Origin of the sequence: Konateibacter massiliensis (assembly GCF_900184995.1) — a bacterium.
GTDB lineage: Bacteria > Bacillota > Clostridia > Lachnospirales > Lachnospiraceae > Lachnotalea > Lachnotalea massiliensis.
The window spans coordinates 2,227,675-2,458,360 of record NZ_LT860099.1; the positions used below are offsets into that span (position 1 = coordinate 2,227,675).

Consider the following 230,686-nt stretch of genomic DNA (forward strand, 5'->3'; position numbering starts at 1 on the left):
ACTGCGCCTCTGTATTTTCACTTTGCCAAAGCTCTAATGCCAATTCGTGGTCTTTTCCTAATTTCTTTGCCAACTTACGCAGTTCTCCCAATAAGACACCATGCGTATTTTCACTTGCACCATTTTTTATATACATCTGCTTTCGTTTTTCATTCCCTAAATCATAAAGTATCGCAAGTACCTCTTGCTTTTTCATTCTCATCACACTCCTAAACTATAGATACCGTCTTACTTGATTGCAGTATTCTATATATTTTTCCCCGTATATCTTTTTTAATGACTGTTCTTCTAAAAGGACTTGCCGGTTTAAAACCCAGATTCCTGCAAAAACATAAATCAATATAATCCAGTTCGAAATAATCAAAAATATTCCTATTAAAACCAATCCAAATGCCACATAAATCGGATTTCGGCTGATGGAAAATGCACCGGTAGTCACAAGCTCTCCGGGATGATTTTCATCCAAACCGACGCGAAAGCTTTTTCCAAAAGAAATCAGGGCACCTATAAACAACAGAATACCCATCACACAGAACGCCACGCCAATCCAGCTAATCCATTCATGATAAAACAATTCCATTCCGATTGCAGGTAAGCCAAATGCACTTGCCAGCACAAGATAAAATAACAATAAGGCAAAAGGTGGAATAATAAAATCCTTTTTATCCATTTCACCAAATTGAATAGATTTTATCCCTAACTTTCTTAATTGAAAAGCCCTCAATAAAACAAGGATGACAAGTAAAGCCAATGTCACAACTGCAATGTATCTCGTCATATTGTTTCCTCCTTTCTTATTCGCCAAGCTTAGTTTGTAACTCTGCCTCTTAATCAAGTAATTTTACTCTGATTATAGCATAAAATTCCGCCGCTATCCCGAAAATCATTTTCCGATAACGGCGGAAGTAATTAAGCCCCTTCTATCATATCTCGTCTTCGATATCCAATATACCCTAATACCATCAATACGATACTAATTATCGTCATTGCCGCAAAGATTGCCCCATCAAACTCCTCCACCGGCATATGAGGGATCCAACTTTGAACCGCTGTTTTGGAAAACCATTTCGGCAAGTCTAAAATTCCGTGAAAGTAATTCAATACAAAGGAATAGCCAAGATAGGCATAAATAACTTTTCCGAGCTTAGGTGCCAGACCTAGTGCCAAGCCTGCAAGTCCGGTAAAAAACAGGACAGAAGGCAGGAAGTTATAGCCTGCGGCAAAAAAATCTCTCATCGTCATTGATGAAGTATCTCCCATCGCAAAAATTGCGGCACCTCCAAGACCGACACAAGATAAAAATATACCTGCCGCTCCTGCAGCAATTGCCAATATAACACTGGTCCAATAAAACTGTGCCCTTGTCACTTTTGTGGAATAAAGCTGGCTTAAATGCAGTCGTACTTCTTCCGAAAAAAGTTTATTTACAATTGCAATCGGTAAGATAGAAACCAATGCAATCATTACCATAATAATCGTTCCCGTAAATGATTCTTCAATGGAAACCCCTGCCATTGTAAACATCTGCTTCATCATATCATTGCTCTCAAGGAACGTCTGCATATCGCCGTAAATCGAACCATAGGCAGCTCCCATAATGGCAAAGGCAATGAGCCAGCTAATCATGACAGCTTTGTTAATTTTAATCAATAAACCAGGTACAGAAAGTAATGATTTTTTCGCTGATTCCCGTCCCTCTGTTTCGGGTAAGTAACCAGCCCCCATATCACGTCTGCCTTCAAGTGCAAACGCAACCATTACCGCAACACAGCTAAAAACGATTGCAAAAAGCAACGGCAGCCAATTATTTTCTGTAAACGGATAGGTAAGATAGGTCCACCCCATCGGATTAATTATGGATAAATCAGCATTTGATACATCCGTACCTCCACGAACAATATAAAGTAAACTTATAATTCCAAGAGACGAACCCGTAGCCCCCGATGAAGTCGGCATAATCTGAGCCATAATCAATGCGATTACAGCCCCCAAAATACCTGCCATGCCCATCGATGCGCCAAACAAAAAGGAACCTTGGGCTGAAATCGTATCCGCACCAAAACTAACCATAATTACGCCAGTGAAAAGTGCTAATAAAATATGAATCACAATAGTTTCGCTCAATACAGCAAGGGAATTGGCTTGGCGCCCTACTTGGAAGGAACGTACCAGCTCCGTAAGTCCATGCTCTTCTTCTTTCCGCGTATGGCTCACAACATGTAAAGCAGCCACAATCATCGCAAACAAACCGCAAAATAACAACATTTCATGGGAATACATAGCCCCCAGCGTATAATCAGCTGCCGTTTCTACCGGTGTCGTACCAACCATGGAAATCATCGCAGGATTCTTCATCGTTTCATACATTCCCAGTAAGCCTTGCCCTTTGCTGATTTCTTCAAATGCCGGAACAAAACCGCCGGAAAACAAACCCAGACCCAAAACCCAGATTATAATTTTTTTCCAATCACGTTTCAGATATTGTACAAACAGTACATTCCAACGTGCAAATTTTTCTCTCATCCTATTTTCCTCCGTTCCGCCAATCAGACCTCGTAATGTCGCATAAACAAATCTTCAAGCGTTGGCGGCACAGATTCAAACTTCTTCACGCCTAATTTTGCCGCTTCTGACAAAATATCATTGATATAGTGATTATCTGCAGAAAATGTGGCTTGGCTGCCGGTTTGTTTAAAATCATGAACTCCGTTCACCGCTTCCATGGCTGCCACATTTCCTTCTGTTACCAAGGTAACCGTAGAACGGGTTAAGTGGCGCAGTTCATCCAACGTTCCGGTTTCAACAACCTTTCCTTGACGGATAATAACCACCTTATCTGCTAAACGTTCCACTTCACTCAAAATATGGGAAGACAGTAAAATTGCTTTCCCGGCATGCTTGATTTTTTCAACTTCATCCTGAAAAACCGCTTCCATCAAAGGGTCCAGACCGGAAGTCGGTTCGTCAAAAATATACAAATCAGAGTCAACCGACAATGCCGCAATCAAGCCGACTTTTTGGCGATTTCCTTTTGAATAGCCTTTTGATTTTTTCTTAGGGTCCAATTCAAAACGCTTAATCAAATAGTCACGTTTTTCCTTATCCCCTCCTCCATGCAATTTAATAAACAAATCAATAATTTCACCGCCTGTTAAGCTTCCCCAAAGAGCCACGTCTCCGGGTACATAGGAAATTCGTTTATGAATTTCAAGACTGTCCTTCCAAACATCCTTTCCAAAAATTTGCGCCTCGCCGCCGTCGCGGTTGATAATTCCCAGCAGCGTACGGATTGTTGTCGACTTCCCCGCACCATTTGGCCCAATGAAACCCACAACTTCCCCGGCATTTACCGTGAATGTCACATCATGTAATGCTTTAAATTTACCAAATTTTTTTTGCAGCCCTTGCACCTTTACAATTTCTTGCATCATACTAAAACTCCTTCTAAAATTTTAAAATAGTTTTATAACTTGCTTCCAGTCTAAGGCAAAGTTTAAAATGACAGACTATTGATTTGAACTATTTTTATGTATAAAGTTCATATTTTAAATCTTTTCGCTTTGTTTTAAACCAAAACTCATTTACAAGCCCAATTATATAACTTTTTATTGCCCTAGTCAATTAAAATGCATAGTTTTAAACTATTATTCATTGATAATTCAAAACATTTTCTATATAATATAAAATAGATAGATTTAATCAAAATGGATAGAAAGCAGGAATTAAAATGAACGGTTATGAAAAACGAACGCAGGAGAAGAAAAACCAAGTGTTAAAAGCAGCTTTTCATCTGATGAACCAAAATAACGGCATAGAAAATTTAACAATGGATGAGATTGCAAAGCAGGCAAACGTAGGTAAAACATCTATTTTCAAATATTTTGGGAGTAAAGAAAATCTAATTCATGAGGTCTTTAAATATTTTATAAATAACATGGGAGAGACAGCCCGTAAAATTATGGCAGAAAACAAACCGTTTGAAGAGACCCTCGTTGCTATGAGCCAAAATAAAATCCATTACTTGAATAAGGTTAACAAACAATTTTATTTGGCTTTAATGGATTTTTATACGAAAAAGGGAGAGGAAGACTTATCTTTGATCATGAGAGAATACACGAAAGAAATCTATGGTACTATGCTTGATTTATTCCATCGGGGACGAAAAGAGGGCAAGGTTGATTTGAAATACTCGGATGAATTTCTCTTGCTTTATTTCCAAGCTCTTGTTGAGGGTATCTCCAATCCGCATATTTATCAGAAAATTCTTCCTTATACGGCTCAGTGGACGGAGCTGCTTATAAAAGGGATTGCACCGGGAAAATAAAGGGGAATCACACCCCTTTATTTTTTACTTTTCCCTAGTCAAGCATTAAGCTTGCCTTCCAGCCAGTTCAAAACATCGCTTGAGACTTCATCGCGGTTTGTCTCGTTGAGTAATTCATGACGTGCTCCTTCATAAAGCAAAAGCTCTACATCCGTCAATCCCTTCCTCCGATAAATCTGCTCCAGCTGCACCACTCTTTTTCCATATCCACCCACCGGATCTTCTTTTCCCGCAATAATGAAAAGCGGTATGTTCTTCGCAATCTGTTCAAGCTTATCATCCTCATAGAGCTTGGTCAGCCCGCTGCAAAAATGATAATAGAAGTTTGCCGTGCAGACAAAACCACATTTGGAATCTTTTTGATATTTCAAAACCTGCTCGTCATCCCGGCTTAGCCATGAAGCCGGCTCTGCGTTCTCTATTTTCTTGTTATAGCTTCCGAACGAAAGCCGGTCAAGCAGCTTGGCTTCTCGCTCCTCTCCTAAAAAAGTCCCATATATTTTTGCTAAGTATTTTGCCATATGAAACATGATACCGGTCTGCGCCGCAGAGCCGGATAAAATCATTCCGTCAATCTGCGCACTGTAGCGGGTCAAATATTCCTGCCCCACAAAAGAACCAAAGCTGTGCGCGAAGATAAACATAGGAAGTTTGGGATATTTTTCTTTCAGATGCTCCGTCAACATATATTCATCCTCAACGACACGGTAAAACCCGTCCTCACCCAGATAGCCAAACTTTCCGTTTGTTTCGCCGGTTATGCCGTGCCCTCTGTGGTCATCTGCAAATACAAGAAAACCATTTTCATTCAAAAATTTTGCAAATCTCTCATACCTTCCCGCATGCTCGCTCATGCCGTGAAAAATCTGTACAATGGCCCTTGGCTGCTCCACCTCATCCCAACAATAAATATGAATCTTCTGTCCGTCCTTTGCCTCTAACATCATAGTTTGTGCCTGCATCTTATCCTCTCCTTTCACGCATTTACTTCTTCGACTGTTTTCTTCTCATATTTACTGCCGACAATAATCACGGTTGAGGCACACATCAAAACCGCCGCTATCGGAAAATAATACGAAAAGCCTACACTATCCAAAATATATCCCATCACACTTGTTGCAATCCACTGACTCAGAGAGATAAATAGGTTCATAATTCCCATAAATTCACCCAAACGCTCGGGAGGCGCAATATTTGCGATAATTGCATAGATGGTAACCTGTATACAGATAAAACCGATTCCCACAATTCCAAGTGCCAGATACATCATACCGACTGTTTTGACAAAGACAGCGACAAACATTCCCACTGCAAAAATTACGGTTCCCGCCAAAAATACAACTCTTCTGCTTATCCGGTCAGACAGCATACCTGCCGGAACCGCAAACAGGGCACTTACAATCGTCAAGAGAAACAAGCCCGTACTTGCCGTATTCGCCGTAAAATTCAATTGTGTCACACAATATTTGACAAAGTAAGGCGTGATACATCCATAGCTTAAAAAGACAAAGAATACCGCTATAAAAAGCTTCAGAACAGACGGATATTTCACAAAATCCAGACTGATTTTATTCGGCTTGGAATAACACTCCGGGTTTTCTTTTACCGTAAGTCCGCCAATGAGCACCGAGATAATTCCAAGTGCACAAGCGAGCAAAAACGGATAGACAGGATTGATATCCCAAAGTGTCGGCCCGACTAACAGTATCACACCGCTTCCAAGCACACTGACTATCTTCGAAAAGCCGTTTGCAAGACCAAGCTGACCTTCCTCCACCACTTCCGGAATCAGCGTGTAATACGGTCCCTGAAAAAAGTTCAGGAAAAAATAAAATAGGAAGGAAATCAAAAGCATCGCCGCATAGGTCTTTGAAAACGGCAGCACTGCAATAAAAATAGAGGCAAAAAATGCTCCGAGAAATACAAAGGGCTTTCTTTTTCCCATTTTAAAATTACTGCGATCACTTATAATACCTGCAAGATACTGGACAAAAATCCCCGTAAACGCTCCCATTCCGGTAAGCAATCCAAGCTTTGCATTGCTCGTCGTCACCGTTCCGACCAGCATCGGAATGAGAGACATGTTCATCGCCCACAAGAGTCCTACGCTTAAGTTTGGTATTCCGATTAAATATGGCACCAGTTTTTTATTCATGTTCGCCCACCTCCATAAAATACAGCCTTGAGGCAAAATCCTGAAAATATCTTACCTCTCTGTTATAGCCTGTTCCCGCAAATGCCTGCTTGAGTTTAACCCCGCTATACATAAGGGCATCGCCGTACACATAGGTGTCTTCCACCTCACTGTCCATCTTAACAAACTTAGCAATTACATTTTGCGCGATTGAATTTTGCTTGATATGTATCGGTGATACCGTGTTAATCAAATCACCAAACTCCTTAATATTATATTTTTTTATTTTGCTGTAAAAATGGTATTTCTTTTCAGCAGAAAGCCCCTTCGCAGTATAAGTCTCATATCTCCAGTTTGGTGTGACAAGAGTCTGCATCAGCATGCCGACCGCCTTTGTCTGATCTGCACTCACGCACGTCCATTCGTGAATATTGCCGCTTCTGCCCCGGTAAAAGTCTCCAAACTGCAACACTTCTCTCCACTGCTTATACAGTTCAATCTGTGCTGCAATTTCCGCCAGTTCCTCCTTGCCCATGTCGCAGAAGTTACACTCATAGCCAAGCACACCGAAGGACGCCACATGAAATCGCGTTTCCAGCGGAGTTATGCGAAGCGTCTGATGATTCGGGCAGGCAGATACGTGCGCTCCTACCGTGGACATCGGATAACCGTAGCTATATCCAGTCTGCGTCTCTACACGGCAATTTGCATCCGTGTTATCACTCGCCCATATCTGTGGAAAATAGCAGAGCATTCCTAAATCAAAGCGGTTTCCGCCCGCAGCACAGCCCTCAAATAAAATACTTGGAAACCTTTCGTTCAATGCCTGCATTACACGATAAAATCCCAGCATATAGCGGTGTGCCGTCTCCTGCTGCCTTTCTTTCGGAAGGTACTGCGAATAATAATCGGAGAATATCCGGTTCATATCCCATTTTACATAAGAGATATCCGCACTTGAAAATACCTTTGTCATCTGCTCGATGATATAGTCTTGAACCTCTGGATTGGCAAGGTCTAATATACGCTGGTTTCTTCCCTCTGCGTGCGGCTTATCCGGAATTTCCATCACCCACTCCGGATGATTGCGGTAGCATTCACTGTTTAAACTTACCATCTCAGGCTCCACCCATATTCCAAAATCAAGCCCGAGGCGATTGATTTTCTCTGCCAGCCCCGTCAGTCCGTTCGGGAGCTTTTTCTCGTTGACATACCAGTCTCCCAGAGACTGGGTATCATCATTTCTTGTTCCAAACCAGCCGTCATCCATCACAAACAGCTCAATCCCTACCTCTTTTCCTGCCTTGGCGAGATTTAACAGCTTTCTTTCATTGATGTCAAAATAGGATGCCTCCCAACTGTTTAGCAGAACCGGGCGTACCTTATTTTTCCACTCTCCCCGCACGATATGCTCTCTTACAAAGCGCTGCATATGCAGGCTGGCTCCCGAAAAGCCTTCATGTGAATATGTCATGACCGCCTCCGGCGCCTCAAAGTCTTCCCCCGGAGTAAGTAAGAAGGAAAAGGACTGCGGATTGATTCCGGTCACAATTCTTGTTTTTTCAAAACCCGATACCTCGACTGCCTCATAGTGATTGCCGCTGTAAATTAGATTAAAGCCATAGCAGTCACCCGTTTCCTCTGTCGTATTTTCTCTGCTCACCATCACGAATGGATTGGCGCGGCTGGAGGAGGAGCCTGTGTAGGAGGAATTTACTGTTTTTCCTGTGTTCACGACAGTATCGTGCCGCTGCATCTCCCTCGCCCATGCTCCGTTGAAGGTTGTAAAAACATAGCCTGCCCGATCAAAATCGACCTGTGTACTCATAAGCCTCGCAAGCCGTATTTCCTCATTACTTTCGTTGATCAGACGGCTGCTTCTCGTGATTACATCCTCTTTTTCGTAGACATAATAGTGAAGCTCTAATGTCAAATAATACTGCTTATCCTTCAAGATAACAGTTAGGTGTTCTACCTCTTCCTCCGTCCCATAGGAGCCGGGAAGGGTGCGGTATGCCTCTTTTCCCTTGGAAATCACAGCACAGTCAAACACAAAATCACTTGTACTGCCTCCGTCCGCGTGAACTACCTCGATAAACGGCTCGCGGATATCACCTTTGCCATAGGAGGACATTTCAAGACAGCAGTCCTCCAGCGAAAAATTTTTGTGCTCCTCACTGTACGCAATTGTATTTCCGGGGCAGAAGGCATATTTTTCTGTAATAAAATCTGCTGCCTCCAATCTTATTTTTCTTCCGTAATATAAATGCTCAAGCTGCCCGCTCTCCATCACCTGAAACGCATAGGTGGTATTTACCGTTGACAATACATATAGGTTTTCTCTGTTTTCAATCATTTTTCTTCAACTCCATTGCAAGTTCCACGGCTTTGTAGGCACCGTCGTAAATTCCGATTTGTCTGTTGTTCATAATATTTTGACACATATCTTGAAGCATAGAATCACTCTTAAGAAACATTTGAAGCATCTGTAAGGTATGCGGAATATCACGACATTCCAGAGTGCCGTCTCCAATTTCTGCCGAGTGGATTGCTCCCCACATCTCGTGCTTTCCTACCCGCTTGATAAAGAGCTTTGGTATCGGGTAAAAGGAAAGCTCACTAGGCTTTGTCACAAGCACGTCCGCGCTTCGCATAAGAAGGTTCGTGCAATAAACCGCCTCAAAGATATTTTCATGATAAAAGCTATATATTCCTTCCACCTCTCCGGTTAAAGCTTCCTCCGAAAATTTCACTGTATTATCCCAATTATCAAAATGCTCCACCGCTATTTTACTTAACTGCGGAATTTCAGCCTTCAAGGAATCCCAAACATTTTTGTAATCGCCCACATTGATATAGAGTGCTGCTTCCTTGCTCTGAATTGCGGGCAAGAGATATCGTATAATCGCCGAAAATATTTCTTTTTGTGCCCCCGCTCCTCCGATTGTGAGCAAAAAGCGCATCGGCTTTTTATCTTGCTTACGTTTTATTCTCGCCTGACAATCCGCCTCAATGTTGCTTACCAGCTCGTGGTCTACATAGTGTCCGGTGTAGACAAGCTCTTTCTCTGGCATCGGATTGCAGACTTTTTTCTTATCCATTCCGTTCAGCGTTCTGTATCCGACATAAGCATTGTGGCATTGAATTGTATGTACGCTTCCCTCCGACAGATGAAGCGCCATAGGCCAGTTGTCCGGAATTGCATTGACCACATACTTCATTCCTGCATGAAGAGCCGCCTGTGCCGGCCATACATGGGTTGCAATAACCGGTAGTTCCTTTGGGATATTCCGGTATATAGGAGCCATCAGCTCTGCATTCTTTTGATCGACTGCATTGTAGGAGAGGGCGCGAAAGCCTTCATAATTCATCGGCTCCCATACGAGCTTGTTAAAAACGGGGTTTTTTGACAGTCTGGAACCCAGAGAATAGAGCTCATTTTGTGCCTGAATTACCTTGGTGCAGGTTGTCTGCGGATAGGAGTTTAAGTCAAGCCAATAAGGGGTGTAACCTAAAAAGTTTGCCGCCGATGCCATCGCCATTGAAATACGGTAATGTCCAAAACCCATACGAATATTTCCCACAATGATTCCATTTTGCAGATCAAACGGTGTATTTGCACCCTCTCTCAGAAAGATTTGTGAAACTCCCAGCCTATTACCAAGGCAGGAATTCTTTTCAAGGCTCACCGGGTAGCTTTCCGCCGAATCATCACCAAATTTTCTGATATATTTCTTTTTTGACTTTACTGCCCTTTTGTATACCTGATTGCTCATCTTGTTTCCAAATACCACTTTTGATTTATCGCTCATGCTTCTCTGCCTTTCTTCTATTTTCTAAGCACCAATCCGTCCACCAGAATATCGACCACCTCTTTCAGTGCGGCATTGTAGGATATCTGATTATGCACCAAGACATCCCTCTGAAAAAATTGCTCAATGGACGCCTCAAATATTGTCTTGAAAATCGGAATCCGAATCGTTCGGATTACGCCCTCTTCCATTCCCTGGTTTAGCAGGGCAATTGTAGTCTCCCAACCGCTTTCCAGCCGTTCCTCGACCTTTTGATAAATTTTCGGGTATTTATTTTTCAGAATGTAGAGCTGTGTAAAATCAATATCCTTGTAGCTTTCCGGCAGTACTCCCAAAATTGCCCGGATTTTCCCCAATGTGTCAAGTGAATCGTCTTCCAATACCTTTTGTTCGCTTTCCTTTATATTGTCAAAGCCGTAATCCACCATCTCATAAAACAGTGTCTCTTTATCCTCGAACACCTCATAAATTGTCCTTTTACTCATATTGGCGCAGTTCGCGATGTCATCCATCGTAAACTTCATTCCCTTTTTACTGAATACTTCCAGCGTTGCCTCTAAAATTCTTTCTCTTACTTCCATAATCATTCTCCTGTGCTTAATCAGCCTGTGTTTCTTTTCTAAATTTCGTTCAGAAAACTATGGTACTGTTTTTAGTTTTTTAGTTTTATTTATTTTATCATTTGTTATTTCCTTTTACTATTTGCGAAATAGACAAAAATTAAGATTTCTTTTTAGCAAAAAGGCACAGAAGCTTTTGCCTCTGTGCCGTATTATAATTTCAGTATGAGATTTTGTTTTTCACCTTCTTGTTAAGTTTTGTTTGCAAATCCGCCATTTTTAGTCATAGACTAAAACAATATAAAATTTTCATTGTATTCCAGCGAAAAAAATGATACGATATGTCGAGTAATTCATATTATACAAGAAAAGAAAGGACTTTTGTCAACTATGTCAACGCAAACAACACAATCAAACATTGCCAATCCAGCACCTCTTGGTCTTTTAGGATTTGGTATGACCACCTGCTTACTAAACTTACATAATGCAGGAATTATTCCTCTTTCCATCGTTATTGTTGCAATGGGATTTGCATTAGGCGGAGCGGCTCAGATTATTGCCGGTATCATGGAATTTAAGAAAAATAATACCTTTGGAGCAACTGCATTTACAGCCTACGGCTTCTTCTGGTGGTCTTTAATCCTAGTCTGGATAAAACCATTTTCAGGTATAGAGGCTTCCGATCCTGTCAGCATGGGATATTATTTAGGACTTTGGTGTATATTTACAGGCTTTATGTTTGTTGGAACACTGAAGCATAATCGTGCAACTCAGGTAGTATTTGGTTCTCTCACCATTTTATTTTTACTACTCTCCCTTGCAAACTTTACAGAATCTGAAACCATTCATACCATAGCTGGTTATGTTGGAATTTTCTGTGGTGCATCAGCGATTTATAACGCAATGGCACAAATCGTAAATCATGAATTTCAAAAGGATATTTTACCTTTGTAATAGAACATAAAATTTAATGACATGAGACTGGATTTCTCCAGTCTCATAATTTTTCCTTTAGAAAGGTTGAGAAGAATATTACTCCTGCTACACCGTCTACGTTTAGATGATTATCTTCCTGACATAGTTTTAAAGCTGTTACACATTCTGAATTAAACTCTTCACGGAATGTCTGTGGATTATATTGATAGCAGTACAAGATAGCCTGTACAATTTTGGCGCTTACATTATGAGTTTCTTCTTTTACTGCAATATGTTCTCTCACTGCCGCATTCGTTTTGGTTCCATATTCGCCGTCAATCTCTAAATCAGCTCCTAAGGTATTTAAAAACACTTGCAGAGCAATCGTTATTGCCCCTTTGGTCTTATTTCCCATTTTTCCGTCTTCCCTTAACAGCATACAATCGGTTTTCTTACATTTTTGAATATAGCTTTTATATTCCTGATTAAGCCACTTTTGAACAATCAAAATATTTTTTGAAACTTCTTGCTCGGATAGCCCTGCATTGCTTGGCAGCGATGCTTCTGTATTTATGACACCGCTCAAGAATAATTCTCGCTCCGCCTTCCTTCTTTCCAGCAAACCTTTTTTATAGGTCACAGCGGTTCCCCAGTATATTAGAAAATTATCGGCATATTCCTGCGCGGAATTGCTGTTTGCCGCCAACTGCCTTAAACCATTGCTGCAATCTGTTTTTCCGAGTCCTCTATTATAGCAGTAGCTCACAAGCGCTGCAAATTGGTTATCCGTAGGAATAATATTTTTCACCGTATTCTCGGTGTATTCCTCGAACTTTTCCAAATCTTGCCGTAAAACTTTTTCTGCCTGTTCCTGCGTCCAAATCGTATCGGCTGTTATCGATTTGTCATAAGAATGCCCATAACCAATCGTGTAGTATGTCTCGCCTGCAAGCTTATATGCCGCTAGGCGGCACCCCTCAAATCTTTTGATCAATTCAATTCCTGCTTCATTTATTTTCCTAGCCATAAATCTTCCCTCCTCTTTTGCAAAATAGGCTTATTCCTCCGCTGTATCTGTTTTGCCACCTTTGTCCAATAAATTTCGCAAAAGCTCATACAGCCCTGTCGAAGCCAGTCCGCTTACCATGCCCCCTAAAACAATAGTTGCATCTATTTTTCCAATATTTCCTATTAATGCAATAATAACACCAATAATCAGCATCGTCAGCGGAATGTACTGGTTTCCAAACTTTTCAAACAGCTTTGCTGTTTTTATCGCATAGCCCAGACAGAGGCATAAGCCCAGCGTCACCATATCAATGTATTGGGTTAAAAATGTTAAATCTATCATCCTTTTCCTCCTTCTTATTTGTGAGCAGATTCATTGAGATGCTTTTCCAGCCTGTCTCTCGCATCCGTCACAGGTCCGTTGCAGTTTAGCTGCTTCAGCCCCTCCAGACACGCAAGCATGCCATAACAAATGAGTGTCTGCTCCTCCTTTATGTTTGCAATATCCTTATCCTGCTGCTCTTGCTTCAAAAACCATTTATATACTGTAAAAATCAGCCCGAATATTGCTACAATAGCCCCACTCAGTGAGGCTATTGAAATGATTGTGTTTGTGTCGATGTACATTTTGCTCCTTTCTAGCCATTACTGACGGTGTATAAAATAACAACACTGCCGAAAGAGTACTGACCTTTTAAATTATATAAAATCTGTGCCCTGTTGGCAGGATTGTTCACATACTCTTTTATTTTGTGGTTGTCTCTACCAGCAATATACAAGTTATGTATTTAAATAACGCAACTAGAAGCCTGTGGCATTTCAATATTGATATTCTTTTATATGTTTTCAATACGTGCTACAATTTTTTGTAAAACATGGACTGTAAGGGCAATAAATTCATCATAGCGCAAAGAGTAAATGTATTCCGGATTTCCTTCATTGTCAAGTACAGGAATTTCTACAATATTTCCTTCATTATCGACGCCGGAAATGACTTTTACATCTTTGCAGAAACCAGCAAATTCTTTTGCTGTCATACCGAGTGATTGCATTGCTTCTTCAACATCCTGTGCAATAAAACCTATGTGTACTCTACCTGAATCGCCATCTCGAAATGTAAATGAGACAGGTTTCAGCATCATAAATAGTTTCATGTGCTTTTCTGTTAATTCATTAATATTATCCTTATAGTTCCTGTCTGAAGTGCTTATTGTTCCAGTTCCAGCATATACTTGCTTCCATCTATAACTGCCTGAGCCAAGGTTGATTGTATTATCAGCCGCCGATGAGCCGTCACCGCCATTAATGTACATTCTAAAATTCAGACCATCTGCCGAGAGCCCAACATGATAGTTGGACTGCCATATTCCTGCGTGGGTATGGCTAATTGAAGATTTATTATTATTTAGCGTTGTATATGCGTTGTAAAGGGCTAATGAGCTAGCTCCTACTCCTGCAGCCGCCGCTCCACCACTTGCCGTATAACTATCGCTTAGTTTAACATGACCATAATTTGTCGCTGTTCCAATTCCATATGTTGTGGCTGTACTTGCATGATTGGTTGGAGCCTTTCCAGCTAAATTCGTGTTTAACTCATTATAAGCCCCATAAAGCGCATTCTGACTCGCTCCCATCCCATTTACTGCCGCTCCGCTTGCCTCCTTTGTTTTATAAATATCACTTAATTTCACGTGACCTGCCTCGTTTGAAGACGCAGCCAATTGTTTATGAGCCAAAAAATCCGTTATTAACTTCTTTACCTTTCCCCATAAAGTACCATTTGTATCTGTTACTCCAATTTGGGTCAAGACTTCTGACTCTTCTATCTCCGCTATTTCTTTTGCATTGACATGTATATCTGAGTCACTTAAATGCTCCTCCAAAACCTGAGCGTTTTCATTAAAATCCTCAATATTGTAAAAATCATCGTTTGCGGGCTTTTTCAGCCCATGTTCTGTTATTTCCATGCTTTTTCCTCCTATTCGAATGGTTCGTCTCTCAAATACTTTTGCATCAGACCGTGCAGGTATTCATGCGTATACGGCTTCAGCATCCTATGTGTATTGTACATAAGTGAAACATCTAAAAATAAGTTAAGCGGCACTACCCTCTCACACAACTTTTCCACCTCATTTTCTAACTTTTTGGTTGCCAGGGCAACCTTGACAGAAATGGTAAAGGTATCTCCATCCAGCACGATTTCGTAGCCATCCGCACCACAAAGCGCCTTTAGCTGATTATTCAGTGTCCGGTATGTATACGGCAAATCTTCCACCAGCCTGCTGTGAATTCGAAAATTGCGCAGCTGCAGAGTGTCGGTGTCAGGAGGTGTAATCCCCAATATGTTCTCCCACCGCAGTGCTCCTCTCTCTGTCTCATCACTTACAAACGCCTCTTTTAGCAAACCTTTTATTGCATCCCACAGCTTTTCTGCCTGTATCTGCTCAGCATTCATAATCTGTTCTATCTCACCGTATTCCTGCATAAACGGTGGGAGATATTTTATTAGCTTTCTATCCAATTATCTCCCCCCTTACCGGAATAGTATCAACTCCAAGTGTGACACTGCCTGCCGCCCCGTTCAACTTCGTATCCGCGATATCTTGCACACCGTTCACATCCAATATTGCAGCCTCTATTCGCCTAATGCTAACAACAAGGCTTGGACTTCCTTCCCACGCCTGCAAAAGAGTAAAAAAGTAATTGTCTACCGCTGCCTCTATTTGAGACTTGATATCTTCAAAACTGTAACCATCTTCATATATGATTGTGCAGTCTATGTTAATAATCTCACCTGATACCGCCTGTATATGTGCCACATGCCCGACAGGCGCGAGTCCATATCCTTCCATATCCTGCGTCGGGTCAATTTCTCCCTGCACCTTTTCAATTAGTTCTAAGGAAGGTACGGTATAATCCGAGGCAATAATGACACATTTGACGTGCCCACCTACCAGTTCTCCTGCCTCATTTGTAGCCCGGTAACACTTGCAGCCGCCCACTCCGGGAATTGCTTTTATTTTTTCGGTATAATCTGCCCGATTTCCCCCGAATGCAGTTGCATCAAACGAAGCACGCCAGCGTTTGCGGAAGGTTTCTGTCTCCTCCTCATCCTCGCCGGGTATCAATATATCCGAAAGCTCACATGTTGTAAGCCCTGAAATATACTGTATCGGTATCATTGTGCCAAAATGCTTATTTCCCTCGATACCTGGCGTCTCACATTTCAGCATATAAGTGTGCTCGGTATTGTCCATAACCTCTGTAACTACATAATTTAATTTTTCCAGACTAAATCGTGAGCCGATAGGAACAGCACAATTAAAATTTCCCTTTAATACTGCATTGGTGGCTGGGAAAGGCTCCAGGCCTCTTGTGTCCTTCGCTATTTTTATCAGGTACTCGCGGTCGGCAGTGTCCCCAAACATTTGCTGGAACATCCATTCAAGCTGAATATACATCATAGCCATTTCCGCGCTGTTGGGGGCGAGTGCATCATAAATAATTGAGCCTTCTCTTTTGTCATATTTTTTCTCAACATTGCTAAGCTTTTCCTCAAGCAATGCCTCATAGGTTTTTTCTTCAAACATCAGTATTCCACCTCCATTTCCATATCAGTTGTTCCAAACTCTGTCTCAACGTTAAAGTTAACCACAACAGTGTTTTTCTTTGGCGTATCAAATTCAAAATCATATACATCTGTAACTCTGTCATCTTGCAAAATTGCTTCCTTAATCCTTCTCTCCAACTCCGGAATGACATAAGAGGTAGGCTCACCTATCAGTTCCTCCAGCTCAATTCCATAATCTTCGGAATAGATAGTATATTCGTAGCGCTCTGTGTTTAATATCTTATAAATAGCTTGTTTTACGGCTTCCAGTCCATCGCAATTATCATTGATACGGTTCATCTCCTGGTTTAGCCGGTAAGTGTAGGAGGATTCGCTCGTCTCCTCCAAATCCTGTAAAAGATCATCATCTAAATTTGTAACCGGAATCATTCTATCACCGCCTTATCCCATCACTTTGTCCAGCACTAAATACTTTTGGCCACCCTGCTGCTTAATCAAAATAACCTTATCGTTTAGTTTCAGTGCATTTAATATTTTTATTTTCTTCTTGCCTTTCAGCTTGTGAGCGTGTGCAAGCGTACATGTCTCAGGCTCTGTTTCCCAGTCAATCTCTGCTTCGGTTTCATAATTTAAAACGTTCTGGGTCAGCACGAGAAATTCCTTTGTCAGCAGCATTTTTTGTTCCACTTGAATTTTAAGAGGGCTTGCGCTTACCACTGTCCCAAATACAAAGGTGGACGGCTCGCTCTGGTTCACTGCTTCGAGCGCAACCCGTTTTATCTGTTCATTTAAATTTGCCATTACGCTATAAATTCACCTCCTATTAATGTCAAGTCCATCGTGTGCATATTGTTGCTAAATCTGTGAGTAACTTTCTCGCAGAGCATAAAATTGTTTACGGTGATGTCCCCCAGCTTAAGGGAGATGATGGGAGATGCTCCGGCTCGTATTCGAATATCTCCCCATGCGTCTTTTATGCTCAGGTTTCTGCTTTTCTGATTATAGTAAGACAACAGTTTGCTTACCTTCTCATCCCCATTTTCACCCTCCTGAAGGGTATCAAAATACTGTAAAATTCCCCATTGGTTCATGTTGTTGCCATCCTGCGCGATGTAGACGTCCCGCTTTCCCGTATTCTTATTATCATAAATAAGCTTTATTTTGTTGTAAGTCTCTCCGTCTATACTGCTTTGATAGTCAAAGTTTTGACCTGTCTCGCTGTCTATCACAATCGGCACCTTCATATCCGCTATACTCGATAGGGTGATGGCACCGTATTTATCATAGAGACAGTACAGCTCATTGGTATTCATCATCGTTGTGTCCAATGCATTTTGAACCATATCAAACAGGGTTTTATTGTATTCAATCCGCTGCTGGATCACATAGCCTGTATCTGCAATATCTCCAGCATTTAGTCTAAAGTCCTCGCATAGCAGCTGTATAAACTGCCCTGCAGTCAGCCCCGTATACACATAGGTGTCTTTGTTTTTAAAATAGCGGAGTTGGTCATAGCAGGTATAAGTAATTCTCTGCTCTTTATCTCTGCTTTTTGTAAAAATATATCCATAAAAAACACCTTTTTCATCAACTTTCAGGGTAACTGCCTGTCCCTCATACATCGGATAGTTCCTATCTTTTAATACCTTAAATACAAGCTTTGCGGGCGTGCCTTTTCTTTCACTCGTCAACTCAATACCTTCCTCCACACAAGGTTCGTATATCGCATCCTGCGTATAAGTCAATATTTGTACTTTCACGTTGCTCACCCCCTATATCCTCGGTATCGTAAGGACAGAGCCTACCGGTATTTCCTCCGGCGATTTTAACTTTAGTTTATCCCTGTTTGCAAGCCAAATTGGTCTGTAATTCATGGCGTTTCCGTAATAATATTTTGAGAGGCTCCATATCGTATCATCAGGACCTACCTTATGGGTGGTCGGAACTTTAAGCCTAAATGAAGAAATTGAATCTCTTGCACTTTGAGTCTTTATCGATACTGTACCGTCAGAGTTCGTAATAAGGTTTACTTTTTTTCTTCCGTAACTCACATACTGCTTTAGCTTGACCGATACTACCACGTCAAAACCTTCCTTTGCATCCTCCTTGATGGTATAGTCCTCCAAGGTAACCTTCATGCTCGTTGAATAAAGCCTTGTCCCATCCGGGAGAGTTCGATACACAATCCAGTTAAATGGTTTTTTTAACTGCTTAAGCTGCTCCATTTTTTCTAAATAGTACCACGCCCGCCTATAATCACCATTGCCATACGTCGCAAAAGGATATTTGTGATTTGGAAATAATAGATCAAACTCAATGTCAGTCAGCCCCGTAGGCTTGATGACATTAACCTCTCCGTCATTCATTAAATTTACTGTTTTATTTTGTCCATTGATTTTCATTGTGATTTTCTCAGGAAACACAGGTATCCTGAGCTTTCTGAAATACATTCGATACATCGCCTACACTCCTTCCATTGAAGCGGATGCCGTCTGGCTGATTACATCACCGAGATACTCCGCTATTCCGTCTAAATCGGACATGTTGTTGACCGTATTTGCCACACCGCCTAAATCTACATTCAGAGATTTAAACACCGTTCTGTCAATAATTTCTCTTTCCGCTATGTCCCTTAAATATTTTAAATCCTCCTCGGTGATTTCCATCGCGTCTGCTATTCTATCCGTGCTTTCCGCGCCGCTTGCAGTATTGTTATCAATGTTTTGCAGTGCATCCATTGCATTTGAGTTGCCTGTGTAAGTGTCATAACTATTGTTTGAAAATATATCCGTCTCATCAGTATCCTTTGAAAAGAAACCGGAAATCTTATTGTCAATTCCTTCTCCAAACTTATAGCCGGTGTTATACGCGTCTCCATAGTCGATACGCGTATCGATTGTAGGGGCATCCCTGTTAATTGTTATTGCAGTATCGTTCTTGCCCCATCCAAGCACCTTATCCTGTAATGCATTTAGCCCTTCTGTCCAGTTTGTGCCAAATATGGCATCAATGATTTTAGTCACTACTTTTCCCAAGGATAAAAACCATGAAATAATCTGTCCAATCAGGTTCGCAACCGCGCCGCCAAAGCTGTTAAAGCCTCCGTTTGCAGCATTTAAAATCCATTCGATAATACCTATAATTGGTTCGGCACTTGTCCATATATATTGAATTACTGCATTTAATACTCCGATTACTGCATTGAATATGAAAGCTCCCACTGCTGCAAATGCTCCCATAATAATTCCGGCTGCACTTAAAGTTGTACCTGCAAAATGATTGATTACACCGACTACGGCGTATACAACCGCTATCAATGCTATAATCGCGAATATAATTAAAACAATTGGATTCATTGCCATTATAGTACTCAAAACACCTTGCGCTACGCCCCACGCTTTCGTCGCAGCACTCACTGCCATTGTCACAGCTTTTACTCCAGACGTTGCGGCATAATATACTCCCAAAGCCGCCACCACACCATAAACAAGCGGTCCCAGCCAATACCAGTTATCATAAACCAAGGTTGCTACACCGCCAATCAAATCAAATGCCTCAACTGCCACCGCAGCCAAAATGTCAAGACCATTTGTCAGATAGGTCAGCATCGACTGAAACTGTTCGCTATTGGCAATCTCATTTACTTTTTCAAGTATCGGTTGAAATGCACTAAGTGCCTCATCTTTTATCTGAGTAACAACCTGTGCCCACGTCATTGGCATCGCAGAAAACGTTTCATTTACACTCTCCACATTCGCCGTCGATAACAGTGCTTCTTTTACAGCCTCTCCTGTGAGCGCACCTTCGTCTGCCATATTTTGCAGTTGGTCGATTGGGACGTTCATATAGTCTGCCACCGCCTGCATAATGTTTGGAGCCGTTGCAAATATCTCCTCAAACTGTGCTCCACTAACAACACCTGAACTGAGTGCATCTGTCAACTGTGCTGTTGCAGCACCTGCTTCCTGCTGTCCAGCTCCTGCAACTGTGTACATTTTACTGAGCATTTCACTGAATGCCACCATTTCCTGATTACCCGAAAATGCACCCTTTGCTCTTGCTCCTAACTCCGCAACCGTATTCGCTGTTTCAAGGTACGATGTTCTGGACCTCTTTGCTGATTCAAATATCATATTGTTCAGCTCTTCGGTTGTCTGTAACCCATCATTCATAAAATCAAGCCGTGCCGTGTTATTCACCATCGTATCCGATAAATCCATAACTGCTTTCAGATTATCAAGTGTTGCAAATTTCTTCACCAATCCACCTAAAGCCGAATTGCTCTTTTCTGCACTGTCCTTAAGTACCTGTTGGCTGGCTCCCATTTCAAGAAATTCGGCAGAAGCGCCTTGGGCAGCCAGCGCAGCTGCTTTTAAGGAAACCTCCGAGCTTTTAATAATAGAAATATTGGTTCCATCCTGCGTTGCTATTTGCAATTCAGTGTAATTATTTTTGCAAACCTCAATTGCGCCCGCCATAGCTTGAAACGCAGATATTGCTCCGGCACTTACCCCTAATGCTGTACTTTGTCCCGCCATTTTTCACCCTCCTTTCTGTAAGTTTCTTTTAACTTAAATTTGTTTTTTCTTATCTCTTTCCTCCTCGCTTAAGCTTTGCCTGCTCTTTTTTCTCTGACTCAATTTTGATGTCAATGGAGGCGATAAGAAAAGCTTTTTCATATCGGTCCATTTCGGCAAACTGCGAGGGCAGTATTTTTAGTTTGTGAAGGCAATAGTAAGCGTAATTTGCCTCACTATCACCTTCGTTGATTAGTTTTTTGCTTCTTCTACCAGCTCTCGATCGGATTTGCTGTAACCGCTGATTTCAAGAATTCTCTGACAGTACGCCTGATATTCTCCATCACTGTCTAACATTTCCGTAATCAGCTCCTCAGCACTCATTACTCCATAGCTATCCTGAAGCTCCTTATCATTCAGGTTGGGAGAAACAGTACACTTTGCAGCAACCATGCGGTTGAACTTCGCATTGTCTACATCAATCTTTTTTCCCTTCTGATTGATCGACGTACATTCATTTCTGATATAATCAGCTTCTTTTGTCTTTAAGGCACGAATTTCCCACACTAAAACTTCTCCTGAAGCATCTTTAAAGTTTTCACTTGCGGCAATTTTTACATTTTTTCTTTCTACCTTATTTTGTTTTAAAAACGCATTAAAATCACTCATCTTTTTCCTCCTACTTCATTCCGCTTAAAATAGTAAATGCCTTTGCAATGTCAAATCGTTCTGCTGTAAAGTCAATGCTCTGCTCCAGCCACTCACCTTCGGCATCAACACTTGCAATTGTGGTTCCGTCAATATTACAGCCATTGATTGTAACACTTCTGCTTCCTGCGGCGCTGGTTGGATCGTCATTTGTAAGAACCATGTCAAAGTACAAGTCCTCTCCGGTCTCCTGATATTTGTAAATCATCTCTGTAAAAATATCCGTATTATGGTAAATAGTAGCAGAGCCGGTAATCTTACCGCCATTTGCCTTATTACCGTTTGTTGTTCTGCCAAGTATTGCTACCTCGCTTTTGGACTTTTCATATTTTACTTCAATATTTTTTAACTGCATGAGCAGATAGCGGTTGTCACCGATTGTAATATAGCAAGAGCCTAGCTTTGCGCTCACGGCGTCTCTCGCAATCATTGTTGTTTCTGCAAAATGCTGTAAATTCATTTTTAACATAATTTTTCTCCCTTCTTATTCCGCCATTACAACCATGTAAAGCTTTTCCATTGCACAAACAGGCTGTATCTGGTTTGTAACTGTAACAGAACGTTTGTCGTTTCCTTCTTCCACGGTCACATCGGCACTCGCAAAGTTTTCAATTGCATGCAATGTTTCTAATTCTTTGTTGTAAGTTACCATGTCATTCCAGAAGCTTACTCTTCCCGCCTCATTGTTTTGGATTTTTCCTAAGTACTTTGAGTTAAAGAGCACCGCAATGTCATTACCAATCTGGTCAAGTATACGGATAACCTGATTCAGGCTAAAATCTGAATTTTTGTCTGAGGATGTGGATGTAAAGGAATTGATATCCGCTAAAACACGTGCTTCTGAACCCACTTTATGAAAAACAAATTCTCCTGCCAAAATGGCGGATGTAAGCTCTGACTGCTTATAATCCACATCAATACTGTACTCTCCGTCATAGGTGAGGTTTGTATTTGACTTGTTGATCGCGCAGCCTGCCTCTGCTCCTGCAACCCAGTAAACAATCGCATTTTCTGGCTTTCCTTTTTCTTTTACCTTGTTTTTTACATTGATTACACCCTCATAATCAGCAGCGTAATTATAAATCACGGTCTGAAATTTAACTCCTGCTTCATCACGCATTCTCTTCGTATATGCAGCAAATAAAGCTTTAATCTGCTCTTCTTGAGCTACACAGCCCAATGTATGGAAGGAATACCCCTCAAGCTTATCAAGAGCTGTCTGGTATTGTGTACCGGTCAGTGTCTCCAGATTGGTTCCTCCTACTAACGAAACGCCGGATGTAGCAATAAGCATTGCCTCTGGTTTAAATTCCACATAGCCGTTTGCAACAAGCTCTGCTGCACCGGCAACTGTCTGTGTATCCACCTTCTGGCTATCCAGATAAGTTATAACATCAAACATTTCTTCATTGTCCGCATTCTCCTGAATAACAAGCTTAATGGCGTTTCCTCTTATACCACTGTATAATGCCTTGGCATATTCGTTTTCTGCCTTTTCGCCGCTATTTAAGCGGTAAATATGCAATGTCTTTGCATGCTTAAATACCTCTCTGATATTTAACAGTTCCTCAGCATCATAGCTGTAGCCGAATATTTTAAGTGAGTCCTTTTCAAAATCACTGCTTTCAACCGTAAATACCTCACCGTCTGTTCCCCAGTTTAATTCCATCGGAATTGCGCAAATACCACGCTCCGATAAAGCAGCACTTGCTTTTGCAATGCTGACAAAATTAATATAAGCGCCCGGAAGCACTTTGTTTTGTGTTGTAAAATTTCCTCCACCTAACATTATTTCACCTTACCTTTCAAAAATTGTTCTATTCGTTTGTCAACCTCTGTTAATGTACAAGTTTCTGCATCCGAAAGAAGTATGTTTATCAAGTCTTTTCGATGTATGTACTTCTTTGAATTTAAAACCTGTTCTTTTGTAAATGTTTTTGCTGTCTTTTTTGCAGCCAAATTAATCATCCTCCTTCACTCCTACGGCAGACTGCATGTTATCCATATTTATCCGCTCCGTCTGCTTGAATAAGAGCATATTAAAATCTACTTTAAAATGTAAAACCTTGTCTTCCAGCTCCGTGTTCATTCCCGATCCTCTGATGAGATTATCACCTACCGCTATATACTCCAGTGCATCATACAGCTTTTCTGCCGCTTCCATGCATTCTCTTGTATCATTCGCCTCTTTTGGAAAATAGCGTATCTCAAAGGACTGGAGCCGTTCATAGCGGCTGTCCGACTTTTGTTCCTGCGAAGAGGTAAGTGGTACAACCATGAGGCAAGGGAGCGTTTTATCTTCCTCCTCATTTGTGTATACTGTGTACTCTTCTCCAAAAGCACCTAAAAGTGCTTTCGAAATTCCCTCAATCGTCTTATTGAGCACAATCAAAATCCTCCTTTCCAGTGTCTTATTCAGTTTTCAAGGTACAAGCAGGCTTTCGAGCTTCACCGTGTTTCCCTGATGGCTTGTCGTCTACCTTGAACTTATTGTAGCCCATTTTATTTTCTCTTTTTATGTGCTCCCTTACGTATTTGGGACGTATCATCTGCGTACTTATATGGTTTCTGCGATGCTCTTCATCATCCGAAGTGCCAATTCTCTCTTTTCTTTTGGCAATCCGGTTAACAATGCACCGATTTCCTCCGTCGGTTCTGCCATTTTTCCGGCTATCAGATAATCTAGAGTCGTATCAAGTGCTTTTGCCATTTCCACAAAAGTTTCTATGCTTGTACTATGTCTTCCTATCTCAATACCTGAGTAAGTCCGGTGGGATATCCCAATTTCCTGAGCAAAGCTTTCCTGGGTATACCCCTTGCTTTTTCTTAATTCCTTCATTCTCTTTCCGCTCTCTCTTACATCATAATTCATACCTGTATCCTCCTGATTTTTGTTTTAGGAGACAGCAGGTACAAAAAAGTGTGAGCATTGCCCAGAGGGTTTTGTATGATAGAAAATTCAGAATAGTTTTCTTCCATACAAAAAAATCCCCGAACCAATATTTCTGGTTCGAGGATTTCCTCTTTTTCTTTATTCAGTTTTATGCCGCACTGTCTCCATTGTACAGAGTATAGCACTGTAAATGTTTGAAAGCAGTACGCAGGGGGTACGTATTTTGTATCAATTTGGTCGGCAGACAGTCCGAAAAAAGTCCGCCAAAAGTACAAGATAATCATAGAAGACTAAATAGTAACCAAGTCATCCCTATCCCACATATCCGGCCACACACAATAGCTGTCCGTTTTCCGTGCTCTTTGCCTTCTTCATATTGGGGATGATAATCTGCCACAGGCAGTAGCCGAATACCTTGACCGCATCTTTTTTATACTTATAATAGGTACTTCTTGAAATGGCAAGCTCGTACAAAATATCAGTCTCCCTATGCTTGTCCTTCGATAAATAGGTTTTTTGCAATACTTTAAAATAATTCTCCCCCAACAACGGGTATTCCTTTACCTTTAATATAGCCGTCACAATGAGCTTTGCCATCAATCTGGTCTCTTGATTTGCCGCAAGTCTCCCTTCCAGCTTTCCGGCATCCATTCGGTAATCAAATTTGTCAAGAATCTCAACCGCATATGCCAGTTCCTCGTTCATAACCGCCTTGCACTCTTCATCAAGTTCCTTAATGTTACTGTCAATGGTCCACAAAACATGTTGGAAGCTGTTTAAAAGACGCTTCGCTTTCTGAAACTCAATATCCGATATCTCAGCCGGATTTGTCGTATATTTTTCAACTACCGCCATGATCAAATCATCTTCATCAGCAGTATTTATTACATAATCTTTTATTTCCATCTGTTTCCCCTCCTAATCCAGCAGCCTCCCGGTCATAATCACCTTTGACAAATAGTCCTCATCGCCTGTCTGCATCACGACTAACCGACTGTAGGGAGCTTCCTTCTGTGGTGCTACAATGATATCCCCAGCCTTCGGCACAACATTTGCATCACAAATCACATAATTCCCAAATGTGATTCCGTATTCAGGAAGACCCGTTCCATTGACAAGCATGATGGACAGCCTGGTGTCCTCATATCCCGAAAATGATATAGCACCCTCGTTCAAGCTTACTTTATGTCTATTAAAATCATTAAAAATCAGCAATGATTCGTTTCACCTTCCTTCTTTTCTCTCATCTTTTGATTTATTTAATATTATAATACTCATTTCATGATATGTAAAGCTAAATTTTTATCATTTAATGATATGTTTTTCTTGAAATATCTATATAAATAGTGTAAAATAAGATTACAGTATGAAATGCACCCAAGACACTTTTTATACTTTTATTGGAAGAAGCAATTGTTTAGCGAAAGGAGCATTATGAAAAACATAGGCAAAAAACTATCTCAGTTCCGCATGGAAAAAGGACTTTCACAGTATGAACTGGCAGAGCGGTTATCGACTCTCGGTCTTTCGGCCAGCTCACAAAAAATCAGCAAATGGGAAACCGATTATTCTGTGCCGAATGCTTACCAGTTTTTGGGGCTTTGCAGTATATTGGATATCAGAGATGTGCTCGAAGTGTTTGAAATAAATAAAAATCCGCTTTCAAGGCTGAGTCGAGCCGGACAAGAGAAGGTTGACGAATATATTGAGCTTCTTTTATTGAGTGGAAAATATGACAAAAAACCTGCCAAGGTAATACCTTTCACGAGGCAGATTAAGCTGTTTGATATTCCGGTTTCAGCAGGTACCGGACAGTTTTTGGATTCCGGTAACTATGAATTGTTAGATGTGGAAGATACCATACCTGATAATGTCGACTTTGCCCTGCGGATTTCCGGTAACAGTATGGAGCCTGAGTACTCTGACGGTCAGATTGTCTGGGTACACCAGCAAGATGTGTTGAGTGACGGTGAGATTGGTATTTTCAGTTATGACAACAATGCCTACTGTAAGAAGCTCTCGCTTACCACAGCAGGTACCAGACTAATCTCTCTCAATCTGGATTACGCCCCGATTACAATTCCGAAAGAAGCCGTTTTACATGTGTTTGGAAGGGTTGTGGGGAAACTGGAATAGGTGCAAAGTATACTTTTTACCTTTTGACATCATATCCTACTAACACAAGAAAGTGTGAGCGTTGCTCACACTTCGCGCCCGATAGGGTTGCGAGACAACCGTTTTCATTCCGCGAGGTGCGCATAAATAGTTTTTATATCATAGGAAATTTGGAGAACTTTTCTATAATATAAAAAACATTGGCAGAAAAATCTAATCTCTGCCAATGTTTTTTCTTTTATGATAAGTAAAGCTGTTTGCAGCTTTATCTTTTTATTAAAATGTTAAAAACACATCCTCATCATATCTATTCCTTGTTACAACGGATAATTCGTAATCATCAGGTGCTCTGCCTCTTTGTCATTTCTATCCTGAAAGCTGACAAAATATCTCTTGTCAAATTTGTTGACGCATAGCTTACCGCCATTTGCTGCCGCCTGCCCTTCCGGATATAGCGATAGAATATAGTCCGTATTTTTAATAACAAGCATAAACCTCGCTTTGCAGCCCTTAATCAAAAAGTCTGCCAGTCTTGCCTGATCACTTTGGTCAAATTCATTTTTTGCATAGGTACTGAATTCCGTGTCGTAAGGCGGGTCCAAAAAAATAAAATCCTTCTTTGCCGGCGGATACGCTTTAAAAAACGCTTCAAAATCATCATTGACAATCGTCGTATTTCTCAACTGTCCCACCAGCAAATCACTGCCAAAATACTCTATTTTCTTTGCAAGTGACTTTTTATTGTAGGAGATGCCTCCATAAGGGACATTAAATTTCCCATCCCTATTATAGCGAAACATCGAGGAATAGCAATATTCCCGAATAAAAAAGTAGATTGCCGTTGCAAAGGAAGGCTGAATATCCAGCTCCCTGATATTGTTATATAAGTATCGAAACTGCATATAGAAAGCATTTTTAAAAGCACCCTCCAGATTGGAAATTACGTCCTCAGCCGGCAGCTCACCCTTTTCCTTTTCAAGCTTCTCCATTCGAACCATTTTATTCTGAAAGCTTTTTGAAAGTTCCTGAGTAAAATTATCAATGAAAATCTGAAAGCCTTGTCCGAATATACCGTTAAATTCTGTTTCATTGACTTTCACAAACTTTTCTATCTTACCAGATAACTGCTTTTCATTTATTTTCTTTTTTTTGTACTGCTTATAAATTCCGCTCAGTTCTTTTATATGGTGTTCAGCGATGTCGGACATCGCTGCCCAATTTTGATCTATCTCATTGATTTTCCTTAAAAAGTCCCCATTTTGTTCAGCTATCATTTTATAGAGGTTGACCAGCTCCGTTGATTTATCATTGATAAAATAATGCCCGCTGTCCACGGCAAAAAATACAGCTCCGCCCCCGACAAAAGGCTCATAATAATTTTCAGCGTCCTCCGGAATGTTTGGAAGAATATATTTTAGCTCCTTATCCTTGCCTCCCGGATATTTTAGTAAAGGAGACATTTTGTTCTCTTTTATACTGATTGGCATGTAAATCCCCTTTCGCGCAATTCGTCACCTTCCATTATACCAAACTGTCTTGGATAGATAAAGTGGGATTTTTTAATTTGCATTCTCTTTTTTCCAATTATCAATCACCTGTTTCATGCCCTTCTCCCACTCACTATATGTACTGCATTCCAGCGTACTTCCGGAGATAAGCTCAAGAAGCTGCTTAAACGCGTCAATGTCTAAACTATTGTCATAGATAAATTTTAATATATCCATATATTGCTCAATCGTCAGCGGAACGACCGGAACCGGATATCCCATCCAGCTCTCTCTGTTTAGGATAAAAAACTGCCAAAAGGTTCTCACATTAATTCTTGACGACAAAAACAAGCCAATCACTTGCTTGTCCTCATATTCTTTGATAAAACTAAGTACATGATCAATTACGCTTGATGCCTCATGTTCCCATTGACGGACTCCCGTCATCAAAGATACTTCCGGAATAATAATATATCCGTTTTTATACAGTTCCATATCAGGCGTATTCCCAACCCCCGGAGCAAAGCTTCTTGGCGTCAGGTCATCTTCAATCTTAAAGTTTCTCTTTACAACCTGCTCACCGTCAATCGCAATCAAAGACTTCCATGTATTGACCTCCAGCCACAGAGCGCTCATATCGTCGTTATCCAAAATATCATTGAATTTCTCCATAATATTTGCTCTCTCTTGCTCCGTCTTGGAAAGAACCTTTATAAAATGCTCCTCATTGTGACTCACAATCGCATTACTCAGGGTCGCCTCAAACACCTTCAAGTCACTGATGCTTGCACTTTTTTCCGACTTTCTTACAAGCTCTTCGATATCCTGTACTGATAACTCGGCTTCATGCTCATAGCCACCCTCTGCCGACTGTACCTTCTCAAGCAAAAGCTTTGCCTTATCCGAAATAATGCTTCTTCTCTCCTCCGCATTCTCCCAAGGCAAGACGATATTCCCAGTACTGCCGTACCACGTCATATATTCTTCTATATTGTTAAAATTATCAGGATATAAAAAAGTAAACTTTTCCTGAAGCATTTTCACCTTACTTTTCGAATGCTCTGCAACTCGTACCTTGGACGCAATGCTTCTGCCGGACAAGTTAAATAAGCCTGTGTACAAAAGAGTTCTGGAAAGTGCCTCTGCATAATCATAATAGCTTGCCGCCTTATTTGACATACTTCCATAATACTTTATAAATATTGTTTCAAAAAGAGCCCTTACCTCTCCCGTATCATTCTTATTGGGTAGCTTTTCATAATCTTCCTTGAATTTTGCAATGGCATTTAGCGCAGCGTCGATATTGCCATCATCCGTACATCCAAAGAGCAGTGCCAATTCACTTCTGTTTAAGCTGTCAAATTGTTCAAACGCCCTTAAAATTATTTTGAAGGGAAATACACCTTTATCTCCCTTAGCTCCTACTTTTTTGTAGGTGAGATTTGGCACTTTGAGCTTTAGAAGCTGTTTTAGATAGTCCTCGCTGTCAAAGGTTCCTCTGACAATCTTTTCCCCGACTTCTGTGACGCACACTTCTCCCTTTTGGTTTACATAACCAAAACCGAAAAATTCAAAGGTTGTTTTATCATTTCTTCCGTTGCTCTCGGTTTCCTTCGTATCCTTCTGTCCGCGCAAATAATCCTGATAAGATATGCTCGACAACCAGCTGTCATCCTCGCCGTGGGCGGAATAGATGTAAGCTCTTCTAACTGCATGGATAGGCTTTCCAATCTTGCTTGTATATGCTTCCTTTTGTTCCCAGTTTTTTCCTTTTAACGCAGCAAAATATGGGAACCATTGGATTGTTTTTATAATACTTCTAGGCTTTGTTCTCCAAGACCATGTCATGGGGCTTCCTCCTTAGTTTCTCTAACTCATTTATGCAAATCATCATCATTCAAATAGTCAGCAACACCTTGCCAAAGCATATTTTCAGAATGACAATATTCTGTGCTTACAGGCCTACTCATTGCTTTCTCATTCATTTTTTTCAGGTTAAAACCGCTTTTTAACACTGAAAACTTCAGTATGCCCGGCGAAAGTGCCTTACTCGAACAATTATAAATACATTTTAGGCACCAGATACATTGAAATCCAAACTTAGGTACTTTATTTATGATTCTGATATTTTTTTGAGGGCAATTTGAAACACAGACTCCACATTTGTTGCACTTTTGTGAAACTCGGATAAATCTCCCAAAAAATCTGGCTCCAAAATGCTCCGCCTTTCCGATTGCCGCAAAAACTCTGTCTATGAATTTAGGATGCTCTATATTTTTCTTTCCGGATAAAATATCCAAAATAATTTTATTTACTTTATGCGGCAAGGCTAGTAATAAAGCAAGATTCATATTTTCCTCTGCCTGTACCGCAAAGTTGGATGGCATAACAATCATCTTCTCATATATGAGGTTATATCCTTTTCTTTTTAGCACCCGTTTACAGCCGATACGACACGCCGTGTTTGGTGAAATTTCCCCGCCGCCTGAAACAGAAATAACAATTGCTGATTTATTCTCAGCTCTGGGTAAGTTTTTAACCCACGTTTCAGCTATGGAACTCAATCGGAATGCATACACAGGCGAAAAAATTATGATGGTATCTGCTTCCCCAATGTCAAACGGCTCGCAAACTGCCATATTAACTTTAACGCAGTCCACACCTGCTTCCAGCAACCCTTTTTCAAAGCAATCACAGACCATTTTTGTACATCCTGTACCTGAAAAATAGGCTAAAATCATTTTCTTTGATGTGTAATTGATTTTTTCCATGAATGCCTCCCCCAAAACAGCTCTTGTTATGTTCCTACCTGCCTCTTTATTCTAACTATTTTATATATTCTCAAAAAAGAGCTCAAGCTTATCATATGTAGAAACTACATGCGGTCGCTACTCATGGTTTATATGTATAAAAAAAGGCTATTGGCAAGCTTGATAAATATAATTGTTTATTTGTCCATCTTTTTTAATAGTATTAAACTATCTACTTTAACTTTTGATAAACTTTCAAGTCTGAATTATAAACAAATCTTCAAACGATTTCCTGGTTCCAATTAGTTTTTCGCAGTATGTCTTTTGTCAAATCTATTACTTGTTCCGTATTTACATATTTGTCCGTAAAAAATACTGGTTCATCTTCACTTTCGCCGTACTTTAATATGGTTTTCTCCATTCTATTCCAAGTATATTCTTCTACTTCATTCAGTCTAAAACCTATGTCAGTTTTATAATCACTTAGTGGAATATTACTAGGATTAATTTCTGATGTTTCTGCAACTAAATATCTATAATTATTATTTGGAACCATCCTTATCGAAAAAGATATTATTCGATTTGCTCTATTATGTATACTAAGGCATACAGAATAAGGGTTTTTGCTTCTTCCAACCCAGACACTCCATTTAAAACTCTTGGCAATTTTACACACACTTGTTATAAGTTTTTCAAACTCTGCATCTCTATATCTTTTCCATTCTTCATTCTTTCGTGTAAAATTTCTCCAATTATCCTCTGTTAAAATATCTGTATTTTTAATTCCAAATACATTTAATAGATCTTTTAATCCGTAATAATAATCCTTTCTAAAATCGGCATATTTTATCCCCCGCAGCATAAGCGGAATATCACAATCTCTATAAAAAATTGGTAAGATTATATTACTCTTCATTTCCATCTGCTTGTTCCAGGCTGCTTCAATCTCTTTTCTTACCCACTCTGATTCCCATGCTTCTTTAGAAATAACAATTCCTAAAAAATCGCTTTTCTCAATCCCTTCATCGATTTTCCAAAGGATAGATTCTCCAACCTTAATTTCATATTTGTCGTACCATATGCGTATTCCGTACTTTTCCATATCCTTTGCTAATTTTTCAACAAATGGCTTATCAATACTTGTATGGCTCAAAAAAATAGATGACATACTTTATCCCCCTCACCTTCTACTGTGTTGTTTCTGTTTCAATATTATAAGTTTATTTAGTTCAAGCTTCGTCCTTCTTTGTTAAATAGCATCTCATTACATGACCTTTTCAAACATAATCAGACTCTCTCCTCTACTTCTTCCTTCCCACAATCAACTGATAAGATTCTGCAATCATCCGTTTCATATCATCATCCGGAATTGTCCCATCCAAAATAACGGTATTCCAGTGCTCTTTGTTCTGATGGTATCCCGGGATAACTGCATCAAACGCATTGCGCCAGAAATCTCTCCATTCCGGATCAACCTTGATGTTAATGCGCATTTCACCATTATATTCGTAAGTCCAAAGAAATGCTTTTTTATTCTTCTTGTACCTTACCAACACCCAATTTGCATCATGAAATGGTGTGTCTGTATAAACATTCTCAAATGTCATTCCATAGGCCAACGCTTCTTCTCTGGTTGTCATTTTACCCCGCCCTCCGTTCATCTACTGTTTATAACTGTCTGCCGCACTTCGGACAATACTGAAAATCATCCATCGTGGTAAATCCGCAGTAAGAACAATGCTTTACTGCATTTTCCCGTCCTCCAAAATTCAGGCTCTCCATAGACAAATGAGTAACCTCACCTCTGGCAATGGCTTTTCCCAAATCTGCACTTAGTTCACAGGAAGAACCACAGCAGGTCATTTTTGCATAGTATCTCTTATTCCACTTAAACAGCGGTATAAAAAAGAACATAAAATACATGTAAGTCATATATATTTCCACACGGCCATATTTGCCGCAGCACTTGCAGATTTCCATCTGTTCAAATGAAAGCTTTCTTTCTCCATTACTGATGCCCATAACAAAAAACATGCATGTCACTCCTTACTATAGTTTCTTAATCCCGCCGAATATGATGAGGATAAATTTTCTGATTTTATCATAACTTAATTCTCTTCTTTTTTCAACGTGATTACACTTTTGGGTAATGATAATCAATACAAAATGAACCACAAACATCAATAACTATAACATTTGTGGTTCACTCCATAATATTCTATATGTGTTCTTTATTACATTTTTACGAATTGTTACCTTTATATCGTATCAGCAATCAATTAAAAATTATAGTTTATTAGTCACTTTGTATCCATTATTTTTTAAATGACTATCTATCTCCTCCATTGAAGTTTGTTCATCATAATTTATGTCAACATAGTCCTGTCCCTCACTCAATGATACATTTTGCACACCAACTATACCTTCTAACTGATTTCTTACTCTGTCTTGCGTTTCCTCAAACTCTAACCCATCAATTTCAAGTCTAATCTTCATGGTCTGGCACCTCTCTTAGCTACTCATATTTTAAATATATTATCTGTAGCCAAGCTTATTTTATACAAAATGTCTAACCTGAATTTATCGAAACCTTGAATCATTCAAGTATAAATTTAATTTTAATATTTATCTACTACTTTCGTTACCTTTAATTGTTTACCGCAAACCAAGGTATGTTTCATTGCTTCCAGTACCAATGGACCTTTTCCATTTAGTATTTCTATATAAGTAAGGGTATCCTGTATTGTTATGATTCCGATATCCTCTACCCCGATACCCTCCAGATTGGATATAACTCCGACAAAATTGGTTGCTCTAAGCTTCTTTTTCTTTCCTCCATTGAAACGTAATTTCATGATGTCCTTATTTAGCTGATCACCTTTCAATTTTTTAATCTGAGGAGCCTTATTCATTTTCTCATCGAAAAAAGGTTTCTGAATGGATACTTCCTCTCTGGTAGGTTTTTCTATTTCCTGAATTTCAAATCCAATCTGCTCTTCGATATCATGCAAGTATCTGGTTTGTGTCGGAACTACAAAGGTGATGGCTTTCCCTTTTTGCCCTGCACGCCCTGTTCTTCCGGTACGATGGATATAGTTTTTCTCATCCAGAGGAATGTCATAGTTGATGACCAGAGAAATATTATCTATATCGATACCTCTGGCTGCTATGTCAGTGGCTATTAAATAGCGATATTCTCCCCTTTTAAAACGCATCATTGCAGATAACCGATCGTTCTGTTCCATGCCTCCATGAATTTTATTACAAGGATAGCCCATATCATTCAGGCGGTCACATACCATATCCACTTGATCTTTGGTACTGCAAAAGATGATACAGCTATCCGGTTTTTCCATTATACAAACATCGGTAAGTGATTCAAACTTATCTTCTTCATCGGTCATATAGAGAAAATGTTCAATATCAGCCGTCACAATACTATCCTCGCTGACATCTATATGGATAGGGTCTCTCATATAATTTGATGACATTCTTTTTACTTCGTCAGACATGGTGGCAGAAAACAACATCGTCATCCGTTCTTTCGGCAGTTCTTTCACAATTTCTTCTACCTGTGCAACAAATCCCATATCTAACATTCTGTCCGCTTCATCAATTACTAAGTAGTTAATCTTATTTAAGGCTACTGTACCCCTTTTTATATGGTCTAAGATCCGCCCAGGTGTGCCGACAACCACATGTGCTTTTTGCTTTAATTCTGATTTCTCGATGGAGAATTGATGCCTTCCATAGACTGCTACTGCATTTACCCGTTTAAATCTACCTATATTGATGAAGTCCTCTTTTACTTGGACAGCAAGTTCTCTTGTAGGCGTTAAAATGAGGGCTTGAGGTTTATTCTCAAGCCATTCAACTAATTCACATATCGGAATTGTGTATGCGGCAGTTTTGCCGCTGCCCGTCCGTGCTCTGACAATTAAATCATTTTTTTCTAAAGCGGATGGTATCACTTTAGCCTGAACTTCCGTCGGTATGTCGTACTCCAGACCATCAAGTGCCTTTACGATATCCTCACTGATTTTATAATTATGAAAATTTATATTCATATCTAAGCCTCTCATTTCATTCAAAAACTGCATTTTTGCAAAAGGATTACTCCACTTTTGCTAAGTTATATACTAACCCATTTTACATGAGTATACCCTCCAATGCAATAAAAAGGAGTTTCCTATGATATAAAAACCACAAACGTCAACAACTGTAACATTTGTGGTTTATTCCATGATGTTTTATAGGTAGAAAAGAAAAGAGTCGAGCCTTTCTTTTAACGTTACTTCATTGGAGCCTTCGAATTGCAACGTAATTTTTTTAGTCGTTCTTTCTTTATTGGTTAATTCAATGATAGTCTGTGTATTCTCATACATGGAAGCAACTTCAATATATGCTTTGTATTGATTTTCAATCAATGTTTTACCGATACGATACCTTCCGTTTGCTCCTGCGTATTTTGGAAGAGCTGCATTTCCAAGCTTGGACAGCTCATCGTAATCTTTTGCAAATGAAGAATGTTCTCCCATCCTATCTGAGATTTTTTCCATCCACTCTCTGTATTTTATAATTCTTTTTTTCTCTGCCTTGGCAATATAGCGATTATCCCATAGCGCATACATATATTCAGAAAACGGCATGTATAAAACCGAAATCTTTTTATCGATTTTTTCAAATAGCCCCTGATTGAGGTAAGGGTGATAAAGTATACTCGGCTCTCCCACAAGCATGACAGTTTTTTCTCTTACCTTTCTATCCATCGTTTTCATTAGGTTTTGAAGAAATTCTACGGATAGCTTTGGTGCCTCCAAAATATCATTCAGAATTCTAGCCCTGTCTTTTTTATCGGCGAAAAGCACGATATCACCTGCTAATAATGACAAGAAGAATTCATCAGCCAAATCGGATGACTCCGGCAAGGTTTCCAGCGTAGGCGCTACGATATTTATGTGCTTCTCCTCCTTATCCATCAGCATGTCGTGGATGACTCTGGCATACATGCCATCTGCTTCTGAACCCTCGGTTTGCGGAATTAAAAATTGGGCATTTTCCGCTGTTTGCGCCTGTGACAAAACATCTCCGGCTAAAGCGGCAAAGGATAGGTATTCTTTTGTGATGGTTTTACTCTTTCCTAACGCTAATGTAGTTTCGTCAGTCTTTGGTAAAACCTTTGCCTGATATCCCATTTTGCATAGCCTGTCTGCAAGGATTTCACTGTAAGGCTCCAGATATGGAATATATAGCACCTGATCCAAAGAGGCTGTTTTTTGAATGAATACCTTTTGCTTCGGAATATCTGTAAAATAGGAGTTACCGTCTGCCGCTATCGTCTTTCTGCTCTCTAAACTGTTTAAGAATGCCTCCATTCGTGTTATAACCCCTACCTTTGAAAAATGTTCATCCACCTCAATGCTCAGATAAGGCTTATCTCCCATTTCTGTTCGAAACAGATGTGCCAGCATAGTATCCGGTCCGCATCCGTGGTTTGTCAGATAAACTGCGTACAGATTCGGATGATTACGAATGAGTTTTGCCCCTGAAATAATATGTTGTCCAAAAGGCCAATACAAATTTTCATATTCCGTTGAGATATCCATACTATGTGCCGGCAAATGGGAAAGCGTAATTACTTTATACCCTCTTTTTAGCAATTCATTCGGAATATCCATATTCAGAACCGGATCTTCAATTCCGTATGTTCTGGTCACCAATACGAGCACCTTTTCATCAGGCTTTAAGTCTGAAAGAAGCTCCTCTCCAAGCTTTTCCACCTGTGTGCTATGCTTTCGTACTGCCATAGCTCCTTCTACCAGCGCTTTCCCGCATAATAGCTTGTTTTTCCCAAGCGATACTCCTACCTCAATCATGGCAGAAGCCATAGCTTTTTGCCCAAAATCCAATGAAAAAGTCGGATTTAGTAGCTTAATTCCTTTTTCACCAAGTTTCATACTATCAAACACAAGTTTGGGCGCAGTCTGCATATAAACACAGCCATAATTATGATACACATGGGAATTTTCATGTCTCATTGTCAAAATACTCGGAAGGAAAATATAATCCACCTTTTTTTCTGCCAGCTCCGCCATATGACCATATATTAATTTTACCGGATAGCAGGTTTCTGCCTGTGCATATTTTTGTGATAAGGCAATGGTTTCTTCATTCGTCTCAGATGATAAAAGCACATTAAATCCAAGCGCTTCAAAATAGGACCGAATCATAGGGAAAAATTTATGAACAACCAAAACATAAGGCACTCCGATTGTCTCTTTCTTCGGCTGTATTTCCCGATTATAGTCTTGAAAAAATAACCTTTTAGACTGCTCATAAAACCGGATATTACTGTTACTATGGTTTGCTGCAAGGCTGGCTACTTTACTTTCTGCTTTCTCTAATCCAAATCCAAGAAACTGGGTTTGCTTCTCTTTTATTTCCTCTTGCGCCAACAAGGCAACGCCATAAGCCCCACTTATACCAAAATACGGTGAAACTGTAATTCTGTCTCCATAGACTGCCTGAAAAGCCGCTACCACGGCTGCATTATAGCAGACACCGCCTTGCAGAACAATGTTGTCACCAACCGGTTTGTTGCCAACTACTTTAAATAAATAATTGTGTATGACGGAGTGGCACAAGCCTGCTAAAATATCTGCTGTCTCCACTCCTTTTGACAAGCAGCTGGAAATATTACTCTCAATAAAGACCGTACAACGCTCTCCCAAATCCACCGGATGTTTTGCCGTTAATGCCATTTCTCCATATGCATTTAATGGAACGTTTAATCTTCCGGCTTGTTCTTCTATAAAAGACCCTGTTCCTGCCGCACAAATTTTATTCATTTGAAAATCGACTACTTCTTTGTTTTTTACAGAGATGTATTTTGAATCCTGTCCTCCGATTTCAAAAACAGTATCTACATTTTTATTTGCAAAAACTGCTGCTTTTGCCTGAGCTGTTATCTCATCCTTTATAGAGTCGGCACCTACCATCTGACCAATCAGATACCGTCCTGAACCGGTTACGCCAACCGCCGCAATATCAACTAGGTCACCGAACTTCTCTTGAATATTTGCGAGTCCTTGCGTTACAACTGCCTTTGGATCGCCTTTGGTTCGCAAGTATTGAAAATCAATGATTTCCCCCTCTGCGTTTGTCAAAACCAGATTTGTACTGGTAGAGCCGATATCAATTCCAAGACTACATCTTACTTTATCCTTCACTTCCTTACAGACAGGCTCCTGCAAAAATGTCCCCTCCAAAAGCGAGAGCTGTGACAAACGCGATATGCTGTCTTCAAATATATTCTTTTTGCTTTGCTTTTGTAAAATAAGCTCCAATTGACTCGCGGACATAGCATAGCTTTTTTCAAATGCAATTGCTGCAGCTCCGATTGCCTGAATATAAATCGTGTCATCTGACACAATCAACTCTTCTTCTGAAAGTTCAAAAATTTCCTTTACGGCACGAATAACGCCCTTATTTCTTGTAATTCCGCCGCATAAGGCTAGCGGTTTTTCAATCGGTAGATTTTTTACGATTGTACCTTTGAAGTTTTTAATTGTCGCATAGCAAAGCCCCAGCAAAATATCCGGCGTTGTTGCGCCCTCCTGCTGCCTATGTATAATATCCGTTTTTGCAAAAACAGAACATCTTCCGGAAAGACGCGGAATGGATTGTGCCTCCTCTATTATTTTCGAATAATCCTCCATCTGTAAACCAAGCCGATACATCTGGTCTTCAAAAAATGAACCGGTACCTCCTGCACAGGCTTCATTGACAGCAAAGGCTGGAGGTGCTTCACTTGATAATCCGGTTAAATACCTGGCATTTTGTGAGCCAATTTCAATTGCTGATTTTATATTTAAGTCCAAAAACTGACAGCCCTTATCAATCGCGGGAATATCGCTTATCTTCACACAGCTTTCCGGCAAATCTGCCAATTCAAGCCCTGTAAATGCTCCAAACACAATTTCTTCTGCTATTTCTTGTTTTATCTCTTTGAGTATGTCTTCCAACGTAACAATGGGATTACCAAAATGATTAATACATTTTTTGTATTTTATTTCTTTATCTTCTGAGAGAAGCACGACTTTTACCGATGCATTCCCTGAATCAATTCCAATACTTAACATCTATATCTCCTTTCACTGCATTTTTGTAACTGCTTAACACCTTTACAGTTACTATCTTTTTACAACAGTCAACAGCATCTTGAATCTGGTGATGGCTTTTACCCCATGAGGAATACCGGCAGGCATAACAATGCCTTCTCCTGTCTTTGCAATATATTTCTTTCCGTCAATTGTTATTTCAGCCTCTCCCTCGAGAATAACAGCCATTGCATCTCCAGAAGCTGCATGCGTACTAATTTTTTCTTCCGCGTCAAACGCAAAGACCGTAATACCTGTTCCTTTTTCCTGCGCTAGTGTTAAGCTTACAATTTTTCCGGTTTCATATTCCACCAAATTGATTAGTTCAAATGGTGCTGCATGTTCTACATTTTTAATCAACACTTCTGACATAAGCATTCTCCTTTATTCACTTACTGTGATTTGCAATAGTTTGAAGGCACCCTTACCTCCGACTTCATGACTGGTATTTGCAGGAACCATGAGTGTATCACCTGTTTTCAAATAATATTTTTGCTCTCCCTGTGTGATATACGTTTCTCCCTCAATGACCAAATACATCGTATCCCCATAATATTCCTCTTCGCTGATTGTTTCTCCGTCAGCAAATGTGAATAATGAAATTTGAAGCTGGTCACTGTTGGAAATGTTCATACTGACAATTTGATTTTTCTTACTTGTTATTAAAGATGCGAGGTTCTTAACCTCTTCTGTGGGTAAATTTCTAAGATATCCCATCTTTTTCCCCTCCTTTCATAATCAGTGATAAGATTTCTTTTCTGATAGGATGCAAGTCATCATTCATAGGATTCCTTCCTTCTTCCCCCGGCAAAACAAATTCCTTAACAATCGTGCTTGGTCTATCGGACAAGACTATAATTCTCGTTGCCAATGTCAAAGCTTCTTCAATTTCATGAGTAATAAACAAGACACTTTGTTTGTTCGATTTCCATAGCTTTAAAAGCATATGCATCAACTCATTTCTCAGGCAATAGTCCAATCCTTGAAAAGGCTCATCCATCAAAAGCAGTTCTCCTTCGTAATAAAAAGCTCTGGCAATCCCGCAGCGTTTTTGCATGCCACCGGATAATTGTCTTGGATAATAGTTTTCGAAGCCTTTTAATCCGACTTCCTCAATCAATTCCTGTATTCTGCCCTTCTCTTCCGCTTCCTTTACGAGTGAAATATTCTTCCACACACTTCTCCACGGAAGAAGCCTGTTATCCTGAAACACACAGGCAATTTTATTTTTTGCCCCGGATATGGTTCCTGAATCTGCCTGATCTAAGCCTGAAATAATATTGAGCAAGGTCGATTTACCGCATCCCGACGGCCCAATCAACACAACAATTTCTTTTTCTTTCACATTAAAATTAATATCATTTAAAACCGATAGTTCTTCAAATCTCTTTGATATGTGATTAACTGACAGCATTCTTCTTATCCTTTCCTAACATAAATGCAAAAATAAAAATATCGGAAATATAGAATAATAGGACAATAATAATGGACCAGGCAATAATATTTTCCGGCTCAATATTCAGCCTTGCCAGCTTAATCATTCCGCCTATTCCGTCGCTGGTCGTTAATACCTCGCCCATAACCGCTATTTTCCATCCGCTTCCCAGCGCCACCCGAAAAGAGGTTTCAAAATACGGAAAAATCGAAGGCAATATTACATGCCTTAATTTATTTATTTTTGAAAAATGATATAGCTTAGCCATTTGCATAAGCCTTTTATCTATTTGCTCAATACCCTGACAAACATTGATTGCAATAATTGGCAGGCTTGATATGACAACAATAAAAACGACTGGCTTTCCGTTAAATCCAAACCACACCAATGCAAGAACGACCCAGGATACCGGAGGAACCGTCTGTAAAATACCTATGATAGGCATCAAAATTCCTTTTATTCGCGGAACATACCCCATCATAATTCCAAGAATTAATCCCAATATGACACCAATGGTAAGACCGATAACCAGTCTCACCATTGTGATTTTAATTGTGTTGTACAGTGTCCCTGTCACACATATTTCTGTTAATTCCTTTACAACACTTTCTATGGTCGGCACAACTAATGGCGGGAAGAAACATGTGAGTATCTTCCACGCTGAAAATACGATCGCAATTGCGATTGCCTTATCGAAAAGTTTATTGGATTTGAATCTATTTTGCTTCATAATACATCGCTTCGTCCGGTATTTTTCCACCGATCATTTCCGGGTTAAAACCATTTAACAGATTATAAAACATACCCAGTTCTTCGCTAGAATCTACTGCTGATTGATAGGATAATCCCATTGTCGGCATGGCTTTTTCAATCAATGCCGCCTTTACTCCGAGATACTTTTCAGCAAGCGCACCTGCTTCGCCCGGATTTTCATTTACCCATTCTGTCGCCTCTTCATATGCTTTTTGGAACTCGGCTGTCAATTCTGGATTTTGGTCGATAAAAGTCTGTGTCGTTCCAAATCCTGCATTTGGTATTTTTGTATCTGTATTGTTTACACGCTGCCATTCTTCCTCAAAGCTATAAGCAATTCTAACATTCTCATTTTCCATCAATACTTTTGTCACTTGAGGATTAAGCAGAGTCGCATACTCTGCTTCCCCGGATGCAAGCATAGTCGCAACCTCTGAAGTAGAAGCATATATAATCGTTACATCCTCACCTACCGTCAAGCCCGCCTCTGATAAAAAGTACTGGGTCAGCGCATCCGGCGGTGAAGATTGCAGTGGAACATATACTGTTTTCCCTTTTAAATCACTCCAGTCATTAAATTCAGGATCTGATGTCATAAAATATGTGATACCCCACGTATTTACATTCATTAGCCTTACATCGATTCCCTTGTTATATAATTTTGCAACTACTGTCAAAGGAAAAGCAAAAAAATCATGGTCTCCATCCTGTACCATGGCAATTAAGGTTTCCGGTTCATCCCAAATATCAAGCTCAATCGTAACAGAATCCCCTAATGTGTTGGCATCCATCATACGAAGAACAGGCAATGCCGGAGCTGTTGAAGGCACTCCTACCGTCAATGTGATTTGTTCGTCGGTTTGATCTGTTTTCTCAGTTTCTGCCGTCTCAGTTGTTTCCACCGTTTCGGTTGTTTCTACGCTGCTCACTGCCTCCCCTGATACATTTTCGGTCTTACCGGTCCCGCAGCCCACTAAAGCACCGCACATAATTGTTGCCAGAAAAAACAATACTAATTTCTTCATTGCATAATCTCCTCTTTTTATATATAATTTATATTAGTCAAAACTAACTCAAGTTATTTATACCATACCTCATTTGTAAATTCAGTTGCTATAGCAACGAAAGGAGAAATAATGAAAGAATATACAGCACTTTTTAATAAAATGCCCCTTTTTGACAATATTCCGACGGATAAATATGTGAATGTATTTTCCTGCCTTCATGCCAAAATTCAATTGTACACAAAAGGGGAAATCATTTGCAGGATGAATGATCCCATGAAAAGAGCCGGTATTCTGTTATCCGGGAAAATCGATACTTATTTGCTAAGTAAGGCAGGAGCCATACACAGCGTACAGCAGTTTAGTGAGGGACAAATATTCGGTGAAGCACTTACTTGTTTACCGGAAGAAATCAGCCCGGTCCAAATTGTATCCATCGAGGATAGTGAAATACTTTTTCTTGAGTTTTCAAGACTTTATTCCAAGGAGGCAAAAGCCTGCCCCTATGCCTCACAGGTTGCTTTGAATTTGCTTCATGAGATTGCTCAAAAAAATGTTTTTTTAAATAGAAAAGTAGAAATCTTGGCACAAAAAAAGATCAGAGATAAAATCAATATTTATCTCCAATCCGTTTCAAAAAATCAATCTTCTATTGTAATCCCGCTTAATCGTCAGGAAATGTCTGAGTTTTTAGGCGTAGACCGCAGCGCGCTGTCACGAGAGCTTTCGCTGATGAGAGAGGAAGGATTAATTGATTTTAATAAGAATGAATTTGTAATTAAAAGTTGAATGATACAAGCGAAGCGTCTGAGTGGCACCCCCTCTACCGTCTGTTTTTCTCAATCCATTCCACCGCGAAATCCACCAGCTCCCTCTGGCGCATCAGCCGAAGAATGCCATTTCCCATAACAGACTTTTGTACAGAATATTGCAGTTCAAAGTCTGCGCCTATTTCCTCAAAATCTTCTCCGTCCACATACAGCGTCTCATAGGTCTTCCATACTCGCTGTCCCTTCTCCAAAACCGCACTGCTCTCAGAAACAAAATGCTTACTTGGATAGTTCGCCCGGGCATCCGCCAAATGCAGGGATGTATTCTTATCATACCCAACACCAATAAGCAGAACATAGGCGTCAAGTTCATACAATTTCCCGATAGGAGAACCTTCCCCGAAAATATTAGACAAGTCATGGCTCTCTGTCAGATAGGAAGCATTCCGTCCCAGTGCGGCAACAGAGCGGGCAGGATGATCGCTTCGTAGTGCGCCCGGCCATTTACGAAACATCTCGGCTACCGCTCCCATGCTATTGGTAGGTGTGACATCCTTATTGTAGGCAGGCCAGTTATCCCGGATTGCCTGCCACCATTCCTCCGGCTCCTCCCAATGAACTCCGGTGGACGGATCCAGATTCTTCCATGACTGAGTAGGCATTATAATCGTTCCATCTAGTCCCACGCTCTCCACCAATGCCTCAATCACAACCTGTGCACCGCCGCATACAAAGCCCAGACTACCTAAAGAAGTATGAACCATCAGCGTCTGACCGCTTTGAACACCTACTGAATTCAAGGCTTCTAGAATGTCTTGCTTCACTATCAACTTTCGACTTGCCATTGTGTATACCCCCTATTCACAATTATGTTTCACCTGAAATATTCTATAATCATATGGTTTCAATACTAAAGTATCTTCCAGCCTTATATCCTTATCATGAAACAAGTCATAACATAGCAACCCCTTCAATTCCTTCGGAAGTGTAAGCACTTCCTGTTCAGGGTTATTGTGAATCAGTACATATACTCTTTCTTTCGATGCAGATTTTCTGTACAGTATGGTATCGTTATGTGCTGGTAGGTCAAGAAAGAATAACTCAACGCTTCTAAAGCTTTCTGTTTTCTTTCGCAAGTCAATCAGCTTCTGAATAAACTCATATAATTCTTTGTTTTGTCTGTCTTTATCCCAAATCATACACTGGCGGTTGCTGTGTTCTCCACCGCCCATTCCAATCTCACTGCCATAGTATATACAAGGCGTTCCGGGGAATGTAAACAGGAATAAATAAGCCAGCTCTACCTTTTTGGCATTGCCTCCAACTATATTAAGAATTCTCTCCGTATCATGACTGTCCAGCAAATTAAATAAATTTTCTGTCAAATGTTTTGGATACTCGGTCAACAGCTTTCCAATCCTGTGCTGAAATTCTTCTCCATTATATGTTACACCGGTACCTTGCCTGTCACGGAAGAAATTCCATACAGGAACCGAGAATTCATAATTCATAACTGCGTCAAACTGATCGCCCATAAGCCACGGATAGGAATTATCCCAGGTTTCCCCAAGGATATAAATATCCCGATTCATTGATTTTACAGTTTTGCGGAACTCTCTCCAGAAATCATGGGATACCTCGTTGGAGACATCCAGCCGCCAACCGTCAATGTGATAGTTCTCAATCCAGTAGGCTGCCACATCCAATAAATACTTTCGAGCAATCGGATTTCCTGTATTCCATTTCGGCATTACCTGAGTATATGCAAATGTACGAAAATTCAGTTCTTCCTTGGAGCATTCTCCCGGCAAACCATTTTTTATCTCACCGGATACAATGGGCTTATCCGGGTCCAATATGTAAAAACAATCATAGTACTCAGACTGCGCACCATGTTTTAAAACATCCTGCCAAAACGGATGATAGTATCCGCAATGATTAAATACCGCATCCAGCATAACTTTGATGCCACGTTTATGCGCTTCCTCCACCAATTGACCCAATATGCTGTTATCACCCAGATTAGGGTCTATCTTATAATAATCGGTGGTATCATATTTATGAGAACTGGGCGAATCGAAAATCGGATTTAGATAGATACCATTAAAGCCTGCATCTTTGATATAATCAAGTTTCTGAATGATACCTGCCAAATTGCCTCCAAACTTTTTATCATATCCATCCACTTCCTCACTTCCCCACGCAAGAACACTTCTCCCATCATCCGGTGTCCCATTGCAGAATCGTTCCGGAAATATCTGATACCATATGGTATCAGATACCCAGTCCGGAGCCTGGTAAATATCTTCTTCATGAATGTAAGGATAATTGAAATAATTGCTTAGATTATAAAGTTTATCTGCGTCTGTGGTATATGGTATTCTGTCACGGCTTCCGACAATGAACTTCTCCTGCTGATTCTCCGCCACGAAACAATACTTCATACGCTTCCATTTGATATTCGGTATCTGAGCAAACCAACAGTCATAATCTTCTGTAACCTGCTCCTTGGTCATCGAAATCCGAATCACTGAAGTTACATCAAAATCATAAATCGGCGTGCCGTCGTTTCTCGGAATCCAGTTAAATGGATCAACTGCTAATACTTCAATGTTACTTATGTCGTTTCTTGCCGTTTTAAAACGGATATGTAAGGTGTCTGCATCAAAGGCATAAGATTGTGCGCTTTTTGCTTCATGTAGCATTGATGAAAATATCATATAAATTTCCTCTTTCTTTATTCGCTGGCAACCAGTGCCTCGAAATCTTCCTGTGCTTTTTTTGCCCCTTCTTCCGGAGTCATGGTTCCGTCAAATACAGCGCTCAATACTCCCTCTGCAATTGTCCAATAGTATGAGATTCGTTTCGTACTCGGCATCGGAACGGACTTGGTAAATTCTTCTGCAAATACCTTCAGTTCTGCGTCATCTTTTAATCCCTCCACAGCAGATATATCTTTATTCGCTGTAATTTTATATGATTTACTATATAAAAGAGATGCCGCTTCATCGGAACATAAATATATTGCAAATAATTCGGACGCATTCGGATATTCTGAGTATGCGGATACATATGCATTCTGTACTGCACTGAAGGATTTCATGGTCTTGCCATCTAATGTAGGCAGAACGGTCACTCCAAAATTAATCTTTTCCTCTTTCAAAGATTTAACTAACCATGGTCCAATCGGGTAATACGCTGTTTTACCTGACTTAAAATTCTCTTCCAAAAGTGACATGGTTGCTATCTTTAAATCATCCGCCTTGATTGGAATTAACTCTTTCAAAGAAGCGATTCGTTCCAAACCTTGTACAAACTCAGGGGTATTAAATCCCGGATTATCTCCATCTGTGCCATCTGGTCCAAATAATTGAAAACCGTCAAGACTTAGGAATGGAAATGCCGGGTAACCATCCGTTGGAACGGTCAGATACCAAAATTTATTTTCATCCGGCTTATTGTACGCAGCTGCTTCCTCTTTAATCTGTTCAAAGGTTGAAGCGGGTTCTCCTGTTACAAGGTCCTTATTGTATAATAGCGCGTAGGTTTCAATGGAAACCGGAACTCCATAAATCTTACCTTCCGAAGTTACTGTCTTAACCGCTGTTTCATTTATTGTATCCGATACTGTTTTAGCCGCACTTTCACTTAATTCAGCCAGAATGCCGGCATCCTTTGCCGTAGCAAAAGAATCATGTGCTGCCATAAATACATCTGCACCATTACCGGATGGTCCGTCCAGCATCATTTTATTAATACTGTCTAACCCATTCTCCTGAACTGTAACTTTTACTCCATACTTTTCTTCAAAGGAAGCGGCAAGTGCTTCACCATATTCCTGATACCCCGATAACGTCCAGAAAGTCAGCTCAGCTCCCTCTTCCGGTACCACCTCTTCTGCCACTGGTTCCTGACTTTCCTCGGCTTTATCGATAACAGCCGTATCCGTAGTTTCTGTAACAACATCAGTTCCTTCCGTCGGTATTTCTTTTTTACCGCAGCCGCTGGCTACCCCACATACCATTGCAGCAGCAACCACTAAACTTAACATTTTTCTCCACTTCATTTTCATTCCCTCAACCTTTCTTTTCATAATTTTACATTCTCCTTTTAACCTTTATCAGCACCGGCTGATATCCCCTGTACCAGATACTTTTGGAATACAATAAATACAATCGTAATCGGAACTGCTATCAATACAGCTCCCGATGCAAAAATGGTAAAATTGGTGCTTTCTTTTCCATTGATTAGTGCAAACAGTCCCACTGCAAGCGTTCTGGTTTTGTCACCAGACAGCAAAATATTCGGCAGAATATAGTCCATCCAAGGCATCATAAATTGTGAGACGGCGCAATACGTTATGATGGGTGTTGACAATGGCAGTACAATCTTTCGAAATGACTGAAATTTGGTACAGCCGTCTATATACGCAGCCTCATCAATAGACATGGGGACTCCGTCCATATACCCTTTAACCAGCCAAGTGTTGTATGGGATAGCTCCGACCGCATATACAATAATCAGCGAAATCGGTTTCCCAACCAGCCCCAGTGTCAGAAATAACGTGTATATTGCGGTCATTGATAAAAACGTGGGAAACATGGACAATATCATAATTGTCATGAGACTGGCTTTTTTCCCGGCAAACTGCATCCTGGACATAATCCATGCCGTTATCATAATTAAGCAAACGGACAAGACCATACTTGCAAAAGCAATCTTAAGTGTATTAAAAAACCAAATAGCATAGTTCGTTTCCGCAAACAAACGTCTGTAATTATCCAGCGTCAGTTTACTTAGTTTTATTGTACTGGAGGGTCCGCTGCCTTCTTGAAACGAAGACAGAACAATCCATATAACAGGGACAATAACAAGAAGTGACATTATAATTAATTCCATATGTAATAAAATAGCTGTTATTCTTTTCTTCATTTTTCCCTCCTATAATTCTTTAAAGGAAACGGTTCTTCTGAAATTCCAGAGAGATACTGCTCCGACAATAAAGAAAAGCAATACACTCATAACCGCAGCAATATCGTACATTTGCTGGTCTAACGTCAGTTTATAAATCCACGATATAAGAATATCGGTACTGCCTGCAAACTGCATATCTGGGTTGTTTGGTCCGCCCTGAGTCAGGAAGTAGATGGCACCAAACGCATTAAAATTAGCTGCTGTACTCATAATCAGATTGGGTGATGTAGCTTGAAATATCAACGGCAGCGTAATTGTTTTAAAACATTGTGTTTTGCCTGCTCCATCGATGGAAGCCGCCTCATACAGGCTTTGATCCAGATTGGCAAGTACCCCGAGCATCATAATCATAAACATAGGGAAACCCATCCAAAGGTTAACGATTAATACCGTAACCTTGGCTATCGTCGGATCTGTCAGGAAAGGTATATTTTCCGATATAAATCCTATTTTCAGTAAAATCTGGTTAATCGGACCAAACTGACCATTCAAAAGATTACGAAATACTAAAAGAGAAATCATCTGAGGAATGGCGAAGGGCAAAATCAATATGGTACGAAATACTGCTTTAAATCGAACGAGCGGGTGATTCAAAATCATAGCCTGAAACATCCCGAAAAAATATGTACTTAACGTGCCTAGCAATGTCCATATAACGGTCCACACAAATACTTTCATAAATGTATGCGACCATATCGGTATGGTAAATAGTTTTTTAAAATTGGCAAGCCCTACCCAGTCCAGCAATTTGCCGGGCGGCAGATGATCCCGGTTATAATTCAGAAATGCAGTCAGAACTGAAAATACAATCGGCATAATAACAACAAAAACAAATGCAATTCCAATCGGCGCTAATACGATATAGGCAAATCTTTTATTATAAAACTGCTTAAAATATTCTTTTGAACTCATGCAGGTGCCGGTTTGTTCAATCTGTAATCCGGTTTCCGAAGCATCTTTTATGTTCCAGAGATAAACCAGTATAAACAAAATCAAAACAATGACTGCTATCACACCTTTGATTAATAACATCGTGGAATGATCCCCATATTTTCCGCCGAGCTTTTCACCCAGCGTAATGATTCCCCATATGCCCTTCGTAAAGAAGCCCCCGTGGAGTCGGATAGAAAAATCAGGTACCAGCCCTTGGGCATATTCAATCCAATATCCGCTAAATAATTCCAAGCCTACAAGAAGAAGCTGCATGCAAAAAAAGATAAAACCCTTCAGCCTCTGCTTGGCAATCAAAAATTGTCCGCTTCCCCAGAAAAATAAAGACAGACCTATCATTTTTTTTCTTTTCACAAAACCATTCACCCTTTCCCTTTTTACTTATGCGCTTAAATTACTGTAATTATAGTATTTATACATTTACCAGTCAACAAATTTTATGCATTTTATCCACTTTCATCAGTTTATACAAAACTAAATTTGTCTATTTTTTGCTTAATTAACTTAACAAAAGAAGATTAAGTATTGTGAATGGTGCTTCTTCTTCGACTAATTCTAAGTCATTGCGCAGGAAAACCTTAACATAAATACTTAATAAAATTTTCTGCTAAAAGAAAAGAAACCGCGATTTTGGTAATAATCACGGTTTCTCATAAATCTTTATTTTGTTAATCAGCTAACTCAGCGGCGGTACATAAGTAACCCGTTCCACTTCATTGGCATTGTCAAGACGTAATAAACGATCCATTACTTCCACCGCTTTTTCTGCCTTTCTTTTATTGCTCACAACAATCGTTTTGGTATCCGGCAGCAGCATAATGTCACGCTCTGAATTCACTACAACGGAAATGTTTCGGTTGTCTACATAATTCTCAACCTGCATGCCTAATATCTCTCCGATGACCAATCCATTTTGGTTTTTATGCTTCTGCAAGAACTCAATGAGATTTGCATCATAACCATTCACAAAAATGTCCTCATCCGGCACGGCTCTGGCAATGCTTTCATAAACATTTTTATTGGAATGATCCTCCATTACCACATAAAAATCTTTTCCCAGCTGTTCCTCTGCTCTTTTGAGCACACTGCTATAATCTGTAACTATCTTGCAAAATATAGGGTCTTCGACATACCCTTCAATAAATATAGCGGGTACATAGAATTGTGTTGCGATTCGTTTGAATCGCTCTTCATCCATATCCATAATAAAAACAGCATCCAGAGAACGTTTTTGACCGATTTTTATGTCTTTTTCCATTTCCTTTGTCGGTAACAAGACCACATCATACCCTCTCAGATATAGACACTTTTGTATTTCTCTGGAAAGGTCATAGTATTGGAATATCTTACTCTTTTTATTACGTTCTTCCATATTTATAATAATCCCAACCAGATAACTACGCTGGCTGGCAAGTGATTTGGCATTCATATTCGGAACATACTTCAGCTTATTCGCAGCTTCAAAGATACGCATTCTCGTTTCATGGCTGATCTTCTCTTTTTCCGAATAATTCAGCACATAAGAAACCGTTGCGGTAGAGACTCCTGCTTCTTTTGCAATGTCCTTCATTGTTATTCTGTTAGACGACATAACATCCTCCTTAAACTGCATCTTATGCGCTTAAGTATATCATTACGGTTTTATACTGTCAATTCACCTATTTATTCCCTAGATGCGATACAATCTGCATTCATAAGGTTTTAAAATCTTTTCTTTGCTCTCAATAGCAGAATGATTTCCTATGAGCAATTTTGCCTTCGCAATATCGTAAGGTATCCGTAATGTTGCATTTTTTTCTGAAAAATTGCAAACAATCAAATAGCATTCTTCCTCAAGCTGTCTCGTATATGCGTAGATATTTTTGCTGTTTTCCATGAGCAGCTTATAATCACCATAAATTAACGCGTCAGTCTTTTTTCTAAGTTTAATTATCTTCTTATAAAAGTTCAAGATTGAATCCGGATCTTGCTCCTGCTCTTTCACATTCAGCCATTTATAATTTCTATTCACTTTCATCCATGGGCTAGCTGACGTAAATCCGGCATTTGAGGAAGTATCCCACTGCATTGGTGTACGGGAATTATCTCTTGTCGTCTTTTTTAGTATCTGCAGGGATTCTTCCGGTGTCATTCCGTTTCGTATTCTATCCTCATAGCTAAACAGAGAAGGCTCGTCACGAAAATCCAAGTGAGATTCATAATCAGCATTTAACATTCCGATTTCCTGACCCTGATAAATAAAGGGCACACCCTTTTGCATGAAATACATTAACGCCAAACATTTTGCACTTTCTTTCAAGTACTGATCCGGTGAACCAAATTTGTTGATGCTTCTTACCAAGTCATGGTTTTCCATAACCAGAGCTACATTTCCCTCATTGCCTGTGGCTATTTGCCACTTAGTTAGCGCTTTCTTTATTTTTTTTAGCGACACTTTTTCCTCTTCTGCTTCTGCATTCCATAAATTCAAATGTTCGAACTGAAAAAGTGAATGAAAGATTCCCTTTTCTGAAGACACCCATTCATCAACCTCTTTGATACGCACTCCATTTGCTTCGGCAACCGTAAATATGTCATACTTTGAAAATGTATTCTCTTTTAATTCCTTTAATAAGTCAATAATGCCGGGTTGATTCATATGTTTACAAAAAGATGAAACATATTTTTCACCATATACGTTTGGTATATCCTCAAAGTCCGGTTTGCATATATGACTGATTGCATCCACACGAAATCCGTCTATGCCCCTATCAAGCCACCAGCAAATCATATCAAACAAAGCTTTTTTTACCTGACTGTTTTCCCAGTTGATATCAGGCATTGTTTTGCCAAATACATGCAGAAAATATTGTTTTGTCTTTTCATCGTATTCCCAAGCTGAACCGCCAAAAATACTTTCCCAATTGTTTGGCTCTTCACCATTTTTAGCATCTCTCCAGATATACCAATCTCTTTTCGGATTAGTCTTAGAGCTTCTGGATTCAATAAACCAAGGGTGGTCTGCTGAAGTATGGTTTATAACTAAATCCATAATGACACGGATATTAAGTTCATGGGCTTTATCAAGCAATTCTTCAAAATCTTTCATTGTTCCATATTCCGTTTGAATACCTTGATAATCGCTGATATCATACCCATTGTCATCATTTGGTGATGGATAGATTGGACAGATCCATATTAGATCGATACCCAATTCAGAAAGATATGGTAATCTTTTTATAATTCCCTGTAAATCACCTATCCCATCCCCATTGCTGTCTTGAAAACTTCTCGGATATATCTGATATGCTACCGCACTTTCCCACCAAGGTTTCATCTGTACTGTTTTTTTCATTTTCATAACCTCTTTCCATCCTATGGCAGCCTGTACATATAGGCCTCATAGGGTCTTAACCTGTTTTTTACTATATTCTTATAATTAGAAATTAAAAGTTCCTCTATCGTCTCATACTCTTTTGGCAAATGATACTCTGCCTCATTTGAGTAAAAATTGCATAAGACTACTATTTTAGAGTCCCCTAATGTTCTGGTATATGCAAATATTTGATTATCTTCGGGAAGCAGCAACTCAAAATCCCCATACACAATTACTTCATTTTCTTTTCTCAGCTTAATCAATTTCTTATAATAGTGATAAACGGAATCAGGGTCTTTTATCTGATTTTCTGCGTTAATCAACTTATAATTAGGATTTATCCCTATCCATGGTGTTCCTGTTGTAAAACCACCATTTTTCCCATTATTCCATTGCATTGGCGTTCTCGCATTATCCCTGCCCTTTGCGTAGATGGCTTCCATAATGCCTTTTTGTTTATAACCTTTTTCCAAACGCTCTTTATACATGTTCAAGGTTTCAATGTCTTTATATTGGCTGATATCAGCAAACCTTACATTCGTCATCCCAAGCTCCTCTCCTTGATAAATATAAGGGGTTCCTTTCAGTCCATGAAGTAAGGTTGCAAGCATTTTGGCACTCTCAATTCTATATTCCCCATCATTGCCCCATCTGGATACAATTCGCGGCAAATCATGATTGTTCCAAAACAAGCTATTCCAACCATCATTCTGAAAGCATGTCTGCCATTTGCAAAATACCTTTTTTAAGTTCATTAAGCTTAATGGTCTCAAGTCCCATTTTTCTTTTCCGGGAATCTGATCCAATCCAATATGTTCAAATTGAAATACCATGCTTAATTCATTTCTTTGGGGATTGGAGTACATTTTTGCAATCTCTGGTGTTGCTCCCCAGCATTCCCCAACGGTTAGTAACTCCTTCTCTCCAAAGGTATTCTCATTCATTTCACGGATATACTCATGGAGTCTTGGTCCATTTCCGGTAATGCCTCTATCAGGGACTTTGCCGATTAATTCGATAACATCCAGACGAAAGCCACCAATGCCTTTATCAATCCAAAAATTCATAAAGCTCCAGACTTCTTCCCTTACTTTTGGATTTTCCCAATTTAAGTCGGGTTGCTTTTTACTAAACAAATGCAAATAATATTGTTCTGTCGTTTTGTCCCATTCCCATGCACTTCCGGAAAAGGCGGAGCCTAAATCATTTGGCTCTTTTCCATCCACAGCATCCCGCCAGATATAAAAGTCCCTGTAGGCATTATTCTTGGATTTTCTTGACTCTATAAACCATTTGTGTTCATCGGAGGTATGATTCGCTACTAAATCCATTAGAATTTTTATATTTCTTTTCTTTGCCTCTTTCAAAAGAAACTCCATATCTTTCAATGTTCCAAACTCTTCCATAATATCCTCATAGTCACTGATATCATAACCATTATCGTCATTTGGTGATTTAAAAACCGGACTTAACCATATTACATCGATTCCCAGCTCTGACAAATAGTCTAATTTTTCTATTATTCCTTGTAAATCGCCTATTCCATCTCCATTACTGTCATAAAAACTTCTCGGATATATTTGATATACAACAGAACGATGCCACCATTTTTTTACCATAATGTTTCCCTTCTTCCTAATCTTTGCTAAACCAATCGTTATTTTAAAATAGCAATGGAATACATAGGCATAGATATTACATCGTCTGATAAAGTAACTTTATTTCCATCCACGGTAAGATATCCTTTAAGCGATAGCCCTGTTAATTTAGCGTCCTTTAGAGAAATATCAGCTGCATCAGGGCTAATGTTATAAAGAATCACAATCTCACTGCCTTCATATACTTTTTTTATTGCACTTACATCTTCGGCACACAGCTCTTCTATCACACTGACTTCACCCCTTGCAATCTCAGGATTTTCATTGCGTATTCTAATTGCTTTCTTATAATAATTATATATGGACAGCGGCTCTTCCATCTGTGCATCCACAGGCTGGAATACCTGTTTCACGATGTCAGCATTACTCGGTGCATCGGTAATTCCGTCTGTGTCCGTTAATGACCACTGCATCGGCAAACGTTTATTTTCATCTTTTGTCCCTTTACTATTCATACCGATTTCCTCTCCATAGTAAACAAAGGGACTGCCGTTTAGGGTCAATAACATACCTGCTGACATTTTCATTTGATTTTCATCATTGATACATTGCGCTGATATTCTTGTTGTATCATGGTTGCTGACAAAAGGAGCATCGATATATTCCGGATTACCTTTTTGATAGCTCTCGTTTAATTTCACCAGTGTATCGGCATAACTTTTACCGGAAGCGGTTCCTAGTTTCCTGACTGTATTCGTGATAAGCCCATCATGCTGAGATAGTGGGAAATTAAATAAGCTGGTAATACCGCTTTCATAATACGTTTGAAGTGCTGCCGCTTCATCCCACACCTCTGCAACAATATAAGCATCTTTTTTTACACCCGTTACATAGTCTGTAAACCAATCTAAAACTTCGACGTTTTTCTCTTTTTCACCGGAATAATATTCTTTTGCAGCATCTAACCGAAATCCATCCACTCCGGTATCCAGCCAAAACTTTGTTATATTTTCAATTTCCTGTCTTACCATCTCGTTTCCCAGATTTAAATCGGGCATTTTATCCCAGAAAACGCCTTCATAGTACCACTCAGAATTGCCCGCTTTATAATATACATCGCTGCCTTCATATTCTCTTGTAAAATTGTAATAACCGACATAAGGACATTCCTCTAAATCAGGCTCTTCCCCTTCTTTCAACCCCTCCAAATAAGAGACAGCCTCCACAAACCAAGGATGTTTAGAGGATGTATGATTGAATACAAAATCTATGATCAAATGAATATCACGCTTATGGCATTCTTCAACCAATTTTTTAAAATCATCCAAGTTACCATACTGAGGATCAATATCGTAATAATCTGTCACATCATATTTGTGATAAGTAGTCGATGGCATAATAGGCATCAGCCAAATCCCATTAAACCCTAAGTCAGAATCAGTCGAACTATCTCCGTCATTTATATAATCCAGTTTATCTATCACACCATTGATATCACCAATTCCATCCCCATTGCTATCAAAAAATGAATATACAAATATCTCATAGTAATTGCGGTAATTATCCTCAATGATATTTAGTTCTTGAACAGTATCACTATTCGTCATGCCACACCCACCTATTGCCAAAATAGATAATAAAAGGCAACCCCACATTAATATTTTCTTTTTCATACAAACTCCATTCTATTCCAGTATTTCTTCTTATAAGCATAAAATTTAACCTTTTACAGCACCTGATATACCGTCTGCATAAAATTTCTGGGTAAGTAAAAATATGATAGCAATCGGAAACGATATTAAAACGCAACCGGCAAAAAATTGTGTATAGTAGTATTCAATAAATTCCTTTTCCAACACACTCCATAGCCCTATGGCTACCGTATAATACTGCCTGTCTTGACCAAGTATTACCCTTGCAAAAATATAATCTACCCAAGGTCCCAAAAAGGAAGTCAACAAAGTATTCACAATAATTGGTTTGGATAAAGGGATTGTTATTTTACGAAAAACATCCCACTTAGTTGCGCCGTCAATAAAAGCAGCTTCATCAATATTTTTCGGTATGGTATCAAAAAAACCTTTTGCTACGTAAAAAACTAAGCCGGAACCTCCCGAATAGACCATGACCAGTGCCACCAGCTTAAGTTCTCCTACTTCTAAAAAACCAAATCCTTTTAAAATATAGTAAACAGCAATCATAGACATGAATCCGGGGAACATCCCCAAAATCAAAGCAATATTCATGAATTTCTTACGCATTCTAAATCTTAATCTTGACATAACATAAGCGATACTTAAAACAAAAAACGCAGATAAAAGACATGTAAAAATAGCTACGATAAGAGTATTGATAAACCATCTGTCAAAGTTCAAACTACTGCCTGATTGAAAAAGGTTCTTGTAATTATCCAATGTGTATCCCCTTGGTAGAATGTAGCTTTTATATGTTCCTTTTTCCTTACGAAAAGAAGTTAACAGAACAAAGAACATTGGTAAAATCCAAATAAATCCAAGAATTGCTAAAGACACATGCACGATAGAATTGGATACAAATTTTCTTCTTTTCATAGATTTTGTATTTTTTGCCATTATTGAAAAGCCTCCTCATCTTTATACGAACCTGTGTGACGATAGGTTAACAGAGATAATGTTGCAAGTATAATAAATACAATAATGCCGATAACCGCACCAATATTATAATCTTTGTTTTGAATTGTCAGCTTATATAACCAGGTAACTAACAAGTCAGTCTCACCTGCACTATAAAAATCAAGTGTTTCAGGACCGCCTCCTGTCAGCAGATAAATAACATTAAAGTTATTAACATTGCCGACAAATGTGGTGATTAATGTTGGCGTCGTAATAAACAGCATATAAGGCAACGTTATCTTGAAAAATGTAACAAAAACATTCGCACCATCAACTTTTGCTGCTTCATATAATTCTTTTGGAATGTTTTGTAAAATACCCGTAGTTGTTAACATTGTAAAAGGAACACCAATCCAAATGTTAACAAGAATAATCATTATCTTCGCCAATGTAGGGTCTGTGAAAAATGGTATGGATTCTGTAGGTCCAATCATTCCAATATTTCGAAGCAATGCATTAGCAGGACCATTGGTATTGAAAATGGTTCTCATCGTAAGCAAAGATACAAATTGCGGAATTGCAATGGATGAAACAAATACTAATCTCCAGAAGCTTTTAAAGCGAGTACCTTCTCTATTAATTACAATCGCCAACAACATCCCCAAGATGTAGCAGGTAAATGTTGCAAAAATTGCCCAAACGATTGTCCAACTAAGAATAGGCCAAAATGTATCAGATAAAACTCCATCTTTTTGAAACATTGCAATGAAGTTGTCTAGTCCAACCCAATCAAATAAATTGCCCGGAGGCTGATGATTTTTATCATAACTTGTAAAAGCAATTAAAATCATAAATGCAAGGGGAACAATAGTAAAAACAACTATTCCCGAAACAGGTAAAGCCAGTAATAACTTATGTAGGTTTTTTTCTTTTAAAGAACTTAAGTCATCGATAAATGCCGGTATCTTTTTACCAAGCTCTATTCTCTTTTGTGTGTCATACGCACTTTTTACAGAAGACACTAACAGCAATACAAAACCAAAAGTCAGAAATATTGTAATAACACCATAGAGCAGGCACAGCATGGAATTATCACCTTTCACATACTCATAGACCTGCTTGGTTTCATTAAACACTTCTTCCTGTGTATTTGTTCCTAATGTTATAAAATCCCTAATTGCGCTTATTCCGAAAGTAACCATATAATAGATATATGCAATTTCTAATGCCAGCATCAATAGCCCTCGGAGAATCTGTTTATGAAAAATATTACCAAAGCCAAATATTACTGCCGAAAGCTTCGTTGCCCCATTCCCTTGAATATAGGCAGTTCTAAAAGCAACATCAGAATTTAATGTACTAATTTTTAACTTTTTTTGCTTTTTATAGGCCATAATCTAACTCCTTTTTTCAATATTAAAATACGGGGAGCCACTATTAGCAGATCCCCGTATCTTCTATTCTACTGCTAAAGTAGCAACAAATTTATCCATTTTTTCTTGAGCATTCTCTTTATTTAATTCACCGCTTCTAATTTCAGCTGCAATAGCCACAACATTTTCCCAATATTTTGAACCAAACTCTGCTGAAATTGGCTGCATAACAGACGCTATATTTGCTTCTTCCACAATAACTTTCGCAACTTCGTCTGATTGAACTGCCTCATTTTCACCGGCAGCAAGGTTTGTCGGTGCCTGACCGCTTTCTTTAAAACGCTGAAGCTGCATTTCTTCACTACCCAGATATGCTGCAAAAGCAACTGCAACAGCAGTATTTTCTGCATGAGAGTTTACACCGATTGCTTTTGAACCGTAGAAACCTTTTAATTGATAATCATTTCCATCCGGGTTAAATGTAGGAATCACTGCCAAGCCTAAATCATCACCCAAAGCCTCTTTGTACAGGTTATAGTTCCAAGACCCGTCAAACCAAGCACCAATTCTATGATCTGCTGTTAATTCTGACAAAGAAACATCATCTGCATAGGCAGTCTTTGGATTGTTAACTAAATCTATCAGGTAGTTCGTTACTGCAATACCTGTTTCATTATTCCAGTTAGCACCGGCTGCAAAATCCACCTGGCTCTCACCATAGATTGTCAAACCGGCTCCATAGTACCAAGAGCCCAACTTCCAGCCACCTGCTGAATCAAAGCAGAAATTGTATACATTATCAGGCGTTTCTTTTGCCATGATGCTTTCAATCGATTTAATATCTTCTTCACTTAAAAGTGATTTATCATAATACATAAAGAATGTGTTATGAGTAAAAGGAATTGCATAAATTGCATCGTCCACGGTTACCGTATCAACAACCGCTTCCGCCATCGTTGTTTTAACCATCTCTTCTGTAGAGCCGCCAAGTCTTGCAATCGCTCCGGCATTTACCAATTCATTCAACTGGTCATTTGCAAAGAAGAATACATCACCGGCTGCCGCAACGTCTCTAAGAACTTGGTCTTTCGCTGTATCTTCACCTTGTGCTTCGACTGTAAAAGTAATATCCCATTCCGGGTGTAATTCCTGAAAAGATTTTGTCATAGAGTCCATTGTACCGTTTTGTATTTGATTTTCAGGTGCCCAAACAGTCAGGCTAACTGCTTCGGGTTCTGTGGAAACCTCCGTTTCTCCAGCCTCTGTAGTTTCTGCCGTATTTGCTGTACCAGTAGATGATGTTGCTGTTTCGTTACTACAACCAGCTAAAGAAGCGATTAATGTTGTAGCCATAAATAATGATAAAACTTTCCTTTTCATGATTTTCCTCTCCTTTTAAAATAGTTTTGTGACGATAGTCACAACTGTTTCTATCATAAAATGTGATTTCACATTTTACTTAGCAGTTTACTATAACTTTCAAATACTCTTATTGCAGTCATAACAGTTCTATTTAAAGAAAAATAATCAGTTAATACTTTTACGGAAACCGTTTTCCGTAATACTATAAAAAAGTTATATAGACATTACTTTTTATTTTTGAATAACATCTATATAATCTATTTTACAAATCTCATATGGTATTTCAGTATATCGCCCTTTTTCTCCTCTAATCAGTCTAGCCAATTCATCAAATGCTTGCTTTGATTTCTGATTAAAATCTTGTTTTACCGTATTCATGGCTATCCGGGTATATCCCATTAATCGGATTCCATCAAAACCACATACCGGCCTGAATATATCCATTTCTGTAAGTGCAAATATCGCCCCGATGGCCATAAGATCTGATGCACATACAATTGCGTTTACTTTCTTTGCATTTTTTAACGTAATCTCTCTTGCTTTGTACTCATTAAAATCGCAATATTCAACAACTAATTCAAAACCATCTTCTTTTTGCAGTTTTTTCATGGCATCAAGACGCCTGTCGGTAATGTATCCCCCTGCACCACCTGCTATATACAAAACACGGTTAATATAATCATTCTCATCCAAGGTTTTTTTTGCCACCTTATATTGAGCAGAATAATGATTAATCGAAACGGAGGATGTTTTGCTGTTCGTAATTGGCGAATCCACTAATACACAATAAAATTCTTGTTCTTCTATTATTTTATAGAAGTTCTTATTTTCAATGGATAAATTATATAAAATCAAACAATTAATTCTCTGAGATCTCAAATATGCCTCTACTTGTTCATAGCTCATATCATCAAATTGGGAACTGAAGAAAGTTACGACATCAAGATGATACTCCTTCGCCTTTTCAAAGGCGCCTGTTAGGTATTGCATACTAATTTCATCAATAAACTGGCTGTTATGGCGTATATCAACGATTAGACCCACCCGGTTAAACTCTTTCTTAGATAAAGAAACAGCCACAGAATTTGGTACATATCCCAATTCTTTAACTGCTTTTTCAACTTTTATCCTAGTCTCATTACTTACTAAAGTATAATTATTTAAAACCTTAGACACCGTTGACTTGGCTACACCAGCCCTTTTTGCCACATCATTTATCGATATCACTAAATCACCTCCTACAGAAAACGGTTTCATTAGTCATAATATATAACTTATTTTTATGTTTGTCAATTGATTTTCATATTTTTACCAAATAAACTTGGTTGAATGAAATTTGAACAAGAAGAAAGGCAATGCAGCCTATTGTCTAGAAACATTGCCTCTCCTTCTTGTTTTGTCTCATTTGATTTCATTCCAATGATAAATCAATTACCACGCCAGACACAATCCCTGCGGTTCCTCATCGGAAAATACCAATACCTTTCCATAACCTTGAAAGCCTCCGGCTTCCAACAGCCCAACCTCTGAAATAACCTCCTGATGAAGACAAAGAACCGTGTATTGTTCTCCATTTTTATGCAGCCTGACGGCATGGGCATAGTCATCTCCAAGAACTTCTCCGGTCCTGGTAAGGGATACCGGAATCAATTCTGCTGCTATGTCCTGAGCATTTTCAGCGGGTGATACCGATATAACCGTTATCATACAGGTATTTCCCACAGCCCGATGGTTAACTTCAAGACATTTGCCTTCTTCCAGCTTATTGTAGACGCGGGAAAGAGGAGCATTCACAAGTGAACATTCTGCTTTCGGCGTCAGAGGCAGCAAGGTTGCTCTGGCATGACTCCCCCTATACTGTACAATCCCGTTTTCCAGTGTTACGCACTCTTTATTATTAAAGTGGAAGTATTGTGTGTAATCATGCTGACCTTTCCCATAAGCTTCGTCAAACAGTAAATAGATATCCGGCTTGATAAAAACAATTTTGCGGGAAACATAAAGCCCTTTTCCTAAATATCCAAGATGTCCGCCGCTGATATAGTCCACTCGGCTTGTAAAATTATATTCTCCTTTTACCGGCATAGCAATCGGGGAGTAATCCCAGCTATTTTGATAAACAGTAAATTCTTTATTATCTGCTGTAAAGGTATTGTGCGCAGCCGCTGATTTTAGTTTTTGCCGTATGGGACTCTCTTGATAATTGTATCGCCCGCTGTCAATAAGAATGTCTTCTCCATAACCATATAAGTCCACATGGAGCAAATCTGCATGTCCGTGACCGCTTCCCAGACAGCCACAGTGCATATGAAGATAGGTGTTTTGAAGCTGATCTAAGCCGCCCCGAAGAATATAATTACCGCTATGTGAAAAGGCAGTGCTTTGAGGGTTAGCCGCCTTAGGAGGCGTCTTCTGATACTCTATAAATGCATATTAAGCAGAAACACGATGAAATTGCCTTATTGCAAAGTCAGGTAAACCCTCACTTTTTATATAATACCTTGGACTCTATCCGGTGGATGGCTGTCATTCAAAAAAATCCAGGAATAGAAAAGACGGTAAAGAGCCTTTCCAATCTGCTTAAAAATTTGGCAAAGGGTGTAGGGGAAAAGATTACTCTTGAGGAAGAGATTTCCTTGTTACAGGATTATGTGGATACCCAGTCTGTCCGTTTTATGGAATTGTTAAAGATAGAAAATCATATTGATAAACAGTTCTATTCTTATAAGATAATTAAATTTACATTGCAGCCGCTGGTTGAAAATGCTATTTTTCACGGAATCGAGCCAACCGGAGAGTGTGGAACCATTACATTGACTGCTTATGAAGAGGGAGATTATTTACTCATAACAGTAAAGGACAATGGTGTTGGCATGTCTGAAGAAGAGCTGAAAGTTCTTAGAGAGTCTGCTGTAAATCCCCATCTGCGTGGAATGGCAGGAATCGGCGTTTCCAATGTAGACAGCCGTTTAAAGCTGACTTACGGAGATGAATGCGGACTTTCTTACGAAAGTGTGCAGCGAAGCTTTACCCGTGTGACTGTACGCATAAAAAAGGAGGTATGAAATGTATAGAGTACTGCTAGTGGATGATGAGCCGTTGGTTCTTGCAGGTATTAAGAGTATGATAGAGTGGGAAAAGTTTGACTGCCAGCTTATAGGAAATGCACGAAATGGAAAGCAGGCATTGGAGATTATAGAAAAACTTCATCCTGATATTATCATTGCTGATATAAATATGCCGGTTATGGATGGAGTCGAGCTGTTAAAGACAGCAAACAGACAGTATCCGGAAATTACCTTTGTGATGCTTTCCAACCTACAGGAATTTCAGTTGGCAAGAGACAGCCTGCGTTACCATGCGGTGGACTATCTGATTAAAACTATGTTGGAACCGGAAGTATTGCAGGAAAGTCTTGAAAGGGCAAAGGCTGAAGTAGATATACGCAGACAGATGAATGATTCTTCGGTAAAGGATGGGTATCAGAAAGTAAATGAAGGCCAGACACTATCCGGTGCTGTAAGACACTTTATGTCTATTTCGGATATTCCGAAGGAAGTGGAAGCTGCTTTTTTGGAAAAACGGCATTTTAGATGGATATGCTATGATTTCCATTCAGTTTCTTTATCCCGAAAATCTTATCTCGCGTGAAATGGACCGCAAGGGAATTGACGAGTTATATAATTGGGAATTTGAAGTAGTTGATGAGTTGGCAAAAAATTGTTTTTCCCAAGTAAATGTCGCATCAGCCACGTAGGTGATATATTAAGCTTTGAAAATGCATACTATTTTGCACGGGTATTTAAGCGTTATAAGGGAATTACACCTAGCGAATATCAGGAGAAGAATCTGCATAAACGACAAAAGACGTGAAGCTGTGGCTTTACGTCTTTTGTTGTTTCGACTCGCTGTTTCTACAGTGTTCTCACTTTGTTTCCCAGTATCTCATTTATTTTTTTATTAGGTCTACTACATGGATACAATCCTATTTCGGCCCTCGGTCTTCGCACGATACAATGCTCCATCGACCCTTTCATACCACAATTGAAAGGTCTCCTCATCTTTTTTCTCGGCAACTCCAATACTCAGCGTCTGTTTTCCGGTAACCGGATGTGTATTGTTTTCAAAAGCGACTCTCACTTTCTCCAAGGCAATAATAGCTTCTTCCAAGGATGTCTGTGGCAGGATTATAACAAATTCCTCACCGCCAAACCGGATTACCCAATCAGATGTTCTCAGATTATTCGTTGCAATTTGAGCGGTTACCTTTAACAATTCATCACCAATCGGATGTCCCCATGTATCATTTACAAGCTTAAACCGATCCAGGTCCATAATTGCCATCGCTAATTTTTGACCTGCTTTATCGCATTCGTTCATTTCATCATAAATCTTTTGATTGAGGTAATGTCTATTATACAAGCCTGTCAGTTGATCTCGCAGCGCTTTGTTTATTAATTGTTCATTTTCTATAGTTTTGGATGTGACATCTCTGGCAGAAGCGAAAATATATTGCCCCATGCTAAGTTGAATTCTCCACTCAAAAAACTTATACGATCCATCCTTACATTGAATTTTGCTTGTAAATTCTTGAACATCTTGAAAATCTTTCATTTTATTAATGGCTGCTTCTATCAGCAATATATCACTTTCTTGAATAAATTCAACAAACTGTTTGCCAAGTAATTCCTCTTCCGGATAGCCTAATATCTCTGCAAATCTATGATTTACTTTATGAATACTCATATCCATATCATAAACACATAGAATATCCATGTTAACATTTAAAAAACTGTCAATTACACTTTCCTGCAAATATTCTTTTGTAATATCGCGGAAAGTTGTTACGGCTCCTGTTACTTGTTCACTTTTTGTAAGAAAGGCTGAAGTACCCTGTATATAACGTTCTCTTCCATCTTTGGAAACAAGAATAACATCACGAATATAATCATGCCCCTTTTTTATAATAAATTTATTACCAATGATAGGTTCACATTGTTTTCTAGATTGTATCTCGATGGTATAAAAAACTTCTGCAAAAGACTTACCCGTAGCATCTTGGGAGGTCCAACCGGTATACTTTTCAGCCAGCTTATTCATAAACCTTATATTTCCTACATCATCTGTAACTATAATTCCTTCATGAATAGAAAATAATATCGTTTCAAATAATTCTCTCAAACGATTTTCTTTTTCTAATACCTGATTTTTTAACTCATATGCTTTTTCCAATTCATCTCTTACTAACTGCAATTCTTGTTCGTATTGTTTTCTTTTCGTTATTTTAACAAAAGCACATTCGATACATTTTTTATCGTCCAAATTTGTTACTTTGCCGTTTAACTGAATGGGAATATCTACACCGTCTTTTGTTTTTAGCGTTAAGTAGATTTCCTCCAACTGACCTAACGAAAACATCTGCATCAAAAATAATGAATGAAAGACTATTTTACTAGAGGAGGACAAAAAATGCTCCATATAAAGCCCGCTTATTTGTTCCTGCTCATAGTTCAAAAGCTCTGCAAAGTACTCATTCGATTCGAGAATCATCCCTTGTTCATTTAGCAAAAGATAACCACACGGTATCCGGTACATCTGTCTATTCATTTTATTCACGTCCTTTAATATAATCTAAAATGTATTCTGCTGTTTGTTTCGGCATACTTAAATGTGGATAATGCCCTCTCGAATCAAGTATTTTTAAGTCACTGTTTTGTAGATTATTCTTCATATATTCTGCAACCTCAAGCGGCACAATACTATCCACAGAGCATTGTAAAATCAAGCTAGGCGTTGTGACCAATTGCAGTTCCTTTCGGTAATCCGATAGAAAGGTTGCTCTCGCAAAATATTTCATAATTCCCGGCTCTTCACTTGTAAAGGTATTTTCAAGCTGCTCCACTAAATCTGGCTTATCTGGATTGTCAATCAGTGCTGCCGCATTAGCACTTGCCCATCCTAAAAAGTTCATTTCCATAAAAGTAAGAATTTCATTGATATCTTGGTGATTAAATCCACCATAATAGTCTGGTTCATCATTGATATATCTTGGAGATGGCCCAATTAATACCATCTTTTTAAAATATTTTGAATTATGTATAGACGATAATATTCCAATCATAGAGCTAACCGAATGCCCTATAAATATAGCATCACGAATCTCAAAACAATCCAATATTTCTATTAAATCTTGTGCATATCCATCAAGGTTTCTATAGCGTTCTATATTATATTGTGATTTGTCCGATTTCCCAGATCCGACATAATCAAATAGCACAAGTCGATAATCTTTTTCTAAATACGGAATAATATAACGCCATACATTTTGATCACAGCCAAAGCCATGCCCCAAAACTATTGTTTCCTTTCCTGTTCCTACTACAGTAATATGATTTCTTTCAATTATATTTTTCATTCATTACTCCTTTTGTAAATCAACATTTTTATTATGAAATCGGCAGATATACATCGGATATTCTATCATAAGCATAATGAAATGTAAATCAATTGCTGGCTCTTTAACACAGTATTTCAATATATCTTTTTTATTCTTCTTATTACGGAAAAATAACCTTATTTTGAAAAACAAAAAAATGGGACGAGCGCTTATCTACTAGATAATATGCAACTACTCCCATTTTTTTATTTCTAATTATTTAAAAAATACCAACAATATTTTTTATAACTTAAGTTTAAAATAAGATTTGTTATATGAAAACAGCATCACCATCACACCAACTACTCGTTTTTTTCTAACCCCATGAACTGCCCATAGTAATAATCCAAAATTTTATCTATTACATAAAGTGATTTTCTGTCATAGTTTCTTGAATAGGTAATAATTTTATTGTTTTTCACTGCTTCAATACTATTCCAAACGGCATTATCACTTATTTTCTCAAGTTCCGTCAGCGTTTCCTCACCAACCTGTATATAGTCAGCATCCAGATAGTCACCGACTACTTCCCAAGAAACCTGTTTATACCCTTCTCCGGTATCAATTATTCCACTCTGAACGGCTTCAGGCACCTGAAACCCTAAAAGATCATACAGCACTTGCCCGCCAAAACCAAAATCATCACCATATATATATGGAGCAGTCTCATTATAGAACATGATTGTGATAGATCTTCCGTAAATACCTGCATCTTTAAAATCTTGAACATATTTTTCCACTTTTACATCAAAAGAGTCTAAAGCCTCTTGCGCTTTTTCCTCTATACCGAATACTTCTCCGAAAAACTGGATTCTTTCTTCAAGGGACATATCATATTCCACTACTAATGTAGGGGCTATTTTACTGTAATCTTCATACTGTTCTTTGTCGCGGATAATGATTAAGTCCGGATCAGCAGCCATAACCTCCTCAGGCTCCTCAAACCAAGACATTTCAGTACCGGCCAACGCATCCTCCATAATAGGCAATTCCGCATCGTTGCTGACAACGGGAGTAATACCTAACGCCAAGAGGTCACCCGCCCAAGTATAGCAAGCTACTCTCTGGGGATTCACCGGTATCTCAACATCACCCATTACAGTACTAATTGTCCTTGTTCCGTCCTCCACAGATTCAGCTGCCTCTGTTTCCGTTACCTGACTTGTCACCGATGAAGTGGAGGCTGAATCTGCCCCGCTCGTATTTGCTGAAGTTGTACCACAAGCTGAAAGCATCAGCATAAGGGAAAGTGCTGTCGCCATCACTGCTTTACTTCTCATTTGCTTAAACATAAAATAATCTCCTTTTCCTTTGAGTTCGTTACTACTAACTCGGCTTTTTTCATTATACGAAAAAGGAATACAATTACCAATAGCAAAATCTCTCCTATCTATTGTCATTTTCTTTCTATATTCGCCAGGAGTAATTCCTACATGCCTGACAAACATACGATTAAAGTGATATTCGTTGGAAAATCCAGTGCCGCGAGCAATCTCACGCATAGACAGCTCACTTTGTTCCAACCAAGATTTGCAAGCGTTCAGCCGTATCTCCATCAGATACTCCTGTGGAGATCTCCCCACTTGGCGCGAAAAAATTCTGTGCAGATGACTATAACTTACATTAAAAACATTTGCCATATCCTGAATGTTAATGCTTTGTGCATAGAACTGTTCTATAAAGTGCTGTGCCATTGCCACAATATCCGGCTGAAGAACGGGAATATGCTCCTTTTCTAATTCCTCATATATCTCGTAAACCAACTGATAGAAGGCTGTTTTACCATAAAACAGATTTAAGGGAGTCGGACCTTTCCATTTCTCGTACATTTTCTTGAGAAGCTCGGAAAGAAAAACAGGGTTGTTTGGCACAAAGCCATATTGTTGTCTGAAAGGATTGGTTACATCCAGCAGGCGTGCATACTCCCTTTTACGTGTAGAAGGCTCCCCTGCCTTGTAGAGAATTATATAATATTCTGTCCAGTCACACCGCGGCATAAGGGTTAACTCTGTTCCTTGTCCTCCGTGGAACATCCCAAACTGTGAGACTTGATACGGTACATTATTGAGGCGAAGCTCCGACTTCCCTCCGTTGATATAAAGGAAAGTGCTGGCGGGCAGCCGGTAGCTGAGGATTGGGTCCTCTGGGGATATCAGATTATGGCGTATATCAACAAGAGAAATTGCCGCCCGATTCCAAATCTGAAGCGCGGCAGCAAGGCTTTCTCTAGAAAATTTCTTATCCTTTTCATTTAAATTGTCCATAGAGGCAACTCCTTTCGTAACAAATTTAGCACTGGTTAGATAAGGCTAACCAGTGCTAAGTATAGCACATCGAATAAAAGTTGTCCATGTTGCTAAAAACTGTAGCAGCAATCCTGACCCACACGTAACCAAGGCTGATTATTATTATTCATCTGCCATTGTCACAATGCCATTTAGCACATCCTTACATAAAATCCGTTTTGCTTTACATGGCTCTTCAAACAATGGACTGTGAGCAGATTCCTCGAAGGTATAAAAACCCTTGATCGGGGATTTTAATGTATTAAAATATTCTTTTTGCAAGGAATAGCAGCAGGTGTAGTCATATTTTCCCGCCAGAAAATAAACTGGTGTTTTCAATTCGGGAATTTCTTCCACAGCGGAAAAACCGTACATTTCCTTGCGCAAATCTGTTTGAGATGAAAATGCCTTTCCGCGCCAAATGTTAATTCGCTCCAATTGTGTGTATTCTATACACCTTAATGATGGCAAAAAAATACCCATTATGACTGTATCCATATTGTGCATGGTTCCGATTCCAAGTTCGTGCATAGCATTATCTCGCACAGAAGAATTCAAATAAGCTTCCAGGCTTTCGTCCGAAGCTTGGATTGGATATTTTAACAGCTGATTTATTTTATCCGTATTCCCGGATTTTTCATACTGCTCCAGCATATAGGTATAGGCAATTTTCTCGGATTCAGATTGATTTACAATCTGACTCATGGCAATATAAGCGTTGTATAGCTCTGGTGCTTGAGCAGCCGCCTTTATGCCAAGATATGTACCCCACGAATGCCCCATCAGATAAATTTTATCCTGTCTGAAACGGTCACGAAGATAATTTGTAACCTCGATAACGTCTGAAACAAATTGCTCTGTGTTCATTGTATCAAGTGGGATATCTGGATTATATGAAAGTCCCGTCCCTCGCTGCTCCCAATAGCAAACTACAAATTCATCTTCAAGATCGGCAGCATATTGTTCAGCTAAAAAGTAATCAGACATACCTGGTCCGCCATGAACAAACAATAATACCGGTTTTGTTTCATCTTTTCCTTTAATAAACATTCCCTGATTTGTACCATTTATCTTGATAAATGTTTTTTCAGAAATGCTGCCTTCTAAAAATTCCCCTTTTTCATTCAAAAACGGTTTTACTTTTCCTAAACTAGGCGGTAAAAGAATATTACCTATTACCGCCAAAAGTATGAATATCATTAAAAATATAAGCCACAACTTTCGGGTGAACCTCCTACGAATATTATTTTCAAAATTTTTCATAAATCATCCAATCTTCATTTAGCTTCTTACCTATCAATGCGTCACACTAACAACATATGTGAATACTATTATATAGCAGTTTCCTCAACTTCACAATCGCAACTCAGTAAGTCGTTAATTAATATGATATACTTTACCGATAAAGTCTATTATAATATGATAAAACAGGCAGGTGAACTATATGAACCATACAATCTATTATCGTTCTGAATATCTTGAGATTATACGTCTCAAAAATAAGTTTATTACATACAAGGAGCACAATCATGTGTCTGTGTATATAATAGGCTTAATTGTGGAAGGAAGCGTTACACTCAAATGCGATGAGCAAATAGCCATCTTCTCTCCTAATAGCTTTTTTGTGATTAAGCCATATCAAATACACGCGCTATTGTTGCCTGAAAATTATACTATGCTATCGCTATGTATTCATAAAGACCTTGTCGCGAAATATGAATCGAATACTCTATACAATATGCTTACGGACCTTCTTTCTCAATTACCGCTAACCATTAATCATACGTTATTGGCAAACGCAGTCGAAGCTCTTTATCATTGTGAGCCATTTCAACCGCTTGACAGCAACATTTTATCAAGTGCTTACATCTTGTGTCAAAATCCCGAAAATAACATTTGTGTGCAGAGTATGGCAGACAATATATTTTTCAGCAAATATCACTATATTAAACGCTTTAAGCAAAACATCGGAATGACACCGCATAAGTTCCAAATACAAAACAAAGTCCGCAGGGCGCAGCGGTTAATAGAAGACGGTGAGCCTTTAACAGCCATTGCTACGGACTTAGGTTTTTACGATCAAAGTCATTTTATTAAATGTTTCAAGAATATAATTGGCATTACTCCATCTGAATATAAACAATCCTTCAAAAGATTACATAATCGACACTAACACAAAGCTGGCATAAATTTTGCAAACAAATATAAGCCATTTGCGTCAGCGATTACCTCATGTTCTATGCCTGCGCAAAAAATAGAAATAACACCTTCCTCATATGATAATTTTTTTCCATCATTAACACATACACCGTTGCCGGCTATTATCTCATGCGTTTCTAATTGTGTTTCATGGATATGTTTACCGATTTTTTTGTTAGGTGCTATACGAACAAGATGATAGCTAAACGCTCCGTTGGTATCCTTCGCAGTGATAAGGTGCTTTAATGCTACACCTTCAAACTTTGCGTGCGGTGACCATGCCACAGACTCAAAATTAGTTAGACCAGATGGTAGTGCAAGTTTTCCAGATTCAAATTTTTCAAATAAATTCATAGTTAATACCCCTTTCAAGTTTTGTTTTGATTGTAAAGCATTGCGCTTATCCGTTATAGTAAAAAATTGCTCTGTTTTCATTCCCGCACAAAGCGGCAAGGTGCCATCCCCTTAGAGAACATCCACACCCTATTAGCATACTTTGATAAAATCAGTAATAAAAAGAAAAATCTCTGATTTCTTCGTTAATCAAAGAAACAGAGATTTTGTCATGTGACGAGGCAGAATTGCCTTTAAAGTCTATTTTATTCAATTTTCTCGGGACACTTCTTCCTATTGGATTATAGAGAAGTCTTACGATCTGCATTTTCCGTTTTTTTCTTTTCTCTTTCAATAGCTTGCAATGCTTCTGTTTTACTTCCGGTGGTGGATCGAATTGAAAAAGCTATGTTCACAATATGATCCGATATTCTTTGTAATGAAAACAGAACGGAATAAATGCTTTTGGATACCTCAACAGGGTACATCCCCGAGCTTAGGCGCGCCACATGTTCATTACGCGTTGAGGATATTAGCTTTTTAATTTCCTTGTGAAGGTTTGAAATTTCTCTAAAATTTTCGGTTCTACGATTTGTAAACGCATCAAACCCTAAGTCAAACATTTCGGATATATTCCCATAGATTTGGTTAAGCTCATCTTTGGTCTGATCTAAAAATATTACCTCATTTTCCTTCATGTAGCTAGTTTCCTTTACCAAAAGTACCGCGTAATCGCCCAGTCGTTCAATATCATTTGTTACATGATGCAATCCGCCAATCAGTTTTTCGTCATCAGCAAATTTAGTAACTGATGAAATTTTGATAAAAAAGCTTGTTAGCTTATTTGTTAAGAAGTCAATACGGTATTCAACATCGGCAATTTTTTTGCTTTCACTCATATCTTCCTTGACCAAGGAAGTAAAAGAACGATCAAGGTTCTCCTTTGCAAGAATTGCCATATCGTACAATTCCTTTAATGCCTGTTCAATGGCAACCGCCGGAGTTTGCAAGAAACGCTCATCAATATATGACAATTCTTCCAGATTCTGTTGCTTATCTTTTACCAATCTTGTCACTAAATTGACTAACGGATCGATCAATGGGAGCAACACTAAGGTATAAAGAGTATTATAAATCAGGTTAAATGTTGCAAGGCTAAACTGGGGTTTTCCGGGGAACAGACCTTCAAACATATCAGTAATGGGTATTCTGAAAAGAATCAGAATAATCGAAAATGCTGTCGCGCCAATTACACTGGTAATTACATGGAATAATGCGATACGTTTCCCGTTGGCGTTTGTGGTCAGAGATGCCATAATGCCATCGCTACAGGTTCCTATATTTGCTCCCATCATTAAGAAAAATGACTGATCTATATTATGGATAACTCCCGTCGCCAAGAAAGCAATAAAAACACCCGTTGCTGCCGTAGATGACTGTATGATGCCTGTAAAGAGAATTCCTAATATCACCAGCAAAATGGGATTTTGCATGATTTCATATTTGAATATTTTAGAGAGTTGAATGCTCAGCGTCGAATCTGATCCACCGATTGCACTTTCCATCACTTCCATTCCAATAAACAGCATTCCAAATCCGATTAAAAATGGCGCGATTTTATTAAGGAATTCGTTATTAGTGGAAAAAATAATGATAACGCCGACAAACGCAACCGCTGCAAAAACAGAGCTGATGCTAAAGCCGCCTTTGCTGATACCTGAAAGGGCAAATATAAATGCGGTAAGGGTGGTACCTACTTTTGCACCTAAAATAAAACCTGAACCTTGCTTGACTGTTACAATATTCGCATGAGCAAGTCCGACTGTCATAATCGAAGAGGCTGAGGAAGATTGAACAAGTGCGGTAGCCCCAATTCCGATTCCGTAATTAAAGACTCTGTTTTTGTTGATTTTTTTAAAAAGATTTCGTATCCCTGATCCTGCGCTTCGTTCTAAACCAGAGCTCATCTGCTTCATGCCAAACATAAATACCGCGACTCCGCCTAACATAAGCAGTAAATTCATTAAAATTTCCATTATATTTCTCCTAGTATATTTTATTATTTATTACTTCACTTTGTATCGCAGACAGTATGACTCAGCGGTTCGCTGTCTCCAATCAGCCTTCGCCTTCGGCTCGACTTCTTGGACAGCTATCGCATGGTCAGTTGTAATCTGCTCTCGGCGTCCCTTCGGTCCTTGACAGCAGAACAACTGACTCAACTCCCACAGTTTGTCCGAACATATCCACTGGCTGCACCTTCACCGTCTCATATCCTCTATCACACAAATATCTCAAATCCCTGGCTAGCGTGGCAGAATCGCAGCTCACATACACGACTCTCTTTGGTCCCATCTGCACGATGGTATCGAGCAGTGTCTCATCGCAGCCTTTTCTTGGAGGGTCAACGACTATGACTTCTGCGTATTCTCCGTCTTCTTTGTACTTCCTCGGGAGAACCTCTTCTGCCTTACCCACGTAGAACTCTGCATTGGTAATTCCGTTGATTCTTGCATTGTTTTTTGCATCCTCAATTGCCTGAGGTACAATCTCAACGCCCATCACTTTTTTGGCGCGCTGTGCCAAAAATAGTGAAATCGTGCCGATACCGCAGTACAAATCCCATACTGTCTCATTTCCTGAAAGTCCGGCATAATCCAGAGCCGTTTCGTATAGCTTCTTTGTCTGGATTGGGTTTACCTGATAAAAGGACAGCGGTGATATCTGATATTTGATTGCTCCGATGTAATCGGTAATATAGTCCTGTCCCCACAGAGTTCTTACTTTGTCTCCCAGTATCACATTCGTATTTTTCTTGTTTACATTGATAGAGATACTCGTCATGCCTTCAACTTCGCGCAGGTTTTCCACAAGCTTGTCCTCACACGGGAATTTATCCCCATTCAAAATAAGACAGACCATAATTTCGCCTGTCGTAAATCCTGCACGGATTAGCACATGCCGCACCAGTCCTGTACCGGTTTCCTCATTGTATGCGGATATATGGTTTTCTTCCATAATCCGAATTATCTTTTTTAAAATCGTCTCATTTGCATCTATGCCAAGGTAACACTTTGTATTTGCGATTACCGTATGACTTCTCCCGGCGTAAAATCCTGTGATAATGCTTCCGTCCTTATCCTGACGGATTGGGAACTGCGCTTTGTTTCTATAATAAAAGGGATTTTCCATACCGATAACCGGAAGCACGTTTGGATTTTCAAAGCCGCCAATTCTCTTTAGATTGTTGCTCACCTTATTTTGCTTAAACAAAAGCTGCTGGCTGTAATCGAGCGCCTGTATCTGACAGCCTCCACATTGCCTGTGAAACTCACACTTTGGCTCTATGCGGTGAATGGAAGGCTCTAAAACCTGCAAAAGTCTGGCATAACCATAATTCTTTTTGAGCTTCATCGCCTTTGCTTCGACCACATCACCGATGATTGCGTCCTTGATAAACCAAGTGAAGCCCTCAGATTTTCCGATACCTTCACCCTCGCTCCCCATATCTTCTATTCTAACTGTAAAAACATCATTCTTGTTGATATTCATTGAAACTCTCCCGCTATTTTTCCCCGGCTTTTTGGAACGCAATTCTTTCCTCGCCGTTTTCCAAATAAATGATACCGCACTGCTTGAATCCGTTCTTCTGCAAAAGTCTCTGCATTGGAATGTTGTCCTCATGTGTGTCAATTTTTAAGTTCTTACACTGGTCGTATCCCCATGCAAGGCAAAAGCTTGCCACGCCTCTTGTACCTGTTGCGGCTGTTATTCTGTGAATCACACTGTATGCATCATCGTTGAGCCATTCGCCCTCATCAATTTTTAAGTAGGTCTTGTCCGGCCCTTTGTCATACATAAATGTTCCGACTATTTTATCCCCATCCACGCAGACAAAGCTTACTTCTTTTTCGATATCCTCCTCAATCAAAGAGGCTTCCGGATAATGGTTTCCCCATTGCTTTGGGTTCCCATTTTCCCTCATAAATATTCTAGCCTGTTCATATAATTTTAAAATTGTATCTAAATCATTTCTCGTACTTTTTCTAATTTCCATCTTTTATTTCCTCTACTTCTTCATCACCTGAATGTCCAAAAGATCCAAGAAAAACATAAACAGCGGAATTCCAAACAGCAAGCCCCAAATTCCCATATAATGCTCGCTCACGATCAAAATAAGGAACACAAGAAATACCGGCAACTTCGTTCTAACAGACATAAGCTTCGGATTCAGCACATATGCCTCGAGCGAATGAAGCACTACAATCATAACGACAACTTCGATAATCTTAATGATTCCGCCAATATTAAACGCGATAATGGTCAGCGGAATAAGAGAAATAATCACTCCTGCAACCGGGATCAGGCCCAATATGAAAATCATTGCACCAAGTCCGAGCGTCTGCGGAAATCCCATAATAGAAAGAATCAATATGGACAAGACAGAGTTGATAAGCGCAATCACAATTTGCAGCTCAATTACTTTTCCGAATGTATTTAGAAACTTTTCACCATAATAGGTCAGATTTTCATAGATAAAAGAAACCTTGCTGTTCTCCATATGCTTTACAAATGCAAGTATTTCATCTCTTTCCAACAGAAAAAGAAAGCTGATTAAAAGAGAGATAACAAAGTTGACGCTAAACGTTCCGACCGTCGTTGCAAACTGCAATAGATTTGTCTCTGCCAGCTTAATATACTCATCAATCTGCTCACCGGAAACCATATTGAAAACCATATTTAAGATACCGCTATCAAACTTATCCCGAATCTGGTCAACATTAAAATTTGAAACCAAGGTGATAATATCTATGAGCTGCTGTGTAACCCTTGGAATATAAATAACACCGAACAGGGTAAAAATCGCAACAAGCACCACATACATAATAATCGTAATCAACTTCCTGCTGACCTTGATTCTCTTGTTTAACCTGTCAAAAATAAACTTTTGAAGCTGACCCAGAATAAAGGTTACAATAAAGATAAGCAAAAGCAGATTTAACATGCCGCGAAACACATAAATAATCGCGACAACGAGTAAAATACTAAGAATTCTTTTCACAAGGGAATTATTCATAAAATCGTTCAATTTATTCATTTTAAAATACCTTTCATTCATAAACTAAACAAGCCAAAGTCTCCCCTTCTTCACTTGTCTTATAATATTACACTGAAGTTTTCGTAGCTGTGACAGCAGTCAAAGCGAATATTCGTAATCCGCTACGCCGCTTACTCATAACCTTATTACCACTTCGTGGTATTTCAGTAGGTGCTTGAACACCTGCTGAAACAAGCAAGTTGCACCCCCGCTTGAAAAAGCTGGCACTTCTTTGATAAGGTTACATAGTTACTGTTTTCCTAACATTAGACTCAAACAATCGATTGTATCCAAGCCAGTCCTGATTGTCTCCCGCACCGTTTACAATCTCCGTAAAGGTCTGTATTTTTGCATCTGTATTATCTGCCAAATTCAATGCCAACGCTTCAATTAAAGCCGGCTTTTTGGGAGATCCGTACTCCAACTCTCCGTGATGAGCAATGATACAATGCTTCAACTCGGAAGCAGTTTTTGCCGGAAAGCCGTCAATGGTTCGAATTCTCTCTCCGATCATCTCCACACCAATCACAATATGCCCGAGCAACTGTCCGTCATCCGTGTAATCGTTACTTGGAAATTCCGAGATTTCCTGCATTTTACCAATATCATGAAAAAGAGCCGCTGTGATTAACAAATCGCGGTTTAAAACGGGATAAGTCTTGCTGTAATAGTCACACAGATTTACGACACCGAGCGTATGCTCAAGCAGACCTCCGATAAAACCGTGGTGAACGCTTTTTGCCGCCGAATGTGCCTTGAAGGACTTCGCAAATGACGTATCCTCGAAAAAGCTTCTCGCTAACTGGTTTAAGTAAGTATTTTTAATACTTTTAATATGGTCCATAATTTCACCATACATAACCTCAATGTCTTTTGAGCTTACCGGAAAATAATCCTCCGGTTCATACTCTCCTTCGCTCGCTTTTCTGATACGCTTCACATTCACCTGCAAGGCTCCCATAAAACTCGTCACCTCACCAAAAACCTCTATATAGTCAAGCATATCAAAATCATCGATACCGGAGGAATTCGGGTCCCATATTTTTGCATCCAAAACCCCCGTTTTATCTTGAATAATTAAATTATCGTAAGCCTTTCCGTTCTTCGTCATCGCCGACTGCTTAAACTTGCACAGATAAATATCTGATATTCTGTCACCTTCTCGTAATGTCTCAATATATTTCATAGCTTATCCTTTCACTTTTCTATATTTAATCCGTTGAGCCTAAGGTTACAACAAACTTAATTTCCTTATACTCATCCATTCCCTGCCTCATGGCAACCACAGAAATCACCTGATTTGGCGAATACTTCACCAGCTCATTCTGGAGGTCACGCACTGTCTTTACCTCCACATCTCCAAACTTTGTGATGACATCACCGTTTTGAAGTCCGGAATTCATAGCCGGAGAGTCCATAACCGTTTCCACTACATAGACACCAACCGGAATATTCTCCTTCTCGGCTATCTCATTTGTCACATCACTTCCCTTTATTCCAAGATGTGCCACATCCTCGTGATTGGAAAGCTTCTCGATGCCAGCCTTCAAATCTGAAATTGCCAGCGCCGTCACCAGATTTGTGGTGCCGTCCGGGCAATATTCAGGCGCAATAATGCCGATAACTTGGCCCTCTAAATTAATCAACACACCGCTTCCGCTTTCGCTTCCTGCCGCATCCGTCGTCAAAATCCTGTAATTTGCATCCGTTGTCGTTACTGTTTTAGTCGTCGAGGTCAGCATTCCGTAGGTAACCGAATCACTGTAACCAAGCGGACTTCCAAGAGCTATAACCACTTCGCCCGTATGCGCACCGTAAGAATTTCCAAGCGTTGCCATACTGATTTCATTCATCGTTGTCTCCGCAATATTTTCCAGCGGAACGCTGACTACCGAAAGCTGCGTGTTTGCGTCATGCTTTCCCGCAGAAGCCTCAACGGTGGTTCCGTCATGGAACGTAACCATAAGCTGCTCTGCCCCCTCCACAACACTTAAGTTCGTCAGCATCAGAAGCTCCTGCCCGTTATTTTCCACGATAATACCCGTGCTCTGTCCTTTATTTTCCAGCGTATCGTTAAACCAGTCCACATCACTTGTCACCCCTGTCACCGTGACAACAGACTTACCTGCCTCTCTGGCAACCACATTCAGCTTCTTATATAACATCTCAATATCGTCTAATTCCATTTCAAACTCAGGAGTCACCACCGGTGTTTCCTCTGTCTGGGCAGGTGACTGTGATTGTGTCGTATCCGGAGCCTGCGTATCCGTCTGCGCCATGACACTCTCCGCCTCGTCCGAAGCAGTCTCGTCCTTTGGAATAGAAACCTTATCCGGCTCCTGCTCCTTGGTAAGCTGTTCCTCAAAATATGGTCTTGTCAATACAAAGGTAAAACTAGCCAACGCACCGAATATAATTGCCATAACCACACACAGCACACCAAACAAGGCAAGCCTTTTCTTATTCAAAGGCTTCTCCTTAATCTTTTCTTTTATAAATGAAAATTCTTCCTCATTATTACTTAAGCCTGACATGTTTCTCTCCTTCTTATCCCTATCAAATGGCACTTTGAGCGCTGCAACAGGTCTTAATCTTACAAGAGTCCCTACTATAAATAATCTATCAAAAACTTATGAACAATTTATTACGCAAATGTAAACGATAACGAGCTGTTTTGCCTGTTTTCTGCAAACCTTGGGGTATTTTTTGCAATTTTAGACGTTTCCATTGCAAGAAGTGAAAGTTTTTCTTTTACACTTGTTTTCATTTAGTTCATTATAATGTAAAATAGAGATATAGTAAATAATATTTATGAAATAAATTATAAAGGAAAGCGAAGATTCATGAACGAAAAAGCATTAAAAACTTTAGAATATACTAAAATAATCAACCAGCTTGAGAAACTTGCCTCCTCTTCTCTCGGAAAAGAGCTATGCCGTAATTTAAAGCCCTCCGACGATATTGAGGAAATCCGGCAGACTCAGCTTGAGACAAGCGATGCCATGAAGCGCATCCTAAAAAAAGGAAACCTCTCCTTCTCCGGTGCAAAGGACATACGCGCCTCCTTAAAGAGACTGGGAATCGGCAGTGTGTTAAATGCAGGCGAGCTTCTTAATATATGCACTGTATTAGAAACCGCAAGCAAGGTAAAATCTTATTCCAAAAAAGAGAATGCCGATGTACCGGACGATTCCCTAGACTGGCTTTTTGCTGCGTTGGAGCCAATTCACCCTCTTTACAGCAAAATCCGCCTCTGTATTGTCTCCGAGGAGGAAATCAGCGACGAGGCAAGCGGTACCTTAAAACACATTAGAAGAAGTATCCGCAACGCCAATGACAAAATACACTCTCAGTTAAATTCCATGGTAAACGGCTCCGCAAGATCTTATTTGCAGGATGCTGTCATCACCATGCGAAACGGACGTTACTGTATCCCTGTAAAGTCAGAATACAAGGGGCAGGTGCCGGGAATGGTGCATGATCAGTCCTCCACAGGCTCCACCATATTTATTGAGCCTATGTCCGTTGTAAAATTAAATAACGATATCAAGGAGCTGCTTTTGAAGGAGCAGGAGGAAATCGAGCGTATTCTTGCTGAACTCAGTGATTTAGCGGCTCAGCATACGGAAGTTTTACAGGAGGATTTTGAAATTCTCACAAAACTAGATTTTATTTTTGCAAAGGGGCAGCTCTCCCTTGAGCATAAAGGAAGCGAGCCTGTTTTTAACACAGAGGGCAGAATTGAGTTAAAAAATAGCCGGCATCCGCTGCTTGACAAGGATAAAGTTGTTCCGATCAACATTCGTCTTGGTGATGACTTTGACCTGCTCATCGTTACCGGACCAAATACAGGCGGAAAAACCGTTTCCCTAAAAACAGTCGGGCTGCTAACCCTGATGGGGCAGGCAGGGCTTCATATTCCGGCATTTGACGGATCAACCCTTGCTGTATTTAAGGAGATTTATGCAGATATCGGGGACGAACAGAGCATTGAACAGAGCTTAAGTACGTTTTCCTCTCATATGACAAACATTGTGTCCATTTTGGATAAGGCAGATAAGGATTCACTCGTTCTCTTTGACGAGTTAGGGGCCGGAACCGACCCGACAGAGGGAGCGGCACTTGCCATCTCCATCCTCTCCTTTTTACACAATATGCAGGTTCGTACTATGGCAACTACCCATTACAGCGAATTGAAAGTCTTTGCACTCTCTACTCCCGGGGTTGAAAACGCCTCCTGTGAATTTGATGTAGAGACACTGCGCCCGACCTACCGTCTCCTAATCGGTATTCCGGGTAAGAGTAATGCATTTGCAATTTCCAGCAAGCTTGGGCTTCCCGACTACATCATTGACGATGCCAAGAGCCACATTACAACGCAGGATAAGAATTTTGAGGATGTCATTGCTGATTTGGAGACGAGTCGCGGCATCATTGAGCGGGAACGCGCAGAAATCAAACTCTATAAGACAGAAATCGAATCATTAAAAGCGGCATTGACAAAAAAAGAAGAAAAGCTGGAGGAACGCCGCGATGCCATTCTTCGCGAGGCAAACGAAAAAGCACATGCCGTTTTGCGGGAAGCAAAAGAATATGCTGATCAGACCATTAAGAATTTCAATAAATACGGGAAGGCTGTCCCTTCCATGAAAGACATGGAAAATGATCGAAACAGCTTGCGCGGCAAGATGTCAGAGGTTGAGAAAAACCTTTCCATGAAAAATAGCGCACCTCAGAAAAAGAAGCATAAGGCTGCGGATTTCCACATCGGAGACAGTGTCAAGGTACTCAGCATGAACCTGACCGGAACGGTCAGCACACTGCCTAATCAAAAGGGTGATTTGTTTGTACAGATGGGAATTCTTCGCTCTCAGGTGAATATCCGTGATTTAGAGTTGGTTGACGAGCCGGTTATCACAGGACCTTCTCTGACAAGGACGGGCGGCGGCAAAATTAAAATGTCCAAATCCTACACCATTTCGCCGGAAATCAATCTCATCGGCATGACGACCGATGAGGCAATCGTCCAGCTCGACAAATATTTAGATGATGCCTATTTAGCACATCTGCCGCAGGTTCGCATTGTTCACGGACGTGGTACAGGAGCCCTCCGAACCGCCGTCCACAATTTCTTAAAGCGGCAAAAATATGTCAAATCATACCGCTTAGGTGTTTTCGGCGAGGGTGAGACAGGCGTTACCATCGTAGAATTTCAGTAGTCTATTAAAAATATTGGAGGATATAAAATGGTTGCAAAACAAAAAATACTCGTTGTTGACGACGATGTCAACATTGCAGAGCTGATTTGTCTCTATCTGACAAAGGAATGCTTTGACACAATGATGGTTCATGACGGGGAAGAAGCCATCACTGCCTTTGACACCTTTCAGCCCAATCTGATTCTTCTGGATTTGATGCTTCCGGGAATTGACGGCTATCAGGTATGCCGCGAAATTCGTGCAAAATCCACGGTTCCCATCATTATGCTCTCCGCAAAGGGAGAAATCTTTGACAAGGTACTCGGACTCGAACTGGGAGCTGATGATTACGTGATTAAACCCTTTGATTCCAAGGAGCTTGTCGCAAGGGTAAAGGCTGTGCTGCGCCGCTATCAGGTTGTAAAGCCTGTGCCGGAAAACCACGACATCAAGGCTGTCGAGTATCCCGGACTTATCATCAATCAGACCAATTATTCGGTTGTTTACAACGGTGTTTCCGTTGATATGCCGCCAAAGGAGCTGGAGCTTCTCTATTTTCTTGCCTCCTCTCCAAATCAGGTTTTTACAAGAGAACAGCTTCTTGACCATATATGGGGCTACGAATACATCGGAGATACCAGAACCGTGGACGTTCACATCAAGCGTCTTCGTGAGAAAATTAAGGACCATGAATCATGGAGCCTTTCTACCGTATGGGGTATCGGATACAAATTTGAGGTGAAATAGACAATGAAAAACCGAATCTACATGAAATTTATAGTTGCATATCTGCTGTTTGGTGTTATGAGCTTTATCACCGTTGCCACTCTGACCTCTGATTTAACGCTGAACCACATAAAGGCAAACAGGGCAGAGTCGCTATACAAGGTGGCAAATATCATCGTTTCCAAATATGCCTCCGGCTTTTATAAGGGTGAGCTTTCCATCAATACATTTCATAACCACTTAGAGGCAATGGGACCTTATCTTTCCTCTACGATATGGATTGTGGATTCGGAGGGAAAAATCATTATCAACTCTCAGGAAACTACCGTTTCGGAGAGCCCTATTGTAATTCCGAATTTTGACCCGACAATCTCCGGAAGCAGCTACTATCAGACAGGAAATTTTTATGGCATGTTTGACGAGAGCATGCTGAGCGTAATCAGCCCGATTACCTCGAACTACAAAATTAAGGGCTATCTTGTGATTCTCACGCCGATGAATGAGATTATAGCCTCCCAGAATAAGATCTTAAACATTACCTACTATACTTTAGGCGTTATCTTTTTACTCTCCACAATCATTATGATAGCCTTCACCTTCATGGTGTATTTCCCTATACGGAAAATCACTTATGCCGCCAACGAATACGCCCACGGTAATCTGAAGTATGAGCTTGACATCCATAAGGAGGACGAAATCGGCTACCTTGCCAACACGCTGAACTATATGTCCAGCGAGCTCAGCAAAAGCGAGGAATACCAGAAAAAATTTATCGCAAATATTTCCCATGACTTTCGCTCTCCCCTCACCTCAATCAAGGGCTATATTGAGGCAATTATTGACGGGACCATTCCGCCCGAAATGCAGGAAAAGTACTTAAATATTATTTTATTTGAGACAGAACGTCTGACCAAGCTCACAAGCAGTCTCCTGACACTGAATGATTTCAATACGAAGGGAATGCTTGAAATTTCAAACTTTGATATCAACGGAGTTATCAAGAAAACTGCTTCAACCTTCGAGGGAACATGCACGGAAAAGAAAATTTCCATTGAGCTTATCTTGACCGGCCATCATCTGTTTGTCGCTGCCGATATGAGCAAAATTCAACAGGTTATGTATAACCTGATTGACAATGCGATTAAATTCAGCCACAACAATTCGATTATCTATGTGGAAACCACGGAGAGAAACGGAAAGATTTTCGTCTCTGTGAAGGATACCGGAATTGGTATTCCTAAGGAAAGCTTGAAACGGATTTGGGAACGCTTTTATAAGAGTGATCTTTCAAGGGGAAAAGACAAACGAGGTACCGGACTCGGACTTGCCATTGTAAAAGAAATCGTGCAGGCGCACGGAGAAAATATCAATGTAATCAGTACCGAGGGCGTCGGCTCAGAATTTATTTTTACTTTGCCACTTGCTAAGTCTTCGGGTGGAGATATGTAAATTTTTTTATTTCCCATATATTCTATATTTCCACCACATATAGTACTTTCGTTCCTTGACAAGCACTATATTTTGTATTATAGTTTTAATCGTGACATATATTAAATTTTGATCATGGTGCCCAAAAACACCTTAATTTAAATCCAGAAATTCACAAAATTTTGTGAATTTCTTATTACGTTAATACATAAACAAAGGAGATATGGGGAATGAGGATTATCAAAAGGAACGGTTCAGAGGAGACATTTGACATTAATAAAATCGTATCGGCGGTTGCCAAAGCGAGTGATTCCACCGATCAGATTACATTAAACAAGGAACAGATTCAGGAAATTGCCGATTATGTGGAATACAAGTGTAATAAGTTAAACAGGGCTGTCTCTGTGGAAGAAATTCAGGATATGGTAGAAAACCAGATTATGGCAACAGGAGCCTTTGATTTGGCAAAGAACTATGTCCGATACCGTTATCAGCGTTCCTTAGTTCGAAAGGCAAACACAACCGACAATCGTATTTTGTCTCTCATTGAGTGCAACAACGAGGACGTAAAGCAGGAAAATTCTAACAAGAATCCTACCGTAAACAGCGTGCAGCGCGATTACATGGCTGGTGAAGTAAGCAAGGATATTACAACAAGACTGCTTCTGACACCGGATATTGTGGAAGCCGATAAGCAGGGATTGATTCATTTCCATGATTCCGATTATTTTGCACAGCATATGCACAACTGTGATTTGGTCAATTTGGAAGACATGCTTCAAAACGGAACCGTAATCAGCGAGACATTGATTGAGAAGCCGCATAGCTTTTCCACCGCCTGCAATATCGCGACCCAGATTATCGCACAGGTTGCCAGCAACCAGTACGGCGGTCAGAGCATCAGTCTGGCTCATCTTGCGCCTTTTATTCAGATATCCAGAGATAAAATCCGTGCAGAGGTGTTGGAAGAAATCCAAATGCTTGGCGGCACTGTAAGTGAAGAGACAATTCAAACAATCGTTGAAAAAAGACTTCGCAAGGAAATCATCAAGGGTGTACAGACAATTCAGTATCAGGTTATCACTCTCATGACTACAAACGGTCAGGCACCGTTTTTGACTGTGTTTATGTATCTGAATGAAGCGAAAAACGAGCAGGAGAAGAAAGATCTTGCCATTATCATAGAAGAAACACTGAAACAGAGAATCAAGGGTGTAAAAAATGAAGCCGGTGTATGGGTAACCCCAGCATTCCCAAAACTGATTTATGTTTTGGAGGAGGACAATATAAACGAAAACTCCGAGTACTATTATTTAACCGAGATTGCCGCAAAATGTACTGCTAAGCGTCTTGTTCCTGACTACATCTCCGAAAAGAAAATGAAGGAACTAAAAGAAGGCAACTGCTTCCCGGTAATGGGCTGCCGCAGCGCACTTAGTCCTTGGAAGGATGAGAATGGAAATTACAAATTCTACGGTCGTTTCAATCAAGGTGTCGTAACCGTAAATTTGGTTGATGTTGCTCTCTCTTCCGGTGGAAACATGGAAAAATTCTGGAACATTTTTGACGAGCGTCTTGAACTTTGCTACCGTGCTCTTATGTTGCGCCACAACCGCCTAAAAGGAACCTTATCTGATGCCGCTCCTATTTTATGGCAAAATGGTGCTCTGGCAAGACTAAAAAAAGGCGAGACGATTGATAAACTGCTTTATGGCGGATATTCCTCAATTTCTCTCGGTTATGCCGGATTATACGAGTGTGTAAAATACATGACTGGCAACTCCCATACTAATCCGGAAGCCGAAAAATTTGCACTGGATGTTATGAAGTATATGAATACTGCCTGCGATCGTTGGAAAGAAGAAACTGATATCGCTTTTGGTATTTACGGCTCTCCGATTGAAAGTACTACCTATAAATTTGCAAAATGCCTACAAAAGCGTTTTGGTGTTGTGAAGGGTGTGACAGATAAAAGTTATATCACAAACAGTTATCATGTCAACGTTGCGGAACCTATTGACGCCTTTGCAAAGCTCGAATTTGAATCAAAGTTTCAGGCATTGTCCACAGGCGGTGCGGTAAGCTACGTCGAGGTGCCAAACATGCAGCAAAATATCCCTGCAGTGCTTCAGGTTATCCGCTTTATCTACGACCACATCATGTATGCGGAGTTAAATACGAAGAGTGATTACTGCCACGAATGCGGATTTGACGGAGAAATCGTAACAGTTCAGGATGAGGAGGGCAAGCTTGTTTGGGAATGCCCGAAATGCGGAAATAGAAACCAAGATAAGATGAATGTGACACGAAGAACTTGCGGTTACATCGGAACACAATTCTGGAATCAGGGAAGAACTCAGGAAATAAAAGAAAGGGTACTCCATCTGTAATATGAACTACGGAGAAATAAAAAAATATGATATTGCCAACGGTGAGGGTGTACGGGTATCTTTGTTTGTTTCAGGCTGCACGCATAAGTGCAAGGGCTGTTTTAATGAAGAGACTTGGAATTTCCTCCATGGAAATCCCTTCACCGAGGAAACGGAAAAAGAACTTCTGGAAGCTTTGTCCAAAAGCTATATTAACGGCTTATCTCTCCTTGGCGGAGAACCATTCGAGCCTCAAAACCAGAAAGTGCTGCTTTCCCTTTTGAGGAAGGTACGGCAGACATTTCCAAATAAAAATATCTGGTGCTATACCGGCTATCTCTTTGACAAAGAATTGTTAAGTGAGAGTCGCGCCAGATGTGAATATACCGATGATATGCTCGGATTGATTGATGTTTTGGTGGATGGTGAATTCGTCCAAGCGCAAAAGGATATTACACTTTCCTTTCGGGGCTCCGCCAATCAAAGAATTATTGATGTGAAGGCTTCGCTTGAAGCCGGAACAGTTAAGCTGTTTGAGCTGTCTTCATAGATATGTCGGACTAATCATTTATGGGTATTGGTGCTTTTGAACACCTGTTTAATATAGGAACGGGAAGAAAGTGATAATCGCTTTCTTCCCGTTTGTCCTTTATATTAAGAAAAGATTATAAAGAACTATGATATGTAAAGGGTAAAAGAAATAAAAGAAATATTTTTGTTTTTTCCCCTGCTTATGATTGTAGCACAATAGAAAAGGCAAGGAAAATATCATCATCCATTGAAAGTTTTCCAAAAAAGGATTTCCACCTACATCCATCTGCCCTATTCCTAAGAGCCAAAGCATATAATCTAATACTTCATAGAGAATATGAAATCCTTTAAATCGAATAAGTCCCAAGGACATTCCAATGATTGATGTAGTCATCAGAAAGAAAAGTAAGGAATCAAATAAAAGAAAACTGATTACTAACTTCCAATTATTTCTTTTATATAAATAAAAGATAATTCCTAGCAGAACATAAATAATACCTCCTTCTAAATTAAATAGATTCCCAAGTAACGCAGGAATAATATAAATAATAAGTCCTGAATTTACATCATAGTCAGCATTTCCTAGCAAAATCGGAATTAATATAGTGATTATCTGCCACAAAACATATGCCGTTACATAATAGTAGTGTTTTTCTTTTGTTCTGCAAATTTCAAATAAATACAATAACAAACATATTGAAAACAATGTCCTAAAAAAATTATTTGGAATATCATATGTGCTCTGTATAAATGCCATTACGATACTGGCTATATACATACGTAATAAATATTTCTTTTTGCTATGCGTATACTCAAAACTCCATACACAGCAAAATAAAAATATAGGAGCCGATGATCTGCCTATCCATCTCAAAATAATTGGTGCATTAGGAACAAACTCCCCTATATGGTCTATAACCATCAGTATCAACGCCAGCCATTTTAACTTGTTACTACTCAATTAATATCTTACCATTCCCATCCGCTTATTGTTCCGCTAAAGTCCATATAGCTTCCTTCAAAACTTATATAAATTTTATCCGAGCTATTTAAATCCTCTACAGAGAAACTTGCTTCACTATTCGCTTTAACTGTTTTTGTTGCTAGTGATAATGTTTTTATTACTTTCACTTTAACATCATAATCACTGTAATTTTTTACTGTTACTGTATAATTTTCATTTCCAGTAAACTTATAGCTAGTATATAATGTCTGATAATTGGATGTACCTGAAAAAGTATAATCACCTTTTGTACTTGTATTCCATGTTTGGGTGGGTTTACTTGTACCTTGAATAGATATCTGTCCTTCAGGAATAGTTGGTGATACACCATTATATACTTCAGTTTTTTCAGAAGCAAAAGCAACACTTGGTGATACAACAAACATTAATGCTATCAAGGTTATAATGCTAAGAATTCTTTTCATGATAATATTCCTCCAATCTCGGTATAATCTCTAGTGTCCTTTTTACCTTTTTTAGGTGACAACTCTCTAAAGATTATTATTCAATTATATTCTTAATCTTAAAAATATAATAAAGTATAGTTACATTGCAGAAAAAATATCGATATCTTTCAACACTTATAATGATAACACTACTTTTTAATTTTTCAATAGGATTAGTTTGAATGGACGTTTTGAAGGCGTGAATGGACAAACTGTTCCATTTTAGGTTTAAAGGGGTTTTAGAGGGGTATTCAACAGTGGATGTCAGGGGAGAAACATTTGTGACCTAAAAACTATCTTATTATTTTCCCATACTTACACCATAAATCAACTGATTATTTTCTTCATTACAAACAAGCATCATTTCCAGTCCGCCGTCTAGTAATTTACCTTTTGGATATATATAATACATTTTCTGTTGTCCATCTATTGCCTCGCTAAAATACCTTTCAAAAACCCCATCTTTCTCTACTTTATATTCCTCATCAGACAAGGTATATTCAAGTGATATAATGAGATTATCGTCAAATATATTGCTTTCCTTCCTGCATACTAATGCTGTTTTTTGGGGATCTCGTTTTTTTCTTGCCATAGTATTTTAGTCCTTTTATTTTTTCTTTGTTTAGTTTACCATACCTTGACAGAAAAAAGAGCGTGTAGTTCATTTAGTTCTTGAACTTACACACTCTATTTTACACTCCCTAGACATTATACATATTTTGTCCACTTTTTTAACAAAACAAAAAATTATATTAACTACTAAATATTAACTACTATGAAAAATGACTCTTCCTGGAGTCATTTTTTATTTGACAAATAATTAATCAAATACTAAAATCTCCATTAATTATTGACTAAGATTTTCCCTCTTAGTAGGTTAGTCTATATTCTTAAAATACATCTGTATATTCCAGATAAATATTGAACACTTCACAATGCAATGGATATGATAATTATATCATACAATATTTAATTATAAAAGTTATAAAATCCAGATTTTCTTTCATTCTTAAATGTATCTCTTTAGCGGAAGAGACCTGCTTTACATATATAAAATTGTCTATTTAGAATAATGAACCAAAGAATAGTTTAAATTTATTTTTTCCATATGATGTCATAGATATTTTTTTTCTCATATAATCCAAAAATTCAGGATTAACTACTAACCAGTTCAATATTTATTTCTCTCTTATAAAACAATAACCTTATTCACGAATGAATAAGGTTATATTCCTATTTAGATGATTTTAAAATAATTCGTAACATCTATAAAAACGGTTTTGGTAAGATTATTTTATTCTACCATTGCAAGTTCACTAGAATCTATTGAATATGTATTATATATATCACCCAAAGTTGTTGTGGTGGTATTTGACTTAATATATTTATATGTTCCATCTGTTTTTTGAATATAATAATCTGCAACAGTTTTAATAATAGTATTTGAATTAATAGCACCGGAACTACGATATTGTGTAAAAACTATTTTAGAATTATCAGTTAATCCCGCTGTACTGATAGCTGTACTAACAGTAAAAGAACCAATTCCTGCAGCAATTGCAGCACCACCAGACAAAGCCATTGTACCTAAAGATAATCCTGAAAATAGTAATCCTAAAGTTAAATATGTAACAGAACCCGTACAAACTCCTGTTCCAAGTTGTACCCATGTTGTTGTAGCGGTAGTAGCAACAACAGATTCTTGCAATACTGTTTTTTCAGCGGCACTCACTTTTTCCGTAGAAAACACAGCCACCACTAAAATAGAAGCTACTAATAAACTAGAAACCTTTTTTTCCATTTTTTCATTACTTTAACCTCCTTATTTTTTAATTAATATTAATTATCTACCTTTTATTTTCTGTTTTTTAATTTTTTTTGCTTTTGAATTAGTCCTATTTCAAACACCAATAACAACATATTTATTATTATAAAATTAATCAAATTAATATTCCTAACTATTAATAATAATATTAAAAAAACCATACGGAGAATAGTTATAAAGAATCGTACGATTATACAAAATGTATACCACTTTTCTTTAATGTCTAATTTTCCTTTTTTCATTATTTTCTCCTTTTAACTCTTTTTTATCTATCTTTTTAAAAATCTGGAGGACTGTGTCACCTTATAATTTTATTTGATATTATCAAACACCTAAATAAAATCTTTGACCCTTTCATTTTCATGTATTTAGTCTCCATTCATATTATTTAGTTTTATATTTTTATTTGGCTCTTATACAGAAAACATAGCATAAATAATTTAAAATTTCAATTAAAACAGCATGAATAGTCAATCTGAGAGCATGAATGAACAATTTAGTGTCATAACTCAAAAGTAAAACCATAAACTAAAATCGAGTAGAAGGCTGGTAATTACTTTACCTGCCTTCTACTCGATTTATAAGCTATAAATTGTTCTTTTTAGAAATTATCCCTCCATCTGCCTTCCCAGAAAACCTGCTGCTGAAATAGCGAGCTTCTGCTCTGCTTTTTCTGTCTTACCGCTTTTGTCCTTACAGAGGATAATAACCGCACCTATGGCGTCTCCTTCACATAAAATCGGAGCAATCACCTCGGAGCCAAATTCATCCATCTCTTCATCCACAATGTTGATGTATTGCTTTTCTCCCACCGCAACGGTGAGCGTTTCCCTGTCGTTAATTGCCTCATCCAGCTTTTTGCTTATATTTTTTCCCATGAAATCTTTTTTGCTTCCGCCCGCTACCGCAATAATCTGGTCTCTGTCCGCGATACACACCACATGTCCGCAGGTCTGTGCCAAAACCTCAGAATATTGCTTTGCAAATAAACTCAATTCTCCGATTGGAGAGTATTTTTTCAGTATGATTTCTCCTTCTCTATCTGTAAAAATTTCTAAAGGATCTCCCTCACGAATCCGGAGGGTACGCCTAATTTCTTTTGGTATTACCACACGTCCTAAATCATCTATTCGTCTCACAATTCCCGTTGCCTTCATAATAACTCCTCCATTTAATGTATTAGTAGCTTTGCTTTGATACTATTATTTGTTAAATCAAGGATTTAATACATAAATATAGCAATTATTTTTGTTTTTGAATAACAAGTATAACTGACTGAATTACAGTTAAAATACACCACGCCCATAGCAGCTTCATCGAAAATTCATTATTGACAAAGTCCATCATCGGATTGTATTCATCTAAAATAAGAAATGTGATAAACATAACTGCAAATATAAGCATAAGGTGAGGTAAAAGCTTTCGAAATAGATCTGATATTTTTTTCAACTCTCCTTCACCTCCTTGATAATAATACTGTCGCTGCTTTGGCGCCCGCCGTTTACCGGATTGTTTACCACTTCACCCTCATAGGTCATAACGGAGGATTTTCCGCCATCCAAATTATAAGCTACATTACAGCCCAGCTCCTCGAAAAGCTCTGACATATCGGCTAATGTCATCCCTGCTGAGTCCTCCTCTCGCCCGTCAACCGTTACGAGGCAGTAGTGTCCCGGCTCATAATAGCCGATTGCAGTTCTCGGATTTTTACTTTGCAGCCTTCTGGATACGTCAAATTCTGAGAGGGCACCGCCGTCCTCCGCCAACAAACTTGGTCCAAAGGTCCATGCCTGATAAGCACCGTCTGCAACCGCCTGCTCTACATCAAAATTGCTTCCGGAAAATATCTTCATTGTTCCGTCATAATAAAGTACGCAGATATCCGCATCCGTCACCGTCGAACGATACACAACTCCATTTCGAATAACAATACCTTGCTTAGAATAGCTGTAGTAGTCTCCGTTCGTCGCCAAAATAGCGTTATTTTCCTCTGCCATATTCTCAATTGTATCCTTATAGCCGGTTCCGTATGTATCCTGAGCAAGTGCTGTCTGAAAGGATGTGATATCTGCTACATAAATGTCCGCTATATAATAGTTCACCTCCGAGCCGTTTATCGTGACAGCCCTTTCTTCCAGCGTAATGGATAGATTGGGGCTTGAATAGGAGTTTTCCGTCTGTATGACCGTGTCCGTAAAATGGGACGCAAACTTTTCACCCCAGTCGGTCGATTGGCTTTCATTTGACTCATCAGCAACCGTGGTTGCATCTGCTGTGTATGTCTTATTGCTCTCCTTGTTCGGTATCACATATTCCACTGCATAAAAAATTCCTACACATAAAAGTCCTACAAGAATATCCAGTGTTATGATACCGATCGCTTTTCCGATTTTCTTTTTCCTGCTGCCATTCATTTTGTTCCTCCTGCAACGCTTTCCTGCTTTATTTTTCGTCCGAAAATAACTTTCTGCTGCACAAGAAAACTGGTTAAAAATAGAAGCATCTCCGTAAGCACCTTGGCAATCGCCGGAGAAATAGCAAATACTCTGGTGAGCAGATATAGGATAAATGAATTTGCTCCTAAAATACTGATTGCAAGTATTGCATACTGTATCCCATAATTAGCTTTCTTGTTATTTTTCTTGAACACAAATTTTTTATTTAAATTGTAATTCGTCACGGCACTCACAAGCCTCGTAAGTACATTACATAGGATTACAGTACCTTTATATTTCATATCCCCAAGAGCATAGATAAGCCCGAGAAACAAGACATAATCCAAAAGTGCACAGACCGCCGAGGAGGTCATAAATTTAAAGATAACACCATAAACCCGCACGGAATCTCGCACAGCTCTGAAATGTGACGTCGAATTACTGCTATCTGCATAAATGGTTTCAATGGGAACCTCCGCAATTTTTATCCCTTCCTTTGCAAAAGTCAAAAGCATATTCATCTCATACTCGTAGCGCTCACCCTCAATCTCCAAAAGAAGGGGAATATATGTCGTGGAAACTGCGCGAAGCCCTGTCTGCGTATCCTTTAGGGATACCCTGCTTAACAAATAAAAAACGATCCTTGTGATGCGGTTTCCCATCAGGGATTTTATCGGAATCTTTCCCGTAAATTCTCTGCTGCCAAGAACCAAGGCGTTTTTATCTTGATAAAATTTCTCAATTACTTTTGTCATATCCGCCGCCGTGTGTTGCCCGTCCGCATCGATGAATACCACTCCGTCCTCTGCGGGCATATATCTTGCTATGTATCTTAAACCGGTTTTCATCGCCTCACCCTTTCCTAAGTTTTTAGGATGAGATATAATATCGGCATAATCTTTCAGTTTTTCAAACAATGAGATTTTCTCTGCACTGCTGCCGTCATTTACTATCACAATCGGATATCTTGTGCATAAATTCAGCCGTTCTACTATTTCCACCATACGAGCATCCGGCTCGTATGCGGGAATCACAATCACCATATTATCGCCTCCGTTCTAATGCTACTATAAGATATGGTATTGTTTGCTTTGTGTAGAACGGCTGAATTGTTTGTGAATTCTTATGGCGTTTTTTAAAAAAGGGGCTATATATATATAAGTGTGAGCAAAGCTCACACTTTGCGCCCGAGCGGGTTGCGCAGCAACAACTTCTACTCCGCGAGGTGCGCATAAATAGTTTTTTATACCATAGGAAGTTCGGAGAACTTTCCTATGGTATAAAAAGAGAACGGCTCCCGTCCGCTCTCTTTTGTGTTTGCTATAATTTGATGCCTACAACATCTTATAATGAGGCACAATATCTTCATAGCTTCCGTCGTCCATGCGAAATCCCTTCGGGATAACGCCAAGTCTTGTAAAGCCTAACTTTTCATATAAATGCAATGCCTTCTCATTACTTTTTACCACCGCATTAAACTGCAAAATTAAAAATCCAAGGCGTTTTCCCTGCTCTATGCTGTCGCATACCAGCTTTTCTCCAATCTTTTGCCCTCTCGCCCTGCTGCTCACAGCATAGCTTGCGTTGCTGATATGTCCGCAGCGTCCGATGTTGTTTGGATGCAGAATATATAAGCCGAGAACCTCTTTTGAGACTGTATCTACTGCCACGCCTGTAAAGGACTGTCTTTCAAACAGGGCCAAACCTGATTCCTCATCTAAAAGTTCCGTCTGAGGGTATGCCACTCCCTCCTTTACAACCTCGTTCCAGATTTCAATCATCTGTCCTACATCCTCTTTGCAAAACTCTCTTATCTCAATACTCATACGCTTCTCCTGTCCATCATTACGCTGCAAAAAGTGTGCGCTCTTAATCCGTCTGACTCATCTTATCTAACAGCTCTGATTTCATCTTATACAGCTTATTGGATAAATCCACATACACATTGTGAGGATTTATCAATCGTCTTGTCTCGTCCCAGAGGGTATCAAGCTCCTGCATACAGTATTCACGGATTTCCATAACTTTCGGTGACTCATAGACACATTCTCCGCCTTTAAATACAGGAACAAGCATTTCGCGCAATGTAAACGTACCCGCCTTCAGCTTCGTCTTCTTCCATGTTTCAATCGGATCAAAAATCATCAAATCCTTATCCTCCGGGAAGGTCTCATCAACCAGTGAAATCAAATCTGCCTTGATTTTTCCTGTTTCCTTCTCATAGATACGATAAATTGTCTTATTTCCCGGATTGGTAATCTTCTCTGTATTCTCGGAAAGCTTAATCTTTGGAACAAACTCGCCTTCCTCATTCATAATCGCCGCCAGCTTATAAACGCCGCCAAATGCCGGGCAGTCCTTGGAGGTAATCAAATTCGTGCCGACACCCCATGAGGAAATCGCAGCATGCTGTGTCTTTAAGCTGTCAATTAAGTACTCATCTAAATCGCTGGAGGCAGAAATAATCGCATCATAGTAGCCCGCAGCGTCGAGCATCTTTCTCGCCTTCTTTGAGAGGTACGCCAAATCTCCGCTGTCCATGCGGATGCCGTAGTAAGGCATCGGTATGTTGTTCGCCTTCATTTCATCAAATATTTTAATGGCATTTGGTACACCGGATTTTAGCGTATCATAGGTGTCTACCAAAAGCATGCATTTGTCAGGATAAAGCTCTGAATACTTCTTGAAAGCGGTATATTCATCCGGAAAGCTCATGATCCAGCTATGAGCATGAGTGCCGAGAACAGGCACATCAAATAACTGTCCTGCAAGCACGTTGGACGTTCCGATACAGCCGCCGATTACCGCAGCTCTCGCTCCGTATATACCCGCATCCGGTCCCTGCGCACGGCGAAGTCCGAACTCCATCACACCATCTCCCTTTGCCGCATAGACAACACGGGCTGCCTTGGTGGCAATCAAGCTTTGGTGATTAATAATATTTAAAATGGCAGTCTCCACAAGCTGCGCTTCCATAATAGGAGCCACTACCTTTACAATCGGCTCTCGTGGAAATATCACGCTTCCTTCCGGTATGGCATAGATATCTCCTGAAAAATGGAAATCGTTCAGATATGCAAGAAAATCCTCCTCAAATAGTGAAAGACTTCTCAAATATTCAATATCTTCTTGGTCAAAACGAAGATTTTTGACATAGTCAACCACCTGATCAAGCCCTGCTGCAACAGCATAGCCATTTTCCGATGGGTTCGTTCTGTAAAAAGCATCAAAAATAACCATCTCATTTTTATTGTTTTTAAAATACCCCTGCATCATTGTCAGCTCATATAAGTCTGTCAATAATGTTAACTTCATTGTACTCATCATAATCTCCTTCGTCTTGTCCTCTTTGTATATTCTAATTTAATTTTTCTGTACTTTACATCTGTATTTTTATAAACGTTTCCATTATATCACAAATTTTCAAGAATACACAACAAAATGTACCTTGTCATTCACCGACATCTATACTATTATGTTCTTATCACGAAAAGAACATACAAAAGGATACCATAATCTGGAGGGCAACATGGAAGCAATTATTTTTGATGTAGACGGAACACTTTGGGATTCCACCGAGGCGGTGGCGAAGTCTTGGAACTTGGCGATTGAAGAAAATACAGATCTTGATATGAGAGTGAATGCAGAGCAGTTAAAGGGATTGTTTGGAAAGCCGCTCGACGATATCGCAGATATTTTGTTTCCCATGTTAGTGGAAGCAGACAGAAGAATTTTACAGCGGCATTTATACGAATATGAACATGACATGATTGAAAAAGAAGAATGCTATTTTTATGAAGGCGTGAAAAGCGTGATTCCAGCTCTCTCTGAAAAATATAAATTATTCATTGTAAGCAACTGCCAATCCGGCTATATTGAGGCATTTTTAAAGGTGTCCGGGCTTGGAGCATACATTACAGACTTTACTTGTCCCGGCGAGACAAATCTTTTAAAAGGGGATAATTTGAAGCTGATTATGCAGCGAAATCACTTGAACTCCGCTATTTATGTGGGCGATACCCAAGGTGATGCCGAAGCCTGCAAAATAGCCGGTATTCCGATTATCTATGCAAGCTACGGCTTTGGGTCTGTCCAGTCGCCTGACTATGTGATTGCAGGCTTTTCAGATTTGCTTATACTGGACTTTTAATTGAAAAAATTTTTAAAATTTTATAATCTTATAGTAGGTTCTTGCTGTCATCTTATACACAATAATATAGATGACGGCAAAGGCAGCCGAAGTCGCTGTGATACACCTGAATATCAAACCATAGTCAGCCAGATAAAACGCCGACATCATGGACTTTATAATGTTAGATGCCGCTATCAAATGAATGAGTGCCGTGATAAGCGGAAGATAAAACACAATAATAATCTGACGGTTAATCGCCTTTTTTACCATGAATTCGTCCATTCCCACCTTTTGTAGTATCACAAAGCGTTCCCTGTCATCGTATCCTTCCGTCACCTGCTTAAAATATATAATTAATATTGTGATGGTAAGAAAAATCAGGATAAAAAATATTCCGATAAAAAGTATGCCGCCATATATACTATATGCATCGGTACGGCTGGCATCAATATTACTAACCAACGATTTGAACTCAGCGCTGTCAATAATTGCAGCACCAAATGATATCCTATCATTTTCCTCCCCCTCATAATTGATATGCTGAACACTCTGCATGCCGGTCTCATCATACGGGTTTGTGTAAATATAGTTGCTAAAATCAACAGCCTCCGCCTCTGTTGCAAAAACAAAGTAGATTGTCTGGCTTATTTCCCCATACTTACCATCAAAAAGAATACTGTCTGTCAAAATATCATCTACCTCATACCATCTGTCGCCCGCCTTTATGCCTTGCGAAAACCCAGATATATCCTCATTTGATATCAGTACAACATGATTTTCCTCTATATTTATCTTAGTCTGACCAAGTCTGTTATATTCTTCCTGACTCATGGCAACAAAATTATACAGCAATTTTTCATCAATCTGGTCAAGCGATGCAAGTGCTTCGACGTTCGCCACTGAATCCTGCTGAAAAACGAAATAACCTTCTATTGCCTGAAACTCTATATAATCCGTTACTGTAAGTCCATATTCTTCGGCAAGCTTAAGCACATCTTCCTTCGGGAAAATATCCGCTTGATCCAAAATCGTCAAATCATATGGATTTCTCTCCTTCACAATCGTTTCCTGCCCCATGTACAGCGACACGCAGCCCGCAGCAGTCACAATTACCATCGTACTTAAAATGCAAATATTTGCAAGTCCTACCGCGTTATGTCTCATTCGATAAATCAGGCTTGAGGTGGAAATAAAATTTTCTGCCTTATAGTAAAAGCCCTTATTTTTCTTTAAAACATTTAACAGCACGATGCTTCCCGACATAAATAAAAGATAGGTCGCCACAATAACCGCCAGCACCGCCGGAAAAAACACGCTGATTGCCTGAATATAATTTTGTATTGTATTTGCCTTGTAATACGCCCCGATAAGCAGGATAAGTCCGATGACGGTCAGCACACCTCTGCCCTTCACCTTCTTTTCTCCGTATTTTTCCCGGTGCAGCAAATCAATTGTTTTATTTTTCAAAATAATTACAATATTCATAATAAAACAAAAAATAAATATTACAGCAAAAAGCAGCATTGTAGAAAGATAAGGCAGCGCACTTATGATAAAGGTGGAGTCTGTTGTTGTATGGCATATTTTTAAAAGCGCCAGAAAACAAAGCTTTCCGAGTACCGTTCCAACTAGCATTCCGGCTAAAACCGCTCCGCCGTATATCAGAATATTCTCAATCAGCATTACATAAATGATATGCTTTTTTTCCAGTCCTAAGACATGATATAGACCGAATTCCCTCAGCCTTTTTTTGATTAAAAAGCTATTGATATACACCATAAATATAAAGGTAATTACGATAATGAAGTTATTTGCAATCTCAAAGCACTGCTTTAGGGAGGCTGTTGCTGGTATATCTTTCAGCCCCTCATTACTTAGCATTGCAACGACAAGGTAATACATCACTGTAATAATGACAACCGCAGCGATATAGGGCAGGTTGATTTCCTTATTTTTCTTGATATTTACAACAGCAAGTTTTGCATATATATTTTTACCCAATGTCTACACCTCCGTCCGACAATACGGAGAGATTCGATATAATCCTCTGGAAAAATTCGTTTCTGGATTCCTCTCCGCGATATATCTGACTGAACACTTCCCCGTCTCTTATAAAAAGAATTCGCTTGGCATGACTTGCCGCCTGCGCACTGTGCGTTACCATCAAAATGGTCTGCCCTGCCTCATTGATTTTATCCATCATGTGCAGCAGGTTTCCCGAAGCCTTTGTATCCAGTGCCCCGGTCGGCTCATCTGCCAAAAGAAGTTTCGGGCTTGTAATGATTGCTCTTGCAACCGCACAACGCTGCTTTTGTCCACCCGATACCTCATATGGGAATTTTTCCAGAAGCTCTTCAATATCCAGCTCCTTCGCGATTGGTTTCAAACGACTTTCCATCTCCTTATAACCGGTTCCCGATAAGACAAGGGGCAGAAAAATATTGTCTTTTAGCGAAAAGGTATCCAACAGGTTGAAATCCTGGAACACAAAGCCCAGATTATTTCTTCGAAAGCTCGCAAGCTCTCCCTCCTTTATCTTTCCCATGCTCTTTCCTTCCAGCAAAACCTCCCCGCTCGTTGGCTTATCAAGTGAAGCAAGGATGTTTAAAAGGGTCGTCTTTCCTGAACCAGAGGGACCCATAATTGCCACATACTCTCCCTTTTCCACTGTGAAATTCACATCAAAAAGTGCCTGACACTGCTGGCCGCCAAATCTGGTATTGTAAATTTTCTTTATATTTTTTACTTCCAGTAAGTTCATTTTGTTTTCCTCCATTTATTATACTCGTTTTACTGTCTCTATCATAATAAAAAAAGAAATGCACTGCCATAGTCTTAGCTTACATTTCTTTTTTATTTCTTACATTTTTGTCACTTTATATAATTTCTTATAAAAACATGTACCTTGGTTCCTTTTCCAACCTCTGATTCAAGGGATATCTCATGATTGAGTGCCGCAGCCACCTTCTGTGCCAGATAAAGTCCAATTCCGCTTGCTTTCTTGTCCATTCTTCCGTTGAAGCCGGTATATCCTTTCTCAAAAACCCGCTTTCTGTCCTCTTTCTTTATGCCGATGCCCGAATCCTCAACGGTGAGATACCAGCCCTCCGGTACCTGCCTCGTGTAAATGCGGATTGTTCCTGTATTTGTATATTTTATGGCATTGGACAATAGCTGTTCAAGCAGAAACGCAAACCATTTGCCATCCGTCGTGATTGTCTCCTCACAGCCTTCTATCTCCACACCAAGTCCTTTATGAATAAAAAGAAGTGAATATTTTTTCACGCTCTGACTGACTAAACTTTTTAACGTATATTCCCCAATGACTAAATCCGCTTCAATATTTCCGATTTTAATAAACTGCAATACCAGCTCCACGTACTGCTCAATTTTAAAAAGTTCCTGCGAAAACACCGACTTTTGCGGAATGTCCTCCATATTTTGCAGCACAAGGTGCATCGCAGCAATCGGCGTTTTAATCTGATGAATCCACAGCGTATAATATTCCAAGGTTTCCTTGTTCTGCCTATCCACTTGATTCAGGGTGCTTTGAATCACCTCATACAGACTCTCAATTACCTCATTGTATTTTTCCTCATAAGGATTTTCCGCCTTCGGGATATCTTGCACATAGATGCTTATATTTCTCTGAATTTCCTCCAATTTTCGAAATCGTTGTGTAAATCTTAGAAAATCAATGCTCAGAAAAAACAGCATCACAAGAAGATACAGGCACGCAATGTATAAAATATCATTTATCTTGATATTCAGCAAATATTCAAAGCCAGAAAACAGTGCAAGTGCAACGAACACACTGAGTAACACCCTCGCTTGGTATTTTACATAAGCTCTAATCATGCACCATATACCCCAATCCCTTTTTTGTCTCAATAAAATCAGAAAGCCCCTCGCCCTCCAGCTTTCTCCTCAAACGGTTCATATTCACCGTAAGCGTATTATCATCGATGAAGCTGTCGTTATCCCATAGCTTTTTCATAATCCGCTCCCTCGAAACAACCTCATTCTTGTGCTTCATCAGTATTTCCAGAATACGAAACTCATTTTTCGTCAGGTCAATTTTCTCACCGTTTAGCGAAAGGGAGGCATCATTTAGATTGAGTATCGCTCCCTTATGCTCCAGACAACTTGTCTCTGCTCTGTAATCATATGCTCTTCGCAAAAGTGCCTGCACCTTGGCAACCAATACCTCCATCGCAAAAGGCTTCGTGATATAATCATCACCGCCCATATTGACCGCCATTACAATATCCATCTTATCCGATCGAGAAGACAAGAAAATAATCGGCACCTTGGATAGCTTGCGAATTTCCATGCACCAGTGGTAGCCGTTGTAAAAGGGCAGTGAGATATCCATCAGCACAATCTGCGGATTGACTTCTGTAAATTCTGCAATTACATTGGATAAGTCCTTGACTCCCACCGCAGTAAAGCCCCATTTCCCAAGACTTTCAATTAATGCACCTTCTATAATTTCATCATCCTCCACAATTAATATCTGGTTCATAAGCCCTCCGTTTCTGGTTACTGCACACATTCTTTTCTATTCTTAAAGAATATCATTTAGGGCTTTTGCTGTCAAATGTCTCCCTTTTCTTTACAAATGTGGAAATACATTTTATAATTTAAAAAGAAAACAATAGGAGGTAACAAAATGAGTAAAATTGATGAAGTCAGAGCGGCCATGGTTGCGGCAATGAAAGCAGGAGAAAAAGAAAGAAAAGAATCCATTTCTTTGCTGCTGTCCGCATTAAAGAATAAGGCAATTGACAAGAGAAGCGATTTGACAGAAGAGGAAGAAAACGAGGTTGTTTTAAAGGAAATTAAGCAGACAAAGGAAACCTTGGAGCTTACCCCTGCCGACCGAACAGAAATTATTGAGGAATGCAAAAACCGTATTGCTGTTTTGGAGGAGTTTGCCCCTAAGATGATGAGTGAAGAGGAAATCAAGGCAGTCGTGCAGGAGGTTCTTGCATCTCTTGGCATTGATGCTCCTACCGCCAAGGATAAGGGTAAAATCATGAAGGAATTAATGCCGAAGGTAAAGGGCATTGCAGATGGCAAGCTGGTAAATGAGATTCTTGGTTCCTTTATGCAGTCATAACATTTTTGGTTAATATATGGAATGCTGGAAATACTATGCATAAACGTGCATAGTATTTTTTTATGCCATAGGAACGTTCCCCAAGCTTCCTATGGCATAAAAAGGCTCTTCGTGCCAGAGTGTGAGCAACGCTTACACTTTCTTATTATTCTAGATAGGAGAGATAAAAATGAGACTACCTTCCCATATAGCAATTATCCCTGACGGTAACAGACGTTGGGCAGTCAACCACAATCTTAACAAGGCAGACGGATACGATTACGGGCTTTCTCCTGGTTTGTCTGTTCTTCGCCTGGCAAAAAAGCTTGGTATTTCGGAGATTACCTACTACGGCTTTACCGTGGACAACTGTAAACGTCCTCCTGAACAGCTAAAGGCATTCAGCAAGGCATGTGTTGACGCCATTTCCCTGATTGCTCAGGAGGGCTGTTCCCTTCTCGTCATCGGCAACACCAAGTCAAAATGCTTTCCGAAGGAGCTGCTTCCCTACACCAAGAGAACGGATATCAACGGCGGCGGAATCAAAGTAAATTTCCTTGTCAACTATGGCTGGGAGTGGGATTTGTCCGGTCTTGAACAAAAAGAAAAGGACAAAAAGCCTTTCTCTGCCATTCACTCCCGTGATATTTCACGAATCGATTTGATTATTCGTTGGGGAGGCATGAGAAGATTGTCCGGCCTTTTGCCTGTTCAGTCTGTCTATTCTGATTTTTATATTGTAGATGAGATGTGGCCTGATTTTAAAGAGGAGCAGTTCTCACAGGCGCTGCTTTGGTATGACCGGCAGGATGTTACCTTGGGAGGCTGATTTGCCGTGCCGGCTATTATTAAAAAACCTCCCAAGGCAAATAACTATAGTGTTTCTAACACTCAATAAACACAGCACTCCTAGGAAGCAGACAATTTTCATCAAGAGCATATTGGAAATATCTCTTTCCTTTTATTTCATCTACGGATATCGGTGTTGAGGTATGGTTTGTTATAACAAGACCATTCGCAAAGCTTGCTACCTCAATACCCTTCTCTTGTATGCTGCAATTCGGTGCCACATAAGTGTTTAAAATATCTCTGAGCATATCCTGTTTCATATACGGAAGCGGATAAAGCTCATTATTTTTCTGGCTCAGCGGAACATGCGGTGCAATTTTCGCTGAATAATTGCTTCCATAATAAAATCCCAGCGAATACACCTTTCCTTTTCCATAGCTGTTCAACACTGCCGCACCTTTCCCGGAATGCTCATATACGGCAAGCAAGGTTTCTCCCTCAAATGTCTCAAATAAATCGCCCTGCACAAGTCCTCCGCCACGGTAAATAATCTCATCCTTTTCATGCGCTTCTCCCTTTATGTTAAGGCTTTGGTAAACCACCTCATCATTTGGTCCGTGAAGCAATACGCCTCCCTGCGCCACCCAGTCCTTAAGCGTCGCCTCCGCCTTTTCTCTTCTGTCCTTTTTATAAGACTGATTGGCAGGAATAATAAGCAGAGCATAATCTTTCAGCCTGCCTTCCTCGACAGCGTTGATGTCAATCACATCAACCTCATAGCCAAAGTCCAGACACGCCTGATAGAAACCTAGCAGGTCATAGCGTCTTTCGATATTACCCTCCACAGACATCGGCTCATAGGCTGCCATTGCATTCGGAAACAGCAAGGCAACAGACGACTTTTTCTTTTGACCAAGCAGCGGAATAACCTTTTTTGCCCAGTCATTGGCAGCAGAAAGGGAATTCAGAAAGCTCTTTTCCATTCGATGCAGTACCCCGCCATCATCCAGCCCGCACATTCCATAGGAGGAATATCCGTTGATACCACTGCCCACCATGCTGCCGATAATTTCACACGGCGAGATAAACTCATAAACATGCTGGTATAAAAATCTGCCCCAATAAATACCGCCCAAAAATTCTCTGCCTTCATTCATCGCTCGCATCATGCTGTGCTGTACCGACACCACATAGGCATTCGGATCTCCAAGCGGCGTCACCGGAACGCTGATAAACTGAGCCGCATCCACAAAAGGTGCAATCTCATACAAGTCAATTCCGCGCATCGCTGTGTCCCAAAGTTCGCTAAAGCCTACGCTCGAAATTTTTGAACCATCAATATTAAGAAAATGGCTCCATTGCGTCAGTGTCGGGCAGAGATATAAGTCTTTGTCTACCGACTTCAGTCTCTTTTGCATATCCTGAAAATAGAGAACAAGCTCCTGCTTCCTCCATTTCATATTGTCAATCCACATCTGATACTTTTCATTATCCGCCTTTATATCTGCCGCATCATAACAGCTATCGCCCTCATAAGCGCACGAAAACCAGTAATCCTTTGGTTCAAGCTCATCAAAAGCACTGAATTTTACGCGATATGCTCGGTTAAGGCTTTCAATATCCCCATAATTTTTTTCAAGCCATGACAGATATCGTTTTCTGCCATCTTCGTCAAAGCTTGGAGCCACAATCGGGTCCCACATACTGCAAATAGGCTTTTTCTCTTCTTGGTTTACCATAATTCTTGTATTATTTTCTCCGTAGTATCTGAGTAATCCGCTGACATGCTCCTGCATAGAGGTTTTTGCCTTGTCAGACCAGTAACGATACCATTTTCCGTCGCTGCCGTCTGGATTTACAACCGATTCCCCGTAAATAGGAGGGCTGAAACGGATATTAGGATACAGATTATCTGCATTTAGATAAAGGGACATAAATACATGGCTCAAGCCTTGCCTTTCGATTTCCTCCTGCATATATTCCTGCATTGCCACATATGGGCTTGCTTCCTTCCCCTCATAGCGGTCTCTGAAATCCTCCCAGGCTTTTGAATCAAGCAGTATGCTGTTAAATCCCAACTCTTTTAAAAGGCTTACGCCTTTCTTTACAAATTCCTTATCGTCGTACGCCGGTCTATAAAAGTTTCCAAACCATACATTGATATATGGCTTCCCTGTTCGTTTTTCTATCATTTCTTTTTTCCTTTCAGCATTTATTGCTTCGTCTTATATTCAAAATAATCAAAATCTGCATAGGTCCCAAACCCTGTTAAATCCTGACAGCAAATTCCAACCATCGCTCCGGTAAACCAGCCCTCCGCACACGCTTCATCAGACAGTATGCTCGCATCAAGCACCGGTCCTATTGTTTTATAGTCTTCCTCTCCATTTGTGCTGTAAAAAAATTGCAGCTTATCTCTGTTTACCTGAACCTTTAGATAGATTTTCATCCCCATCGGAATCGGAAGAAATCCAATCGGATATTCATACTTTTTATTTTCTGCCGTCAAAATGGAAATACAAGCTCCAATCTCCTCGTCATGCGTCACATGAAGGTAGAAGTAGTTGTCCGTGTCATACATACAGATAAGCCCTGCCATGTTTTTAAATACCTTCGGTTCATATTCCAGACAGGTACTCGCCTCAAAACGAAGCTCCGTCCATCTTCTTGCAATGAGACTCTGACTGAATTTGGATGACAGCCCGCTTCTTCCGTACATGCGAAGATAGCCTTTTCTTGCCGTCAAAGAGCAGTAATGCTCATCAAGAGGGATCCGAAGCGACTGAAAATCAAGCGGCAGCCTGTCATCATCAAAGTTTACCCGCTCCTTTTGTTTTGGAAACGGATACTCTGCAAGGTTTGGGGCTTCCACTTCCACTTCCGGCACATTCGTGTGATTGGCAAGCACAAGCCAGTCATCCTTTGTCCACTCCATTTTTTGGATTGCCGTCTCACGCCCTAACGTATAGCGTCTGCATCCGGCAAAGCGAACTCCCTCCGGGTTTCTGTTTTCCAAAGCACGCCCGCATAGGTGAACCGCATACCACTCTCCGTTTTGTGTCTCAACCAAATCACAGTGTCCCGACTTTTGAAGAAGATGCTCCGGATTTTCTCTTGATGTCAAAATTGAATTTTTCTCATACCACTCATAAGGTCCCCAAACTGATTTGGAACGCTGGATGGACTGTCCATGTCCTTCTCCTGTTCCAGTGTCCGCAGAAAAAAGATAATAATAATCCCCTCTCTTAAAAATATGAGGTCCCTCCAAAAACACCTTATCACCCTGATAAATCTCCTTGACTTCCCCAATCATTTTCTTTTCCTCATGGGAATATTCCTGTAGTATCAGCCGTCCTGCATACTTTTTCGGAACACGGTGATCCGTCACCATGCTTACCATATATTTTCTTCCATCATCATCGTGAAACAAGGACGGATCAAATCCGAAATTATTCAGCGGTATCGGGTCTGACCACGGTCCCATGATATCAGCCGCGGTAACCAAATAATTATTTGTATCATACATATTGCAGTAAAACGAGTTTACGACCGTATAGACAAGGTAAAAAAGATTATCTGCATAGGTAAGACACGGCGCCCAAACGCCCTGCGAGGCTCCCACTCCTCTTAAATCAAGCTGAGACACACGGTTTAGCGGGTGGGTGAGCAGTTCCCAGTTTATCAAATCTCTGGAATGATGAATCTGCACTCCCGGCCACCACTCAAAAGTGGAGGTAGCGATATAGTAATCCTCACCGACACGAACAATGGAAGGGTCTGGATTAAAGCCTCTTAAAATCGGGTTGACTATTTTCTTTTTCATCTTCCTCACCACCTACCAAATTAAAATTCCGGTTCCTTTCAGTTTATAAATTGCTTCCATAAAATAATAATCCGCATAGGACATTGTGATATGATGCTTCTTTACATGATAAGCTGCGGTACAGTTTAAAACTATTGCATCACTTTTTTTGCTCCAATCAGCACGCTGTTCGGCAATCGCCTTTAAAATTTTAACGGCTGCTTTTTCATACAGTTCCTTTTCAAGCTCCGGCACAGCCTTTGCGATTTCCAGAAGACCTCCCGCGATAATTGCTGCTCCGCAAGAGTCCTCCCATGCCGGTTCCTTCGGCTGCCTAAAATCCACCAAAACAATGCCGCTTTCCGGCAGATTCGCGATACAGTAATGTGCCACTTTCTTTGCCGCGTTGAGGTATTCTTCCTTGCCTGTGTGGGTATAGCTGTTCATAAAGCCGTAAACCGCCCAGCCCTGTCCTCTGCTCCATGAAGAGCCTTGGTCATAGCCCTGACCGCCATAGCTTTTTACAAACTCCCCTGTTTCAGGATTGAATTCTACAATGTGGTTAACGGAACCATCTGGTCTAATAAAATGTTCCAGCACCGTATCCGCATGAAGCCTTGCTATCTGCGCGAAACGCGGGTCCTTGCTCTCCTCTGAAGCCCAATAAAGCAAGGAAATATTAAACATACAGTCGATGATTGCCCAGCCCCTTGTATCGGAGTCATCCACCTCATTCCATGCACGGATAAATTTTCCGACTGGGTTAAATCTCCCAGCAAGTAGGTTTGCGGCGTGCATGGCAGTTTTTCTCGATTCCGGATTTCCTGTCAGCCTATAATTTGTCACCGCCGTCGGCACAAACATAAAGCCTACATCATGGTGAAGCCCATAATAGCTCTCAAAGCATTTTTCCAGCTTTTTCTGTGATATTGCTGCAATTTTCGCATATTTTTCGTCCTTTGTATCCTGATACATCAGCCACATCATGCCGCCCCAGAAACCGTTTGTCCACCAATTCAGCCCGTCATCCATGCTCCAGTTTCTAGAAGCATCCGAGCGGTCATCATAATTTCCTGTCTCATCCGTTGTATATGGAATTTTGTCCGCATTTTTTTCGCTTACCCAGTCCATTTTTTCCCTTATTTTCTCAATAACTGTTTCTGCCCATATTTCGTATTCTTTCATTTTAATCGTCCTCTCTGTGCGTGTCTTGTTCTAATTCCATTGTAGTGAATTGACATTTCAAGAACAATATCCTATAATACTATTAACTGACTTATTCTGCTTTTTTAGGAGGTGAATATCCTTGATTCATGTAAACATTTGCGGGCACAATTCCCACCATCCAACTCCATGTAACATTGAACATGAGCATGGCTTTTCTGACTATCTTCTTCTGCTTGTAAAGACAAAGGCATGGTTTTATATTGATAAAAAACGCACAGTGACCGAGCCGAATATGGCGATTCTCTTTGATAAAAATACTTACATCCGCTATGGCTGTGATATTGCAGGTTACAACGACGATTGGATTCATTTTTATATGAGCGAGGAGGAAAAGGAGCTTTTGTCCAAGCTGTCCCTCCCGATGAATACGCCTCTTTATGGGCTTGATATTCACTCATTATCCCGCTATGTGAGTCTGCTCACCGACTCCTTTCATGCAAAACAACACTACTCTGAGGAAGTTTCTGACTCGCTTATGCACGCTCTGCTTTATAAGCTTGGAGGCGAGCTGACAAAGGCAGAAAATGCAAGCTCCTCGCATAAATACTACACAGCGTTTTCCAAGCTGCGTACAAGTCTGTACAACACTCCTTCCGAGGAATGGTCTGCGGACTATGCCTGCCGCCTTCTGGATTTGAGTATCTCTTATTTTCAGCACCTCTACAAACAGTTTTTCGACTGCTCTTTTCAGCAGGATATTATCCGTGCCCGCATGGAGCACGCCAAGTTTTACTTAAGAAGCAGCAACATGCCTATCAAGAAGCTCGCAGAGTTTTGCGGCTATCATAATGAGCTGCATTTTATGCGCCAATTTAAAAAAACGGAAGGCATGACGCCCTCCGAATTTCGTAGAAATTATTTATTATAGTTATATGATTCAAAGCCAAACCTACCGCTTCTCCTCCTGTGCACTGACTCTCTTTCGATAGCTGCTCGGTGTCTCATGGTAAATTCTCTGAAAGACATCTGAAAATGCTCTCGCATCGCTAAAGCCTACCTCATTTGCAATTTCATAGGTCTTCATGTCGGTAGACAGAAGGAGGGAGGTTGCGTGCTGGATGCGGACACGGTTTACATAATCCTTAAAATTTTCCCCGGCATTCTTCTTAAAGAAGCTGCTGAAATAGTAAGGATTCATGTGTATCTCCTCCGCCAGTACCGTCAGCGTCAAATTCTCCTTGTAATGCTTTTCGATATATTCCTTTGCCTTTTGAATGTCCTTCTTATCATGACTTGCAACCGATTTTTGTATCAGATTTAAGTATTCCTCAAAGACAAGGCGATACCGCTCCACCATTTTCTCATAGTTCCCGGCATCTCGCCCTTCTTCCAGAAGAAGCTTCATCTCAGGCTTTAAACCGGCAAGATGTAAGTTCAGCACCTTCTCCTCCATAAGTCTTATGGCGTTGCAAAAATAGAAAGCAGCATCCTCCTTTCGCCCATCGGATACACGACAGAGCATCCGGACAAATTTTTCAAATAGCTGTTCAAAATTCCCAAAATCCTGCGCCACTACAGTATCAAGTACCCGCTCACGAAGCTCTGTCATTCGCTCTGCATCTCCTAAATTTACAAATACCGCCTCCGAGACTGTAAACACGCCACGCTTCATGTAACTTGCAAAGAAAGAATACCTCTTCATCCCCATACACAGTTCAAACGCAACAGGGATTTCTCCCATGCTCCGGACCTCATTTCCGATAATAAACATGACAAAATGACTGGTCGCAAGCATTGCAGCTCTTTGCATTTCCTCCACGACCCTTTTGCACTCCTCAATATTAAGTCCCTTTAGAACAAGCGCAATGTTCTCCTTCTTGGTAAAGGTGATTCCAATCTGCTCTTTTTCCAGATACTCCTCCAGAAAACTGATAAAGGAAAAACGAATCAGCTTTTTCATCTGCTCGTTTTCATCCGGATTATACAAAACCTCGGCATATACAGGAACATAGCACGTATCCTCTACCTCGATAAGCTTGCTGTAATCCGCCTCCTTCTGTCCCTCTTCGGTCTCCTCCTGCTGCTTTTTCTCTCCGATGCCGACGAGACATTTTTCCACCGCATTCAGCAGTTCATCCTTGATGACCGGCTTTAGCAGATAATCTGCTGCCCCATATTTAACTGCACTTTGCGCATATTCAAAATCCTGAAAGCCGCTGATAAAAATAATCTGTGTCTGGCAGCCTAGCGCACGGCATTCCTTTAATATTTCAATTCCTGTCATTCCCGGCATAGAGATATCAAGCAGGGCAAGGTCTGGTTTTTCGCGGATAATACCTTCAAGCGCCTTTTTGCCGTCCTTGTATTCCCCCACAATTTCAATTCCAAGTGAATTCCAGTCCACAAGCTTTTGGATGCCTCGTATGATAATCGGCTCATCATCCGCTATAATCATTCTCATTTTTGCTCTCCTCCATTTCGGGAATTCTCATTCTAAGCTTTACTATTGTGCCGATCGACGGTGTGCTTGTGATGAAAACTCCATATTCCTCCCCATAAAGAAAACGAATTCTGTCATGTACATTTTTTAGCCCGATGCTCTGCCAGTTATATTCATTTTTGATTCCCGGCTCATTTCCGTCCAATAGCCTGTTGATTTTTTCCAAAGCCTCCCCGTCCATTCCGACGCCGTTATCCATTATGTTAATTTCCAGAATACCCTCATTCACGCTGGCTTCAATCATAATGCTTCCATTTCCGTTTTTCGGCTTAATCCCATGCACATAGGCGTTCTCCACAATCGGCTGTAAAATAAGCTTTGGCACCATAATTTTGGATACACCTGTCACGTCCACCATAAGCTGAACCTTTCCGGAAATTCTGCAATTGAGCAGATAGACATACTTTCGCACAATATCGACTTCCTTCTCCAGATTTATCATATCCTGCATCGGTCCTATGATGTAGTGTATCTGCTCAGCAAGCGCCTCAATCATCATCGGCACCTTGTCCCTCTCCTTATCCTCCAGTGCTGTCATGCGGATAATCTCCAGCGTGTTATAAAGGAAATGCGGGTAAATCTGTGCCTTCAGTGCCGTAAGCTCTGCCTCATTCTGCTTAATCTGCGCCACATAAGACTGATTGATGTATGTCTTAAGCGCAAGACTCATCTGGTTAAAGCGCTGGGATAAAATTCCGATTTCATCTGTGGAGCGAACCGGAAGCTCAATTTCAAAGTTACCGTTTTCCACCTGTGCCATCTGTCCCATCATCTCATAGATAGGCTTCGTCAGCTTCTTTGAAAAGAAAATAGAACCTGCAAGAAGCGCAATCACGCATACCCCGATAAAAATCTGCATCATATGCTGCAAATTTCTGATATTTTCAAATGCAACCGCCGTATTCATCACAACCATAACATACAGACCGTATTCGTTCGGCTCCGTCGTGATGACAAGCTGGTCTTCGGTATTTTTCATTCCCTTTATTCCATCTGCGATATTGATGCCGATATTTTCCTCCATACTGCTGTAGAAGCAGTCTCCATTTTCATTCAACACATAGAAGACTTCATTTCCGCTTATTTTCACTGTGCGAAACAGCTTTTCCACCTTCTCAAGCGTGATGTCCAAGAAAAGAGTGCCAATATACGGTGTATTTCCGACCTCACCTCTCAGGTCAAAATAGTTTCTTGCCACCGTAAATACCGGCTTATTCAGACTATAAAAATAACCTGTTTCATGTGTCGGAATGAGTATCATCTTATTTGTCTCACGATTCAAAGTTTCATAATCCATCACCTTTTTAAACAATACTTCATCCTTAAAATAGGTACTGTATGTGCTGTAATGAAACACCAGCTCTTCCTTATTTAAATCCTCTGCCAGGAAATGAGTTCCGTTGATAAAGCTATCCACGCTGCAAAGATATTTTAGAAAATTCTCCATATCCTCCTGCCGCTGTGCATCCTTTGTCTCTTCTCCATAGCTGGTTCCATATATAATCTGTCTTAAATTATCAAACGCCAGATAATTTTTTATTGTGTTTCCTTCAATCGAATAGTTATAAAAATACGGCATCTTGCTGATTGTATCATAGGTATCCAGCATAGATTCCAAGCTGGCGTTTACATAGCTTGCAGCCTGTTCATATTGGTTCTGCATTGCCGCCTTATATTCCCGTATCATGCTGTTGGCGATAAAGGTCGTCAAAATCAGCATTGGGAGCAAGCCAAGCAAAATGATGATAATGGCAAATTTTTGATAAAGACTAAGTCTCTTTTTTTTGGGCTGCATCGCAATTTCTCCCTTCTCTGAAGAAAAACAGATTCTTTTTATCATCTTATCAAATTTCCTATCTTCCCGCAAGGAGAGGCATCTTATTCACAAGGATGTGCAAAAGCAAACACCCTCCGTCCGAAAAGTGTTTGCTTGTATTCTAGCCTTTTGCCGCTCCTGCCGTAATTCCCTTTACAAAATATTTTTGGAACATACAAAAAATAATAAGTGCCGGTACAATTGAGATGATAGTTCCTGCAAAAACAATATCCCATCTAGCCGAATATTGTCCGACAAATGCTGCAATCTCAACTGTTATTGTCTTTGCCTTGCTGCTTGGAAGTGACAGGTAAGGAAGTAAGTAATCATTCCAGATACCAAGACCGTTTAGAATAATCATAGAGCCGGTACATGGTCCAAGCAGTGGGAAAGTGACCTTCCAGAAAGTCTGAAACGGTGTACATCCGTCAATCATCGCCGCTTCCTCGATTTCCAAGGGTATTCCCTTTAGAAAGCTGCAATAGAGGAGACATCCAAATGCTACGGAGCCTGCAATATAGCTGACAATCGGTCCTGCCATTGTCCCGAAAATATGAAGCATTTTCATTTCCTTGAACAAAGGAAACATATATAAGTGAAACGGAATCATCATTCCTGTCAGAAAGAAAGCATAAATAAACTGTGTCATCCTGCTCTTTCGTCTCTCGATTCCATACGCTGCCATAGGTACGATACACACAATCAAAATCTCTGAAATAACCGTTAAAAGTAGAGAGTGCTTAATTGCCGTTAAAAAGTCTGACTGTGCAAATAAATCTACGAAGTTTTGTAAATACAAGCTGGTAGGGAACGCCGCCGGACTTTTCAAAATATCGCCGTTGCTCTTAAATGCAGACATTAATGCGAACAAAACAGGATAGATAAATAAAAATGCAAGGATAATTGTGACAATAAATAATAGGATTGTTCCTGGTTTTACTCTTTTAACTGCTTTTTCCATTACATCTGCACCTCCTTGCTCCTTAAAAACTTCTGCTGCAATGTATTTAAAATAATAATAATGAACAATAACATAATTCCTACCGCCGTACCAAAGCCCTGTCTTCCTTCATTAAATCCAACTTTATACAGGAGGTAGACAAGTGTTTCTGTTGTAAATCCAGGTCCGCCGTCTGTCATAACGTTAATCTGGTCAAAGACCTTCAAGCCGTTGATTAAGGATAAGGTGAAGTTGATTGTGAAGGCACCTGATATCAATGGGATTGTAATTGCACGAAAACGCTGCCACGGGCTTGCTCCGTCAATCTGTGCCGCCTCAATGAGATCCACTGATACGCTTTGTAAGGAAGCAAGATAAATTACCATATAGTAGCCTGCGCCCTTCCACACCAGCACAACTCCGACCATGATAAGGGTGAGCTTTGTATTTCCAAGCCAATCCTGCTTTAATCCGTCAAGCCCTGCACTCTGTAAAACAGAATTGATTGTACCAAAATTGTAATTATACATAATCTTCCAGATAAAACCAGAAACAATACCACTGATTAATACCGGAATATAAAAAGCACTTCTGAAAATATTTTTTCCCCATCTCACATTATCTACAATCAAGGCGAGGGACAATGCCATCGCATTTTCCACGATAGAGATAAAGACGGTTAAAATAACTGTATTCTTTAAGGCATTACCAAATCTTGCACTTGTAAAAATTTCTTTATAATTTGCCAAACCGATGAATTTCACGTTAGGGCTGATACCGTCCCATGACGTAAAGCTGTAGTAAACGCTCGCCAGCGTCGGGACAATAATAAACATGGTAAAAAAAACAAATGCAGGAGCGATGAAGGCAAAAGCAACTTTATCAAATTTTTTCTGTTTTGTTAGGTTCATAACAAGCTCCTTTTCTGTGCATCAGCACCTTTTGCGCGAGTGCGCATAATCATTTTAGTGCATCAGAGGAAATTCCTTCGAATTTCCTCTGATATATTACAATTATTCGATGCCAACTCCTGTGACAGGGTTAAAGCTTTCCATGCTCGTCTGCCATGTCTTGTTCAGCTCCGTTGTTGCAGAATCAATGTCTCTTGTTCCCTGTAATACTTCAATTAAAGTCTTGTAAGTAAAGTTTCTGAAGTCCGTAGGAAGCTCATTTTCACCGCTTCTTCCGTTCCACATCGGTCCTATTTCATCTGCATCATCCACTGCCTGCATAATCTCTACAAATACAGGTTCTGCTGATATCTGAGGGTCGTTTACTGTAGTTGGAATTGCGCTCATTGTCTCACAATATTCTTTGTAATTTTTTGACTCAAAAAAGAACTTAATAAATTCCTCCGCAGCTGCTTTTTTGTTTGAATCTGCTGCTGCCTCTGTGGACATCGCAAGACCGCTGATACCTGCTCCGCCCACAAGTCTCATCTTTCCGTCCGGACTTGGGATTGGAAACCATCCGATATTCATATCAGGTGCTGCCGCTTTTAACTGCGCTACCATATGAGTTCCGGAGAACATCATTGCTGACATATCATTTGCCATAAAAGTTGCAATCTGTGCATCCGGTGTAGAAGCCCAGCCGTCCTGTGCATACTGCATAATAGTCTTTAATTCTTCAAAGGTTGCCTTGAATGTATCGTCTGAGAAATCTTTTGTTCCTTCATATGCATGTTTAATAAAATCTGCATCCTGACTCAATACCTGATCACTGTATGCCTTATGGAACCAGAAGCCCATATGCCAGATATCCTGTCCGCCCACAACTAAAGGTGACATATCGCCTTTATCCTTAATCTTCTGGCACAGCTCAAGAAACTCATCATATGTAGTCGGCTCTGTGAAACCATTCTTATCAAAGTAATCTTTGTTGTAGAAAATACCGTCTGTATTTTCTCCCGCCATCGGAGCGGTATATACACTTCCGTCAAATTCCGTTGTTGTCTTAAACAGGCTTGTGATGTCCTCTGAAAGCGGAGCAATCTTTCCTGCTCTCACATAAACAGCGGTATCTCTCATTTCCATGATGTCCGGGAACTCGCCCACGCTGTCCTTCGTCTTTAAGAACTCACTGTAAGCTCCTCCGTTACCCGGCTCTATTGTTACTGTAATGTCCGGATAAGTAGCATTAAACCTATCTACAATCGCATTCATAACTGTTTTATAGCCGTCATCTCCGTCTGCAAAGATAAGGGTAAGTTCTGTCGGCTCTGTCACGATGGAGTCTGTCGCAGCAGCATCTGCTGTCTCTGTCTGCTCAGTCTCTGTTGCAGCTGCCTGCCCCGTTGTATCCGTTGCTGTTTCACCGGTTGCTGTTCCTGTTGTACTGCTGCTTCCACAGCCTGCAAGCATCGTTGCCGTCATAGCTGTCACTAAAAGCGTAGAAATAAATTTCTTTTTCATGTTTAAATCCTCCTAAATTATTTTCTTCTTCCTCTTGATGCCCCATTTATTTTTTGTATACGTAAAATATAACAGTCTTTCGTTTTTAAAAAAACGTACTTTTTTAAGTTTCAAGTGCCTTTTTTTAATACAATTAAAAAAGGGAACTTTTGTATTTTCTATATTACAAAAGTTCCCTTTTTCAGCTCTTCTTATAAAAAAGTGTGAGCTTTACTATTATTCCGCCGTCGTAGTATCTGCTTCTGCGTCTGTCGCGGTACTGTCATCTGTTGTTGTGGTATCCTCTGTCGTTGTATCGCCTGTTGTTGTGGTATCCTCTGTCGTTGTATCCGTCGCTATTGACACACTCTCATCAAAGTTGATTTTCTTCCACAATTGGTCATCTACCGTGATGGTTGCTGCCTCAAGCCATGCTGCGTAAGTATCATCATAAAGAGTATCCTGTCTCTCAGAAATGATTTCTGCACGTCTTGCCTCTGTCTGCTCCTCGTCATAAGCACTTGTCAGATTCACAATGTAATAACCGCTGTCTAGTTCAATAACCGCAGAGGTCTCTCCCTCCTGCAAAGCGTCCGCTGCTGCGATAACTGCCTCGTCCATTCCGGCATCATCATCTTTTCCGTAGGAAGCGCTACTTACCTTGCGTTCGGTGTCTGTAACTGCTGTTTCAAAGTCCGTACCGCCTGCCACTGCATCGACAATTGCCTGAGCTTCTGCCTTTTTTTCTGCCTTCTCTTCATCAGTCAGCTCCACTGTGTTGCCTGACTCATCCGTTGAACCGGCTGTGGAAATATATACATAACCAAAGGTTCTCTGCGCAGCATCCTCATCTGCTACCTCTGTGTCTGCTCCTGCGCGGATTGCCGCTGCGATCTTTGTCTGTAAGGTATATTTGGTCAGATACTCCTTGATAATAGCTTCACTTGCACCCATTGCCTCCTGCGCTTCTTTATCGTTATCTTCCATAAACTGCTTTGCAGTATCTTCAATCAGACCAATCTCTGCATCCGTAAGAGTAATCCCATACTCCTCTGCATGCTGATTCACTAAGTACATTTCCTGCAAATCCTCTAAAATACTTTGAAGGGTTGATTCTCCAAAGGTCATATCCTCGCTTAAAGCCTGATTCCACATATTGTCTCCAAACAGGGAACCATAATATGATTCATAAATCACCTGCTGATTCTTAGCATAAAATTTTGCCACACCAAATGGAATATTCTCATCATTTACTACCGAAACCGGTTTATTTAAATCGACAGAGCCACATCCTGTCACCAAGCTTGCGCAGGCTAATACGGCTGCTGCCATGCCCACGATTCGTTTACTTACACTCTTCTTCATATTGTCTCCTTTCATCGGCACCCTCGCCGTGACACTCTTTTAGATTATAGCCTTTTTTTATTCATCAATCAATGTCTTTATATCAGTTAAAATATTTTTCACAATTCCGATTGTATCCGGCTTATCCTTATTCTTAAGCGGTATATAGGTAAAGAACGGGTTAGTCTCCACGGTAAATTTCATCGTATTCCTGTATTTCTCCAAGAGAGCCGGGATTTTTGCCGGATTTACCTTCGCTCTTTCATACATTGTAAATTTGATTGTATCACCTTTTTGCGAAATTTCTGTTACAAACACGGACGCGGCAAACGCTTTTATCTGCGCGACTGCCAAAAGGTTCGTGACAGATCTTGGCGGCTCTCCAAAGCGATCAATGAGCTCCTCGAGCATATCATCACATTCCTCTTCATTTTCAAGACCTGCAATTCGCTTGTAAATTTCAAGCTTCTGGAATTCGCTTCCGATATATTTCTCCGGTATAAAGGCATCAATGTCAATATCGATTGTTGTATCAAATCTGTCTTCCTCGACATCGGCATTTTTGAGCGATTTGACTGCCTCATTTAGCATCTTGCAGTATAAATCGTATCCAACTGCCTCCATATGACCGCTCTGCTGGGCTCCCAAGAGATTTCCGGCACCTCGGATTTCCAAATCACGCATCGCAATCTTAAAGCCGGAGCCAAGCTCCGTAAATTCCCTGATTGCATGAAGACGTTTTTCCGCAATCTCCTTTAGCATCTTGTTTCGCTTATACATCAAAAAGGCATAGGAGGTCCTATTCGAACGACCCACACGTCCTCTCAGCTGATAAAGCTGAGATAAGCCCAGATTGTCTGCATCGTGAATGATAATCGTATTGACATTCGAGATATCAAGCCCTGTCTCAATGATGGTCGTCGACACAAGCACGTCGATTTCTCCGTTGATAAAATTGTACATGATTTTTTCCAGCTCATGCTCATTCATCTGCCCGTGGGCAAATGCCACATTTGCATCGGGCACGAGATTTGCGATGGTGTTTGTGACCTCATCAATGTTGTTGACCCGGTTGTATACATAATACACCTGACCGTCTCTTGCCAGCTCACGGTTGATTGCTTCCCTCACCATCTCATCGTTGTATTCCATGATAAAGGTCTGAATCGGCATACGGTCCATCGGCGGCTCCTCCAGCACGCTCATATCCCTGATTCCGATTAAGCTCATATGCAGGGTACGAGGAATCGGCGTCGCCGTCAAGGTGAGAACATCCACATTTTTCTTGAGCTGCTTGATTTTCTCTTTGTGCGTCACACCAAAACGTTGCTCCTCATCTATAATCAAAAGTCCCAAATCCTTGAACACAACATCCTTTGACAGCACCCGGTGCGTTCCCACCACGATATCCACAAAGCCTTTTTTCAAATCCTCCACGGTTTTCTTCATCTCCGTTTGAGTTTTAAACCTAGACATCAAATCCACTCTGATCGGAAAATCCTTCATTCTCTGCACAAATGTATTGTAATGCTGCTGCGCCAAAATGGTCGTCGGCACGAGATAGACAACCTGCTTTCCATCCTGAACCGCCTTAAACGCTGCTCGAATTGCAATCTCTGTCTTTCCGTAACCCACGTCACCGCAGACAAGGCGATCCATAATCTTCGTGCTCTCCATATCCCGCTTTACTGCCTCAATAGCAAGGAGCTGATCGTCCGTCTCCTCATATGGAAACATTTCCTCAAATTCTCTCTGCCAAACGGTATCTTCACTGTAAATATAGCCCTCTTTTTCCTGACGGAGTGCGTAGAGCTGTACCAAATCCTTGGCAATTTCCTTGACCGCTCCTTTTACTCTCGTCTTTGTCTTATTCCATTCCTGTGAGCCTAGCTTGTTAAGCTTTGGCTTTTTGGCATCGCTTCCTGCATATTTTTGGATTAATTCAAGCTGGGTAGCCAGAATATAGAGATTTCCGCCGGAGGCATATTCGATTTTGATATAATCCTTTGCCACCTTTTCCACTTCAATTTTCTCAATTCCCTTGTAAATACCCAGTCCATGATTTTCATGCACAACGTAGTCTCCGACCTTCAGCTCGCTGAAGCTCTGAATCTTCTGCCCTTCGTATACTTTGCGCTTCTTCTTTTTCTTCTTTTCTGCGCCGAAAATATCCGTCTCTGAAATAATGACCAGCTTGATAAGAGGATACTCATAGCCCTTATGTACGTTTCCGTAGGTCGTCATGATTTCCCCAGCTTGAACCTCTTTATCAAGGTCCTCAGAATAGAAAGCATTCAGCTCATAGTCTCTCAAATCCTGCGCCAGACGCGCTGCCCTTGTCTTGGAGGCAGAGAGCAAAATGACCTTGTAGCCTGATCGCTTCCAGCCCTGCAAATCCTTTACCAAAAGTTCAAAACTGCTGTTATAAGGATTGACTGATTTGGCAGAGATGCCAAACTTCGCTGTCACCTTAAATTCCTGAAGCTTTCCCTCCAGCGTACAGAGTGCCAGTCCGCCAAGCTTTCCGATTTTTCCTATCACCTGTCCGTGCTCCAGCAAAATATCCATCTGACCCGGCAGGATATATCCTTTTTCAATACGGTGAACCATGCTCTCTCGGAATTCGTTTTCGATTGTTTCGCCTTTTTCCAAAATGCGGTTCGGCTCATCCAGAAAAATAACTGTATCCTCGAAATCAAAATAGTCCAGAAACGTAGCCGCATCCTCATAAAAATATTTGATGTAGCTGTCAATACCCTTTGTTCCAAGTCCGCCAAACTCTACAAGCTGCTCCCTCACCTCGTCCACGGAGCTTTTGATACGAAAGGCTTCCTCTGTCTTCATTTCCTTTCGAAGCTTTTCGATATATGGCTTTGCCTCTTTTTCAATTTTTTTCAAACCTGTATGAAGACGCTCATCATCCAGAATAATCTCCGCAGCAGGGTAAACAACAATCTCGTCGAGCTGCTCAATGGAGCGCTGGCTCTCCGCGTCAAAGCTTCGGATGGAATCCACCTCTTCATCCCAAAGCTCAATTCGATATGGATTCTCCTCCGTCAGTGAAAAAATATCGATAATGCCTCCGCGGATAGCAAACTGTCCCGCTGCTTCCACCTGCGCAGTCTTTTCATAGCCAAGCGCAACCAACTCACGTTTTAGTTTCTCAATATCCACGACCGATTCGCTCGTGATATGGATGAGCGACTTTTTGACCGCCTCAAGCGGAACGAGATAGTCCATCAAACCGTCCAGCGTCAAAATCACCGTGATGCCCTTATTTTGAAGAATGGCTTTTATCACATTAATTCTCTGTTTGGCGATTAAGTTTCCGTGAATATCGGCGTTATAGAAAATCAAATCCTTTGCAGGATAAAGCATAACCTCTCTGTCAAAGCATTTATAATCCTCATATATTTCCTTTGCTTTCAGCTCGTTTGCCGCTATAATAATTTTATTTTGAAACCCTTGTGACAAACCAAACATAAAATGAGATTTCTGTGAATCGATACATCCGGACACTTGAATAAGACCACTTTTCTTCTGCAAAGCGGTCTTTATCTCATTAAATTCATTCATTTGTTGTAAAGGACTGATTAATGCGTTCATTTATCCGTTACCTTACCTTTTGATTATATAGATTCATTGCCGCATCGACATCCTGCGTAATCATGAGCTCAACAGCTTTCACTGCATTGTCGATCGCTTCATCGACAACCGGGCGCTCCTCCTTTGAAAAATGCCCCAGCACATAATCAGCTAAGTCCATATGCTTTGGCTTTTCGCCGACTCCAATTTTGATGCGCATAAAATTCTGAGTTCCCACATGGGAAATAATGCTTTTAATACCGTTATGCCCTCCGGCGCTTCCCTTTTTACGGATGCGAAGCTGCCCTACATCCAAATCAATATCGTCAAAGAGGACAATCAGCTCATCCTCGGGATTTATTTTATAATAATCCATGAATTCCCGTATACTCTCTCCGCTTAAGTTCATATAGGTCTGCGGCTTTACCAAAACAACCTTGTAGCCTTCAATATAGCCTGTACCGAAAATTCCTTTGTGCTTTTTGGAATCCACTCCAATTTTATATTTCTCTGCAATCGCATCGATTGCGTCAAAACCCACGTTATGCCTTGTTCCCTTATAATCCCTGGTTGGATTTCCAAGTCCTGCTATGATATACATTTTACCTTACCTATCTTTCACAATTCTCTCAACTTCTTCTAACTGCTCTGGGTCATTTACACCGGTCATCTCCTGCGCATTCTCAAGCACATAGGCATCAACTGGGTAACCCTTTTCCTTTATTATTGTAAGCGTATCCGGCAGATAGTATTCTCCCTGTGCATTGTTTGTCTTCAGCTGGTCAAGTGCTTCGCTAAGCTCCTTCGCATCAAAAACGTACATGCCGGAGTTTACTTCCTTGGACAAAAGTTCATCGACACTTGCGTCCTTGTGCTCCACGCTCTTTAAAAAACTTCCGTCCTTGTCACGAATAATTCTTCCGTAACCTGTCGGGTCATCCACTATTGCAGACAGCACGGTCACTTTATTTTGGTTCGTTCTATGAAACTCCACTAACTTTTTCAAGGTGCCGCCCGTAATCAGCGGGGTATCGCCAAATAAAATCAACGTCTCACCCTCTGTTCCAATAAAGTCCTTTGCACATTTTACCGCATGTCCTGTTCCAAGCTGCTCCTGCTGTAAAGCATATTCAACCTTTGAAGTCACACTGCTCTTTACCACATCGCTCTTATAGCCTACCACGAGACACACTTCGTCTGCTCCGGCACCCTTTGCTGCTTCTATTGCATATTCCACCATCGGCTTCCCGTTCACGGTGTGAACTACCTTTGGCAAATCTGATTTCATTCTTGTTCCTTTTCCTGCTGCCAGAATGACAGCTTTTAGCTTATCCATTTGATACCCTCCTGCAATTTCTTCCATTATTTTATTTTACAGTAATAAGCAGTATTTGTCACGAAAAAAGTGTAGGTGAAACGTCAAATACACCGCATGCTACAAGAAAGTGTGAGCAAAGCTCACACTTCGCGCCCGAGCGGGTTGCGAAGCAACAACTTCCACTCCGCGAGGTGCGCATAAATAGTTTTAATATCATAGGAAATTGCCTTGCAATTTCCTATGATATTAACTGACAAAAATGGAAAGCCCTCCTTTGAGCTTTCCATTTTATTAGATGACATTTCTTGGTCAATATCTTCTGACTATGCTTCCTCGTCCTCCAAAAGCGCAGCCGCATATTTATCCAGAATAATCTGTTGAATTTTCTCTCTTGTATCGGAGTTAATTGGATGGGCAATATCCCGATACTCTCCATCTGATGCTTTTCTGCTTGGCATGGCGATAAATAATCCTTTTTCTCCTTCAATTACCTTGATGTCATGAACTACAAATTCATCATCAATCGTGATTGAAACAACTGCCTTCATCTTTCCTTCTTTTGCTACTTTTCGTACCCGTACATCTGTAATCTTCATGTCTCGTACCCCTTTCTTCTGCCTTAGAGTTCAGCTATAAAACATACCTCTCATTTTTTTCTACCACGATCTTGATTCCATCCTCGCCACAGTGGTATGAGTTCGCTCGAATTGTGTCACGGCTTTCCACGATACAATTCTCTATATGAATATTATCGCCAAGATAAACATCATTCAGTATGATAGAATTTTTTATAACACAATTATTTCCAACAAAAACTTTTTTAAACACAATGGAGTTCTCGACCTGACCGTTGATGATGCAGCCGCTTGAAATCAGGCTGTTCCTCACATCAGCTCCCGGATTGTATTTTGCAGGAGGTAAGTCGTCCACTTTGGAGTAAATATCAGGATACTGCTTGAAAAAATAATCCCGAATCTCCGGCTTCAAAAAATCCATGTTTGTCTTAAAATAAGCTTCCACCGTAGAAATATTGCTCCAATAGTCTTTAATTTTATAGCCATAAATTCGCTTCAAATTCTTGTATCGAATCAAGATATCTTTGACGAAATCATGTCTGTCCTCCTCTGCACACCGCTCAATCAGTTCGATAAGTTGGCGACGTCTGATTACATAAATACCTGTTGAAATGGTGTTAGAGCGGGCAACCATCGGTTTTTCATCAAACTCCTCGATTCTCGCATCCTCATTCATTTTCAGTACACCAAAGCGGCTTACATCCTCATTTACCGGCATATCCTTGCACACAACCGTGATATCTGCCTTCTTGGAGATATGATATTCCAGTACCTTATTGTAATCCAGCTTGTAAATACAATCACCCGATGCGATGACAACATATGGCTCATGGCTGCTTTTCAAAAAACCTAAATTCTGATAAAGCGCATCCGCCGTTCCTCGAAACCACCAGTTGTTGTCGGTTGTTACAGTAGGAGTAAATACGAACAGTCCACCCTGTTTTCTACCGAAATCCCACCACTTCGAGGAGCTTAAATGCTCATTGAGTGACTTGGCATTGTATTGTGTCAAAACAGCTACCTTCTGAATATGCGAATTCGACATATTACTCAGTGAAAAATCAATGCTCCGGTAGCATCCTGCAATTGGCATTGCCGCAATTGCACGCTTGTTAGACAGTTCGCGCATTTTATTATTGTTTCCACCCGCTAAAATAATTCCAATTGCCCTCATTGTCTATCACCTGCCTTAATTAATGTTTCTCCACTTTCCAGTATAGAATCCGGATAGTCTTCTGTTGTTGTAGCTCCCGATATTGCTGTATTTTTACCAATTTTAACATGAGCAGGAATAACAGAATTCTCTGCCACAGTAACCAAACCAAAGGAATAAATGTCAGGCTTTATTTTATTCGGTTCCTCCTCACCAACTCCCAGCTCAACATCAGTACCAATTACAACACTTTCTGCAATAATTGCTTTGTCTATCACACAGTTATCTCCGATTTCCGCATCCTTCATAATGATAGAGTCACGGACAACTGCACCTCTTCCTATCGTAACTCCCGAACCGATTACAGAATTGTATACTTCCCCATAAATCGAGGTTCCCTCACCTATAATACTTTTCTCGATACTGGATTCACCGGAAACATACTGCGGGGTGATACGATCGCTCTTTGTATATATTTTCCAGAACTCTTCATATAAATTAAATTCAGGAATCAAATCAATCAATTCCATATTTGCTTCCCAGTAGGATCCTAATGTTCCGACATCCTTCCAGTAGCCATTGTATTCATATGCAAACAGCCGTTCTCCCTTGCTGTGGCAATATGGAATAATATGCTTTCCAAAGTCGCAGGAGTTCTGCTCGGACATGGTAATCAAGGCTTCCTTTAATACCTTCCATGTAAATATGTAAATACCCATTGATGCCAGATTACTTCTTGGCTTTTCCGGCTTTTCCTCAAACTCTGTGATACGGTTCTCTTCATCCGTAATCATAATTCCGAAACGGCTTGCTTCCTCCAACGGCACAGGCATTACTGCAATCGTAACATCTGCATTATTTTCCTTATGAAAGTCCAGCATTACCTCATAATCCATTTTATAAATATGATCACCTGAAAGAATTAGCACATATTCCGGATTATAAGATTCCATATAATCCATATTCTGATAAATGGCATTCGCCGTACCGGTATACCACTCACTGTTTGCACTCTTCTCATAAGGAGGCAATATGGTAACACCCCCGATATTCCTGTCCAAATCCCACGGAATACCGATACCGATATGTGTGTTAAGCCTCAATGGCTGATACTGTGTCAGCACCCCGACTGTATCAATACCTGAATTAATACAATTGCTTAACGGAAAATCAATAATTCGGTATTTTCCACCAAAACTAACTGCAGGTTTTGCTACTTTAGAAGTTAACACCCCTAGTCTGCTGCCTTGTCCACCCGCAAGGAGCATTGCTATCATCTCTTTCTTAACCATGTAATCACCTCTTGCTGTTTTAGTAAATACTTCCATGATAAACCCACTTACCATATGAAAATTGCACTCATTTTCTTTTTATTAGTAAAATGGTTTGTTCTTATTATACCATAGACGCATTAAATTTTGAATAAATTTTATGAAATTATTATAATTTTATGTAATTTCATTATGATATTTTAAATAATTTAAACTAATTTAGTTTTTGGGGGCTGTAAATAAAATATTTATTATTCCTATCATTAATATATGTACAAGTATCAAAAATATGACAAGAAGAATGATTGACAGGTTTTCCGGTATCGTTTATAATTAATATTGATAATTGTTATTATTTTTACTAAGTAATAAGTATTTACACCGCGTATTCAACCTTTACTTCTTTATTACTTAAATATAGTTATTTTCATGGAAGGAGGACTACTATGCAAACGTTAAAATATAGCCGCCAGCGGGAAGCAATCAAAGAATTTCTGATGAGCAGAACCGATCACCCCACTGCCGACACGGTATATACAAATATTCGCCAGGAATTTCCTAATATAAGTTTGGGAACTGTTTACCGTAATCTTTCACTTCTCTCTGATATAGGAGAAATATTGAAGATTTCCACAGGTGAGGGCGGCGATCGTTTTGATGCCAATACGGCACCTCACTATCATTTTATCTGTACAAAATGCAACAGTGTTATCGATTTGGAAATGGAAGGTATGGAGCATATCAATGAGCTTGCTTCCGCCAACTTCAGCGGTCAGATTACCGGACACACTGCTCATTTCTACGGAACATGTGAGAATTGTATTAACAAACATTAAGTTTTATATTTTTCACATACAACTATTGACATAACATCTTTATTGTGATAAATTAATATCAGTAACTATTACTAATATTAAAATTTTTATATAAGAAAAGGAGATTATTATAATGAAGAAGTATGTCTGTCAAGTTTGTGGTTATGTTCATGAGGGAGATTCAGCACCGGAGTACTGTCCAATCTGTAAAGCACCAGCAGAGAAGTTCACAGAGCAGTCTGGAGAATTAACATGGGCTGCAGAGCATGTTGTAGGTGTTGCTCAGGGCGTTAGTGAAGATATTCTCAGCGACTTAAGAATGAACTTCGAAGGAGAATGTTCAGAGGTTGGTATGTACCTTGCTATGGCAAGAGTTGCACATAGAGAAGGATATCCTGAAATCGGTTTATACTACGAAAAAGCTGCTTACGAAGAAGCAGAGCACGCAGCTAAATTTGCTGAATTACTCGGCGAAGTAATCACAAACAGCACAAAGAAAAATCTTGAGCTCAGAGTAGATGCAGAAAACGGCGCTACCGCAGGCAAATTCGACCTTGCAAAACGTGCAAAAGAGCAGAATCTGGATGCCATCCACGACACAGTACATGAAATGGCAAGGGATGAAGCAAGACACGGCAAGGCATTCAAAGGGTTATTGGAGAGATACTTTGGCTAAGCTACAAGCCATGCAATAAAGTAAAGAAACACATTCCGGGAGCTTGCTCACGCGAATGTGTTTTTTTGCTTTATTATACGGCGCCAGCCGTCCAGCGAGAAGCAGCGAAGCGAATTCGAGCTGGAGCATGGCTGTAAGTTCACATCAACTCTTCGCCCCTGCGAGAACAGCGAAGCGCATTCGAGCCCCATCCACTCTATGCATCCCCGCGAGAACAGCGAAGCGCATTCGAGCCATCAACCCCTCATCCCCCTCGCAAGAACAGCAACGCAAATCTAAGCCCATCACCTTATCAGATTATCATACTCACATCTCCTATATCCCCACCAAATGCACTCATTAGAAATATAGTACCAAAATCACCCCTAATAATTTTTCGTCTTTCATCCCACCTATTCCCTATACATCATTGGTGTATACCGAATCCCATCTCTCATTTGTTCTTTTGCCGTGTCAACAAATCCCAAACATCGATATATCTTAACAGCATAGGGCGAAGAATTTACTGTTATCTCAGCAGAAGTCCTGTTTTCAAGTACCTTTTGAAAAAGCATTTTTCCTATTCCTTGTTTATGGTGCTTTCCTTCCACAAAGAACAAAGCAATATGATTTCCTTCATTTCTCGTTGCAATAACACCCACAAGTATTGCGTTGTGATAAGCACCATACATCACCAATTCATTCATATAATCCTCATTGTATATTGCTGTATCTTTAAATGTTTTCACTCCCTCATTCGAATAGTCAGGGGCTTCAAATTGCATAAATACGGCATCAATGAGTTTTATAGCTTTCTCTCTTTCTGCTTCTTCTATCTTTCTAATTTCCATTTTATCATTCAAATACTCACAAGAATTATTGAAGTATTTCTCCTTTATTTTCTTTTTATAATATTACAAAATGCCTCAATTTCGTTTACTCTATTTGGCACATCCGTTATATATTCAACCGAACACAATCCCAAACTTCCACTCGCAGCAATCTCCAAATGACCGTAAAAATGCTCAATACTTTCTATTATATTATTACATTCCCGCATGCTTGGTCCTGTCCTTAAAGCAATACTATAACCTTTTTTTCCTTGACTAATTGTTGCATGAGGATCGTGCGTATTACACCACGGTGTACATCTATCTATAAATGCTTTAAATTGACCGGGAATATCAGCCCAATAGGATGGTGAAACTGAAATAATTCTATCCGCCCACTCAAATTCAGCCATTATATTTTCTACATCATCATCTTGTATCATGCACGTTCCCGTATTATGACAACTTCTACACCCCTTGCAAAAATCAAATTTATAATCATCTATACAAATAATCTTGACATTATACTGCGTAATCAAACATGAAAAAATAACCGTTGCTATCTCGGCAGTTGCACCAGTTCTAACCGGACTACAATTTATTATCAATGCATTCATTTTGTCCACCCCCGCTAAGTCAAATTTCTATATCTCTCTTTTTCAATAATAACATATATTCCCATTTTGATAAATATTCAAGTCAGTTGTCTTTTAACATGTTCCGTTATATAATTATTTTTATTAAACAAACTATCAAACTATTGAAATTCTGCGGAGGTATATCTTATGAAATTAAATTTTATTACTTTTATGGTTAGAGACATTGAAAAATCAGTTGCTTTTTATCAAGAACTGGCAGGTCTTCATGTAATAAACCGAATGAGTCCTGAGGCCGGGGAAATTGTATTCTTGGCAAATGAAAAGGGCGAAACGATGCTGGAACTAATTGAATTTGAAGGGGTAGAAAAAGTTATGGCAAAGGGAATGGTCATGAGTTTTTCTGCAAAAGATGAACTTGAGGAATTGAGAGAGAAAGCTATTACATTGGGCTATTCTCCATCAGAAATTATTGCACAAGGACCAAAACCAAAACATTTTAAAGTTACAGATCCTGATGGAATTATTGTAGAGTTTAGTGTTTGATTTTATAATTACAGTAGCTCGAGCAGTTGATTACATCTGCAAACTATGCTCGCCGCAATATGCATTATATTTTTATATCATAGAAAATTCGAAAGAATTTCCTATGATATAAAAATTTGTCAGCCTAATTGAAACATACTCTTTTCATAATCCTTTACATAGTATCTGATGTTAGTTCTACCTTTTTGAATTATAGTATGTCCCTCGTCTTCTAGTTTTCTCTTTTGAAGTTCAATACCTTCCGGATATTTAGGATTTAATTCACCATTTGCTTTTAATGTTCTCCAATATGGTGTTTCCTCTTCATTTCTTTGATAACTAGCCCAAGCAACAATAGAAGTAAATATACCGGCAGTTATTGGATCGGTGAAATCAGCATTATTTTTCCTTGCAAAGTATTCTCTGATACTTCCTACTGTAATTACTTTTCCATAAGGTACCTTTTTCATCACTTCATCGTAATACATAGGTGGAGCGAAATACATGTTTTCACCGCCATATTTTTCTATGCTCGCCTTATCCGTTATCTTTTGAATCTTAGGCATATCCTTAGTTTCTTTGAGCATAGCATTAAAATCCTTTTCACTTTCATGAGCCATCGTTTTTCCTCCTTTTCAAGTAAATATATAATAATAAATAATCGAATGCAATGAGACGATTTTAATTTTCTAAAATATAATTTGCAGAAATAATTGTATCATATTCATCTAAAAATATGCTAAACTTAAATAATAGCATAGCAAGTCACTTAGAATCTAGGAGAAAGATACATGGAAAATTATTCACAAAAAGAACTAGATGCCGCATTACAGCTTGTATCTTCTACCATCAATAAGTGTGAAAAGATGCAGTTAAAATTTGCGGAGGGTACCTCACAATACTCTCTCTTAAAGAACCGAATTAAGGCTTTGTATATTTCAAAGGCTTTGATAGAAAAGGATAGTAATATTGGAATGTATACTCAGACAGATTTAGAAAAAGCATTACCACCTGTGCTTTCCATTATAAGCAAAACAGAGAAAGCTCAAATGAAGTATAACAAAGAAACTACTTCTTACAAGCGGTTTGATTCTATCATAAATGCAATGTATATTTCCAAATTTTTTATTGAGAGCGAAATATCGAAACGAACACAGTAACTTCTAAATTTAAGAGCCTGCAAGAAAAGGCAGCATTCAGAAAGGACCCCCATGGTAAAAGTAACCACGTGTACAGAGCAAATAGAACATATATTTAACAACTGGTCTGAAACCCTAATATGGTCATGCCTTCAGGGCGTTATGGGAAGTTTATATGTAAATAACACGGAAAATCCGGTTTCAGCAATGGCGGTATTGGGAGACTTTTGTTTTCTCGCGGGGGTACCGGATGAAAACTTGGGAAAATTTAAGCCTGAAGAGTTTGACCGGAATTTTATGATTATGGTGCCGCAGAACGAAGCATGGGCAAGAATTATCGAGAATGCATACGGGCACAAGGCAAAACAAGTAACCAGATATGCAATAAAAAAGGAACAAGATGTTTTTGATATCGCAAAGCTTCAGGAGATTGTTGAATCTTTGCCACCCGAATATAAAATAAGCAATATTGACAAAGAGCTTTTTGAACAGTGCAGGGTGATAAATTGGTGCAAAGACTGGGTTTTGCAATATTCCGATTATGAGATGTTTAAAAACCTTGGCTTGGGCGTTGTCATCCTAAAGGATGGAGAACCTGTCTCAGGCGTCTCTGCGTATTCTGCATACCGGGAAGGCATTGAAATAGAAATTGATACAAAAGCAGAATACCGAAGGCTTGGTCTTGCAAAAATATGCGGTGCACAACTGATTTTGGAATGTTTAAAACGAGACTTATATCCAAGCTGGGATGCCCAAAACAAGGGGTCTGTGGCTCTTGCTGAAAAGCTGGGGTATCATTATGACCATGATTATCAGGCATATGAGATTTATTTTAAATAGGCCCTATAGCTTATCTATCATCTTTTTGAAAACTTCCTTTCGCTCACTCATGGAAGTAGGACTGGATATCATATACACCCAGTTCTATTCCTCCATCCCATGCCTTCTCCCATCACTTCGTCCTCCCGATTTGCTTATATTCTTCCCATGTGCTTGCCTGAAATCGCTTCACCTATTATAAATTTATTACATGCAATATTTTTTCAAGGCTTCCAGATAAATTTTACCGAGGCGGCTCAACATACACTTCTTGTTCACCACATATCCTATGTGCATCGCACCTTCCTCTTTCAGGGGAACCGCCACGATGTCTTTTCCGTTTAGTTCCTCGTCAATGATACCGCTGCATACCGTATATCCGTTCAGCCCGATTAACAAATTAAAAAGCGACGCGCGGTCACGCACTCTGATATTTTTCCTGCGGTGTATCACACTGAATATCTCTTCTGAATAATAAAAGGAATTGCGCTCACCCTGCTCAAACGACAGATATGGGTATTCCGCTAGTTCCTCCATCGTAACCGCTTTTTTGCCCGCCAGCGGGTGCCTGCTGCTGACAAATACATGAGGCTTTGCCACAAACAATTCGTGAAATTCAAGATTGTTTGCTTTCATAATTTTGCAGAGTACCGTCTCATTAAACTCATTTAAAAACAATACCCCGATTTCGCTTTTCATATTTGCCACATCGTCAATAATCTCGTAAGTCTGCGTCTCCCGGAGGCTGAAATCGTACTCCTCCTGCCCATATTCCTTTATCAAATCCACAAACGCATTGACCGCAAAGGAGTAGTGTTGGGTTGAAATACAAAATTCCTGCTTTCCGCCCTTCCCGCCTTTGTATGTCTCCTCCAATAAGTTTGCCTGCTCTAATACCTGCCTCGCATAGCCGAGAAAAGCTTCCCCTTCCTTCGAGACAACAATCCCCTTGTTCGTTCTCTCAAAGATGCTGATACCCATCTCCTTCTCCAATTCCTTTATGGCATTGGTGAGACTAGGCTGCGATATAAATAAATTGCTGGCGGCTTCCGTGATGGTGCCCGTTTCTGCCACCATAGTGACATATTTTAATTGTTGTAAGGTCATGTTAGCCTCCTGCCTATCCTCTATCAATACCGTAAAGCTTATAAGGGTCCTCTATCAATTTTTCTTGATATACCCCGACAACCTCCGGTATATCCATCAACATACACTTTGCGTTCCCTATTATTCCTTCTCTTATATAACCCTTTTCATACGCAATCGCTTGTATGGTGTACCACGCCTTTACCGGCGCGCAGCCATCTTCTACAAACCACTGGCTGGGATTATAAAGTTCATCTAACTTAGGTGATTTCATGATTGCCGCTATTTCTTTCGGAAGATATTTTTCAGCATGATGCATTGCGGTGAGTGAATATATATCAACACCTATCATCACTGCCTTTCCGTCATTTTCAAGTAGATAGCGAAACATATTTTTTACTTCTTCTGCCTGTTTACCCCAAGCTGACGCGGCAAAAGTTCCCTCCCCCACCAAAGTATCAGGCATTAAGCGGAAGGTATCTGCTATTGCTCCCATTGCACTTACCGGCTCATCCTTAGACAAAACTTTTATCTTTCTAACTAAACCGTTTTTCTTATCCTCTTCATCCAACGGTAAATCACGGCTTAAACGCAATGCAGGCATAAAAATACTGCCTTCTTTTCCGACGACCTCTTTTAAGGCTTCGATTACAGTTTCAGCGCCGCCTTTCACATATCCTAAACTGCTCAAAGAGCTATGTACTGCAATATCCATTTTCTGTTCCACGCCAAGCCGGTGCAGCCCCTTTATAATATCTTCCTTCATTAATTCTTGCATTTATCTGCCCCCTCTTAAGACTTAAGCCACTTAAAATCCAAAACCTTTATGTACATTCTAGTCTGATATATCTAAAAAATCAATTAATTCCTTTAATTAAAAATTATTGTCAAGTTGCTCTTCAAGCTTGCCAAAAAACCTTTTTGTGCTAAAACTAATCATACAGAGAATAATTCCGGTTGGTATTAATATAACATAAATTACATTGCTAAACTTATCAAACAACATTCCATAAATAATTTGTCCCAATGGTTGTGCACATAACGAAAAAGTTGCTGCAAAAGCCATGACTTTTCCTGTCATGTTTTCTGGTGTTAGCTGCTGAATAATAGACAGGGCAAAAACAGAAAAAATACAAGCTGCTATTTGTATTGCAAAAAACGCCAGAATAAGCGTTGCATATCTTATATAAGCACCAGCCGGAATAAAAAATATCAACCCAACCGGCAGCAAAAAGAAGCCTATGCTGAACAAGGTTATGCTAAGTCTGCCAATCCTGAACTTAGCTGCAAGCAGACCGGCTGCAATACTGCCGATAATACTTGCAAAGCTAAGTATACTTACGGCGGCACCATAGTAGTTGGCACTCAGCCCCAAAATCGTACGAACTATGTAAGGAAATCCCACCAAGGCAACCCCTTGAATGAAAAATGCTATGACTGTTACCAAAAGTAATATTTTTAAAATATACGGCTTTTCCCTACTAATAAAATGTGTGCTGTCCGCCAAATCATTTTTAATGATGTTCCAAATGTTTTCCTTCTTTTGTGGCCGTTTATATTCAAGTTTGATAAAACACTCAAAGGCTGCTGTTGCGAAAAAGCAAGCTACACCTGCATACATTACGGGCTTTAATCCAAAAGAGGTATAGAGCACACTTCCAATAAAAGGAGCTATCAGCGCAGAAATAGCACTAATTTGGTTGACAAGGGCATTCCCTCGAATAATATTATCACCGCTTTGCATTTGAGGAACACAGGCTTGAACCGTCGGCATTTCAAATGCGCCTAGAATTGATTGGATGACAAGAGTTGCACCGATTATTACAAGATTATTTCCTCGATCAATCATAACAACAGCAATCAGGACTACTATACCGGCTAAAAAATCCAATGTAACCATGATATTACGCCTGTTTGCGCGGTCAGCAAGTACACCGCCTAATGGGGATAAAAGAATGGTCGGCAGCATAGCAATTGCCAGAAATCCAGCAAATATAGCGGCAGAACCCGTTATCTCCAAGACATACATTGATAATGCAAAATCTAATATACAGTTCCCAAATAAAGAAATTGTTTGCCCTGCTAAAAGCAGTGAAAAGTTTTTTGAAAAAAGTTTGTTATCCATAATACCTCCATTGCAATCTAATTTGTTTTATGTTCATCTAATTCAATGTGTTAAAAAGTGTGAGCTAAGCTCACACTTCGCACCCACGCAAGTAAAAAGCAATTGCTTTCTTTCGCCTAGTGCAGATATTAGATTTATATAAAACATTCTACAATACAATTTCATTTATGTCAAACATATTCGATATATATCAAACTATTTTTTCAAAATCCTTTACTCCAAAAACATAGTCCGTAATTTTAGCAGCAAGTTCTCCACCGTTTCTTTTGAAAGTGTATAATACACTCGCCCATCTTTTTTTTCCACATTGACCAGCCGGCAATTCAGCAGTACATTCATATGATGTGAGATAGTCGCTGCCGATAATTTTAACTCTTCCGCTAATTCTAAATTGTATTTCGGAGACTTCATAAGCGAAAGAAGAATATCAAATTTACTGCTGTCACTTAACGCTTTGAGCATAGGAAGGAGATTTTTTTGTGAAGATTTTTCTTTTTCCTGCATTTTATAAACAGCGTCCGTGAATAATCCAATATAAGAATTGGGGTATTCCCCATTTGCATGGACAAGCTCCACCGCCGGATAAACTAAGGTGGGTGTTACATTAGAGTTCTGATGCAGCGAGCCAAACAAATACTTACCGTGTGGAAAATCCTCCAAAAGTTTATCGAGCGGGCGTTGGATTGCAGCAACCGCCTTTTCATAAGCTGGTGCATTGCTATGAATAATTTTTGAAAGCTTTTCTATTTTTTCTTGCGGAGATTGCAACATTAACATAAGTTTCCAACAGGTATTGGAAGAAAAACCCGTGCGATTTAATAGAGCTATTCTTTCATCAAGAGACGGCAGTTCCGTAATGGTACCTGTTTCCTCTTCCAAAAGCTCCTTTGCAAAGGTTAAGGCAAACTCTTTTTCTTCGATCGCATTAAGGTCTTTTTCAAACCACTCAGGATGATTAGCGCAAATAAATTGAATGGATAAAATAAACTCATAGTCATCATCGGAAAAGAAAAAATCATAATCCTCAATATTTTCTTTCACCATTTCTTTATGAAACGCAGCAAGATATTTTCTAAGAGTTACGGCAACTTTTTTATTAAACTCCTCAACATTTATGCCAAGCTCTTCTATCTCTTTCTCCAAAACCTTATTTGCCATAAAATCCGGATGATTGCAGCTATACAATAACCCAATTATTTCAAAATATTTATTTAAGCTCTTGTTAACCGTTGTCGCCATATCGATATACCGCCTTCCCTGTCTTTTGTGATAAACGCACAATCTTTTACCTTTCTCAAATTAGAACACATTCTAAAATAATAGATGATTATATTATAAAAGATTGTGCTGTCTTTCACAAGAGAAAACTTCCTCAATCTCTTTCTACGCCAACGTCCATTTCTGCCCTTGCGTCTGAAGCTCAACCATATGGCTGAAAACTCCTTTCTGGTTCAGCAGTACGTCCGGTGTTCCCTGTTCAGCGACGCGACCTTCGGCAAGAACTACTATCTTATCGGCTCCTGCGACAGTCCTCATTCTGTGCGCTATGACAAGTACTGTTTTGTTTTTAATAAGCCTTGAGAGTGCCGTCTGTATGAGTGTTTCGTTCTCAACATCAAGAGAGGCGGTTGCTTCATCTAGAAGAATAATCGGTGCATTCTTTAAGAAAGCTCTGGCGATAGAAATTCTCTGACGCTCTCCGCCCGAAAGCGCGCAGCCGTTTTCTCCGATGTAGGTATGATATCCGCTCGGAAGCTTTTCTGCAAATTCATCACAGTTGGCAAGTCTTGCAGCCTCAAGCACTTCCTCGTCCGATGCATCTTTTCTTCCGATTCGTATGTTCTCCATAATCGTATTATTAAATAACGTGACATCCTGAAATACAATGGAGTAAAGAGATAGCAAAGTTTCGGGTTCAATTTTAGAAATATTCATGCCGCCCACTGTGATTGTTCCGTTTCCGCAGTCCCAAAAACGTGCTGCAAGCCTTGATACAGTTGTTTTACCACCGCCGGACGGACCTACAAGCGCTGTTACTTCCCCTTGCTTTGCGGTAAAGGATACATCTTTTAGCACCGTTTCCCCGCTGTTATAGGCGAAGCCAACGTGTTCAAATGTAATATCATAGCCTTTATTTTTTAGTTTTTTCTCACCCACCTGCACATCATGGTCAAAAATCTCATTCATTCTTGCAATGTTGGTGCGTGCTGCAATCACCGCTGCCAGGTTTTGTAACGCTGCCTGCAAAGGGTCATAGAGTCGTGATGCCACGAGCAAAAACAGGAAGAATGTCATCACATCTAACGTACCGTTTATCAGCAAAGCGGAGCCGACAAGCGCAACCGTCGCAATACCAAGCTTCAAAATAAGCTGTGCGGATACAACAATTGCCGCAGTTCCAAATTCGCCGATAACCGCACGTCTCTCCACTGCCTTTATCTTTTTATCGAGATCGTTTAAATAGGATTGCTCTGCATTGTTTGCCTTTAAGTCCTGTACCGTCTCAATACACTCTTGTATGCCGTCGGCACAAGCCATTTTTGCATCCATTGACTTTTGGTTAAGCCCTTCCTGAATCTTGGATGATAAGACGATAATGGCAAAAGCAATAGGCGCTACCCACAAAGCGGCGATTGCCATGCGCCAATCAAAGAAAAACAGGCTGATTGCAATCAAAACGGTTGAGATAGCGGAGCCAAACAATTCCGGAATAAAATGAGAAAATGCTGTTTCCAAAAATGTACAGTCTGCCATAATTGTACTTGTCAAATCGGCAAGATCTTTTTTCCCGAAAAAGGAAAGCGGTATTTTTCTTAATTTCTCAGCAAGTGTAATACGGCGCACTCCCGATTCAACATAGGTTGCAAGATAGGTTGCATTGTATTGAAAATAGGTGACTGCCAAAATCAAAGCTATGCTAAAAATGCTGCCACCGATATAGAATGCCACGCGGTTTGCGCTTACACCGCCATTCATCAGATCACCCACCAGATAATACAATAGTCCCACCGGAAACATAAAGGAAATATTTTGCAGGGTACACGCAAGAATACCCTTTAGCAAATCCTTTGCTCCCTGCTCGGACAGTGCATATTTTCGTTGTAATTTTTTTATCATCATCATGCCTCCTTTGAAACTCTCCACTGAATGGAGGTCTGGTAGTTGTTCCACATTTGGAAAAACAATCCTTTTTTCTCCATTAATTCACTGCTTGTTCCGCTTTCAGAAATCTGCCCGTCCTTTAAAACATAGATGCAGTCCGCATTTACAATCGTCGAAAGCCTATGGGCAATCATGATGACCGTCCTGCCCTTAGAAAGCTCTGAAAATGCCTGCTGTACCTTAGTTTCATTATCCGGATCAGCAAAAGCTGTTGCTTCATCCAAAATAACAATCGGAGAATTTTTCAAAAGAACTCTTGCTATTGCAATTCGCTGCTGTTCACCGCCGGAAAGATAGATACCTTTTTTTCCGATTAATGTGTCCACACCGTTTGGAAACTTCTCAACAATGTCCATACACTGGGCACTTTTTAGCGCCTGTAGCACTTCTTCTCTTGATGCATCGGGTTTTCCCATCCTTACATTTTCAAGAATAGAGGTCTTGATCAGCTTACTGCTTTGAAACACAAAAGAAACCGTTTCCATAAGAAGCTCTTTATCGATTTCCTTTACGTCCACTCCACCTATGAAAACCTTTCCCTTTTGCGGGTCAAAAAATCTTGAAACAACATTGGCAAGAGTCGTTTTGCCACCGCCGGATGGTCCTACAAAAGCAACTGTCTGACCCGGCTGAATGTTCAGCGAGATATTTTCCAAAGCATTTTTATTTCCGTCATAGCTGTAAGTGACATTTTGCAACTCAACGGAGTTATCTGCCGGTGCAAAATGGCTGTCGCTCTGTGACAGCGGCTGTAAATCTAACACACTGTCCATACGGCTCATCGCATCGTCGACAATCATCATATTTTCACTCTGGAACATGATTTTCGTTAATGTAACAGAAATAACCGGCGTAATAATAATATAAAAAATTAAATTCAGCAGAAATTCATTTGTTACTTCATCTGCCGTAAAGACAAGTCCCGCTCCTATTAAAAAGGCGAATACACTGTTAATTGCGGCTGTGTAGAACACCATAGGAAGACGCAGCTGCTTTGTATAGGCGATTACCCATATGCTGTAGCGGTCAATCGCATCTTTAAAACGCTTAAAGGAAAATACCGTCTGCCCAAAAGTTTTTACAACCGGAACTCCTCTTATGTATTCCACCGCTTCATTTGACATATCATCAAGTGCATTTTGATACTCAGTCATCTTTTGTCTCATCTTTGTACCGGTCATACTTATCATAATCAAAAATCCGAGCACAACAGGTACAAGACTCAGCAGTCCAAGACGCCAATCAAATGCAAGCAACAGCACCAAAAGTCCAATCGGTGTGGCGATTGCACCGTATCGATCCGGTAATTGGTGTGCAAGAAATCCTTCCGTCGCAGCGCTTGATTCGCTTATAATTTTGCGAAGTTTTCCGCTTCCGAAGCTCTCCACAAATCCAAGCGGGAGCTTACAGATATGATGTGTCATCTGCATACACAAATTTGACCGCACGCGAAATGCCGCAATATGCGAGCACATCAATCCCCCTACATAAACTAGAATGGAAAGAACGGCGAAAAAAACTGCCATCCAGCCATAATGCGAAAGATTTTCTGCCTTTTCAAAATCGGGCATAACATCAATCACCTCTTTTATTATTTTCCACAAGTACCAAAACGGTACAAGCGCAATTAGAGCCGAGAGTGCAGACAATATCCATGAGCTATAAGTAAAATAGCGATAGCTGCCTGCATAGTCCATAAGTCTTGACAAGCTTGATTTCTTTTTCAAATCAATAACCTCCTTAAAATATTGTTTATAGTTAGTTTTACCTAACCTTTGATTAAAAATTAAAGAGCCCTAAAGCCCTAAAATTTCTGACCATCCTGCCGTATGAAAGCTTTTCAATTTGGAAACATAGGATTGCGCATATTCGCGTGGCATATCATGAACGATCATCTCAAATATTCCGTTGAACATGCCGCTGCAGAGAATATGACAGAACTGTCTGTCTATGTCCGGTATTTCATGCCCAAGAGAACGCAGCACATCGATAAAGTTGTAAGTATATTCTACTTCAATCTCCACCATATTATGGATAAAATCAGCGTACGCCGTTCCTTCTGAGCAACAGACAATCAGTTTGAAAATATCAAAATGCTCATAAATATAGTCAACCATCCATTCGAGGCAATCCCCTGATGCTTTTCCCATATTATCAGGCTGCTCCTCCTCCGGAAGCTTTACAAAATCCTCCTGCGTGCGCATAAACTGCCCCATAATAACCGACGCATGTTTTTCCACCAATGCGGCAAACAGCGCTTCTTTATTGGAAAAATAGCCGTAGAAAGCACCGGTTGTAACACCTGCATTTTTTACAATATTTCGCAACGAAGCTGTCTGGAAGCCCTTTTCCAAAAACTCTGCTTTGGCAGCCTCCAGTATATTTTGCAATGTGCTTGTTTCCTCTATTTTCATTTTTTCCTCCATATAGCACCGTTATATAACACTGTTATATTATAGGGCGCATAACTTTTCTTGTCAAGTAGTTGCAACTAACTTTTTCCAAATTTCATTTTAATCTTTTTCTCTCCTGCCTTCAGCCCGAGAAGAATTTCGCAGCATACCGCATTTGTCTTCCGGCAGGTATTCAAAATTATGCTTATGATACAGTTTGTCGGCGGGTTTATTTGCGATTAAGCATATATAGCTGTCTTCATACGTATTTTTCTCAAAATAATCGTCAATCGCCTTCATAATTTGATCCGCATAACCTTTTCGCTGATATTCCCTGTCTACCATAATGTCACTCACAACATAGGTAATCCCGCCGTCGCCGACCACTCTGCCAAATCCAATCAGTTTTTCCCCATCATACATAGCAACTGTAAATAAGGAATTCTCCAACGCAATCTGGCTTCTTTTCAAATCTTTATCTCCCATACCGGAACGCATTCTAAGACTTACATAGTCTTGTGCGGTTGGTACTTCATAAATAAGTTTCATCTATCTGCCTCCTCAAGGTGCGCATCATAAAATAAAATTTACAATTCCATATATAAAATGGCATACCAAAAATATAATTGCCGAAATCAGTGCTATTCTATTTTTTCTTCCAATCGAAAAAAAGATAAATGCCAAACACGGCACAATGCATAAGTCCAAAACTATAATCGGACTAGTCACACCGTTATAATAAAATATCCATCCTATAAAATAGATTAAAATTGAAATGATAATTTCTATCAGATTTCTCTTTTTCATAGGCTTTTTGCAATCCTTGCTTATAAGAAAGCATAGTGAAGCAACCATTACTACCTGAAACACAGATGCAATGATGTCCACTATTTCGGTTGCCGACTCAGCTCTCAGAATATCATTCGGAGCAGGAACCGCAAACCATATAAAGTTTGGTATCATAATTATTAAAAAAAGTATGAGTCCCCATACATCAAAACTTATTTTATATTTTTCTCTCATCTCCAGCTCCCTCTTCCATCAATTAAAAGTTACCAGATAAACGGAATTAACCGATATTTCACAGTTTGCTTATACTCCATATATCCTTCTAACTCTGCCTCCAATACCTTCTCTTCATTCAAAATACGTTTTACAAGCAACACCGGATAAACCATAAACACAATAAATGAATAAACCGATCCCAAGATAATCGGAATGGATAAGAACAGCAATATTGTGGCCGAATACATAGGATGTCTTACGATTCCATACAATCCAGTATCAATTACTTTCTGATTTTCCTGTACCTCAACAGTCCTGGAAAGATAGGTATTTTCACGTAATACTTCGGCATAAAGAACATACGCAACGAGAAAAATCACTGTCGCTAAAACCACTAACCAAGTTGGAATATGTAACCATTCAAATCTGAAATCAAGAGCAGCTATTATAAATCCAGCAATAAACATGCATCCCGATAATAGAATCACAGACTTTTGCTCCGCTTCTTTTTCCTTTGTATTCATACGTTTAGCCAATAATTCCGGTTTCTTTATCCAAAGTACAACCCCCGCGATAAACATCGGCACAAACAGCACTGCAATAAACAACCATGCATTCCAAAACCGAACTGTTCCGGCTGGAATAAATAGCAGCACACTCACAAGCAACAAACCGGATAGAAACTTTACGATAGCTTGAAATAAAAGATTTTTATTCATTTATAGTCCCTCCACAAATTCAAATTTACTCAGTTATATAGTTCAATACTAAAACGAGCGACGCCGATACAAGTGATACAAATGCACCGATTGCACATCCTTTTAATGCTCCTACAATATGATGCTTTGGGCTTTTATATTCTTCTGTCATATCCTCCGTACCCGGAAGCATTAATTTTTTGCTATGGCAAAAAATAATTAAGTCACATACAATTAAATCATAAAGGTTTACTGATGAAAATAATAGAAAGACATGAAAAAAGGCAGCTACAAACGTTCTCTTTCCCGAAAAATATGCCAGTGCAGCAAAAAGCATAGAGATCAAAAATGCACCAAGAATTTTTCGCTTCCATTGATTGTGCTCCACTGAATTTATGTAGTCCTTATATTGTGGCAGCTCATAAACCCGCATCTTTATTGCAGTAGGATATGATGCAAATTGAGACAGTGGGTTGCGATACTGTGCAGGCAAAATTGCAAGTGAAAATATTATACACAGTATCAAACATTGAATAAATAATAACATTTTAGTCCCCCCTTATTATTATAATTTCGTTTGAAGCTATAAATTAAATATATTCTTATCCATGAAGCTTCCTCCTTCTAAGAAGCACGAAGGTCACAATTGCCACAATACCATATACCAAAACAAATCCCCCCCCACTTATGATATCAGTCGGATACGGCGCTATCATGCGGTTTAAGCAAAATGATGCCAGCATACTGACAGGCATAAATACAACAAGAAGTATATTAACATATTTTACCGTAAACGGAGCTTTTGCGGGTGATAACAATCTACCGATAAAATATCCTGCTGCGCCCACTGTTTGAATTATCATGGCTCCCCAGATATCGCTCGCCATCTGTTCTTCATACCAACTCCCGAAGCCACAAAATAAGCCGATTGCAATAAGAGCTGTTGATGACAGATACAGAATTTTACTTGCCAAATCATTGCTCTGCGACTCATTCTTTACAGCCGGCTCAATACCCTTGAGAATGTAGTCTGTCGTGACGCCGAAATACTCACTCATAATAATTATCTTTTCCAAATCAGGTAAGCTTTGCTCACTTTCCCATTTCGATACAGCTTGGCGTGACACCCCGACTTTATCTGCAAGTTCCTCCTGTGAAATTCCTTTTGACTTTCTTAAGTTTTGAATTCTGTCTGCTATGTTCATAACTGACACCCCTTTCTTTTGATAGGGTTATTATAATAAATTGAGAGGTTGCATCACCACCATGCGCACTTGGAGATATGTCAACCGGCGGTTGCATCTGCCAATTTCTGTATCGCTTCATCCTTTGTTTCTACAAAGAAAATATCTTTGCCGTGATTTGACTCATAGATAAAATCTTTAAGCGGCTTGCTCGTATATTTCGAGTAGTCACCATATATCGCTACTTTTATATGGTAATTGATAAACTTCTGCAAGATTTCTCCCGCCATACCTGTACTTAAAACAAAAAAATCCTCTGCTATATTCTCTTTATTTAAAACGATTCTCTCTGCACCAGTCTCGTAGTTAACCGTCATTACTAAATCTAAAGCTGATTGTGTGTCAACAATAATCTTATCATTATCGGAAACAACTGCAAGATTAACTCCATTTTCCGTTAAATGTTCAATATTCATTTCTTTTATCCTCCTATTTGTTCTTTGATGCATAAAGTGGATTTGCTTCCCGCACCAAGCCTCCATATTCCTGCTTCAGCTCCAAAAAAGCCTTCTTTACATCATCTGGTATCTCAACATGGGCGATATAATTCTTTCCCTTTGGTCCATACCCACCTTCGTCATCGGATAGTCGCGGTATCTCGCCCATCAAAAGCATAATATAGCGCTCCATTTCCCACATTCCCCATGCTTTCTCCTCGAATTCCAGCTCCTCATTTTTTACCGTGACATTCGCCGCATATACCGCATAATTGATAATCACAACATCGTTGGAAACATATTTGCGAAGAGTCGCCTCCATGCGGTGCTGCATCGTTGCATCCTGAGCAAGAATAATGCTCTTATACGCAATATTCTTCTCTTTCATCAACTCCAGCAAATAGGTTATGTTATTGCCGCAATTTGTGGATTCACATTCCAAAAAATCAGGCTCTAAATCATACCGCGCCTTCAAATAGGCGGCAAATATCTCTGCCTCGGGTAAACCCTTTGTCTGAATATCAGGGTATTCCTCCTGCATTCTCACTCTCAGTGTCTCTGTCGTATGACCCGCGCCGCCGACTATGATATATTTATCTGCCACATCATGTTTCATGGCATCCGCCAGCACATCGCCGCCTGCCAGTATGCTTCCCCCAAAAAGTACCATTACATCTGCCTTCTCAAACTTATACCGTTTTTGCAGTTCCTCCTTCGACAGCGTAGCAACATCCCGCTTACCGCAGAACTCTCCCAGTATATTTATGTTCTCTGCAATTTTTTCTTTCATGGACTTTTCCTCCTGCTTGCTCTTTGTTGTTACAATCGCTTCATCATCAGTAACAAATCCGCATACGTTCCGTCACTATATTTCACACTGTTTGGCTGAGTCGCATAGATTTCAAATCCCAAGCTTTTATACAAGTAAATTGCCCTTTCATTTGTCGCAACGACCTCCAGCTCTGCCTGTTCATAATGAAGGCTTTTCCCCGTCTCCAAAAGTGTTTGAAGCAATTTTGATCCAATTCCCAGACCGCAGTATTCCTGATAGAGAGCTATCGCAATTCTGCATCTGTGAGAATAGCGCTTTAAATCTGACACAGCATCTATTGCACCGCTTCCCGCATTTTTTCCGTCAACTTCTGCAAGCAGCATAAGTCCGCGCTCTGCCTCTATCTGCCTTTTAATAAACTCCTCTTCCTGCTCCAGTGTGACTGTAACCTCATCCGCCTCACGCATGAGATATGGCGTTTCCATGGCTGTTTGTTTTAAGTATTTGACTAATTCAGGGGCATCCTCGATACGCGGGCTTCTCAAAATACAACTGCGTCCATCCCTGCAAGTTATTTTTTTCTCCTCAAAAATCATATTTGTATTTCCTCCATCGAAACAACGTCTGCATAGCGATTCTTCCAGATTTTTTCTTCATAATATTCTGCCAAAGCTTCCCCGCTGGCAAAATCATTGTCAAACGTGGTCGTGGTATCCTTTGGAATTGTAATATGATATTCCTTTTCAAACGCTACCTTACAGGATACGTCCATGCAATACTCCGTCTGCATGCCACACATAATCAGCCTCTTTGCATGAAGCGACTGTAAATGTTCCTCAAGTTCCGTCTGACGAAACGCACTGTTGAACCTTTTGTCAATTATTTTATCACCGCTCTGCGGAAAAATATCCTTGCAAATCTGCCAGCCTGCACTGCCTTTTTCCAGCTCATCACCCAAACCGCCGTCATGGCGGATATAGATAATTGGAATATTCTTTTGTCTGCACGCTTCGCTTACCTTTTTAATGTTCCCAATTACCTTTTGACCATTATAAGGGTTCGCTTCTATTAATGCATTTTGCATGTCTATAATAATCATTGCATCGTAGTTCATTGTACGTTCCCCTCCTTAATTGCACTGCCAATCCGTTTATCCAGTCTCCACTGCGGTGCCTCACCGTCATCGCCCCAATATTCGTCAAGTTCTGCAATCTTTCCCTCCGAAATTGTAAAAAAAGAAACCACATGAAAGGACAGTGTCTTATCCGTTGTATAAACGTTTGTCGCCGTGACAATGAGGTTTCCAAAGCTTTCAATCCGCTCAACCTCCCCATCCCACTCGCCGGGATACTCGCAATTTGCTCTGATATATTCTTCCAAATTAAAATGCTCATTTGTACAATGCCAGTTTACATACGCATTTTCCAAAAAAAAGCTTCTTATTTTCTCCGGATTTTGCTCCAATACTGCTTGCCAAAATTCCTGTATGTTCATCGCGTCCTCCTTTGTCTCGTTACATCAAGAAGAGAGATTTAGCATTCTTTCCAAGGGCGTTTCTTACCCATCCAGCCTTTTTCCTTCCAATATACATTGTCAGCTTCATTCCATGCACTCTTTTGCGCCATTCTCATTATGTAAAAAAATCCACGCGTTTTGATTCCCGGTCTCACTTTTCCCTGCTTTGCTTTAATTTTCCTTGCAATTGCAGTTGTCTGCTTTTCAATCTTACCCATGATTTTCTCATTAATTCTATTGTAAGAGGTGGAACGCACTGCAATGCCCAAACGATATATCGTCGGAACTCCCCAGAAGAACAGGCTGTCTGCCATATCCTTATTCGTGCTCTTCATACCGGCTCCAGCTGCCGTTGAAATACAGACTGCCTGCTTGGAAAACATAGCTTCCTCCGGGCGGTGTACCATCCAGCGGTAACCATAGTGGTCCAAAAAGTTTTTCATCGGCCCCGACGCGTGATAAACATACACCGGACTTGTAAAAATCAAAACATCTGCCTCGTCCATCGCCTTTGTAATCGGCGAAAGCTTTTCGTAATGCGGACAGAGTGTCTCCGTCTTCATAAAACAGGTTGTGCACCCCGTACAAAAGCTGCCAAAATCCCTCGGCAGAAAAAATTCTGTGATTTCCCCTTGTAATTTATCTGCGAGCATCCTTCCGATATGATAGGTAGAGCCCTTGTGATTTTGCCCGTTAATTATGGTAATTTTCATTCTTCCCACTCCTTAATCAAACTATTATACACCCAAACGATAATTTTCTATATCCCTGTATAAGTCAAACTTCATGCCTACCTCTTTGATTGTACCGCAGAATTCAAAGCCAAACTTTTCATGTAGTCTTCTGCTCGCTTCATTCCCCGCGGTGATAACAGAAACTACCGTGTGCACGCTTTCATCCTTCTTCGCTTCCTGTAAAATAAATTCCATCAAAGCAGAGGCAATCCCCTGTCCTCTGTAATCCGGTCCAATGTAGATGGATAGCTCGACGGTCGTTTTATACGCCTCTTTATTCCGATAGGAGGACATGCTGGCATATCCGGCAACATGATTATCCACCTCCGCCACAAACAAAGGATGATTCTCTACATTATGTAAGCCAAACCATTCCTTCCACTCCTCCATGGTTCTCGGCTCCAAATCCAAGGTTGATATTCCGTTTTTTACCTCGTAATTATAGATTTCCAAGAGCTCCTCTAAGTCCTTTTTTTCTGCTTTTCTGATTATCATATGGTAATTTCCTTTCTTGTCATATTAGATAAGTAGTGTGTGCAATAATTTTATATCATTTTTTAACCAGTGCTCTTTTGCGTCTTCACCTTCCTCACATGGCGGAAAAAAGAATCCATTAAAAATACCGCCAGCGCAATCGCCCCGGCAATCTGTAATGTTTCCATTAAATAGTACGTCGCCTGCACACTATTGTTTTGTATTAAGTAATATACGCTGTAATAAATCGAGCCTCCCGGCACCAATGGCAGTATCCCCGGAATCAGGAAAACTGTCATGGGAGCTTTTAACCTTCTCGCCGCCATATGGGCAAAAAAAGCTACCGCCAGACTGGACAGAAACGCCGAAATTAGTTTTGAATCATTCAATCGTAACACCGTCAGATAAATAAACCAGCAAATTGACCCTGCTGCTCCCGACCAGAAGCGAAACTTTTTGGGTGCCTCCATAATTCCACAGAAGCCAACCACTGCAAAAAACGCACCTAGCGTTTGAATTATAATTGTCATTTCCGCCTCCTATACCAGTCGTGTAAACAATGCTATGCCCACACCCACTCCAACTGCTACGGCAAATGCCGTGACAACCGCTTCCATCATACGCGCCACACCTGCCGAATAATCTCCATTTAGGATATCCCGAACCGCTGTTGTAAATGCAACGCCCGGAACCAAGGACATAATTGCACTGATGATTAAAAGGTCACTGTTAATTTGCAAAAAGATATAGTTATTTATAATCAATGCCATTATCCCGGCTGCAGATGCCCCTAGGACATTAATACAAAAGTCATTCAGCCGGAAATATTTTGCAAGCTCCACGACAACTCCCAGGATACCGCCCACAAGCCCCGCACAGATGCATTCCAAAAAAGACCCCTGCAGCAAAACGCAGAAAAATAAGGCAACGCTGATATAGCTCACTTCCTTGCCTATTAAACTATATTGGCGCGCCTGCTTTATTTCCTCCAGCTTTTTATATGCCTCTGCAATGGTCAGACTCCCATCACAAAGCCGCCTGGATACCATATTGACCAAATAAATACGATGCAGGTTGGTAGACCGCTCCACTACTCGTTTTACCAATGTATCTGAGCGGGCATCCTCCCCCTTCACCGTGATAAAAATACCGGTACTAAATACAATGGATTCCGCATCTCTCCCGAATCCACTTAATATATAATGGATTGTTTCCTCAATCCTAAATATTTCAGCCCCGCTTACCAGCAAAATTTCCCCTGCCAGCATAGCAACTTCAACCAGCTGCTTCTCATTATTTTCCATTTCCTGATACCACCATCTTTATACTATTATTTTATATGTAATATAGCATAGATTAGCATTTATTGAAACAAAAAAAGAATTTTAAAAAAACAAATTTTTACTGAATTGTATCTAATTTTGTGATAATATAGAAGAAGTTTCTCTGTAAAAAAAACAAATGCTAAAAAATTATCAATTTTGATTTTACGGATATTTTTTTTGGATGATGAAACAATAAGAAAAAGGAATCCTATAAAATAATAGGAATGGTTAATTTATGGAACCGAAATTAGAAAAAAAATACGGTCTTTTTACAGCCATTGCGATGGTTGTAGGTATCGTTATCGGCAGCGGTGTATTTTTTAAGGCAGAAAAAATCCTTACGGCGACCGGCGGCAATTTAAAACTGGGCATTCTGGCATGGGTGATTGGCGGTATCATCATGATTTCCTGTGCGTATACCTTTTCTGTCATGGCCACCAAATACCAATATGTCAACGGTATTGTGGACTATGCGGAGGCAACTATGGGGAAAAAATATGCCTACTATATCGGCTGGTTTATGGCGCTCATTTACTATCCGACGATTACCTCCGTGTTGGCATGGGTTTCCGCCCGATATACGTGTGTAATCTTTGGTTTCTCCATTACAGGCGGAGAATGCATGACGATTGCTTGTCTTTATTTAGTTCTAAGCTTTACCCTGAATTCCTTATCTCCTGTTTTAGCCGGAAAATTTCAGGTAAGCACGACAGTTATTAAACTAATTCCGCTCTTTTTAATGGCAGTTATCGGAACCTTTACCGGAATTCGAAGTGGTATGACCATGTATAATTTCACACACAGTGTCTCTCAAGGCACTCCAAACGGATTGTTTACAGCCGTTGTCGCCGCCGCCTTTGCCTATGAGGGCTGGATTATTGCAACCTGTATTAACGCAGAATTGAAGAATGCCAAAAGAAATCTTCCTTTGGCTTTGATTATAGGTACGTTTATTACTATGTCCGCTTATATCCTGTACTACATCGGTTTAGCCGGAACGATTGAAAATGAAGTCATGATGGCAGGCGGTGAAGCCGGTGCTAAGCTGGCATTCCAGACTATTTTTACCTCGGCGGGCGGCTCTTTGCTGTTTGTCTTTGTCATCATTTCCTGCTTGGGAACATTAAATGGTTTGATGCTTGGCTGCACACGGGGAATTTATTCGCTTGCAGCGAGAGGCCTCGGTCCTAAACCCCAAATATTCAGCCAGGTGGACTCGGCAACTAATATGCCGGTTAACTCTGCCATTTTAGGATTGTTTCTCTGTGCTGTCTGGTTATTTTATTTTTATGGAGCAAATCTGACTTCTAACTGGTTTGGATTTTTCAGCTTTGATTCCTCCGAATTGCCTATCATCACACTTTACGCCCTGTATATCCCTATTTTTATTATGTTCATGGTAAAAGGGAAGGAGCTTAGCTTTTTCAATCGGATACTTATGCCTTGTCTGTCTCTTATAGGCTGTATCTTTATGATAATTGCCGCAGCTTTTGCTCATGGCATTGCCGTGGTTGCTTATTTAATTGTATTTTCAGTTGTTATGCTGTCTGCCGTTTTTTTTCTTCGAAGAGCAAAGCAGCCGTTAGAGCAATAGCAATCTATTTAAAAACAGACATATTCTCTTTCGAAAATATGTCTGTTTTTAAATTCTCTATTTCTTAAGCCTCAGCAAACAATGCCTCAAATTCTTCTCTTCCGATCTTCTCTTTTTCAAGAAGAAGCTGTGCACATTTATGAAGAGTCTCCTCATGCTCGCGAATGATATTTCTTGCCTTGGTATGACACTCTTCCACGATACGTTTTACTTCCTCATCAATAACAGTTGCGATATTTTCACTGTAACCTCTTGTATGCGCTAAGTCTCTGCCGATGAATACCTCATCATCATCTCCGCCGTAATCAATTAAGCCGACTCTTTCTGACATACCATATTTGGTAACCATCGCCTTGGCAATTCTCGTTGCCTGCTTGATGTCCTGAGAAGCTCCCGTTGTAATATCATCAAAGATAAGCTCCTCTGCCACTCTTCCGCCTAAATCAACCACGATGTCCTGAAGCATTCTGCCTTTCGTGTTAAACATCTCGTCTTTTTCAGGAAGCGGCATCGTGTAGCCTGCTGCACCCATTCCGGTCGGTATGATAGATACCGTATACACCGGTCCGACATCTGGAAGCAAGTGGAACAAAATTGCATGACCTGCCTCGTGATATGCTGTAATTTTCTTTTCTTTTTCTGTCATGACACGGCTCTTCTTCTCCGTACCAATTCCTACCTTTACAAAAGAACGATTAATGTCCTCCTGCTTGATGTAAGTTCTCTGCTCTCTCGCTGCAAAAATCGCTGCTTCATTCAAAAGGTTTTCAAGGTCTGCCCCTGTAAAACCTGCTGTAGTCTGTGCAATCACGCTAAGCTCCACATCATCGCCAAGCGGCTTGTTCTTTGCATGAACCTTTAAGATTTCCTCGCGCCCCTTGATATCCGGACGGCCTACGCCGACCTTTCTGTCAAAACGTCCCGGTCTCAAAATAGCAGGGTCCAATATATCCACACGGTTTGTTGCAGACATTACGATAATTCCTTCGTTTACACCAAAACCATCCATCTCTACCAGCAACTGATTTAGAGTCTGCTCTCTCTCATCATGGCCGCCGCCCATACCGGTTCCCCTTCTTCTGGCAACCGCATCAATCTCATCGATAAAAATAATACACGGAGAATTTTTCTTTGCTTCCTCAAACAAGTCTCTTACACGGGAAGCGCCGACACCGACAAACATCTCTACGAAGTCGGAACCGGAAATACTGAAGAAAGGAACTCCTGCCTCACCCGCAACTGCTTTTGCGATTAAGGTCTTTCCTGTTCCCGGAGGTCCTACTAACAAAACGCCCTTCGGAATTCTGGCTCCCACCTGAATGTAGCGTCTCGGATTTTTCAGGAAATCTACGATCTCCTTTAATTCATCCTTCTCCTCATCCAGACCTGCCACGTCCTTAAACGTCACCTTTTTATTTTCATCCGTGCTCATTTTTGCACGGCTCTTTCCAAAGTTCATGACCTTGTTTCCGCCGCCGCCCCCTGCTGCCTGATTATTCATAAGGGAGAAGAGTAAAAATACGATAATAAACGTCACCATGCATGGCAACAAGGTTGTCATAATCCAGCTTTCCTTTTCAACATCATTCACCACCGGATCAATGTTATACTGATCCAAAAGTTTTTCTGTCTCAGCTAGATCTATTACAACCAATGTTTTGGGAATATTGTTATCCTTTAATTCAATTTGAAGCTGTCCGGTAGGCTGCTCCGCATTCGGTGTAATTTCTACACCTACCACCTCTCCTGCTGCCAAATCCGCCTTAAACTTTCCAATTGTATAATCATTATTTCGTCTCACACTATCATTGACTAAAATTGCAACCATCAATGCCACAACTAAAACCAACAAATAGAAACCGATACCTTTATATTTTCGGTTCATATCATAAACCTCCCTTCGAAGTCTGGCTTTCTTATGTTATTCCTCTACCACACCAATATATGGCAGATTTCTATATTTTTGTGCATAATCCAAACCATATCCAACTACAAATTCATCCGGTATTTCAAATCCGACATAATCTACCTTCACATCTGTCACACGTCTTTCCGGTTTATCCAGCAACGTACAGATTTTAAGGCTCTTCGGATTTCTCTTCTTTAAAATTTCAACTAAATAGCTGAGGGTATTTCCGGAATCAATAATATCCTCAACAATAATAACATTTTTGCCTTCCAGCGCTTCATCTAAATCCTTTACTATTTTCACAACTCCGCTTGACTGCTTTTCAGCACCATAGCTTGATACGGACATAAAATCCATAGAAAGAGGCAATGAAATTCTCTTAGCAAGCTCACACATAAAGAACACGCCGCCCTTAAGCACACAGATTACATGCACCTCCTGACCCGCATAGTCCTTGCTGATCTGCTCTCCTACCTCTTTGATTCTCTTATCTACATCTTCCTCTGAAATCAATATCTTGATTTTATCTGCCATTGTCTTATCCTCCATTTACTTGTACTTTTAAAAGCTGCTTTGTATTTTCATCGACCTTATATGCTTCACTGATTCGATATCCTACGATCCAGATTATATGGTGATTGTCACTCAGCACCGGAATACTATCTCGTTTTTCTCTCTCTATTTTTTCATCTATGAAATAAGATTTTAGTTTTTTTGTATCCCCGCCGGAATTTACTGCGAAATAATCACCTGTTTCACGGGTTCTTAATCGCAAACTATCCCCTATTTTATCATAATCGAACCATTTCGTATATATCTTTTCTGGAATAATTTGATTTTTTTCCCTTTTCTCCAAGCTAAATTCGAACTGAAACCCTCCGAACTGACAGACACCCGGTACCTTGACCGAAATCGCATTTTCTATAAGATTTTCCGTTATTTGAGCCGTACCGATGATGATTTCTCCATAGCTTTTTCTCGCCTTCACTCCATAAGGCAGATGAATTTCTCTTCCTGTTTGCTGCGAGAAAAGCCCTAAAATAGACTCCACATGGTTGTTTGTGATATCCTTTAATCCTTTTGCGGCATTTCCGATACATTTTCTTATTATGTTCTTCTTAAGAATATCTGATACATCAAGCAGTCTTGAAATTTCAATGCGAATTTCCCTGCCGGTTGTCCTCACACACTCCTTATATACCTTATCCGTCTCCGCCTCCAAATATTCCCATGCCTCATAAATCATTTTTGAAGCCCCGTCAATATGGCTTACTGCCTGCTTATTAACATTTTCCTGAATATAAGGAAGTACGTTGAGCCTAATCTTATTTCTTGTGTAGTCGTCTTCCAAGTTGGTCTTGTCCATCCGGTATTCTATGTCTCTTTCTTCCAGAAAAGCTTCTATCTCACTTCGCTCTACACATAAAAGAGGTCGTATCACATTGTCCCTCACCGGCATGATGCCGCCGAGTCCCTTTAAACCGCTTCCTCGAAACAAATTCAAAAGCAGCGTTTCGGCATTGTCATTTTTGTTATGCGCCACAGCAATCTTATTGCAACGAAACTGTGTCAGCGCTTCCTCAAAAGCCTTATAGCGCAAGGTTCTTGCCATCTCCTCCGTACCCAGTCCGGCTTTTTTCGCCTCCTCCAAAACATCATAGGAAAATTTGCAAAATTCCAAGCCGTGCACTTTGGCAAGCTCCTCCACAAATCTGGCATCCGCAAGACTTTCCTCGCCTCTTATGCCATGTTCGATATGAACCACAATGAAAGTGACCGGCACTGTTTTCTGAACATGTAAAAGTATATGCAAAAGACAAACAGAATCAGCCCCTCCCGAAACACCTACAATTACCCTGTCCTCCGGCAGAAGCATTTTCTTTTCCTCTATAAACTGTAATACCTTGTTTACCATATATCTCACCATTGCCACTGATTGGTCGAGCAGTCAGTCTTTCCTCGTATTTAAATATGGTAACAAAATATATAGTAAAAATCAAGGCTGAATGGTAATTCCTCTTTCACTCCAATCACAATTTGTCCATGCGCCTCACCCATCATCTTCCCCAGATTCCGGCTACCAATATCGTCATGTCATCCCCGGCGCCTCCGTTGTTGTATTCCAGAACATGCTCCAGTATTTCCGATGCGATCTCCCTTGGATTTGTGCTGTCAATCTCCTCTATGATATCCTTTAGCATTTCCTCTCCCGAAGCCGGAGCAAAAGCGTCAATTACGCCGTCTGTCATCATAACCACAAAATCACCGTCATAGAGCTTTTTGGAGACGGTACTCGTTTCCATCTCATAGACAAGCCCTGCCGGCAGAGTGGATGCCTCTACCACCTCAACCCAGTTTTTTCTTTTAATAAAAGAGATGGCAGCTCCGGCTTTCACAAACTCGCATAAGCCGCTATACAAATTGATTTCACATAAATCAGCCGTCGTAAATAAAGGCTCGTCCATTTTGACAACGAGAAGGGAGTTTATCATTTTAATTGCCGCCTCCTTGTAAAAACCAGCCTCCGTCAGCTCTTCCAGCAGTTCAATTACTTTCTCGCTCTCACTGCACGCATTTAAGCCCGAACCCATTCCGTCCGCGAGGCAGAGGATGCTCCTTCCGTCCTTATTTTCGATAATAGAAAAATTATCCCCCGAAACTCTCTCTCCATCTTTTATTCTCCTTGCCACGCCGTAAAGCATGTTAAAGTTTACGTCCTCGACGAGAGTAACCGGATACCATTCTCCGTTAATCAGGTTCTTGCAGTTCTTGCTGACCGTATAACCTGTATCAGACACGCTGCCGATCAGATTGGCAAGCTCCTTGGTCGGTATACATCTTCCATTTTTTGTTTTAACCGTGATACGAAGCTCTTTTCGCTTATCTGCCCGGTTGATGACAAATATATTTTTTGCCAATATTCGACTGCTCCAGAGTACAAAGCGGATATTTTTTTCCATGGCGTCACTCGGCTTCTCAACCAGGCAGACCTCGTCCTTTATCTGCATGATAATCTGCGACATTGCCTTTAGCTGTTCCGACACCGCCTCCCTTGCGGAAATAATTTTATTATTCCACTTCAGATTTTCCCTCTCTCTGTGAAAGAGTCTTTGTGTCTCCCTGACAATCTCTTCCGTTCTGATACAATCCTTTGCAAACCCGTTTTTCAGTTCTTTAAGCCCTTCTTCTTCGTCCTCATTTATCCTGCTTAAAATCTCATATGCACTCTGGTAAGTAGAAAAATAATTTTGCTCCCAGCAGCACTCACATTTCTCACATTCTTTACAGTATTTTTCTCCCAGACATTCAAATATATGATTCAGCTCATTTTCTGAAAGCTTGTCCTGACTTTTGGGCAAACCGGAAAAACTTGCGGCCAGCTCGTCAAAAGCCTTGGCAAGCAACACCAGCTTTTCTCTATTGATTTCTCCGTTTAAAAATACGGCCTCGTCCGCTACATTTAATTTCATTTTATTCCCTCCCGCCCCAAATAGCAGTGAGAATATTATAAATAGAAACACTTAAAATCTTTGTCAAAACAGAGTCCATTCCATAAAAAGTTTTTGACAAAATATTTATAGCATAGGAAATTCTTTCGAATTTCCTATGCTATAAAAAAAGAATGTGCACTCTGCACATTCTCATTGTCTTTATAAAATAGCGGAAATTGGATTTGAACCAACGACACCACGGGTATGAACCGTGTGCTCTAGCCAACTGAGCTATTCCGCCATAACTGACGAAGTTCATTATACCCAATTCCCTTACTCTTTGTCAAGCTAATTTTTTTCCTTAAATATAATCTCATCATCATAGACCAAACCAAGCTTTTCCTTCGCAACATCTACAATAAATTCCTTTGTCTCGACATACTTCGCATATTCCTCTAATTCACCCTGACGGTCCAGTTCTGCATCCCGTTCCTTCGTAAGCTGGGTTTCCTTCTGGATGTACTGCTCGTTCTTTGCATGGAGCTCCACGCTTTTTACAGAAATTACTACCAACAGCATAAGCACTACCGCACTAATCGACAGTACTCCAAATCTATTTTGTCTTCTGTTCTGCTTTCTTTTTCGTCTTGCTCTTCCCCGAGTCATATTTACACCCGCTTTCCCCTTTTTGCTTAGATAGCCTAATTTTAACAGCTTTGTAATATTTTTTCAATATATTTGAGCACTTTTTTAAAATCCACTTTATGGGAAACAATATAATATCCAGTATGGTCTTAAGCACCAATGATATATATTTCACAATCAGACGGCTTACTGTCACATTATATAATAACATCCCCAGAACAATTGCCAGAATGGCGAAGCCTCTTATAACCCCGTCATTTCGTATGTAAATGATATGGAAGACAAAAAAACCGCTTCCTACCCAATATAGAAAATCCTCAAGTCCGACCGCAAAAACTCCGTGCTTTACAATTCTTCGAAAAATGCGCAGCACATCATACATAGATATGACTGCCACCCCCGTCAATACGCAGCAGCCAAAAAAATATACCTCGTTTATTATATTTTGGCTCATAGGCACCTACTTGAACAGTCTGCTCAAGAAAGATTCACCCTGCTTATTATAGCCTGTTATTTCGGAATAGGTAAGGCTGTCAATTCTTCCTTCAATCTCCACCTCGCCCTTCTCTAAGGTAAGCCGGTTTACATGAAGGTCATTCCCTTTTATCATAAGCATTCCTTGGTCTGTCTCCAATAGAATTTCTGATATATCAAACGACAGCACATCGGCAACTCCGTTGATAATACCTGTCCTTCTATTGTTTAAAGTAAGTTTATGCGCTTTTGGCATCGGCTTTTCTTCCATAAAAATTCCCCCTTAATATAAAATGATAGATAACTGTCCAGTGCCTTCACAGTTACTATAATAAAACCATTCTGACAAGTGCTGTTCTATTAATTATATTAAGGGGAATGTCATATTATACCTAAATGCTAAATACGCAAAGGGTTTAGATGTACTTATACAGTTCCTTTGCTTCATCCTTCTTAACGGTTTCCTGCACATCCGTCACCTGAACCTTTACATTCTTCGTTCCAAACTGTATTTCTATAATGTCGTTTTCCTTAACATTTACAGATGCCTTCGCCGGTTTTCCGTTGACAAGAACTCTTCCCGCATCGCATGCCTCATTTGCAATCGTTCTTCTCTTGATCAGACGTGAAACCTTTAAATATTTATCTAATCTCATATTTCTTCTCCTGTTCTAGAACAAAGTGTGAGCTTGTTCACACTTCACACCCGAGCGGGCCCAGAAGCAACAACTTCCACTCCGCGAGGTGCGCATAAATAGTTTTAATATCATAGAAATTTCGTATGATATAAAAAAAGCTGCTGCAAATCACAATTCAGTGGTCTGCAACAGCTTTTCAATTTTTATTAGCCGTTGATAATATCCTTTAAAGCTTTTCCTGCTTTGAACTTAGGAGCTTTTGAAGCTGCAATCTTCATCACTGCGCCAGTCTGAGGATTTCTTCCTTCTCTAGCTGCTCTCTCAGCTACTTCGAAAGTACCGAAACCAACTAATTGGATTTTTTCGCCCTTTGTTAACTCTTCTGTTACTACGTCAACAAACGCCTTTAAAGCCTTTTCTGAATCCTTCTTTGATAATTCTGTTTTCTCAGCGATTGCTGCAACTAATTCTGCTTTGTTCATGGAAAACTCCTCCTCTAACTCTTTTCGTTAATGTTTGTTATTTTTTTAAACCTTTAGTTTTTGTGAACAAGTCTTTGTAACTTGCCTCTTTTCTATTTATATACGTTTCTGAGTAATTTGTCAAGGAATTTCATTCAGAATTCGTATTTTTGTGGGTTTTTTTTGCAAAACTGCTAATTTTTATCCTCCAACGAAGAAATCAGCATTTCCAGCTTATCAATAAGTGCCTCTTCCCCCTGTATTTTACTGAGTTTTGCAAGGTTTGCACAGTCCAGTAGGATGCCGCCTATCAGGTCATAATTCGACTCACCATCTTGTGCACTTTGCACTTTTAGATTGTCTAATCTTTGTCTAATGTTGTCAATTGTATCTTCCATATTTTGTGACATGTGATAAAATGCATCTGCTTTTTTCAGTACTTTTTGAGCCCTCATCAATGCCGGTAATTCCAAAGGAATCTCCCTTAAAACAGAGGTTACCCATGGTTGTCCCTCTTTTTCTTTCTTCTTAATCTCATCCCATTTCTCCAGTACTTCACCGGAGGTTTCCAAATTTTCGCTGCCAAACACATGAGGGTGGCGCCTGATCATCTTTTTACTGATGCTGTCAATCACATCATCTATCGTGAATCTGCCTTCTTCCTCCGCTATCTGGCTATGCAAAAATACCTGTAAAAGAACATCTCCAAGCTCCTCACACAGATTTGTATCATCGCCTGTCTCCTTGTAAATACGAATAGAGGCAGCAAGTTCTGCTGCCTCCTCCCGCATACACGGTTTCAGACTTTCATGGGTCTGTTCTCTGTCCCACGGACAACCATTTTCTGAGCGAAGCGTCTTAATAATATCTCTCAATTCATCAAAACTGTACTCTGCCATCTCTTACTCCTGTATTTACAGCATTGCATTGATCATGGCAAGCACTTCCTCGCCAAGCTTGGCTGATTTTTCATCCGCGTTCTCCAATGAGCTGCCCTTGATACCATAATAGAATTTAACCTTTGGTTCTGTTCCGGAAGGTCTTACACAAAGCCATGCATCATCATTCAAATCATAATAAAGAACATTAGAGCTTGGAAGACCTGTCTTTGTTGTCTCGCCTGTCTGCAAGTTTACAACTGTATCCTTCTTATAATCTCTTGCGGATAAAACAGTATAATCTCCGATTTTTTCAGGTGTTTTATTTCGAAGACTCTCCATAATACTTTGAATCTTCTCTAAGCCCTCGATTCCCTTCAAGGTGATAGATTTGATATCATCTTTGTAGTAGCCGTATTTTTCGTACATCTGAACCATAGCATCCCAAAGAGTCATATTCTTTGTCTTGTAATAAGCTGCTGCCTCACAAAGCGCCATTGTCGCAACGATAGCATCCTTATCTCTTGCATGAGTTCCGATCAGACAGCCATAGCTCTCCTCAAAACCAAATAGGTACTCACCCTTGCCTGTCTGTTCAAATCCTAATATTTTCTGTCCGATAAACTTAAAGCCTGTCAGAACTTCTATAAGCTCAACCTCATAGTGCTTTGCAATTGCATCTGCCATATTGGAGGTAACGATTGTTTTGATTAAAGCACCGTCCTCTGGAAGTCCTTTTAATTCCTTCCTCTGTCCGATTTCATAGTCTGCCAAAAGACAGCCGGACATGTTGCCTGTCAGTGTGATGTATTCTCCTGTTTTGCTGTCTTTTACATAAACGCCTAAACGATCCGCATCAGGGTCTGTTGCAAGAACCAAGTCTGCGTCCTTCTCCTTTGCCAAATCAAGAGCAAGCTTAAATGCAGCCTTATCCTCCGGATTTGGATAGCTTACCGTCGGAAACTCTCCGTCCGGAAGTTCCTGCTCCGGCACAACATATACATGTTCAAAACCAAGCTCCTTCAAAACTCTTCTAGCCGGTATATTTCCGGTTCCGTGAAGAGGAGTATAAACAATCTTAATATCTTTTTGAACAGCCTTGATGCTGTCAGGGCGAAGCACGTTTTTCTTAAGCTCTTCCATGTATGCATCGTCAATCGCTTGTCCGATTACTTCATATAAGCCCTGCTTCTGCGCCTCTTGCTTGTCCATTGTCTTAACGGTATTATAATCAACTACCTTTTTTACCTCATCCATAATTCCGGTATCATGAGGCGGTGTAATTTGTGCGCCGTCCTCCCAGTATACTTTATATCCGTTATATTCAGGCGGATTATGACTTGCCGTAATATTGATTCCGGCGATACATCCAAGTTTTCTAACCGCATAGGAAAGCTCTGGAGTCGGTCTCAGGCTCTCAAACACGTAAGTTTTAATGCCGTTTGCGCATAGGCAGAGTGCCGCTTCGTCTGCAAATTCCGGTGACATTCTGCGGGAATCATAAGCGATTGCAACGCCTTTGCTTTCTGCCTTTACATTTTTTATATAGTTTGCAAGCCCCTGTGTTGTCTTACGCACAACATATTTGTTCATGCGGTTTGTTCCTGCGCCAATGACACCTCTAAGGCCCGCCGTACCAAATTCAAGGTCAGCATAGAAACGTTCCTTTATCTCATTTTCATCTCCTGCTATTTGTTTCAGTTCACCCTTCGTCTCTTCGTCAAAATATGGGTTATTCAGCCACTCTTCATAGTTTTTCTTATAATCCATTTTCTTTCCTCCTCTAAAGCTATTTATTTATATGAAAGTGTGAGCGAAGCTCACACTTTGCGTCCGAGCGGGTTGCATCGCAACTACTTCTACTTAGCGAGGTACGCATAAGCATTTTTATATCATAGGAAATTCCTATGATATAATGTGTGAGCGAAGCTCACACTTCGCGAAACGAATCTCTTCTTGCACTACTCGGTCAATAAATCGGTCAAAACATCAGTCAGCACACTCTCCACACCTATGTCCGTCGAATTTGTTGTATCCGTACTGTCTGTTGTGCCGCTGTTTAAGCCTCCTGTAGTCCCTGTTCCCGTGGTATCTGTTCCTGTTGTGCCGTTTGTAGTACTGCCATCTCCGGTCTTTGATGTCTTATCCTGACTGTCTGATGTATCGGAAGTGCTCGTCGTATCTGAGCTTGAAGCAGTTCCCGCATTAATCTCAATCTCCGCATAACTGCTTCCCACTACAAGCGTCTGTGTATAGTCGGAATATCCGTCCGCTTTAACTCTGACGCTATGAGCTCCATAATCGACTACAACCAGCTCGCTGTAATCTGTCTTTACCCCATCAATGTAGAGGATTGCACTGCTTGGTGTTATTGTAAATTTTAAACTTCCGGATTTTTTGGCGGCACTTTTTAAGTCTCCCACGTCCACAACCGTCTTTTCGTTGCGTCTTACCGTGACACTCTTTGTCCCTCCTGCTCCGTTCTTTGCAACTGTTACCTTATGACTTCCCTCCGAGGCAACTACGAGCATATCCTCCGTTATCGGCTTTGCACTTTCCTGACTTATCTCAATCCAGCCGTCAATAAAGGTTTCATCATTTTCCAGAGAAATATAACCATGTCCTCTTGTCACAATAATCGAGCAGACTTTTTTATCAATTCCCTTGACCGTGACAATATCAATCGCGTTTAAGTCCAAAAGGCTGCCCTCTTCGCCGTCCGACATTATGGTAAGGCTGTCTCCATAGCGGTACTTCTCGCCTCCCAAAGATATTGTTTTCTCCGTTTGGTCAAATGAAAGGTTTTCAATTTGAGTGTATTCCCATGCCTTGGAAGAAACCTGAAGCTTCCTTGCCATAGAATCTGTCTGGCTGTAGTACAAATTGATCACTTCACCCATTTGCACCTGTTTCATACTTATGGCACTCTCATATTGGTTTGTCACGTCGGTCGCGCCCGAATAATTTAAGGTAAATTTCTCTCCGGAATCTATTTTTTTAACGGTCACCGTCTGTTTTTCTTGATCAACAGCAACCAAAACACCTGTCTCTTCGCTGTCATATTTCTCTGACCAAGCAAGCTCCTCTTGTGTTTCTTCCGTAGCATCTGTTTGATCGCTGCTATTTACATTTATGCCTGTGCTTTGACAGCCGCCTAATACAAGTATGGCTGACAAAAAACACAATACTTTGAATCGGTTGAACAATTTATCACCTCTTTTGTGCCTTTAATCTAACGACATCAGGAGCATATTCGCATGCTCATATGCACGCACTTCGTGCATTATGCGCACTCACTTCGTTCGGCGCTGTATAATGTCTAACGACATTATACATGATATCCCTCAAAAAAGAAACCAAAAACATTTTGTCAATTTAGAAAACACTTCATGCCATTAAGGTCTGAACCATCTCCAAAAATTTCCTTCAAAAAACTCCATTTTGCTTTATTCTGCGCCGCGAGCGTTTCCAGCTTCTCAATATTTTTAACAGGTGTCCATGCCTTATTCGAATTATAATAATGGTTGGCAATCTTCCAAAATTTTTCGGGATAAATAAAGCGAATTAACAGATTTTCTAATTCGTCTGTACTCAGCCTCTTTATTTCGTGGTAAGCCTCAAGCATTTCCCTGCCCAAGCTGATTTCCCAATTATTTTTCTCCAATATTTTTCTCATAAAATTATATAAATCCGAAATCTGAGGTCCAATTCGGCATTTGTCAAAGTTCGTGATAACCGGAAGCTGTTTGCTCACCAGGATATTATGGTGGTTGTAATCACCGTGACATACCGTTTTTTTAGTAAGTGCCTCCTTTAGCAGTTTTTCGTAATTGGACGACTTTAAGCGCTCTACCGCTGCAATTGAGTCCTTTTGGAACATATCAAATACATTGATAAAGCATATTTCATAATCCGTTTTCTTATTTTTATCTCGCACAAAGTTTCTTACCTTTTTCAGCTCCTTATTGTGCTTCTCAAATTCCTGTGTTAAATCCTCGCACCTATGATTCGGGGGAAAATCATAGTCTGGCACTACCATCTTTTCGTGCAGCATTGCCAGCAGCTTAACAGCCAGCAGAATTTCACTCCTGTTTCTGACGTCAATTTCCCGCCCCTCATACCATTCCTTCACAACATACAACGCCTCGTCCTTGTCCTTTGTCACCAGTTCCCCATTTAAATTTTCCACGAAATAATCTATATGAAAAAACTCCGAATCCTTGAGTAAATTCTTGACCCTGTTCTGAAATTCCACTTTTGAACCTTGAAACCCTACTTCCTTCACAAGCTTTAATCCTTTGTCCGTCTCACAGATAATACTTTGACGCCCCTTATATGTGCGGATCACATTGATATCATATTGTTCCCATATTAAAAGTTCTTTTTCACTCACCACAGATTCCCCCTATTCCATATTCTTTTCTATCTTATGTATGGTTTAGAGGAATTATGATAAGTGGAAATCTACTCTTAATGAAAAGTGTGAGCTTGCTCACACTTCGCGCCCGAGCGGGTTGCGAAGTAACTACTTCCCCTCCGCGAGGTGCACAGAACAAAGCGAATAAGTCCGCATTAACTCCCTAATCCCTCACTCATGAGGGACTTGACCGCTTTGTCGCGCCGAATGCAGCCACGTAGTGACATCTCCCATTTGCATTCGTTCGCATAAAAAATAGGTTACAGCTTAACCTAACGTTCAAACTGTAACCTATTCTTTCATTTTAATCGCCTTCGAAATCAAATACGGATAATTGTTATGTTTTGGTTCCTCTATGACATCAAGCAACAGGGTATTCAAAATGACTCCCATCTGCTTTCCCGGCTTGATGCCGTTGTCAATCAGGTCTTGTCCGGTAACTGCCAAAGTTTTTAAGGAAACGCACTCTTTGTCCTGCAAAATTTCATGGTAAAGCTTCTCAACCGTCTCGATATTGAGGAGCTTTTCCGCTCTCTTATATTCGCTCTGCGCCATCGTATCGGCGCGCTTTACCTTTAAAAGCTCAAGAAAACTGTCCTCGCCTACCTTATTCATCGCACGCCGCACAGCTTTCTTTCGGCTGTCAATATCCGTGTCATGATATTTAATCAGAAGGCAAACCTTATTCATCGTGTCATTATCAAACCGAAGCCTCTTTAAAATCTGTCTGGCTATCTCGACGCTAAAATCAGGATGACCGTAAAAGTGGTCGACCCCCTTCTCGTCAGTCGTCCTCGTATCGGGCTTTGCCACATCATGAAAAAGCATAGCAAGTCTGAGTGCCTTGCTGTTCTCAATCTGCTCAACTGCCTTTATCGTATGTTCACCTACATTGTAGAGGTGGTGAGGATTGTTTTGAGGGCATTCCATCATCTTATCGAATTCGGGAAGTATCACCTTCGTGATTCCGGTCTCATATGCCATCAAAAGTCTGTCAGGGTTCTTTGAAACAAGCAGCTTGACAAGCTCTACCTGAATTCGCTCCGCGCTGATATGCTCTAAATTAGCCGCCAGCTTTTGAACTGCCTGCCTTGTCTTTTCCTCAATTTGAAAGCCAAGCTGTGCAGAAAAACGAACTGCCCTTAAAATCCGAAGTGCATCTTCACGAAAACGGTCCTCTGCATTTCCCACACAGCGGATAATGCCGCGTTTCAAATCCTCTATTCCGCCGAACTCATCCACAATGCCGCTCACGTCATTGTATGCCATCGCATTTACGGTAAAATCCCTGCGTTTTAAGTCCTCAACCAGACTTCTTGTGAAGGAAACACTTTTGGGATGCCTTCCGTCCTCATATTCACCGTCGATTCGGTAGGTTGTCACCTCAAACCCTTCACGCTCCAGCATAACCGTGACGGTTCCGTGCGCAATTCCGGTATCAATGGTACGGAAAAATATTTCTTTTACCTCTTCGGGTGTTGCGGACGTCGTAATATCCCAATCATCAGGAATTCTGCCCAGAACACTGTCACGGACACAGCCGCCTACCGCGTAGGCTTCGTATCCGTTTTCCAGTAATTTATTGATAATAATCTTTACTTTTGGGGGAAGTTCTATTCTCACTCTATCACCACTCATTTTTTAGTATGCTTTACCCCAGTATACTAATTTTTTTGCATCTTTTCCACAACAAACGCATTTTTCTGAAATAGTTTCCTGCTCAAACGGCATACAGCGGGAGGTTGCCGATGTGTCTTCCTTGATTTTATTCTCACAAGCCTCGTCACCGCACCACATCGCTTTTACAAAGCCAGGCTTTGTCTCCAGAATTTCCTTAAATTCCTCATAGGCCGCAGCCGAATAGGTATGTGCCTCTCTGTGCGTTCTCGCCCTTTCAAGCAAATCATGCTGCATTGCGCCCAATATCTCTGCCACCTTCTGATTCAACTCTTCAAAGGAAACCACTGTTTTCTCTCTCGTATCACGTCTCACAACAACACACTGGCCTGCCTCGATGTCCTTTGGTCCAACTTCCACACGAACCGGGATTCCTCTCATCTCTGCCTCCGAGAATTTCCAACCCGGACTCTTATCGGTCTCATCCACTTTTACGCGGAAGCCATTGTTTAAAAGCTGTTCCTTTAACTCGGAAGCCTTTTCCAATACGCCCTCTTTTTTCTGCTGAATCGGAATAATCATCACCTGCGTCGGTGCAATCTTAGGCGGAAGAACAAGACCGCTGTTGTCCCCATGTACCATGATAATTGCGCCAATCAGTCTTGTTGTCATACCCCATGAGGTCTGATGTACATACTGAAGTTTATTTTCTTTGTCTGTATACTGAATACCGAATGCCTTTGCAAAACCGTCTCCAAAGTTATGGCTTGTTCCTGACTGCAATGCTTTCCCATCGTGCATCAGTGCTTCAATTGTGTAGGTAGACTCCGCACCGGCAAACTTTTCCTTATCGGTCTTCTTGCCCTTAATTACCGGCATTGCAAGCACGTTTTCACAGAAGTCTGCATAGAGGTTTAACATCTGTATCGTTCTCTCCTCTGATTCCTCCTCCGTTGCATGAGCGGTATGTCCTTCCTGCCACAAAAATTCTCTGGAGCGAAGGAACGGTCTTGTTGTCTTTTCCCAGCGTACAACGGAACACCACTGATTGTAAAGTCTCGGCAAATCTCTGTGAGACTGAATATCCTTTGCGTAGAAATCACAGAACAATGTCTCTGAAGTCGGTCTCACACACATTCTCTCCTGTAAAGGTTCCAAGCCGCCATGTGTCACCCATGCCACCTCCGGTGCAAAGCCTTCCACATGGTCTTTTTCTACCTGAAGCAAGCTTTCCGGTATGAACATCGGCATATATACGTTTTCTACTCCTGTTGCTTTGAAGCGGGCATCCAGCTCCTTTTGAATATTTTCCCATATAGCATACCCAGCCGGTTTGATTACCATACAGCCCTTTACGCTGGAATAATCAATCAGCTCTGCCTTTTTTACCACGTCCGTGTACCACTGTGCAAAATCCTCTTCCATTGAGGTGATTGCTTCTACTAATTTCTTGTCGTTTGACATCTTTTTGCTCCTTTCATAATTGAGTGCGCATAATATTTTTTTTGCGCCAAATGCAGTCACGTAGTGACATCCTCCGCTTGCATTCGTGTGCATAATATTTTTTATATCCTAGGAAATCCGAAGGAATTTCCTGGGATATAAAAAAGCCTTCCAATCCCTAAAAAAGGGACCGAAAGGCTTATATCGGCGGTACCACCCTGATTAGCTGTAAAAACAGCTCTCCTCAAATTCTTTATCGCAGAATATACGCTATACTTTCATATAGAGCTCCAAGGCAGGTTCCACAAGTTCCAAGCAAGAGTCTCACACCAATCAACTCTCTCTCTGATCTTTTTCCTTCTGTACTAATCCTTATCAACGCCGTTTCACATTGTTTATTCTTTATGATGTATTCTATGCTATCCGGCTCATTTTGTCAACCCGCTCTGTCAGCGTTTTTTCTAATCTAATAAATATAGACCATTACAAATTAAAAGCCTTTCTAAATTCACTGGGCGTAATCCCATGTACTGCCTTAAACGCAGAAGTGAATTTTGATTGATTCTGATAGCCGCATTGCTCCGCAATATTATGGATACTCAAATGATCTGCCCCTAATAACTGCATTGCACGTTTCATTTTTTCAATACGGATATAATCATAAAGTGAAACTCCGTACAAATTTCGAAAGCTGTTTCTAAGCTTACTTTCGCTCATTTGCGCAAGTTTACACATTTCGGTTATACCGGGTGCGTTTAGTATATCGTTATCCAAAGCAACCTTTACTTTATAGATCTTCTGTTCATTTTCCCAATTCACGTAATGGACACGACTTCTCCTTCTTATGGGTTCTTCCGGATAGTTTTGCGCGATTGCAGACAGCAACAGAGTTACCATGCTTTCAAGGCCTAATAAAGGAAAATCTGCATTTCGTACCGCCCAGCGGATTTGTTCTAAAATCAGCATGATATACGGTGTATTATAATGCTGGGATTTCCAATTAACAGCATCTTCAACATGAAATATCGGTGCATTTTCACGTCCCTGCAACACCTTTTCAATAAAATCTTCAAAAATAAGTACGCTTGTAAAACATGCATGTACACCTTTTGGGAACACAAAACTAAATGGTTTTTGAGGATTTATAATAACATGAGTCATCGGTGTCAGCTTTTGAGGCAATTTACCCTGCTGAGAAATTGTGATATCGCCGCAATCGATACAGAAAATCCACATGGCTGGCTTGCTTACATTGATTTTGTGCCGTATTTGCTTTGTGGGAGTAAACCAGGCACTTGCTGTAAACACACCTTCGGCAGGATGCATTTCATGAATCCAGCCCTGTTCCCAACTTGGAGGAAAATGGTAAATAAGACCATTACCGATTGGTCGTGTAGCTAACCTATGCTCCTTTGCCAAAGCTCCCCAACCCAAAGTATATATTTCCGTTTCATTCATACGACACCTCCTTACATTTATTAAAAGCAATATAGCACAAGCCTATTACTATTTCAATTTATTTTTACTCCAATCTGTTTTAGTCTTGCTCCAAATCAGTTAACAGCTTATTATAAAACTATCTATTAGCCTTATAATATAGCCCATTCTATAATTATCTTATATTTTTAACTTCCCAATATATTGTCTAACAGCATTTGACATTGCTGATTTTAAATGCTAGACTTTACTGGGTTAGATAAGACTAACTCCAATTTATCATGGTAGGCGCGCCAAGACAAATATCGATTTTATAAAAAAGGAGACTTAAATATGAAAAAAAACCTATACATAAAAGCAATTGCGTCATTATCTGCACTTGCAATCGTTGCAGTAGGACTTACAGGCTGCGCAGGCAACAAAGCTGATACATCCGCCTCTTCTCAATCAACTTCATCAACTGAAGCTGCGGATGCAGAAACGGAGAATAATAGTACAAAAATCGTGAGTACCGTTATGGGTGATGTAGAAGTGCCGGTAAATCCCCAAAGAGTGATTGCCACCTATGGTATGGGTGATGTCATTGCGCTTGGAGTTATTCCGGTAGCTACCTATGACGTTACAGGCACCGCATACGAAAAAGAAGTGGAGCAACTACCGGTATGGGACGGTTTTGAGTCCGAAGAAATTATGTCCTATGATCCTGACCTAATTCTTGTTGTAAATCAGGAACAATATGATGAAGCATCCAAAATTGCACCGACTATTCTCATTCCTTTCACCGAGCTTTCCATGGAGGAGCGAATTACCTTCCTAGGTGAGATTCTTGGCAAGGAAGAGGAAGCAAAAGCAGCTCTTTCTGATTTTGAGGGAAAAATTAACAACGCAAAGGCTGAAATGGAGACTATGGGAATTGCTGACAGCACCTTTAGTATTTTTGAAGCCAGCGAGAACGGTATTTGGGTATATGGTGATAAATGGGGGCGTGGCGGAGACATCCTCTATAGCCACTTAAAATTAAATGCACCGGAAGTTATTCAAAGTGAAATAATCGGAAAAGATCAGTATCGAGATGTTTCTTTGGAAGCAATAAATGATTACGCCGGTGATTTCATTGTATTCAGCGGTAATTTAGGTGATTTGGAAGATAACCCTGTATGGAATTCAATACCGGCTGTAAAAGACGGTAAAATCATTCCCATAGATTTTACACTTTTCTATGATATTGATATTTATTCTTCAAATGTTCAATTAGATTATCTTATGGAAAAATTAAAAGAAATAACACAATAATATAGTGCTGGTTCACTGGTACATTTATCTCCGGCGCCGATTCGTTTCGGCGCTGTTGATATATGTTTATTTACAATCATGGAGCAATCTTTCTTTTTACTTAGATAAGTGTTGCATATGGCCCAAACATTTCATGAACCGGTGCCGCTTGAAACGTCATAACTTCCTTGGTTACGGGATGCGTCAGCACAAGCTTATAGGCGCAAAGGGCAGGGTTCACCCCTCTTTGCCCGGCAAATTCCTTGTTGTACTTGGTATCGCCCCACAGAGGCAGTCCGGCATTTGCCATCTGCACCCGTATCTGATGATGCCTGCCCGTAAACAACTCAATTTCTGCCAGAGAAATTCCATCTCTGCTACCCAGTATCTTATAGAAAAGCTCGCTTCTTTTTGCCTGTGGGTTTCCCTTTTTCACCACAGCAGAAGTATTTGTCTTTCCGTTTTTCAGCAGATAATCCTCCAGCTTTTTCTCCTGCTCCTTGGGTGTTCCGCATAAAAGTGCAAGGTAGTATTTTTTCATTTCACCCTGGCTTATCTGCCTGCTAAGCGCTGCCGCGGCTTCCTTTGTCTTGGCAAATACCAAAATACCCTCGACCGGCTGGTCTAAACGATGCACAACGCCGATGTAGGAATCATTTTCCCGCTCCTGCCTGTACGTTCTTAGCTGGCTTACCATGTCAATTTCACCGATTTTTGCGGTTTCTACCGCTATACCCGACTGTTTTTGAACGATTATAATCGATTTATCCTCATAAGTTGTTTTAATATTCATGTTTATTACCCAAATTCCTTTATTTTTCACCAATGTCTTGAAAAAAATACCTTGGTATGATAACATATTTTTCACACGCTATAGACTTTTTATTTTATTGCACATCAAGATTTAGCTTTCCCTATTATACAAGCGTTTTTAGATAGATTCAATATAGAATCACAGGAGTATACAATGAGATATATCCCCATTCATAATATTCATCCCGGGATGTTACTTGGAAAGACAATTTTTAATAGTAACGGCACCAAACTATTAAATCAAGGCAGCCTTATCACAAGTGAACATTTGGAGCGCATTACGGCCTTAGGATATCCAGGCTTGTACATTGATGACGAGCTGTCAAAGGAATTAACACTCAACACCGAGCTTATCGATACCATCAAAATCGAAGCCGTTCAGTCATTGAAAAATCTGTTTATCTCTCCTTCCGCGGATTCTGCATCTTATCAGGACGAAATAAACTTTTTATCTTCCAGCCTAACTAAAATTATAGATGAAATAACGTTGAATTCCGACGTCATTGCCAATATGGTTGATTTGAAAATTTATGATGATTACACTTATTTTCACAGCATTAACGTCTCCATTCTGGCATTAATCATCGGAAATTCTTTGCGGCTTCAGAAAAAGACTCTGATACAGCTTGGTATGGCCGCCATGCTGCATGATATCGGCAAAAAGTTTACTCCTATTGAGATTTTGTCAAAACCGGGAAAACTGACTGACGAGGAGTTCACCATTATCAAGGAACACCCTTACAATGGCTACCAGTTTATTAAGGACAATTTCCCTACAATTTCTGCTACCGCTTATGTAGGAATACTGCAGCACCACGAGCGCTATGACGGCTCAGGCTATCCTTGCGGTACAAAAGCTCAGGATATTTCCCTGTTCGGTCGTATTTTAGCCGTTTGTGACGTATATGATGCACTTGTCTCTGAGCGTCCTTATCATAAGCCTCATCTTCCTTCCGAGGCACTGGAATTTATTCAGGGCGGCTCCGGCACCATGTTTGATCCTGCCATCGTGCTTGCCTTCAGCTACAAAATAGCCTCCTATCCACTCGGCACGGCTGTTGAGCTCAGCAACGGCGAAATTGGCATTGTTGTCAAAAACTATGAAGAATTTAATACCCGTCCAAAAGTAAAAATCATTAAAAACAATGTAGTTTCTCATTATATCGATTTAAAGTCTGACTATGATGCCCGTAATATTACGATTGTAGGTATTACCACTATTTAAAAACATTACATATGCTTACTCGAAAGAAACATAATCTATTCTTTTGTATTTTTTAACAAAACACTTTAAATGATTTTTATAGATCACTTAAAGTGTTTTTTCATTTATATAACAGTTACTGTGCCTCTCAAAGCTCTTGTTTTTGTCCAATACTTGTTCATTCTTAATTAATTCATTATGAATAATGGCAATATAGCTTTCTAGCAGCAAAATAACCTCTTTTTTTTCTTTATACAAAGGTAAAATTTTTTGCCACAACGAATTATAATATTCAACAAAAGCTTTCACTATAACAGGGTCATTAATAGATAGACAAATTCCAGTTTCCCCCTTTCCCTTTTCAAATATATTCAAATTCACTACCTTTCGCTCCTTAATAAAAAAAGAGCTGTTTTTAATTATATCCTCTATATCATGAAGCATAAGTGCAATATGATAATTATCATGACTTTTAATAACATTAATTGCATATGTAAGATATTCAATTGCATCTAACGACTCTATGGGAATTACTTTTATTCCGGTACAGGTATAAAGATATATAAGTTTATCTTGGCACAATTCTTCCAGCGTTGAAGTAAAATAGATGTCCTTGTATTGATGGTGCTGCAAATTTTTTAAAAAACAATTTGCTTGCTTTTGATAATCATGAATAGAAAGCTCCTTCTCTTGCTCTGTCAAATCAGTCTGAATTATTAGTTTTTTATATAGATTTTTCGGAAGCAAAAGTCTGCTGAAGCTGCTATTATAGCTGAACTGGTTTCCAAATTGCTCATCCATTTCCATTAAGCTTCCAAAATATTCAGCTTTTATGTCTTCAGTATAATATTTCAAAATGTTGTTTGAGTTATCTGTTATTAATAATTTGGCGTAATTAGTTAATGTTTCAACAGCTGATTTATTTTCAAAATAAAAAGCACTGTTAATCCCTGTACAAGCATCCGTAGGAAAACATGACATTGCCCCAATACCAGGTACAATATACAGCTCTTTTCGAATCATAAAGCTTTCTTGATTTGTCATATGGTAAAGTTTAAGCTTTCCGGTTTTAATAAGCGGAAAAATAAAAGCAATAAACTTAATAACATTGTTAATGCTGTTATCTAGCTTTAATAAAATATTTATTTGCCAGCCGTTATTAATGGCTTCCAAATAGGTATTTTTTAGATAATCTAATCTTTGGTCTGAGAAAAAATAGTGATCTAAAATATTATGATATGTTACATAAATTATATTATTCTCTTTTTGACTATGTCGCTTTCCCCTTTCAAGCAAAGACGTATACGCAGAAAAAATACTGGGAATGCTATAAATTAATTTATCATTGTGAGATAAATTAATGGTATCCCATAATGGCTTCCCAGTTTTACTTCCCGCCCTATCACTAATATTATCCATACTTTTTTTTTCTTGTTCTTTACATAAAGCAGAATGCTTTAAGGAAGCAAGCAGCATTTTATATATTTTTTCCTTTGCACCGCTCTCCGGAATTTTTCCGCTTGATGGTAAACTGCTAAATAATTCATCTATCAGCTTAGCCTGCAAGGGATTATTTATATTCACTGCTAAATATCCTGTTATACTGTCAATATATATAGTTGATGGAAGTCTTTTCTCGTTTATCCAAAGACTTACAAGCGAATTGTCTACATTAATAGCTCTTGCTAATTGGCTCATTTTCAAATCTAAGGTTGATAAAAAAAATTTTAGACATTTGCCAAAAGTCATCTCATTATACATTTTTAGTCACTCCTTCACAATGTCATACATAAACCAAACATTCATAATTCAAAATTTATATTTCATTTTGTCAAGTCAATGTCAATGACATTCAAGCTTCACCCATTTCAATTGTTACATAATTCTACTATAATCTAAATTATTATAGCAAAATATGACACGAATGAAAAGAACATGGATAGAATATTCTTCTGCATTATTATACCAAATACAAATTAAAAGTATACATAAATTTATAAATGTATGTATTATTGTTAACATAAATCAGACATATGCATCAAAATTTCAAGCACAATATAAGAAGGAGAAACGGTTATGACGAAAGAAAAAAAAATCAATGGCAAATTGAGGAGCATTAGGTTTAAATTAATTTTATATTTTGCAGCGTTAATTCTATTGTCCTGTGGAGCACTCGGAGTTATAAGTAATAAAGTAGCAAGCAATATTATAATTGAAGAAGCAGAAAATTCATTGCGCATGCTGGCTGATGATGCTTCTAAGTTAGAGAGCAGCCGCTTAGAAACACAAAACAGAGCATTGGAAATGATTTCTTCTTTAAGAGAAATTCAGGGCATGGATTGGAGTGTGCAGCAACCACTGCTTAGATATGTTCTAGAAGAATCAAATTTTACAGAGCTAGGAATTATACAGATGGATGGCACTGTTCTTTATTCAGATTCCAATAGCAGCTCCATCGTTCTGGATAAATCCGACTCTCTTAGAGGCGCATTGAACGGAGAAAGCAATGTGGTTAGTTTTGCTGTCAGTCCATCCACCGGTGAGCTTGTTTTAGTACAAGCAGTTCCAATTAAAAACAACGGCAAGGTCGTTGGTGCTCTATTGGGTCGCAGAGACGGCAGCGCATTAAGTAAAATGGCCGAAGATACAGGCTATGGAGAAAATGGCTATGGATACATCCTTGACAGCAACGGAACGATAATTGGTCATAAAAACATGGATTTGGTAAACAATCAATACAATGCAATTAATGAAGCCCAAAAGGATAAAAGTCTAACCGAAACAGCTGAGACCATTCAAAAAGCAATAACAGAAGAAAATGGTGTCGGAAGCTATCGTTATGACGGCGGCAACTATTATGTCGGCTTCTCCTCCATTCCTGAAACAGATTGGACATTTGTGCTAGTAGCAAACAAAAGTGAAATAATGGAACCGCTGACCACATTACATATCTTTATTCTGGGTATTACCACTGTAATTTTAATACTCAGCATAATTATTATTTATGTAATCGGAGCCTCAATTTCAAAACCAATTATAAAAACAAGTGATTACGCAAAGAAGGTAGCAAATTTAGATTTGTCTGAAAATATTGATTCAAAATACTTAAAAATGAATGACGAAATAGGAGTGTTGTCAAATGCACTATTTGATATCACAAATGGTTTTAGAGAAATTGTGGGTAATATCAGTGATTCATCAAAAGAGGTATCCCTGGCTGCCGGTGTTCTGACATCAACATCACAGCAAACGGCTGTTGCTTCTGAAGAAGTGGCTAAAACCGTGGAAGAAATTGCACAGGGTGCCACCGAACAGGCGAAGCATACGGAAAATGGCTCTATAAAAGCAGGACAACTGGGCGAGACCATCGAAAAGGTACAAGGATTTATCCAAGATGTATATTCTGCTTCTAGTCAAGTAATGGAGGTTGTATCTGCCGGACTTACAGAAGTCGATTCTCTAAGCAAAATAACGGAAGAAAGTACTGCGGCAATTAAAGAAATCTACGAAATCATTACAAAAACCAATGAAAGTTCGAATAAAATCAGCGAAGCAAGCAATGTTATTGAATCTATCGCTTCACAAACAAACCTGTTGTCCTTAAATGCAGCTATCGAAGCGTCAAGAGCCGGAGATGCCGGCAGGGGGTTTGCCGTTGTCGCAGAAGAAATCAGAAAGTTAGCCGAGCAATCTTCTGCCTCTACAAAGTTGATTTATAATATTGTAAACGAACTACAGGGAAATACAGCAAGTGCAGTTACAACAATGCAACGAGCTTCTTCTATATCAGAAGAACAGTCTTGCAGCGTTAACAACAGCAAAAATAAATACATGATTATATCAGATTCAATGAAAAATTCGATTAACGTTGTAAATACACTAAATACTGCCGGCGATAACATGCACAAAATGCGTCAGAGCATAATTGACGTTTTGGAAAATTTATCTGCAATTGCAGAGGAAAATGCAGCGTCAGCGGAACAAGCTTCCGCTTCAACGGAGGAGCAAACAGCATCTGTAGAAGAAATTGCAGCCGCCAGCGATAATTTATCGGAACTTGCAATAAAATTAAATTCCCTTGTGCAAAAATTTAAGTTATAAAAACGTAACCTTTGCACAAAAAAACGAGCGTTGCAGAACAGATGCAGCGCTCGTTTTTTTACACCTTAAATCGGTAACCCACTCCCCATATCGTTTCAATATATTGCGGCTTCGCTGTATTAAATTCTATCTTCTCACGAATTTTTTTGATATGCACCGTTACCGTTGCAATGTCTCCGATTGACTCCATATCCCAGATCTTGTCAAACAGCTCTTCCTTTGTATACACATGATTCGGGTTCTGCGCAAGGAAGGTAAGAAGGTCAAATTCCTTTGTCGTAAATGTTTTCTCCTCTTCATTGACATAAACTCTTCTTGCCGTCTTATCAATTCTGATTCCTCTTATCTCAATGATTTCATTCTCCTGTGCATTGCATCCGATTAATCTCTCATATCTGGACATATGCGCCTTTACTCTTGCTACCAGCTCACTTGGGCTAAACGGCTTTGTCATATAATCATCCGCTCCAAGTCCGAGTCCTCTTATCTTGTCAATGTCATCCTTTTTTGCAGAAACCATAATAATCGGTGTGTTTTTTACCTCTCTCACCTTTTTGCAGATTTCAAAGCCATCCACAATCGGAAGCATTAAATCCAGAATGATAAGGTCAAAATCCTCACCCAAGGCTCTCTTCAGACCAATATCCCCCGAGTTTTCAACCTCAACGCGAAAACCGCTGAGCTCTAAATAGTCCTTCTCTAAATCCGCTATGCTTACTTCATCCTCTACTATAAGAATTTTACTCATAAATCTGAACCTCCTGATATTTTCTTAGCTTAAAGTACATTGCTGTTCCTGTCAACTCTTTGCTTGTTACCCAAATCTCACCACCGTGGTCTTCAATGATTTTTTTCACAATTGACAATCCAATTCCGCTTCCTCCTTTAGCAGAGTTTCTTGAAGCATCCGTGCGGTAAAAACGATCAAAGATAAATGGTAAATCACTTTCCCCTATTCCCTTTCCATTGTCCTCAATCTCGACCTCTATAAATTCACCGTCATCTCTGATTCTGATATTGATAAATCCCTTTGGCTTATCCAGATATTTGATGGAATTGCCGACTATATTGTTAATAACCCTCCGCATCTGTTCTGCATCCGCAATAATCAGTGTATCTGCAGGAGTGTAGTTTGCAAAATTAAGCTCAATATTTTTTGACTCCAGATCAAGTACGATCTCTTCAATACAATCATTAAAATAATGCTCTACATTTATCTTTGTAAACGTATACGGAATGCGGTTTGTATCAATCTTGGAATAAAATGTCAGCTCATTAATCAAGCGGTCCATCTCATTTGCCTTATTATAAATCGTTTTGATATATCTGTCCATCTTTTCAGGTGTATCAGCCACACCGTCGATAATTCCCTCCACATATCCCTTTACCGCTGTGATAGGTGTCTTCAAATCATGGGAAATATTGCTGATTAACTCCCTGCTTTCGCTGTCATACTTTACCTTTTCCTCCGCCTGTTCCTTTAACCTGCTTCGCAATTCATTGTAATCGTTTGCAAAATTTTCAATCTCTTTTACCGATTTCACCTTAATTTCAAAGTCCAGATTCCCTTCCTTGATATACTCTGAGGCATCCTTAATCTGTATAATCGGACGAATAATACTTCTATACAAATTAGCTGCTATACATACGATGGAAATCATCAAAACAGCAAGCAAAATATTAGTGAGAAGTACAAACATCTTTCTCAGGTTGATAATGTTCTCATTCAAACTTGTAATAATATAAATTGTTCCTTCTTCTCCGCTTGGATACTGAAAAGAAAGTCCACGCATAAAGGTGAGCATTCTTGTATTCAAAAATTTGGCTTTCTCCAAGCCATCATCTATCGTGTAATACTTGTCCATATTTTGGCTCTCGTAATCCTCGATAAGAAGAAAGGAGGATTTCTCCGACAGCTTCTTGTTTATCTCTTCCAGATACCCTTTATCTGCAAGTTTCTCCGGTGTAAGCTCCACTACCTGTGCAAGCTCGTCATAGATTTCATCCGTCATTGAGCTGAAATAGCGAACCGGATTAAAAATAATTTCAAGTCCCCTGCTCTCACTCTGGTAAGTTCGCTCGATATTCTGAATTTTCGCATATCCTACCACAATCATAATAGCCAACGTTATTACGACCGGTGCCACGAGCAATATTAAAAACGAGACGCATAACCGTGTTTTCAGTTTCATAATTATGAAATTCCCTCTCATTGATTTTCAGAAATTTTAGAAAACTTTAAATTTTAATATACATTATAGCATATTTATTTAGCGTTCTAAAGTGATATTATATAAATTTTACCAAATGTTTTCATTTATTTCATATTTGTTTTTAAATTCCTTCGGTGAAATTCCGTATTCTTTCTTAAATGCTCTATAAAAACTAGAATAATCACGAAAACCGTATCGTTCATACACGCTGCTTATTGTCTCATTTCCTAATATTGCTTCCCTGCATACCTGCAACCTCTTTTTGGTAATATATTGATGAATGGAAATTCCGATATTACTTTTAAAGGCATGAGAAATATAATACTTGCTCACATAAAATTTCTCCGCCAGCGCATCCAGAGACAAATTTTCTTCCGGATTCTCATTGATATAGTCACACAGCTTTAAATAGAGCGCTTTTTCCGCCCGAAACGTCTTGTCGCTGTTTTGGTCATATATCATACGATTTAGGAAAATAAGCAGGCTGCCCAACCGCAGTGTAATTTCCGCATCTCTCGCAAAGCGGTCGCTTTTTATCTCCTCGATAAGGCCAAATATCATGGACTGAATCGCATTGAAATCAATCGGATCAGTATGAAACACATATTTTTTGCTCACAAGCACATGCTGCATCAAATATCCATAGTCCTTTGATACCTGCATCAGTTCATTCAAATAGTCCCGGCTGACCCAGAGGACAAAGCGTCGATAAGGCTTCTGGGCGTCAATAAACCTTGGATAGTGGCTTGTGTTCGGAGGAATCAGCACAAAATCCGCAGGCTGGATACGGTGCGCCTCGTCTCCGATGCACATATCCATGTCTCCCTCTAAGAAAAAATAAAATTCATAGTAATTATGGGCATGCGGCTTGACCGGAGACATCACCTTATCATTGTAATAATAAATTTCAAAATCCTTAGACAGCATATACTGCCTCGTACTAAACTTGGTTTGCAGCTTTTTTTTGATAGAAATCCCTCCTTTTTTTACTAGTATATCAAAAGACAACAACTTTTGCAATGTACACAACAACTCTATCAATTGGATATTTTTTTTAAACAAGTATAATGAGGATAACAAATAATTTTTTAGAAATTTAAGAAAGAATGGGGTATTTACTATGGAAATGACAATTAGATGGTATGGAAGCAAACACGACAGTGTGACCTTGGAACAGATCAGACAGATTCCGGGTGTAACCGGAGTTATCACAACGCTTTATGATTCAAAACCAGGCGAGGTTTGGAGCAGAGAAGACATCCGCGCAATGAAGGAAGAGGTAGAAAAAGCCGGACTTCATGTAGCAGGTATCGAGAGTGTAAACATACATGAGGCAATCAAGGTTGGTTCCCCTGACCGCGAGCAGTATATTGAAAATTACATCACAACACTTGAAAATCTCGGAAAAGAAGATCTTCATCTCGTATGCTACAACTTCATGCCTGTATTTGACTGGACTCGTACCGAGCTTGCAAGAAAACGTCCTGACGGCTCTACCGTGCTTGCTTACAATCAGGATGCTATCGATAAAATCGATCCTGAAAAAATGTTTGAATCAATCGACTCCGATTCAAACGGCTTTGTCCTTCCGGGCTGGGAACCAGAGCGTATGGGAAGAATCAAGGAACTTTTTGCAATGTATGAAAATATTGACGGCGATAAGCTTTTTGATAACTTGAAATATTTCTTAGAGCGCATTATGCCAACCTGCGACAAATACGATATCAACATGGCAATCCACCCGGATGATCCGGCTTGGAGCGTATTCGGACTTCCGCGTATCATCATCAATCAGGAAAATATTCACCGCATGATGAAGATGGTAGACAACCCACACAACGGTGTTACCTTCTGCTCCGGTTCCTATGGTACAAACCTGCAAAACGATTTGCCTGAGATGATTCGCTCCCTAAAGGGCAGAATTCACTTTGCACATGTACGTAACTTAAAATTTAACTCTCCTACTGATTTTGAGGAGTCCGCACATCTCTCCTCTGATGGAACCTTTGATATGTATGAGATTATGAAAGCACTCTATGACATTGACTTTGACGGTCCAATCCGTCCTGACCACGGAAGAATGATTTGGGGCGAGGTGGCAATGCCAGGCTACGGCTTATACGATCGTGCACTCGGCGCAACCTACTTAAACGGTTTATGGGAAGCAATCTCAAAGAGCAATTAAGGGAGGATTTAATAATGAAATTAACGCAGACAGAATTACAAAATACAGAGCAGTGGAGCAGCTTAGGCTATGCTCTTCCCCAATTTGACAGGGAAACTGTGACCAAAAATACAAAAGAGGCACCGTTTTGGATTCACTTTGGTGCAGGCAATATTTTCCGTGCCTTTCAGGCAAATGCGGTACAAAACCTTTTAAACAGCAAGGTTTTAGACAAAGGACTTATCGTTGCTGAGGGCTATGACTATGAAATTATTGAGAAGATAAACCATCCGTATGATGATTTAAGTCTCTTAGTTACCTTGAAGGCAGACGGAAGCGTGGAAAAAACTGTAGTAGGAAGTGTTGTGGAATCCCTTACTCTGGATTCCTCCAACGAGACAGCTTATAACAGATTAAAGGAAATTTTCCAAAATCCATCCTTGCAGATGGCTTCCTTTACAATAACCGAAAAGGGTTATAGTCTTGTGGATGGCACAGGAAAAGAGCTTCCTTCTGTAGCCTTAGATATGAAGCAGGGACCAAAGAAGCCTGAGAGCTACATCGGTAAAGTGGCTTCTTTGCTGTACAGCAGATACCAAGAGAGTAAAAAACCGATTGCAATGGTCAGTATGGACAACTGCTCCCACAACGGTGACAAGCTTTATGCGGCAATCAGCGCATTTGCAAAGACATGGGAGGAAAATGGACTGATTGAAGCCGGCTTTAGTGATTATGTAAACAATCCTGACTTTGTCTCCTTCCCTTGTACGATGATTGATAAAATCACACCAAGACCGGATGCCTTTGTCGCTGACATTCTAAAAAAAGACGGTTTAGAGAATTTAGAACCGGTTGTAACCTCCAAAAATACCTACGTGGCACCTTTTGTCAATGCAGAGGAATGTGAATACTTAGTTATTGAAGACTTATTTCCAAACGGCAGACCGGCTCTTGAGAAAGGTGGATTTATCTTTACTACAAGAGATATCGTCGATAAAGTAGAGAGAATGAAGGTATGCACCTGCTTAAATCCGCTTCACACAACACTGGCGGTATTTGGCTGCCTTCTCGATTACGATTTGATATCCAAGGAAATGAAACATCCTGTTTTGAAAAAATTGGTTGAGCTTATTGGCTACAAAGAAGGTCTTCCTGTTGTGGTAAACCCTGGAATTTTAGATCCGAAGGAATTTATTGACACAGTTGTAAATGTAAGAATTCCAAATCCGTTTATGCCTGATACCCCGCAGCGTATTGCAACGGACACCTCACAAAAGCTTGCAATCCGCTTTGGCGAGACAATCAAGGCATACGATGCTTCATCCGACTTAAACGTTTCCGATTTAACATACATTCCGCTTGTATTTGCAGGCTGGCTCCGTTACCTGATGGGAATCGATGATAAGGGCAATGCTTTCACCTTAAGCCCTGATCCGCTTTTAGAGCGTGTGTGCCCATATGTTGCAAATATCAAGCTTGGCTACAGCGTGGATGCTTTAGAAACTCTAGCACCGTTGCTTCATGATGAAACAATCTTTGGCGTAGACTTGTATCAGGTTGGACTTGCAGAGCTTGTGTGTAAGTATTTTAACGAGATGATTGCGGGTGTTGGGGCTGTGGAAGCTACACTTTCGAAGTATGTATAAGAATAAGTCAAGACCACCGGCTTAGCCGGTGGCTTGCTCTGACCCTGTAAGGGTCTATTCCCTGCTTGCGCCCGGAGGCGCCTGATGGTTTTGCCAACCGCACTTCCTTCTCAGGCAGCCCTAAAGGGCCTTTTTTATTGCCTCCTTACTCCTGCAAGCTCCTTGAGCCTTTCATTATAGCTTTATTCCCTAGCTTCCCTTTCAGGGACTACTTCTTGCTTTTTTGTACTGGCTCACCCGTGAACGGGTCTATATATTCATTCAATGTCATTTGATCCGATTCATGATCTTCTTTCAATTGATTTGCAATATATTCTTGTATCTTCTTTGTATTTTTTCCTACCGTATCTACATAATATCCTCTACACCAAAAATGGCGATTTCCATACTTATATTTTAGATTAGCATGTCTTTCAAATATCATCAGTGAACTTTTTCCTTTTAGATATCCCATTATTTCAGACACACTATATTTGGGTGGTATTCTAACTAACATGTGAATATGATCCACACAACATTCTGCTTCCATTATCTCTATTCCTTTACGCTTACATAATGTACTTAATATTTGAGCAATATCTGCTTTAATTTTTCCATATACTATCTGTCTTCTGTATTTTGGTGCAAATACCAAATGATACTTGCATTCCCATTTAGTATGGGCTAAACTATTCATATCCATTTTGGATACCTCCTATGTCTTTTTTGTGGTTGGCTAAACCCGCAATTATTATAACATAGGAGGTTTTTTGCTTGAAGCTAAAGCAAAACCGTGGGACCACCGGCATAGCCGGAGGTTTATTTTTTCTGTTTATACAAATAATAAAAGCTTATTGAAGTTTACTTCAATAAGCTTTTATTTAAAATTGATGCTTAACGTATCTCTTCCACATAATTCACGCCCTCAACATGGCGCATTTCCTCCAGAATTTCCTGATGGCTTATGCGTTTTCCCAAATCAAACTCAATGAGCACAACAAAATCCTCATCCAATATAGCCTTCTGTTTTTTCTTTTCAATGGAGCAAAGCACATAACTATGCTCCTTTAAATAGTTCATCACACTGTCAAAGCCTATCACCTTATTAATCTCTATGTCCATGGTGATAATCGGATTAAAGTCCTCCTGCCGTCTGCTTAAGAAGAGCAGAAGCCGGATTGATATCATAATGAGGATGAAGGCAACCACACCACCATAGATAAAACCTGCGCCGATGGCGATTCCCATCGTGGCGGTTGTCCAGAGGCTTGCAGCGGTTGTTAATCCTTTTACATGATTTTTCCCTGTAACAATGATAGTTCCGACTCCCAGAAAACCGATGCCGCTTATCACCTGTGCTCCCATCCGGGACGGGTCTCCTGTTATCCCTGATGTAATCAGAAGATACTGGTTGGTAATCATCGCAAGGCAGGCTCCAAGACTTACCAGGGCAAAGGTTCTAAGCCCTGCTGCACTTCGCTTCGTCGCCCTCTCCATTCCGATGACACCGCCCAAAATCACGGACAGCACAAGCCTTATGGTAACTGATACCATATTAAATTCTTCTAAGTAATGAAATATTCCGATTAATCCGTTCCACATATAGCCCCTCTTACTTTCAACGAACCTCTTTCAATTTAATGAGCTCTATCTCATTTTGCAGCATTTCCTTGAACACATCCACCAAATTCTGATTTTCCGAATAGAGGCAGGTAGATTCTCCCGCGCTGCCAAGCTCTCCTGTCAGCACCTTGTGTGAGTCGCAAATCAGGCGTATCTGACAGTCAATCTTCTCTTTCAGATAAACAGTCACACCTTCCAATTCAAGCGGTTTATCCACAATCAGTACGACCTTGATGCCCTTATCCGCAAGAAGTTTTAGTTCCTCCACATATTTGCTCAATATATCACTGCTGATTGCCACATAAATTCGGTATTCTGTGTCCGCAATCATGTTGCGCAGCTTATCCAAAATATTTTTGTTTCCCCGAATGGTGATATATCCCTGCGTTTCCTCTCTTCTCTTTGGAAGGCTTTTAATAATCTCCTGCCTCGTCTCCTGAAGATTATGAATAAAATTGCTGCTGAATTCCTCAAAGCTGACCGGTGTATACTTTGTGACACTCTCCTCAATCACATATGCCACACCCTTTTCCACCAGTCCGGCGAGCGCCGTGTATACGTTGGAGCGAGATATCCCCGTCAGCTTCGCAACCTCATAGCCGGTCAGCTCACCGTCAGAATGCAGTGTCATGTAGATTACTGCCTCTTGTCTTGTAAGCCCGTATTGCATCAATTGTTCGATTAATTCCATCGCCCCTTCACCGTCTCTTCTTATTTATTTTCAAACTCGCTAAAATCCAAAGTTGCAAAGTAATCCTCCGGTGTCTCAGCACGGCGAATCAGTTTTGTTGTTCCATCCTCTTTTAACAATATCTCCGCAGAACGAAGCTTTCCATTGTAATTATAGCCCATTGAAAAACCATGCGCCCCTGTATCGTGAATAACCAAATAATCCCCGATATCAATCTTTGGCAATTCACGGTCAATTGCAAACTTATCATTATTTTCACATAAACCGCCTGTCACATCATAAACATGATCATATGGCTCATTTTCCTTGCCAAGCACTGTGATATGGTGATAAGAGCCATACATAGCAGGTCTCATCAGGTTTGCAGCACAAGCGTCCAATCCGATGTACTCCTTGTGAATGTGCTTCTCGTGAATTGCCTGTGTAACAAGGCAGCCATACGGTCCCATCACAAAACGTCCAAGCTCCGTATAAATTGAAACATCTCCCATTCCGGCAGGTACAAGTATCTCCTCAAAGGCTTTTCTCACGCCCTCACCGATTGCCAAAATATCGTTTCCTCTCTGGTCTGGCTTATAAGGGATTCCGACACCGCCAGACAGATTGATAAATGCAATGTGAACGCCAGTCTCTTCCTTTAATTGCACTGCAAGCTGGAATAAAATCTTCGCAAGCTTCGGGTAGTAGTCATCCGTCACCGTGTTGCTCGCAAGAAAGGAATGAATACCGAAATGCTCTACCCCTTTTTCCTTCAGCTTCAAAAATGCCTCTGTCATCTGCGGTCTTGTCAAGCCGTATTTTGCGTCCTTCGGCGTATCCATAATCTGGTTATGAAGAGTAAAGTCGCCTCCCGGATTATAACGACAACTCATTGTCTTTGCAAACGGAGCAATTTTTTCATAAAAATCAATGTGTGTGATATCATCAAAGTTAATGATAGCATCCAGCTTCGCTGCCAGCTCAAAGTCTTCCGCCGGTGTCACATTGGAAGAGAACATAATGTCATCTCCGGTCAAGCCCACCTTCTCTGATAAAACAAGCTCCGTGTAGGAGGAACAGTCTGCGCCGACGCCCTCTTCCTTTAATATCTGCATCAGATACGGATTCGGAGTTGCCTTCACCGCAAAATATTCCTTATATCCTTTGTTCCATGAAAAAGCTTTCTTTAATTTTCTAACATTTTCCCGAATTCCTTTTTCATCATATAAATGAAACGGAGTTGGATATGTCTTTGTCATTTCCTGTACTTGTTCTAAATTTACAAAAGGTTTTTTTTCCATAATATTCTCATTTTTCCTTTCTAATTCCTTATCAGCTCGTTATCAGTAATACTATTTAGGAACACTATATTAAATTTTTATCCGTTTGTCAAGTATATTAGGGAAAAATCCATGTTTGCTATTGCGACTTTTTCTCAAAGTGCAATACTTAAATCAATTCCGGTCATATCATATTTTTGTGTTTTTTATTTATACAAAAAAAGTACTCATTATTCCCCTATTGCACAGAAATCCTAATGTGTTTATAATATATATAATATGAATAGATGTCAAAAGCACCGAAGGTGCAGTTCAGACAAAAAAGATTGGCGGGGAAGCTCGCTTACTCGTCAATCTTTTTTGTCTGAACTCGTGCGAAGCACCTTTTGACTCATACTCAATAATATGAAGTGTAATGAAACAAGGGTGACAGAATAATTTAAGGAAAGGATAATATGCAAACACAGTATCCTTCACCCGTTGTGTTTGCGTCTTTCAACTGTAAGCAGGTTTGCGCTTGAAAGACTTGGTACAAATATATGTATAACATTGATTTTAAAAAGCCGATTAAAATTCATTTTGTCGGCATTGGAGGCATCAGCATGAGCGGCCTTGCGGAGATTCTTTTAAAGGAAGGCTTTACTATATCCGGCTCTGATTCCAAGGAATCTGATTTGACAAAGCATTTGGAAAAGCTTGGTTCTACCGTCTTCATCGGACAGAGAGCCTCAAACATCACAGACGATATCGACCTGGTCGTTTACACGGCGGCTATTAAAGAGGATAACTTAGAATTTCGAGCAGTTATCGAAAAGGGACTGCCAACCCTCTCAAGAGCAGAGCTTTTGGGGCAGATTATGGCAAACTATGAAAATTCAATTGCAGTGGCGGGAACGCACGGAAAAACAACGACAACCTCTATGATATCCCAGATTCTTTTGCAGGCGGAGTCCGACCCGACTATTTCTGTCGGCGGTATTTTAAAGGCAATTGACGGCAATATCCGCGTAGGCAATTCCGAAGTATTCGTGACAGAGGCGTGTGAATACACGAACAGTTTTCTCCATTTTTATCCGAAAATCAGTGTCATTTTAAATATAGAAGAAGACCATATGGATTTCTTTAAAGATATCGAAGATATCCGTTCCTCCTTCAAGCGTTTTGCTAACAATCTTCCATCCAATGGAACATTGGTTATCAACGGAGATATTGAAAACTGGCAAGAGATTGCAGAGGGCTTAAACAGCGAAGTTATCACTTACGGCTCCTCCCCGGAAAATACTTATAGTGCCTCCAATATTGAATTTGATTCTCTGGCACACCCTTCCTTTGATTTGATGAGAAATCAGAAGGTCATCGACCGGATTTCTTTAAATGTACCTGGGCTTCACAACGTGTATAATTCTCTCTCTGCGATTGCGGTAGCACATATCCTCGGAATTTCCGATGGGGAAATCAAGAAAGGAATCATGGCATATTCCGGCACAGACAGGCGCTTTGAATATAAAGGCGAGATTGGCGGCGTCACAATTATCGATGATTATGCCCATCACCCGACGGAAATTGAGGCGACACTAAATGCGGCGAAAAACTATCCTCACAAAACGACATGGTGTGTCTTCCAACCGCATACTTACACAAGAACAAAAGCCTTTTTGGGGGATTTTGCAAAGGCGCTCTCCCTTGCAGACAAGGTTGTGCTAGCCGATATCTATGCCGCAAGAGAAAAAAATACATTGGGAATTTCTTCACAAGATTTGTTGGCAGAGCTGAAAAAAGCGGGCTGCGATGCCTATTATTTCCCTTCTTTTGATGAGATTGAAAATTTTTTATTAGAAAATTGTATGCACGGTGACCTGTTGATAACTATGGGTGCCGGAGACATATTAAAAGTGGGCGAAAACCTCTTAGGACGATAGTTATCCACATTATCCACATGTTTATCAACATTTTTCGTTGATTTCTCATGTGGATTTTTTCGTTAACATAATGTCAATTTCCTGTTTCTACATTTTTTTCTTGTTCTCCTCTTTTTTCGCTACTTTGCAAAATTTTTGTAAAATTTTAGCCTCACCTTATCCACATTATCCACATTGTCCACATTGCAACTTTTCCTTGTAATTCCTAGCGTTTGCGCTAAAATTTGCTGTTCTCATTTTCTAAAACCTATGCTATAATGAGGTCACTTACAAAGGTTTTCATGTGAGATTTAGTAATTGGAGGAATTGGAAATGAACAGTTTAACGCTACGCATAAGGAATAAGACAGGGGCAACTATGGTGTCCAATACATTCATAGATGAATATATGTCTGAGGCAAATGGTGAATTTGTCAAGATATACTTGTACCTTTTAAGATGTGTGAGCCATAACAGACAGGTTTCCATTTCTGTCATTGCAGACAAGTTTAATCATACAGAGAACGATGTGCTGCGTGCCTTGAAGTATTGGGAAAAGATGAAACTTTTAACCCTTACCTATACCAATCATATTCTCACTGAGATTAATTTTACGGACCAGCAGACAGAAGAAGGCAGAGAGGAAGCTGCCGCAGAGGAGGTTGCTCTGACAAGCGACATATCTCCTGCCGTAGATATTCCTGCCGTGAAGCAGTCAAATGGGGCGGAGCGGAAGGTTCCTTCCTACAGCGCGGACCAGATTAAGCATTTTCAGGAAAATGAGGATATTCAGCAGATTCTTTTCCTGACAGAGACGTATCTTGGGAAAACCTTGAGTGTGACAGAGATCAATACACTGCTCTTCTTCTATGATGAACTGCATTTTCCTCTTGATTTGATTGAATATCTGATTGAATACTGTGTTTCCAAGGGAAGCAAGAGTATCCACTATATCAAGAAAACAGCACTCGCATGGGCTGAGGAAGAGATTACAACGGTCAGCCAGGCAAAGGCATCTACAAATCTCTACCACAAGAATTGCTATACTATTTTCAACGCCTTTGGCATTAAGGGTCGAAACCCTGTTGAATTTGAGGTAAATTACATTAACAAGTGGACAAACGAATATGCCTTTACCCTTGATATTATACATAATGCCTGCACCAGAACGCTGAAGCAGACGCACCAGCCAAGCTTTGAGTACGCCGATAAAATATTGACAGATTGGCATAATAAAGGTGTGAAGCACTTGGATGACATTACAGTACTTGACAGTGAGCACAAAAAATCAAAGGCACAATCCTCTGAAAAGCCGCGTGATACAAGTACAGGCAAAAACAAGTTCAATAACTTTAATCAGAGAAACTACGACTACAATGAGCTTGAAAAAGAGCTTTTAAATATTAAATAAGGAGTTTTCCTTTCAACTATTTAGGAGGCTGGCATGGCACTTAAGAATTCTCAGTATGATGCGATTATGCGTCAGTACAACCAGACACAATTTAAAAACAAGCGGCTATGGGACGAGCGTATCAAGGAGGTTTATGCACTTCACCCTGATTTTGAGAACATCGACCATTCCATTTCCTCCCTTTCCGTTGAGCGGGGCAAAAAGCTCATAAACGGCGAAATTGATGCAATCGGCAATCTAAAGGAGCAAATTGCTGATTTGTCAAAGCAGCGCTCCAAGCTTTTGGAGCACTTTGGCTATCCTTCTGATTATCTGGACCCTGTTTATTCCTGTCTGGATTGTCAGGACACCGGCTATATCGGCAATAAAAAATGCCATTGTTTTCAGAAAGCCGCCATTGATATGCTCTACACCTCCTCGAATTTGACAGAGGTATTGAAAGCAGAAAACTTTGAACATTATACCGATCACTATTATTCTGAAGCTTTTACCGATACCGCTACGGGGCTTACTGCTCTCTCTGCGGCCAAACGTGCCTATACAGAGGCAAAAGATTTTGTAGGCACCTTTGATACAGACTTTAGAAATTTGCTTTTATACGGCGATACGGGTGTCGGAAAGACATTTCTCACCAACTGTATTGCAAAGGAGCTGATGGACAGCTCCCATTCTGTTATTTATTTTTCCGCTTTCCAATTATTCGATGCGCTGGCAAAAAGTACCTTTGGCACAGGCGAGGAATATGACGATGCGGTAGAATATATTTTTGACTGTGATTTGCTTATCATTGATGACTTGGGAACGGAGCTTACAAATTCTTTTGTTTCTTCCCAGCTTTTTCTATGTGTAAATGAGAGGCTTCTTCGGAGACGTTCCACCATTATCAGCACGAATCTGCCGCTGAACAGACTTTTGGATACCTATTCCGAGCGTACCTTCTCCAGAATATCCAGTAATTACACAATGATTAAGCTGATTGGCGAGGATATCAGGCTGAAGAAAAAGCGCGGATAGCAAAAGGCTGAATTGTATGAATCTTCATGTTCTTTTTTATGTAATAGTCTTGACTAACGATTATTGAAATGTTATAAATGTAGCTGGTGAACAAAGGCGAAGACGCACAGTCTTCCAAGTACGACGGAGGTAAATGTATAATGTTGCAGCGCGATGCAAAAAATTTTGAAACAATTCCAGTGGGTTCTTTAGGAATCATACCTTTAGAGAGTTGTAAGGATCTCGGAAAAATGGTGGACGACTATTTAATTGGTTGGAGAAATGAGAGAAAGAACGATGAGCATGCTACGCTTGCCTTTTCTGGCTACCAGAGAGATAGCTATATTTTAAAAACAAAGGTTCCCCGTTTTGGCTCAGGTGAGGCAAAGGGTATTATCAATGAGTCTGTCCGGGGAGATGACTTATACATTTTAGTGGATGTGACAAATCACAGCATGACCTATTCCCTAAGCGGACATATCAACCATATGTCACCGGATGACCATTATCAGGACTTAAAGCGTATTATCGCAGCCGTTGGAGGCAAGGCAAGAAGAATTACGGTTATCATGCCTTTCTTATATGAAAGCCGCCAGCACAAGCGCAGCTCAAGAGAGTCTTTGGACTGTGCCATCGCATTGCAGGAGCTTGTCAACATGGGTGTTGACAATATTATTACCTTTGATGCACATGATCCTAGAGTACAGAATGCAATTCCGCTAAATGGTTTTGAGACCGTTCAGCCTGCTTATCAGTTTATCAAAGGGCTTTTAAGAAGCGAGCCGGATTTACAGTTTGACAGCGATCACCTGATGATTATCAGCCCGGATGAGGGTGGAATGAACCGTGCGGTTTATCTTGCCAACGTTCTCGGCGTTGACATGGGAATGTTCTACAAACGCCGCGATTACTCCACAATCGTAAACGGACGCAATCCGATTGTCGCACATGAATTCCTCGGCGCTTCCGTGGAAGGAAAAGACGTAATGATTATCGATGATATGATTTCCTCCGGTGAGAGTATTCTTGATGTTGCTGCCCAGCTAAAGAAGAGAAAGGCACGTAAGATTTTTGCCGCTGCTACCTTTGGATTGTTTACAAATGGTTTTGAAAAATTTGACGAGGCTTACAACGCAGGACTGATTGACCGTGTCCTGACAACGAACCTGATTTATCAGGCGCCGGAGCTGTTGGAAAAACCATATTATGTAAACTGCGATTTGAGTAAGTACATTGCCTTAATTATAGATACGCTGAACCATGATTCCTCTATCAGTGAACTACTGAATCCGGTGGAGAGAATTCATAACGTTGTTTCCGCGTATAAGAAAAATCAAATACAAAAATAAAAAACGGATATGCTTCACAATAAAAAGAATGTGCCATGGCACATTCTTTTTTATATAATTCGAACTTATTCGCTTTTTCATTTGCCAAAATCCATAATCTATGATACAATCTCTTTGTTTATGAGACGGAGGTCATAAATTTCGAAAAGTTAAAAACTTTAGCGCCAAGTACCTGCAAGGAACGGAAAAAGAGGAAGAACTCTTACTTACAGGTTAACGAGGAAAAGAGTAATCGAAAATTCGGCGGATGCTCTTTCGTAGAATCAGCTGCGTATATGGAAACAAAACTGCGGGTAATCGCATCACAAACTTTCTATAACTGATTGACATATGTATTTTTTTGCATATTCTAATAATAATGTACATTGATAACGAAATATAAAGGAGAAATGAAACTATGTGTGGAATTATAGGCTATACAGGGGATAACTATGCCCAAAACATACTTTTGGAAGGACTTAGTCAGCTGGAATACAGAGGCTATGACAGCTCAGGAATCGCGCTATTGACTGACGACAACGAGATTACCGTAAGCAAATGCACCGGAAAAGTTGCTTCCTTAATTGAGCTTTGCGAGAAAGAGAAAAACAACTCCACCTGTGGAATTGGTCATACAAGATGGGCAACCCACGGCGGTGTGACAACAGCAAATGCTCACCCTCATTCCTGCGGAAGGGTATCCCTCATTCACAATGGTATTATTGAAAATTACTATAATTTGATCCAGAAATATGATCTGGCATCAAAGCTTGTATCCGAGACTGATACAGAAGTGGCTGCTGCGTTACTGGATGCGTTATATAACGGCGATCCTTTTGATACAATCAAACGTGCTGTCAAAGAGTTAGAAGGCTCTTTCGCTCTCTGCATTATGTTTTCCGATAAACCGGGCGTTATCTACTCCATCCGCAATGTAAGCCCGCTTGTTGCTACTTTTTGTGAAACAGGCTCTTATATTGCCTCCGATTTGACCGCCCTTATTCCATATTCAAGGGAATATTTTATCGTGCCAGAATACCATATTGTCACTCTCAGCAAAGAGGGTATTGCCCTTCAGGATCTTGACGGCAATGCCGTTTCACCTGAGATGCTCACCGTAACTTGGGATATTGAATCTGCCCAGAAAAACGGTTATCCTTATTTTATGTTAAAAGAAATCATGGAGCAGCCTGTTGCAATTCAAAATACAATTGCGCCTCGTATCAAAAATATGCTTCCTGACTTTACAGAGGACAATATACCGGATTCTCTTTTTGTTAATTTAAACAAAATTAATATTATTGCTTGCGGAACAGCACTTCATTCAGGAATGGTAGCAAAAACCTTGATTGAGCCATTACTCAAGGTTCCGGTTATCGTATCCATTGCATCAGAGTTCCGCTATGAAGAGCCACTCGTTGACGAGAATACATTGGTCATCACAATTTCCCAGTCTGGTGAAACGATTGACACTTTGGAGGCTTTGAGACTCGCAAAAAGCTGTAAAGGAAGAACCATTTCCGTTGTAAACGTAAAAGGCTCCTCCATTGCAAGAGAAAGCGATTATGTATTATATACTCATGCCGGTCCTGAAATCGCGGTAGCAAGCACAAAGGCTTATACCGTTCAGCTTGCTGCGCTGTATCTGCTTGGCTGTAAAGCCGCCCTTATCAACGGAACATACACCGTTGCACAGGCAAATACCTTCATTGAGAATCTGACAAAGGTATCCGGACATATGGAAGAATTGTTAAAGGATACCAAGCATATTCAGGCAATTACGGAGAAACTGACCGAAGCACAGGACGCTTTCTTTATCGGAAGAGGGCTTGATTATACCCTATCCCTTGAGGGAGCATTAAAATTAAAAGAAATTTCTTATATTCACGCGGAAGCCTACGCTGCCGGAGAGTTAAAGCACGGCACCATCGCCCTGATCAGTGAAGGCGTACCGGTGTTTGCACTTGCTACCCAGAAGAAGGTATATGGAAAAGTTATTTCCAATATCCGCGAGGTAAAAGCAAGAGGAGCTTATGTTATTTTGTTAAGCTGTGATGAAAAAATATCTGATTCCTCTGTTTGCGACGTACACATCTCCCTGCCGAAATCAGATGACTTGTTCACTGTTTTTGAATCTGCCGTTATATTGCAGTTAATCGCATATTACACATCAGATGCAAAGGGCTTGGATGTTGATAAGCCACGTAACCTGGCTAAGTCGGTAACCGTAGAATAAGATAGTGTGAGCAAATCTTACACTGTATATATAAGAGCTGTTGTTTTAATAACAACAGCTCTTTTTTTGGGCCCATGTGTTCACTTTGTGTTGGTTTTCTGAAGCTTTCATGGCGTTTGAAATTTGGTATTAACTTCTATTTTTTTATACCGATAAGATTTATGTCGGTAAATCGTTGGACTTATTTTAGAGACGATTTCATGCTTCGACTGACAGAGAAGCATTATGCGTAACAGTTCAGCATGGCTGAACTATCACCAAAATCTTCCGACAGAAACTGTCCACAAAAGAAAGGAAGGATACTAAAATGAAAATTAACAGTACCGAGTACCTAGCTATGCTCGAAGCAGCACGCGCTGCAACAAGCACAACACAGACTACAACCACACAGTCAGTAAGCACTACATCCTCTTCCCAAAGTCTGCTGGATGAGTATATTCCGTCTGACTCAGAGGATGAAATTCTGTATGCAAACTACAACAACATTCTAAGCACCATGACACCGCCTCCGATGCCGCCGGTACCTCCGACAGATACCGAGAGCACAACGGATACGGAGGAAAGTGATGTTACCTCCTCCATTTCAAATGCCGTACAATCCATCATTGATTCTCTGTCTGAATCCCTTCGTGCTAACGAGGACACTGTTCTTAGCACACTGGAAAGCTTAGGGCTTACACCGGAGGATTTGCTTGATTCCGACAATGTAGAACTTGTAGCAAATGCCTTAAACGAAGGTGCCGAGAAGCTTGGACTCCCTACCGTTGATGATTTAGATCAGATTATTGCTGATTTAAAGAGCTCCATAGAAGAAACCGTGAGCGGCTTGGAAAGTGAATATTCTCTGAGTGAGGAAGACCTGGAAGACCTTATCGAGCAGTTAAAGGCAAGAATCTTGGAGCATTTAGGAGAAAGTGATGAAGATATTACCACTCTCTTAAACTCCACTCAAATAGCGGTCGAAGAGTAAGCTTAGAATTAAATTTTTATACTATACAATCAGCCAAGTCCTGTTAATTTAGGGCTTGGCTGATTTATTAAGGTTATAGTTCAGCCGCAGGCTAAACTATAACCTTATATTTTAGTGCTGATTCTCAAAGTAGGAAGCCGGTGGTGCATTCGGCACCTCGTCGACTGTTTCTGTGCTCTCCTCCTGCTCTGTATCGGAGGACGGTGTTTCTGTCGGAGTCTCCGGTGTATCCTCTACCACATCCGTGTTAAAGTCATCTGCGGTCTTTACACCTTTGGTGCTTGAATTATAGTTTCCGTAAGGGGCAAAATCTCTTGCCGCAAGATTACTATGGATGGCTTCCATATAATTGTGCCAGATTCGTCCCGGATAGGTAGAGCCTGTCAAGCCTTCTACCTCCCTTGGCATATCAAAGCCTACCCATACGCTTGTCGTATAGTAGCTGCTGTAGCCTACAAACCAACCATCTTTATAGTCGTTGGTCGTTCCCGTCTTTCCCGCGGTCGGCATATCGCTTAGTGCAAGTGATTTTCCTGTTCCGTCAGTCATAACACTTTTTAATACATCTGTTGTCATTCTGGCGGTATTTTCCTTGTAAATTCGCTTTCCTTCATCATTAGCCTGATAGACAGGCTCATTGTTGGCATCGGTTATCTTGGTGATACAGGTTGGGACGCGGTATATACCGTCATTTTCCAGAGTGGCAAAACCTGCCGCCATCTCCACACTGCTCACGCCTGTCGTGAACCCACCTAGGGCGCTGGCATTTCGATAATCATCCTTCTCTATTTTTGCAAAATTCATTGATTTTAAATAGCTTAATCCTAAAGTCGGGGTAAGCTCATCCAAAAGCTTCCATGCCACCGTGTTAATCGACTTCATAACCGCATAGCGAAGAGTCACACTTCCCGAGTAGCCGCCCCCATAATTTTTCGGTCCATCCTCAATCGGCTCATCTACCAGTATAGAATCCGGTGTGTAGCCCGCTTCAAGTGCCGGGGCATATACAAGCAGAGGCTTTATTGAGCTTCCCGGCTGTCTGAAGCTTTGGTAGGCACGGTTTAGCGTATAGCCCGTTGTGTCCTGGCTTCTTCCGCCGATAATCGCAACCACCTTTCCCGTCTTATTGTCAATACAGGTTGCTGCCGCCTGCATATTGTAAATTCCTTCGTCGTTTACACTCACAAAGGAATACAGCTCATCATCAATCGCACTTTGAAGCTGCTCCTGAAATTCCATATTCATCGAGGTGTAAATCCGGTATCCCCTTGTATAAAGAGAACGCTGGCATTCGTCATACAGTGCATCATATTCCTCCTGATAGGCAGTCTTTTCCGTCTCTGTCTTAAAATAATACTGAAACTCAAAGCCTCTTGCCTCCATCAGCGCCCTCGTCGCACAATAATAAATGTATGTCTCCGCATAATTGTGCTTGATTGCCTGCTCCGTATTTACGTTTAAAACAATTTCCTCCTGTATCGCGCTGTCATAGTCTGCCTGACTGATTTTGCCATCCTCCAGCATCTGATTTAGAATTTTATCCCGCCTCGACAGCGTATTTTCCATATGGTCAATCGGATCAAACACAGTCGGATTGTTTGGAATTGCTGTTAAAAACGCAATCTGTGACAGCGATAAATTTTGTACGTCCGTGCTGAAATATCCCATGCTTGCGGCTTGAATGCCGTAATAACCATTGGAAAAATAAATATTATTTAAATAAAATTCCAGAATCGCAGACTTACTGTATATCTTCTCAAGCTCCAGCGCAATAAAAATCTCCTTCACCTTACGCTCCCAACTCACCTCGTTCGTCAGAAAAATAGTACGGCTCAACTGCTGGGTTATCGTGCTCGCGCCCTGCGTGATGGAGCGGTTTTTCGCAATGGATATGGCAGACCTTATCATCGCCAGATAGTCCACCCCTTTATGATTATAAAACTTTTTGTCCTCTATCGTGATAAAAGCATTCTTTACATAGGTTGGAATTTTCTCCGAGCTCAAATAATAAATCCCCTTATCACCCTTCAGCTTTGCTATTTCATCTCCGTTTGTGTCATAGACAAGGGTGGTCTGGGAAGCCTTAAAATTGTCGATGGTGGAGCCTTTCACAAGGCTTACAGCCTCCTTGTGAAGCTTCAGCACCTCCGGTCCTATACCGGTTGCATATAAAATTCCTGCCGCTCCTGCTCCCGTTATAAAAAATAGAATACTGAGTATAACAAATGTTTTCAGCAGTCTATGTTTTTTCTTTTTCTTTTTTGCCATTTGAAATCGAAACCTCCTTTTAGTCCTTTCTTATCATTCAGTCTCTTTTTCGGACAGTAAAATCTTCTGATAAGGAATTTGAAGCTGTCTCATCAGCTCCTCTTCCCTCGTATGACAGGTCAGCAAAATAACCTGTCTCTTCTCTGCCCCCAAATATTGTAATGCTCTGCCGAGCCTTTTTTCATCATACATCGCGAAAGCATCGTCCAATATAACCGGCATCTTTTCCTCCGGAAAAAACAAATCCAAAAATGCCATACGGACAGCAAAGTGAATCTCATCCATCGTTCCCTTGCTGACCTGCTCCTTGTATATCATCTTATCCGCAGTATTAAGCCTTGCTGCTGTGTTACTGTCAATGCGTAAATCTCTGTATTTTCCATCGGTGAGAACAGATAAAATCTCGGAAGCCTTTTTATTGATGCCCTCACTCATCTCCTGCTGAAGCTGCAAGGACGCTTCCTGAATCTTCTCATAAGCAAAATCCAGTGATGCCACATCCTTGCGCATGTCCTCCTCCTGAATGGAGTTTGTATTCGCTTCCTCCATCATTTCCTCCAGATTGGACAGACGCACCTGCTTATCCTGTATATCCTCCAAAAGCCCTGCAATACCGCCATCCAGACGGTTTAATTCCCTGTCTGCCTCCTGTAAAAGGCGATTTTTTTCCTTCATCCCTCTTCCGTTTAAAAGAAGGTAAACCAAAACAATTACAGCCCCTAATGCGGCGCTTGCAGCCTTTCCCCAAAGCGGAGGAATAAAAATAATTCCAAGAAGTGCAGCCGCACCAATCAACAGGCTCGTTGCAATTTTTCTGCCTTTGTTTTTTCGAAGAAAGCGGCTGTATTCCTCCGTTTCTGCTTCTCTCTCTTTATGTAAACCAGTATATTCTTCCAGTTGACCTTCTTTCTTAGCCAAATCTGTATGGATATATTCCTTTTCCTTTCGAAGTCCCGCTATGACCAGCTGCCTTTTGTTGTCCAGCTCGCGAAGCTTTGCTTCTGCTTCTTTCCTTTGCTTGGTAAGCTTGTTCAGGGCATTGGAGACATTCACACCGCCATCTCCTGATAAAAAGAAGCCTGCCGTATAATTTTTCACCTCATCTGCAAGACCTTCATCCGGCTCACTCTTTAACTGGCTGATTGCCATCGTGTTTCGAAACATCGTCTCGTTCAGTCCGTCCAAAATCTGGAGCAAATCTCCCTGCTCAATGGAAAGCTCCTCCGCATCGTCCTCGTTAATCAGACTCTCCTTTTTCTGGCTCTTGTGAAAGCCCCGCTCCAGCCTGAAATTCTTCCCTCCTGCGTGAAAGCGCAGTTCGCCCTCATAATAGAGAGAGTTTTCCCAAGGCTCATATAAATGATAGCTGTCAAACTGTGCTGCTTTTCCTCTCTGCTTTTCGATTCCAAACAGCATGCTTTTCATAAAATGGTAGATGGTCGTCTTACCCGACTCATTTTCGCCGTAAACAAGATTAATCCCGACACCAAAATCTATCGTTTTCTGATGAAAGCGACCGAAATTTTTCATTTTTAACTGTTTTATCTCCATGCGTCCGTCACCCCATTTCATCCAGCAGCGCCTTCACACCAAAATACAAGGCACGCCTTTTCGTATCCGTCATATCGTCTGAACGAATATTTTGGATATATCTTCCGATAATATTTTTTTCATACTCCTGAGCCAGCTTGTCAAAATCATAATCCGGTTTCGTGTCATCCACAACCGATACAACACGATTCAGCGCATAGATATCCTCTTTGTCAAAGCTGATGTCCTCATCTCGAAAGCCTGTCAGCACAAGCTTCCAAAAATCTGCCGGTGCATTCGTTTTTTCCATATCTTCCTGTATCACATTCAGGAGCTTTCGATTGGTAAAAGAGGAATCACACTCAATTTCCAGCGTCCGATACTCTCTCTTCGCACACTTGATAAACTTAAGCTCACAGCCCTCCTTGGAAAGATCTGCAAGGAAGAAGCCATGTACTCCTTCATCTCCCATATCAACGGGCTCTAAGGAACCTGCATATGCTATTTTTCCCGGTATCAATACCTGAGGAACATGAATATGTCCAAGCGCCACATAGTCAAAGCCCTTCGCTGAAAGCTCTGCCTTGGAAAAAGGAATATGCTTTTCATCGCCGCCGTGGGCAAGCAGAATATTAATCCGGCTCTTATCTCGAATCACAATGTCATTGCAACGGTTTTCTTTTATCTCATAGTGGTCATAGCTCAGCCCGTAAACCTCTGTGTTCAACTCCTCAAAATATATGCTTTCCCCAGTAGGGCTTGCAAGAAAATGAACATGCTTTTCCCACTCAAAGGTCTTGTAGTAGGAGCTTGCCTTGACATGGTCATGGTTGCCCGCAATAAACACCACCTGCGTGTGTGTAAGCTGGGAAAATATATAATTTAACTCCTTGAGCTCACGCATCAAGGGCTGCCTGTGAAACATATCCCCGGCAATCAAAAGCAAATCTGCCTTTTCCTTCTCGGCAAAGCGGACTACTCTTTCGACCGCCTCCCAAAGCTCTTTTGCCCTGTCAATCTGCCATGTGTTGTCCTGATGCGGGTTCGCACCCAAATGTGTGTCCGCAATATGCACTATCTTCAAGTTATCCCCATCCCATCTGCTTCATTATTAATAACTTCATTTCGATTACAATTTAGTTTTCTTCACTCTTCCAATGCAGTCTGTGAAGGCTTCCTTCCAGCTCCATATGGTCAAAATTATTCTGTCTGAGCGCTTCATATAAGACGATAGCTGCCGAGTTTGACAGATTGAGAGAACGGATATCTCCTATCATCGGAATGCGAATCGCAGTCTCTTCATTGTTTACAAGAATTTCTTCCGGTATTCCTGCGCTCTCTTTACCAAACATAATATAGCAGTCCGCCTCGTAGGAAACCTCTGTATACACCTGCTTTGCCTTTGTCGTTGCCATATAGATTTTAGCATTCGGATTCTTCTCCAAAAAGTCCTCGTAGTTTACATAAGTCGTAACGTCCAAATTCCTCCAGTAATCCATGCCGGAACGCTTGATTGCCTTTTCATTCAGGCTAAAGCCCAAAGGCTCAATCAAATGCAGTCTTGTCCCTGTCGCCACGCACGTTCTTCCTATATTTCCCGTATTCGCCGGTATTTCCGGCTCAAATAATACAATGTTCAGCTTTGCCATTTTTTCTCCTTCATAAGCAGGAAAAGGGATATTTCAGAAATCTGTGATCTCTGATACATCCCCTGCCTTTCTATTTACTTCTCAATTTATTTATAAACTTTTCCAAACGGTCCAAAGCGACCTTTAAATCATCTAATGAATATGCATAGGAAATTCTCAAAAAGCCCTCTCCGCAGTCACCAAAAGCCGTTCCCGGCACGACTGCCACCTTCTCTTCCTCCAAGAATCTGGTCGCAAACTCGTCTGAGGTCATACCAAATTCCTTGATGCAAGGGAATACATAAAAGGCACCATACGGCTCAAAGCACTCTAAGTTCATTTCCTTAAAGCGATGCATCAGATATCTTCTTCTCTGATTGTAAGCCTCTCTCATCTCCTCGACGTCCTTATCGCCGTTTCGAAGAGCCTCCACAGCCGCATACTGACTGTTTGTCGGTGCACACATAATCGCAAACTGATGAAGCTTTGTCATCTGCTCAATAATAAGCTCCGGTCCGCAGGCATATCCAAGGCGCCAGCCTGTCATCGCATAGGCTTTGGAAAAACCGTTGATGACAATCGTTCTATCCCACATTCCCGGCAAAGAAGCGATGGACACATGCGTCGCGCCATATGTAAGTTCTGAGTAGATTTCATCTGACATGACAAAGATATCCTTCTCAATGATAACCTCTGCGATTTCCTCCAACTCCTCCTTCGTCATGGTTGCCCCTGTCGGGTTATTCGGAAACGGAAGAATGAGTACTTTCGTTTTATCGGTGATGTTTGCAAGTAACTCCTCTTTTGTTAATTTAAACTGATTCTCAGCCTTTAATTCAATGACAACCGGCTTTGCATCTGCCAAAATTGCACACGGAAGATAGGATACATAGCTTGGCTGCGGAATTAATACCTCATCTCCCGGATTAATCATCGCGCGAAGTCCCATATCAATCGCTTCACTTCCGCCTACCGTTACCAAAACCTCGGTGTTGTAATTGTAGGAAAGGTTACACTTTCTTTTTAAATAATTTGCTATCTCAATTTTCAGCTCTTTCAGCCCTGCGTTGGAGGTGTAGAAGGTTCTTCCCTTTTCCAAGGAGTAGATGCCTTCCTCTCTGATATGCCAAGGTGTGTCAAAATCCGGCTCACCTACACCAAGAGAAATTGCGTCCTTCATCTCACTTACAACATCGAAAAACTTTCTAATTCCGGACGGCTGAATTTGCACTGCTTTATCTGATAATGGATTTCTCAAGGTGTCACCAGCATCCTTTCATCTGAATTGTTTTTCTGTACCATAACGGTTCCGTGGTCCTTATATTTCTTCAGGACAAAATGAGTTGCCGTGCTAAGTACGGAATCAAGGGTTGACAGCTTCTCAGAGACAAACATGGATACGTCTCTTAAATTCTTCTCCTCCAAGGTTACAAGCAAATCATAACCGCCTGAAATCAGGTATACGGCACGAACCTCCGGATAGTTATAAATTCTCTCCGCAATCTTGTCAAAGCCCTGTCCTCTCATTGGGGTTACCTTTACTTCAATCAACGCCGTCACTTTCTCGGTTGACGTCTTATCCCAGTCAATTAAAGTATGGTAGCCGCATATCACGCGCTCTTTTTCCATCTCTGCCACTTCATTGGCAATAACAGCTTCCTCGACACCCAAAATAATTGAAAGCTCATGCAAATCAATTTTACTATTCTTTTCGATAAAAGTTAAAATTGTCTCTCTCATATTTGCTTCTCCAATCTCTCTTCACTATTTACGTTATATATTTCGTCTGCTTTAGGCGGCTCTAAAAATCTTCTCTCGTCCTCATTCACCACAACCCGGTCTTTTCCTCTTGTGGTCTTTCCAACCACAGCGGCATGAATTCCTTGCCTTTCCAACTCCCGCACCAAATCGTGACCGTTGTCACATGCGATGAGCATGGAGCCGCTTGAGATAAGACAATATGGATTTAGGTTAAAAAACTCGCAGACTTCTACTGTCTCCTGCCTAATTGGTATCTTTTTTAGGTCGATTTCCAGTCCGACGCCAGATGCTTCCGCCATTTCCCAAAGAGCACCGTATATCCCGCCCTCCGTTACGTCATGCATTGCACTAACGCCAGACTTAACGGCTGCGGCGGCCTCTTTCATCACCGAAATATATTGATCAAAGTTCTTCGCTGTTTCCACAAGAAATTTAGGGTATTTTGTTAAAAGAGCTTCTTCGTGTTCCTTTGCTAAAATAGAAGTGCCCTCCAAGCCAATCCACTTCGTGACAACAATATCCTGCCCCGGTCTTGCTCCCCCGGTGGATATCATCTTTCCGTTTCTTACTTTTCCGACACCTGCAACACTGATAATAGGCTGGTTTACGGCTTTTGTAATCTCCGTATGCCCGCCCATCACCTGTATATTTAATTGAGCGCAGGTTTCCTCCACCTGCTCCATCATTTCCTTTAAATCCGATTCATAAGTATCCTCCGGCAAAAGCACAGTCAGCATAATACCCACCGGCTCTGCTCCTGCGGAAGCTAAGTCGTTTGCAGTGACATGCACAGACAAAGAACCGATATCCTTCACCGTTCCGGTGATGGGATCAGTTGAGATGACAAAGGTTTCATCCGGTGCAAGCCTTATTGCAGCACAGTCTTCGCCTACACCTGCACCCAATACGACTTCCTCTCTCTTTGTCCTTATCTGTTTAAATACGGAACGTTTTAATACATTTTCCGGTACTTTTCCTACTTTCATGTTATGCACTCCAAACTAAAGTCTTCAGCTTCTTTTTATTTTACTGTCCCGCTGCTGCTGCCGCTGCTTCAGCTGCCGCTTGTGCCTCAGCCTGTGCAGACAATGCTGCTGCCTGATTTACAATTCCTGCAAGGCTGTCTATTGTTGCTGTCACTGTTGCAGGGTCGTTTGTCGCAACCGCCGCTGCAAGCACTCCGATAGAGCCCTCATCGCCCCATGCGGTTCCCACTGATATATATGCAGGCTCTGCCTTATAGGAGCTTGAATTTACTTCTGTTACCTCTGTCTCTTTTCCGTCCACATATACATGCTTATGCAACTTTGCCTTATAGCCTATGTGTGCGGACTGTGTCTGCTTTTGCTGTCCGAATAACAATGTTGCATCCAATGCGTATTTTGCGCCCGTAGGCTCTGTTGTTGATAAAGTCTCGCTGACATATTTTATCGTACGGTTTGACGGTCTTTCTTCATCTCCATAGATAGTAAATGTAATCTGCTTTCCTGATGTAGCGGATTCTATATAAAGCGGGGCATTTGTTGTATTCGTAAACTTGAAGTCCTTTCCCGCTGATTCTGCAATTGCTGCATCGGCAGATGGGTCTACATATCCGACAATCATCGAATGATTGTGTCTTTCCTCTACCTGAAGCTCTGCCAAAAGTACTGCATTGTATAAAGTCGTCGATACCTGGCAAATACCTCCGCCCAAGCTGTCTACCACCTGTCCCTGTAAGTAGGAGCCTGCCAGATAGTATCCGTTTTCCTCTGAAAAAGGAGCTATTGTACTAACCGTAGAAAATGTCTCTCCCGGAAATAACACGGTTCCGTTTACCAGTCTTGCACCATTCTCTACATTGGCAGATCTTGCTGTGCCTGAAGTAGAATAGCTTGTCGTAAAGGTTCCGAGTACATCTGTAACCTTCTCAAAATCTTCTGTTGTAGCCTTTGGCTGTACCAATTCCACAGAGAGCTCAATACTTGTATCTTCCTTATTCCATGCTGCCAGATCTTCCTTTACCAGTTTGGCAGATGCAGAAACATCAACGCCTAGACCGGTCTGTCCCGCAGTCACTACAAATTTTCCTTTTTCTCTCTTTAGGGATGCCTCTACCGGCTCCACATCAAAAGCGAGACATTTCTCATTGATTACGCTTTCGATTGCAGCATCATCAAACGCTATCTCAAGGACATACTCCTTGTTTTCCCGTTCCAAATCCTTCAAAGCCTTGTATCTTTGAATGATATTTCCTGTTTTTCCAAGGTTTACTGCTTCTTCCACAACGTCTAAGTTGGTTACGTTCATGCCAAGCTCGTCGGCACTTACCGCCACGTTGTTCGTATCAATAACAAAGGTTATCTCCTTTGCTTTGAGCTCATCAACATAACTGTTTACGGCATTCTCTGCCTCTTCCTTCGTCATGCCGGAAACATTGATTCCTTCAATGTAAACACCGTTGCTGATTGTAGGATCAGACGAATTCGCAGATGCCTGCACATGTACGTTGATTCCGAATGCTATTGCCGCAATAGCAAGCATACAGATTAAAGACATTACTATTTTCTTTATTTTCATAATACATTCCTCTTTACTAATGACTGATTCTATCACATTTTTTGACTTTTGCCTATGGATTGCGATAAAAAATTTATTGTTTCCTCTTCTATAATGCAGGTAGTACAACTGCCAACACCATAGATAATACTAATAAAATAACGATAATACTTGAAATCGTTCTTTTCGTCTTCGTACTATTGAAATTGATCATAATTGCCTCCTTTTGCTACTTCTAATTTATAAAATCCCTGAAAGGTGCCATATTCTACGTGGTTTGGGAAAATTGAATCTAATGCCAATCATATCAGAAAAATTTCTCTAGAGTGTTTAGATTATATTACAATTTCATTAAATAATTAGGAATCACTAACTAATTCTCCCATGCTGGAGAATAATACCGTCTATTATTCTGGACGCCTCATTTTTTGTTAAGCTGTCAAGCTGGACAGTTAAACTTATTTTATGATATTTAATCAAATCATTCAAGTATATTTTTTGTCTCGCTGTGATTGGGCTCTCTCTTTTTACCTCATAGTTTAACTGGAATGGTTCAAACGCTCCCTCATTTCCCGAATAAAACTGTTTTAATAATATCTGATATACCTCGCTTGCGGCGATGGCATCGTAATAAGCTCGATGCTTGTTCGTCTGCTCAATCTGATAATACTCACACAGGCTCTCAAGCGACCGTTTTTCAAGCTCCGGCAGAAATCTTCTGGCGAGCTTTAAGGTATCAATGCCTTTTCTCTCAAAAGGATAGGCATGATTCACCGCAGCCTTTTTCATAAAGCTGTAATCAAAGGGTATGTTGTGCCCTAGCAAAATATCGTCCCCGCAAAAGTCCATAAATTCCGCAAGAACCGTTTCAAGCGCCTCGCCCGCCTCCATCATCTCCTGCGTGATTCCCGTAAGGCTGATGATATTTTGCGGCAAATCGGTTTTGGCGTTTACAATCTTTCCGTAAGTCTCCACTATCTTGCCGTCCTGAATGCGCGCTGCCCCTATCTCTATGATTCTTGCGAATTTAGGGTTTAATCCAGTTGTTTCCAAATCTAATGCAATATATGAATTTATCATTTCTTTATTCCTCTTTTTTTCGCCGGTTTTTGGTTGTACTCCACACAGTATTTTTGCAGGAAGCACTCCTCGCATTTTGGTGATCTCGCAAAACAGATATCCCGCCCGAAGGTGATGATTTGAATATTATATAAAATCCAGTGCTCCTTTGGCAGCACCTTCATAAGTTCATACTCAATCTTTTCGGGATCGTCCTCTGCCGTAAAGCCAAGACGCTTTGAAATCCGCTTGACATGGGTATCTACCACAATGCTCGGCTCATTGTAAATATTTCCGCGGATTACATTGGCAGTTTTTCTTCCCACACCCGCCAATGAGGTAAGCTCCTCAATCGTTCGCGGAACCTCGCCGTGAAACTCTAACATCAGCCTTTGGCAGCACGCGATAATGTTTTTTGCCTTATTGTGATAAAATCCGGTTGTCTTGATATCCTTCTCAAGTTCCTCCAAATCCGCATTCGCAAATTTTTCAATTGAGTCATACTTTTGAAACAAATCCTTTGTCACAATGTTGACTCTCGCATCGGTGCACTGTGCGCTGAGTATCGTCGCAACCAAAAGCTGCCACGGCGTCTCATGCGTCAAATAGCATTTATATTCGGTTGTATACACCTCATCTAAAAGTGCCAGTATTTCGGCTGTTCTCTTTTTCATTCTATCCCACCTGCTATCTGTGTAAACGCTTCATATGTGAGCGGGTTCCTCTTATTATAATCAAACAGAACCATGACCTTGCCCTCTGCCTGTGTAAGCTGCAGTGCCTTGGCAGAGAACACTTCCATATGGGTCATTTTGCTAATCTGTTTCCAATGATAGTCCTCATAGCCCAAAAGATATTTTCTTTCGGTCTCCTCCCGCCTATAAAATTCTTTGATTTTTTCCTTGTATCCACTCAAATCCGCCGCCCAATTCGGTCTGGACTTTAGGTTTTCCCGCAAATACAAATCATATATTAAACGTTCTTTATATATATCGACATTTTTTTCGTCAACTATAACCGCAAATTCAAGTAAAATTTCATATCTTGTCATTCTGGACTGGCTGATGCCTGCATAACCCTTTTCTTCGTAGAAATCGCCCAACGTCCGGTACAAGTCAAACGGCGTGTCAAAGCTTTGGATTAACAGCTCAAGCGTTTGGGTAAACTGGTTGCTGTTGTAGTAAAGCTCCACCATCTCCTCCACCTTTTTTATCTGGAGAAGCTCATCGTAATTCAGCCATTTTGTGTAAAGCACCTCATACACGGGATTGGAGTGGTATACGATGCCGTATTCCTCTGCCTTCCTATGCATATTAGAGCCTTTTAACACCTTTAAAAACCCAAGCTGTAATTGCTCCGGCTGCAAAGCGTACACATCATTAAAGGATTTTCGAAAGCTCTCATATCCCTCGTAAGGAAGTCCTGCAATCAGATCAAGATGCTGGTGAATATTTTGAAAAGAATTAATTTTTTCTACCACAACTTTTAAAGCAGAAAAATCCATCGCTCTGTCAATTTCGCGGATGGTCTGCTCGTTTGTCGACTGTACACCGATTTCCAACTGAATCAGACCGGGGCGCAGCTTGGACATAAGCTCCAAGTCCTCCTCGGTCAGCAAATCTGCTCCGATTTCAAAATGAAAGTTTGTAACTTGGTTGTCATTTTCAGCCAAGTATGTCCATATCTCTCTCGAATGCTTGGCATTACAGTTAAACGTTCTGTCTACAAATTTCACCTGCGGTACCTTATGCTCCATAAAAAAGGCAAGCTCCTCCTTCACAAGAGAGGTACTTCGAAACCTCACTTTTTTATCAATGGAAGAAAGACAATAGCTGCAAGAAAACGGACAGCCACGGCTTGTCTCATAGTAGATAATCTTATTTTGGAACCGCTCCAAATCCGTGTAGCAAAAAGGAATCTCGTCCAGATTCATCAACTTTTGCGGCGGATTTGTCGCGATGCTGCCTGAGTCTTTTCGGAACACAATTCCTCTGATATACGCAAGTTCACTGCTCTTTTCGATATAATGCGCTGACAATTCAAGGAAGGTCTTTTCACCTTCCCCGTACATAATTCCCGTTATATGCTGCATTCCCTCCAAAAGGGCGGAGGCATCATAAGATACCTCCGGTCCGCCAAGCCAAATCGGAACACTTGGAAGAAGCTTGTTTAAATCCATTGTTATTTCTTTCACATACTGAAAGTTCCAGATATAGCAGGAAATCGCCACCATATCAGGTTTTTTCTTATAGATTTCCTCCAGTATATAATCCTGCCGATGGTTGATTGTAAACTCTGCTATCTCAATCTCATCTGCATATTTTGAAGCATAAGCCTTTAAATTATGCACAGCAAGGTTCGAATGTATATATTTTGCATTGATTGCCACTAATAAAATTTTCATCTTTTTTCCACTTCTTCTATATAATACTGCTCTGCAGGATAGTCAGACCATTCCTTATCCACAACAAAACCTGCGTGCATCAGAGCACTTCCTGTGTAAATGCGGTCATTTATTCTGTAGAGACTCGTTTCGTTCAAGCCCTTTAGCTTGCAGTGCACAGCTCTTGCATTGCCTTCCACATGGGTGACAACGATATTGAAAAGTGCCTTGGACCGGTCCTCAGACACAAACTGCCATGCGCTGAAATAATGGTTTTCAAACGGATTTGTCAGGCGGTAGTAGTTCCCATCCTGTATCACATCATAATATTTCTTAAAATCCTCAATTTGTTCCTTTACGCAAACTTTCTCTTCCTCTGTCATCTTACTTAAATCCAGCTCATAGCCAAAGCTGCCCGCCATCGCCACAACACCTCTTGTTTTCAGCGGTGTATGTCTTCCGGTCTGGTGGTTTGGTGACGCAGATACATGCGAGCCCACAGAGGAAATCGGATAGGCAAAGGACGTTCCGTATTGTATTTTAATGCGCTCAATGGCATCGGTGTTGTCGCTGCACCAAATCTGCGGGGAATAATAGAGCATTCCCGCATCAAAGCGTCCGCCTCCGCCGCTGCAGCCCTCCAGCAAAACATGCGGATATTTGCTTGTAATTTTCTCCAGAAGGTCATACAGGCCAAGCATATAGCGGTGACTTGCCTCACCCTGCTTCTCTGCCGGAAGTGCATTGCTGTACACATCAGACATCGAACGATTCATATCCCACTTTATATATTCAATGTTTGCACTGTCTAACACACTGCTGATGGAAGCAAATAGGTAGTCTCTCACGTCATCTCTTGACATATCAAGCACAAGCTGGAAGCGACTCCTATCCGGCAATTTATTTGGCACCCGAAGGACCCATTCCGGGTGCTCCTTGTACAGCTCGCTGTCCTCTGATATCATCTCCGGCTCAAACCAGATACCGAATTTAAGACCCTGACCGTTTACCTCATCCACAAGCTCCTTCAAGGTTGAACCCAGCTTTTTCTCGTTCACGAACCAGTCTCCCAAGCCGCTCACGTCATTGTCTCGCTTCCCAAACCAGCCGTCGTCCATGACAAGCATTTCTACACCAAGCTCCGCTGCCGTTTTTGCAATCTCCACAAGCTTGTCCTTGTTAAAATCAAAATAGGTAGCCTCCCAGTTGTTAATCAGAATCGGTCTGCGCTTTAATTTGTAATCCCCTCTGCACAGGTTGTGACGAAACGCTCTGTGGAAAATATGAGACAGTGCCGTAAACCCTTTGTCCGTATAACTCAAGACAGCCTCCGGCATATGAAACACCTCATTTTTCTTTAACGTCCAAGAAAAATACTCCGAGCCGATTCCCATGACAAAACGTGTCTGGTCAACCTGGTCAACCTCGACCTCCGCGGTAAAGTTTCCGCTATATACAAGGGCAGCGCCGTAGCACTCTCCATAATCCTCCGAAGCCTCTCGCTCGCACAGGATGACAAATGGATTATGATGGTGACTTGATGCTCCTCGCTTGCTTCCTATTGCCCTTGTTCCATGCATCAGAGGAGTCCTTTCAAGCTGGCGTTCCATTGCATGTCTCCCATAAAAATGAAGCATATCGTAATTTCCATAAGGCAAATCCAAACACAGCGACATCGCCTTACTGATTACCGCCTCCTGCTCTCCAAGATAGGTAATATCCGCAGCTCTTGTGATAACGTCAAGCTCCTCAAAAACACTGTAATACAGTGTCACTCTAAGCTTTGCTGCCTTATCCTCCAAAACGACTGCCAGCGTCTGTGCCTCACTTCCGTTGTCATAGAGTGACGGCATTGCAGGAATTTCATGTTTTTTATCCAAAATCATATGAGAAACATAACGAAAATCAGCGCTTAGGCTTCCGTTTTCACCGCTCACCGCAACGCTGTTAAGACGAAAATCGGACGTTCCATAGCCTGAAAACTCCTGTGGAAGCGTATCCAGAGAATATCCCCTCTCGTCTCCCGCTTCGCATGGGTTTCCTGAAAAACCTCTGTCGCAAGGCTTTATTAAATAATCAAGATTATCATTTTCTACTTTCTTTCCATAATAAAGGTGGAGCAAAACATCGCATTTTCCCACCTGCATTTGATATGTGGTATTTTTTGTCTGAAGAGTAAAGAGCTTTTTTGAATCATCTATTCTAATTGCCATCATATTCCTCACTTTTCCCGGCATTTTGTATCTGAAATGCCGCTTCGCTGTTTTCTTTGATTATAGGTGATATTTCAAAAAAATACAACATAGGCTTCTACTTTTCCAGCCGCATCCACATTTTTTGTTTCTTATCCCTCTATCTCTCCCTTATCTTTTTGATACTCCTCCAACATATGATTTAAATTCTTTGCCTTCTCATAGTCCAAAAACCACAGAAACACTTCTGCCAACAAAGAAACCACAAATACAGCAACACCAAACGGTAAAATAATTTCCAAGCTCCTTACTCCGTTTAACACGATAAACAGTATGAGCAACAGCTCCAATAAGAAAAATTGCAGAATTTTGCGAACAACTACCTTTTTTGTGGACAGCTCTTTCCTTGAATAGGAAATCAGGGACGGCAGGATTCCAAGCAGACCATAGAGCAGCGGCATAAAAAACGCTTCATAACCAAAGGTTTTACTGCTGTCATATAAGAGTCCCAAGACAGCCATCGCAACGTTAATAAGCGTCACCACGACAAAATAGCTCATCAGTATTTCTTTTACAACCTCTTTCCTGCTCATGTTACTTTCCTCCATGTAGTTTTGCCTTCAGATCAGGAACATATTTCCTTGCAATGATTACCGTTTCGCCGTTGATAAGCATTGCACTGAACCTGCCGTTTAAAGCAGGCTTTAAGGACTTTATCTTCATAAGGTTTACAATGCTTGCCTTGGAGCAGCGAAGGAAGTGAAGCTCCCTGTATTTTTCCTCAAATTCATATAAACGCATTTTAATCTCATATACGTTCTTATTCAGATAGGCAAAAACCCGCTGATCCACGGCTTCAATATAATAGATATCGGAAACCGCAACACTTCTTACACCCTGCTCATCATAAGCTTCAATCCCTTCCTGATAGGACTTGGCAAAGCGTGCTATTTCCTCTACCTTTTGGTTTATTTCATAGCAGGAAATCAATACCTGCTCTTCTTTTTCTCTTCCTATTTTCTCTATTTTTACCTTCATAAGCCCCTTGTTTTCCTAGTATACTTCTTGAATTGTCAGCTCTTCGTTCTGCTTTAGATAATGATTGTAATAATTCAATATTACTCTATTCATAGTCTGGATGCAATCACTGCTGTCAATTTCTCCTGTTCCAAGCAAGGACGCCAGAAATGGAGAGAAAATAGGCAAATCTGTAAAATTCAAATGCCCTGCTTGATTAAAATGAATTTCCCTTGCATCTATTCCATTATTCAGAACTACACTGTTCACATACTGGTCGCCATAAGTCAGCCCTTCTTCATAATGGTCCGTGGTGTCAATGCATAATAACGGAATGGGATAAGGCTCTTCATTTATAGTATAGACATTATTCTCACAGCTTAACTCCTCCCCGAGCATGGTGCCGTCCAAATCGATGACCGCATCGATATCATTTCTTTGTCTGCCTACGGTAACTGCCGTTGCGCCTCCAAGGGAATGCCCCATGATTCCTATTTTGGACAGGTCGATTTTGGTGAAAGCATCTTCCGCGGAATTCTCCGTTTTTTTCTTGATTGTATCTAGTACAAAATTCATATCATTGCTTCGAAGCTCCATCCATTCTCTTGTAATTGCAAATATTTCATCCTCTGAAATTCCATCTTCATTGATTCGAAATACACTTTGGATAAACTCAGGATTTACGGTTATGACCTGACCATCCGTCTGCTTTGTAAAAAAAGCATGATAGGTATGGTCAATGCTGCATATGACATAGCCATGGCTGACTAATTCGGCATAGGTAGAATAATTGCTTTGCCGATAACCAAACGCTCCGTGAGAAAAAATTATAAGGGGAAAAGTCTCCTCTCCCTCTGTCTTGGGATACCAGAATTGTACCGTTACATTCCGGTTGGAACCGTCGGTTTCAAAGGTTTCCACACGGCTTTCGTCCTCCCAGGTAAATACGGCGGTCTCGATTTCATAGCTGCCTGTCGGGGAAAAACCGCTGTACGTGGGAAAAATAATTGCCGGAACGGTTGCAGCTCCTATAAAAAACAGCTGAAATACAGTGACTGCGATGGTTTTAACTGTGCGGTATTGTTTCTCTTGGGCTCTGCGCACCAAACAGATCACTGCCCAAATGCTTCTGATTGCCAATACAAGCAGTAAAGCCTGCCAGCGGAAGCTAAAGTCCAGTACCTTGACTGCCGCAAGCACGCTAACAATTAAAAACTCCGAAAGATTTACAACGCTCTTTTCCTTTTGAAATGATTTCTTTTTCCATATCCTTACCGCCATAAAACCTAGCTCAACGATCCCAAGCATGATTGCTATCATAATACCCATTTTTTCTCTCCTCTTTCTCTGATTTATGATTTGCTTTCAGTATAGAACAGAGCTTATGAGCTTACAATACGCCTCACGCTAAGATGCAGAAATGGGCACTAAGATGCAACGCCTTTTTTGCAAAAGGCTGTTTAAGATTTTTATTTTTAGAAACTTTTTAATTTCCGAAGAGCTGTTCCAGTGTATTATGAATAGCCGCATTTTCCAGCCATGCAGCTATATTGTCAACGGACAGAAGCAGATAGCTCCACAGCTCTTTGTCTTCACCATAATACTGATATACAAGCCTCTCTGTAAAATGTTTGAGTTTATCTTTTATCTCCTGTCGGTCAGATCGCCTGAATAATATTTTTATCTGCTCAAATTCCTGCTCGGTGAAATCCTGCTCTTCCAACGGCTTTCCGACCAGTACATGTCCTATTACATTCATAAAAACAATCTGGCAAATATTTTCTATTATTTTTTTATAGTCACTGCTGTATCTACGCAAAACATTTTTCACATAGCTTTTGCTGAAATTCCCCAAAAACCTTTGCTCCAGTCTGACACAGTCTATAAATTCATACACGGCATCTATCCCGTTGTACATGCTGATATCCTTTAAAACTGGATAATCCAGTGTCAAAATCGTATCCTGCGGCTTGAATTTTGTATCGTACCACTTAAAAAATTCCGGTATTCCTTTTATAAAAGTATCGTACAGGCAAGCGTTCTCGTAGGAATCAAATTCATTCAAAAAAGCATGGTACGAATCAAGGGCACGTTTGACCTTTTCTTTTACACAGTCATAACCTCTTTCATACGCCCGCTCCGCCGAAAGCTGCTCCACAGGCAGTGATAATTCCTCCCTTGATAGCTCCAACTCGTGAATACAGTATATAACTGCTTCCATAAGCTGTTCTGCTTTTTCATAGGTGATGGAGGTACTTTCATAACCCGTCAGCTTATTCGCCAGCTTTGACACAATCGGCACCAACTCTTCCATTTCATAATTCATATGTTCTCTCACCCCCAGAATAATTCCCGTAAAACCTCAAGATACACTTCTCTGTCCCATCTTTGCACTTCATCAAACTTTGAATACTCACCATATCCATCTGTATTCCTATAACCATCATAACCTGCCCGAATAGCCTGCGCAAAAATATCAAGGCAGCTTCCCTCCAGGTAATTAAGGTCACCAAAGCACACTGTCTCAAACTGCTCCTTCATAAAATGCAAAAGCTCGTCATCCGTGATTTCGTCAAGCATTTCATTTTTATAGAGATAAAAAATTTCCTGCAGCCGGATTAGAGTATCTACATAATTGTTTTGGTCAATATAAGCCGAATCACAAAATTCATAGATAATCTGCGGCATAATTCCCTGCGCAAACTCGATTCTTCTCTGCTCGCGCAATACATTTTGACGCTCTGCTGCTAACAGCTTTGCATCTTCTTGGCTTAATGTAAGCCCGTATTGCTCCGTTCTAACATTCATATCCATTATTTTTTCAATCTGATTTTGCTGCTGAAACGACTCCAGCCAATTCTTTTCCATCCGCAATTCTCCTCCGTTATTTCGCAGTGAAAGTTAACAGGAATTATAAGTCAAACGATATTTCGCAATCTTTCTAGTTTACACAGTATAGCACCGCCGACTGCAGTATGCCAGTCTTGAATTTTTCCCATTTTTGTGCTATAATATAAGTAGTTAAACAGGAACGCTCATAACTGATTCTCAGTTGTGGGCGTTGTTCGAATTATTACTGGTTATTTATTTTTACATATTGGAGGTAACATGAAGAAAAAATTAATAATAGGCTCGGTTTCAGCGGCAATAGCACTTTTAGCAAGCTCTTACTTTTTCGTGGGAAACTATTTTTACAATCTTGGAATCAACGCACATACAAAGAAGGACTTTTTAGACGGAAACCCGGATTTGGAGTCCACAGATAAGACTACAGCAGATGAGAAAGCGGCAAAAAAAGCCCTAGATGCGGAATTTATCCGTAACAATCCGCCTGCTTCCCTCTCCATTACCTCTGATGATGAACTTCATTTAAAGCTTCATGCGGATTTGTTTGCAAATGGGGAAGATAATCCAAATTGGGCAATTGTCGTTCATGGTTACAGTGGTGAAAATGACGGTATGTACCATTTCGTTCGCATGTTTTATGAGAAGGGCTATCAGGTACTTGCTCCTGATTTGCGCGGTCATGGCGAGAGTGAGGGTGATTATATCGGTATGGGCTGGGACGACCGGCTCGATATGGTGTCGTGGATAAACGAAATCGTCAAGATAAACCCTGATGCAAAAATCGTGCTTCTGGGCGTCTCGATGGGCGGTGCAACCGTCATGAATACATCAGGGGAAGATTTGCCGTCCAATGTACGGGTAATCGTGGAGGACTGTGGTTTCACGTCCACCGGTGACATCTTCACCTACCAGCTAAAGCAGCTATACGGACTTCCTAAGTTTCCTGTTATGGCGGCAGCAAACACCGTTGCCAAAATACGTGCAGGCTATGATATCTTTGATTCCTCCGCAATAGGTCAGGTAGCAAAAAGTAAGACTCCGATGCTCTTTATTCACGGTGATAAGGACACCTTCGTTCCATATGAGATGCTTGACCAGGTATATGAAGTCGCCACAGTGGAAAAAGAAAAGCTTGTCATTGAGGGCGCCGGACACGGTGAGGCGGAAGCCGTCAACCCCGACTTATATTGGAAAACCGTATGGGCTTTTACAGAAAAATATATGAAATAAGATAAACAAATGAACCGGAAGCGTTTAACACAAAGGAGACCTGTATGAACTACTTAGATGCAATTGAAGCATACAAACCGATTAACGAACAGGAAATAAAAGAGAAAAAAGTAATACTGGATTACATAAAGCATTTCGGTGACAATGTGCTGCTGCGTGACAACGAAATAGCACACATCACAAGCTCCGGTTTTATTATGAACCCTTCCCTTACCAAAGTCCTGCTTATCCACCACAACATCCGAGACGTTTGGGCATGGACAGGCGGTCACGCAGACGGAGACAAGGATTTGTTGTATGTCGCTCTGAAAGAGGCAAGGGAGGAGACAGGTGTTACGGATATCACTTGTCTGACTGAGGATATCGCCTCTATTGATATCCTCACCGTAGACGGGCATATCAAAAACGGAAGCTATGTAAATGTACACCTGCATTTATCCGCAGCTTACATTTTGATTGCAGATGAAAAAAGCCCGCTAAAAATCTGTCCGAACGAAAACAGCGGTGTAGAATGGTTTCCGGTTGAAAAATTCACGACAGAATATTTTAGCGAGCATGATGTTTATCTGTATAACAAATTGATTTCTTTTGCACAAAAGATTGGGCGGACGCCTTTATAAGTTTATCTCCAGCTCAACCGGGCAATGGTCTGAGCCCAAAACCTCCGTGTGAATCTTCGCATCCACGAGCTTGTCTTCCAATATTTTGGAAGTCAGGAAATAGTCGATGCGCCATCCTGCATTTTTGGCTCTGGCGCTGAAGCGGTAGGACCACCATGAGTAAATTCCCTCCATATCCGGATAAAAGTGACGGAAGGTATCAATAAAGCCAGCCTCCAAAAGTGTCGTGAATTTTTCTCTCTCTTCATCGGTAAATCCTGCATTTCTTCGGTTCGTCTTCGGATTTTTCAAGTCGATTTCCTTATGTGCCACATTCAAATCTCCGCATACGATAACCGGCTTATTCTCCTCAAGCTTCTTTAAATACGACTTGAACGCTTCCTCCCACTCCATGCGGTAGTCAAGGCGTGCAAGCTCGTCCTTGGAATTTGGGGTATACACCGTCACAAGATAGAAGTTCTCATATTCCAGCGTAATAACTCTGCCTTCCTGGTCATGCTCTTCAATTCCCAAGCCATATGAAGCGCTGATTGCCTCTTTTTTTGCAAAAATTGCCGTTCCCGAGTATCCCTTCTTCTGGGCATAGTTCCAGTACTGGTGATATCCTTCCAGTTCCAAATCAAGCTGTCCCTCCTGCATTTTACTTTCCTGTATGCAGAAAAAATCAGCATCTATTTCCTTGAAAAATTCCAAAAATCCCTTTTGGACACAGGCTCTAATCCCGTTTACGTTCCATGATATAAATTTCATTTTCTCCTCTTTTCCAATGATTTTATTCGGTCACAACACCCTTCTGCAGCATAATATTGGCATACAGTGCTTTCTCGCTTGTTGCGATAATCGCATATGCTGTTCTGGCTTCATCATAAAAGGCAAAGCGCTCAATATTACCGACACAGGATGCACCGCGTTCATCATATTTTGCCACAATTTCTTTATAAGTATCCCATATTGGTGTCTCCACTGTATCTCCCGGCATTACTTCCATTAAATTAACCGGTTTTTCTACATATCCATCCAGCGGAAACAGTTTCAAAATAGCGTCCAGTATCTCCGGTACTCCATGTCCGTCGCAACGGATTACAATGGCGTCTTTTCCCATTTCCTCCGCCGGAAAATTGCCGTCCGAAATAACAAGTTTGTCGCTGTGTCCCATTTCACATAAAACTTTCAATAATTGAGGTGATAAAATCTGCGGTATTCCTTTTAACATTAAAATGTCCTCCTATTTGTTTGTGATAAAGGGGATTGCAATTTGCAATCCCCTTTATTATATCATATTTTTTATAGTTCGTGTATCAGTTTGGTAATTCGCAATTGCCGATTAGTCGTATAAGTTTGGAGCAATGTCAGCATCGTCCATATTGTCTGCGGTATACCACTTACAGCCTGTATCCACATCAGAAACTGCCTCGCCCTTTGCTGCTTTTACAGCCAGCTCTACCACGTTACGTCCGATTGCAACTGGATCCTGTGTTACAGCGCCTGCTAATTTACCGGATTTTACAGCACTCTTAATTAATTCACCAGAGTCAAATGCAACGCCTACAATACTTGTGCCAAGCTTATTTAAGTTCGCATCACCGTTGATAAGACCTTCACCTGAGTGCTGGTTAGAGCCATAGATACAGATGGTGTCTGGTTTGTTCAAGAGGTTCTGTGCATCAATAGAGGAAAGCTCTGCTGTTACCTGTGCCGGAACTGCCACGTCAATAATTACGTTTGCACCGTCAACCTTGTTTGCCCATTTGTCATGACCTTCAATCGAAACTGTTTTTCCGTCTGCTTCAATTAAGGATTTCATTTTGTCGATAAAGCCTGAACCACGGTTTGTGATGGATTCAGATGTTGCATCCTGATTCATAACGCCGATTCTCACGGTATCGGTTGCAGAAGCAATCTTATCTTTGATTATCTTATAGGTTTCCTCTGCTGCAAGCTCACCAGCTGCATAGTTGTCAGTTGCTGCGTTTGCCGCAATTGCACCATCCGGAGCTCCCGGTACACCGGAGTCAAATCCGATAATCGGAATGCCTGCTTCCTGTGCCTTTGTGATACCTTCCAAGCATGCCTGGGTATCAAGTGCTGCCAAACCGATTGCATCCGGTTTATTGTTCAATGCATTATTTAACATCTGAACCTGCTGTGCAATATCACTTTCTGTATCAGGTCCCTTAAAGTCAATTGTTACGCCCAACTCTGCTGCCGCTTCCTCAGCTCCCTTTAATACTGCCTGCCAGTACTGATGCTGAAAGCCCTTTGATACGATGTATATGGACATATCGCCGCCTGCCGCTTCATCTGTCTTAGTATCAGCCGTATCTGTCTTTGTATCTGTTGCTGTGTCTGTCGTTGCTGCTGGTGTTGTTGTGTCCGTTGTGCTGGTGCTGCCGCTTGAACCGCAGCCTGCTAACAATGCTGATACCATTGTTGCACACATTAATACGCTTACTAGTTTTTTCTTCATTGTAAATCCTCCCTTAATTTGTTTTATACTTACTTACCAGACCTTTGCCGATAAGCTTGCTATACCCGTTTCCCTTTTGGTGGTTCCCGGGTAATTACTACCGTGTTCTTCTTCTAGTTTTTCTTTCTTCTGTTTGCAACGTCCATAAATACTGCAAAGATAAGTACAAGTCCGGTTGCTACCTGCTGATAGTGTGTCTGTAATCCGATAAATGGTAAACCGGTTTTTAACACTGACATGATGAATACACCAATTAATGTACCTGCGATTGTTCCGTATCCGCCGCTCATGGATGTTCCTCCGATTACAACGCCTGCGATGGCATCAAGCTCGAAGCCTCCGCCTCCGCCTGGAAGCAGGGTAGAGTAAACTGCCGCATAGGCAATACCTGCAATACCTGCCATTGTACCGCTTATCACATAAGCCAGTGTCTGCCACTTCGCTACGTTTACACCGGAAAGTCTTGTCGCTTCAATGTTGCTTCCGAGTGCTACGATATAACGTCCCGGACGACTTTTATTTAACAGTGTTGCCATCAATACGGCTACAAGTAAAAGTAAGATAAATCCTGTCGGAATCGGGGTTGAGATACCGTCCGCTCCTGTGATATTTATTTTAAATATATTTCGAAACCATCCTTCTGCCTCGGTTGCCTGCGGCCATGTAACACTCTGTGCCTTTGTAAAAATAGAACCAAAGCCTTTGGAAAGCATCATGGAACCAAGTGTTGCAATAAACGGAGGCAGACCCATATAGGAAACCATCAAGCCGTTTAATAAACCAAAAACCGTACCGATTAAAATACAGATGATTAAGCACAATGCTATCGGCACATTGTATTTGGTTGCGAGTGCTCCCGTCACAAGGGAGGAGCAAACAAGAACCGTACCGATGGAAAGGTCGATGCCTCCCGTCGTAATAGCAAATGTTACACCGATTGCCATGAAACCAATGTAGTAAGAAGCGTCAAAGATACTTACCAATGTGGAATACTGTCTAAAGGAAGGGCTGATTGCCCCAAATACGATATAGATGATTACCAGTGCCAGCAGGGCAATCAATCGCTGCGTACCAACTGCCTTGACAATTGGATTATTCAATAAAGCGTTAGGCTTTTTTTCTGTTGTTTTTGCTGCCATTTTTTTAATCCTCCCAATTAATTTCTAAGTGTTGCGGCATGCATGATTCTCTCCTGAGAAGCTTCCTCAATGCAAAGCTCTCCGGTCTTTCTTCCCTCACACATGATGATAATTCTATCACTCATACGAAGTACCTCTGTCAGCTCCGAGGAAATCATAATAATTGATTTTCCCTGCGCAGCAAGCTCATTCATCAGATGATAAATCTCGCTCTTTGCTCCTACATCAATACCTCTTGTCGGTTCGTCAAAAATTAGAATGTCGCAATCCTTAATCAGCCATTTTGCGATGACTACCTTCTGCTGATTTCCGCCTGAGAGGTTGATTACTTCCGTCTCCACATTTGGCGTCTTGGTCTTTAATTTTTCAACATATTCCTGAGCGATATTTTTTTCTTTCTTCTTATCAATAAACAATCCACTCATAAAATTTTCAAGGGCTGCCATTGTCGAGTTGGAGGCAACGGATTCCGCAAGCACGATTCCGTACCGCTTTCTGTCCTCGGACAAATATCCGATTCCTGCTGCCACCGCATCCTTAGGGCTGTTTATTTCCACCTTTTTGCCGTTGATATAAATATCTCCGCTCTCTTTCTTATCTGCTCCGAATAAGACTCTCGCCGTCTCCGTTCTACCCGCTCCCATAAGTCCTGAAAATCCGAGTATTTCTCCCTTTCGAAGCTCAAAGCTTATATCTTGAACCATCTTTCCGGCATTTAGGTTTTCAACCTTTAGAACAACAGGGGCATCTTTAGGCACTGTACTCGCCTCTTTTGGGTCTTCATATATCGTGCGCCCTACCATCATGTTGATGATATCATCCTTCGTCGATTGCTCAGTTATGAGCGTTCCGACATACTCGCCGTCCCTCATTACCGTCACCCGGTCCGTGATAACCTTAATTTCGTCCATACGGTGTGAAATATAAACGATACCGAGTTCTTTTTTCCGTAAGTCTCGTATAATTTTAAACAGCTCGGCAATTTCCGTTTCCGTAAGTGCCGCGGTAGGCTCATCAAAAATAATAATCTTTACATCTTTTGAGATAGCCTTTGCAATCTCACACATCTGCTGCTTACCAACGGTCAAATCACCCATTACCGTATCCGGATCAATATCAATGTTTAATTTCTCAAACAGCTTCGCCGCCTCTTGATTCATCTTCTTGTCGTTAATCAGCTTGCCGTTCATCATTTCCCGACCGATAAATATGTTCTGTGCAACCGTCAAGTGATTCATCATGTTGAGCTCCTGATGTACGATTGCTATACCTGCATCCTGAGCTTCCTTCGGATTAGTAAACTCCACTTCCTTGCCTTCATATGTAATGGTTCCGCTGTCTTTTGAATAGATGCCGGTTAAAACCTTCATAAGTGTGGATTTACCAGCACCATTCTCGCCCATCAGAGCATGTACCTCACCCTTTTTCACCTCAAGGCTTACACATTTTAATGCGTGAACACCGACAAATGACTTATCGATATCCTTCATCGTTAAAATTACATCACCCACTGTTTCACCTTCCTTTTGTGCAACTTGTTTAATATGTGTATAGTATATGTCTAAACCGTAAACATTTTAATAGAATATTCTCTTTAAAAAGGTAACTATTTTACTTTTTGGAAGAAAAGAATGTTAATAAATTAGAAAGAAAAAGGTTAAGTATTTTTAAAAAAATATTGTAAATAAAGTAGTACAGTATAATGATAGGTTTATTGATAGCAAAGAAGGAGATGAGGATAATTGATCATAAATTATGTCGAAAACTGATGTGGGGAATGCTTTTGTTAGGTATGTTATTTTGTGCAATACCTGCAGTAATTTTCCCTTCAATTTATTTATATTTTATCAATGCTGGTGCAATCATAATGGGTCTCTCTATTATTTTAGCTATTTTGTATTTACGGTGTCCTTATTGTAGAGGAGCGTTAAATATTCGTGGACTTCCACCTGATTATTGCCCACATTGCGGAAAAAAAATAAGTTAATTATTTAAAGAAATAAGTTTACAAAGCATATCATAAACTTTATTTTTACAGTAGCAGTTGACCAAACACAAAAAGAGACAAATTTGCTTCAAAGCAAGTTTGTCTCTTTTCTCAAAATATGTTTGCCATCGGGTGTTTGGATGGCATTACAGAAGTTTTTCATCGTAATGACCCAAGCACCATACCCCTTTACTCTACCGAAATGGAAATAAAAGCTTCTGATTTTCCTCCGTGTAAATATCATCTTTTCTTACAATGTTACTATTGGAATCAATATTTGCGGCGACCTCCTCGCCCCGGAGGAGTTTAACCGCCGTCTCCAAGCCGATATATCCCATATTAAACGCCTTCTGCACAACGAGCCCATCAAATACACCAGATTCCAGCAATTGGATTTCTTCTGTTGAGCTGTCAAAGCCTATCATCTTGATGGAGTCTGTGAGATTTAAATCCCGTACAGCTCTTGCGGCACCGATTGCAGAATATTCGTTAAGTCCCGCTATAATATCCACGTCAGGATGCTTTTGCAGCAGTTCCTTTGTCACCTCATACGCCTTATCATACTCCGAATCGCTGAAGACGACATCCACAATCTTTTTTTCATCTTCACCAAGTGCTTCCCTAAGCCCGGCTTCTCTTGCAATCGCAGTCGATGTTCCCTCCACATGGCTCACAATCGCAATCTTAGAGTCCTCCTTGACGAGATTTTTGATCAGCTGCCCAACTTTTCTGCCCGCCTTCACGTTATCGGTGGCGATTACGGCATCTTCAACAGGCTCGGACATCTGGGAGTCAATCAGGATAAGTTTAATTCCGGCTTCCTTAATCTTTTTTGCAGCAGGAAGTGTCTTTTCATTGTCCGCAGGGGAGAGCAAAATCGCATCCGGCTTCTGGGCAATTGCTTCCTCAATCATCCGGTTCTGTCTCTCATAGTCACTCTCCAACTCAGGTGCCCTGACACTTAAATCCACCCCATATTCTTTCGCCGCAATCTGTACCCCTTCAATCAAGGAAAACCAGAAGGCATTGTTCTCATCCACTACCTTTGAAATATAAATAATCTTAATCTGACCATTGTCCTGTGACTCACAACGAGTCAAAAGAAATGCCGTCGTTGCCAAAACAATGAGCAGGGCAAGCCACCGATACAATCCTCTATTCCGCTTCATTGTCTCTCGCCTCCTCCCCGCTCGCGGGAACTCTTACCTCAACAATGGTTCCGACATCAAGGGTACTTCTGAATTTCAGCCCATAATCACTTCCATAATAAAGCTTCAAACGATTATTTACATTCGTTACGCCGACACCGGCAGAGCGACGGTTTGCTTTCTTTTCAAATATATGCTCCAGTGTCTCTTCATCCATACCCTTTCCGTTGTCCTCAATGCATATAACAATGTCCGCTTCCTCTCTTCTAGCTGTGATGCGGATAAGCCCCTTACCTTCCTTATATTTAATACCATGGTAAATAGCATTCTCTACAAGAGGCTGCAATACCAGCTTTACAATTGATTCCCTTAAAATATCTTCTTCGATTGCAATCTCAAATTCCAGCTTATCCTTATATCGCATCTTCTGTATCGTCAGGTAGCTTCTTGTGTATTCTGCCTCATTCTCGATGGTCACAATCTCGTCCTCGTTGCTGATGCTCTGACGAAACAGCTTTGCAAGTGAGGAGGTCATAAGAACTACCTCTTTATTTTTTCCGCTCTCTGCCATCCATATAATAGAATCTAAGGTATTGTACAAAAAGTGAGGATTAATCTGCGATTGAAGTGCTTTTAGTTCACTCTTTCGCTTCTGTCTCTGCTCCCGCACAATCTCCTCCATCAGCTCCTTAATCTTGCGGGTCATAATATTGAAGGAATTGCCGAGCATTCCGATTTCATTCCGGTCAAGCACCTCAATCTCGGCATGCTCGAAATGCCCCTCCCACACCGCTCTCATGGAGTTTGCGAGCTGCTTCAGGGGCTTTGTTATCTCACTGGAAAGTACAATCGCAATGACCCCCGAGATGATAATCAAAAACAGTGCTGTAAACAGGTAAGCGAGCTGAGTTTCCTCTTTTCCTGCCATAAGCTCACTCAAATACGCCACACCAACGACGGTCCAGCCTGTCTTGTCCGATGTGTACACAGTATACAGCTTACTGTCTTCCCCCTCTGCCGTGGTAAAATTGGTCTTGTTTCCGTTTAAAACCTCCTCTACCTTTTCACTCTTCAATCCTCCATAAATCAAGGTCTGCCTTGGATGGTAAATGATGCGTCCTTGAGAATCTACAATAAACACATATCCCTTGCTTCCGAGACTGATTCCTTCACACAGATTATTGATAGCACTGTAATTTAGGTCAACAAAAAGCACACCTTCAATTTCACCTGTATAGGGATTTTCAATGCCACAGCTAAGCGTTACAACCCATTTATAATCATCCTTAATTGCATTCTGGACATGCGAAGAAGACAAGACCGCAATCTTACTGCTTTCTCTTGCCTTCTCATACCACTCCATTTCCTTTATGTTCGCGTAAGGGTTTAGCTCATCATTCCCGTCATTGATTACATTTCTCCCGTTGTCACTCAGCACGGCAATATTATAAATGTCCTCTCTGGCATCACTTATCGTCTGAAACTGTGAAATCACTCTCGCCTTAATCTGCTCCAGCTCCTCCTCGGTGCAGTCCTCCTTGTACAGATAATCCGTGACATCTTTATTGCTTGATATTAGTCTGGATATATTATCCATATAGTCAATGTAGGAATCAATATCCCCATTCACCTGCTCAATGAGCTGCATCGTATAGTATTTGGAGTTTTCCATTATGGTTTCCTGCGTATAGTTGATGGATATAATCAGAAAAACCATAAGCGCGGCGGTGATAATCATCGAAAAGAAAAATATCATCGTGCTTCTGATGCTGTTAAATCGAAAGAGAAGATTTCCTCTTTTTTGCGTCATTGTTATTTCCTCTTCTTTTTGGCATATTCGGTAGGTGTAAAGCCTGTGTGCTTTTTAAAGGTGATGCTGAAATAATGAGGATCGCTAAAGCCGACCTCATCCGCAACCTCATAGGACTTTAAGGATGTATTCTCAATTAAGTTTTTTGCCTTTTCCATTCTCTTCTTTGTCAGCGCTTCAATAAATGTCTCACCGGTGTAGCTTTTAAAAACAGAGCTGAAATAGCTCGTACTCATGGCGAGATGACTACAGACGGAATTTAAGGATATCTCGGCGTTTCCGTAGTTTTTATCAATATAGTCAAGAGCCATGACCGCCTGCTTGTTCCCGTAGCTGTCCTTTTCATTTGTCATGCCCTGCGATACCTTAATGCAGAAATCCACCAGCTCATTTTCGATATCCCGCAAATGATTCAGCGCATAAATCCGATTGATAAAGGTATATTCTCCCTCCATAAATTCCTCATCCCGAAGCCCTGCCTCCTCAAGCATATTCACAATCAATAAAACCATATTCTGAATATATAGGATAACCCGGTTTTTGGACATATAATCCGTTCGGAAGGTTTGAAACAGACCATTTACCATTTTGCGTATCTCTTCCGCATCGCCTGCTTTTATATTTAACAATATCTTGTCATTCCATGCTGATATATTGATTTCCGTGTCTGTCTTATCCTCCATGAGCACCTTGGAATCCAACACCATGTTGCCTCCCAGCAAAAAGCGGTATTCCAAAACAGATTTTGCCGTTTCAAGTGATTCGCCTAACAAACTGCTCTTTTGAAGAGTCTTTCCTATCCCGATTGTCGTCTCGATTTTTAAGTAATAGTTTAGAGCGTTTCTGATTTCAGTACAGATATCAAGTACTTTTTCCCGAAATCTTTCTTCCCGATTCGACTTAAATATAATAGCCGTCTTTCCCTCCCCGTTTTGGAAGGTCACACCGCACCCATGCTTTCTGACAATCTCATCCGTTATATTGTAGATGGAAAAGAGTATCAAATCTTCCTTAATGCCCGGCTGCCGCTTCATATATTCTTCTAGGTCGTCCCCCTCCACAATTGCCGCGCAAAAATGTCTGGCTGACAAATCAACGCCGAATTCCTCCGACTTTCTCTTAATGTCCTCCGCAAGTACATTGCCTTGAATTAAGCTGTTTAAAAACCTGCCCTTTAGCATAGGCAGATTGCTCATATATGCTTCCTGTATTTTCTTTAAATCTTTCTTTTTATCTGATTCCTGATCAAAATCCGTCTTGATTTTATCAAGTAAATCGGTAAGCTCATATGCCGTCACAGGCTTTAAAACATATTCAAGCACCTTATATTTTACCGCTGTCTTGGCGTATTCAAACTCATTGTATCCGCTTATAATAATCACTTTGGTGAGCGGGTACTGCTCATATACATAACGGGTCAACTCCATGCCATCCACATAAGGCATACAGATATCCGTAATCAGAAGATCCGGCACCTCCTCATTTATCTTTTCCATTGCCTCTTTTCCATTTTCACATGCTCCTAAAAACTCAAATCCGCTCTTCTCCCATTTGATGTTTTCACTTATCGCTTCGCGGATTAATGCTTCATCATCTACCAGTAAAACCTTGTACATAACCTTCCCCCTTAGTTATAAGTTAAAAAGTGCCTTAAGGTTTTATTCCTCAAAACACTTTTTAGTATTCGTTGCAGTTCAGTCATATAGCCAAACTGCAACTTTCTACTCTATCTAGCGGTATAACGGTCCGTATGCCTCACAAGCCCTGTAATCTGCTCCCTCTTTATCCATTCCGAATGCATTCCAGCTTGCCGGTCTGAAGATTTGTTCCTCCGGCACGTTGTGCATGCAAACCGGAATACGAAGGATGGAGCATAAGGTAATCAAGTCGGCTCCGATGTGTCCATAGCTGATTGCTCCGTGATTAGCACCCCAATTGTTCATCACGTCATAGGCAGTTGTAAATGCTCCCTCTCCTGTTGTTCTCGGTGCAAACCAGGTACATGGCCATGTGTAGTCCGTTCTCTTCCATAGTTTATCTGATACCTCGTCCGGCAGATTTACTGTCCAGCCTTCTGCAATCTGTAAAACCGGTCCGAGTCCTTTTACAAGGTTCATACGAATCATGGTACACGGCATCTCTGCTCTTGTCAAGAACCTTGATGAATATCCGCCTCCTCTGAAATATCCCTGATCCGCTGCATTCCATGTTGTTGCCTCTAAGCAAGCATCTACATCCTCTTTTGACATTTCCCAGAACGGCTTAATCACACCGTCTCCTTTTTCATCTTTCACTTCGCCGCAGGCATCAAGACACGCTGCTCCGGAGTTAATCAGATGAATAAATCCACCGGACTCTTTTGCCACACCTTCAAGCTCATAGCCTGCTGCCTTTTTCACTGCTTCAGGGCTCCAGTAGGTTCTTACATCGGCAAAAATCTGTGCTGTATTGGTTAGCAGCTTGCTGAATAACATTCCCACTCCATTTAAGCTGTCGTTTTCCGTTGCCAGAATATATGGCTCTCTCGCTCCTGTCCAGTCAAAAGATGAATTTAAAAGTGCCTCTGGGAAGTCACAGTTCGGATAAAAATCTGTCCATTGTCTCTGTCCTTGGAAACCTGCTGCGATGGCATTGTGTCCTACCATCTCCTCCTCGCATCCTTCCGGCAGATTTTTGTTGCCGTTCATCAAGTCCTTGATAATACACATCATCTTAACAACAAATTCCCAGTCTTTTTCCTTCTCTTCCGGGGTCTTCTGTGCCTCCGATGGGTTTTTGTCAAAGCCTTCCTTGCATTTTTCTTTCGTCCATGCAAGCGCCTTCTGATATTCTGCCTCGTCGTAAATATTCTCTGTCATACGGCGGATAATCTCTACCTCATCCACAGATTCCACTCTCATTCCAAGATATTCCTCAAAGAAGTCTACATTTACAATTGAGCCGGCAATACCCATACAGATAGAACCAATCTGTAAATAGGACTTTCCTCTCATTGTAGCCGCTGCAACAGCCGCACGTCCAAAACGAAGCAGCTTTTCTCTTACGTCCTGAGGAATTTCTGTGTCGTCTGCATTCTGCACATCATGTCCGTAAATACCAAATGCCGGAAGACCCTTCTGTGCATGCCCTGCGAGTACCGCTGCCAGATATACCGCGCCCGGTCTCTCTGTTCCGTTAAATCCCCAAACACCCTTGATTGTCTTTGGGTCCATATCCATTGTCTCGGAGCCGTAGCACCAGCAAGGGGTAACCGTAAGTGTGATATCCACGCCTGCCTTTTTAAACTGGTCTGCGCAGGCTGCTGCCTCTGCCACACGTCCGATTGTCGTGTCCGCGATAATAACTTTTACCGGCTCACCATTTGAATATCTCAGGTTCTCGGTAAATAATTTTGCCGCTGCCTTCGCCATTCCCATTGTCTGATCCTCTAAGGACTCTCTTACCTTTAGCATACCTCTTCTGCCGTCAATCGTCGGTCGAATTCCAATTACCGGGTAGTCACCAATTAATCTGCTCTCTGCCATTTCTTATTCCTCCGTTTTCATTGTTATCGCGTCTCTTGGTCATTTCTTAATGTATTGCGATTTTTACCATTTTAAAAAATTCGCTTTTCATATGTATGGTTGATTTGACTAAGTTTTTATATTTTTATTTTCTATTTATATACTAATTATACAATTATACTTTGGTTTTTGCTCGCAAAAAACCGCTCATATATGGACATTTTTTGTCATTATTGTTATAATAACTTTATTACTTATAACATTCTGATTAACGATGCAAAAAGGAGGCTGGCGATGAAAGCATTTCACGAGGTGCGAAGCTATGATTCTGATTTTATGGTATGGCATTCCGCCTACAAAAACATAAGCTTTTTAGCGCATTGGCATAAAGAAATTGAGCTTATTTACATTCGCGGAGGAAGTGCAAGAATCAGCATTAACGATACTATGTTTGTCGCCAAAGAGGGCGATTTGGTATTTTGTGACAGCGGCAATATTCATTACAGTGATTCCCATGATATGGACAATTCCTTAGATTTTTTGATTTTTGATCCTAATCTTGTGAGTCCGGTGTATGAAAAATCCAATTTTATCAAACCCCTTATCACTGCCGAGATGCTCGAACAGCTTCAGTTAAATGACAGACTTCTTGATTTGATTGAGACGGTGAAGAGGGAGACAAGGCAAAAAGAAGCTCACTATAAAGAGGTTGTGACAGCAAAGCTGATGGAATTTTGGTATTTGCTTCTTAGACGTCTTCCAAAAGAACAGGAGCGTTCCGCAGAAAAAAATAAAAGAAATGATATGCTCTATGATTTACAGCAGCTTCTCTCCTATATCGATAGCCATTACTCAGAAAACCTGTCACTTGCCTTTGCAGCGGACAAGATGGGATTTTCGGAAAGCCATTTTTCAAAAATATTCAAAAAGCTGATGGGAACTAATTATGTAAACTATATTAACCTCATACGGGTAGAGCATGCCGCGGCACAGCTTAAAAGCACACCGGACAAGGTGACGGACATTGCCATCGACTGTGGTTTTAACAATATTCGAAATTTTAATCGTGTTTTTAAATCAATCACCGGTTACACCCCAACTGCCTTTGCGGCGGCAGCGCGCTCCGATATCTATTCTCTTTCCTACTATAACAGAAAAAGTGCGGAGAAACAGTTTGTCGAACAAGATTCCATAACCCTGATTAACAACAACAATCTCCGCACTCCTTCTTAAGCGCAGTAATATCTTAACCTTATCAAGGAAGTCCCCCGCTTCTTCAAGCGGGGGGCAACTTGCTTGTTTCAGTAGGTGTTCAAGCACCTACTGAAATACCACGAAGTGGTAATAAGGTTATGAGTAAGTAGCGTAGCGGATTACGAATATCCGCTTTGACTTCTTATATCTTAAAATTAATCTCGCGGTTGGTGTGCTGATATTGGTAATATCTTACACCAGCAGCATCAAACATGCGCTTTGATGCTATAACTGCGGGAGTATCCTTATATTTGTCTTCATCATAGATAACCGCTTTGATCCCTGCCTGAATAATTGCCTTGGCACATTCGTTACACGGGAATAGGGAAACATAAAGCTTCGCTCCCTCCAAGCTTCCGCCTCGATAGTTTAGTATGGCATTTAACTCACTGTGGGTCGTGTACAAATATTTATTTTCCAGCGGTGCACCTTCTCGCTCCCATGGAAATTCATCGTCAGAACAGCCCTTTGGAAAACCATTATAGCCCATAGACAATATTTTGTTGTCATCACTTACGATACAACACCCCACCTGTGTACCGGGGTCCTTCGACCGCATACCAGACAAGATTGCCACTCCCATAAAATATTCATCCCAAGTAATATAGTCGCTTCGTTTACTGCTCATACTTTTTCCTCCTATCTCTTACTTTGTACCAAAAATTCTATCTCCTGCATCTCCAAGTCCAGGCACAATGTATCCGTGATCATTTAAGTGCTCGTCCAAAGCTCCGATGAAGATATCCACATCCGGATGCTCAGTCTGCATTCTTTTTACACCTTCCGGTGCCGCTATAATGCACATAAAGCGGATATTTTTCACTCCTTTTTCTTTGAGCATCTTAATCGCAGCAACGCTGGAACCTCCTGTTGCAAGCATAGGGTCAACGACAAACACTTCACGGTCTGCAGAATCTGCCGGAAGCTTACAGTAATATTCCACCGGCTCCAATGTATCAGGATCTCTGTATAAACCGATATGTCCTACCTTTGCAGCCGGAATCATGGAAAGCATTCCATCCACCATACCAAGTCCTGCTCTAAGAATCGGTACAATTGCCAATTTTTTTCCATGCAGTTCCTTCACTGTAGTCTCACAGATTGGGGTTTGTATCGTAACATCCTGAAGTTTTAAATCTCTTGTCGCTTCATAGCACATAAGCATTGCTATCTCACCTATCATCTGTCTGAAATCTTTTGATCCCGTTTCTATCCTTCTGATAATTCCTATTTTGTGCTGAATAAGCGGGTGCTCCATTACTGTAACTTTTGACATCTTTTTTTCCTCCTAGATTTCCTCTTCAATTTTGCTAATTCTCTGCATGTGTCTCTCTTCACCTGAAAACTCTGTATTTAAAAATGTATCAACAATTTTAAGTGCAAGCCCCGGTCCTACTACTCTTCCGCCCAAGGCAAGAATATTCGCATCGTTGTGAAGTCTTGTAGCTTCTGCCGTAAAGCAGTCGGTGCAAAGTGCCGCTCTGATACCCTTCACCTTATTTGCCGTAATCGAAATTCCAATTCCGGTTCCGCATATCAGAATGCCCTTTTCGCACTCTCCACTGGCAACCGCATTTGCCACTAATTTTCCATATACCGGATAATCACATGCTTCCTCACTGGAACAGCCATAATCCTTATATTCCAGCTTATGCGCCTCCAAGTAGGAAACAATTTCCTGCTTCAATAAAAATCCTCCGTGGTCACAACCTAATGCTATCATTTTTTTCCTCCTTCAATATGAATAATTTTATGTCCTGCCGCCTTTAACAGGCGATTCATGATGGCAACACCGAGCTTTCCGTCAGAAAAGCTCTCTGAATAAATAAAATCTACTTTTAATTCATCAAATTCCCTCAGCACATTATATAGATTATGGCTGATTGTCTCCTCATCACTTCTATTCCCGATGCTTTTGACTTGTCCTGCTTCGTATCGGTCTATCGTCTCATCGGTGGCAATAATGCCCACCTTGTAATTTTGCTCAATCTTTTCTTTGGTCAGCCTTGTGATTTCTCGGATAACACTCTCTTCCTCGCCCTCCAAAATAGTCAATTCTCCCTTTGGCGCATAATGCTTATAGCGCATGCCCGGAGCCTTGGGTCTGTCCTTTAATTCTTCCTCTGCCAGAATGGTCTTGTCCACAGCGACCTCTCCAATAACGCTTTCCAGCATTTCTTGATTAATATAGCCGGGGCGCAGTATCATCGGGGGCTCTGACGTCATGTCCACAATGGTCGATTCAATTCCGATACCAACCATGCCTCCGTCCAAAATCATATCGATTCTCCCCTCCATATCCTCCGCCACATGACTTGCCTTTGTGGGACTTGGACGCCCTGAGGTATTGGCGCTCGGCGCAGCGATATAGCCTCCCGAGGCCTTGATAAGAGCAAGGGCAAGCTTATGGCTTGGCATTCTGACCGCCACAGTATTTAGGCCTCCGGTTGTCCCGAGAGGTACGATATTTTTTTTATGGAAAATCATGGTAAGAGGTCCTGGCCAGAATTCATTGGCAAGAAGCAGAGCCTTCTTTGGAATCGCCTCCGCAATTTTATCAAGTGCGTTAAGCTCTGCAATATGAACAATAAGAGGATTATCTGATGGTCTTCCCTTTGCCTCGTATATTTTAGAAGAAGCATTTGCATCCAGTGCATTTGCACCGAGTCCATACACCGTCTCAGTAGGAAAGGCAACGAGTCCCCCCTGTATCAATATACGGGCGGCTTCCTCGATTGCCTCTTTATCCATATGCTCCATATCGATTTTTCTTTGTATTGTATCCATTTTCACCATTTCCTTCATGTGTATCTATGTATACTGTTACAGTTCAGCCATACGCCCAAACTGTAAACTTATTTTTTACCTTCTCCGTTGATGTATTGCAATATACCAAGGTGAATTGCCCAAGCAAGCTTTTGCTGGTAATTTTCATCCACCAACTTTGACGCTTCCTCGTAGTTTGACAGGAAGCCACACTCCACAATGACCATTGTTGCATCTGTTTTCTTCAGCAGATAATAACTTGTATTTGTTTTTGCGGCACGGTTATTATTCGGCTGTATATGAGTCCGAAGCTGATTTTGTATGATTTCCGCCAAATCTTTTGCGGCACTGGAATGTTTAAAATAAAAAACCTGCGCTCCGTTTACATATTCCTCATGATAACTGTTTTGGTGGATGCTGACCGCCACGGTGGGATTGGTTTTGCTGATGAGTTCACAGCGTCTTTTCATATCCTGCGCTTTTTTGTTCTTGGAGTTCTCATCGTAAAGCCCCGCATCTTCCTCCCGCGTCATAACAACTTCAATATCCTCAGCCTCGAGCATCGTCTTGAGCAGCATTGCAATGCTTAAATTTATGTCTTTTTCCAGCGCATTGTTGATCCCAACCTTACCGGGGTCATTTCCTCCATGCCCCGCATCAATGACAACAACCGGCTTTTGCTTCTCACTTTTCATACTGATGACTGCAATACTTCCCTGTCTGCCCACAACGATGGCACTCACCAAAAGTATCACAGCCATTAAGACTTCTATGGTCTTTCTCTTCATGCTTCATCTTCCCGCATTTTCGTTCCTTAATACAGTTTATGTACAGGACGGAAATAAAATACGTTACAGTTCAGCCTTAGTTTGTTATAGTTTCGTTTAATTTACATATTTAATAATCGTATCCCAGACGCTTTCTTTCTCAAGTCCGAGCTTCCAACTCGCCACACCTGCAAGATCAAATTCATCTACCAGCTTCATCTTTTCCTCGATAGAGGTCTCTTCTTCAAGCCATATCTCATATGTGATTCCGTTCACCTCATAAGTTGCATAATACTGACCTGTGGTCTCGTCCCAAACCGGTGTAATCCCGTTTGCACTTAAGAGCTTCTCCGAATTTCCCATGCTGTATACTTCACTGGACAAATTATATGGGATGTATTCCGTACTCTCGGTCTCTGCCGCGATTTCCTCTTCCGTCTTTGGTGTCTCTATCCAAAGTCTCGTGTAAAACGGCACCGCATTGATAACCTTTTCCTTCGGAACCTCTAAAAGTGTATTCTCTATTCCGGAACGTACAAAACCGATGGACGCAACCGAGCCCGGTTCCTCCGATGTTGCATAGTGCTCATCGTAGCCCATGATAATCACATAGTCTGCCACAATTCCTTGTTCCTTCCTATTATAAAGTGCAGAATATTCCGTCGGCACATAGTTGTCAATTGACAACACAACACCGTTATTTCTGCATTTGATAGAAAGCTCTCTGATAAACTGAATAAAGTGCTCCCCTTCCTCGCTCTTTAATTCCTCAAAGTCAATGTTAATTCCATCCAGATTATATTCGATAGCCGCAGCAATCAACTGATTAATTAACTTTTCTCTTTTTGATGTATAGGAAAGAACCTCGTAGGTGCTTACCTCATCATTAAAATTATCAACCAAAGCCCACACCTCAATACCAAGCTGGTGTGCGTGACTCACGTACGTAGAATCGGCAAGGCTTGTTATATTTCCTTCATTATCGGAAAGCGAAAACCACGTCGGGGAAACCGTATTTACCCCTTTTGTGTCAGCCAGCAATGTGAGAAGCTTATCATTTGCTGCCTTCTCCATCACCTGATGCCACACTAGATTAATATCATAGTCCTTTGATATACTTGTATAAACCGGCTCCTCAAAACTTCTGCTCTCTGTCGCCTCCGTAATATTAGTCAAATTTTTATTCTTGATATATCCGATGAAGCCATCCTCGCTTCGTACCTGACTCCAATCTTCACCCTGCTCTAAGACAACCACTTTACTGCCCTCTGCTACATCGGTTAAAATCGGACTTTTGATTCCGCCCTTCACGCGGACGCTGTCATCCTTCCTAAGCTGGGCATAGCTGACACTTCCCCATTCATAGGTAATATGCACACGGTTCGGATCATCAAATTTTTCATAGGAGATATTCGTATATTGCTGGACAAAATCCAAGGCAATATAAGCTTTGTCTCCGTCTACTTTCACAATTACATAATTTTCTGTATTTTTCGTCTTGCTTATATAATAATCTTTACTTCCCACACTTGCCGAAATCACATCGGTAGGGGTGGTATAAAGAAGAACGTTCTCATTTGGGTCCCAGTAAAATCTGGAATTTAAATAATTTTTTACGGTGTTATACTCTAAATACACCTCATCATTAAACAGTAACCCCTTTTCCTCTGACTTGGCGTTCTGTAGAATCAGTGCCACCTCATCCTCTTCGCTGAGTCCAAAATACTCAGTTCTGTCTGCCCGCTCATCTGTCGGCGTATATTTTTCTATAATATTTCCCACAACGTAAATAATAACTACGATTACGAGCAATATCAACATTGCCAGCACAGAAATAATTTTCTTTTTTAGCTCCGGAGATACTCTCCTCCACATGCCGCTGTCCCTCCTCTTTGTTTTTTACTTCCCCTATTATAACATGAACCCCCATTAACGTCATTATTATTTTCGACATTGTAATCTTTTTTTAAGGTTTTATATTGTTTTTCGTCAAACCAAAATACATTCTTCGCAATCGATCCGATTGCGCAGCAATAACTTCTTTGATAATCCCCACCCACCCTTGGAGTTCACTTCGTCTGCGTATAGAGGGATATCCGCATTTTCCCAAAATATAACTTCCCCTGATTATCATGATGAATTGCTTTATGGCTTACCAATTGCCTTACCTTATTACTTATCTATGTCTTACCTTTTGCTCTTTTGCTTTCCTGCCGGTCCTACCGCATGCCTTCCGTTTTCCAATTGGAGATTTTCGTGATATATTAATTCGAATTCTGCTATCGTGCTTGTATGACCGGGTAGAAAATTGCTGCTGCTTTGCCTTTGACTTACCGCAGCAGTCCCTCCAGAAACCCAAAGT

215 protein-coding genes, 1 tRNA gene and 1 other annotated feature (2 of these 217 running past the window's edge) are annotated in these 230,686 nt (G+C 40.5%); of the genes, 37 read left to right on the forward strand and 179 right to left on the reverse strand.

Annotated features, from left to right (window positions below; translation table 11 throughout):
* From CTY48_RS15910 to CTY48_RS15925, 4 genes are all read right to left on the reverse strand, one after another.
* Positions 1 to 196, reverse strand: partial view of a DNA alkylation repair protein gene (locus CTY48_RS15910; protein ID WP_099469437.1) — the 5' end (the start) only. 476 nt of this gene lie to the left of the window's left edge; 196 of the gene's 672 nt are visible here — the first part of the coding sequence; the start codon lies at positions 194 to 196; its stop codon lies beyond the left edge, outside the window.
* A gap of 18 nt (positions 197 to 214) precedes the next feature.
* A complete protein-coding gene (locus CTY48_RS15915; protein ID WP_099469438.1) occupies positions 215 to 778 on the reverse strand; it encodes a methyltransferase family protein in 564 nt (187 codons plus the stop codon).
* Between the two features lie 131 nt (positions 779 to 909).
* Entirely contained in the window at positions 910 to 2,523 is a 1,614-nt protein-coding gene (locus CTY48_RS15920) for an ABC transporter permease (RefSeq protein ID WP_099469439.1), read from the reverse strand.
* Positions 2,524 to 2,546: 23 nt separating this feature from the next.
* Positions 2,547 to 3,428 carry an ABC transporter ATP-binding protein gene (locus CTY48_RS15925; RefSeq protein WP_099470201.1) on the reverse strand — a complete coding sequence of 294 codons (882 nt, stop codon included), beginning with the start codon at positions 3,426 to 3,428 and terminating at the stop codon, positions 2,547 to 2,549.
* Between the two features lie 299 nt (positions 3,429 to 3,727).
* Here CTY48_RS15925 and CTY48_RS15930 point away from each other — a divergent pair, with 299 nt between their 5' ends.
* Positions 3,728 to 4,324, forward strand: coding sequence for a TetR/AcrR family transcriptional regulator (locus CTY48_RS15930; protein WP_099469440.1), 597 nt, complete (start codon positions 3,728 to 3,730; stop codon positions 4,322 to 4,324).
* A 38-nt stretch (positions 4,325 to 4,362) separates the two neighbouring features.
* Here CTY48_RS15930 and CTY48_RS15935 read toward each other — a convergent pair whose 3' ends face one another.
* The 5 genes from CTY48_RS15935 to CTY48_RS15955 are packed head-to-tail and all read right to left on the reverse strand — an operon-like array spanning position 4,363 to position 10,851.
* The gene (locus CTY48_RS15935; protein WP_099469441.1) at positions 4,363 to 5,286 is read right to left on the reverse strand and encodes an alpha/beta hydrolase; all 924 of its coding nucleotides are present in this window, start codon (positions 5,284 to 5,286) and stop codon (positions 4,363 to 4,365) included.
* A 14-nt stretch (positions 5,287 to 5,300) separates the two neighbouring features.
* Positions 5,301 to 6,479, reverse strand: coding sequence for an MFS transporter (locus tag CTY48_RS15940; protein ID WP_099469442.1), 1,179 nt, complete (start codon positions 6,477 to 6,479; stop codon positions 5,301 to 5,303).
* Complete coding sequence (locus tag CTY48_RS15945) at positions 6,472 to 8,814, reverse strand: alpha-galactosidase (RefSeq protein ID WP_099469443.1); 2,343 nt, start codon at positions 8,812 to 8,814, stop codon at positions 6,472 to 6,474. The genes CTY48_RS15940 and CTY48_RS15945 overlap by 8 nt, the downstream gene beginning before the upstream one ends.
* Positions 8,807 to 10,270, reverse strand: coding sequence for a DUF6937 domain-containing protein (locus CTY48_RS15950; protein WP_099469444.1), 1,464 nt, complete (start codon positions 10,268 to 10,270; stop codon positions 8,807 to 8,809). Before CTY48_RS15950 ends, CTY48_RS15945 begins: the two co-directional genes overlap by 8 nt.
* A gap of 17 nt (positions 10,271 to 10,287) precedes the next feature.
* Positions 10,288 to 10,851, reverse strand: coding sequence for a TetR/AcrR family transcriptional regulator (locus CTY48_RS15955; RefSeq protein ID WP_099469445.1), 564 nt, complete (start codon positions 10,849 to 10,851; stop codon positions 10,288 to 10,290).
* A gap of 369 nt (positions 10,852 to 11,220) precedes the next feature.
* Between CTY48_RS15955 and CTY48_RS15960 the strand changes: the two genes are divergently transcribed.
* Positions 11,221 to 11,784, forward strand: a complete 564-nt coding sequence (locus tag CTY48_RS15960; protein WP_099469446.1) for an acetate uptake transporter — start codon at positions 11,221 to 11,223, stop codon at positions 11,782 to 11,784.
* Positions 11,785 to 11,827: 43 nt separating this feature from the next.
* Here the strand turns inward: CTY48_RS15960 and CTY48_RS15965 are convergent, their stop codons facing one another.
* The 19 genes from CTY48_RS15965 to CTY48_RS16065 all read right to left on the reverse strand — a co-directional run bounded on the left by CTY48_RS15965 (position 11,828) and on the right by CTY48_RS16065 (position 25,657).
* Complete coding sequence (locus CTY48_RS15965; protein WP_099469447.1) at positions 11,828 to 12,772, reverse strand: glycoside hydrolase family protein; 945 nt, start codon at positions 12,770 to 12,772, stop codon at positions 11,828 to 11,830.
* Between the two features lie 30 nt (positions 12,773 to 12,802).
* Positions 12,803 to 13,096: a phage holin family protein gene (locus CTY48_RS15970; protein WP_236354988.1), complete on the reverse strand. Its 294-nt coding sequence runs from the start codon at positions 13,094 to 13,096 to the stop codon at positions 12,803 to 12,805.
* 14 nt (positions 13,097 to 13,110) lie between these two features.
* Positions 13,111 to 13,380: a branched-chain amino acid ABC transporter permease gene (locus CTY48_RS15975; RefSeq protein WP_099469448.1), complete on the reverse strand. Its 270-nt coding sequence runs from the start codon at positions 13,378 to 13,380 to the stop codon at positions 13,111 to 13,113.
* Positions 13,381 to 13,589: 209 nt separating this feature from the next.
* On the reverse strand, positions 13,590 to 14,720 hold the full coding sequence (locus CTY48_RS15980; protein WP_099469449.1) for a tail fiber domain-containing protein: 1,131 nt from the start codon (positions 14,718 to 14,720) through the stop codon (positions 13,590 to 13,592).
* Between the two features lie 11 nt (positions 14,721 to 14,731).
* Positions 14,732 to 15,274, reverse strand: coding sequence for a putative phage tail protein (locus CTY48_RS15985; RefSeq protein WP_099469450.1), 543 nt, complete (start codon positions 15,272 to 15,274; stop codon positions 14,732 to 14,734).
* Entirely contained in the window at positions 15,267 to 16,343 is a 1,077-nt protein-coding gene (locus tag CTY48_RS15990) for a baseplate J/gp47 family protein (RefSeq protein ID WP_099469451.1), read from the reverse strand. Before CTY48_RS15990 ends, CTY48_RS15985 begins: the two co-directional genes overlap by 8 nt.
* Positions 16,343 to 16,753: a DUF2634 domain-containing protein gene (locus CTY48_RS15995; protein ID WP_099469452.1), complete on the reverse strand. Its 411-nt coding sequence runs from the start codon at positions 16,751 to 16,753 to the stop codon at positions 16,343 to 16,345. The genes CTY48_RS15990 and CTY48_RS15995 overlap by 1 nt, the downstream gene beginning before the upstream one ends.
* Before the next feature lie 12 nt (positions 16,754 to 16,765).
* Positions 16,766 to 17,125, reverse strand: a complete 360-nt coding sequence (locus CTY48_RS16000; RefSeq protein ID WP_099469453.1) for a DUF2577 domain-containing protein — start codon at positions 17,123 to 17,125, stop codon at positions 16,766 to 16,768.
* Positions 17,125 to 18,084 (reverse strand): XkdQ/YqbQ family protein, encoded by a 960-nt coding sequence (locus CTY48_RS16005; RefSeq protein WP_099469454.1) that lies wholly within the window; start codon positions 18,082 to 18,084, stop codon positions 17,125 to 17,127. Before CTY48_RS16005 ends, CTY48_RS16000 begins: the two co-directional genes overlap by 1 nt.
* Positions 18,085 to 18,096: 12 nt before the next feature.
* A complete protein-coding gene (locus CTY48_RS16010) occupies positions 18,097 to 18,783 on the reverse strand; it encodes a LysM peptidoglycan-binding domain-containing protein (RefSeq protein ID WP_099469455.1) in 687 nt (228 codons plus the stop codon).
* Between the two features lie 3 nt (positions 18,784 to 18,786).
* On the reverse strand, positions 18,787 to 20,862 hold the full coding sequence (locus CTY48_RS16015) for a tape measure protein (RefSeq protein WP_099469456.1): 2,076 nt from the start codon (positions 20,860 to 20,862) through the stop codon (positions 18,787 to 18,789).
* Positions 20,863 to 21,093: 231 nt separating this feature from the next.
* Positions 21,094 to 21,510, reverse strand: a complete 417-nt coding sequence (locus tag CTY48_RS16025; protein WP_099469458.1) for a phage tail assembly chaperone — start codon at positions 21,508 to 21,510, stop codon at positions 21,094 to 21,096.
* A 10-nt stretch (positions 21,511 to 21,520) separates the two neighbouring features.
* Positions 21,521 to 22,018: a phage tail tube protein gene (locus CTY48_RS16030; RefSeq protein WP_236354990.1), complete on the reverse strand. Its 498-nt coding sequence runs from the start codon at positions 22,016 to 22,018 to the stop codon at positions 21,521 to 21,523.
* A 15-nt stretch (positions 22,019 to 22,033) separates the two neighbouring features.
* A complete protein-coding gene (locus CTY48_RS16035) occupies positions 22,034 to 23,338 on the reverse strand; it encodes a phage tail sheath family protein (protein WP_331463193.1) in 1,305 nt (434 codons plus the stop codon).
* Positions 23,338 to 23,508 (reverse strand): hypothetical protein, encoded by a 171-nt coding sequence (locus CTY48_RS16040; RefSeq protein WP_331463194.1) that lies wholly within the window; start codon positions 23,506 to 23,508, stop codon positions 23,338 to 23,340. Before CTY48_RS16040 ends, CTY48_RS16035 begins: the two co-directional genes overlap by 1 nt.
* A 1-nt stretch (position 23,509) precedes the next feature.
* Complete coding sequence (locus CTY48_RS16045; protein ID WP_099469461.1) at positions 23,510 to 23,935, reverse strand: phage tail terminator family protein; 426 nt, start codon at positions 23,933 to 23,935, stop codon at positions 23,510 to 23,512.
* A 171-nt stretch (positions 23,936 to 24,106) separates the two neighbouring features.
* Positions 24,107 to 24,421: a helix-turn-helix domain-containing protein gene (locus tag CTY48_RS16050; RefSeq protein WP_099469462.1), complete on the reverse strand. Its 315-nt coding sequence runs from the start codon at positions 24,419 to 24,421 to the stop codon at positions 24,107 to 24,109.
* Positions 24,422 to 24,754: 333 nt separating this feature from the next.
* Positions 24,755 to 25,348, reverse strand: coding sequence for a DUF1492 domain-containing protein (locus tag CTY48_RS16060; protein ID WP_099469464.1), 594 nt, complete (start codon positions 25,346 to 25,348; stop codon positions 24,755 to 24,757).
* Positions 25,349 to 25,360: 12 nt separating this feature from the next.
* A complete protein-coding gene (locus CTY48_RS16065; RefSeq protein WP_099469465.1) occupies positions 25,361 to 25,657 on the reverse strand; it encodes a hypothetical protein in 297 nt (98 codons plus the stop codon).
* A 219-nt stretch (positions 25,658 to 25,876) separates the two neighbouring features.
* On the opposite strand from CTY48_RS16065, the gene CTY48_RS16070 reads away from it, so the two are divergent.
* Entirely contained in the window at positions 25,877 to 26,578 is a 702-nt protein-coding gene (locus CTY48_RS16070; protein ID WP_099469466.1) for an XRE family transcriptional regulator, read from the forward strand.
* Between the two features lie 296 nt (positions 26,579 to 26,874).
* Here CTY48_RS16070 and CTY48_RS16075 read toward each other — a convergent pair whose 3' ends face one another.
* The 14 genes from CTY48_RS16075 to CTY48_RS16140 form a co-directional block, all read right to left on the reverse strand.
* Complete coding sequence (locus CTY48_RS16075; protein ID WP_099469467.1) at positions 26,875 to 28,044, reverse strand: DNA adenine methylase; 1,170 nt, start codon at positions 28,042 to 28,044, stop codon at positions 26,875 to 26,877.
* 72 nt (positions 28,045 to 28,116) lie between these two features.
* Positions 28,117 to 29,892: an AlwI family type II restriction endonuclease gene (locus tag CTY48_RS16080; RefSeq protein WP_099469468.1), complete on the reverse strand. Its 1,776-nt coding sequence runs from the start codon at positions 29,890 to 29,892 to the stop codon at positions 28,117 to 28,119.
* 26 nt (positions 29,893 to 29,918) lie between these two features.
* Positions 29,919 to 30,815: an EFR1 family ferrodoxin gene (locus tag CTY48_RS16085; RefSeq protein ID WP_099469469.1), complete on the reverse strand. Its 897-nt coding sequence runs from the start codon at positions 30,813 to 30,815 to the stop codon at positions 29,919 to 29,921.
* A gap of 259 nt (positions 30,816 to 31,074) precedes the next feature.
* Positions 31,075 to 31,962 carry a toll/interleukin-1 receptor domain-containing protein gene (locus tag CTY48_RS16090; RefSeq protein ID WP_099469470.1) on the reverse strand — a complete coding sequence of 296 codons (888 nt, stop codon included), beginning with the start codon at positions 31,960 to 31,962 and terminating at the stop codon, positions 31,075 to 31,077.
* A 133-nt stretch (positions 31,963 to 32,095) separates the two neighbouring features.
* Positions 32,096 to 32,434: an MmcQ/YjbR family DNA-binding protein gene (locus CTY48_RS16095; protein ID WP_099469471.1), complete on the reverse strand. Its 339-nt coding sequence runs from the start codon at positions 32,432 to 32,434 to the stop codon at positions 32,096 to 32,098.
* Positions 32,435 to 32,462: 28 nt separating this feature from the next.
* On the reverse strand, positions 32,463 to 32,828 hold the full coding sequence (locus CTY48_RS16100) for a zinc ribbon domain-containing protein (protein WP_099469472.1): 366 nt from the start codon (positions 32,826 to 32,828) through the stop codon (positions 32,463 to 32,465).
* Between the two features lie 252 nt (positions 32,829 to 33,080).
* The gene (locus CTY48_RS16105; RefSeq protein ID WP_099469473.1) at positions 33,081 to 33,290 is read right to left on the reverse strand and encodes a hypothetical protein; all 210 of its coding nucleotides are present in this window, start codon (positions 33,288 to 33,290) and stop codon (positions 33,081 to 33,083) included.
* A gap of 122 nt (positions 33,291 to 33,412) precedes the next feature.
* Positions 33,413 to 34,861, reverse strand: coding sequence for a DEAD/DEAH box helicase (locus CTY48_RS16110; protein ID WP_099470204.1), 1,449 nt, complete (start codon positions 34,859 to 34,861; stop codon positions 33,413 to 33,415).
* 183 nt (positions 34,862 to 35,044) lie between these two features.
* Positions 35,045 to 38,935 carry an acyl-CoA dehydratase activase gene (locus CTY48_RS16115; protein ID WP_099469474.1) on the reverse strand — a complete coding sequence of 1,297 codons (3,891 nt, stop codon included), beginning with the start codon at positions 38,933 to 38,935 and terminating at the stop codon, positions 35,045 to 35,047.
* Positions 38,936 to 38,986: 51 nt separating this feature from the next.
* Positions 38,987 to 39,325 (reverse strand): cupin domain-containing protein, encoded by a 339-nt coding sequence (locus CTY48_RS16120; RefSeq protein ID WP_099469475.1) that lies wholly within the window; start codon positions 39,323 to 39,325, stop codon positions 38,987 to 38,989.
* A 12-nt stretch (positions 39,326 to 39,337) separates the two neighbouring features.
* The gene (locus CTY48_RS16125) at positions 39,338 to 39,670 is read right to left on the reverse strand and encodes a cupin domain-containing protein (RefSeq protein WP_099469476.1); all 333 of its coding nucleotides are present in this window, start codon (positions 39,668 to 39,670) and stop codon (positions 39,338 to 39,340) included.
* A complete protein-coding gene (locus tag CTY48_RS16130; protein ID WP_099469477.1) occupies positions 39,657 to 40,367 on the reverse strand; it encodes an ABC transporter ATP-binding protein in 711 nt (236 codons plus the stop codon). Before CTY48_RS16130 ends, CTY48_RS16125 begins: the two co-directional genes overlap by 14 nt.
* Positions 40,354 to 41,118: an ABC transporter permease gene (locus tag CTY48_RS16135; protein WP_099469478.1), complete on the reverse strand. Its 765-nt coding sequence runs from the start codon at positions 41,116 to 41,118 to the stop codon at positions 40,354 to 40,356. Before CTY48_RS16135 ends, CTY48_RS16130 begins: the two co-directional genes overlap by 14 nt.
* Positions 41,105 to 42,166 carry an ABC transporter substrate-binding protein gene (locus CTY48_RS16140; protein WP_099469479.1) on the reverse strand — a complete coding sequence of 354 codons (1,062 nt, stop codon included), beginning with the start codon at positions 42,164 to 42,166 and terminating at the stop codon, positions 41,105 to 41,107. The genes CTY48_RS16135 and CTY48_RS16140 overlap by 14 nt, the downstream gene beginning before the upstream one ends.
* A 111-nt stretch (positions 42,167 to 42,277) precedes the next feature.
* Between CTY48_RS16140 and CTY48_RS16145 the strand changes: the two genes are divergently transcribed.
* On the forward strand, positions 42,278 to 42,934 hold the full coding sequence (locus CTY48_RS16145; RefSeq protein WP_099469480.1) for a Crp/Fnr family transcriptional regulator: 657 nt from the start codon (positions 42,278 to 42,280) through the stop codon (positions 42,932 to 42,934).
* A 34-nt stretch (positions 42,935 to 42,968) separates the two neighbouring features.
* On the opposite strand, the gene CTY48_RS16150 is transcribed toward CTY48_RS16145, so the two are convergent.
* From CTY48_RS16150 to CTY48_RS16215, 14 genes are all read right to left on the reverse strand, one after another.
* Positions 42,969 to 43,760: an aminoglycoside N(3)-acetyltransferase gene (locus CTY48_RS16150; RefSeq protein WP_099469481.1), complete on the reverse strand. Its 792-nt coding sequence runs from the start codon at positions 43,758 to 43,760 to the stop codon at positions 42,969 to 42,971.
* 12 nt (positions 43,761 to 43,772) lie between these two features.
* On the reverse strand, positions 43,773 to 45,635 hold the full coding sequence (locus tag CTY48_RS16155; RefSeq protein ID WP_099469482.1) for a glycoside hydrolase family 13 protein: 1,863 nt from the start codon (positions 45,633 to 45,635) through the stop codon (positions 43,773 to 43,775).
* 17 nt (positions 45,636 to 45,652) lie between these two features.
* Positions 45,653 to 47,008: a sugar ABC transporter substrate-binding protein gene (locus CTY48_RS16160; protein ID WP_236354993.1), complete on the reverse strand. Its 1,356-nt coding sequence runs from the start codon at positions 47,006 to 47,008 to the stop codon at positions 45,653 to 45,655.
* 17 nt (positions 47,009 to 47,025) lie between these two features.
* Positions 47,026 to 47,847 (reverse strand): sugar ABC transporter permease, encoded by an 822-nt coding sequence (locus tag CTY48_RS16165; RefSeq protein WP_099469483.1) that lies wholly within the window; start codon positions 47,845 to 47,847, stop codon positions 47,026 to 47,028.
* A 9-nt stretch (positions 47,848 to 47,856) separates the two neighbouring features.
* The gene (locus CTY48_RS16170; protein ID WP_099469484.1) at positions 47,857 to 49,194 is read right to left on the reverse strand and encodes a carbohydrate ABC transporter permease; all 1,338 of its coding nucleotides are present in this window, start codon (positions 49,192 to 49,194) and stop codon (positions 47,857 to 47,859) included.
* Positions 49,195 to 49,516: 322 nt separating this feature from the next.
* The gene (locus CTY48_RS16175) at positions 49,517 to 50,431 is read right to left on the reverse strand and encodes a LacI family DNA-binding transcriptional regulator (RefSeq protein WP_099469485.1); all 915 of its coding nucleotides are present in this window, start codon (positions 50,429 to 50,431) and stop codon (positions 49,517 to 49,519) included.
* 78 nt (positions 50,432 to 50,509) lie between these two features.
* Complete coding sequence (locus tag CTY48_RS16180; RefSeq protein ID WP_099469486.1) at positions 50,510 to 52,174, reverse strand: glycoside hydrolase family 13 protein; 1,665 nt, start codon at positions 52,172 to 52,174, stop codon at positions 50,510 to 50,512.
* 20 nt (positions 52,175 to 52,194) lie between these two features.
* Positions 52,195 to 53,814, reverse strand: coding sequence for a glycoside hydrolase family 13 protein (locus tag CTY48_RS16185; protein ID WP_099469487.1), 1,620 nt, complete (start codon positions 53,812 to 53,814; stop codon positions 52,195 to 52,197).
* A gap of 38 nt (positions 53,815 to 53,852) precedes the next feature.
* On the reverse strand, positions 53,853 to 55,400 hold the full coding sequence (locus tag CTY48_RS16190; RefSeq protein WP_236354996.1) for an alpha-amylase family glycosyl hydrolase: 1,548 nt from the start codon (positions 55,398 to 55,400) through the stop codon (positions 53,853 to 53,855).
* A 111-nt stretch (positions 55,401 to 55,511) separates the two neighbouring features.
* Complete coding sequence (locus tag CTY48_RS16195; RefSeq protein ID WP_099469489.1) at positions 55,512 to 56,384, reverse strand: sugar ABC transporter permease; 873 nt, start codon at positions 56,382 to 56,384, stop codon at positions 55,512 to 55,514.
* Entirely contained in the window at positions 56,384 to 57,778 is a 1,395-nt protein-coding gene (locus CTY48_RS16200; RefSeq protein ID WP_099469490.1) for a carbohydrate ABC transporter permease, read from the reverse strand. The genes CTY48_RS16195 and CTY48_RS16200 overlap by 1 nt, the downstream gene beginning before the upstream one ends.
* Before the next feature lie 63 nt (positions 57,779 to 57,841).
* Positions 57,842 to 59,137, reverse strand: a complete 1,296-nt coding sequence (locus tag CTY48_RS16205; protein ID WP_099469491.1) for an extracellular solute-binding protein — start codon at positions 59,135 to 59,137, stop codon at positions 57,842 to 57,844.
* Positions 59,138 to 59,350: 213 nt separating this feature from the next.
* On the reverse strand, positions 59,351 to 60,346 hold the full coding sequence (locus CTY48_RS16210; protein WP_099469492.1) for a LacI family DNA-binding transcriptional regulator: 996 nt from the start codon (positions 60,344 to 60,346) through the stop codon (positions 59,351 to 59,353).
* Between the two features lie 204 nt (positions 60,347 to 60,550).
* Entirely contained in the window at positions 60,551 to 61,543 is a 993-nt protein-coding gene (locus CTY48_RS16215) for a heparinase II/III domain-containing protein (RefSeq protein ID WP_099469493.1), read from the reverse strand.
* A gap of 2 nt (positions 61,544 to 61,545) precedes the next feature.
* On the opposite strand from CTY48_RS16215, the gene CTY48_RS16220 reads away from it, so the two are divergent.
* From CTY48_RS16220 to CTY48_RS20105, 3 genes are all read left to right on the forward strand, one after another.
* Positions 61,546 to 62,184 (forward strand): sensor histidine kinase, encoded by a 639-nt coding sequence (locus CTY48_RS16220; RefSeq protein ID WP_099469494.1) that lies wholly within the window; start codon positions 61,546 to 61,548, stop codon positions 62,182 to 62,184.
* A gap of 1 nt (position 62,185) precedes the next feature.
* Positions 62,186 to 62,770 carry a response regulator gene (locus CTY48_RS16225; RefSeq protein WP_099469495.1) on the forward strand — a complete coding sequence of 195 codons (585 nt, stop codon included), beginning with the start codon at positions 62,186 to 62,188 and terminating at the stop codon, positions 62,768 to 62,770.
* 69 nt (positions 62,771 to 62,839) lie between these two features.
* Positions 62,840 to 62,992, forward strand: a complete 153-nt coding sequence (locus CTY48_RS20105; RefSeq protein ID WP_099469496.1) for an AraC family transcriptional regulator — start codon at positions 62,840 to 62,842, stop codon at positions 62,990 to 62,992.
* A gap of 96 nt (positions 62,993 to 63,088) precedes the next feature.
* Here the strand turns inward: CTY48_RS20105 and CTY48_RS16235 are convergent, their stop codons facing one another.
* From CTY48_RS16235 to CTY48_RS16250, 4 genes are all read right to left on the reverse strand, one after another.
* Positions 63,089 to 64,726 carry a sensor domain-containing diguanylate cyclase gene (locus CTY48_RS16235; protein ID WP_099469497.1) on the reverse strand — a complete coding sequence of 546 codons (1,638 nt, stop codon included), beginning with the start codon at positions 64,724 to 64,726 and terminating at the stop codon, positions 63,089 to 63,091.
* Position 64,727: 1 nt separating this feature from the next.
* Positions 64,728 to 65,534 (reverse strand): alpha/beta fold hydrolase, encoded by an 807-nt coding sequence (locus CTY48_RS16240; RefSeq protein ID WP_099469498.1) that lies wholly within the window; start codon positions 65,532 to 65,534, stop codon positions 64,728 to 64,730.
* 323 nt (positions 65,535 to 65,857) lie between these two features.
* The gene (locus CTY48_RS16245; protein ID WP_099469499.1) at positions 65,858 to 67,819 is read right to left on the reverse strand and encodes an AraC family transcriptional regulator; all 1,962 of its coding nucleotides are present in this window, start codon (positions 67,817 to 67,819) and stop codon (positions 65,858 to 65,860) included.
* Between the two features lie 144 nt (positions 67,820 to 67,963).
* Entirely contained in the window at positions 67,964 to 69,058 is a 1,095-nt protein-coding gene (locus CTY48_RS16250; RefSeq protein ID WP_236354999.1) for an alpha/beta hydrolase, read from the reverse strand.
* Positions 69,059 to 69,284: 226 nt separating this feature from the next.
* Here CTY48_RS16250 and CTY48_RS16255 point away from each other — a divergent pair, with 226 nt between their 5' ends.
* Entirely contained in the window at positions 69,285 to 70,013 is a 729-nt protein-coding gene (locus tag CTY48_RS16255) for an AraC family transcriptional regulator (protein ID WP_099469501.1), read from the forward strand.
* On the opposite strand, the gene CTY48_RS16260 is transcribed toward CTY48_RS16255, so the two are convergent.
* From CTY48_RS16260 to CTY48_RS16295, 7 genes are all read right to left on the reverse strand, one after another.
* Positions 70,010 to 70,492, reverse strand: coding sequence for a cupin domain-containing protein (locus tag CTY48_RS16260; RefSeq protein ID WP_236355002.1), 483 nt, complete (start codon positions 70,490 to 70,492; stop codon positions 70,010 to 70,012). The two genes, CTY48_RS16255 and CTY48_RS16260, sit on opposite strands and share 4 nt — an antisense overlap.
* A 182-nt stretch (positions 70,493 to 70,674) precedes the next feature.
* Complete coding sequence (locus CTY48_RS16270; protein ID WP_099469503.1) at positions 70,675 to 72,408, reverse strand: Na/Pi cotransporter family protein; 1,734 nt, start codon at positions 72,406 to 72,408, stop codon at positions 70,675 to 70,677.
* A gap of 127 nt (positions 72,409 to 72,535) precedes the next feature.
* Positions 72,536 to 73,924, reverse strand: a complete 1,389-nt coding sequence (gene rlmD, locus CTY48_RS16275; RefSeq protein ID WP_099469504.1) for a 23S rRNA (uracil(1939)-C(5))-methyltransferase RlmD — start codon at positions 73,922 to 73,924, stop codon at positions 72,536 to 72,538.
* A gap of 13 nt (positions 73,925 to 73,937) precedes the next feature.
* Positions 73,938 to 74,429 carry a GNAT family N-acetyltransferase gene (locus CTY48_RS16280; RefSeq protein ID WP_099469505.1) on the reverse strand — a complete coding sequence of 164 codons (492 nt, stop codon included), beginning with the start codon at positions 74,427 to 74,429 and terminating at the stop codon, positions 73,938 to 73,940.
* Between the two features lie 12 nt (positions 74,430 to 74,441).
* On the reverse strand, positions 74,442 to 75,470 hold the full coding sequence (locus CTY48_RS16285; RefSeq protein WP_099470206.1) for an AI-2E family transporter: 1,029 nt from the start codon (positions 75,468 to 75,470) through the stop codon (positions 74,442 to 74,444).
* A gap of 241 nt (positions 75,471 to 75,711) precedes the next feature.
* Positions 75,712 to 76,656: a 3'-5' exoribonuclease YhaM family protein gene (locus CTY48_RS16290; protein ID WP_099469506.1), complete on the reverse strand. Its 945-nt coding sequence runs from the start codon at positions 76,654 to 76,656 to the stop codon at positions 75,712 to 75,714.
* A gap of 25 nt (positions 76,657 to 76,681) precedes the next feature.
* Positions 76,682 to 78,004 carry a S1C family serine protease gene (locus CTY48_RS16295; RefSeq protein WP_099469507.1) on the reverse strand — a complete coding sequence of 441 codons (1,323 nt, stop codon included), beginning with the start codon at positions 78,002 to 78,004 and terminating at the stop codon, positions 76,682 to 76,684.
* 309 nt (positions 78,005 to 78,313) lie between these two features.
* On the opposite strand from CTY48_RS16295, the gene CTY48_RS16300 reads away from it, so the two are divergent.
* The 5 genes from CTY48_RS16300 to nrdG all read left to right on the forward strand — a co-directional run bounded on the left by CTY48_RS16300 (position 78,314) and on the right by nrdG (position 85,741).
* Positions 78,314 to 80,689, forward strand: coding sequence for an endonuclease MutS2 (locus tag CTY48_RS16300; RefSeq protein ID WP_099469508.1), 2,376 nt, complete (start codon positions 78,314 to 78,316; stop codon positions 80,687 to 80,689).
* A 27-nt stretch (positions 80,690 to 80,716) separates the two neighbouring features.
* Positions 80,717 to 81,415 (forward strand): response regulator transcription factor, encoded by a 699-nt coding sequence (locus CTY48_RS16305; RefSeq protein ID WP_099469509.1) that lies wholly within the window; start codon positions 80,717 to 80,719, stop codon positions 81,413 to 81,415.
* 3 nt (positions 81,416 to 81,418) lie between these two features.
* Positions 81,419 to 82,843, forward strand: a complete 1,425-nt coding sequence (locus CTY48_RS16310) for a sensor histidine kinase (RefSeq protein WP_099469510.1) — start codon at positions 81,419 to 81,421, stop codon at positions 82,841 to 82,843.
* Positions 82,844 to 83,052: 209 nt separating this feature from the next.
* Positions 83,053 to 85,212, forward strand: coding sequence for an anaerobic ribonucleoside-triphosphate reductase (gene nrdD, locus CTY48_RS16315; RefSeq protein WP_099469511.1), 2,160 nt, complete (start codon positions 83,053 to 83,055; stop codon positions 85,210 to 85,212).
* A gap of 1 nt (position 85,213) precedes the next feature.
* Positions 85,214 to 85,741 carry an anaerobic ribonucleoside-triphosphate reductase activating protein gene (gene nrdG / locus CTY48_RS16320; RefSeq protein WP_099469512.1) on the forward strand — a complete coding sequence of 176 codons (528 nt, stop codon included), beginning with the start codon at positions 85,214 to 85,216 and terminating at the stop codon, positions 85,739 to 85,741.
* A gap of 99 nt (positions 85,742 to 85,840) precedes the next feature.
* On the opposite strand, the gene CTY48_RS16325 is transcribed toward nrdG, so the two are convergent.
* From CTY48_RS16325 to CTY48_RS16375, 10 genes are all read right to left on the reverse strand, one after another.
* A complete protein-coding gene (locus tag CTY48_RS16325) occupies positions 85,841 to 86,683 on the reverse strand; it encodes a TraX family protein (protein WP_143452734.1) in 843 nt (280 codons plus the stop codon).
* A gap of 8 nt (positions 86,684 to 86,691) precedes the next feature.
* Complete coding sequence (locus tag CTY48_RS16330) at positions 86,692 to 87,150, reverse strand: hypothetical protein (protein ID WP_099469514.1); 459 nt, start codon at positions 87,148 to 87,150, stop codon at positions 86,692 to 86,694.
* Between the two features lie 322 nt (positions 87,151 to 87,472).
* On the reverse strand, positions 87,473 to 87,763 hold the full coding sequence (locus tag CTY48_RS16335; protein WP_099469515.1) for a hypothetical protein: 291 nt from the start codon (positions 87,761 to 87,763) through the stop codon (positions 87,473 to 87,475).
* Between the two features lie 702 nt (positions 87,764 to 88,465).
* The gene (locus CTY48_RS16340) at positions 88,466 to 88,972 is read right to left on the reverse strand and encodes a hypothetical protein (RefSeq protein ID WP_099469516.1); all 507 of its coding nucleotides are present in this window, start codon (positions 88,970 to 88,972) and stop codon (positions 88,466 to 88,468) included.
* 632 nt (positions 88,973 to 89,604) lie between these two features.
* Positions 89,605 to 90,153, reverse strand: coding sequence for a stage V sporulation protein T (gene spoVT / locus CTY48_RS16350; RefSeq protein ID WP_099469518.1), 549 nt, complete (start codon positions 90,151 to 90,153; stop codon positions 89,605 to 89,607).
* 85 nt (positions 90,154 to 90,238) lie between these two features.
* Positions 90,239 to 90,445, reverse strand: a complete 207-nt coding sequence (locus CTY48_RS16355; RefSeq protein ID WP_099469519.1) for a hypothetical protein — start codon at positions 90,443 to 90,445, stop codon at positions 90,239 to 90,241.
* Entirely contained in the window at positions 90,442 to 91,410 is a 969-nt protein-coding gene (locus CTY48_RS16360) for a phosphodiester glycosidase family protein (protein WP_099469520.1), read from the reverse strand. The genes CTY48_RS16355 and CTY48_RS16360 overlap by 4 nt, the downstream gene beginning before the upstream one ends.
* Positions 91,407 to 92,474, reverse strand: a complete 1,068-nt coding sequence (locus CTY48_RS16365) for a GtrA family protein (RefSeq protein ID WP_099469521.1) — start codon at positions 92,472 to 92,474, stop codon at positions 91,407 to 91,409. Before CTY48_RS16365 ends, CTY48_RS16360 begins: the two co-directional genes overlap by 4 nt.
* A 291-nt stretch (positions 92,475 to 92,765) precedes the next feature.
* Entirely contained in the window at positions 92,766 to 93,257 is a 492-nt protein-coding gene (locus CTY48_RS16370; protein ID WP_099469522.1) for a GNAT family N-acetyltransferase, read from the reverse strand.
* Between the two features lie 43 nt (positions 93,258 to 93,300).
* Positions 93,301 to 94,755 carry a nicotinate phosphoribosyltransferase gene (locus CTY48_RS16375; protein ID WP_099469523.1) on the reverse strand — a complete coding sequence of 485 codons (1,455 nt, stop codon included), beginning with the start codon at positions 94,753 to 94,755 and terminating at the stop codon, positions 93,301 to 93,303.
* Positions 94,756 to 94,960: 205 nt separating this feature from the next.
* Between CTY48_RS16375 and CTY48_RS16380 the strand changes: the two genes are divergently transcribed.
* Positions 94,961 to 95,581 carry an HAD family hydrolase gene (locus CTY48_RS16380; RefSeq protein WP_099469524.1) on the forward strand — a complete coding sequence of 207 codons (621 nt, stop codon included), beginning with the start codon at positions 94,961 to 94,963 and terminating at the stop codon, positions 95,579 to 95,581.
* Between the two features lie 12 nt (positions 95,582 to 95,593).
* On the opposite strand, the gene CTY48_RS16385 is transcribed toward CTY48_RS16380, so the two are convergent.
* The 4 genes from CTY48_RS16385 to CTY48_RS16400 all read right to left on the reverse strand — a co-directional run bounded on the left by CTY48_RS16385 (position 95,594) and on the right by CTY48_RS16400 (position 100,088).
* Entirely contained in the window at positions 95,594 to 97,564 is a 1,971-nt protein-coding gene (locus tag CTY48_RS16385; RefSeq protein WP_099469525.1) for an ABC transporter permease, read from the reverse strand.
* Positions 97,557 to 98,324: an ABC transporter ATP-binding protein gene (locus tag CTY48_RS16390; RefSeq protein WP_099469526.1), complete on the reverse strand. Its 768-nt coding sequence runs from the start codon at positions 98,322 to 98,324 to the stop codon at positions 97,557 to 97,559. Before CTY48_RS16390 ends, CTY48_RS16385 begins: the two co-directional genes overlap by 8 nt.
* Positions 98,325 to 98,434: 110 nt before the next feature.
* Positions 98,435 to 99,421 (reverse strand): sensor histidine kinase, encoded by a 987-nt coding sequence (locus CTY48_RS16395; protein ID WP_099469527.1) that lies wholly within the window; start codon positions 99,419 to 99,421, stop codon positions 98,435 to 98,437.
* Positions 99,414 to 100,088 carry a response regulator transcription factor gene (locus CTY48_RS16400; RefSeq protein WP_099469528.1) on the reverse strand — a complete coding sequence of 225 codons (675 nt, stop codon included), beginning with the start codon at positions 100,086 to 100,088 and terminating at the stop codon, positions 99,414 to 99,416. The genes CTY48_RS16395 and CTY48_RS16400 overlap by 8 nt, the downstream gene beginning before the upstream one ends.
* Positions 100,089 to 100,235: 147 nt before the next feature.
* On the opposite strand from CTY48_RS16400, the gene CTY48_RS16405 reads away from it, so the two are divergent.
* Positions 100,236 to 100,685: a GatB/YqeY domain-containing protein gene (locus CTY48_RS16405; RefSeq protein WP_099469529.1), complete on the forward strand. Its 450-nt coding sequence runs from the start codon at positions 100,236 to 100,238 to the stop codon at positions 100,683 to 100,685.
* 169 nt (positions 100,686 to 100,854) lie between these two features.
* Positions 100,855 to 101,493 (forward strand): undecaprenyl diphosphate synthase family protein, encoded by a 639-nt coding sequence (locus CTY48_RS16410; protein WP_099469530.1) that lies wholly within the window; start codon positions 100,855 to 100,857, stop codon positions 101,491 to 101,493.
* A gap of 55 nt (positions 101,494 to 101,548) precedes the next feature.
* Here the strand turns inward: CTY48_RS16410 and CTY48_RS16415 are convergent, their stop codons facing one another.
* The 3 genes from CTY48_RS16415 to CTY48_RS16425 are packed head-to-tail and all read right to left on the reverse strand — an operon-like array spanning position 101,549 to position 106,440.
* Positions 101,549 to 103,645 (reverse strand): type 1 glutamine amidotransferase family protein, encoded by a 2,097-nt coding sequence (locus tag CTY48_RS16415; RefSeq protein WP_099469531.1) that lies wholly within the window; start codon positions 103,643 to 103,645, stop codon positions 101,549 to 101,551.
* A 20-nt stretch (positions 103,646 to 103,665) separates the two neighbouring features.
* Positions 103,666 to 105,276 (reverse strand): glycoside hydrolase family 43 protein, encoded by a 1,611-nt coding sequence (locus CTY48_RS16420; RefSeq protein ID WP_099469532.1) that lies wholly within the window; start codon positions 105,274 to 105,276, stop codon positions 103,666 to 103,668.
* A 12-nt stretch (positions 105,277 to 105,288) separates the two neighbouring features.
* Positions 105,289 to 106,440 (reverse strand): glycoside hydrolase family 88 protein, encoded by a 1,152-nt coding sequence (locus tag CTY48_RS16425; RefSeq protein WP_099469533.1) that lies wholly within the window; start codon positions 106,438 to 106,440, stop codon positions 105,289 to 105,291.
* Between the two features lie 121 nt (positions 106,441 to 106,561).
* Between CTY48_RS16425 and CTY48_RS16430 the strand changes: the two genes are divergently transcribed.
* Positions 106,562 to 107,350, forward strand: a complete 789-nt coding sequence (locus CTY48_RS16430) for a helix-turn-helix transcriptional regulator (RefSeq protein WP_099469534.1) — start codon at positions 106,562 to 106,564, stop codon at positions 107,348 to 107,350.
* Between the two features lie 21 nt (positions 107,351 to 107,371).
* On the opposite strand, the gene CTY48_RS16435 is transcribed toward CTY48_RS16430, so the two are convergent.
* The 12 genes from CTY48_RS16435 to CTY48_RS16485 form a co-directional block, all read right to left on the reverse strand.
* Positions 107,372 to 108,883, reverse strand: coding sequence for a response regulator transcription factor (locus tag CTY48_RS16435; RefSeq protein WP_099469535.1), 1,512 nt, complete (start codon positions 108,881 to 108,883; stop codon positions 107,372 to 107,374).
* Positions 108,861 to 110,762: a cache domain-containing sensor histidine kinase gene (locus CTY48_RS16440; protein ID WP_236355003.1), complete on the reverse strand. Its 1,902-nt coding sequence runs from the start codon at positions 110,760 to 110,762 to the stop codon at positions 108,861 to 108,863. The genes CTY48_RS16435 and CTY48_RS16440 overlap by 23 nt, the downstream gene beginning before the upstream one ends.
* A 97-nt stretch (positions 110,763 to 110,859) precedes the next feature.
* The gene (locus tag CTY48_RS16445) at positions 110,860 to 111,699 is read right to left on the reverse strand and encodes a carbohydrate ABC transporter permease (RefSeq protein ID WP_099469536.1); all 840 of its coding nucleotides are present in this window, start codon (positions 111,697 to 111,699) and stop codon (positions 110,860 to 110,862) included.
* The gene (locus CTY48_RS16450) at positions 111,699 to 112,589 is read right to left on the reverse strand and encodes a carbohydrate ABC transporter permease (protein ID WP_099469537.1); all 891 of its coding nucleotides are present in this window, start codon (positions 112,587 to 112,589) and stop codon (positions 111,699 to 111,701) included. Before CTY48_RS16450 ends, CTY48_RS16445 begins: the two co-directional genes overlap by 1 nt.
* Positions 112,590 to 112,691: 102 nt before the next feature.
* The gene (locus tag CTY48_RS16455) at positions 112,692 to 114,092 is read right to left on the reverse strand and encodes an ABC transporter substrate-binding protein (RefSeq protein WP_099469538.1); all 1,401 of its coding nucleotides are present in this window, start codon (positions 114,090 to 114,092) and stop codon (positions 112,692 to 112,694) included.
* 216 nt (positions 114,093 to 114,308) lie between these two features.
* Complete coding sequence (locus tag CTY48_RS16460; protein ID WP_180272759.1) at positions 114,309 to 115,436, reverse strand: peptidyl-prolyl cis-trans isomerase; 1,128 nt, start codon at positions 115,434 to 115,436, stop codon at positions 114,309 to 114,311.
* A 57-nt stretch (positions 115,437 to 115,493) separates the two neighbouring features.
* Entirely contained in the window at positions 115,494 to 119,021 is a 3,528-nt protein-coding gene (mfd, locus tag CTY48_RS16465; protein ID WP_099469540.1) for a transcription-repair coupling factor, read from the reverse strand.
* 7 nt (positions 119,022 to 119,028) lie between these two features.
* The gene (gene pth / locus CTY48_RS19745) at positions 119,029 to 119,601 is read right to left on the reverse strand and encodes an aminoacyl-tRNA hydrolase (protein WP_180272760.1); all 573 of its coding nucleotides are present in this window, start codon (positions 119,599 to 119,601) and stop codon (positions 119,029 to 119,031) included.
* A gap of 6 nt (positions 119,602 to 119,607) precedes the next feature.
* The gene (locus tag CTY48_RS19750; RefSeq protein WP_180272761.1) at positions 119,608 to 120,336 is read right to left on the reverse strand and encodes a sugar phosphate nucleotidyltransferase; all 729 of its coding nucleotides are present in this window, start codon (positions 120,334 to 120,336) and stop codon (positions 119,608 to 119,610) included.
* Positions 120,337 to 120,641: 305 nt separating this feature from the next.
* On the reverse strand, positions 120,642 to 120,914 hold the full coding sequence (spoVG, locus tag CTY48_RS16475; RefSeq protein WP_099469541.1) for a septation regulator SpoVG: 273 nt from the start codon (positions 120,912 to 120,914) through the stop codon (positions 120,642 to 120,644).
* 34 nt (positions 120,915 to 120,948) lie between these two features.
* Entirely contained in the window at positions 120,949 to 122,067 is a 1,119-nt protein-coding gene (glgD, locus tag CTY48_RS16480; protein WP_099469542.1) for a glucose-1-phosphate adenylyltransferase subunit GlgD, read from the reverse strand.
* Positions 122,064 to 123,338: a glucose-1-phosphate adenylyltransferase gene (locus CTY48_RS16485; RefSeq protein ID WP_099469543.1), complete on the reverse strand. Its 1,275-nt coding sequence runs from the start codon at positions 123,336 to 123,338 to the stop codon at positions 122,064 to 122,066. The genes glgD and CTY48_RS16485 overlap by 4 nt, the downstream gene beginning before the upstream one ends.
* Before the next feature lie 425 nt (positions 123,339 to 123,763).
* Here CTY48_RS16485 and CTY48_RS16490 point away from each other — a divergent pair, with 425 nt between their 5' ends.
* Together CTY48_RS16490 and CTY48_RS16495 are read left to right on the forward strand one after the other, a co-directional pair.
* Positions 123,764 to 124,153 (forward strand): Fur family transcriptional regulator, encoded by a 390-nt coding sequence (locus tag CTY48_RS16490; protein ID WP_099469544.1) that lies wholly within the window; start codon positions 123,764 to 123,766, stop codon positions 124,151 to 124,153.
* Between the two features lie 112 nt (positions 124,154 to 124,265).
* Positions 124,266 to 124,808, forward strand: a complete 543-nt coding sequence (locus CTY48_RS16495) for an NADH peroxidase (protein ID WP_099469545.1) — start codon at positions 124,266 to 124,268, stop codon at positions 124,806 to 124,808.
* A gap of 392 nt (positions 124,809 to 125,200) precedes the next feature.
* On the opposite strand, the gene CTY48_RS16500 is transcribed toward CTY48_RS16495, so the two are convergent.
* Positions 125,201 to 125,638: a GNAT family N-acetyltransferase gene (locus CTY48_RS16500; RefSeq protein WP_099470208.1), complete on the reverse strand. Its 438-nt coding sequence runs from the start codon at positions 125,636 to 125,638 to the stop codon at positions 125,201 to 125,203.
* 44 nt (positions 125,639 to 125,682) lie between these two features.
* Complete coding sequence (locus CTY48_RS16505) at positions 125,683 to 126,234, reverse strand: flavodoxin family protein (RefSeq protein WP_099469546.1); 552 nt, start codon at positions 126,232 to 126,234, stop codon at positions 125,683 to 125,685.
* A 168-nt stretch (positions 126,235 to 126,402) separates the two neighbouring features.
* Here CTY48_RS16505 and CTY48_RS16510 point away from each other — a divergent pair, with 168 nt between their 5' ends.
* A complete protein-coding gene (locus tag CTY48_RS16510; protein ID WP_099469547.1) occupies positions 126,403 to 126,759 on the forward strand; it encodes a VOC family protein in 357 nt (118 codons plus the stop codon).
* Positions 126,760 to 126,878: 119 nt separating this feature from the next.
* Here the strand turns inward: CTY48_RS16510 and CTY48_RS16515 are convergent, their stop codons facing one another.
* Positions 126,879 to 127,358: an MGMT family protein gene (locus CTY48_RS16515; protein WP_099469548.1), complete on the reverse strand. Its 480-nt coding sequence runs from the start codon at positions 127,356 to 127,358 to the stop codon at positions 126,879 to 126,881.
* A 171-nt stretch (positions 127,359 to 127,529) separates the two neighbouring features.
* On the opposite strand from CTY48_RS16515, the gene CTY48_RS16520 reads away from it, so the two are divergent.
* Both CTY48_RS16520 and CTY48_RS16525 read left to right on the forward strand, forming a co-directional pair.
* On the forward strand, positions 127,530 to 127,898 hold the full coding sequence (locus CTY48_RS16520) for a hypothetical protein (RefSeq protein WP_099469549.1): 369 nt from the start codon (positions 127,530 to 127,532) through the stop codon (positions 127,896 to 127,898).
* Positions 127,899 to 127,949: 51 nt separating this feature from the next.
* On the forward strand, positions 127,950 to 128,717 hold the full coding sequence (locus CTY48_RS16525; RefSeq protein WP_099469550.1) for a GNAT family N-acetyltransferase: 768 nt from the start codon (positions 127,950 to 127,952) through the stop codon (positions 128,715 to 128,717).
* A 186-nt stretch (positions 128,718 to 128,903) separates the two neighbouring features.
* Here CTY48_RS16525 and CTY48_RS16530 read toward each other — a convergent pair whose 3' ends face one another.
* The 21 genes from CTY48_RS16530 to CTY48_RS16630 all read right to left on the reverse strand — a co-directional run bounded on the left by CTY48_RS16530 (position 128,904) and on the right by CTY48_RS16630 (position 145,645).
* Positions 128,904 to 129,803, reverse strand: a complete 900-nt coding sequence (locus CTY48_RS16530; protein ID WP_099469551.1) for a LysR family transcriptional regulator — start codon at positions 129,801 to 129,803, stop codon at positions 128,904 to 128,906.
* 13 nt (positions 129,804 to 129,816) lie between these two features.
* Positions 129,817 to 130,560, reverse strand: a complete 744-nt coding sequence (locus CTY48_RS16535) for an AAC(3) family N-acetyltransferase (protein ID WP_099469552.1) — start codon at positions 130,558 to 130,560, stop codon at positions 129,817 to 129,819.
* Between the two features lie 96 nt (positions 130,561 to 130,656).
* A complete protein-coding gene (locus CTY48_RS16540; protein ID WP_099469553.1) occupies positions 130,657 to 131,907 on the reverse strand; it encodes an MFS transporter in 1,251 nt (416 codons plus the stop codon).
* A 213-nt stretch (positions 131,908 to 132,120) separates the two neighbouring features.
* Positions 132,121 to 133,050, reverse strand: coding sequence for an ArsR family transcriptional regulator (locus CTY48_RS16545; protein ID WP_180272762.1), 930 nt, complete (start codon positions 133,048 to 133,050; stop codon positions 132,121 to 132,123).
* Positions 133,051 to 133,290: 240 nt separating this feature from the next.
* On the reverse strand, positions 133,291 to 135,024 hold the full coding sequence (locus CTY48_RS16550) for an ABC transporter ATP-binding protein (RefSeq protein ID WP_099469555.1): 1,734 nt from the start codon (positions 135,022 to 135,024) through the stop codon (positions 133,291 to 133,293).
* 2 nt (positions 135,025 to 135,026) lie between these two features.
* On the reverse strand, positions 135,027 to 136,796 hold the full coding sequence (locus CTY48_RS16555) for an ABC transporter ATP-binding protein (RefSeq protein WP_099469556.1): 1,770 nt from the start codon (positions 136,794 to 136,796) through the stop codon (positions 135,027 to 135,029).
* 69 nt (positions 136,797 to 136,865) lie between these two features.
* Positions 136,866 to 137,483, reverse strand: a complete 618-nt coding sequence (locus tag CTY48_RS16560) for a TetR/AcrR family transcriptional regulator (RefSeq protein WP_099469557.1) — start codon at positions 137,481 to 137,483, stop codon at positions 136,866 to 136,868.
* A gap of 99 nt (positions 137,484 to 137,582) precedes the next feature.
* On the reverse strand, positions 137,583 to 138,011 hold the full coding sequence (locus CTY48_RS16565; RefSeq protein WP_099469558.1) for a GNAT family N-acetyltransferase: 429 nt from the start codon (positions 138,009 to 138,011) through the stop codon (positions 137,583 to 137,585).
* A gap of 24 nt (positions 138,012 to 138,035) precedes the next feature.
* Positions 138,036 to 138,485 (reverse strand): hypothetical protein, encoded by a 450-nt coding sequence (locus tag CTY48_RS16570; RefSeq protein WP_099469559.1) that lies wholly within the window; start codon positions 138,483 to 138,485, stop codon positions 138,036 to 138,038.
* Positions 138,486 to 138,514: 29 nt separating this feature from the next.
* Positions 138,515 to 139,186 carry a methyltransferase family protein gene (locus CTY48_RS16575; protein ID WP_099469560.1) on the reverse strand — a complete coding sequence of 224 codons (672 nt, stop codon included), beginning with the start codon at positions 139,184 to 139,186 and terminating at the stop codon, positions 138,515 to 138,517.
* A gap of 25 nt (positions 139,187 to 139,211) precedes the next feature.
* A complete protein-coding gene (locus CTY48_RS16580; RefSeq protein ID WP_099469561.1) occupies positions 139,212 to 139,712 on the reverse strand; it encodes a hypothetical protein in 501 nt (166 codons plus the stop codon).
* A 55-nt stretch (positions 139,713 to 139,767) separates the two neighbouring features.
* A complete protein-coding gene (locus tag CTY48_RS16585) occupies positions 139,768 to 140,370 on the reverse strand; it encodes a helix-turn-helix domain-containing protein (RefSeq protein ID WP_099469562.1) in 603 nt (200 codons plus the stop codon).
* An 80-nt stretch (positions 140,371 to 140,450) separates the two neighbouring features.
* A complete protein-coding gene (locus tag CTY48_RS16590) occupies positions 140,451 to 140,825 on the reverse strand; it encodes a DUF4180 domain-containing protein (protein ID WP_099469563.1) in 375 nt (124 codons plus the stop codon).
* A gap of 13 nt (positions 140,826 to 140,838) precedes the next feature.
* Complete coding sequence (locus CTY48_RS16595; RefSeq protein WP_099469564.1) at positions 140,839 to 141,636, reverse strand: YdcF family protein; 798 nt, start codon at positions 141,634 to 141,636, stop codon at positions 140,839 to 140,841.
* A gap of 29 nt (positions 141,637 to 141,665) precedes the next feature.
* A complete protein-coding gene (locus CTY48_RS16600) occupies positions 141,666 to 142,214 on the reverse strand; it encodes a GNAT family N-acetyltransferase (protein WP_099469565.1) in 549 nt (182 codons plus the stop codon).
* Positions 142,211 to 142,732, reverse strand: a complete 522-nt coding sequence (locus CTY48_RS16605) for a cysteine hydrolase family protein (protein WP_099469566.1) — start codon at positions 142,730 to 142,732, stop codon at positions 142,211 to 142,213. The genes CTY48_RS16600 and CTY48_RS16605 overlap by 4 nt, the downstream gene beginning before the upstream one ends.
* Positions 142,729 to 143,112: a nuclear transport factor 2 family protein gene (locus CTY48_RS16610; RefSeq protein WP_099469567.1), complete on the reverse strand. Its 384-nt coding sequence runs from the start codon at positions 143,110 to 143,112 to the stop codon at positions 142,729 to 142,731. The genes CTY48_RS16605 and CTY48_RS16610 overlap by 4 nt, the downstream gene beginning before the upstream one ends.
* Positions 143,113 to 143,150: 38 nt before the next feature.
* Positions 143,151 to 143,846: a flavodoxin family protein gene (locus CTY48_RS16615; RefSeq protein ID WP_099469568.1), complete on the reverse strand. Its 696-nt coding sequence runs from the start codon at positions 143,844 to 143,846 to the stop codon at positions 143,151 to 143,153.
* 24 nt (positions 143,847 to 143,870) lie between these two features.
* Positions 143,871 to 144,362 (reverse strand): GNAT family N-acetyltransferase, encoded by a 492-nt coding sequence (locus tag CTY48_RS16620; RefSeq protein ID WP_099469569.1) that lies wholly within the window; start codon positions 144,360 to 144,362, stop codon positions 143,871 to 143,873.
* A 62-nt stretch (positions 144,363 to 144,424) separates the two neighbouring features.
* Entirely contained in the window at positions 144,425 to 144,871 is a 447-nt protein-coding gene (locus CTY48_RS16625; RefSeq protein ID WP_099469570.1) for a threonine/serine exporter family protein, read from the reverse strand.
* Positions 144,872 to 144,880: 9 nt separating this feature from the next.
* Positions 144,881 to 145,645, reverse strand: a complete 765-nt coding sequence (locus CTY48_RS16630; protein ID WP_099469571.1) for a threonine/serine exporter family protein — start codon at positions 145,643 to 145,645, stop codon at positions 144,881 to 144,883.
* A gap of 256 nt (positions 145,646 to 145,901) precedes the next feature.
* Here CTY48_RS16630 and CTY48_RS16635 point away from each other — a divergent pair, with 256 nt between their 5' ends.
* The gene (locus CTY48_RS16635; protein WP_099469572.1) at positions 145,902 to 147,260 is read left to right on the forward strand and encodes an APC family permease; all 1,359 of its coding nucleotides are present in this window, start codon (positions 145,902 to 145,904) and stop codon (positions 147,258 to 147,260) included.
* A gap of 64 nt (positions 147,261 to 147,324) precedes the next feature.
* Here the strand turns inward: CTY48_RS16635 and ftsH are convergent, their stop codons facing one another.
* The 17 genes from ftsH to CTY48_RS16720 all read right to left on the reverse strand — a co-directional run bounded on the left by ftsH (position 147,325) and on the right by CTY48_RS16720 (position 164,631).
* Complete coding sequence (gene ftsH, locus CTY48_RS16640; RefSeq protein WP_099469573.1) at positions 147,325 to 149,145, reverse strand: ATP-dependent zinc metalloprotease FtsH; 1,821 nt, start codon at positions 149,143 to 149,145, stop codon at positions 147,325 to 147,327.
* Positions 149,146 to 149,181: 36 nt separating this feature from the next.
* Complete coding sequence (hpt, locus tag CTY48_RS16645; RefSeq protein WP_099469574.1) at positions 149,182 to 149,703, reverse strand: hypoxanthine phosphoribosyltransferase; 522 nt, start codon at positions 149,701 to 149,703, stop codon at positions 149,182 to 149,184.
* A gap of 4 nt (positions 149,704 to 149,707) precedes the next feature.
* On the reverse strand, positions 149,708 to 151,084 hold the full coding sequence (gene tilS / locus CTY48_RS16650) for a tRNA lysidine(34) synthetase TilS (protein ID WP_180272763.1): 1,377 nt from the start codon (positions 151,082 to 151,084) through the stop codon (positions 149,708 to 149,710).
* Positions 151,085 to 151,226: 142 nt separating this feature from the next.
* A complete protein-coding gene (locus CTY48_RS16655) occupies positions 151,227 to 152,639 on the reverse strand; it encodes a SpoIIE family protein phosphatase (protein ID WP_099469576.1) in 1,413 nt (470 codons plus the stop codon).
* A 188-nt stretch (positions 152,640 to 152,827) separates the two neighbouring features.
* Positions 152,828 to 152,901: transfer RNA gene (locus CTY48_RS16660), tRNA-Met, on the reverse strand.
* A 47-nt stretch (positions 152,902 to 152,948) separates the two neighbouring features.
* Positions 152,949 to 153,179, reverse strand: a complete 231-nt coding sequence (locus tag CTY48_RS16665; protein WP_236355006.1) for a septum formation initiator — start codon at positions 153,177 to 153,179, stop codon at positions 152,949 to 152,951.
* A gap of 34 nt (positions 153,180 to 153,213) precedes the next feature.
* The gene (gene yabQ, locus CTY48_RS16670) at positions 153,214 to 153,699 is read right to left on the reverse strand and encodes a spore cortex biosynthesis protein YabQ (protein ID WP_099469578.1); all 486 of its coding nucleotides are present in this window, start codon (positions 153,697 to 153,699) and stop codon (positions 153,214 to 153,216) included.
* A gap of 6 nt (positions 153,700 to 153,705) precedes the next feature.
* Positions 153,706 to 153,990 (reverse strand): sporulation protein YabP, encoded by a 285-nt coding sequence (gene yabP / locus CTY48_RS16675; protein ID WP_099469579.1) that lies wholly within the window; start codon positions 153,988 to 153,990, stop codon positions 153,706 to 153,708.
* Between the two features lie 145 nt (positions 153,991 to 154,135).
* Positions 154,136 to 154,375, reverse strand: a complete 240-nt coding sequence (locus tag CTY48_RS16680) for an RNA-binding S4 domain-containing protein (protein ID WP_099469580.1) — start codon at positions 154,373 to 154,375, stop codon at positions 154,136 to 154,138.
* A 188-nt stretch (positions 154,376 to 154,563) separates the two neighbouring features.
* Entirely contained in the window at positions 154,564 to 154,839 is a 276-nt protein-coding gene (locus CTY48_RS16685; protein ID WP_099469581.1) for an HU family DNA-binding protein, read from the reverse strand.
* Between the two features lie 173 nt (positions 154,840 to 155,012).
* Positions 155,013 to 155,717, reverse strand: coding sequence for a nucleoside triphosphate pyrophosphohydrolase (gene mazG, locus CTY48_RS16690; protein WP_099469582.1), 705 nt, complete (start codon positions 155,715 to 155,717; stop codon positions 155,013 to 155,015).
* 15 nt (positions 155,718 to 155,732) lie between these two features.
* Positions 155,733 to 157,466 carry a phospho-sugar mutase gene (locus CTY48_RS16695; protein ID WP_099469583.1) on the reverse strand — a complete coding sequence of 578 codons (1,734 nt, stop codon included), beginning with the start codon at positions 157,464 to 157,466 and terminating at the stop codon, positions 155,733 to 155,735.
* A 191-nt stretch (positions 157,467 to 157,657) separates the two neighbouring features.
* The gene (locus tag CTY48_RS16700) at positions 157,658 to 158,902 is read right to left on the reverse strand and encodes a peptidase associated/transthyretin-like domain-containing protein (RefSeq protein WP_099469584.1); all 1,245 of its coding nucleotides are present in this window, start codon (positions 158,900 to 158,902) and stop codon (positions 157,658 to 157,660) included.
* A 164-nt stretch (positions 158,903 to 159,066) separates the two neighbouring features.
* On the reverse strand, positions 159,067 to 160,089 hold the full coding sequence (locus CTY48_RS16705; protein ID WP_180272764.1) for a CotS family spore coat protein: 1,023 nt from the start codon (positions 160,087 to 160,089) through the stop codon (positions 159,067 to 159,069).
* A gap of 315 nt (positions 160,090 to 160,404) precedes the next feature.
* Positions 160,405 to 161,751 (reverse strand): CCA tRNA nucleotidyltransferase, encoded by a 1,347-nt coding sequence (locus CTY48_RS16710; protein WP_236355009.1) that lies wholly within the window; start codon positions 161,749 to 161,751, stop codon positions 160,405 to 160,407.
* A 3-nt stretch (positions 161,752 to 161,754) separates the two neighbouring features.
* Positions 161,755 to 163,194 carry a proline--tRNA ligase gene (gene proS, locus CTY48_RS16715; protein WP_099470209.1) on the reverse strand — a complete coding sequence of 480 codons (1,440 nt, stop codon included), beginning with the start codon at positions 163,192 to 163,194 and terminating at the stop codon, positions 161,755 to 161,757.
* Positions 163,195 to 163,355: 161 nt separating this feature from the next.
* Positions 163,356 to 163,561: a binding site (T-box leader), on the reverse strand.
* A 95-nt stretch (positions 163,562 to 163,656) separates the two neighbouring features.
* The gene (locus CTY48_RS16720; RefSeq protein ID WP_099469587.1) at positions 163,657 to 164,631 is read right to left on the reverse strand and encodes a helix-turn-helix transcriptional regulator; all 975 of its coding nucleotides are present in this window, start codon (positions 164,629 to 164,631) and stop codon (positions 163,657 to 163,659) included.
* Positions 164,632 to 164,943: 312 nt separating this feature from the next.
* Here CTY48_RS16720 and CTY48_RS16725 point away from each other — a divergent pair, with 312 nt between their 5' ends.
* A complete protein-coding gene (locus tag CTY48_RS16725; RefSeq protein WP_099469588.1) occupies positions 164,944 to 165,903 on the forward strand; it encodes an ABC transporter substrate-binding protein in 960 nt (319 codons plus the stop codon).
* Between the two features lie 100 nt (positions 165,904 to 166,003).
* On the opposite strand, the gene CTY48_RS16730 is transcribed toward CTY48_RS16725, so the two are convergent.
* On the reverse strand, positions 166,004 to 166,675 hold the full coding sequence (locus CTY48_RS16730; protein WP_099470210.1) for an RluA family pseudouridine synthase: 672 nt from the start codon (positions 166,673 to 166,675) through the stop codon (positions 166,004 to 166,006).
* 174 nt (positions 166,676 to 166,849) lie between these two features.
* On the opposite strand from CTY48_RS16730, the gene CTY48_RS16735 reads away from it, so the two are divergent.
* Positions 166,850 to 167,920 carry an HD-GYP domain-containing protein gene (locus tag CTY48_RS16735; RefSeq protein ID WP_099469589.1) on the forward strand — a complete coding sequence of 357 codons (1,071 nt, stop codon included), beginning with the start codon at positions 166,850 to 166,852 and terminating at the stop codon, positions 167,918 to 167,920.
* An 87-nt stretch (positions 167,921 to 168,007) separates the two neighbouring features.
* On the opposite strand, the gene CTY48_RS16740 is transcribed toward CTY48_RS16735, so the two are convergent.
* Positions 168,008 to 169,660 carry a helix-turn-helix transcriptional regulator gene (locus tag CTY48_RS16740; protein WP_099469590.1) on the reverse strand — a complete coding sequence of 551 codons (1,653 nt, stop codon included), beginning with the start codon at positions 169,658 to 169,660 and terminating at the stop codon, positions 168,008 to 168,010.
* 315 nt (positions 169,661 to 169,975) lie between these two features.
* Between CTY48_RS16740 and CTY48_RS16745 the strand changes: the two genes are divergently transcribed.
* The gene (locus tag CTY48_RS16745) at positions 169,976 to 172,000 is read left to right on the forward strand and encodes a methyl-accepting chemotaxis protein (protein WP_099469591.1); all 2,025 of its coding nucleotides are present in this window, start codon (positions 169,976 to 169,978) and stop codon (positions 171,998 to 172,000) included.
* A 58-nt stretch (positions 172,001 to 172,058) separates the two neighbouring features.
* Here the strand turns inward: CTY48_RS16745 and CTY48_RS16750 are convergent, their stop codons facing one another.
* The 3 genes from CTY48_RS16750 to CTY48_RS16760 all read right to left on the reverse strand — a co-directional run bounded on the left by CTY48_RS16750 (position 172,059) and on the right by CTY48_RS16760 (position 175,140).
* Complete coding sequence (locus CTY48_RS16750) at positions 172,059 to 172,748, reverse strand: response regulator transcription factor (RefSeq protein WP_099469592.1); 690 nt, start codon at positions 172,746 to 172,748, stop codon at positions 172,059 to 172,061.
* The gene (locus tag CTY48_RS16755; RefSeq protein ID WP_099469593.1) at positions 172,741 to 174,192 is read right to left on the reverse strand and encodes a sensor histidine kinase; all 1,452 of its coding nucleotides are present in this window, start codon (positions 174,190 to 174,192) and stop codon (positions 172,741 to 172,743) included. Before CTY48_RS16755 ends, CTY48_RS16750 begins: the two co-directional genes overlap by 8 nt.
* A 108-nt stretch (positions 174,193 to 174,300) precedes the next feature.
* Positions 174,301 to 175,140 (reverse strand): AraC family transcriptional regulator, encoded by an 840-nt coding sequence (locus tag CTY48_RS16760; protein ID WP_328587814.1) that lies wholly within the window; start codon positions 175,138 to 175,140, stop codon positions 174,301 to 174,303.
* A gap of 193 nt (positions 175,141 to 175,333) precedes the next feature.
* Between CTY48_RS16760 and uxuA the strand changes: the two genes are divergently transcribed.
* Positions 175,334 to 176,398, forward strand: coding sequence for a mannonate dehydratase (gene uxuA, locus CTY48_RS16765; protein WP_099469594.1), 1,065 nt, complete (start codon positions 175,334 to 175,336; stop codon positions 176,396 to 176,398).
* Positions 176,399 to 176,412: 14 nt separating this feature from the next.
* The gene (locus CTY48_RS16770) at positions 176,413 to 178,023 is read left to right on the forward strand and encodes a mannitol dehydrogenase family protein (RefSeq protein ID WP_099469595.1); all 1,611 of its coding nucleotides are present in this window, start codon (positions 176,413 to 176,415) and stop codon (positions 178,021 to 178,023) included.
* A gap of 208 nt (positions 178,024 to 178,231) precedes the next feature.
* Here CTY48_RS16770 and tnpA read toward each other — a convergent pair whose 3' ends face one another.
* The 4 genes from tnpA to CTY48_RS16790 form a co-directional block, all read right to left on the reverse strand.
* Positions 178,232 to 178,705: an IS200/IS605 family transposase gene (gene tnpA, locus CTY48_RS16775; protein WP_099466475.1), complete on the reverse strand. Its 474-nt coding sequence runs from the start codon at positions 178,703 to 178,705 to the stop codon at positions 178,232 to 178,234.
* Positions 178,706 to 178,896: 191 nt separating this feature from the next.
* Positions 178,897 to 179,604, reverse strand: coding sequence for an MgtC/SapB family protein (locus tag CTY48_RS16780; protein WP_099469596.1), 708 nt, complete (start codon positions 179,602 to 179,604; stop codon positions 178,897 to 178,899).
* Positions 179,605 to 179,620: 16 nt separating this feature from the next.
* Entirely contained in the window at positions 179,621 to 180,316 is a 696-nt protein-coding gene (locus CTY48_RS16785; RefSeq protein WP_099469597.1) for a TrmB family transcriptional regulator, read from the reverse strand.
* Between the two features lie 20 nt (positions 180,317 to 180,336).
* A complete protein-coding gene (locus CTY48_RS16790; RefSeq protein WP_099469598.1) occupies positions 180,337 to 181,596 on the reverse strand; it encodes a diaminopimelate decarboxylase in 1,260 nt (419 codons plus the stop codon).
* Between the two features lie 518 nt (positions 181,597 to 182,114).
* Between CTY48_RS16790 and murC the strand changes: the two genes are divergently transcribed.
* From murC to CTY48_RS16820, 6 genes are all read left to right on the forward strand, one after another.
* A complete protein-coding gene (gene murC / locus CTY48_RS16795; RefSeq protein ID WP_099469599.1) occupies positions 182,115 to 183,494 on the forward strand; it encodes a UDP-N-acetylmuramate--L-alanine ligase in 1,380 nt (459 codons plus the stop codon).
* Positions 183,495 to 183,806: 312 nt separating this feature from the next.
* Positions 183,807 to 184,883 (forward strand): DnaD domain protein, encoded by a 1,077-nt coding sequence (locus CTY48_RS16800; protein ID WP_099469600.1) that lies wholly within the window; start codon positions 183,807 to 183,809, stop codon positions 184,881 to 184,883.
* 33 nt (positions 184,884 to 184,916) lie between these two features.
* On the forward strand, positions 184,917 to 185,897 hold the full coding sequence (locus CTY48_RS16805) for an ATP-binding protein (protein ID WP_099469601.1): 981 nt from the start codon (positions 184,917 to 184,919) through the stop codon (positions 185,895 to 185,897).
* Positions 185,898 to 186,037: 140 nt separating this feature from the next.
* Positions 186,038 to 187,225, forward strand: a complete 1,188-nt coding sequence (locus tag CTY48_RS16810; RefSeq protein ID WP_099469602.1) for a ribose-phosphate pyrophosphokinase — start codon at positions 186,038 to 186,040, stop codon at positions 187,223 to 187,225.
* Positions 187,226 to 187,622: 397 nt separating this feature from the next.
* Entirely contained in the window at positions 187,623 to 189,440 is a 1,818-nt protein-coding gene (glmS, locus tag CTY48_RS16815; RefSeq protein ID WP_099469603.1) for a glutamine--fructose-6-phosphate transaminase (isomerizing), read from the forward strand.
* 307 nt (positions 189,441 to 189,747) lie between these two features.
* Positions 189,748 to 190,410: a hypothetical protein gene (locus tag CTY48_RS16820; protein ID WP_099469604.1), complete on the forward strand. Its 663-nt coding sequence runs from the start codon at positions 189,748 to 189,750 to the stop codon at positions 190,408 to 190,410.
* 111 nt (positions 190,411 to 190,521) lie between these two features.
* Here CTY48_RS16820 and CTY48_RS16825 read toward each other — a convergent pair whose 3' ends face one another.
* From CTY48_RS16825 to CTY48_RS16905, 17 genes are all read right to left on the reverse strand, one after another.
* Entirely contained in the window at positions 190,522 to 192,678 is a 2,157-nt protein-coding gene (locus CTY48_RS16825) for a transglycosylase domain-containing protein (RefSeq protein WP_099469605.1), read from the reverse strand.
* 33 nt (positions 192,679 to 192,711) lie between these two features.
* The gene (locus CTY48_RS16830; protein ID WP_099469606.1) at positions 192,712 to 194,250 is read right to left on the reverse strand and encodes an ATP-binding protein; all 1,539 of its coding nucleotides are present in this window, start codon (positions 194,248 to 194,250) and stop codon (positions 192,712 to 192,714) included.
* Positions 194,237 to 195,283: a metallophosphoesterase family protein gene (locus CTY48_RS16835; protein ID WP_236355077.1), complete on the reverse strand. Its 1,047-nt coding sequence runs from the start codon at positions 195,281 to 195,283 to the stop codon at positions 194,237 to 194,239. The genes CTY48_RS16830 and CTY48_RS16835 overlap by 14 nt, the downstream gene beginning before the upstream one ends.
* Before the next feature lie 61 nt (positions 195,284 to 195,344).
* Complete coding sequence (locus tag CTY48_RS16840; protein WP_099469608.1) at positions 195,345 to 195,857, reverse strand: tRNA (cytidine(34)-2'-O)-methyltransferase; 513 nt, start codon at positions 195,855 to 195,857, stop codon at positions 195,345 to 195,347.
* Between the two features lie 70 nt (positions 195,858 to 195,927).
* Positions 195,928 to 197,094: a pyridoxal phosphate-dependent aminotransferase gene (locus CTY48_RS16845; protein ID WP_099469609.1), complete on the reverse strand. Its 1,167-nt coding sequence runs from the start codon at positions 197,092 to 197,094 to the stop codon at positions 195,928 to 195,930.
* Positions 197,091 to 197,576 (reverse strand): Lrp/AsnC family transcriptional regulator, encoded by a 486-nt coding sequence (locus CTY48_RS16850; RefSeq protein WP_099469610.1) that lies wholly within the window; start codon positions 197,574 to 197,576, stop codon positions 197,091 to 197,093. The genes CTY48_RS16845 and CTY48_RS16850 overlap by 4 nt, the downstream gene beginning before the upstream one ends.
* Positions 197,573 to 198,583 (reverse strand): AIR synthase family protein, encoded by a 1,011-nt coding sequence (locus CTY48_RS16855; RefSeq protein WP_099469611.1) that lies wholly within the window; start codon positions 198,581 to 198,583, stop codon positions 197,573 to 197,575. The genes CTY48_RS16850 and CTY48_RS16855 overlap by 4 nt, the downstream gene beginning before the upstream one ends.
* Positions 198,584 to 198,623: 40 nt before the next feature.
* The gene (locus tag CTY48_RS16860) at positions 198,624 to 200,156 is read right to left on the reverse strand and encodes a VanW family protein (protein WP_099469612.1); all 1,533 of its coding nucleotides are present in this window, start codon (positions 200,154 to 200,156) and stop codon (positions 198,624 to 198,626) included.
* Positions 200,157 to 200,504: 348 nt separating this feature from the next.
* Positions 200,505 to 201,215 (reverse strand): 3'-5' exonuclease, encoded by a 711-nt coding sequence (locus CTY48_RS16865; RefSeq protein WP_099469613.1) that lies wholly within the window; start codon positions 201,213 to 201,215, stop codon positions 200,505 to 200,507.
* Positions 201,212 to 201,868, reverse strand: a complete 657-nt coding sequence (nth, locus tag CTY48_RS16870) for an endonuclease III (protein WP_099469614.1) — start codon at positions 201,866 to 201,868, stop codon at positions 201,212 to 201,214. Before nth ends, CTY48_RS16865 begins: the two co-directional genes overlap by 4 nt.
* Positions 201,865 to 203,598, reverse strand: coding sequence for a B12-binding domain-containing radical SAM protein (locus CTY48_RS16875; RefSeq protein WP_099469615.1), 1,734 nt, complete (start codon positions 203,596 to 203,598; stop codon positions 201,865 to 201,867). The genes nth and CTY48_RS16875 overlap by 4 nt, the downstream gene beginning before the upstream one ends.
* Positions 203,595 to 205,790 carry an alpha-galactosidase gene (locus CTY48_RS16880; protein WP_099469616.1) on the reverse strand — a complete coding sequence of 732 codons (2,196 nt, stop codon included), beginning with the start codon at positions 205,788 to 205,790 and terminating at the stop codon, positions 203,595 to 203,597. The genes CTY48_RS16875 and CTY48_RS16880 overlap by 4 nt, the downstream gene beginning before the upstream one ends.
* Before the next feature lie 131 nt (positions 205,791 to 205,921).
* Positions 205,922 to 206,362 carry a hypothetical protein gene (locus CTY48_RS16885; RefSeq protein ID WP_099469617.1) on the reverse strand — a complete coding sequence of 147 codons (441 nt, stop codon included), beginning with the start codon at positions 206,360 to 206,362 and terminating at the stop codon, positions 205,922 to 205,924.
* A gap of 1 nt (position 206,363) precedes the next feature.
* The gene (locus CTY48_RS16890) at positions 206,364 to 206,807 is read right to left on the reverse strand and encodes a LytTR family DNA-binding domain-containing protein (protein WP_099469618.1); all 444 of its coding nucleotides are present in this window, start codon (positions 206,805 to 206,807) and stop codon (positions 206,364 to 206,366) included.
* A gap of 15 nt (positions 206,808 to 206,822) precedes the next feature.
* Positions 206,823 to 208,115 (reverse strand): alpha/beta hydrolase family protein, encoded by a 1,293-nt coding sequence (locus CTY48_RS16895; protein ID WP_099469619.1) that lies wholly within the window; start codon positions 208,113 to 208,115, stop codon positions 206,823 to 206,825.
* Between the two features lie 157 nt (positions 208,116 to 208,272).
* Entirely contained in the window at positions 208,273 to 209,112 is an 840-nt protein-coding gene (locus CTY48_RS16900; protein ID WP_099469620.1) for a DUF6179 domain-containing protein, read from the reverse strand.
* Positions 209,113 to 209,120: 8 nt separating this feature from the next.
* Positions 209,121 to 209,654, reverse strand: coding sequence for a DUF6323 family protein (locus CTY48_RS16905; protein WP_099469621.1), 534 nt, complete (start codon positions 209,652 to 209,654; stop codon positions 209,121 to 209,123).
* Between the two features lie 240 nt (positions 209,655 to 209,894).
* Between CTY48_RS16905 and CTY48_RS16910 the strand changes: the two genes are divergently transcribed.
* The gene (locus CTY48_RS16910; RefSeq protein ID WP_099469622.1) at positions 209,895 to 210,863 is read left to right on the forward strand and encodes an alpha/beta hydrolase; all 969 of its coding nucleotides are present in this window, start codon (positions 209,895 to 209,897) and stop codon (positions 210,861 to 210,863) included.
* Between the two features lie 44 nt (positions 210,864 to 210,907).
* Positions 210,908 to 211,483 carry an NUDIX hydrolase gene (locus tag CTY48_RS16915; protein ID WP_099469623.1) on the forward strand — a complete coding sequence of 192 codons (576 nt, stop codon included), beginning with the start codon at positions 210,908 to 210,910 and terminating at the stop codon, positions 211,481 to 211,483.
* On the opposite strand, the gene CTY48_RS16920 is transcribed toward CTY48_RS16915, so the two are convergent.
* From CTY48_RS16920 to CTY48_RS16965, 9 genes are all read right to left on the reverse strand, one after another.
* Positions 211,478 to 212,233: an exodeoxyribonuclease III gene (locus CTY48_RS16920; RefSeq protein ID WP_099469624.1), complete on the reverse strand. Its 756-nt coding sequence runs from the start codon at positions 212,231 to 212,233 to the stop codon at positions 211,478 to 211,480. The genes CTY48_RS16915 and CTY48_RS16920 overlap by 6 nt on opposite strands.
* A gap of 22 nt (positions 212,234 to 212,255) precedes the next feature.
* Positions 212,256 to 212,696 (reverse strand): RbsD/FucU family protein, encoded by a 441-nt coding sequence (locus CTY48_RS16925; RefSeq protein ID WP_099469625.1) that lies wholly within the window; start codon positions 212,694 to 212,696, stop codon positions 212,256 to 212,258.
* A gap of 111 nt (positions 212,697 to 212,807) precedes the next feature.
* A complete protein-coding gene (locus CTY48_RS16930) occupies positions 212,808 to 213,950 on the reverse strand; it encodes an ABC transporter substrate-binding protein (protein WP_099469626.1) in 1,143 nt (380 codons plus the stop codon).
* Between the two features lie 113 nt (positions 213,951 to 214,063).
* Positions 214,064 to 215,089: an ABC transporter permease gene (locus tag CTY48_RS16935; protein ID WP_099469627.1), complete on the reverse strand. Its 1,026-nt coding sequence runs from the start codon at positions 215,087 to 215,089 to the stop codon at positions 214,064 to 214,066.
* A 17-nt stretch (positions 215,090 to 215,106) separates the two neighbouring features.
* Complete coding sequence (locus CTY48_RS16940) at positions 215,107 to 216,600, reverse strand: sugar ABC transporter ATP-binding protein (protein WP_099469628.1); 1,494 nt, start codon at positions 216,598 to 216,600, stop codon at positions 215,107 to 215,109.
* 670 nt (positions 216,601 to 217,270) lie between these two features.
* The gene (locus tag CTY48_RS16950; RefSeq protein WP_099469630.1) at positions 217,271 to 218,245 is read right to left on the reverse strand and encodes a substrate-binding domain-containing protein; all 975 of its coding nucleotides are present in this window, start codon (positions 218,243 to 218,245) and stop codon (positions 217,271 to 217,273) included.
* Entirely contained in the window at positions 218,232 to 220,034 is a 1,803-nt protein-coding gene (locus CTY48_RS16955; protein WP_099469631.1) for a sensor histidine kinase, read from the reverse strand. Before CTY48_RS16955 ends, CTY48_RS16950 begins: the two co-directional genes overlap by 14 nt.
* Before the next feature lie 2 nt (positions 220,035 to 220,036).
* On the reverse strand, positions 220,037 to 221,650 hold the full coding sequence (locus tag CTY48_RS16960) for a response regulator (protein ID WP_099469632.1): 1,614 nt from the start codon (positions 221,648 to 221,650) through the stop codon (positions 220,037 to 220,039).
* Between the two features lie 114 nt (positions 221,651 to 221,764).
* Positions 221,765 to 223,558 (reverse strand): L-fucose isomerase, encoded by a 1,794-nt coding sequence (locus CTY48_RS16965; RefSeq protein WP_099469633.1) that lies wholly within the window; start codon positions 223,556 to 223,558, stop codon positions 221,765 to 221,767.
* A gap of 273 nt (positions 223,559 to 223,831) precedes the next feature.
* On the opposite strand from CTY48_RS16965, the gene CTY48_RS16970 reads away from it, so the two are divergent.
* Complete coding sequence (locus tag CTY48_RS16970; RefSeq protein WP_180272765.1) at positions 223,832 to 224,770, forward strand: AraC family transcriptional regulator; 939 nt, start codon at positions 223,832 to 223,834, stop codon at positions 224,768 to 224,770.
* 163 nt (positions 224,771 to 224,933) lie between these two features.
* Here CTY48_RS16970 and CTY48_RS16975 read toward each other — a convergent pair whose 3' ends face one another.
* The 7 genes from CTY48_RS16975 to CTY48_RS17000 all read right to left on the reverse strand — a co-directional run.
* On the reverse strand, positions 224,934 to 225,419 hold the full coding sequence (locus CTY48_RS16975) for a deoxycytidylate deaminase (protein WP_099469635.1): 486 nt from the start codon (positions 225,417 to 225,419) through the stop codon (positions 224,934 to 224,936).
* Positions 225,420 to 225,437: 18 nt separating this feature from the next.
* On the reverse strand, positions 225,438 to 226,067 hold the full coding sequence (gene upp / locus CTY48_RS19755) for a uracil phosphoribosyltransferase (RefSeq protein ID WP_180272766.1): 630 nt from the start codon (positions 226,065 to 226,067) through the stop codon (positions 225,438 to 225,440).
* A gap of 12 nt (positions 226,068 to 226,079) precedes the next feature.
* The gene (gene rpiB / locus CTY48_RS19760) at positions 226,080 to 226,514 is read right to left on the reverse strand and encodes a ribose 5-phosphate isomerase B (RefSeq protein WP_180272767.1); all 435 of its coding nucleotides are present in this window, start codon (positions 226,512 to 226,514) and stop codon (positions 226,080 to 226,082) included.
* The gene (locus CTY48_RS16985) at positions 226,511 to 227,578 is read right to left on the reverse strand and encodes an L-threonylcarbamoyladenylate synthase (protein WP_099469636.1); all 1,068 of its coding nucleotides are present in this window, start codon (positions 227,576 to 227,578) and stop codon (positions 226,511 to 226,513) included. Before CTY48_RS16985 ends, rpiB begins: the two co-directional genes overlap by 4 nt.
* 68 nt (positions 227,579 to 227,646) lie before the next feature.
* A complete protein-coding gene (locus tag CTY48_RS16990; RefSeq protein ID WP_099469637.1) occupies positions 227,647 to 228,345 on the reverse strand; it encodes an N-acetylmuramoyl-L-alanine amidase in 699 nt (232 codons plus the stop codon).
* A gap of 96 nt (positions 228,346 to 228,441) precedes the next feature.
* The gene (locus tag CTY48_RS16995) at positions 228,442 to 230,199 is read right to left on the reverse strand and encodes a glycosyl hydrolase family 18 protein (RefSeq protein ID WP_099469638.1); all 1,758 of its coding nucleotides are present in this window, start codon (positions 230,197 to 230,199) and stop codon (positions 228,442 to 228,444) included.
* A 455-nt stretch (positions 230,200 to 230,654) separates the two neighbouring features.
* Positions 230,655 to 230,686, reverse strand: the final stretch of a protein-coding gene (locus CTY48_RS17000) for a hypothetical protein (protein ID WP_099469639.1). 571 nt of this gene lie beyond the right edge of the window; 32 of the gene's 603 nt are visible here — the last part of the coding sequence; its start codon lies beyond the right edge, outside the window; the stop codon is at positions 230,655 to 230,657.

Bases quoted from the DNA above. Each gene is read 5' to 3' on its own strand.
- CTY48_RS15970 (WP_236354988.1), bottom strand. From the start codon at position 13,096: ATGATAGATTTAACATTTTTAACCCAATACATTGATATGGTGACGCTG.
- CTY48_RS16015 (WP_099469456.1), bottom strand. From the start codon at position 20,862: ATGGCGGGACAAAGTACAGCATTAGGGGTAAGTGCCGGAGCAATATCT.
- CTY48_RS16895 (WP_099469619.1), bottom strand. From the start codon at position 208,115: ATGGGTATTATGATAGCAATCATGCTTGGGATCGTTGAGCTAGGTTTT.
- CTY48_RS16875 (WP_099469615.1), bottom strand. From the start codon at position 203,598: ATGAAAATTTTATTAGTGGCAATCAATGCAAAATATATACATTCGAAC.
- CTY48_RS16685 (WP_099469581.1), bottom strand. From the start codon at position 154,839: ATGAACAAAGCAGAATTAGTTGCAGCAATCGCTGAGAAAACAGAATTA.
- CTY48_RS16510 (WP_099469547.1), top strand. From the start codon at position 126,403: ATGAAATTAAATTTTATTACTTTTATGGTTAGAGACATTGAAAAATCA.
- CTY48_RS16680 (WP_099469580.1), bottom strand. From the start codon at position 154,375: ATGAGATTAGATAAATATTTAAAGGTTTCACGTCTGATCAAGAGAAGA.
- CTY48_RS16415 (WP_099469531.1), bottom strand. From the start codon at position 103,645: ATGATAGAAAAACGAACAGGGAAGCCATATATCAATGTATGGTTTGGA.
- CTY48_RS16565 (WP_099469558.1), bottom strand. From the start codon at position 138,011: ATGAAACTTATTTATGAAGTACCAACCGCACAAGACTATGTAAGTCTT.
- CTY48_RS16490 (WP_099469544.1), top strand. From the start codon at position 123,764: ATGCAAACGTTAAAATATAGCCGCCAGCGGGAAGCAATCAAAGAATTT.
- CTY48_RS16950 (WP_099469630.1), bottom strand. From the start codon at position 218,245: ATGAAGCGGAATAGAGGATTGTATCGGTGGCTTGCCCTGCTCATTGTT.
- CTY48_RS16750 (WP_099469592.1), bottom strand. From the start codon at position 172,748: ATGAGTAAAATTCTTATAGTAGAGGATGAAGTAAGCATAGCGGATTTA.
- murC (WP_099469599.1), top strand. From the start codon at position 182,115: ATGTATAACATTGATTTTAAAAAGCCGATTAAAATTCATTTTGTCGGC.
- CTY48_RS16105 (WP_099469473.1), bottom strand. From the start codon at position 33,290: ATGAAGATTAGACTTGAAATTGATGGGTTAGAGTTTGAGGAAACGCAA.
- CTY48_RS16070 (WP_099469466.1), top strand. From the start codon at position 25,877: ATGAAAAACATAGGCAAAAAACTATCTCAGTTCCGCATGGAAAAAGGA.
- mazG (WP_099469582.1), bottom strand. From the start codon at position 155,717: ATGGCAGAGTACAGTTTTGATGAATTGAGAGATATTATTAAGACGCTT.
- CTY48_RS16035 (WP_331463193.1), bottom strand. From the start codon at position 23,338: ATGTTAGGTGGAGGAAATTTTACAACACAAAACAAAGTGCTTCCGGGC.
- glmS (WP_099469603.1), top strand. From the start codon at position 187,623: ATGTGTGGAATTATAGGCTATACAGGGGATAACTATGCCCAAAACATA.
- CTY48_RS16195 (WP_099469489.1), bottom strand. From the start codon at position 56,384: ATGGCAAAAAATACAAAATCTATGAAAAGAAGAAAATTTGTATCCAAT.
- CTY48_RS16330 (WP_099469514.1), bottom strand. From the start codon at position 87,150: ATGAAAAGAATTCTTAGCATTATAACCTTGATAGCATTAATGTTTGTT.
- CTY48_RS16665 (WP_236355006.1), bottom strand. From the start codon at position 153,179: ATGCTGTTGGTAGTAATTTCTGTAAAAAGCGTGGAGCTCCATGCAAAG.
- CTY48_RS16150 (WP_099469481.1), bottom strand. From the start codon at position 43,760: ATGGCAAGTCGAAAGTTGATAGTGAAGCAAGACATTCTAGAAGCCTTG.
- CTY48_RS16290 (WP_099469506.1), bottom strand. From the start codon at position 76,656: ATGAAATATATTGAGACATTACGAGAAGGTGACAGAATATCAGATATT.
- CTY48_RS16985 (WP_099469636.1), bottom strand. From the start codon at position 227,578: ATGGATACAATACAAAGAAAAATCGATATGGAGCATATGGATAAAGAG.
- CTY48_RS16095 (WP_099469471.1), bottom strand. From the start codon at position 32,434: ATGACAACCAGAGAAGAAGCGTTGGCCTATGGAATGACATTTGAGAAT.
- CTY48_RS15990 (WP_099469451.1), bottom strand. From the start codon at position 16,343: ATGTTTGAAGAAAAAACCTATGAGGCATTGCTTGAGGAAAAGCTTAGC.
- CTY48_RS16755 (WP_099469593.1), bottom strand. From the start codon at position 174,192: ATGAAACTGAAAACACGGTTATGCGTCTCGTTTTTAATATTGCTCGTG.
- CTY48_RS16725 (WP_099469588.1), top strand. From the start codon at position 164,944: ATGAAAAAAAACCTATACATAAAAGCAATTGCGTCATTATCTGCACTT.
- CTY48_RS15965 (WP_099469447.1), bottom strand. From the start codon at position 12,772: ATGGCTAGGAAAATAAATGAAGCAGGAATTGAATTGATCAAAAGATTT.
- CTY48_RS16550 (WP_099469555.1), bottom strand. From the start codon at position 135,024: ATGATAAAAAAATTACAACGAAAATATGCACTGTCCGAGCAGGGAGCA.
- CTY48_RS16110 (WP_099470204.1), bottom strand. From the start codon at position 34,861: ATGAATATAAATTTTCATAATTATAAAATCAGTGAGGATATCGTAAAG.
- CTY48_RS16770 (WP_099469595.1), top strand. From the start codon at position 176,413: ATGAAATTAACGCAGACAGAATTACAAAATACAGAGCAGTGGAGCAGC.
- CTY48_RS16375 (WP_099469523.1), bottom strand. From the start codon at position 94,755: ATGAGTACAATGAAGTTAACATTATTGACAGACTTATATGAGCTGACA.
- CTY48_RS16000 (WP_099469453.1), bottom strand. From the start codon at position 17,125: ATGGCAAATTTAAATGAACAGATAAAACGGGTTGCGCTCGAAGCAGTG.
- CTY48_RS16285 (WP_099470206.1), bottom strand. From the start codon at position 75,470: ATGAATAAATTGAACGATTTTATGAATAATTCCCTTGTGAAAAGAATT.
- CTY48_RS16255 (WP_099469501.1), top strand. From the start codon at position 69,285: ATGAACCATACAATCTATTATCGTTCTGAATATCTTGAGATTATACGT.
- CTY48_RS16075 (WP_099469467.1), bottom strand. From the start codon at position 28,044: ATGCCAATCAGTATAAAAGAGAACAAAATGTCTCCTTTACTAAAATAT.
- CTY48_RS16580 (WP_099469561.1), bottom strand. From the start codon at position 139,712: ATGTTATTATTTATTCAATGTTTGATACTGTGTATAATATTTTCACTT.
- CTY48_RS16135 (WP_099469478.1), bottom strand. From the start codon at position 41,118: ATGAAGCAAAATAGATTCAAATCCAATAAACTTTTCGATAAGGCAATC.
- tnpA (WP_099466475.1), bottom strand. From the start codon at position 178,705: ATGGATATGAATAGTTTAGCCCATACTAAATGGGAATGCAAGTATCAT.
- hpt (WP_099469574.1), bottom strand. From the start codon at position 149,703: ATGGCAGATAAAATCAAGATATTGATTTCAGAGGAAGATGTAGATAAG.
- CTY48_RS16620 (WP_099469569.1), bottom strand. From the start codon at position 144,362: ATGATAATCAGAAAAGCAGAAAAAAAGGACTTAGAGGAGCTCTTGGAA.
- rpiB (WP_180272767.1), bottom strand. From the start codon at position 226,514: ATGATAGCATTAGGTTGTGACCACGGAGGATTTTTATTGAAGCAGGAA.
- CTY48_RS16830 (WP_099469606.1), bottom strand. From the start codon at position 194,250: ATGAAATGGGGTGACGGACGCATGGAGATAAAACAGTTAAAAATGAAA.
- CTY48_RS16390 (WP_099469526.1), bottom strand. From the start codon at position 98,324: ATGAACTTACTGGAAGTAAAAAATATAAAGAAAATTTACAATACCAGA.
- CTY48_RS16500 (WP_099470208.1), bottom strand. From the start codon at position 125,638: ATGGAAATTAGAAAGATAGAAGAAGCAGAAAGAGAGAAAGCTATAAAA.
- CTY48_RS16890 (WP_099469618.1), bottom strand. From the start codon at position 206,807: ATGAAGGTAAAAATAGAGAAAATAGGAAGAGAAAAAGAAGAGCAGGTA.
- CTY48_RS16820 (WP_099469604.1), top strand. From the start codon at position 189,748: ATGAAAATTAACAGTACCGAGTACCTAGCTATGCTCGAAGCAGCACGC.
- CTY48_RS16615 (WP_099469568.1), bottom strand. From the start codon at position 143,846: ATGAAAATTACCATAATTAACGGGCAAAATCACAAGGGCTCTACCTAT.
- CTY48_RS15975 (WP_099469448.1), bottom strand. From the start codon at position 13,380: ATGTACATCGACACAAACACAATCATTTCAATAGCCTCACTGAGTGGG.
- CTY48_RS16485 (WP_099469543.1), bottom strand. From the start codon at position 123,338: ATGGTTAAGAAAGAGATGATAGCAATGCTCCTTGCGGGTGGACAAGGC.
- spoVG (WP_099469541.1), bottom strand. From the start codon at position 120,914: ATGAAGATTACAGATGTACGGGTACGAAAAGTAGCAAAAGAAGGAAAG.
- CTY48_RS16605 (WP_099469566.1), bottom strand. From the start codon at position 142,732: ATGAACTACGATGCAATGATTATTATAGACATGCAAAATGCATTAATA.
- rlmD (WP_099469504.1), bottom strand. From the start codon at position 73,924: ATGAATATCAACAAGAATGATGTTTTTACAGTTAGAATAGAAGATATG.
- CTY48_RS16965 (WP_099469633.1), bottom strand. From the start codon at position 223,558: ATGGCAGAGAGCAGATTAATTGGTGACTACCCGGTAATTGGAATTCGA.
- CTY48_RS16410 (WP_099469530.1), top strand. From the start codon at position 100,855: ATGAGACTACCTTCCCATATAGCAATTATCCCTGACGGTAACAGACGT.
- CTY48_RS16970 (WP_180272765.1), top strand. From the start codon at position 223,832: ATGAAAGCATTTCACGAGGTGCGAAGCTATGATTCTGATTTTATGGTA.
- CTY48_RS16060 (WP_099469464.1), bottom strand. From the start codon at position 25,348: ATGGAAATAAAAGATTATGTAATAAATACTGCTGATGAAGATGATTTG.
- CTY48_RS16920 (WP_099469624.1), bottom strand. From the start codon at position 212,233: ATGAAATTTATATCATGGAACGTAAACGGGATTAGAGCCTGTGTCCAA.
- CTY48_RS15955 (WP_099469445.1), bottom strand. From the start codon at position 10,851: ATGGAAGTAAGAGAAAGAATTTTAGAGGCAACGCTGGAAGTATTCAGT.
- CTY48_RS19750 (WP_180272761.1), bottom strand. From the start codon at position 120,336: ATGGATAAGCTAAAAGCTGTCATTCTGGCAGCAGGAAAAGGAACAAGA.
- CTY48_RS16340 (WP_099469516.1), bottom strand. From the start codon at position 88,972: ATGGAAAAAAAGGTTTCTAGTTTATTAGTAGCTTCTATTTTAGTGGTG.
- yabP (WP_099469579.1), bottom strand. From the start codon at position 153,990: ATGGAAGAAAAGCCGATGCCAAAAGCGCATAAACTTACTTTAAACAAT.
- CTY48_RS16240 (WP_099469498.1), bottom strand. From the start codon at position 65,534: ATGAAAAATATAATTGAAAGAAATCATATTACTGTAGTAGGAACAGGA.
- spoVT (WP_099469518.1), bottom strand. From the start codon at position 90,153: ATGAAGGCAACGGGAATTGTGAGACGAATAGATGATTTAGGACGTGTG.
- CTY48_RS16010 (WP_099469455.1), bottom strand. From the start codon at position 18,783: ATGTATCGAATGTATTTCAGAAAGCTCAGGATACCTGTGTTTCCTGAG.
- CTY48_RS16995 (WP_099469638.1), bottom strand. From the start codon at position 230,199: ATGTGGAGGAGAGTATCTCCGGAGCTAAAAAAGAAAATTATTTCTGTG.
- CTY48_RS16235 (WP_099469497.1), bottom strand. From the start codon at position 64,726: ATGAATAGACAGATGTACCGGATACCGTGTGGTTATCTTTTGCTAAAT.
- CTY48_RS16130 (WP_099469477.1), bottom strand. From the start codon at position 40,367: ATGCTGTCAGTTAATCACATATCAAAGAGATTTGAAGAACTATCGGTT.
- CTY48_RS16400 (WP_099469528.1), bottom strand. From the start codon at position 100,088: ATGAACCAGATATTAATTGTGGAGGATGATGAAATTATAGAAGGTGCA.
- CTY48_RS16900 (WP_099469620.1), bottom strand. From the start codon at position 209,112: ATGAATTATGAAATGGAAGAGTTGGTGCCGATTGTGTCAAAGCTGGCG.
- CTY48_RS16425 (WP_099469533.1), bottom strand. From the start codon at position 106,440: ATGAAAGAATACGAAATATGGGCAGAAACAGTTATTGAGAAAATAAGG.
- CTY48_RS16745 (WP_099469591.1), top strand. From the start codon at position 169,976: ATGACGAAAGAAAAAAAAATCAATGGCAAATTGAGGAGCATTAGGTTT.
- CTY48_RS16930 (WP_099469626.1), bottom strand. From the start codon at position 213,950: ATGAAGAAAAAACTAGTAAGCGTATTAATGTGTGCAACAATGGTATCA.
- CTY48_RS16025 (WP_099469458.1), bottom strand. From the start codon at position 21,510: ATGAGTGATTTTAATGCGTTTTTAAAACAAAATAAGGTAGAAAGAAAA.
- CTY48_RS16455 (WP_099469538.1), bottom strand. From the start codon at position 114,092: ATGAAAAAGAAATTTATTTCTACGCTTTTAGTGACAGCTATGACGGCA.
- CTY48_RS16560 (WP_099469557.1), bottom strand. From the start codon at position 137,483: ATGAAAATAGAGGAAACAAGCACATTGCAAAATATACTGGAGGCTGCC.
- CTY48_RS15925 (WP_099470201.1), bottom strand. From the start codon at position 3,428: ATGCAAGAAATTGTAAAGGTGCAAGGGCTGCAAAAAAAATTTGGTAAA.
- CTY48_RS16115 (WP_099469474.1), bottom strand. From the start codon at position 38,935: ATGTTAAGTATTGGAATTGATTCAGGGAATGCATCGGTAAAAGTCGTG.
- CTY48_RS16730 (WP_099470210.1), bottom strand. From the start codon at position 166,675: ATGAATATTAAAACAACTTATGAGGATAAATCGATTATAATCGTTCAA.
- CTY48_RS16720 (WP_099469587.1), bottom strand. From the start codon at position 164,631: ATGAATGAAACGGAAATATATACTTTGGGTTGGGGAGCTTTGGCAAAG.
- yabQ (WP_099469578.1), bottom strand. From the start codon at position 153,699: ATGAGCCAAAATATAATAAACGAGGTATATTTTTTTGGCTGCTGCGTA.
- CTY48_RS16090 (WP_099469470.1), bottom strand. From the start codon at position 31,962: ATGTCATCTATTTTTTTGAGCCATACAAGTATTGATAAGCCATTTGTT.
- tilS (WP_180272763.1), bottom strand. From the start codon at position 151,084: ATGGTAAACAAGGTATTACAGTTTATAGAGGAAAAGAAAATGCTTCTG.
- CTY48_RS16600 (WP_099469565.1), bottom strand. From the start codon at position 142,214: ATGATTTTTGAGGAGAAAAAAATAACTTGCAGGGATGGACGCAGTTGT.
- upp (WP_180272766.1), bottom strand. From the start codon at position 226,067: ATGTCAAAAGTTACAGTAATGGAGCACCCGCTTATTCAGCACAAAATA.
- CTY48_RS16535 (WP_099469552.1), bottom strand. From the start codon at position 130,560: ATGCAAGAATTAATGAAGGAAGATATTATAAAGGGGCTGCACCGGCTT.
- CTY48_RS16165 (WP_099469483.1), bottom strand. From the start codon at position 47,847: ATGAAGAAAAGAATAACAGCTATTTTATTACATATGGAATTAATTATA.
- CTY48_RS16030 (WP_236354990.1), bottom strand. From the start codon at position 22,018: ATGTTAAAAATGAATTTACAGCATTTTGCAGAAACAACAATGATTGCG.
- CTY48_RS16630 (WP_099469571.1), bottom strand. From the start codon at position 145,645: ATGGAAAATAATGAGAAGCAGCTGGTTGAAGTTGCTATGCTGGCAGGG.
- mfd (WP_099469540.1), bottom strand. From the start codon at position 119,021: ATGAACGCATTAATCAGTCCTTTACAACAAATGAATGAATTTAATGAG.
- CTY48_RS16370 (WP_099469522.1), bottom strand. From the start codon at position 93,257: ATGAGTATTGAGATAAGAGAGTTTTGCAAAGAGGATGTAGGACAGATG.
- CTY48_RS16200 (WP_099469490.1), bottom strand. From the start codon at position 57,778: ATGGCCTATAAAAAGCAAAAAAAGTTAAAAATTAGTACATTAAATTCT.
- CTY48_RS15960 (WP_099469446.1), top strand. From the start codon at position 11,221: ATGTCAACGCAAACAACACAATCAAACATTGCCAATCCAGCACCTCTT.
- CTY48_RS16880 (WP_099469616.1), bottom strand. From the start codon at position 205,790: ATGGCAATTAGAATAGATGATTCAAAAAAGCTCTTTACTCTTCAGACA.
- CTY48_RS16825 (WP_099469605.1), bottom strand. From the start codon at position 192,678: ATGGCAAAAAAGAAAAAGAAAAAACATAGACTGCTGAAAACATTTGTT.
- CTY48_RS16910 (WP_099469622.1), top strand. From the start codon at position 209,895: ATGAAGAAAAAATTAATAATAGGCTCGGTTTCAGCGGCAATAGCACTT.
- CTY48_RS16445 (WP_099469536.1), bottom strand. From the start codon at position 111,699: ATGGAAAAAGCAGTTAAAAGAGTAAAACCAGGAACAATCCTATTATTT.
- CTY48_RS15950 (WP_099469444.1), bottom strand. From the start codon at position 10,270: ATGAGCGATAAATCAAAAGTGGTATTTGGAAACAAGATGAGCAATCAG.
- CTY48_RS16800 (WP_099469600.1), top strand. From the start codon at position 183,807: ATGAACAGTTTAACGCTACGCATAAGGAATAAGACAGGGGCAACTATG.
- CTY48_RS16335 (WP_099469515.1), bottom strand. From the start codon at position 87,763: ATGGCAAGAAAAAAACGAGATCCCCAAAAAACAGCATTAGTATGCAGG.
- CTY48_RS16225 (WP_099469495.1), top strand. From the start codon at position 62,186: ATGTATAGAGTACTGCTAGTGGATGATGAGCCGTTGGTTCTTGCAGGT.
- nrdG (WP_099469512.1), top strand. From the start codon at position 85,214: ATGAACTACGGAGAAATAAAAAAATATGATATTGCCAACGGTGAGGGT.
- CTY48_RS16955 (WP_099469631.1), bottom strand. From the start codon at position 220,034: ATGACGCAAAAAAGAGGAAATCTTCTCTTTCGATTTAACAGCATCAGA.
- CTY48_RS16540 (WP_099469553.1), bottom strand. From the start codon at position 131,907: ATGGATAACAAACTTTTTTCAAAAAACTTTTCACTGCTTTTAGCAGGG.
- CTY48_RS16740 (WP_099469590.1), bottom strand. From the start codon at position 169,660: ATGTATAATGAGATGACTTTTGGCAAATGTCTAAAATTTTTTTTATCA.
- CTY48_RS16085 (WP_099469469.1), bottom strand. From the start codon at position 30,815: ATGGAAAAAATCAATTACACATCAAAGAAAATGATTTTAGCCTATTTT.
- CTY48_RS16440 (WP_236355003.1), bottom strand. From the start codon at position 110,762: ATGATAAAAAGAATCTGTTTTTCTTCAGAGAAGGGAGAAATTGCGATG.
- CTY48_RS16520 (WP_099469549.1), top strand. From the start codon at position 127,530: ATGGAAAATTATTCACAAAAAGAACTAGATGCCGCATTACAGCTTGTA.
- CTY48_RS16435 (WP_099469535.1), bottom strand. From the start codon at position 108,883: ATGAGAATGATTATAGCGGATGATGAGCCGATTATCATACGAGGCATC.
- CTY48_RS16695 (WP_099469583.1), bottom strand. From the start codon at position 157,466: ATGGATTATAAGAAAAACTATGAAGAGTGGCTGAATAACCCATATTTT.
- CTY48_RS16395 (WP_099469527.1), bottom strand. From the start codon at position 99,421: ATGATTAGAGCTTATGTAAAATACCAAGCGAGGGTGTTACTCAGTGTG.
- CTY48_RS16710 (WP_236355009.1), bottom strand. From the start codon at position 161,751: ATGAGTGGTGATAGAGTGAGAATAGAACTTCCCCCAAAAGTAAAGATT.
- CTY48_RS16365 (WP_099469521.1), bottom strand. From the start codon at position 92,474: ATGGTGATTGTGATTCCCGCATACGAGCCGGATGCTCGTATGGTGGAA.
- CTY48_RS16140 (WP_099469479.1), bottom strand. From the start codon at position 42,166: ATGAAGAAATTAGTATTGTTTTTTCTGGCAACAATTATGTGCGGTGCT.
- CTY48_RS16885 (WP_099469617.1), bottom strand. From the start codon at position 206,362: ATGAGCAGGAAAGAGGTTGTAAAAGAAATACTGATGAGCTATTTTGTC.
- CTY48_RS15935 (WP_099469441.1), bottom strand. From the start codon at position 5,286: ATGCAGGCACAAACTATGATGTTAGAGGCAAAGGACGGACAGAAGATT.
- nrdD (WP_099469511.1), top strand. From the start codon at position 83,053: ATGAGGATTATCAAAAGGAACGGTTCAGAGGAGACATTTGACATTAAT.
- CTY48_RS16915 (WP_099469623.1), top strand. From the start codon at position 210,908: ATGAACTACTTAGATGCAATTGAAGCATACAAACCGATTAACGAACAG.
- CTY48_RS16080 (WP_099469468.1), bottom strand. From the start codon at position 29,892: ATGACATGGTCTTGGAGAACAAAGCCTAGAAGTATTATAAAAACAATC.
- CTY48_RS16530 (WP_099469551.1), bottom strand. From the start codon at position 129,803: ATGACCTTACAACAATTAAAATATGTCACTATGGTGGCAGAAACGGGC.
- CTY48_RS16735 (WP_099469589.1), top strand. From the start codon at position 166,850: ATGAGATATATCCCCATTCATAATATTCATCCCGGGATGTTACTTGGA.
- CTY48_RS16960 (WP_099469632.1), bottom strand. From the start codon at position 221,650: ATGTACAAGGTTTTACTGGTAGATGATGAAGCATTAATCCGCGAAGCG.
- CTY48_RS16185 (WP_099469487.1), bottom strand. From the start codon at position 53,814: ATGGTAAAAAAATGGTGGCATCGTTCTGTTGTATATCAAATATATCCG.
- CTY48_RS16220 (WP_099469494.1), top strand. From the start codon at position 61,546: ATGCATATTAAGCAGAAACACGATGAAATTGCCTTATTGCAAAGTCAG.
- CTY48_RS16585 (WP_099469562.1), bottom strand. From the start codon at position 140,370: ATGAACATAGCAGACAGAATTCAAAACTTAAGAAAGTCAAAAGGAATT.
- CTY48_RS16905 (WP_099469621.1), bottom strand. From the start codon at position 209,654: ATGGAAAAGAATTGGCTGGAGTCGTTTCAGCAGCAAAATCAGATTGAA.
- CTY48_RS16450 (WP_099469537.1), bottom strand. From the start codon at position 112,589: ATGAACCTAACAAAACAGAAAAAATTTGATAAAGTTGCTTTTGCCTTC.
- CTY48_RS15980 (WP_099469449.1), bottom strand. From the start codon at position 14,720: ATGGAAATAACAGAACATGGGCTGAAAAAGCCCGCAAACGATGATTTT.
- CTY48_RS16245 (WP_099469499.1), bottom strand. From the start codon at position 67,819: ATGGACAATTTAAATGAAAAGGATAAGAAATTTTCTAGAGAAAGCCTT.
- CTY48_RS16145 (WP_099469480.1), top strand. From the start codon at position 42,278: ATGAAAGAATATACAGCACTTTTTAATAAAATGCCCCTTTTTGACAAT.
- CTY48_RS16515 (WP_099469548.1), bottom strand. From the start codon at position 127,358: ATGGCTCATGAAAGTGAAAAGGATTTTAATGCTATGCTCAAAGAAACT.
- CTY48_RS16175 (WP_099469485.1), bottom strand. From the start codon at position 50,431: ATGTCGTCTAACAGAATAACAATGAAGGACATTGCAAAAGAAGCAGGA.
- CTY48_RS16155 (WP_099469482.1), bottom strand. From the start codon at position 45,635: ATGATATTTTCATCAATGCTACATGAAGCAAAAAGCGCACAATCTTAT.
- CTY48_RS16420 (WP_099469532.1), bottom strand. From the start codon at position 105,276: ATGAAAAAGAAAATAGTCAACCCGATTTTAAGAGGCTTTAATCCAGAC.
- ftsH (WP_099469573.1), bottom strand. From the start codon at position 149,145: ATGAACCGAAAATATAAAGGTATCGGTTTCTATTTGTTGGTTTTAGTT.
- CTY48_RS16300 (WP_099469508.1), top strand. From the start codon at position 78,314: ATGAACGAAAAAGCATTAAAAACTTTAGAATATACTAAAATAATCAAC.
- CTY48_RS16925 (WP_099469625.1), bottom strand. From the start codon at position 212,696: ATGTTAAAAGGAATACCGCAGATTTTATCACCTCAATTATTGAAAGTT.
- CTY48_RS16810 (WP_099469602.1), top strand. From the start codon at position 186,038: ATGTTGCAGCGCGATGCAAAAAATTTTGAAACAATTCCAGTGGGTTCT.
- CTY48_RS16790 (WP_099469598.1), bottom strand. From the start codon at position 181,596: ATGGAAAAAAAACCTTTTGTAAATTTAGAACAAGTACAGGAAATGACA.
- CTY48_RS16590 (WP_099469563.1), bottom strand. From the start codon at position 140,825: ATGAATATTGAACATTTAACGGAAAATGGAGTTAATCTTGCAGTTGTT.
- CTY48_RS15930 (WP_099469440.1), top strand. From the start codon at position 3,728: ATGAACGGTTATGAAAAACGAACGCAGGAGAAGAAAAACCAAGTGTTA.
- CTY48_RS16855 (WP_099469611.1), bottom strand. From the start codon at position 198,583: ATGAAAGTAGGAAAAGTACCGGAAAATGTATTAAAACGTTCCGTATTT.
- CTY48_RS15945 (WP_099469443.1), bottom strand. From the start codon at position 8,814: ATGATTGAAAACAGAGAAAACCTATATGTATTGTCAACGGTAAATACC.
- CTY48_RS16205 (WP_099469491.1), bottom strand. From the start codon at position 59,137: ATGAAAAGGAAAGTTTTATCATTATTTATGGCTACAACATTAATCGCT.
- CTY48_RS16180 (WP_099469486.1), bottom strand. From the start codon at position 52,174: ATGAAAAAAACAGTACAGATGAAACCTTGGTGGGAAAGTGCGGTAGCA.
- CTY48_RS16575 (WP_099469560.1), bottom strand. From the start codon at position 139,186: ATGAATAAAAATCTTTTATTTCAAGCTATCGTAAAGTTTCTATCCGGT.
- CTY48_RS16655 (WP_099469576.1), bottom strand. From the start codon at position 152,639: ATGAAATTAAATGTAGCGGACGAGGCCGTATTTTTAAACGGAGAAATC.
- proS (WP_099470209.1), bottom strand. From the start codon at position 163,194: ATGTCAAACGACAAGAAATTAGTAGAAGCAATCACCTCAATGGAAGAG.
- CTY48_RS15940 (WP_099469442.1), bottom strand. From the start codon at position 6,479: ATGAATAAAAAACTGGTGCCATATTTAATCGGAATACCAAACTTAAGC.
- CTY48_RS16190 (WP_236354996.1), bottom strand. From the start codon at position 55,400: ATGACGAATAGTGATACTGTTCAAGAACTAAATATCATTGAGGATAAT.
- CTY48_RS16975 (WP_099469635.1), bottom strand. From the start codon at position 225,419: ATGAGCAGTAAACGAAGCGACTATATTACTTGGGATGAATATTTTATG.
- glgD (WP_099469542.1), bottom strand. From the start codon at position 122,067: ATGAGGGCAATTGGAATTATTTTAGCGGGTGGAAACAATAATAAAATG.
- CTY48_RS16595 (WP_099469564.1), bottom strand. From the start codon at position 141,636: ATGAAAGAAAAAATTGCAGAGAACATAAATATACTGGGAGAGTTCTGC.
- CTY48_RS16860 (WP_099469612.1), bottom strand. From the start codon at position 200,156: ATGAAAATAAAGAAAATAGTAATGTCTTTAATCTGTATGCTTGCTATT.
- CTY48_RS16760 (WP_328587814.1), bottom strand. From the start codon at position 175,140: ATGCTGTCTAAGGATTTTGAAATTTATTATTACAATGATAAGGTGATG.
- pth (WP_180272760.1), bottom strand. From the start codon at position 119,601: ATGTATATCATAGCAGGACTTGGAAATCCAACCAGGGATTATAAGGGA.
- CTY48_RS16505 (WP_099469546.1), bottom strand. From the start codon at position 126,234: ATGAATGCATTGATAATAAATTGTAGTCCGGTTAGAACTGGTGCAACT.
- uxuA (WP_099469594.1), top strand. From the start codon at position 175,334: ATGGAAATGACAATTAGATGGTATGGAAGCAAACACGACAGTGTGACC.
- CTY48_RS16405 (WP_099469529.1), top strand. From the start codon at position 100,236: ATGAGTAAAATTGATGAAGTCAGAGCGGCCATGGTTGCGGCAATGAAA.
- CTY48_RS16935 (WP_099469627.1), bottom strand. From the start codon at position 215,089: ATGGCAGCAAAAACAACAGAAAAAAAGCCTAACGCTTTATTGAATAAT.
- CTY48_RS16635 (WP_099469572.1), top strand. From the start codon at position 145,902: ATGGAACCGAAATTAGAAAAAAAATACGGTCTTTTTACAGCCATTGCG.
- CTY48_RS16610 (WP_099469567.1), bottom strand. From the start codon at position 143,112: ATGAACATACAGGAATTTTGGCAAGCAGTATTGGAGCAAAATCCGGAG.
- CTY48_RS16125 (WP_099469476.1), bottom strand. From the start codon at position 39,670: ATGGGATATCTTAGAAATTTACCCACAGAAGAGGTTAAGAACCTCGCA.
- CTY48_RS16360 (WP_099469520.1), bottom strand. From the start codon at position 91,410: ATGAATGGCAGCAGGAAAAAGAAAATCGGAAAAGCGATCGGTATCATA.
- CTY48_RS16100 (WP_099469472.1), bottom strand. From the start codon at position 32,828: ATGTTTTTTGTTATGGGCATCAGTAATGGAGAAAGAAAGCTTTCATTT.
- CTY48_RS16460 (WP_180272759.1), bottom strand. From the start codon at position 115,436: ATGAAGAAGAGTGTAAGTAAACGAATCGTGGGCATGGCAGCAGCCGTA.
- CTY48_RS16310 (WP_099469510.1), top strand. From the start codon at position 81,419: ATGAAAAACCGAATCTACATGAAATTTATAGTTGCATATCTGCTGTTT.
- CTY48_RS16570 (WP_099469559.1), bottom strand. From the start codon at position 138,485: ATGAGAGAAAAATATAAAATAAGTTTTGATGTATGGGGACTCATACTT.
- CTY48_RS16305 (WP_099469509.1), top strand. From the start codon at position 80,717: ATGGTTGCAAAACAAAAAATACTCGTTGTTGACGACGATGTCAACATT.
- CTY48_RS16280 (WP_099469505.1), bottom strand. From the start codon at position 74,429: ATGGAAATTAGAAAAAGTACGAGAAATGATTTAGATACAATTTTAAAA.
- CTY48_RS16805 (WP_099469601.1), top strand. From the start codon at position 184,917: ATGGCACTTAAGAATTCTCAGTATGATGCGATTATGCGTCAGTACAAC.
- CTY48_RS15915 (WP_099469438.1), bottom strand. From the start codon at position 778: ATGACGAGATACATTGCAGTTGTGACATTGGCTTTACTTGTCATCCTT.
- CTY48_RS16295 (WP_099469507.1), bottom strand. From the start codon at position 78,004: ATGTCAGGCTTAAGTAATAATGAGGAAGAATTTTCATTTATAAAAGAA.
- CTY48_RS16120 (WP_099469475.1), bottom strand. From the start codon at position 39,325: ATGTCAGAAGTGTTGATTAAAAATGTAGAACATGCAGCACCATTTGAA.
- CTY48_RS16850 (WP_099469610.1), bottom strand. From the start codon at position 197,576: ATGAGAGAGACAATTTTAACTTTTATCGAAAAGAATAGTAAAATTGAT.
- CTY48_RS16380 (WP_099469524.1), top strand. From the start codon at position 94,961: ATGGAAGCAATTATTTTTGATGTAGACGGAACACTTTGGGATTCCACC.
- CTY48_RS16785 (WP_099469597.1), bottom strand. From the start codon at position 180,316: ATGGAATTAATCGAACAATTGATGCAATACGGGCTTACAAGACAAGAG.
- CTY48_RS15995 (WP_099469452.1), bottom strand. From the start codon at position 16,753: ATGATTCCGGTTACAAATTTAGATGATGATCTTTTACAGGATTTGGAG.
- nth (WP_099469614.1), bottom strand. From the start codon at position 201,868: ATGAAAAAGAGAACAGCCGAAATACTGGCACTTTTAGATGAGGTGTAT.
- CTY48_RS16780 (WP_099469596.1), bottom strand. From the start codon at position 179,604: ATGTGGAACGGATTAATCGGAATATTTCATTACTTAGAAGAATTTAAT.
- CTY48_RS16840 (WP_099469608.1), bottom strand. From the start codon at position 195,857: ATGGCAAAGCTGAACATTGTATTATTTGAGCCGGAAATACCGGCGAAT.
- CTY48_RS16495 (WP_099469545.1), top strand. From the start codon at position 124,266: ATGAAGAAGTATGTCTGTCAAGTTTGTGGTTATGTTCATGAGGGAGAT.
- CTY48_RS16625 (WP_099469570.1), bottom strand. From the start codon at position 144,871: ATGACAATTATAATTCAAACGCTAGGTGCGTTTTTTGCAGTGGTTGGC.
- CTY48_RS16270 (WP_099469503.1), bottom strand. From the start codon at position 72,408: ATGGAAATTTTAATGAATTTACTGCTTATGTTAGGCGGAGTCGCGGTA.
- CTY48_RS16160 (WP_236354993.1), bottom strand. From the start codon at position 47,008: ATGAAAAGAAAGGTTGAGGGAATGAAAATGAAGTGGAGAAAAATGTTA.
- CTY48_RS16050 (WP_099469462.1), bottom strand. From the start codon at position 24,421: ATGAATTATGATGTAAGAGAGAGCGGAAAGAGAATGAAGGAATTAAGA.
- CTY48_RS16865 (WP_099469613.1), bottom strand. From the start codon at position 201,215: ATGATAAATTCATATATTGCATTAGATTTGGAAACAACTGGATTAAAC.
- CTY48_RS16990 (WP_099469637.1), bottom strand. From the start codon at position 228,345: ATGAAGAGAAAGACCATAGAAGTCTTAATGGCTGTGATACTTTTGGTG.
- CTY48_RS15920 (WP_099469439.1), bottom strand. From the start codon at position 2,523: ATGAGAGAAAAATTTGCACGTTGGAATGTACTGTTTGTACAATATCTG.
- CTY48_RS16525 (WP_099469550.1), top strand. From the start codon at position 127,950: ATGGTAAAAGTAACCACGTGTACAGAGCAAATAGAACATATATTTAAC.